This is a genomic window from Microbacterium sp. ABR10 (assembly GCF_057812175.1).
In genome coordinates, this window is the sequence record NZ_CM173821.1 from 1,304,961 (window position 1) to 1,531,283 (window position 226,323).

212 protein-coding genes, 1 tRNA gene and 3 rRNA genes (2 of these 216 running past the window's edge) are annotated in these 226,323 nt (G+C 69.2%); 132 read left to right on the forward strand and 84 right to left on the reverse strand.

What is annotated here, in order from left to right; all coding sequences use genetic code 11:
- The 3 genes in view from ACXKZF_RS05945 to ACXKZF_RS05955 are tightly spaced (at most 46 nt apart) and all read left to right on the forward strand, a layout consistent with a single transcriptional unit that may run on beyond the window.
- A protein-coding gene (locus tag ACXKZF_RS05945; protein WP_488985683.1) for a pyruvate carboxylase crosses the window boundary here: on the forward strand, window positions 1-1,654 show its 3' portion. It extends 1,754 nt beyond the left edge of the window; 1,654 of the gene's 3,408 nt are visible here — the last part of the coding sequence; the start codon falls outside the window, past its left edge; the stop codon is at window positions 1,652-1,654.
- A 46-nt stretch (window positions 1,655-1,700) separates the two neighbouring features.
- Entirely contained in the window at window positions 1,701-4,361 is a 2,661-nt protein-coding gene (locus tag ACXKZF_RS05950) for a MinD/ParA family ATP-binding protein (RefSeq protein WP_488985684.1), read from the forward strand.
- Window positions 4,358-4,849 (forward strand): peptide deformylase, encoded by a 492-nt coding sequence (locus tag ACXKZF_RS05955; protein ID WP_488985685.1) that lies wholly within the window; start codon window positions 4,358-4,360, stop codon window positions 4,847-4,849. The genes ACXKZF_RS05950 and ACXKZF_RS05955 overlap by 4 nt, the downstream gene beginning before the upstream one ends.
- A gap of 143 nt (window positions 4,850-4,992) precedes the next feature.
- Here ACXKZF_RS05955 and ACXKZF_RS05960 read toward each other — a convergent pair whose 3' ends face one another.
- On the reverse strand, window positions 4,993-6,819 hold the full coding sequence (locus ACXKZF_RS05960; protein ID WP_243222653.1) for an AMP-dependent synthetase/ligase: 1,827 nt from the start codon (window positions 6,817-6,819) through the stop codon (window positions 4,993-4,995).
- Between the two features lie 155 nt (window positions 6,820-6,974).
- On the opposite strand from ACXKZF_RS05960, the gene ACXKZF_RS05965 reads away from it, so the two are divergent.
- From ACXKZF_RS05965 to ACXKZF_RS05975, 3 genes are read left to right on the forward strand one after another with little or no spacing between them, the layout of a single operon-like run.
- Window positions 6,975-7,910, forward strand: coding sequence for an ROK family glucokinase (locus tag ACXKZF_RS05965; RefSeq protein ID WP_055957527.1), 936 nt, complete (start codon window positions 6,975-6,977; stop codon window positions 7,908-7,910).
- 2 nt (window positions 7,911-7,912) lie between these two features.
- Window positions 7,913-8,626 carry a lysophospholipid acyltransferase family protein gene (locus ACXKZF_RS05970; protein WP_055957524.1) on the forward strand — a complete coding sequence of 238 codons (714 nt, stop codon included), beginning with the start codon at window positions 7,913-7,915 and terminating at the stop codon, window positions 8,624-8,626.
- Window positions 8,627-8,635: 9 nt separating this feature from the next.
- The gene (locus ACXKZF_RS05975) at window positions 8,636-9,973 is read left to right on the forward strand and encodes a class II 3-deoxy-7-phosphoheptulonate synthase (protein WP_243222654.1); all 1,338 of its coding nucleotides are present in this window, start codon (window positions 8,636-8,638) and stop codon (window positions 9,971-9,973) included.
- A gap of 204 nt (window positions 9,974-10,177) precedes the next feature.
- On the opposite strand, the gene pknB is transcribed toward ACXKZF_RS05975, so the two are convergent.
- Both pknB and ACXKZF_RS05985 read right to left on the reverse strand, forming a co-directional pair.
- The gene (pknB, locus tag ACXKZF_RS05980) at window positions 10,178-12,130 is read right to left on the reverse strand and encodes a Stk1 family PASTA domain-containing Ser/Thr kinase (protein ID WP_055957518.1); all 1,953 of its coding nucleotides are present in this window, start codon (window positions 12,128-12,130) and stop codon (window positions 10,178-10,180) included.
- A gap of 60 nt (window positions 12,131-12,190) precedes the next feature.
- On the reverse strand, window positions 12,191-13,180 hold the full coding sequence (locus ACXKZF_RS05985; RefSeq protein ID WP_488985686.1) for a LysM peptidoglycan-binding domain-containing protein: 990 nt from the start codon (window positions 13,178-13,180) through the stop codon (window positions 12,191-12,193).
- Between the two features lie 149 nt (window positions 13,181-13,329).
- Here ACXKZF_RS05985 and ACXKZF_RS05990 point away from each other — a divergent pair, with 149 nt between their 5' ends.
- Window positions 13,330-13,674 (forward strand): Rv2175c family DNA-binding protein, encoded by a 345-nt coding sequence (locus tag ACXKZF_RS05990; RefSeq protein WP_314454118.1) that lies wholly within the window; start codon window positions 13,330-13,332, stop codon window positions 13,672-13,674.
- A 95-nt stretch (window positions 13,675-13,769) separates the two neighbouring features.
- Here ACXKZF_RS05990 and ACXKZF_RS05995 read toward each other — a convergent pair whose 3' ends face one another.
- Window positions 13,770-14,849: a polyprenyl synthetase family protein gene (locus ACXKZF_RS05995; RefSeq protein ID WP_488985687.1), complete on the reverse strand. Its 1,080-nt coding sequence runs from the start codon at window positions 14,847-14,849 to the stop codon at window positions 13,770-13,772.
- 64 nt (window positions 14,850-14,913) lie between these two features.
- Here ACXKZF_RS05995 and ACXKZF_RS06000 point away from each other — a divergent pair, with 64 nt between their 5' ends.
- The 20 genes from ACXKZF_RS06000 (at window position 14,914) to ACXKZF_RS06095 (ending at window position 34,514) form a co-directional block, all read left to right on the forward strand.
- Window positions 14,914-15,309, forward strand: a complete 396-nt coding sequence (locus tag ACXKZF_RS06000) for a DUF3040 domain-containing protein (protein WP_488985688.1) — start codon at window positions 14,914-14,916, stop codon at window positions 15,307-15,309.
- A gap of 384 nt (window positions 15,310-15,693) precedes the next feature.
- Window positions 15,694-16,125, forward strand: a complete 432-nt coding sequence (gene mraZ / locus ACXKZF_RS06005) for a division/cell wall cluster transcriptional repressor MraZ (RefSeq protein WP_055957500.1) — start codon at window positions 15,694-15,696, stop codon at window positions 16,123-16,125.
- A gap of 99 nt (window positions 16,126-16,224) precedes the next feature.
- The gene (rsmH, locus tag ACXKZF_RS06010) at window positions 16,225-17,178 is read left to right on the forward strand and encodes a 16S rRNA (cytosine(1402)-N(4))-methyltransferase RsmH (protein ID WP_200936122.1); all 954 of its coding nucleotides are present in this window, start codon (window positions 16,225-16,227) and stop codon (window positions 17,176-17,178) included.
- The gene (ftsL, locus tag ACXKZF_RS06015) at window positions 17,175-17,801 is read left to right on the forward strand and encodes a cell division protein FtsL (RefSeq protein ID WP_488985689.1); all 627 of its coding nucleotides are present in this window, start codon (window positions 17,175-17,177) and stop codon (window positions 17,799-17,801) included. Before rsmH ends, ftsL begins: the two co-directional genes overlap by 4 nt.
- A gap of 5 nt (window positions 17,802-17,806) precedes the next feature.
- On the forward strand, window positions 17,807-19,600 hold the full coding sequence (locus tag ACXKZF_RS06020; protein ID WP_488985690.1) for a peptidoglycan D,D-transpeptidase FtsI family protein: 1,794 nt from the start codon (window positions 17,807-17,809) through the stop codon (window positions 19,598-19,600).
- A gap of 64 nt (window positions 19,601-19,664) precedes the next feature.
- Entirely contained in the window at window positions 19,665-21,077 is a 1,413-nt protein-coding gene (locus ACXKZF_RS06025; RefSeq protein WP_488985691.1) for a UDP-N-acetylmuramoyl-tripeptide--D-alanyl-D-alanine ligase, read from the forward strand.
- Window positions 21,074-22,180, forward strand: coding sequence for a phospho-N-acetylmuramoyl-pentapeptide-transferase (gene mraY / locus ACXKZF_RS06030; RefSeq protein WP_243222662.1), 1,107 nt, complete (start codon window positions 21,074-21,076; stop codon window positions 22,178-22,180). The genes ACXKZF_RS06025 and mraY overlap by 4 nt, the downstream gene beginning before the upstream one ends.
- Window positions 22,162-23,697, forward strand: coding sequence for a UDP-N-acetylmuramoyl-L-alanine--D-glutamate ligase (murD, locus tag ACXKZF_RS06035; protein WP_488985692.1), 1,536 nt, complete (start codon window positions 22,162-22,164; stop codon window positions 23,695-23,697). The genes mraY and murD overlap by 19 nt, the downstream gene beginning before the upstream one ends.
- A gap of 11 nt (window positions 23,698-23,708) precedes the next feature.
- The gene (gene ftsW, locus ACXKZF_RS06040; RefSeq protein WP_488985693.1) at window positions 23,709-24,959 is read left to right on the forward strand and encodes a putative lipid II flippase FtsW; all 1,251 of its coding nucleotides are present in this window, start codon (window positions 23,709-23,711) and stop codon (window positions 24,957-24,959) included.
- Between the two features lie 52 nt (window positions 24,960-25,011).
- Window positions 25,012-26,085 (forward strand): UDP-N-acetylglucosamine--N-acetylmuramyl-(pentapeptide) pyrophosphoryl-undecaprenol N-acetylglucosamine transferase, encoded by a 1,074-nt coding sequence (locus ACXKZF_RS06045; RefSeq protein WP_243222664.1) that lies wholly within the window; start codon window positions 25,012-25,014, stop codon window positions 26,083-26,085.
- A 102-nt stretch (window positions 26,086-26,187) separates the two neighbouring features.
- Complete coding sequence (gene murC, locus ACXKZF_RS06050) at window positions 26,188-27,594, forward strand: UDP-N-acetylmuramate--L-alanine ligase (RefSeq protein WP_488985694.1); 1,407 nt, start codon at window positions 26,188-26,190, stop codon at window positions 27,592-27,594.
- A 2-nt stretch (window positions 27,595-27,596) separates the two neighbouring features.
- The gene (locus ACXKZF_RS06055) at window positions 27,597-28,529 is read left to right on the forward strand and encodes an FtsQ-type POTRA domain-containing protein (protein WP_488985695.1); all 933 of its coding nucleotides are present in this window, start codon (window positions 27,597-27,599) and stop codon (window positions 28,527-28,529) included.
- 335 nt (window positions 28,530-28,864) lie between these two features.
- Window positions 28,865-30,052 carry a cell division protein FtsZ gene (gene ftsZ, locus ACXKZF_RS06060; RefSeq protein ID WP_488985696.1) on the forward strand — a complete coding sequence of 396 codons (1,188 nt, stop codon included), beginning with the start codon at window positions 28,865-28,867 and terminating at the stop codon, window positions 30,050-30,052.
- 71 nt (window positions 30,053-30,123) lie between these two features.
- Window positions 30,124-30,807, forward strand: a complete 684-nt coding sequence (locus ACXKZF_RS06065) for a YggS family pyridoxal phosphate-dependent enzyme (protein WP_488985697.1) — start codon at window positions 30,124-30,126, stop codon at window positions 30,805-30,807.
- A 31-nt stretch (window positions 30,808-30,838) separates the two neighbouring features.
- The gene (locus ACXKZF_RS06070; RefSeq protein ID WP_055957462.1) at window positions 30,839-31,312 is read left to right on the forward strand and encodes a cell division protein SepF; all 474 of its coding nucleotides are present in this window, start codon (window positions 30,839-30,841) and stop codon (window positions 31,310-31,312) included.
- 6 nt (window positions 31,313-31,318) lie between these two features.
- The gene (locus ACXKZF_RS06075; RefSeq protein ID WP_055957458.1) at window positions 31,319-31,621 is read left to right on the forward strand and encodes a YggT family protein; all 303 of its coding nucleotides are present in this window, start codon (window positions 31,319-31,321) and stop codon (window positions 31,619-31,621) included.
- A 135-nt stretch (window positions 31,622-31,756) separates the two neighbouring features.
- Window positions 31,757-32,377, forward strand: coding sequence for a DivIVA domain-containing protein (locus tag ACXKZF_RS06080; RefSeq protein WP_055957456.1), 621 nt, complete (start codon window positions 31,757-31,759; stop codon window positions 32,375-32,377).
- A gap of 9 nt (window positions 32,378-32,386) precedes the next feature.
- Window positions 32,387-32,977 (forward strand): signal peptidase II, encoded by a 591-nt coding sequence (lspA, locus tag ACXKZF_RS06085; protein ID WP_488985698.1) that lies wholly within the window; start codon window positions 32,387-32,389, stop codon window positions 32,975-32,977.
- Window position 32,978: 1 nt separating this feature from the next.
- The gene (locus tag ACXKZF_RS06090) at window positions 32,979-33,902 is read left to right on the forward strand and encodes an RluA family pseudouridine synthase (RefSeq protein ID WP_488985699.1); all 924 of its coding nucleotides are present in this window, start codon (window positions 32,979-32,981) and stop codon (window positions 33,900-33,902) included.
- Window positions 33,903-33,947: 45 nt separating this feature from the next.
- Window positions 33,948-34,514 carry a GNAT family N-acetyltransferase gene (locus ACXKZF_RS06095; protein ID WP_488985700.1) on the forward strand — a complete coding sequence of 189 codons (567 nt, stop codon included), beginning with the start codon at window positions 33,948-33,950 and terminating at the stop codon, window positions 34,512-34,514.
- Window positions 34,515-34,517: 3 nt separating this feature from the next.
- Here the strand turns inward: ACXKZF_RS06095 and ACXKZF_RS06100 are convergent, their stop codons facing one another.
- Window positions 34,518-34,991: an NUDIX hydrolase gene (locus ACXKZF_RS06100; RefSeq protein WP_243222671.1), complete on the reverse strand. Its 474-nt coding sequence runs from the start codon at window positions 34,989-34,991 to the stop codon at window positions 34,518-34,520.
- Window positions 34,992-35,139: 148 nt separating this feature from the next.
- On the opposite strand from ACXKZF_RS06100, the gene dnaE reads away from it, so the two are divergent.
- From dnaE to ACXKZF_RS06125, 5 genes are all read left to right on the forward strand, one after another.
- The gene (dnaE, locus tag ACXKZF_RS06105; RefSeq protein WP_055959974.1) at window positions 35,140-38,604 is read left to right on the forward strand and encodes a DNA polymerase III subunit alpha; all 3,465 of its coding nucleotides are present in this window, start codon (window positions 35,140-35,142) and stop codon (window positions 38,602-38,604) included.
- A gap of 96 nt (window positions 38,605-38,700) precedes the next feature.
- Entirely contained in the window at window positions 38,701-40,074 is a 1,374-nt protein-coding gene (locus tag ACXKZF_RS06110) for a hypothetical protein (RefSeq protein WP_488985701.1), read from the forward strand.
- Window positions 40,075-40,394: 320 nt separating this feature from the next.
- Window positions 40,395-41,696, forward strand: coding sequence for a histidinol dehydrogenase (gene hisD, locus ACXKZF_RS06115; RefSeq protein ID WP_488985702.1), 1,302 nt, complete (start codon window positions 40,395-40,397; stop codon window positions 41,694-41,696).
- Window positions 41,697-41,698: 2 nt separating this feature from the next.
- Window positions 41,699-42,199 carry a transcriptional regulator NrdR gene (gene nrdR, locus ACXKZF_RS06120; RefSeq protein WP_055957435.1) on the forward strand — a complete coding sequence of 167 codons (501 nt, stop codon included), beginning with the start codon at window positions 41,699-41,701 and terminating at the stop codon, window positions 42,197-42,199.
- Between the two features lie 5 nt (window positions 42,200-42,204).
- Window positions 42,205-43,230 carry a quinone-dependent dihydroorotate dehydrogenase gene (locus ACXKZF_RS06125; protein ID WP_488985703.1) on the forward strand — a complete coding sequence of 342 codons (1,026 nt, stop codon included), beginning with the start codon at window positions 42,205-42,207 and terminating at the stop codon, window positions 43,228-43,230.
- Between the two features lie 163 nt (window positions 43,231-43,393).
- Here the strand turns inward: ACXKZF_RS06125 and ACXKZF_RS06130 are convergent, their stop codons facing one another.
- Entirely contained in the window at window positions 43,394-43,966 is a 573-nt protein-coding gene (locus ACXKZF_RS06130) for a DUF3043 domain-containing protein (RefSeq protein ID WP_055957432.1), read from the reverse strand.
- A 46-nt stretch (window positions 43,967-44,012) separates the two neighbouring features.
- Between ACXKZF_RS06130 and ACXKZF_RS06135 the strand changes: the two genes are divergently transcribed.
- From ACXKZF_RS06135 to ACXKZF_RS06160, 6 genes are all read left to right on the forward strand, one after another.
- On the forward strand, window positions 44,013-45,407 hold the full coding sequence (locus tag ACXKZF_RS06135) for a dipeptidase (RefSeq protein WP_488985704.1): 1,395 nt from the start codon (window positions 44,013-44,015) through the stop codon (window positions 45,405-45,407).
- Window positions 45,408-45,478: 71 nt separating this feature from the next.
- Window positions 45,479-45,841 (forward strand): HesB/IscA family protein, encoded by a 363-nt coding sequence (locus ACXKZF_RS06140; RefSeq protein ID WP_055957426.1) that lies wholly within the window; start codon window positions 45,479-45,481, stop codon window positions 45,839-45,841.
- A 166-nt stretch (window positions 45,842-46,007) separates the two neighbouring features.
- On the forward strand, window positions 46,008-46,889 hold the full coding sequence (ctaC, locus tag ACXKZF_RS06145; protein ID WP_183417937.1) for an aa3-type cytochrome oxidase subunit II: 882 nt from the start codon (window positions 46,008-46,010) through the stop codon (window positions 46,887-46,889).
- A gap of 2 nt (window positions 46,890-46,891) precedes the next feature.
- Window positions 46,892-48,655: an aa3-type cytochrome oxidase subunit I gene (ctaD, locus tag ACXKZF_RS06150; RefSeq protein ID WP_183417936.1), complete on the forward strand. Its 1,764-nt coding sequence runs from the start codon at window positions 46,892-46,894 to the stop codon at window positions 48,653-48,655.
- Window positions 48,656-48,659: 4 nt separating this feature from the next.
- Window positions 48,660-49,076, forward strand: coding sequence for a cytochrome c oxidase subunit 4 (locus ACXKZF_RS06155; RefSeq protein ID WP_055957416.1), 417 nt, complete (start codon window positions 48,660-48,662; stop codon window positions 49,074-49,076).
- 4 nt (window positions 49,077-49,080) lie between these two features.
- On the forward strand, window positions 49,081-49,872 hold the full coding sequence (locus tag ACXKZF_RS06160; protein WP_055957413.1) for a PP2C family protein-serine/threonine phosphatase: 792 nt from the start codon (window positions 49,081-49,083) through the stop codon (window positions 49,870-49,872).
- 22 nt (window positions 49,873-49,894) lie between these two features.
- Here ACXKZF_RS06160 and ACXKZF_RS06165 read toward each other — a convergent pair whose 3' ends face one another.
- From ACXKZF_RS06165 to ctaE, 6 genes are all read right to left on the reverse strand, one after another.
- Complete coding sequence (locus ACXKZF_RS06165) at window positions 49,895-50,851, reverse strand: alpha/beta fold hydrolase (RefSeq protein WP_488985705.1); 957 nt, start codon at window positions 50,849-50,851, stop codon at window positions 49,895-49,897.
- Between the two features lie 32 nt (window positions 50,852-50,883).
- Complete coding sequence (locus ACXKZF_RS06170; RefSeq protein ID WP_488985706.1) at window positions 50,884-51,291, reverse strand: rhodanese-like domain-containing protein; 408 nt, start codon at window positions 51,289-51,291, stop codon at window positions 50,884-50,886.
- 311 nt (window positions 51,292-51,602) lie between these two features.
- Window positions 51,603-53,447: a cytochrome bc1 complex cytochrome b subunit gene (gene qcrB, locus ACXKZF_RS06175; RefSeq protein WP_488985707.1), complete on the reverse strand. Its 1,845-nt coding sequence runs from the start codon at window positions 53,445-53,447 to the stop codon at window positions 51,603-51,605.
- The gene (gene qcrA, locus ACXKZF_RS06180) at window positions 53,444-54,502 is read right to left on the reverse strand and encodes a cytochrome bc1 complex Rieske iron-sulfur subunit (protein WP_488985708.1); all 1,059 of its coding nucleotides are present in this window, start codon (window positions 54,500-54,502) and stop codon (window positions 53,444-53,446) included. Before qcrA ends, qcrB begins: the two co-directional genes overlap by 4 nt.
- Window positions 54,503-54,541: 39 nt before the next feature.
- The gene (qcrC, locus tag ACXKZF_RS06185; protein ID WP_055957397.1) at window positions 54,542-55,354 is read right to left on the reverse strand and encodes a cytochrome bc1 complex diheme cytochrome c subunit; all 813 of its coding nucleotides are present in this window, start codon (window positions 55,352-55,354) and stop codon (window positions 54,542-54,544) included.
- 16 nt (window positions 55,355-55,370) lie between these two features.
- The gene (gene ctaE / locus ACXKZF_RS06190) at window positions 55,371-56,003 is read right to left on the reverse strand and encodes an aa3-type cytochrome oxidase subunit III (protein ID WP_183417929.1); all 633 of its coding nucleotides are present in this window, start codon (window positions 56,001-56,003) and stop codon (window positions 55,371-55,373) included.
- Window positions 56,004-56,188: 185 nt separating this feature from the next.
- Here ctaE and trpD point away from each other — a divergent pair, with 185 nt between their 5' ends.
- The gene (gene trpD / locus ACXKZF_RS06195; RefSeq protein WP_055957390.1) at window positions 56,189-57,250 is read left to right on the forward strand and encodes an anthranilate phosphoribosyltransferase; all 1,062 of its coding nucleotides are present in this window, start codon (window positions 56,189-56,191) and stop codon (window positions 57,248-57,250) included.
- 3 nt (window positions 57,251-57,253) lie between these two features.
- Window positions 57,254-58,246: a PHP domain-containing protein gene (locus tag ACXKZF_RS06200; RefSeq protein ID WP_488985709.1), complete on the forward strand. Its 993-nt coding sequence runs from the start codon at window positions 57,254-57,256 to the stop codon at window positions 58,244-58,246.
- On the opposite strand, the gene ACXKZF_RS06205 is transcribed toward ACXKZF_RS06200, so the two are convergent.
- A complete protein-coding gene (locus ACXKZF_RS06205; protein WP_488985710.1) occupies window positions 58,247-59,158 on the reverse strand; it encodes a 5'-3' exonuclease in 912 nt (303 codons plus the stop codon).
- Between the two features lie 283 nt (window positions 59,159-59,441).
- Between ACXKZF_RS06205 and ACXKZF_RS06210 the strand changes: the two genes are divergently transcribed.
- The 3 genes from ACXKZF_RS06210 to ACXKZF_RS06220 all read left to right on the forward strand — a co-directional run bounded on the left by ACXKZF_RS06210 (window position 59,442) and on the right by ACXKZF_RS06220 (window position 61,465).
- Complete coding sequence (locus tag ACXKZF_RS06210) at window positions 59,442-59,840, forward strand: YchJ family protein (RefSeq protein ID WP_055957381.1); 399 nt, start codon at window positions 59,442-59,444, stop codon at window positions 59,838-59,840.
- A 177-nt stretch (window positions 59,841-60,017) separates the two neighbouring features.
- Window positions 60,018-60,692, forward strand: a complete 675-nt coding sequence (locus ACXKZF_RS06215) for an SDR family oxidoreductase (protein ID WP_488985711.1) — start codon at window positions 60,018-60,020, stop codon at window positions 60,690-60,692.
- Complete coding sequence (locus tag ACXKZF_RS06220) at window positions 60,689-61,465, forward strand: isocitrate lyase/PEP mutase family protein (protein WP_488985712.1); 777 nt, start codon at window positions 60,689-60,691, stop codon at window positions 61,463-61,465. Before ACXKZF_RS06215 ends, ACXKZF_RS06220 begins: the two co-directional genes overlap by 4 nt.
- 154 nt (window positions 61,466-61,619) lie before the next feature.
- Here ACXKZF_RS06220 and ACXKZF_RS06225 read toward each other — a convergent pair whose 3' ends face one another.
- The 3 genes from ACXKZF_RS06225 to ACXKZF_RS06235 all read right to left on the reverse strand — a co-directional run bounded on the left by ACXKZF_RS06225 (window position 61,620) and on the right by ACXKZF_RS06235 (window position 63,784).
- Window positions 61,620-62,270: an LON peptidase substrate-binding domain-containing protein gene (locus tag ACXKZF_RS06225; protein ID WP_488985713.1), complete on the reverse strand. Its 651-nt coding sequence runs from the start codon at window positions 62,268-62,270 to the stop codon at window positions 61,620-61,622.
- A 74-nt stretch (window positions 62,271-62,344) separates the two neighbouring features.
- Window positions 62,345-63,412, reverse strand: a complete 1,068-nt coding sequence (locus tag ACXKZF_RS06230; protein WP_488985714.1) for an FUSC family protein — start codon at window positions 63,410-63,412, stop codon at window positions 62,345-62,347.
- Window positions 63,413-63,415: 3 nt separating this feature from the next.
- The gene (locus tag ACXKZF_RS06235; RefSeq protein ID WP_055957370.1) at window positions 63,416-63,784 is read right to left on the reverse strand and encodes a winged helix-turn-helix transcriptional regulator; all 369 of its coding nucleotides are present in this window, start codon (window positions 63,782-63,784) and stop codon (window positions 63,416-63,418) included.
- Between the two features lie 92 nt (window positions 63,785-63,876).
- On the opposite strand from ACXKZF_RS06235, the gene ACXKZF_RS06240 reads away from it, so the two are divergent.
- Window positions 63,877-64,737, forward strand: a complete 861-nt coding sequence (locus ACXKZF_RS06240) for an SDR family oxidoreductase (RefSeq protein WP_488985715.1) — start codon at window positions 63,877-63,879, stop codon at window positions 64,735-64,737.
- A 157-nt stretch (window positions 64,738-64,894) separates the two neighbouring features.
- Here ACXKZF_RS06240 and ACXKZF_RS06245 read toward each other — a convergent pair whose 3' ends face one another.
- Window positions 64,895-65,257, reverse strand: a complete 363-nt coding sequence (locus ACXKZF_RS06245; RefSeq protein WP_243222689.1) for a DUF2834 domain-containing protein — start codon at window positions 65,255-65,257, stop codon at window positions 64,895-64,897.
- A gap of 52 nt (window positions 65,258-65,309) precedes the next feature.
- On the opposite strand from ACXKZF_RS06245, the gene ACXKZF_RS06250 reads away from it, so the two are divergent.
- From ACXKZF_RS06250 to ACXKZF_RS06260, 3 genes are all read left to right on the forward strand, one after another.
- On the forward strand, window positions 65,310-65,651 hold the full coding sequence (locus ACXKZF_RS06250; protein WP_488985716.1) for a TraR/DksA family transcriptional regulator: 342 nt from the start codon (window positions 65,310-65,312) through the stop codon (window positions 65,649-65,651).
- 175 nt (window positions 65,652-65,826) lie between these two features.
- Complete coding sequence (locus tag ACXKZF_RS06255; protein WP_055957360.1) at window positions 65,827-66,042, forward strand: SCO4848 family membrane protein; 216 nt, start codon at window positions 65,827-65,829, stop codon at window positions 66,040-66,042.
- 120 nt (window positions 66,043-66,162) lie between these two features.
- Window positions 66,163-67,410, forward strand: a complete 1,248-nt coding sequence (locus ACXKZF_RS06260) for an MFS transporter (protein ID WP_488985717.1) — start codon at window positions 66,163-66,165, stop codon at window positions 67,408-67,410.
- Window positions 67,411-67,450: 40 nt separating this feature from the next.
- Here ACXKZF_RS06260 and ACXKZF_RS06265 read toward each other — a convergent pair whose 3' ends face one another.
- Together ACXKZF_RS06265 and ACXKZF_RS06270 are read right to left on the reverse strand one after the other, a co-directional pair.
- Window positions 67,451-68,182: a YidC/Oxa1 family membrane protein insertase gene (locus tag ACXKZF_RS06265; protein WP_488985718.1), complete on the reverse strand. Its 732-nt coding sequence runs from the start codon at window positions 68,180-68,182 to the stop codon at window positions 67,451-67,453.
- Between the two features lie 161 nt (window positions 68,183-68,343).
- Entirely contained in the window at window positions 68,344-68,622 is a 279-nt protein-coding gene (locus ACXKZF_RS06270; protein ID WP_055957347.1) for a DUF6412 domain-containing protein, read from the reverse strand.
- A gap of 61 nt (window positions 68,623-68,683) precedes the next feature.
- On the opposite strand from ACXKZF_RS06270, the gene ACXKZF_RS06275 reads away from it, so the two are divergent.
- Entirely contained in the window at window positions 68,684-69,196 is a 513-nt protein-coding gene (locus ACXKZF_RS06275; RefSeq protein ID WP_488985719.1) for a glycine cleavage system transcriptional repressor, read from the forward strand.
- A gap of 48 nt (window positions 69,197-69,244) precedes the next feature.
- On the opposite strand, the gene ACXKZF_RS06280 is transcribed toward ACXKZF_RS06275, so the two are convergent.
- Window positions 69,245-69,628, reverse strand: coding sequence for a DUF3054 domain-containing protein (locus tag ACXKZF_RS06280; protein WP_488985720.1), 384 nt, complete (start codon window positions 69,626-69,628; stop codon window positions 69,245-69,247).
- 170 nt (window positions 69,629-69,798) lie between these two features.
- Here ACXKZF_RS06280 and ACXKZF_RS06285 point away from each other — a divergent pair, with 170 nt between their 5' ends.
- On the forward strand, window positions 69,799-70,302 hold the full coding sequence (locus ACXKZF_RS06285) for a metallophosphoesterase family protein (protein WP_488985721.1): 504 nt from the start codon (window positions 69,799-69,801) through the stop codon (window positions 70,300-70,302).
- A 198-nt stretch (window positions 70,303-70,500) separates the two neighbouring features.
- Here the strand turns inward: ACXKZF_RS06285 and ACXKZF_RS06290 are convergent, their stop codons facing one another.
- From ACXKZF_RS06290 to ACXKZF_RS06300, 3 genes are all read right to left on the reverse strand, one after another.
- Window positions 70,501-71,685, reverse strand: a complete 1,185-nt coding sequence (locus ACXKZF_RS06290; protein WP_488985722.1) for a fatty acid desaturase family protein — start codon at window positions 71,683-71,685, stop codon at window positions 70,501-70,503.
- Window positions 71,686-71,852: 167 nt separating this feature from the next.
- A complete protein-coding gene (locus ACXKZF_RS06295) occupies window positions 71,853-72,056 on the reverse strand; it encodes a cold-shock protein (protein WP_013583139.1) in 204 nt (67 codons plus the stop codon).
- A 16-nt stretch (window positions 72,057-72,072) separates the two neighbouring features.
- Window positions 72,073-72,357, reverse strand: a complete 285-nt coding sequence (locus ACXKZF_RS06300) for a hypothetical protein (protein WP_055957339.1) — start codon at window positions 72,355-72,357, stop codon at window positions 72,073-72,075.
- A 228-nt stretch (window positions 72,358-72,585) separates the two neighbouring features.
- On the opposite strand from ACXKZF_RS06300, the gene ACXKZF_RS06305 reads away from it, so the two are divergent.
- Complete coding sequence (locus ACXKZF_RS06305; protein ID WP_488985723.1) at window positions 72,586-72,960, forward strand: biopolymer transporter Tol; 375 nt, start codon at window positions 72,586-72,588, stop codon at window positions 72,958-72,960.
- A gap of 51 nt (window positions 72,961-73,011) precedes the next feature.
- Window positions 73,012-73,503 carry a pyridoxamine 5'-phosphate oxidase family protein gene (locus ACXKZF_RS06310; RefSeq protein WP_488985724.1) on the forward strand — a complete coding sequence of 164 codons (492 nt, stop codon included), beginning with the start codon at window positions 73,012-73,014 and terminating at the stop codon, window positions 73,501-73,503.
- A gap of 40 nt (window positions 73,504-73,543) precedes the next feature.
- Here ACXKZF_RS06310 and ACXKZF_RS06315 read toward each other — a convergent pair whose 3' ends face one another.
- Window positions 73,544-73,672, reverse strand: coding sequence for a hypothetical protein (locus ACXKZF_RS06315; protein WP_279291788.1), 129 nt, complete (start codon window positions 73,670-73,672; stop codon window positions 73,544-73,546).
- Between the two features lie 112 nt (window positions 73,673-73,784).
- Here ACXKZF_RS06315 and ACXKZF_RS06320 point away from each other — a divergent pair, with 112 nt between their 5' ends.
- Both ACXKZF_RS06320 and ACXKZF_RS06325 read left to right on the forward strand, forming a co-directional pair.
- Window positions 73,785-73,940, forward strand: a complete 156-nt coding sequence (locus ACXKZF_RS06320) for a DUF2256 domain-containing protein (RefSeq protein ID WP_488985725.1) — start codon at window positions 73,785-73,787, stop codon at window positions 73,938-73,940.
- Window positions 73,937-75,376, forward strand: a complete 1,440-nt coding sequence (locus ACXKZF_RS06325; protein WP_488985726.1) for a cryptochrome/photolyase family protein — start codon at window positions 73,937-73,939, stop codon at window positions 75,374-75,376. The genes ACXKZF_RS06320 and ACXKZF_RS06325 overlap by 4 nt, the downstream gene beginning before the upstream one ends.
- A gap of 70 nt (window positions 75,377-75,446) precedes the next feature.
- Here the strand turns inward: ACXKZF_RS06325 and ACXKZF_RS06330 are convergent, their stop codons facing one another.
- Window positions 75,447-75,662 carry a hypervirulence associated TUDOR domain-containing protein gene (locus tag ACXKZF_RS06330; RefSeq protein ID WP_055957324.1) on the reverse strand — a complete coding sequence of 72 codons (216 nt, stop codon included), beginning with the start codon at window positions 75,660-75,662 and terminating at the stop codon, window positions 75,447-75,449.
- Between the two features lie 182 nt (window positions 75,663-75,844).
- On the opposite strand from ACXKZF_RS06330, the gene ACXKZF_RS06335 reads away from it, so the two are divergent.
- Window positions 75,845-77,392 carry a catalase gene (locus ACXKZF_RS06335; RefSeq protein WP_488985727.1) on the forward strand — a complete coding sequence of 516 codons (1,548 nt, stop codon included), beginning with the start codon at window positions 75,845-75,847 and terminating at the stop codon, window positions 77,390-77,392.
- 136 nt (window positions 77,393-77,528) lie between these two features.
- On the opposite strand, the gene ACXKZF_RS06340 is transcribed toward ACXKZF_RS06335, so the two are convergent.
- The 3 genes from ACXKZF_RS06340 to ACXKZF_RS06350 are packed head-to-tail and all read right to left on the reverse strand — an operon-like array spanning window position 77,529 to window position 79,781.
- The gene (locus ACXKZF_RS06340) at window positions 77,529-78,104 is read right to left on the reverse strand and encodes a DUF2238 domain-containing protein (protein WP_055959950.1); all 576 of its coding nucleotides are present in this window, start codon (window positions 78,102-78,104) and stop codon (window positions 77,529-77,531) included.
- 40 nt (window positions 78,105-78,144) lie between these two features.
- Complete coding sequence (locus tag ACXKZF_RS06345) at window positions 78,145-78,978, reverse strand: endonuclease/exonuclease/phosphatase family protein (protein WP_055957317.1); 834 nt, start codon at window positions 78,976-78,978, stop codon at window positions 78,145-78,147.
- Window positions 78,975-79,781, reverse strand: a complete 807-nt coding sequence (locus ACXKZF_RS06350; protein ID WP_055957313.1) for a glycosyltransferase family 2 protein — start codon at window positions 79,779-79,781, stop codon at window positions 78,975-78,977. The genes ACXKZF_RS06345 and ACXKZF_RS06350 overlap by 4 nt, the downstream gene beginning before the upstream one ends.
- 117 nt (window positions 79,782-79,898) lie before the next feature.
- On the opposite strand from ACXKZF_RS06350, the gene ACXKZF_RS06355 reads away from it, so the two are divergent.
- Genes ACXKZF_RS06355 through ACXKZF_RS06365 form a run of 3 tightly spaced genes read left to right on the forward strand, consistent with a single transcriptional unit; the run spans window position 79,899 to window position 82,163 of the window.
- On the forward strand, window positions 79,899-80,663 hold the full coding sequence (locus ACXKZF_RS06355; RefSeq protein ID WP_488985728.1) for a sulfurtransferase: 765 nt from the start codon (window positions 79,899-79,901) through the stop codon (window positions 80,661-80,663).
- Between the two features lie 2 nt (window positions 80,664-80,665).
- A complete protein-coding gene (locus ACXKZF_RS06360; protein WP_488985729.1) occupies window positions 80,666-81,619 on the forward strand; it encodes a dipeptidase in 954 nt (317 codons plus the stop codon).
- Between the two features lie 43 nt (window positions 81,620-81,662).
- Complete coding sequence (locus ACXKZF_RS06365; protein ID WP_488985730.1) at window positions 81,663-82,163, forward strand: GNAT family N-acetyltransferase; 501 nt, start codon at window positions 81,663-81,665, stop codon at window positions 82,161-82,163.
- A gap of 118 nt (window positions 82,164-82,281) precedes the next feature.
- Here the strand turns inward: ACXKZF_RS06365 and ACXKZF_RS06370 are convergent, their stop codons facing one another.
- The 3 genes from ACXKZF_RS06370 to msrB form a co-directional block, all read right to left on the reverse strand.
- A complete protein-coding gene (locus ACXKZF_RS06370; RefSeq protein WP_488985731.1) occupies window positions 82,282-83,517 on the reverse strand; it encodes an NAD(P)/FAD-dependent oxidoreductase in 1,236 nt (411 codons plus the stop codon).
- A 337-nt stretch (window positions 83,518-83,854) separates the two neighbouring features.
- The gene (gene msrA / locus ACXKZF_RS06375; RefSeq protein WP_055957303.1) at window positions 83,855-84,409 is read right to left on the reverse strand and encodes a peptide-methionine (S)-S-oxide reductase MsrA; all 555 of its coding nucleotides are present in this window, start codon (window positions 84,407-84,409) and stop codon (window positions 83,855-83,857) included.
- Window positions 84,410-84,447: 38 nt separating this feature from the next.
- Window positions 84,448-84,906, reverse strand: a complete 459-nt coding sequence (gene msrB / locus ACXKZF_RS06380; protein ID WP_243222707.1) for a peptide-methionine (R)-S-oxide reductase MsrB — start codon at window positions 84,904-84,906, stop codon at window positions 84,448-84,450.
- Window positions 84,907-85,109: 203 nt separating this feature from the next.
- Here msrB and ACXKZF_RS06385 point away from each other — a divergent pair, with 203 nt between their 5' ends.
- Complete coding sequence (locus ACXKZF_RS06385; RefSeq protein ID WP_488985732.1) at window positions 85,110-85,934, forward strand: SDR family NAD(P)-dependent oxidoreductase; 825 nt, start codon at window positions 85,110-85,112, stop codon at window positions 85,932-85,934.
- A gap of 7 nt (window positions 85,935-85,941) precedes the next feature.
- Here the strand turns inward: ACXKZF_RS06385 and ACXKZF_RS06390 are convergent, their stop codons facing one another.
- Window positions 85,942-86,253 (reverse strand): hypothetical protein, encoded by a 312-nt coding sequence (locus ACXKZF_RS06390; RefSeq protein ID WP_055957294.1) that lies wholly within the window; start codon window positions 86,251-86,253, stop codon window positions 85,942-85,944.
- Between the two features lie 167 nt (window positions 86,254-86,420).
- On the opposite strand from ACXKZF_RS06390, the gene ACXKZF_RS06395 reads away from it, so the two are divergent.
- From ACXKZF_RS06395 to ACXKZF_RS06425, 7 genes are all read left to right on the forward strand, one after another.
- Entirely contained in the window at window positions 86,421-87,404 is a 984-nt protein-coding gene (locus ACXKZF_RS06395; protein ID WP_488985733.1) for a dioxygenase family protein, read from the forward strand.
- Between the two features lie 18 nt (window positions 87,405-87,422).
- A complete protein-coding gene (locus tag ACXKZF_RS06400) occupies window positions 87,423-87,698 on the forward strand; it encodes a twin-arginine translocase TatA/TatE family subunit (RefSeq protein ID WP_488985734.1) in 276 nt (91 codons plus the stop codon).
- A 46-nt stretch (window positions 87,699-87,744) separates the two neighbouring features.
- Window positions 87,745-88,470 carry an NUDIX hydrolase gene (locus ACXKZF_RS06405; RefSeq protein ID WP_488985735.1) on the forward strand — a complete coding sequence of 242 codons (726 nt, stop codon included), beginning with the start codon at window positions 87,745-87,747 and terminating at the stop codon, window positions 88,468-88,470.
- Window positions 88,471-88,533: 63 nt separating this feature from the next.
- Window positions 88,534-90,213, forward strand: a complete 1,680-nt coding sequence (pgi, locus tag ACXKZF_RS06410; RefSeq protein WP_055959944.1) for a glucose-6-phosphate isomerase — start codon at window positions 88,534-88,536, stop codon at window positions 90,211-90,213.
- 377 nt (window positions 90,214-90,590) lie between these two features.
- Entirely contained in the window at window positions 90,591-91,499 is a 909-nt protein-coding gene (locus ACXKZF_RS06415) for an aggregation-promoting factor C-terminal-like domain-containing protein (protein ID WP_488985736.1), read from the forward strand.
- A gap of 90 nt (window positions 91,500-91,589) precedes the next feature.
- On the forward strand, window positions 91,590-92,168 hold the full coding sequence (locus tag ACXKZF_RS06420) for a PadR family transcriptional regulator (RefSeq protein ID WP_488985737.1): 579 nt from the start codon (window positions 91,590-91,592) through the stop codon (window positions 92,166-92,168).
- A gap of 52 nt (window positions 92,169-92,220) precedes the next feature.
- The gene (locus tag ACXKZF_RS06425) at window positions 92,221-93,918 is read left to right on the forward strand and encodes an ABC1 kinase family protein (protein ID WP_488985738.1); all 1,698 of its coding nucleotides are present in this window, start codon (window positions 92,221-92,223) and stop codon (window positions 93,916-93,918) included.
- A gap of 253 nt (window positions 93,919-94,171) precedes the next feature.
- Here ACXKZF_RS06425 and ACXKZF_RS06430 read toward each other — a convergent pair whose 3' ends face one another.
- Window positions 94,172-95,173, reverse strand: a complete 1,002-nt coding sequence (locus tag ACXKZF_RS06430) for an aggregation-promoting factor C-terminal-like domain-containing protein (protein WP_488985739.1) — start codon at window positions 95,171-95,173, stop codon at window positions 94,172-94,174.
- A gap of 425 nt (window positions 95,174-95,598) precedes the next feature.
- Here ACXKZF_RS06430 and rpsA point away from each other — a divergent pair, with 425 nt between their 5' ends.
- The 12 genes from rpsA (at window position 95,599) to ACXKZF_RS06490 (ending at window position 111,573) form a co-directional block, all read left to right on the forward strand.
- Entirely contained in the window at window positions 95,599-97,053 is a 1,455-nt protein-coding gene (rpsA, locus tag ACXKZF_RS06435) for a 30S ribosomal protein S1 (protein WP_055957267.1), read from the forward strand.
- A gap of 103 nt (window positions 97,054-97,156) precedes the next feature.
- A complete protein-coding gene (locus tag ACXKZF_RS06440) occupies window positions 97,157-97,330 on the forward strand; it encodes a hypothetical protein (protein ID WP_488985740.1) in 174 nt (57 codons plus the stop codon).
- A 588-nt stretch (window positions 97,331-97,918) separates the two neighbouring features.
- Window positions 97,919-99,440: ribosomal RNA gene (locus ACXKZF_RS06445) — 16S ribosomal RNA — on the forward strand.
- A gap of 420 nt (window positions 99,441-99,860) precedes the next feature.
- A 23S ribosomal RNA gene (locus ACXKZF_RS06450) occupies window positions 99,861-102,970 on the forward strand.
- Between the two features lie 101 nt (window positions 102,971-103,071).
- A 5S ribosomal RNA gene (gene rrf / locus ACXKZF_RS06455) occupies window positions 103,072-103,188 on the forward strand.
- Together the 16S, 23S and 5S rRNA genes form the textbook arrangement of a ribosomal RNA operon.
- A gap of 150 nt (window positions 103,189-103,338) precedes the next feature.
- The gene (locus ACXKZF_RS06460; RefSeq protein ID WP_488985741.1) at window positions 103,339-104,553 is read left to right on the forward strand and encodes an MFS transporter; all 1,215 of its coding nucleotides are present in this window, start codon (window positions 103,339-103,341) and stop codon (window positions 104,551-104,553) included.
- A 134-nt stretch (window positions 104,554-104,687) separates the two neighbouring features.
- Complete coding sequence (gene treS / locus ACXKZF_RS06465) at window positions 104,688-106,934, forward strand: maltose alpha-D-glucosyltransferase (RefSeq protein ID WP_488985972.1); 2,247 nt, start codon at window positions 104,688-104,690, stop codon at window positions 106,932-106,934.
- Between the two features lie 32 nt (window positions 106,935-106,966).
- Entirely contained in the window at window positions 106,967-107,518 is a 552-nt protein-coding gene (locus ACXKZF_RS06470) for a GIY-YIG nuclease family protein (RefSeq protein ID WP_243223089.1), read from the forward strand.
- A gap of 92 nt (window positions 107,519-107,610) precedes the next feature.
- Window positions 107,611-108,312, forward strand: coding sequence for a hypothetical protein (locus ACXKZF_RS06475; RefSeq protein ID WP_488985742.1), 702 nt, complete (start codon window positions 107,611-107,613; stop codon window positions 108,310-108,312).
- A gap of 63 nt (window positions 108,313-108,375) precedes the next feature.
- The gene (gene coaE, locus ACXKZF_RS06480) at window positions 108,376-108,978 is read left to right on the forward strand and encodes a dephospho-CoA kinase (RefSeq protein ID WP_488985743.1); all 603 of its coding nucleotides are present in this window, start codon (window positions 108,376-108,378) and stop codon (window positions 108,976-108,978) included.
- An 88-nt stretch (window positions 108,979-109,066) separates the two neighbouring features.
- Window positions 109,067-111,136, forward strand: coding sequence for an excinuclease ABC subunit UvrB (gene uvrB, locus ACXKZF_RS06485; protein ID WP_488985744.1), 2,070 nt, complete (start codon window positions 109,067-109,069; stop codon window positions 111,134-111,136).
- A gap of 14 nt (window positions 111,137-111,150) precedes the next feature.
- On the forward strand, window positions 111,151-111,573 hold the full coding sequence (locus ACXKZF_RS06490; protein WP_488985745.1) for a VOC family protein: 423 nt from the start codon (window positions 111,151-111,153) through the stop codon (window positions 111,571-111,573).
- 24 nt (window positions 111,574-111,597) lie between these two features.
- On the opposite strand, the gene ACXKZF_RS06495 is transcribed toward ACXKZF_RS06490, so the two are convergent.
- Window positions 111,598-111,834: a hypothetical protein gene (locus tag ACXKZF_RS06495; RefSeq protein ID WP_314451237.1), complete on the reverse strand. Its 237-nt coding sequence runs from the start codon at window positions 111,832-111,834 to the stop codon at window positions 111,598-111,600.
- Window positions 111,835-111,869: 35 nt separating this feature from the next.
- On the opposite strand from ACXKZF_RS06495, the gene ACXKZF_RS06500 reads away from it, so the two are divergent.
- The 11 genes from ACXKZF_RS06500 to ACXKZF_RS06550 all read left to right on the forward strand — a co-directional run bounded on the left by ACXKZF_RS06500 (window position 111,870) and on the right by ACXKZF_RS06550 (window position 124,039).
- Complete coding sequence (locus ACXKZF_RS06500; RefSeq protein ID WP_488985746.1) at window positions 111,870-112,304, forward strand: MarR family winged helix-turn-helix transcriptional regulator; 435 nt, start codon at window positions 111,870-111,872, stop codon at window positions 112,302-112,304.
- An 89-nt stretch (window positions 112,305-112,393) separates the two neighbouring features.
- Window positions 112,394-115,363 (forward strand): excinuclease ABC subunit UvrA, encoded by a 2,970-nt coding sequence (gene uvrA, locus ACXKZF_RS06505; RefSeq protein WP_488985747.1) that lies wholly within the window; start codon window positions 112,394-112,396, stop codon window positions 115,361-115,363.
- Between the two features lie 21 nt (window positions 115,364-115,384).
- Window positions 115,385-117,310, forward strand: coding sequence for an excinuclease ABC subunit UvrC (gene uvrC / locus ACXKZF_RS06510; protein ID WP_488985748.1), 1,926 nt, complete (start codon window positions 115,385-115,387; stop codon window positions 117,308-117,310).
- Window positions 117,311-117,340: 30 nt separating this feature from the next.
- Window positions 117,341-118,219, forward strand: a complete 879-nt coding sequence (gene rapZ, locus ACXKZF_RS06515; RefSeq protein WP_055955207.1) for an RNase adapter RapZ — start codon at window positions 117,341-117,343, stop codon at window positions 118,217-118,219.
- A 41-nt stretch (window positions 118,220-118,260) separates the two neighbouring features.
- Window positions 118,261-119,238, forward strand: a complete 978-nt coding sequence (whiA, locus tag ACXKZF_RS06520; RefSeq protein ID WP_055955205.1) for a DNA-binding protein WhiA — start codon at window positions 118,261-118,263, stop codon at window positions 119,236-119,238.
- A 344-nt stretch (window positions 119,239-119,582) separates the two neighbouring features.
- Window positions 119,583-120,209 carry a superoxide dismutase gene (locus tag ACXKZF_RS06525; protein WP_055955202.1) on the forward strand — a complete coding sequence of 209 codons (627 nt, stop codon included), beginning with the start codon at window positions 119,583-119,585 and terminating at the stop codon, window positions 120,207-120,209.
- A gap of 103 nt (window positions 120,210-120,312) precedes the next feature.
- Complete coding sequence (gene gap, locus ACXKZF_RS06530) at window positions 120,313-121,323, forward strand: type I glyceraldehyde-3-phosphate dehydrogenase (RefSeq protein WP_055955199.1); 1,011 nt, start codon at window positions 120,313-120,315, stop codon at window positions 121,321-121,323.
- A gap of 6 nt (window positions 121,324-121,329) precedes the next feature.
- On the forward strand, window positions 121,330-122,544 hold the full coding sequence (locus tag ACXKZF_RS06535) for a phosphoglycerate kinase (RefSeq protein ID WP_488985749.1): 1,215 nt from the start codon (window positions 121,330-121,332) through the stop codon (window positions 122,542-122,544).
- Window positions 122,535-123,323, forward strand: coding sequence for a triose-phosphate isomerase (gene tpiA / locus ACXKZF_RS06540; protein WP_055955193.1), 789 nt, complete (start codon window positions 122,535-122,537; stop codon window positions 123,321-123,323). The genes ACXKZF_RS06535 and tpiA overlap by 10 nt, the downstream gene beginning before the upstream one ends.
- Before the next feature lie 112 nt (window positions 123,324-123,435).
- Complete coding sequence (secG, locus tag ACXKZF_RS06545; protein ID WP_055955190.1) at window positions 123,436-123,684, forward strand: preprotein translocase subunit SecG; 249 nt, start codon at window positions 123,436-123,438, stop codon at window positions 123,682-123,684.
- A gap of 1 nt (window position 123,685) precedes the next feature.
- Complete coding sequence (locus ACXKZF_RS06550; RefSeq protein ID WP_055955187.1) at window positions 123,686-124,039, forward strand: RNA polymerase-binding protein RbpA; 354 nt, start codon at window positions 123,686-123,688, stop codon at window positions 124,037-124,039.
- A gap of 69 nt (window positions 124,040-124,108) precedes the next feature.
- Here the strand turns inward: ACXKZF_RS06550 and ACXKZF_RS06555 are convergent, their stop codons facing one another.
- The 4 genes from ACXKZF_RS06555 to ACXKZF_RS06570 are packed head-to-tail and all read right to left on the reverse strand — an operon-like array spanning window position 124,109 to window position 128,752.
- Entirely contained in the window at window positions 124,109-124,855 is a 747-nt protein-coding gene (locus ACXKZF_RS06555; protein WP_488985750.1) for a hypothetical protein, read from the reverse strand.
- On the reverse strand, window positions 124,852-126,318 hold the full coding sequence (locus ACXKZF_RS06560; protein ID WP_488985751.1) for a polysaccharide deacetylase family protein: 1,467 nt from the start codon (window positions 126,316-126,318) through the stop codon (window positions 124,852-124,854). Before ACXKZF_RS06560 ends, ACXKZF_RS06555 begins: the two co-directional genes overlap by 4 nt.
- Before the next feature lie 53 nt (window positions 126,319-126,371).
- On the reverse strand, window positions 126,372-127,427 hold the full coding sequence (locus ACXKZF_RS06565) for an NAD-dependent epimerase/dehydratase family protein (RefSeq protein ID WP_243223100.1): 1,056 nt from the start codon (window positions 127,425-127,427) through the stop codon (window positions 126,372-126,374).
- Window positions 127,424-128,752 carry a nucleotide sugar dehydrogenase gene (locus ACXKZF_RS06570; protein WP_488985752.1) on the reverse strand — a complete coding sequence of 443 codons (1,329 nt, stop codon included), beginning with the start codon at window positions 128,750-128,752 and terminating at the stop codon, window positions 127,424-127,426. The genes ACXKZF_RS06565 and ACXKZF_RS06570 overlap by 4 nt, the downstream gene beginning before the upstream one ends.
- A 293-nt stretch (window positions 128,753-129,045) precedes the next feature.
- Between ACXKZF_RS06570 and ACXKZF_RS06575 the strand changes: the two genes are divergently transcribed.
- Window positions 129,046-130,326 carry a glycosyltransferase family 2 protein gene (locus tag ACXKZF_RS06575; protein WP_162240807.1) on the forward strand — a complete coding sequence of 427 codons (1,281 nt, stop codon included), beginning with the start codon at window positions 129,046-129,048 and terminating at the stop codon, window positions 130,324-130,326.
- A 43-nt stretch (window positions 130,327-130,369) separates the two neighbouring features.
- On the opposite strand, the gene ACXKZF_RS06580 is transcribed toward ACXKZF_RS06575, so the two are convergent.
- The 7 genes from ACXKZF_RS06580 to tkt all read right to left on the reverse strand — a co-directional run bounded on the left by ACXKZF_RS06580 (window position 130,370) and on the right by tkt (window position 141,221).
- Window positions 130,370-133,003 (reverse strand): helix-turn-helix transcriptional regulator, encoded by a 2,634-nt coding sequence (locus ACXKZF_RS06580; protein WP_488985753.1) that lies wholly within the window; start codon window positions 133,001-133,003, stop codon window positions 130,370-130,372.
- A 72-nt stretch (window positions 133,004-133,075) separates the two neighbouring features.
- Window positions 133,076-133,864 (reverse strand): 6-phosphogluconolactonase, encoded by a 789-nt coding sequence (gene pgl / locus ACXKZF_RS06585; protein WP_055955171.1) that lies wholly within the window; start codon window positions 133,862-133,864, stop codon window positions 133,076-133,078.
- Complete coding sequence (locus ACXKZF_RS06590; protein WP_055955168.1) at window positions 133,861-134,808, reverse strand: glucose-6-phosphate dehydrogenase assembly protein OpcA; 948 nt, start codon at window positions 134,806-134,808, stop codon at window positions 133,861-133,863. Before ACXKZF_RS06590 ends, pgl begins: the two co-directional genes overlap by 4 nt.
- The gene (gene zwf, locus ACXKZF_RS06595) at window positions 134,805-136,355 is read right to left on the reverse strand and encodes a glucose-6-phosphate dehydrogenase (protein ID WP_055955165.1); all 1,551 of its coding nucleotides are present in this window, start codon (window positions 136,353-136,355) and stop codon (window positions 134,805-134,807) included. Before zwf ends, ACXKZF_RS06590 begins: the two co-directional genes overlap by 4 nt.
- A 3-nt stretch (window positions 136,356-136,358) precedes the next feature.
- Window positions 136,359-137,984, reverse strand: a complete 1,626-nt coding sequence (locus ACXKZF_RS06600; RefSeq protein WP_488985754.1) for a glucose-6-phosphate isomerase — start codon at window positions 137,982-137,984, stop codon at window positions 136,359-136,361.
- Window positions 137,981-139,102 (reverse strand): transaldolase, encoded by a 1,122-nt coding sequence (gene tal, locus ACXKZF_RS06605; protein ID WP_055955159.1) that lies wholly within the window; start codon window positions 139,100-139,102, stop codon window positions 137,981-137,983. Before tal ends, ACXKZF_RS06600 begins: the two co-directional genes overlap by 4 nt.
- 19 nt (window positions 139,103-139,121) lie before the next feature.
- Entirely contained in the window at window positions 139,122-141,221 is a 2,100-nt protein-coding gene (tkt, locus tag ACXKZF_RS06610; protein WP_488985973.1) for a transketolase, read from the reverse strand.
- Window positions 141,222-141,446: 225 nt separating this feature from the next.
- On the opposite strand from tkt, the gene ACXKZF_RS06615 reads away from it, so the two are divergent.
- On the forward strand, window positions 141,447-142,373 hold the full coding sequence (locus ACXKZF_RS06615) for a heme o synthase (protein ID WP_488985755.1): 927 nt from the start codon (window positions 141,447-141,449) through the stop codon (window positions 142,371-142,373).
- Between the two features lie 442 nt (window positions 142,374-142,815).
- On the opposite strand, the gene ACXKZF_RS06620 is transcribed toward ACXKZF_RS06615, so the two are convergent.
- Both ACXKZF_RS06620 and ACXKZF_RS06625 read right to left on the reverse strand, forming a co-directional pair.
- On the reverse strand, window positions 142,816-143,301 hold the full coding sequence (locus tag ACXKZF_RS06620; RefSeq protein WP_055955146.1) for a hypothetical protein: 486 nt from the start codon (window positions 143,299-143,301) through the stop codon (window positions 142,816-142,818).
- A gap of 200 nt (window positions 143,302-143,501) precedes the next feature.
- Window positions 143,502-144,488, reverse strand: a complete 987-nt coding sequence (locus ACXKZF_RS06625; RefSeq protein WP_488985756.1) for a COX15/CtaA family protein — start codon at window positions 144,486-144,488, stop codon at window positions 143,502-143,504.
- Between the two features lie 255 nt (window positions 144,489-144,743).
- On the opposite strand from ACXKZF_RS06625, the gene sufB reads away from it, so the two are divergent.
- From sufB to ACXKZF_RS06655, 6 genes are all read left to right on the forward strand, one after another.
- Window positions 144,744-146,162: a Fe-S cluster assembly protein SufB gene (sufB, locus tag ACXKZF_RS06630; RefSeq protein WP_055955461.1), complete on the forward strand. Its 1,419-nt coding sequence runs from the start codon at window positions 144,744-144,746 to the stop codon at window positions 146,160-146,162.
- Entirely contained in the window at window positions 146,163-147,356 is a 1,194-nt protein-coding gene (sufD, locus tag ACXKZF_RS06635) for a Fe-S cluster assembly protein SufD (protein WP_243223110.1), read from the forward strand.
- Entirely contained in the window at window positions 147,353-147,682 is a 330-nt protein-coding gene (locus ACXKZF_RS06640; RefSeq protein WP_055955137.1) for a non-heme iron oxygenase ferredoxin subunit, read from the forward strand. Before sufD ends, ACXKZF_RS06640 begins: the two co-directional genes overlap by 4 nt.
- Window positions 147,683-147,719: 37 nt before the next feature.
- Window positions 147,720-148,490, forward strand: coding sequence for a Fe-S cluster assembly ATPase SufC (sufC, locus tag ACXKZF_RS06645; RefSeq protein ID WP_055955132.1), 771 nt, complete (start codon window positions 147,720-147,722; stop codon window positions 148,488-148,490).
- A 9-nt stretch (window positions 148,491-148,499) separates the two neighbouring features.
- Window positions 148,500-148,829, forward strand: a complete 330-nt coding sequence (locus ACXKZF_RS06650; RefSeq protein WP_055837689.1) for a metal-sulfur cluster assembly factor — start codon at window positions 148,500-148,502, stop codon at window positions 148,827-148,829.
- Between the two features lie 131 nt (window positions 148,830-148,960).
- Window positions 148,961-150,124, forward strand: coding sequence for a MalY/PatB family protein (locus tag ACXKZF_RS06655; protein WP_488985757.1), 1,164 nt, complete (start codon window positions 148,961-148,963; stop codon window positions 150,122-150,124).
- A 75-nt stretch (window positions 150,125-150,199) separates the two neighbouring features.
- On the opposite strand, the gene ACXKZF_RS06660 is transcribed toward ACXKZF_RS06655, so the two are convergent.
- The 6 genes from ACXKZF_RS06660 to ACXKZF_RS06685 form a co-directional block, all read right to left on the reverse strand.
- A complete protein-coding gene (locus ACXKZF_RS06660; protein ID WP_055955125.1) occupies window positions 150,200-150,409 on the reverse strand; it encodes a TOBE domain-containing protein in 210 nt (69 codons plus the stop codon).
- A gap of 101 nt (window positions 150,410-150,510) precedes the next feature.
- Complete coding sequence (locus ACXKZF_RS06665; protein ID WP_488985758.1) at window positions 150,511-151,419, reverse strand: siderophore-interacting protein; 909 nt, start codon at window positions 151,417-151,419, stop codon at window positions 150,511-150,513.
- The gene (locus tag ACXKZF_RS06670) at window positions 151,403-152,257 is read right to left on the reverse strand and encodes an ABC transporter ATP-binding protein (protein WP_488985759.1); all 855 of its coding nucleotides are present in this window, start codon (window positions 152,255-152,257) and stop codon (window positions 151,403-151,405) included. Before ACXKZF_RS06670 ends, ACXKZF_RS06665 begins: the two co-directional genes overlap by 17 nt.
- 37 nt (window positions 152,258-152,294) lie before the next feature.
- Entirely contained in the window at window positions 152,295-153,371 is a 1,077-nt protein-coding gene (locus ACXKZF_RS06675) for a FecCD family ABC transporter permease (protein ID WP_488985760.1), read from the reverse strand.
- Window positions 153,368-154,414 (reverse strand): FecCD family ABC transporter permease, encoded by a 1,047-nt coding sequence (locus ACXKZF_RS06680; RefSeq protein WP_488985761.1) that lies wholly within the window; start codon window positions 154,412-154,414, stop codon window positions 153,368-153,370. The genes ACXKZF_RS06675 and ACXKZF_RS06680 overlap by 4 nt, the downstream gene beginning before the upstream one ends.
- Before the next feature lie 28 nt (window positions 154,415-154,442).
- Complete coding sequence (locus ACXKZF_RS06685) at window positions 154,443-155,465, reverse strand: iron-siderophore ABC transporter substrate-binding protein (protein WP_055955114.1); 1,023 nt, start codon at window positions 155,463-155,465, stop codon at window positions 154,443-154,445.
- A 268-nt stretch (window positions 155,466-155,733) separates the two neighbouring features.
- On the opposite strand from ACXKZF_RS06685, the gene ACXKZF_RS06690 reads away from it, so the two are divergent.
- Window positions 155,734-157,332 carry an ABC-F family ATP-binding cassette domain-containing protein gene (locus ACXKZF_RS06690; protein ID WP_055955111.1) on the forward strand — a complete coding sequence of 533 codons (1,599 nt, stop codon included), beginning with the start codon at window positions 155,734-155,736 and terminating at the stop codon, window positions 157,330-157,332.
- 168 nt (window positions 157,333-157,500) lie between these two features.
- On the opposite strand, the gene ACXKZF_RS06695 is transcribed toward ACXKZF_RS06690, so the two are convergent.
- The 4 genes from ACXKZF_RS06695 to ACXKZF_RS06710 all read right to left on the reverse strand — a co-directional run bounded on the left by ACXKZF_RS06695 (window position 157,501) and on the right by ACXKZF_RS06710 (window position 160,077).
- Entirely contained in the window at window positions 157,501-158,346 is an 846-nt protein-coding gene (locus ACXKZF_RS06695; RefSeq protein ID WP_488985974.1) for an SURF1 family cytochrome oxidase biogenesis protein, read from the reverse strand.
- Between the two features lie 200 nt (window positions 158,347-158,546).
- Window positions 158,547-158,735 carry a hypothetical protein gene (locus tag ACXKZF_RS06700; RefSeq protein WP_488985975.1) on the reverse strand — a complete coding sequence of 63 codons (189 nt, stop codon included), beginning with the start codon at window positions 158,733-158,735 and terminating at the stop codon, window positions 158,547-158,549.
- Between the two features lie 212 nt (window positions 158,736-158,947).
- Window positions 158,948-159,319 (reverse strand): DUF3099 domain-containing protein, encoded by a 372-nt coding sequence (locus tag ACXKZF_RS06705; protein ID WP_488985762.1) that lies wholly within the window; start codon window positions 159,317-159,319, stop codon window positions 158,948-158,950.
- Between the two features lie 137 nt (window positions 159,320-159,456).
- Window positions 159,457-160,077 (reverse strand): DUF4190 domain-containing protein, encoded by a 621-nt coding sequence (locus tag ACXKZF_RS06710; RefSeq protein WP_488985763.1) that lies wholly within the window; start codon window positions 160,075-160,077, stop codon window positions 159,457-159,459.
- 155 nt (window positions 160,078-160,232) lie between these two features.
- On the opposite strand from ACXKZF_RS06710, the gene fabG reads away from it, so the two are divergent.
- Complete coding sequence (gene fabG, locus ACXKZF_RS06715) at window positions 160,233-160,943, forward strand: 3-oxoacyl-ACP reductase FabG (RefSeq protein WP_055955105.1); 711 nt, start codon at window positions 160,233-160,235, stop codon at window positions 160,941-160,943.
- Window positions 160,944-161,040: 97 nt separating this feature from the next.
- Here fabG and ACXKZF_RS06720 read toward each other — a convergent pair whose 3' ends face one another.
- Together ACXKZF_RS06720 and serB are read right to left on the reverse strand one after the other, a co-directional pair.
- Window positions 161,041-161,718 (reverse strand): alpha/beta fold hydrolase, encoded by a 678-nt coding sequence (locus tag ACXKZF_RS06720; RefSeq protein ID WP_055955102.1) that lies wholly within the window; start codon window positions 161,716-161,718, stop codon window positions 161,041-161,043.
- A gap of 154 nt (window positions 161,719-161,872) precedes the next feature.
- Window positions 161,873-162,514 (reverse strand): phosphoserine phosphatase SerB, encoded by a 642-nt coding sequence (gene serB / locus ACXKZF_RS06725; protein ID WP_488985764.1) that lies wholly within the window; start codon window positions 162,512-162,514, stop codon window positions 161,873-161,875.
- Window positions 162,515-162,706: 192 nt separating this feature from the next.
- Between serB and ACXKZF_RS06730 the strand changes: the two genes are divergently transcribed.
- On the forward strand, window positions 162,707-163,180 hold the full coding sequence (locus ACXKZF_RS06730) for an S-ribosylhomocysteine lyase (RefSeq protein WP_183419517.1): 474 nt from the start codon (window positions 162,707-162,709) through the stop codon (window positions 163,178-163,180).
- 257 nt (window positions 163,181-163,437) lie between these two features.
- Here ACXKZF_RS06730 and glgC read toward each other — a convergent pair whose 3' ends face one another.
- Window positions 163,438-164,682: a glucose-1-phosphate adenylyltransferase gene (gene glgC / locus ACXKZF_RS06735; protein ID WP_055955094.1), complete on the reverse strand. Its 1,245-nt coding sequence runs from the start codon at window positions 164,680-164,682 to the stop codon at window positions 163,438-163,440.
- Window positions 164,683-164,758: 76 nt separating this feature from the next.
- Between glgC and glgA the strand changes: the two genes are divergently transcribed.
- The 4 genes from glgA (at window position 164,759) to ACXKZF_RS06755 (ending at window position 167,932) form a co-directional block, all read left to right on the forward strand.
- Window positions 164,759-165,949, forward strand: coding sequence for a glycogen synthase (glgA, locus tag ACXKZF_RS06740; RefSeq protein ID WP_488985765.1), 1,191 nt, complete (start codon window positions 164,759-164,761; stop codon window positions 165,947-165,949).
- 109 nt (window positions 165,950-166,058) lie between these two features.
- Window positions 166,059-166,841, forward strand: a complete 783-nt coding sequence (locus tag ACXKZF_RS06745; protein ID WP_488985766.1) for an ABC transporter ATP-binding protein — start codon at window positions 166,059-166,061, stop codon at window positions 166,839-166,841.
- 205 nt (window positions 166,842-167,046) lie between these two features.
- Window positions 167,047-167,298 carry a type B 50S ribosomal protein L31 gene (locus ACXKZF_RS06750; protein WP_055955082.1) on the forward strand — a complete coding sequence of 84 codons (252 nt, stop codon included), beginning with the start codon at window positions 167,047-167,049 and terminating at the stop codon, window positions 167,296-167,298.
- Between the two features lie 259 nt (window positions 167,299-167,557).
- Complete coding sequence (locus tag ACXKZF_RS06755; protein WP_243223123.1) at window positions 167,558-167,932, forward strand: MmcQ/YjbR family DNA-binding protein; 375 nt, start codon at window positions 167,558-167,560, stop codon at window positions 167,930-167,932.
- A 177-nt stretch (window positions 167,933-168,109) separates the two neighbouring features.
- On the opposite strand, the gene ACXKZF_RS06760 is transcribed toward ACXKZF_RS06755, so the two are convergent.
- The 3 genes from ACXKZF_RS06760 to ACXKZF_RS06770 all read right to left on the reverse strand — a co-directional run bounded on the left by ACXKZF_RS06760 (window position 168,110) and on the right by ACXKZF_RS06770 (window position 173,087).
- Window positions 168,110-169,669 (reverse strand): HNH endonuclease signature motif containing protein, encoded by a 1,560-nt coding sequence (locus ACXKZF_RS06760; RefSeq protein WP_488985767.1) that lies wholly within the window; start codon window positions 169,667-169,669, stop codon window positions 168,110-168,112.
- Window positions 169,670-169,798: 129 nt separating this feature from the next.
- Window positions 169,799-172,177, reverse strand: coding sequence for a M1 family metallopeptidase (locus ACXKZF_RS06765; RefSeq protein ID WP_488985768.1), 2,379 nt, complete (start codon window positions 172,175-172,177; stop codon window positions 169,799-169,801).
- 175 nt (window positions 172,178-172,352) lie between these two features.
- On the reverse strand, window positions 172,353-173,087 hold the full coding sequence (locus ACXKZF_RS06770; RefSeq protein WP_488985769.1) for an exonuclease domain-containing protein: 735 nt from the start codon (window positions 173,085-173,087) through the stop codon (window positions 172,353-172,355).
- Between the two features lie 250 nt (window positions 173,088-173,337).
- Here ACXKZF_RS06770 and ACXKZF_RS06775 point away from each other — a divergent pair, with 250 nt between their 5' ends.
- Window positions 173,338-174,210 (forward strand): alpha/beta fold hydrolase, encoded by an 873-nt coding sequence (locus ACXKZF_RS06775; protein ID WP_488985770.1) that lies wholly within the window; start codon window positions 173,338-173,340, stop codon window positions 174,208-174,210.
- A gap of 121 nt (window positions 174,211-174,331) precedes the next feature.
- Here ACXKZF_RS06775 and ACXKZF_RS06780 read toward each other — a convergent pair whose 3' ends face one another.
- Complete coding sequence (locus tag ACXKZF_RS06780; RefSeq protein WP_055955069.1) at window positions 174,332-174,892, reverse strand: CGNR zinc finger domain-containing protein; 561 nt, start codon at window positions 174,890-174,892, stop codon at window positions 174,332-174,334.
- Between the two features lie 72 nt (window positions 174,893-174,964).
- Here ACXKZF_RS06780 and ACXKZF_RS06785 point away from each other — a divergent pair, with 72 nt between their 5' ends.
- Window positions 174,965-175,957, forward strand: a complete 993-nt coding sequence (locus tag ACXKZF_RS06785) for an EamA family transporter (RefSeq protein ID WP_488985771.1) — start codon at window positions 174,965-174,967, stop codon at window positions 175,955-175,957.
- Window positions 175,958-175,971: 14 nt separating this feature from the next.
- On the opposite strand, the gene ACXKZF_RS06790 is transcribed toward ACXKZF_RS06785, so the two are convergent.
- The gene (locus ACXKZF_RS06790) at window positions 175,972-176,445 is read right to left on the reverse strand and encodes an Lrp/AsnC family transcriptional regulator (RefSeq protein WP_055955062.1); all 474 of its coding nucleotides are present in this window, start codon (window positions 176,443-176,445) and stop codon (window positions 175,972-175,974) included.
- 176 nt (window positions 176,446-176,621) lie between these two features.
- Between ACXKZF_RS06790 and pdhA the strand changes: the two genes are divergently transcribed.
- From pdhA to ACXKZF_RS06805, 3 genes are read left to right on the forward strand one after another with little or no spacing between them, the layout of a single operon-like run.
- Window positions 176,622-177,770 (forward strand): pyruvate dehydrogenase (acetyl-transferring) E1 component subunit alpha, encoded by a 1,149-nt coding sequence (pdhA, locus tag ACXKZF_RS06795; protein ID WP_488985772.1) that lies wholly within the window; start codon window positions 176,622-176,624, stop codon window positions 177,768-177,770.
- Window positions 177,767-178,795, forward strand: coding sequence for an alpha-ketoacid dehydrogenase subunit beta (locus tag ACXKZF_RS06800; protein ID WP_488985773.1), 1,029 nt, complete (start codon window positions 177,767-177,769; stop codon window positions 178,793-178,795). Before pdhA ends, ACXKZF_RS06800 begins: the two co-directional genes overlap by 4 nt.
- On the forward strand, window positions 178,792-180,249 hold the full coding sequence (locus ACXKZF_RS06805) for a dihydrolipoamide acetyltransferase family protein (RefSeq protein ID WP_488985774.1): 1,458 nt from the start codon (window positions 178,792-178,794) through the stop codon (window positions 180,247-180,249). Before ACXKZF_RS06800 ends, ACXKZF_RS06805 begins: the two co-directional genes overlap by 4 nt.
- A gap of 270 nt (window positions 180,250-180,519) precedes the next feature.
- On the opposite strand, the gene ACXKZF_RS06810 is transcribed toward ACXKZF_RS06805, so the two are convergent.
- Entirely contained in the window at window positions 180,520-181,383 is an 864-nt protein-coding gene (locus ACXKZF_RS06810; protein WP_488985775.1) for a TetR/AcrR family transcriptional regulator, read from the reverse strand.
- A 94-nt stretch (window positions 181,384-181,477) separates the two neighbouring features.
- Here ACXKZF_RS06810 and ACXKZF_RS06815 point away from each other — a divergent pair, with 94 nt between their 5' ends.
- The 5 genes from ACXKZF_RS06815 to ACXKZF_RS06835 are packed head-to-tail and all read left to right on the forward strand — an operon-like array spanning window position 181,478 to window position 187,644.
- A complete protein-coding gene (locus ACXKZF_RS06815) occupies window positions 181,478-183,106 on the forward strand; it encodes a carboxyl transferase domain-containing protein (protein ID WP_488985776.1) in 1,629 nt (542 codons plus the stop codon).
- Window positions 183,103-185,187 (forward strand): acetyl/propionyl/methylcrotonyl-CoA carboxylase subunit alpha, encoded by a 2,085-nt coding sequence (locus tag ACXKZF_RS06820; RefSeq protein ID WP_488985777.1) that lies wholly within the window; start codon window positions 183,103-183,105, stop codon window positions 185,185-185,187. The genes ACXKZF_RS06815 and ACXKZF_RS06820 overlap by 4 nt, the downstream gene beginning before the upstream one ends.
- Window positions 185,184-186,359 carry an acyl-CoA dehydrogenase family protein gene (locus ACXKZF_RS06825; RefSeq protein ID WP_488985778.1) on the forward strand — a complete coding sequence of 392 codons (1,176 nt, stop codon included), beginning with the start codon at window positions 185,184-185,186 and terminating at the stop codon, window positions 186,357-186,359. Before ACXKZF_RS06820 ends, ACXKZF_RS06825 begins: the two co-directional genes overlap by 4 nt.
- On the forward strand, window positions 186,356-186,823 hold the full coding sequence (locus ACXKZF_RS06830) for a MaoC family dehydratase (protein WP_488985779.1): 468 nt from the start codon (window positions 186,356-186,358) through the stop codon (window positions 186,821-186,823). The genes ACXKZF_RS06825 and ACXKZF_RS06830 overlap by 4 nt, the downstream gene beginning before the upstream one ends.
- A complete protein-coding gene (locus tag ACXKZF_RS06835; protein ID WP_488985780.1) occupies window positions 186,820-187,644 on the forward strand; it encodes an HpcH/HpaI aldolase/citrate lyase family protein in 825 nt (274 codons plus the stop codon). Before ACXKZF_RS06830 ends, ACXKZF_RS06835 begins: the two co-directional genes overlap by 4 nt.
- A 92-nt stretch (window positions 187,645-187,736) precedes the next feature.
- Here the strand turns inward: ACXKZF_RS06835 and ACXKZF_RS06840 are convergent, their stop codons facing one another.
- Together ACXKZF_RS06840 and ACXKZF_RS06845 are read right to left on the reverse strand one after the other, a co-directional pair.
- Window positions 187,737-188,324 carry a histidine phosphatase family protein gene (locus tag ACXKZF_RS06840; RefSeq protein ID WP_055955047.1) on the reverse strand — a complete coding sequence of 196 codons (588 nt, stop codon included), beginning with the start codon at window positions 188,322-188,324 and terminating at the stop codon, window positions 187,737-187,739.
- Between the two features lie 103 nt (window positions 188,325-188,427).
- The gene (locus ACXKZF_RS06845; RefSeq protein ID WP_055955044.1) at window positions 188,428-189,276 is read right to left on the reverse strand and encodes a Sir2 family NAD-dependent protein deacetylase; all 849 of its coding nucleotides are present in this window, start codon (window positions 189,274-189,276) and stop codon (window positions 188,428-188,430) included.
- Window positions 189,277-189,387: 111 nt separating this feature from the next.
- On the opposite strand from ACXKZF_RS06845, the gene ACXKZF_RS06850 reads away from it, so the two are divergent.
- Window positions 189,388-190,194, forward strand: coding sequence for a TrmH family RNA methyltransferase (locus ACXKZF_RS06850; protein ID WP_488985781.1), 807 nt, complete (start codon window positions 189,388-189,390; stop codon window positions 190,192-190,194).
- Between the two features lie 33 nt (window positions 190,195-190,227).
- Here the strand turns inward: ACXKZF_RS06850 and ACXKZF_RS06855 are convergent, their stop codons facing one another.
- Window positions 190,228-190,989, reverse strand: coding sequence for a hypothetical protein (locus ACXKZF_RS06855; protein WP_488985782.1), 762 nt, complete (start codon window positions 190,987-190,989; stop codon window positions 190,228-190,230).
- The gene (locus ACXKZF_RS06860) at window positions 190,986-191,846 is read right to left on the reverse strand and encodes an SGNH/GDSL hydrolase family protein (RefSeq protein WP_055955034.1); all 861 of its coding nucleotides are present in this window, start codon (window positions 191,844-191,846) and stop codon (window positions 190,986-190,988) included. The genes ACXKZF_RS06855 and ACXKZF_RS06860 overlap by 4 nt, the downstream gene beginning before the upstream one ends.
- 576 nt (window positions 191,847-192,422) lie before the next feature.
- Here ACXKZF_RS06860 and ACXKZF_RS06865 point away from each other — a divergent pair.
- Both ACXKZF_RS06865 and ACXKZF_RS06870 read left to right on the forward strand, forming a co-directional pair.
- Window positions 192,423-194,282, forward strand: a complete 1,860-nt coding sequence (locus ACXKZF_RS06865; protein WP_488985783.1) for a DEAD/DEAH box helicase — start codon at window positions 192,423-192,425, stop codon at window positions 194,280-194,282.
- Window positions 194,283-194,521: 239 nt separating this feature from the next.
- A complete protein-coding gene (locus ACXKZF_RS06870) occupies window positions 194,522-195,601 on the forward strand; it encodes a VIT1/CCC1 transporter family protein (RefSeq protein ID WP_055955026.1) in 1,080 nt (359 codons plus the stop codon).
- Between the two features lie 141 nt (window positions 195,602-195,742).
- Here the strand turns inward: ACXKZF_RS06870 and ACXKZF_RS06875 are convergent, their stop codons facing one another.
- Both ACXKZF_RS06875 and ACXKZF_RS06880 read right to left on the reverse strand, forming a co-directional pair.
- A complete protein-coding gene (locus ACXKZF_RS06875; RefSeq protein ID WP_488985784.1) occupies window positions 195,743-196,789 on the reverse strand; it encodes an isopenicillin N synthase family dioxygenase in 1,047 nt (348 codons plus the stop codon).
- Window positions 196,790-196,972: 183 nt separating this feature from the next.
- Window positions 196,973-197,058 (reverse strand) — tRNA-Leu (locus ACXKZF_RS06880).
- A gap of 203 nt (window positions 197,059-197,261) precedes the next feature.
- Here ACXKZF_RS06880 and ACXKZF_RS06885 point away from each other — a divergent pair.
- Together ACXKZF_RS06885 and ACXKZF_RS06890 are read left to right on the forward strand one after the other, a co-directional pair.
- On the forward strand, window positions 197,262-198,563 hold the full coding sequence (locus tag ACXKZF_RS06885) for a M20/M25/M40 family metallo-hydrolase (RefSeq protein WP_488985785.1): 1,302 nt from the start codon (window positions 197,262-197,264) through the stop codon (window positions 198,561-198,563).
- Between the two features lie 8 nt (window positions 198,564-198,571).
- The gene (locus ACXKZF_RS06890) at window positions 198,572-199,420 is read left to right on the forward strand and encodes an undecaprenyl-diphosphate phosphatase (RefSeq protein ID WP_488985786.1); all 849 of its coding nucleotides are present in this window, start codon (window positions 198,572-198,574) and stop codon (window positions 199,418-199,420) included.
- 100 nt (window positions 199,421-199,520) lie between these two features.
- Here the strand turns inward: ACXKZF_RS06890 and ACXKZF_RS06895 are convergent, their stop codons facing one another.
- Window positions 199,521-200,393, reverse strand: coding sequence for a PAC2 family protein (locus tag ACXKZF_RS06895; protein WP_055955013.1), 873 nt, complete (start codon window positions 200,391-200,393; stop codon window positions 199,521-199,523).
- 224 nt (window positions 200,394-200,617) lie between these two features.
- On the opposite strand from ACXKZF_RS06895, the gene ACXKZF_RS06900 reads away from it, so the two are divergent.
- The 9 genes from ACXKZF_RS06900 to lnt all read left to right on the forward strand — a co-directional run bounded on the left by ACXKZF_RS06900 (window position 200,618) and on the right by lnt (window position 210,703).
- Window positions 200,618-201,316: an HAD family hydrolase gene (locus ACXKZF_RS06900; protein ID WP_055955010.1), complete on the forward strand. Its 699-nt coding sequence runs from the start codon at window positions 200,618-200,620 to the stop codon at window positions 201,314-201,316.
- On the forward strand, window positions 201,313-202,332 hold the full coding sequence (locus tag ACXKZF_RS06905; RefSeq protein WP_055955007.1) for a tRNA (adenine-N1)-methyltransferase: 1,020 nt from the start codon (window positions 201,313-201,315) through the stop codon (window positions 202,330-202,332). The genes ACXKZF_RS06900 and ACXKZF_RS06905 overlap by 4 nt, the downstream gene beginning before the upstream one ends.
- 9 nt (window positions 202,333-202,341) lie before the next feature.
- Window positions 202,342-203,289: an FKBP-type peptidyl-prolyl cis-trans isomerase gene (locus tag ACXKZF_RS06910; RefSeq protein ID WP_243223140.1), complete on the forward strand. Its 948-nt coding sequence runs from the start codon at window positions 202,342-202,344 to the stop codon at window positions 203,287-203,289.
- A gap of 95 nt (window positions 203,290-203,384) precedes the next feature.
- Window positions 203,385-204,377, forward strand: a complete 993-nt coding sequence (locus ACXKZF_RS06915; RefSeq protein WP_488985787.1) for a helix-turn-helix transcriptional regulator — start codon at window positions 203,385-203,387, stop codon at window positions 204,375-204,377.
- Window positions 204,374-205,351, forward strand: a complete 978-nt coding sequence (locus ACXKZF_RS06920) for a helix-turn-helix transcriptional regulator (RefSeq protein ID WP_488985788.1) — start codon at window positions 204,374-204,376, stop codon at window positions 205,349-205,351. The genes ACXKZF_RS06915 and ACXKZF_RS06920 overlap by 4 nt, the downstream gene beginning before the upstream one ends.
- 206 nt (window positions 205,352-205,557) lie before the next feature.
- Window positions 205,558-205,812, forward strand: coding sequence for a Sec-independent protein translocase subunit TatA (gene tatA, locus ACXKZF_RS06925; protein WP_055954996.1), 255 nt, complete (start codon window positions 205,558-205,560; stop codon window positions 205,810-205,812).
- Between the two features lie 63 nt (window positions 205,813-205,875).
- Window positions 205,876-206,637 (forward strand): twin-arginine translocase subunit TatC, encoded by a 762-nt coding sequence (gene tatC, locus ACXKZF_RS06930; RefSeq protein ID WP_055955430.1) that lies wholly within the window; start codon window positions 205,876-205,878, stop codon window positions 206,635-206,637.
- On the forward strand, window positions 206,634-209,117 hold the full coding sequence (locus ACXKZF_RS06935) for a DEAD/DEAH box helicase (RefSeq protein ID WP_488985789.1): 2,484 nt from the start codon (window positions 206,634-206,636) through the stop codon (window positions 209,115-209,117). Before tatC ends, ACXKZF_RS06935 begins: the two co-directional genes overlap by 4 nt.
- Window positions 209,114-210,703 (forward strand): apolipoprotein N-acyltransferase, encoded by a 1,590-nt coding sequence (lnt, locus tag ACXKZF_RS06940; RefSeq protein WP_488985790.1) that lies wholly within the window; start codon window positions 209,114-209,116, stop codon window positions 210,701-210,703. The genes ACXKZF_RS06935 and lnt overlap by 4 nt, the downstream gene beginning before the upstream one ends.
- Window positions 210,704-210,718: 15 nt before the next feature.
- Here lnt and ACXKZF_RS06945 read toward each other — a convergent pair whose 3' ends face one another.
- The 4 genes from ACXKZF_RS06945 to ACXKZF_RS06960 form a co-directional block, all read right to left on the reverse strand.
- Window positions 210,719-211,090: an RNA polymerase-binding protein RbpA gene (locus ACXKZF_RS06945; RefSeq protein WP_055954986.1), complete on the reverse strand. Its 372-nt coding sequence runs from the start codon at window positions 211,088-211,090 to the stop codon at window positions 210,719-210,721.
- Between the two features lie 93 nt (window positions 211,091-211,183).
- Window positions 211,184-211,981 (reverse strand): glycerophosphodiester phosphodiesterase family protein, encoded by a 798-nt coding sequence (locus ACXKZF_RS06950; protein WP_488985791.1) that lies wholly within the window; start codon window positions 211,979-211,981, stop codon window positions 211,184-211,186.
- Window positions 211,978-212,922: an SPFH domain-containing protein gene (locus tag ACXKZF_RS06955; RefSeq protein WP_055954980.1), complete on the reverse strand. Its 945-nt coding sequence runs from the start codon at window positions 212,920-212,922 to the stop codon at window positions 211,978-211,980. The genes ACXKZF_RS06950 and ACXKZF_RS06955 overlap by 4 nt, the downstream gene beginning before the upstream one ends.
- The gene (locus ACXKZF_RS06960; RefSeq protein WP_055954978.1) at window positions 212,919-213,410 is read right to left on the reverse strand and encodes an NfeD family protein; all 492 of its coding nucleotides are present in this window, start codon (window positions 213,408-213,410) and stop codon (window positions 212,919-212,921) included. Before ACXKZF_RS06960 ends, ACXKZF_RS06955 begins: the two co-directional genes overlap by 4 nt.
- A 142-nt stretch (window positions 213,411-213,552) precedes the next feature.
- Here ACXKZF_RS06960 and ACXKZF_RS06965 point away from each other — a divergent pair, with 142 nt between their 5' ends.
- Complete coding sequence (locus ACXKZF_RS06965) at window positions 213,553-214,317, forward strand: SDR family oxidoreductase (RefSeq protein WP_488985792.1); 765 nt, start codon at window positions 213,553-213,555, stop codon at window positions 214,315-214,317.
- 2 nt (window positions 214,318-214,319) lie between these two features.
- On the forward strand, window positions 214,320-216,287 hold the full coding sequence (locus ACXKZF_RS06970; RefSeq protein WP_488985793.1) for a S9 family peptidase: 1,968 nt from the start codon (window positions 214,320-214,322) through the stop codon (window positions 216,285-216,287).
- Window positions 216,288-216,333: 46 nt separating this feature from the next.
- On the opposite strand, the gene ACXKZF_RS06975 is transcribed toward ACXKZF_RS06970, so the two are convergent.
- The 7 genes from ACXKZF_RS06975 to ACXKZF_RS07005 all read right to left on the reverse strand — a co-directional run bounded on the left by ACXKZF_RS06975 (window position 216,334) and on the right by ACXKZF_RS07005 (window position 222,908).
- On the reverse strand, window positions 216,334-216,885 hold the full coding sequence (locus tag ACXKZF_RS06975) for an HdeD family acid-resistance protein (protein ID WP_488985794.1): 552 nt from the start codon (window positions 216,883-216,885) through the stop codon (window positions 216,334-216,336).
- 84 nt (window positions 216,886-216,969) lie between these two features.
- A complete protein-coding gene (locus ACXKZF_RS06980; RefSeq protein ID WP_488985795.1) occupies window positions 216,970-217,899 on the reverse strand; it encodes an AEC family transporter in 930 nt (309 codons plus the stop codon).
- Between the two features lie 256 nt (window positions 217,900-218,155).
- Entirely contained in the window at window positions 218,156-218,596 is a 441-nt protein-coding gene (locus tag ACXKZF_RS06985) for a universal stress protein (RefSeq protein ID WP_488985796.1), read from the reverse strand.
- Window positions 218,597-218,927: 331 nt separating this feature from the next.
- Window positions 218,928-219,551, reverse strand: a complete 624-nt coding sequence (locus tag ACXKZF_RS06990) for a response regulator (protein WP_488985797.1) — start codon at window positions 219,549-219,551, stop codon at window positions 218,928-218,930.
- 4 nt (window positions 219,552-219,555) lie between these two features.
- The gene (locus ACXKZF_RS06995; RefSeq protein ID WP_488985798.1) at window positions 219,556-221,457 is read right to left on the reverse strand and encodes a heavy metal translocating P-type ATPase; all 1,902 of its coding nucleotides are present in this window, start codon (window positions 221,455-221,457) and stop codon (window positions 219,556-219,558) included.
- A gap of 8 nt (window positions 221,458-221,465) precedes the next feature.
- On the reverse strand, window positions 221,466-222,011 hold the full coding sequence (locus ACXKZF_RS07000; protein WP_488985799.1) for a pyridoxamine 5'-phosphate oxidase family protein: 546 nt from the start codon (window positions 222,009-222,011) through the stop codon (window positions 221,466-221,468).
- Window positions 222,012-222,065: 54 nt separating this feature from the next.
- Window positions 222,066-222,908 carry a universal stress protein gene (locus ACXKZF_RS07005; protein WP_488985800.1) on the reverse strand — a complete coding sequence of 281 codons (843 nt, stop codon included), beginning with the start codon at window positions 222,906-222,908 and terminating at the stop codon, window positions 222,066-222,068.
- 274 nt (window positions 222,909-223,182) lie between these two features.
- Here ACXKZF_RS07005 and ACXKZF_RS07010 point away from each other — a divergent pair, with 274 nt between their 5' ends.
- From ACXKZF_RS07010 to ACXKZF_RS07020, 3 genes are all read left to right on the forward strand, one after another.
- Window positions 223,183-224,883, forward strand: coding sequence for a sensor histidine kinase (locus ACXKZF_RS07010; RefSeq protein ID WP_488985801.1), 1,701 nt, complete (start codon window positions 223,183-223,185; stop codon window positions 224,881-224,883).
- 153 nt (window positions 224,884-225,036) lie between these two features.
- Window positions 225,037-225,690, forward strand: a complete 654-nt coding sequence (locus ACXKZF_RS07015) for a BON domain-containing protein (protein WP_488985802.1) — start codon at window positions 225,037-225,039, stop codon at window positions 225,688-225,690.
- On the forward strand, window positions 225,687-226,323 hold the 5' portion of the coding sequence (locus ACXKZF_RS07020; RefSeq protein WP_488985803.1) for an MBL fold metallo-hydrolase RNA specificity domain-containing protein. 794 nt of this gene lie beyond the right edge of the window; only the first 637 of its 1,431 coding nucleotides appear in the window; the start codon lies at window positions 225,687-225,689; the stop codon falls past the right edge of the window. The genes ACXKZF_RS07015 and ACXKZF_RS07020 overlap by 4 nt, the downstream gene beginning before the upstream one ends.

Genomic DNA, 226,323 nt, shown 5'->3' on the forward strand with positions numbered 1-226,323 from the left:
CGGCGAAGACCCGTGGGAGCGCCTCGACGCCCTCCGCGAAGCGCTGCCCAACATCGCGATCCAGATGCTGCTGCGCGGGCGCAACACCGTCGGTTACACCCCATACCCGACCGAGGTCACCGACGCGTTCGTCGCCGAGGCCGCGGCATCCGGGGTCGACATCTTCCGCATCTTCGACGCCCTCAACGACGTGTCGCAGATGCGGCCGGCGATCGACGCCGTGCTCGCCACCGGCACCGCCGTCGCCGAGGTCGCCGTCTGCTACACCGGAGACCTGCTCGACCCGGCCGAGAGCCTGTACACCCTCGACTACTACCTGCGCCTCGCCGAGCAGATCGTCGATGCGGGCGCGCACGTGCTCGCGATCAAGGACATGGCGGGTCTGCTGCGCCCCACCGCGGCCGCGAAGCTCGTCTCGGCGCTGCGCGAGAGGTTCGACCTGCCCGTGCACGTGCACACGCACGACACCGCCGGCGGACAGCTCGCCACGCTGCTGGCCGCCTCCGCAGCGGGGGCGGACGCCGTGGACGCCGCCGCCGCTCCCATGGCCGGCACGACCAGCCAGCCGTCGCTGTCGGCGCTCGTCGCCGCCCTCGCGCACACCGAGCGCGACACGGGTCTCGACCTCGGAGCCGTGAGCGACCTCGAGCCCTACTGGGAGGCGGTACGTCACCTGTACCGCCCGTTCGAGTCGGGTCTGGCCGGTCCGACGGGCCGCGTGTACCGCCACGAGATCCCGGGCGGTCAGCTGTCGAACCTGCGCCAGCAGGCCATCGCCCTGGGCCTCGCCGACGACTTCGAGCTCATCGAGGACATGTACGCCGCGGCCGACCGCATTCTCGGGCGCGTGCCGAAGGTCACCCCGTCGTCGAAGGTCGTGGGAGATCTCGCCCTGCACCTCGCCGCCGTCAAGGCCGACCCGGCCGATTTCGAACAGAACCCCGAGAAGTACGACGTGCCCGACTCGGTCGTGTCGTTCATGGCGGGCGAGCTCGGCGACCTGCCGGGCGGTTGGCCCGAACCGTTCCGCTCCAAGGTGCTGGCGGGCCGGGATGCCAAGATCGGCGTCACCCCGCTCACCGACGACGACACCGCCGCCCTCGCGGGGGAGTCGGGCGATCGACGTGCCCGCCTTAACCGACTGCTGTTCCCCGGGCCGACCCGGACGTTCGAAGAGATGCGTGCGAACTACGGCGATCTCAGCGTGCTCGACACCGCCGACTACCTCTACGGGCTGCGTGCGGGTGGGGAGCACGTCGTCGAGATCGAGCGGGGCGTGCAGCTGTTCGTCGGGCTCGAGGCCGTCGGCGACGCCGACGACAAGGGCATGCGCACGGTCATGACGACCCTCAACGGCCAGCTGCGCCCGGTGTTCGTGCGCGATCGCTCCATCGATGTCGAGGCGCGCCAGGCAGAGAAGGCCGACACCTCGAAGCCCGGTCAGGTCGCCGCGCCCTTCTCGGGCGTCGTGACGATGAAGGCGAGCCCGGGCGACCGGGTGGCGGCGGGCCAGGCGGTCGCGTCCATCGAGGCGATGAAGATGGAGGCGGCGATCACCTCGCCCGTCGAGGGAATCGTGGAGCGTGTCGCGATCAGTAGCACACAACAGGTCGAAGCAGGAGACCTTTTGCTGGTGATCCGCCCGTCGCAGTAGCCTGGGAGGGGGCGCTTTCGCGCCCTCTTCCCGTTTGGAGACTGCAGTGACCCCCGACCGCACCGACGCGAACCCCGACGAGAACGCCGAGCACGGCGTCCTCGACGAGAGCGGGAACCTCGATACCGCCAGCATCACGATCCTCGGTGGGCACATCGCTCAGGTCAGTGTCGACCTGCCCGTGACCGGCGACGACGACATCGACGACGACGTGATCGAAGACGAGATTCCCATCGACGACCCCGATCGTCCCCTCCTCGACACCCCGTACGAGCGACGCTCCGACAACGGCGATCGCGAGATCGCCCAGGTGCACCACGTCGAACTGCTGCCCACCGGCGACATCATCCTCGAGCCCCACGACGGCTCCGACGACACCGCATCGACGTACGACGACGAGAACCACGATGTGCAGGATGCCGAGCTCGTCGACGACGAGCACGGCGCCGAGACCCGGTACCCGCACGTCGGGGATGTCGAGAACGCGGAGACGGACGACGTCGCGCACGCCGAGACGCACGACGCGGAGAACACCGAGACGCACGACGCGGGGAACGCCGGTACGTCCGACGCGGAGAACGCCGAGACGCACGACGCGGGGAACGCCGGTACGTCCGACTCCGAGCACGCCGATCCCCGCGACGCCGAGAACGACGTCGACGCGCACGGGGTCGGGCACACCGAGACCCACGACGCGGATGACGCCGTCGCGCACGCCGAGACGCACGAGGCCGAGCACGCGGGCGCGCACGTCGCCGAGGACGCCGAGGCGTATGACGCTGAGCACCTCGACGTGAACGACGCCCACGAGCCGGAAGCCGCCGAGTACGGGGATTCTTCCGGCACGGGCGCCCACACGGCGCACGCCCACCAGGAGGAGTCCAGGCACGAGGCGGAGGCTCCCCATGACGCCGACCAGCGCGACGGCGGTCACGACGCGGCCCCCGAGCCCGGCCGAGACGCTGTCGGCTTCGATCACGCCGGTACGCGAGAAGACGTCCGCGCGGCCGACCTGCGCGACGCCGAGATCGTCGACGATGTCGAGCTGTTCGAGGCCGACGCCGCCGATCCCGACGAGGTCCCCGCAGCCGGCGTGACCGACGTCCCGCTGCCGGAGAGCGCGCACGGCCTCGAGCAAGCCCCTGAGCCTTCGGGTGCACCCGCGGTTCGGGATGCCGCGGCAGGCGGCACCGCTCTCACCCACGCGCCGTGGGTTCCGGCTTCCGACCGGAGCCGCACCGACGACGACGACGCCGTGTCCGCCTCCGCGGTCGAGACGGACGAACCCGCAAGCGGGTCGGCAACGGCCCCGGAGGAGGACGACATGGCATCCGACGAAGAAACCCCCGTGGTGGAGGCGACCGCATCGGCGAGCGCGGGACCGTCGGCGACGACGCACCCGGCACCGCAGCGCACCGGCGCCGCGTCGACCGGCCCGGTACCCACCCCCACGGAGGCGGCTCCTTCGACCGGTGACGCTCCCGCGTCGGTGACCGCTCCCGCGACCGGCCCCGTTGCGGCCGCATCCGACGCGGCGCCGACGACCGGGTCCGTGCCCGCCACCCGCGCCGAGCGCGCGGCGACGGGGGCGATCGGCACCCTTCCGCTCACGCGCCGAGGCGCGCACCAGGCCGATGAGGCCGCACGCGCCGCCGACGAGGCCGCGCGCGTCGACCGCGCGCACGCGATGGAACGCGTCCGCACGCCCGCGCCCGAGGTCACGCTGACGTCGAAGCGCATCGGCGAGATCGACGACGCCCGCGAGAGCTCCGACCTGCTGACCGCAGACCGTCTGCTCGATCCTCGCCAGATCTCCAAGCCCGAGCCCGAGGGACTCTGGCAGCAGCTCGTCTATTCGGTGTCCGGACACCGCATCAATCTCGGCGACGGGCGCCGTGCCCGTGATCGCAAAGACCTCGACCAGCGCATCGCCGCGCCCCTCTCCGGTGGTGCGCGCTTCGTGCCGGTGCTTTCGCGCAAGGGTGGCGTCGGCAAGACCACCGTCACGTCGCTGTTGGGAATGGCCCTCGCCGATGCCCGCGACGACCGCATCATCGCCGTCGACGCCAACCCCGACCGCGGTACGCTCGCCGACCGGGTCGGTCGTCCGAACGGCCGCACCGTGCGGGATCTCGTGCGCTCCCACGACGAGGTCGCCGGCTACCACGACGTCTCCTCGATCGTGGCCCGTGACGCCACACGCCTCGACGTGCTGGCATCCGATGCCGATCCGCGGGTGTCGGAGGCGTTCAGCGACGACGACTACCGACGCGTCGCCGACGTGGCCGCGCACTACTACTCGATCGTGCTGACCGACACCGGCACGGGCATCGTGCACTCGGTGATGGGGGCGACCCTCGAACTCGCCCACACCGTCGTGATCGTCGCGGGGCTCTCCGTCGACGAGGCCCGCCTCGCGTCCGAAACCCTCACCTGGCTCGAGACCAACGGGTACGCCGCGCGCGTGCGCGACGCCGTGGTGGTCCTGAACAATTCGCGGCCGGGCGCCCCTCTCGTACGCGAGAGCGAACTCGAGGCGCACTTCCGCTCGCGGGTGCGCACCGTCATCCGGATGCCGTACGACGCCCGCATCGCCGCGGGCAGCGCCATCACCTTCCGCGACCTGCAGCCCTCGACCAGGCAGGCGGCGCGCGAGCTCGCCGCGGCCGTGGTCGAGGGGCTGCGATCCCCGGCGGCCGCCGCATGACCGTGCGTCCGATCCGCTTGTTCGGCGACCCGGTTCTGCGCGCCGTCAGTACGCCCATCGGTCGGATCGACGACGGTGTCCGTGCTCTCGTGCAGGACCTCATCGACACCGTTGAGCTGCCCGGTCGGGCCGGGGTGGCCGCCCCCCAGATCGGGGTGGGCCTCCGGGCCTTCAGCTACAACATCGACGGCGACGTCGGCTACGTGCTGAACCCCGTGCTCGTCGAGACGCGCGGCGAGCCGGAGGCGGTGGGGGAGGGATGCCTCTCGGTCCCGGGTCTCTGGCACGATGCCATCCGTTACCCGTGGGCGAAGGTCGTGGGCGTCGACCTCGACGGCGCGGAGGTCGTGCTCGAGGGCGAGGGGTTGCTGGCGCAGGCGCTCCAGCACGAAACCGATCACCTCGACGGGATGCTGTATCTCTCGCGCCTGCCCGCCGACACGCGTCGTGAGGCGATGCGCCAGGTGCGCGAGAGCGAATGGTTCTGACCTCCAGAGTCGCGTCACGCGAACAGGCTGCGGGCCCAGGAGAGGCTGACGTGCGGCTGGTCGCCCTGTCCCCGTCGTCCGCCCTGGTCTGGTGACACGAAACGGCCCGGCCCTGCGGGGGGACCGGGCCGTCGTCGTTCGCGTCAGGGCAGCGACACGTTTGTCGTGTTCACCGGCACGGCGTAGAGGTCCTCGATGGCGTCGGCGTAGTCGGACACGATGACGTTGCGCTTGATGCTCATCTTGGGTGTCAGGTGTCCGCTGGCCTCGGTCCACTCGGTGGGGAGGATCGTGAACTTGCGGATCGACTCCGCACGCGACACCCGGGTGTTGGCGCGGTCGACGGCACCCTGCACCTCGGCGCGTACCTTGTCGTTCTCGGCAGCGTCGGCGAGAGACATGTCGGAGGGAAGGCCGTTGTTGGCGAGCCACGTCGGCAGCATCTCGGAGTCGAGGGTCACCAGCGCCGCGATGAAGGGCTTGTGATCACCCACCACGACGACCTGTCCGACGATCGGGTTGGCGCGGATCGGATCCTCGAGAGCCGCGGGGGCGACGTTCTTGCCGCCGGCGGTGACGATGATCTCCTTCTTACGACCCGTGATCGTGAGGAACCCGTCGTTGTCGAACGCTCCGATGTCGCCGGTCTTGAACCACTCGCCGTCGAACGCCTCGGCCGTGGCCTCGGGGTTCTGCCAGTATTCGCGGAAGACGTTGATGCCGCGTACCTGGATCTCGCCGTCGTCGGCGAGCCGCACGCCGACGCCCGGCAGCACGGGGCCGACGGTGCCGATCTTGGACTTCGTGGCCAGGTTCACCGTGGCGGGTGCGGTGGTCTCGGTGAGGCCGTACCCCTCGAGGATGACGACGCCGAGGCTCCGGAAGAAGTGACCCAGACGCGGGCCGAGCGGGGCGGATCCCGACACCGCGTAGACGACGCGGCCACCCATGGCATCCCGGAGCTTGGAGTAGACGAGCTTGTCGAAGAGAGCGAACTTGAGCTTGAGTCCGAGCGGGATCTTCTTGCCGTCCTGCAGGCGCTGCGAGTGCTCGATCGCGGCGTCCGCGGCCGCGCGGAAGATCTTGCCCTTGCCGCCCGCCTCGGCCTTCTGCTCGGCGGAGTTGTACACCTTCTCGAACACGCGCGGAACGGCAAGGAGGAACGTCGGCTGGAACGAGCCGAGCGCGGGAAGGAGCTGCTTCGTGTCGGGCTGGTGGCCCGTCTTCACCCCGGCGTGCACGTTCAACAGCGAGATGAACCGCGCGAACACGTGAGCCGTCGTGATGAAGAGCAGCGTGGAAGCCCCCTGCGTCTCGACGACCTCGTGCAACGCCTTCGCCGAGTTGCGCGCCAGCTCGACGAAGTTGCTGTGCACCAGCACGCAGCCCTTGGGACGCCCGGTCGAGCCCGAGGTGTAGATGAGGGTGGCCACGTCCGACGCCTTCGCGAGGTGACGGCGCCGCTCGATCTCTTCGTCGGTGATGTGCGTACCCCCCGCCACGAGCCTGTCGAGGTCGCCCGCGTGCATGGCCCACACCTCGCGCACGAGGGGGACGTCGCTGCGCACCTCGTCGAGCCGCTCGGCATGGTCGGCCGACTCGAGCACGACGGCGATGGCGCCCGAATCCGCAAGGATCCACGAGATCTGCGCGGGGGAGCTCGTCTCGTACACCGGCACCATCACGGCCCCGGCGTAGAACAGCGCGAAGTCCACGAGCGTCCAGTCGTACGTCGTGCGCGCGATGAAGGCGACTTTCTCTCCCGGCTGCACTCCCGCGGCGACGAATCCCTTCGCCAGGACGATCACCTGACGCTCGAATTCGGCAGCGGTCACGTCACGCCAGCCGTCGGCATCGGGGACGGCGAACAGGGGACGGTCGGGGGTCGCCCGAACACGGTCGGCCAGCAGGTCGGACGCGTTGGCATCCGGGTCTGCGGGGACGATGAGGGGGAGGTCGAACTGAATCACGGTAACTCCTTCGGCACCGGAAAGAACGTCGAGCGGTGCGTCGAGTCTATCCGCACGGTTTCCGGCCACACCGGGACGCGGTGTCCCGCGCCGCGCACGCGGCATGGCTAGACTTCACCGGGCCGAGCCGCTCGGTCGGCCCGGAAGGGAGCACGGTGCAGAACGTCGGCATCGACATCGGGGGCACGAAGATCGCGGGAGGCGTCGTCGACGACGACGGCACCATCATCGAGAAGCTCCGCGTCGACACCCCCATCGACCCCGCCGCCCTCGTGGATGCCGTGGTCGACATGGCCGACCACCTGCGCCGCGCGCACGACATCCACGCGATCGGTGTCGCGGCGGCCGGCTTCATCAGCCTCGATCGCAGCACCGTCATCTACGCCCCCAACATCGACTGGCGCGACGAACCGTTGCGCGCCCGCCTCGAGCAACGCCTCGACGCACCCGTCACGATCGAGAACGACGCCAACGCCGCAGGCTGGGGCGAGTACCGCTTCGGGGCCGGTCAGGGCGTTCACGACATGGTCATGCTCACCATGGGCACCGGCGTCGGCGGTGCCGTCGTCAGCGCGGGTGAACTCTTCCGCGGCGGCCACGGCATCGGCGGCGAGCTCGGCCACATGCGCTTCGTGCGCGGCGGGCACCCCTGCGGGTGCGGGCAGAACGGATGCCTGGAGCAGTACGCCTCGGGTCGCGCCCTGCAGCGTGAGGCGAACGCGATCGCCGACGAGGGTGGAATCGGGGCGGCCCTGGCCGCGATCCGCGAAGAGAAGGGCGCCATCCCCGGGCCCGCCGTCTCACGACTCGTGCTCGCCGGCGACCCGGGCGCGGTCGAGGCCCTCCGCCGCGTCGCCACCGCTCTCGGCGAGGCGTGCGGCGGCTTCCAGGCCGTGCTCGATCCCGAGCTGTTCGTCATCGGCGGCGGCGTCGCGCAGCTGGGCGCCGACCTGCTCGCCCCGGTGAAGCTCGCCTACGAGACGTCGCTCCCGGGGTACGGTGAGCGTCCGGTCGCCGAATTCGCCATCGCCCGTCTGGGCAACGACGCCGGCCTCATCGGGGTCGCCGACCTCGCCGGTAAGGAGCGCTGACGATGTTCTACTGGCTGATGAAGTACGTGGTCATCGGGCCCGTCATCAAAGCGATCTTCCGCCCGTGGATGGTGGGGCGGCGAAACATCCCGACCGAGGGGGCGGCGATCCTCGCCAGCAACCATCTGTCGTTCTCCGATTCGATCTTCCTGCCGCTCATGATCGACCGTCGCATGGCGTTCCTCGCCAAGAGCGACTACTTCACCGGCAAGGGCATCAAGGGCTGGGCGACGCGGATGTTCTTCACCGCGACGGGGCAGCTGCCCATCGACCGATCCGGCGGCAAGGCGTCGGAGGCCTCGCTCAACACGGGCCTCGGCGTGCTCGGCCGTGGGGAACTGCTCGGCATCTACCCCGAGGGCACCCGCAGCCCTGACGGCACCCTCTACCGAGGCCGCACGGGAATCGCCCGCATGGCGCTCGAGGCCCGCGTGCCGGTCGTGCCGGTCGTCATGGTCGACACCGGTGCCGTCATGCCGATCGGTCAGCGCCTGCCACGTGTCGGGCGGGTCGGAATCGTCATCGGCGAGCCGTTGGACTTCTCGCGGTTCGAGGGCATGGAGGGCGACCGTTACGTGCTGCGCTCGGTCACCGACGAGATCATGGTGGCGCTCCAGCGCCTCGGAGAGCAGCGTTACGAAGACGTCTACGCCTCGACGGTGAAGGACCGTCTGGCCACGGCGCAGGCGGCGAAGACGCCCGCGTCCCGCCACTAGACTTCAGGAGTGAATCAGCAGCTCCACGACCTCGACCATTGGCGATCCCTGCCCATCAAGCAGCAGCCCCAGTGGTATGACGAGGGCGCGGTCGCCGCGGCATCCGCAGAGCTGGCGACCCTCCCGCCGCTGGTCTTCGCCGGCGAGGTCGACAACCTCCGCGACCGTCTCGCGCGCGCCGCCGCAGGTCAGGCATTCCTCCTGCAGGGCGGTGACTGCGCCGAGACGTTCGCCGGCGCGACCGCCGAGCAGATCCGCAACCGCATCAAGACGGTGCTCCAGATGGCGGTCGTACTCACCTACGGCGCCTCGATGCCCGTGGTGAAGATGGGCCGCATGGCCGGCCAGTTCGCCAAGCCGCGCTCGAGCGACGTCGAGACGCGCGGTGACGTGACGCTGCCCGCGTACCGCGGCGACATCGTCAACGGCTACGACTTCACCGAGGCGTCGCGCAGGGCCGATCCTGCGCGACTGCTCAAGGGCTACCACACGGCCGCCTCGACCCTGAATCTCATCCGCGCTTTCACGCAGGGCGGGTTCGCCGACCTCCGCGAGGTCCACAGCTGGAACAAGGGCTTCGCAAGCACCCCGGCCAATCAGGCCTACGAGGCGATGGCCACCGAGATCGATCGGGCCATCAAATTCATGGAGGCCGCCGGGGCGAACTTCGACGAGCTGACGCGCGTGGAGTTCTACACCGGTCACGAGGGTCTGCTCATGGACTACGAGCGCCCCATGACGCGTATCGACTCGCGCACGGGGCTCGCCTACAACACCTCGTCGCACTTCCAGTGGATCGGCGAGCGCACGCGCGAACTCGACGGCGCGCACGTCGACTACTTCTCGAAGATCCGCAACCCGATCGGCGTGAAGCTCGGCCCCACGACCACGCCCGAGACGGCGCTCGCACTCATCGACAAGCTCGACCCCGAGCGGGAGCCGGGCCGGCTGACGTTCATCACGCGCATGGGCGCCGGCAAGATCCGCGACGCGCTGCCTCCGCTGCTCGAGGCCGTCCGCGACTCCGGCGCCGTGCCCTTGTGGGTGACCGACCCGATGCACGGCAACGGGATCACCACCCCCACCGGCTACAAGACGCGTCGCTTCGACGACGTCGTCGACGAGGTGCGCGGGTTCTTCGAGGCCCACCGATCGGTGGGGACGCACCCCGGCGGCATCCACGTCGAACTCACCGGCGATGACGTGACCGAGTGCCTGGGCGGTTCGGAGCAGATCGACGAAGCCACCCTCGCGACCCGCTACGAAAGTCTCTGCGATCCCCGCCTGAACCACCGTCAGAGCCTGGAATTGGCCTTCCTCGTGGCCGAGGAGCTCGAGAAGCGCTGACCGGCCCCGCCGTCAGGCCGACGCCCCCGATCCGCTGTGGTCGGGGGCGTCGCCGTTCGTGCGGGTGACCAACCCGTTGACGGGCTCGAGGGGCCCCGGTGAGAGGGAGGCGGGTGGCGACCCCTTCGACGATCTCAGCGAGCCGAGGGGAGAGCCGCCGCGACTGAGCCGGTCGGAGTCGCCCGCGACTCCGGTGGGCGGCGGCTACAGCGTCGGCGTCAGGGTGATGGTGCTGCCCTTGGGGGCGGTCTCGCCCGCCTTGGGGTTCGTGGCCCGCACCTTGTAGACGTCCCAGTACGTGAAGCCGAGAGGCAGGGTGCCGTCGTCGATGCCCGCGTTCACCTCGAACCCGAGCCCCTCGAGTGCCGTCACCGCCTCGCGGATGGTCATGCCCACGACGTTTCCGGGGATCTCCACCGGCTCCGGTCCGATCGACACGAACAAGGGCACCGTGTCACCGGGGCGCCAGTTGCCCTCGCCGTCGCGATCGCCGATGCCGATGACGACCCCGGATGCCACGCTGTCGCTGTACCGCTCCGAGATCGAGGTGGAGAGGCCGGCCTCATCGAGCGTGCGCTCGGCGCGTGACTGCGACTCGCCGGAGACGTCGGGGAGAGGACCGAGCGACACGACCAGCGATGCCGCGTCGCCCTCGTACACGGTGCAGCCGTCGGTGCAGCCGATGGCGTCGCCGCCGGATCGGGGGATGACGGATGCCGACAGCACGGTGCCGTCGCCGGCATCCGAGAATTCCCGCGCGGGCTCGTCGGAGACGCCGACGAACGCGGCCTCGAAGATGCCGTTCACCTCGTCGGCGCTCTTGCCGGCGAGGGCGGGGATCTGGTGCGTGGCGGGGCCGACGGAGACGTACACGGTCACGAGCGCGTCCTTGTCGAGGCGCGCACCCGGCGAAGGGTCGGACCCCACCGTCGTGCCCGCGGGGATGTCGCGATCGTTGACCTCTTGTGCCTGCGCGCGCAGCTGGTTGGTCGCCAGCAGCGTCTCGGCGTCGGCGAAGCTCCGCTGCGACACATCGGGGACGGCCACGAGGGATCCGGGGCCCGAGCCGAAGTACCAACCGGTACCCGCCGCGCCGACGGCCAGCAGCAGCACGATCACGAGAGTCCAGACGCCCCGGGTGGTGCGGCGGCGGGTGCGGGTGCGCAGTCGCGCGGCGTTGTCGGGCTCTTCGGCGGTGGCGACGGGCAGTGACGCGGTCTGGGGGAGCACCTTGGTGAGCTCGCGCGATTCGGCGGCGCTCGCAGCGCCGGTGGTGCCGACGGCGACGGCACGGGCGACCTGAGGGGCGAGCCCCAGCTCCTTCTCGATCGCGCGCAGGCGCTCGAGCATCGTGCCGGCGTCGAGCGGGCGGTCATCGGGCCGGCGCTCGGTGGCCCAGAGCACGAGCTCGTCGAGCTGTTCGGGCACCGACGGGTTCTTCACGCTCGGACGCGGGACCGAGTCCGTCGCGTGCTGGTAGGCGATCTGCATGGGCTGCTCGCCCTTGTAGGGCTGCTCGCCGGTGAGCATCTCGTAGAGCATGATGCCGAGCGAATAGATGTCGCTGCGGGCGTCGGCGGTGCCGCGGGTGACGAGTTCGGGTGCGAGGTAGGCGATGGTGCCCATCAGCTGCGCGCCGCTGGCGGTGTTCGCGGTCGTCGCCCGCGCGAGGCCGAAGTCGCCGATCTTGATGCGGCCGTCCTCGGCGAGGAGCACGTTCTCGGGTTTCACGTCGCGGTGCACGATGCCGGCGCGGTGGGCGGCGGAGAGCCCCGACAGGATGGCATCCATGATGGTCAGGGTCTGATCGATCGTGAGTCGCCGGTGCTCGCGCAGGAGTTCGCGCAGCGTGATGCCGGGGAGGTACTCCATGACCAGGTAGGCCATCTCGCCGTCCTGGCCCTGGTCGAACACGTTCACCACGTGCGGATCGCTCAGACGCGCGGCGGAGCGGGCCTCCTGGATGAACCGGCTCTGGAACACGGTGTCGTCACTGAGGTGGCCGTGCATGACCTTCAGCGCCACCCGACGCTCGAGCCGCAGGTCGGTGGCGACGTACACGGTCGCCATGCCGCCGCGCGCGATGCGCGCGCGCACCCGGTACCGGCCGTCGACGAGACGGCCGATCAGCGGGTCTGCCTGCTGACTCGTGCTCACGGGTCGAGTCTACGGAGCGGCCCCTGTGAGCCCGGGCAACGGCTCACCGTGGGCCGCGACTCAGCCCAGAACCGCGAGCCACGTGGTGGCGGGCTGCTCCCACTGCGCGTAGCGGTCGGGGTAGGCCGAGATCTGAACGGCCTGCGCCGCGTCGGCGTAGGCCATCTGCTCCCAGCCGGGGATGTCGAGGAGGCCCCGCGTCGTGAAGCCGTTGGGGTCGGACGGGCCGCCGTAGAACACGCGCGTCGCACGGTCGGGGTCGCGGATCTGCTCGGGGGTGCCCCAGCCCATGCTCGGACGCTGCTGGAAGAGACCGAGCGAGTCGCGGTCGCCCCAGTCGAGGTTGCGTAGCCACGACTCCTGCATCGCGGTGCCGAGGGCGATCCGGATGCCGTGGTCGGAGACGCCGAGCTCTCGACCGATGCGGATGATCAACCGGGCGTTGTCGGACTGCTCGGCGTCGAGGCCGGGGGCGGTGACCGCGGCGACGGCGGCGGGGGCTGCGGCGGGAGCGCCGGAGGGGATCTGCAGGACGTCGCCGGGATAGATGATCGACGCGCGGGTGAGGCCGTTCGCGCTGAGGACCGCATCGAGCGAGACGCCGTTGGCGCTCGCGATCGCCGAGATGGTGTCGCCGGGCTGCACCTCGTGTGTCACGGCCGCGGGGGCCGGGGCGGGGGCCGGGGTCGGAGCGGCGGGCGCGGCGGGTGCGCCGCCCAGCGCGAGCACCTGGCCGGGGCGGATGACGCTGTCGGGGCCGAGTCCGTTCGCCGCCTGCACCGAGGCGACGTCGAGACCGTTGGCGCGGGCGATGCCCCACACGGTGTCGCCGGGCTGCACGGTGTAGGTGACGGCGCCGGTCAGGGCGGTGAGCACCGGAAGGACCTTGAGCGGCGCGGTCGGCAGGGAGCTGAGGGGCGGGGCCGGGGGTGCCGCATGGGCCGCGCCTTCTCCGGCGAGGCTCAGGGCGATGGTGCCCGCCACGGCGGCGGGCCAAGCGGCGACGACGCGTCGGGTCGTCGGCGGGGCAGGGAAGGGGAGTCGTCGCATGGTGGGGGGATTTCCGTTCGTCAGACTGCCCGCCACGCTCGCATGCCGCGATACGGATGTCAACGTGTGAGGCGCATGTGACGAATGTGACACGAGTGACGACACCGTCGCCGAGACGTGCCGTCGGCGGAGGGTGAGATAGTTGCACCGTGACCGAGACGACCCGTTACGAAACCGACTGGCTGACGATCCCCGACCTCGTGGAGCTCCTCGACGAGCCCCTCGGCCGCGTGCGTCGACTGATCGACGAGGACTACCTCGTCGGATCCCGCCGTGACGGTGTGTTCAAGGTGCCCTCCGTGTTCCTCGCCGAGGGGCGCCCGCTGCCCGCGCTGCGCGGCACGATCATCGTGCTGCACGACGCCGGGTTCGACCCCGACGAGACCATCGACTGGTTGCTCACGCCGGAGCAGACCATCGGCGTGGCACCCATCGAGGCTCTGCGTGCGGGACGCAAGAGCGAGGTGCGTCGGGTCGCCGCGACCCTCGCCTGAGTCGTCGAGGCGGCAGAGACCGAGGCCCGACCCCTGCGTGAGCCGGCGAGGCGTCGGCGCCGACCGCTGAGCCGTCGGCCATCGCCGGCGTCCGGTCAGGCCGCGCGATCCGTGGCCGCGCGGGCGAGCGTCCGCAGCTCGTCGACCGCATCGGCTCGAAGCGGTGCTTCAGCGAGCGCGAGGTCGGCGCGACGGGCGTAGTGGGTGATGAGCTCCTCGGTACGTGCGAGCGCGCCGCTGTCGACGATGGTCCGTTGCAGGATGCCGATCTGCTCGGCATCCAGAGCCGGGTCGCCCAGCCGCTGATCGATCGCCCGACGCTCCTGGGGTGAGACGGCTTCGCGGGCGTAGGCCACCAGCACGGTGCGCTTGCCCTCGCGCAGATCGTCGCCCACGGGCTTTCCCGTCACGGCGCTGTCACCGAAGACCCCGAGCACGTCGTCGCGCAGCTGGAACGCCATGCCCACGTCGTGGCCGAACCGGCCCAGCGCGTCGCTCTGCGCGTGAGCCGCGCCGCCGAGCGCCGCACCGATCTGCAGCGGCTGCTGGATGCTGTAGCGCGCCGACTTGTACGAGGCCACACGCAGGGCGCGTTCGGCGTGCGTGTCGTCGGGGTGGACGGTGTACGCGGACTCTTCCGCCACGTCGAGGAACTGTCCGATGGTGACGTCGCGGCGCATCTGCGCGTATGCCCGCCGGGTCGCGTCGGCGGTAGGCGAGTCCCGCAGGCCCTCCTCGAGCAGGTCGTCGCTCCACGCGACGAGGAGGTCGCCGAGCAGGATCGCCCCCGAGCGCCCGAACGTGTCGGAGTCGCCCGTCCAGCCCGCGTTCCGGTGCGCGCTCTGCAGAGCGCGATGCGCCGCGGGTTGTCCGCGACGGGTGTCGGAATTGTCGACGAGGTCGTCGTGCACGAGGGCGGCCGCGTGAAAGATCTCGAGAGAGGTGGCCACGGCGAGGGCGGCGTCGTCGAAGCCGGCGGGTGACGGTCGCACGGCCCCCCAGCCGGTGAGGCAGAAACGCGCGCGCAGACGTTTTCCGCCGCGGAGTGCGGAAGCGCCGGATCGCGTGAGCATCTCCGCCTCCGGGCCGAGAGCGGCGGCGTACAATAGTTGTTCAGTGAGGAAGTTGTCGAGTCGCTGGGAAACAGCTTCGATCGGTTCCGGCGAGGTCGGCACGGGCCTAGCCTAGTGATCCTCGCCCCACGTAGAATCGTCCACACCGAACAATAGAGGGGGATGCATGCCACTGTCCGAACAGGAGCAGCGTCTGCTGGATGAGATGGAGCGCCATCTCATGAGTAACGACACAGATGTCGTCACTGCCCCCAGTCGAGCCCTGAGCTACCGCAACATCGTCCTCGGATCGATCCTGGTGCTCGCCGGGCTCGGCGCCCTGGTGGTGGGCGTGTCGATCGGCTTCAACACGGGCTTCCTCGGCATCGCGATCGGTGTGCTCGGTTTCCTCCTGATGGTCGGCGGTGTGATCTTCGCGGTGACCCCCACGCGCGGATCGGTCGCCGCCGCCCCCAGCGCCGGAGGCTCTGGTGGCGCCAAGCCCCGGGCAGCGCGCGCCTCGGGCTCGTCGTTCATGGACCGCATGAACGAACGGTGGGACCGCCGCCACGAGGGGCAGTAACCCTCCTCGAATTCTCGTGAAGCACCGGCTCTTCGGAGCCGGTGCTTTTTCGTGCGCCCGGGGCGTGGCACGAGCACGCCGGCCCGGGGTCCAGGCCCGCTGAGTCGCCGCCGGGGCCTGGCCGCCGCCACCGCCGGTTCCGGCCCGCGGCGGACAGGGAAGGGGTCGGGCCCTCCCTTTCCCTCCACGGGCGCCGTCGTGCGGACTCCGCCGGCCCCGTGAACCCCGTCATTCCGCGGATTTCGCACGCCATTGCGACGGGCGGCCTGCACCGTACACGTCGGGTACTTCGGATGGAAGATGCCGCGTTTGATAGCTAAGTGGAGGCCAGTGGAGTAAAGTGGGGGAAACTTCGCAGGCCGGACGAAGGGGGTGGGTGCCCGAATGCTGCTCGGTACGCACACTCCCAAGCTCGATGACAAGGGGCGCGTCATCCTGCCCGCGAAGTTCCGCGACGATCTCGGCGCCGGAGTGGTGATCACCCGGGGGCAGGACCGCTGCCTCTATGTGTTCAGCACCGAGGAGTTCGAGCGCGTGCACGAGCGGATCCGCGAGGCTCCGCTCAGCAACAAGCAGGCCCGCGACTTCCTGCGCATGTTCCTCTCGGGGGCCAGCGCCGAGAAGCCCGACAGCCAGAACCGCATCACCGTTCCCCCGGCCCTCCGTAGTTATGCCGGGCTCGGTCGCGAGCTCGTCGTCACCGGCGTCGGCGCCCACGCCGAGATCTGGGACGCGGAGGCCTGGAACGCCTACGCCGAGAGCAACGAAGACACGTACGCCGAGATGGAGCAGGAGGTGATCCCGGGATTGTTCTGACCCTCCGGCTGTGATGCCCAGCCGCACGCCCTGACGCACTTCCCCGGCGCCAGGTCGATGCGGATGGGGATCAGAGCCGAAGGATCGGAGCCCGTCATCATGGACATCCGCGACATCCACACCCCCGTCCTGCTCGAGCGCTGCGCCGATCTGCTCGGGCCCGCTCTGCACAAGCCCGGTGCCGTCTTCGTCGACGGCACGCTCGGCATGGGCGGGCACTCCGAGGCCTTCCTCGAGCGTTTTCCCGAGGCGCGCCTCGTCGGCCTCGACCGTGACACCGACGCCCTGAGGATCGCGGGGGAGCGGCTCGCACGGTTCGGCGACCGCGTGACCCTGGTGCACACCGTCTACGACGGGATCGCCGAGGCCGTGGCATCGGCGGGAGTGTCGAAGGTGGACGGCATCCTGTTCGACCTCGGGGTGTCGTCGCTTCAGCTCGACGAAGCCGCGCGCGGTTTCGCGTACGCGCAGGACGCGCCCCTCGACATGCGCATGGATCAGACCACGGGCGTCACCGCCGCCGAGGTGCTCGCCACCTACGGCGAGGGCGACCTGCGCCGGATCTTCGAGCGCTACGGCGAAGAGAAGCTCGCCGGGCGATACGCCCGCGCGATCATCGCCGCGCGCGCCGAGAAGCCGCTGGAGCGATCGGGTCAGCTCGTCGACGTGCTGCAGGCCGCGACGCCGGCCGCCGTGCTGCGCGAGCGTCACCCGGCCAAGCGCGTCTTCCAGGCCCTGCGCATCGAGGTCAACGCCGAGCTGTCGGTGCTCGAACGCACCATTCCCGCCGCCCTCGGTGTCCTGGGCGTCGGCGGGCGCATCGTCGTGCTGTCGTATCAGTCGCTGGAAGACCGTCTGGTCAAGCGCGAGTTCGCGGCGGCGTCGACGTCGACCGCTCCCCGGGGACTGCCCGTAGAGCTGCCCGAACACGCGCCGAAGTTTCGGTTGCTCGTGCGCGGAGCCGAGCTCGCGGGCGACGAAGAACGCGCGGTCAACCCCCGTGCCACCCCCGTGCGTCTGCGCGCGGCCGAGAGGATCCAGGAGGACGTATGAGTGCATCCCCGGCCATCGACCCCCGGGTCGTCGACAACTTCCTCCCCGACTTCCCGACGCCCGTCCGCGAGCGTCGTCTCACCGTCGTCCCGGCCCCCGCCCGTCGGCGCGTACCGCGGCGGCTGTTCGGCATCATCGCCGTCTCGGGCGCCCTGATGATCGTGCTCGCGCAGATGGGGCTCAGCATCCTGACCACGCAGAGCTCGTTCGAGATCGCCTCGCTCACGCAGCAGCAGCGCGACCTGACCTACCAGAAGCAGATCCTCTTCGACGAGACGGCGGGCCTGAACTCCCCGCAGTATCTGGCCGCCAACGCCGCCGCCCTCGGGATGGTCATCGACGAGTCGCCCACCTACCTGCGTCTGAGCGACGGTGCCGTCGTCGGTTCCGACAAGCCGGCCGACACGACATCGTCGGTGGATGCCAAAGGCCGCGGTTCGGTCGGCAACGCCCTCATCGCGGGTGTGCCGCTGGTCACCGATCCGACGGCTGCGACCACCGAGACCGGCGGCACGGCCCCCGAGGCTGCGGCCACGGCCCCGACCGGGGCGACGACCCCGGACGCCGGATCCGCGACACCCCCGCCGATCAGCGACGGTCTGCCCACTCCCGCGACACGATGAGAGCCATGACGACAGCCACCTCCCGATCCCCGCGGCGTCGCACCGTCGTCGCCCTCGCGGTCGTGCTGATCGTGCTCGTCGCCTTCGTGGTGCGACTGATCGACATCCAGGTCGTGAACGCCCGCGAGCACGTCGACGATTCGCTCTCGATGGGTCTGCAGTCCTCGCGCACGCTGTACGCCTCGCGCGGCCCCATCGTCGACGCGAACGGCACGCCGCTGGCGACGAGCATCAACCGCTACGACGTGCAGATCGACCCGTCCCTCGCCGTCGACGGCGTGACCACCTACGACGACGACGGCAACGAGGTCACGACGGCGTGGCCGGAGCTCGCCGCGCGCATCGGCTCCGTCCTCGGTCAAGACACGCGAGACGTGCAGAAGATCGTGACGGATGCCGTGGCCGACGACCCCGACTCGCAGTACGCGGTCATCGCCAAGGCGGTCTCGACCGAGCAGTACCGCGCCCTCGCCGACCTCGGTCTACCCTTCCTCAGCTTCCCCCCGCAAGCGGGTCGGGTGTACCCCGACGGCGCCGTCGGCGGGAATCTCCTCGGCTTCGTCGGCAGCGACGGCCAGGCGCTCGCAGGGCTGGAGTCGGCGGATGACTCGTGCCTGGCATCCACCAACGGCAAGGTGGTCTTCCAGAAGAGCCCCTCCGGCGTGGTGCTCCCGGGCACCGAGACCGTGACCCAGTCCGCCGTCGACGGTGGCACTCTCCAGCTCACCATCGACCGCGACCTGCAGTGGTACCTCGGCCAGCTCATCGCCGAACAGGTGCAGAACACCGGGTCGTTGCGCGGCACGATCACCGTCGTCGAGGCGAAGACCGGCAAGATCCGGGCGCTGGCGGAGTACCCCACGGTCGACCCCAACGACCCCACCGCGACGCCGGACTCCGACCGCGGCAGCGCCGCGTTCGGAGACCCGAACGAGCCCGGATCGACGATGAAGGCCATCACGGCGGCCATCGGCCTCGACAGCGGTTCCTTCACCTCCGACACCACGGTCACGGCGTCGTCGCGCGAGGAGTTCGGCGACGGAGCGCGGGTCTCCGACTCGTTCGCGCACCCCGAGAACCGCTACACCCTCACGGGCGTGCTCATCGACTCCTCGAACGTCGGCATCTCGAAGTTCGGCGACATGATCCCGCTCGACACCCGCGTCTCGTACCTCGAGAAATTCGGGCTGACGCAGCAGACGGCGGTCGGCTTCCCCGGCGAGTCGTCCGGCATCCTGCGCGATCCCGCGGCATGGGACAAGCAGACCTTCTACAACACCACCTTCGGACAGGGTCTCGCCGTCACCGTGCCCCAGCTCGCGGGCGCCTACCAGACCATCGCCAACGGGGGAGTGCGGATGCCGCTGACCCTCGTCGAAGGTTGCACCGCGGCCGACGGCACCGTCACCGACGTACCCGACGCCCAGGGCGAGCGGGTCGTGTCGGAGAACGCCGCCGACACGGTCTCGCAGATGCTCGAGAACGTCGCGACCCAGGGCACGCTCGCCGACCAGGTCGCGATCCCCGGGTACCGCGTGGCGATCAAGACCGGTACCGGAGAGAAGACCGACCCGGACACGGGCGCGTACAAGTCCGACGCCTACTTCACCACGATGATCGGTTTCGCCCCCGCCGACGACCCGCAGTACGTCGTCGAGGTCAACCTCGACGAACCGCGGACGGTAAAATCGTCGGCGGCCACCGCGCCCGCGTTCCAGAAGGCCCTGACGCAGGTCCTCAAGACCTACCGGGTCATCCCCTCCGGAACCACGACCCCCGAACTGCCCAAGTTCGGCTGAGACACCCGCTCACCGGTCTCGTCTCGGTAACGAATGCGACATCGGAAAGGGCGTCCGCACACCAATGATCTCTCTCAGCCTCTCCCACATCGCCGACGTGCTCGGCGGTCGTCTCGTCGCGCGCGGCGGCGACACCGGCGACACCCTCGTCTCGGGCCTGGTCGACACCGACTCCCGCCTGATCGCGCCCGGTGACATCTTCGTCGCCAAGCCCGGCGAGACCACCGACGGTCACCTGTTCGTCGGCACCGCCGTCGAGCGTGGAGCGGTCCTGGCGATCGTCGAGCGCGAGCTCGACGACGAGGTCAGCCAGATCGTGGTGCCCGATGTCGTGGCCGCCCTCAGCGACCTCGCTCGCGACGTCGTGGCCCGCGTGCGGGCCGCGGGCGAGCTGAAGATCGTCGGCATCACGGGTTCCAACGGCAAGACCACCACCAAGAACCTGCTCGCGCGCATCCTCGAGGGCGTGGGCGAGACGGTGTCGCCGCGGGCGTCGTTCAACAATGAGGTCGGCGCTCCTCTGACGATGCTCCGCGTGACGGATGCCACCCGCTACCTCGTGAGCGAGTTCGGTGCGAGCGCCCCCGGTGCGATCGCGCACCTCGCGGGGCTCGTCACCCCCGATGTCGGCGTGGTGCTGATGGTCGGGATGGCCCACGCCGGCGGGTTCGGCGGTATCGAGTCGACCTTCCACGCCAAGAGCGAGCTCGTGCGCGCCACCCGCGAGGGGGGCCTCGCCGTGCTCAACGTCGACGACCCGCGGGTCGCCGCGATGGAGCCCCTCGCGCGTGAGCGCGGTCAGGGAGTGCGCTGGTTCGGCCGCAGCGAGCGCGCCGAGGTACGCGCCGTCGACGTCGAGGTCTCGGCATCCGGAACACGCGCCGACCTGCTCGTCGATGGGCAGGCGCACACCCTGACGCTTCGCGTGCTGGGCGAGCACCATGTCATGAACGCCCTCGCCGCCCTCGCCGCCGCCACCGCACTGGGTGTATCGACGGCTGAGGCCATCGCGCGCCTCGAGACGGTCGAGATCGCCGAGCGGTGGCGTATGCAGCCGCTGGGTTCCGACCGTGTCCGCATCATCAATGACGCCTACAACGCCAGCCCCGACTCGATGGCCGCAGCCCTCCGCACCCTCGCGCAGATCACCGGTCCGGGCGAACGCACGGTCGCCGTGCTCGGGGCCATGAGCGAGCTGGGCGAGTACGCCGACGAGGAGCACGACCGCGTGGGGCTCCTGGCCGTGCGCCTGCGCATCCAACGCATCGTCGTCATCGGTCCCGAGGCCCGCCGCATGTACCTCGAGGCCATCGCCCAGGGGTCGTGGGACGGCGAGGCCGTCTTCTTCGCCGACGCCGACGCCGCCTACGACTACCTCTCGACCGAACTGCGCGACGGTGACCGCGTGCTGGTGAAGTCGTCCAACTCGGCGGGGCTCCGGCATCTCGGCGACCGTCTGGGAGACTTGTTCGCGTGAGATCACTTCTGACAGCAGCGGCGATCTCGCTCGCCTTCACCCTGTTCCTCACACCGGTGTTCCTGCGATGGTTCCGGCGGTGGGGCTGGGGTCAGGTCATCCGTACGCCCGAGAACGTGCACAACCCCTCTCACGGGGCCAAACGCGGCACGCCCACCATGGGTGGCACGATCTTCATCCTCGGCACGATGATCGGCTACCTCATCGGGTCCTACGCCGGTAACAATCCGCCGACGCTGTCGGGGCTGCTGGTGCTGTGGCTGATGCTCGGATTCGGCGTCGTCGGTTTCATCGACGACTACATGAAGGTGCGCCACCAGAACAGCCTGGGCCTGTCGGGCTGGCGCAAGATCGCCGGGCAGATCATCGTGACGGTCCCCTTCGCGGTCGTGGCCCTCAACTTCCCCAACAGCTTCGGCCAGACACCCGCCTCCGAGTACATCTCTGTCTTCCGCGACATACAGGTGCTCTCGCTCTTCGCCCTGGGTCCCGTGCTCGGCTGGCTCCTGTACCTGGCGTGGATCTCGTTCATCGGCACGGCGGCATCCAATTCCGTCAATGTCGCCGACGGGCTCGACGGTCTCGCCGCCGGCTCCGGCATCTTCGTCGTCGGCGCCTACAGCCTTATGGCGTTCTGGCAGAACAAGCAGATGTGCGCCGATGTGCTCGATCCCGCGGTGCAGGCAGGATGCTATGCCGTGCGTGACCCGTTCGATCTGGCGATCGTGTCGGCTGCGTTCGTCGGCGCACTGGTGGGATTCCTCTGGTGGAACGCCCCGAAGGCGAAGGTCTTCATGGGCGACTGCGGGTCGATGGCCATCGGCGGTGTGATCGCCGCCATGGCGATCCTCACCCGCACCGAGATCCTGCTCGTGCTGATCGCCGGCGTGTACGTCATCGCCTCGGGCTCGGTGATCCTTCAGCGGGCCTACTTCAAGGCCACCAAGGGCAAGCGACTGTTCCTCATGAGTCCGCTGCACCACCACCTCGAGATGCGCGGCTGGCCCGAGGTCACGATCGTCGTGCGCATGTGGATCATCGCCGGCCTCCTCGCCGTCTCGGGCATCGGATTCTTCTACGTCGAATGGCTCTCACGCGTATGACCGACCTCTCCTCGCTCACCAGCTGGCACGCCGACTGGAAGGGCCTGCGCGTCGCCGTGCTCGGCCTGTCGGTCACGGGTTTCTCGGTCGCCGACACCCTCTCGGAACTCGGCGCCGTCGTGCTCGTCGCCACGGAACGGGCGGATGCCGAGTACGCACGGCTCCTGCCCGTGCTCGGCGTCGACCTGTACGAGGGCCCGCTGGATGCCGTGCCCGCCGCCCTCGTCGACTTCGCGCCCGAAGTCGTCATCGCTTCCCCCGGCTTCGCGCCCCACCACCCGGTCATCCGTTGGACGCAGGAGGAGGGCATCGCCCTGTGGGGCGACGTGGAGCTCGCGTGGCGCCTGCGCGACAAGGTCGTGCGCGCCGACGGGCGCCCCGCCGACTGGGTGCTGATCACGGGTACCAACGGCAAGACCACGACGACACGTCTGACGGCCGAGATGCTGGTCACCGCCGGCTTCCGGGCCGCCCCCGTCGGCAACATCGGCACCCCCGTGCTCGACGCCGTGCGCGATCCGGGCGGCTTCGACGCCCTGGTCGTCGAGCTGTCGAGCCACCAGCTCTGGTACCTCAACCTGCAGAGCGGTGCCGACGCGCTGTCACCGCACGCGGCGGTGTGCCTGAACCTCGCCGACGACCACCTCGAATGGCACGGCGGCGCCGACGCCTACCGCGATGCGAAGGCCGGCGTCTACGCCCGCACGCGTGCGGCATGCGTCTACAACAAGGCCGACGTCGCGACCCGGACGATGGTGGAGGATGCCGAGGTCATGGAGGGCGCGCGCGCCATCGGCTTCGATCTCGGCGTCCCAGGCCCCAGCGACCTCGGCGTCGTCGACGGCATCCTGGTCGATCGCGCCTTCCTCGAGGAGCGGGCCACCTCGGCCCTGGAGCTCACCACGGTCGCCGACCTCGCCGCGCACGGGCTCGCCGCCCCCCACGTCGTGGCCAACATCCTCGCCGCGAGCGCCCTCGCGCGCTCGCTCGGGGCGACGCCGGCGCACATCCACGACACCCTCGAGCGCTTCCGCCTCGACCCTCATCGCATCCAGGTCGTCGGCGCGCACGCCGGTGTCACGTGGGTCGATGATTCCAAGGCAACCAACCCGCACGCGGCCGCCTCCTCGCTTGCCGCGTACCCCGGCGCCGTCTGGGTCGTGGGAGGGCTGCTGAAGGGTGTCGACCTGAGCGAACTGGTGCGCTCCCGGGGCGACGCCGTGCGCGCCGCGATCGTGATCGGCACCGAGCGCGGCGACATCGTCGCGGCGTTCGCACGACACGCCCCGGCGGTGCCGCTGTTCGAGGTCGACCACACCGAGACTGAAGACGTCATGGCCCAGGTCGTCGAACTGGCGGCGGGTGTGGCTCGGGACGGAGACACCGTGCTCCTGGCTCCCGCGGCGGCATCCTTCGACCAGTTCTCGTCCTACTCCGACCGCGGCGAGCGCTTCGCCGACGCGGTGCGGGCGTGGATCGCGGGTCGGGGCGACGGAGCGATTCGACCGAACGACTGAGGGGGACACGCGTGACCACGACGGCGCCCCCTCCCCGGCAGGCCCCCGATGACCAGCCCGAGCGGGGCGGGCTGATCGCTCGCGTCTCGCTGGGGCGGGCTTTCCGTCCGGTGTCGACAGAGTTCCTGCTGATCGCTTCGGCAGCGTTGCTGCTGACGGGCTTCGGTCTGGTCATGGTGCTGTCGGCGACCTCTGCGCTGGACGGGGGGCAGAGCCCCTTCGACCACGTGATGAAGCAGAGCGTGTTCGCGATCGTCGGCATCCCGCTGATGTTCGTCCTCAGCCGTGCGCGCATGAGGTTCTGGCAGAGGATCGCCTGGCCCGCCCTCATCTTCGCCACGGCGTTCCAGCTGCTCGTGTACGTGCCCGGGCTCGGCATCGCCGCGAACGGCAACCGCAACTGGGTGGCGATCGGCGGCTTCCAGTTCCAGCCCGCCGAGTTCCTGAAGCTCGCGGTGGCGCTGTGGATGGGCGCCGTGCTGTACCGCAAACGCCGCCTGCTCACCTCCTGGGCGCACGTGTTCATCCCGGTCGTACCCGTGTCGGTGCTGGTCATCGGGACCGTGCTCGGCGGAAGAGACCTCGGCACGGTCATGATCCTCGTGCTGGTCGTGCTGGGTGCGCTGTTCTTCGCCGGAATCAAGCTGCGCATGTTCATCGTGCCGGCCGTGCTCTCGGTGGTCGTGGTGCTGTTGTCGGCCATCGGCAGCGAGAACCGCATGGAGCGCATCGGCAGTCTCTTCGTGCCCGACGACGCGTCGTGTTACTACACGACCTGCTACCAGTCGTTGCACGGCGTGTGGGGCCTGGCGAGCGGCGGGCTGTTCGGTCTTGGCCTGGGGAATTCGAAAGAGAAGTACGACTGGCTCCCGGCCGCGGCCAACGACTACATCTTCGCCATCATCGGCGAAGAGTTGGGCCTCATCGGGTGCATCGTCGTGCTCGTGCTGTTCGCGCTGTTCGCGGTGGGTGCGTTCCGCATCATCCGCCGCACCGACGACACGTTCGTGCGCATCATCGCGGGGGCGATCACGCTCTGGATCGTCGGCCAGGCGCTGGTCAACATCGGCGTCGTGCTACGCGTCTTCCCCGTTCTGGGCGTGCCGCTGCCGTTCATGTCGCAGGGCGGAACATCGTTGCTGTCGGTGCTGATCGCGTGCGGCGTGCTGCTGTCGTGCGCGCGCACGCTCCCCGACCGCCGCGCGGTCGCCGACGAGGCGCCTCGGCGCACGCCGGGCCGGCGTCGGGCTCGACGGAGCTGATCGTCCCCGCCCCGCGACCTGGCCAGCTCCGCGACCTGGCTAGGGTCGTACGGTGACGACTTATCTCCTCGCCGGCGGCGGCACCGCCGGGCACGTCAACCCGCTCCTCGCCGTCGCCGACGGCCTCCGTGCGCGCGACGCCGCGGACGACGTGCTCGTCCTCGGCACGCGCGAGGGGCTGGAGTCGCGCCTCGTGCCCCTGCGCGGCTACGAACTGCTCACGGTGGCGAAGGTGCCGTTCCCACGTCGCCCCGACCGTGCGGCCGCGGCGTTTCCGACCCGCTTCCTGCGGGCAGTGGCGCACGTGCGCCGGCTCATCCGCGCCCGAGGCGTCGACGTCGTCATCGGTTTCGGCGGGTACGCCGCCGCGCCCGCCTACATCGCCGCGCGCCGCGAGCGGGTGCCGTTCGTCGTGCACGAGGCGAACGCGAAGCCGGGCCTGGCGAACGTCCTGGGTGCGCGACGTGCCGCAGCCGTCGGCGTCGCCTTCGCCGGCACACCGTTGCGGGGTGCGCGAGAGGTGGGGATGCCGCTTCGCCGCGAGATCGTCGACCTCGACGCCACGGCATCCCGCGCCGAAGCCGCCGCCCACTTCGGACTGGATGCCGCCCGTCCGGCCCTTCTCGTCTTCGGGGGGTCGCTCGGCGCCCTGAGGCTCAACGAGGCGTTCGGGGGAGCGTGGCGTGACGTGCTCGACGCCGGCTGGCAGCTGCTGCACGTGACGGGACAGGGTTCCGATCTGCCCGACCCCGCTGTCGACGGGTATGCGGTCGTCCGCTACGTCGACCGCATGGACCTCGCCTTCGCGCTGGCCGACCTCGTCGTCTCGCGCTCGGGGGCCGCGACCGTGAGCGAAATCAACGCCCTCGGCATCCCCGCGGTCTACGTTCCCTACGCCGTCGGAAACGGCGAGCAGAGCCTCAATGCCGCCGCCGCCGTGCGCGCGGGCGCGGCGATTCTCATCGCCGACGCAGACCTCACGCCCGACCGCGTCCGCGACGACATCGTGCCGCTGCTGCGCGACGACGCCCGCCGTGCGGCGATGCGGGCCGCTGCCGCCCGCACCGGCATCCGCACGGGCACCGAGAATGTCATCGCGCTGATCGACGAGGCGCTCGCGCGCTGAGGGCCGGGGGCCACGCGACAGGACGGTCCCGGGGGTTCGCAGGGTCCGTGCGGGCGCGCCGGGGCATGTGCGCAGGGTGGGCGACGTAAACTCGCAGACGCCATGATCAGACCCGACCTGAGCCTCCCCCTCCCCCAGCACATCGCCTCCGCCCACTTCATCGGAATCGGTGGATCGGGCATGTCGGGGCTCGCCCGCATGTTCCTCGACCGCGGCATCCGGGTGTCGGGTTCCGACCGTTCCGACAGCGCCGCCCTGCGAGACCTCGCGGCGCGCGGCGCGACGGTCCACGTCGGTCACGACGCCGCCCACCTCGGCGACGCCGACACGGTGGTGCACACCGGCGCCATCTGGCCCGAGAACCCCGAGTTCGTCACCGCCAAGCAGCGCGGACTCCACGTCATCCACCGTTCTCAGGCCCTGCACTGGCTCATCGGTGGCCGCCGCCTCGTCTCGGTCGCCGGCGCTCACGGCAAGACCACGTCGACGGGCATGATCGTCACCGCCCTCCGTGCCCTCGGAATCGCGCCCACGTTCGTCAACGGGGGAGTCATCGCCGATCTCGGCGTCTCGAGCGGTACCGGTGGCGACGACCTCGTCGTCATCGAGGCCGACGAGTCCGACGGCACCTTCGAGCTCTACGACACCTCGGTGGCGCTCATCACCAACGTCGACCCCGACCACCTCGACCACTACGGCTCCCGCGACGCGTTCGACGCCGCGTTCGCCCGTTTCGCAGATGCCGCGAGCGAGGCCGTGGTCATCTCGGCCGACGACCCCGGTGCGCGCGCGGTGCGCGAGCGCATCACGCACCCGGGCGTGGTGACCTTCGGAGAGGATGCCTCCGCCGACGTGCGCCTCAGCGGCATCCGCACCGACGGGCCGGTCGCCTTCACCCTCACCGCCGGCGGGGAGAGCATCGACGTGCAGCTGCGCGTTCCCGGTGCCCACAACGCCGTCAACGCCGCCGGCGCGGTCGCCGTGCTGCGCGTGCTCGGGCACTCGCTCGCCGCCGCCGCACGCGCCGTCGCGGGCTTCGGCGGAACCGTGCGCCGCTTCGAGCTGCACGGCGTCGCGCAGGGGGTCAGCGTCTACGACGACTACGCGCACCACCCCACCGAGGTCGCCGCAGCCCTGTCGGCGGCGCGCACGGTCGTGGGTGAAGGGCGCCTGATCGCCATCCAGCAGCCGCACACGTATTCGCGCACGCAGGAGATGTACCGCGAGTTCGCCGAGGTGCTCGAGTCCCACGCCGACCACACCGTCATGCTCGACGTGTACGGTGCCCGCGAAGACCCGGTGCCCGGGGTCACGGGCGAGCTGGTGAGCGGCGCGTTCGCGGATCCCGCGCACGTGCACTACGTGCCCGACTGGCAGGCGGCGGCGGACTACACCGCTCGCATCGCCCGCCCGGGCGACTACGTCATCACCCTCGGCTGCGGCAACGTCTACCAGATCATCCCGCAGGTGCTCGACGCGCTTTCGCGCACCGAGGCCGCGGCGGTCTGAGCGTGAAGCGGCCCTCGCCCCTTCCGCAGCAGCCGGAGTCCGTCCGCCCCGCCGCGCGGGCCGAACGTGCCGCGCAGCACCAGGACGCCTCGATCGTCGGCGCCGCACCGGTGACACCGCTCGTGCGCCAGGAGACGGCGGATGCCGTATCGGAGCCGGCCCTCGCGGGTGCGGGCTTCCGCGACGTGCTGCGGGCGTCGCGCGCCCGCCGTCGCGCGCTGTCGGCCGAGGTCAAGCGGTTCACGGTGCGCAGTCGTCGCCGTCGCAACCTCTGGATCGGCGTGGGTGCGGCGATCCTCCTCACCGTGGCCGGCACCGCGGGCGCGGCTTACTCGCCGCTCTTCGCGGTCGAGCGCATCGACGTCGTCGGCACGTCGCAGCTCGACGCTGCCGCCGTCACCGATGCGCTCGTCGGGCAGCTCGGAACCCCTCTCGCGCTCGTCGACGACAGCGCGGTGAAGGCGGCCCTCGTGCGCTTCCCGCTCGTGGAGTCCTACACGCTCGAGGCCCGGCCGCCGCACGATCTCGTGGTGAACATCGTCGAGCGCACCCCCATCGGGGCCATGCAGGGCGCAGCGGGTTTCACGGTGGTGGATGCCGCCGGTGTCGCCCTGTCGACCACCCCCGACGCCCCGGCCGGCCAACCCGTGCTCGACATCGCCGAGGGGACGGGGTCGGCGGCGTTCCACGCGGCCGGGCGGGTCGTGCGGGCCCTCCCCGACGCGGTTCGTGCGCAGGTGACGGGGGTCTCGGCATCCACTCCGGACGACGTCACCCTGACGCTGGGTGCCTCGGGGTCGACGGTCGTGTGGGGGAGCGCTGAGCGCTCGGCCGAGAAGGCTCTCGTGCTCGATCGGCTGATGCAGAAGAGCCCGCCCGACCGCGCCAGGGAGTACGACGTCACCTCTCCGGACGCGGGCGTCGTCCGTTCGTAGGCGAAGACGACGTCGCGCTCCGACGCGGTGGGGGTCGATCGCCGTGGCCGGCGTCGTGCGCGGGCGGGCGGAGGCCGGCGTCGTGCCCGGGCAGGCCCCGCGGCCGTCGTGCGCCGAGGTCGACGGGCGGGCGCCACCCCTGTCGCGCGTCCTCCACGAGCGTGGGCCCGGGCGTCCGCCGCGGATCTGCGAGGCGATAGTCCGACACGCCGCGTGTCGGGCGAGCGGCATCCGATCCGCCACCTACCTTCGAGCTAAGGAATTGCATACCGGGCAATTCTTTAACCCTCAACATGAGGTTTAGAGTTTCGGTTCGGGGACAAACGGAGGCCGGCATGAGCCACAACCAGAACTACCTCGCCGTGATCAAGGTCGTCGGTGTGGGCGGCGGCGGCGTCAACGCCGTCAATCGCATGATCGAGCTCGGCCTTCGTGGCGTGGAGTTCATCGCGATCAACACCGACGCGCAGGCGCTGCTGATGAGCGACGCCGACGTCAAGCTCGACGTGGGACGTGAGCTCACCCGGGGTCTCGGCGCGGGCGCCGACCCCGAGGTCGGCCGTCGCGCCGCCGAAGACCACGCGGAGGAGATCGAAGAGGCCCTGCGCGGCGCCGACATGGTCTTCGTCACCGCGGGCGAGGGCGGCGGCACGGGCACCGGTGGCGCACCGGTCGTCGCGAAGATCGCCAAGTCGATCGGCGCGCTGACGATCGGTGTCGTCACTAAGCCCTTCTCCTTCGAGGGTCGCCGTCGGCAGAGCCAGGCCGAGGCCGGTGTCGGACGCCTGAAGGAAGAGGTCGACACCCTCATCGTCGTGCCCAACGATCGCCTCCTCGAGATCAGCGACCGCGGCATCTCGATGATCGAGGCCTTCGCCACCGCCGACCAGGTTCTGCTCGCGGGTGTCCAGGGCATCACCGACCTGATCACCACGCCGGGTCTGATCAACCTCGACTTCGCCGACGTGAAGAGCGTCATGCAGGGGGCAGGTTCGGCCCTCATGGGCATCGGCTCCGCCCGCGGCGCGGATCGCGCCATCAAGGCCGCGGAGCTCGCCGTGGAATCCCCTCTCCTCGAGGCGTCGATCGAAGGCGCGCACGGCGTGCTGCTGTCGATCCAGGGCGGATCGAACCTCGGCATCTTCGAGATCAACGACGCCGCCCAGCTCGTCAAGGAAGCGGCCCACCCCGAGGCGAACATCATCTTCGGTACGGTCATCGACGACACCCTCGGCGACGAGGTGCGCGTCACCGTGATCGCCGCCGGTTTCGACGGCGGCGGGCCCTCGCTGCGCATCGAACCCGTGGGCGCCCAGCGTCCGGCATCCACCCCTGTGCTGCCCGCAATCCCCGCCGACGACGTCGCCCGCGACCTCGACGCGGCCGAGGAGCAGAAGGCCGCGACCGAACGCGCCCCCGAGCGTCGCCCGGAGCTGGCACCCGTCACCGCGCGCGTGCCTGAGACCTCCTACGACAACGGCTACGCCGACGACGACCTCGACGTGCCCGACTTCCTGAAGTAAGCACGCACGATCTCTCCGACGAAAGCGGGTCCGGTCTCCACCGGGCCCGCTCTCGTCGTCGAAGGAGCCTCATGGACACCGCCCTGGCCGACCGTCTCGCCGCCGTCGACGAGCGCATTCAGGATGCCGCCCGCGCGGCGCACCGCGACGCCGCAGCCATCACCCGGATCGTCGTCACGAAGTTCCACCCCGCAACGCTCGTGTCCGAGCTGCATGCCCTGGGCGTGCGCGACGTGGGGGAGAACCGTCAGCAGGAGCTCACCGCCAAGCGCGCCCAGTTGCACGGCATTCCGGATCTGAGATGGCACTTCATCGGCCAGGCGCAGACGAACAAGGCGCGGGCCGTGCGGGCGGCGGCGGATGCCGTGCACTCGGTCGACCGCGCACGCATCGCCGAGGCGCTCGACGGCGCCGACGGTGACGGCCTGCTCGACGTGCTGCTCCAGGTGAACCTCACCGACGACACGGGCCGCGGCGGGGTCGACCCGAGCGCTGTCGAAGAGCTCGCCGCCCACGTCGCGGGTCTTTCGACCCTGCGCCTGCGCGGTGTCATGGCGGTCGCGCCGCTCGACGAAGAACCCGCGCGGGCATTCGAACGACTGCGCCGGTCGGCCGACGCGGTGCGCGCGGTCGTACCCGATGCCGAGTGGATCTCGGCGGGGATGACGGGCGACTTCCCCGAAGCGATCGCGATGGGCGCGACACACCTGCGGATCGGTTCTGCAATCACGGGCCCGAGGCCCCCGCGCGACTAGCCTCGAACCAGACGAGCGAACGGAGGATGCGATGTCGAACCCCCTCAAGAAAACGATGGTGTACCTGGGCCTCGCCGACGAGGAAGAGACCTATGAGGAGACAGCGCCGCAGCCCATCGCGCGCAAGCAGCCCGCACAGACTGCTGCTCCCATCGAGAAGGCCGCGCCGGTGACCCCCCTGCACCGCCCCGCTGTGGTGCGTCAGCCCACTGCCGGGCCCGTGAGCGAGATCCTCACTGTGCACCCCAAGCAGTACCGCGACGCGCAGACGATCGCCGAGAACTTCCGCGAGGGCATTCCGGTCATCATCAACCTGTCGCAGATGAGCGACGCAGACGCACGTCGCCTGATCGACTTCGCGAGCGGACTCTCGCTCGGGCTGTACGGACGCATCGAGCGGGTGACGAGCAAGGTGTTCCTGCTCTCGCCCGAGAATATCGCCGTCTCCGGCGACGGTGCGATCGCGCAGGCCGACCCCGAGGGTGCGCCCTTCGTGTCCCAGTAACGCGTCGTGGCCGTCCTGAGCCTGGTCGGCTCCATTCTCAGCGTCATCCTGTTCATCTACATCGTGATCCTGCTCGCGCGCCTCGTGCTCGAGTACATCCCGATGTTCAACCGGGAGTGGCGCCCGCGCGGCGCCACCCTGGTCCTCGCCGAGATCGTCTACACGGTCACGGATCCGCCTATCAAGCTGATCCGTCGCGTGATCCCGCCCCTGCGCATCGGGGGGATCGCGATCGACTTCGGTTTCGCGATCGTGATGTTCGTCTGCTTCCTGTTGCTCAGCGTCACCCGGTCCCTCGCGGCCGCGTGATCCGCATCGCCGCCGTCACTTCGACAGTGCACTTCGACACTGTGGAGGGGCGGCGGCTATGCTGTTCCGAAGCGGTACGCCTCGGTGCGACACCCCCACCCCTTCTTCATCAGAGCTCTCGAAAGAGGAATCACCATGGCACTGACCCCCGATGACGTCGTCACCAAGCAGTTCCAGCACGTGCGTTTCAAAGAGGGTTTCGACCCCGACGAGGTCGACGACTTCCTCGACGAGATCGTCGTCGAATGGCGCAAGACGATCGCTGAGAACGACGAGCTGAAGAACAAGCTCGCAGCCTACGAGTCCGGCGAGGCCACCCCCGCCGCCACCGAGGCCCCGGTCGCCGAGCCCGCCGCTGCGGAGCCCGCCGTCGAAGAGGCTCCCGCGCCTGCCCCTGTCGCGTCGACGCCGACCCCCGACATCGAGCCCGCCGCCCAGAGCGCCGGCATCATCGAGCTGGCACAGCGCCTTCACGACGAGCACGTCGCCGAGGGCCGCGCGCAGCGCGACCAACTCGTCAGCGACGCGCAGGCGCAGGCGGCGTCCATCGTCGCCGAGGCCGAGCAGAAGGGCCGCGAAGAGCGCGCCCGTCTCGAGAAGGAGCGTGTGACGCTCGAGGGTCGCATCACCGAGCTTCGCAACTTCGAGCGCGACTACCGCTCGCAGCTGCGTTCGTACATCGAGGGTCAGCTCCGCGACCTCGACACCACCGCGACGTCCTCGGGCTCGACGCCGGTGTCGGCGATCGGTCTGTAGGACCACTCTTTGCGCAGTCGTTCTCCTCTGCGTCCGGCGGCGGCCGGCATCGTCATCGCGATACTCGCGGTGCTGGTGCTGGCCGCCGACCAGTTGGCGAAGACCGTCGCCATCGACACACTTCCCCCGGAGCGCGTCGTACCGGTGCTGGGCGAAGCCCTGCAGTTCTACCTCGTCCGCAACCCCGGTGCCGCCTTCTCGCTCGGCGAGGGCGTCACGTGGGTGTTCACGATCGCGCTGGCCGTCGTCGCCGGCGTCATCGTCTTCCTCGCCCTGCGGCGTGTGCGATCGCGGCTGTGGGCCGTCGTCCTCGGCCTGCTCCTCGGCGGAGTGTTGGGCAACCTCACCGACCGTCTCGTGCGCGAGCCGGGGTTCCCTGTCGGGCACGTCGTCGACTTCATCTCGACCCCCTGGATGATGCCCGCGATCTACAACGTCGCCGACATCTTCATCGTGTCGATGATGATCTCCGTCGCCATCCTCGTGCTGGTGGGGCTCCGGCTCGACGGCACGCGCGAGACCCGCGCGTCGCGGGCGGCCGGGGCCGATGCCGCTGCCGACGGCGAAGTCGAGCCGTCGCCCGAGCAGGGCACCCGCTGACATGGAGTCGCGGAGCCTGCCCGTCCCCGACGGGCTCGACGGAACGCGCATCGACCAGGCGCTGGCAAAGATGCTCGGCTTCTCGCGCACGTTCGCGGCCGAGGTCGCCGACGCCGGGGGAGTGAGCGTCGACGGTCGCCCCGCCGGACGGTCCGATCGCCTCCGCGCGGGCACCTGGCTGAGCGTGGAATGGGAGCCCAAGCGCGAGCCCGAGATCGTGCCGGTCGCCGTTGCCGACCTCGGCATCGTGCACGACGACGACGACATCGTCGTCGTCGACAAGCCCGCGGGCGTGGCCGCGCACCCCTCGCTCGGCTGGGAGGGCCCCACGGTCCTCGGCGCGCTGGCGGCGGCGGGCTTCCGCATCGCCACGAGCGGTCCGGCCGAGCGACGTGGTGTCGTCCACCGCCTCGACGCGGGGACGAGCGGTCTCATGGTCGTCGCCAAGACCGAGCATGCCTACACGCTGCTCAAGAGCGCCTTCAAAGAGCGCGAGGTCGAGAAGATCTACCACGCGGTCGTTCAGGGGCATCCCGATCCGCTCAGCGGAACCATCGACGCGCCGATCGGGCGGCATCCGCACCACTCGTGGAAATTCGCCGTCACGCCCGACGGCAAAGACTCGATCACGCATTACGAGACCCTCGAGGCCTTCCCCCGGGCGTCACTCCTCGAAATCCACCTCGAAACGGGCCGCACCCACCAGATCCGCGTGCACATGGCCGCTCACCGGCACCCGTGCGCGGGCGATCCGCTGTACGGGGGCGACCCCACGCTGTCCGCGCGCCTGGGGCTGACCCGCCAGTGGCTGCACGCCCACCGGCTCGCCTTCACGCACCCCGGCTCGGGGGAGTGGGTCTCGTTCGAGTCGCCGTACCCGCCCGATCTGGCGCGCGCGCTGGAGATCCTCGGCGACGGAGCCTGAGGCCGCGTCTTCCCCCAGACAACCGAGTGCGGCACCCTGGGTCGGGTGGACATCAGGGTGCGGGCCGCGACCGACTTCGACGACATCGCGACGATGGTCGGCCCCAAGCGCCCGGACGCGTCGGTCTGCTGGTGTCTCAGTTACCGCATCCCATCCAAAGAGAATGTGGCGCTGAAAGGCCTCGATCGCGGGGAGCGGGTCCGCGACCTGCTGTCGGAGGGTCCCCCCGGCGTGCTGGCCTACGAGGGCGACGAGGTGGTCGGGTGGGCGGCCGTGCACCCGCGTCGCGACACCTCGTTCGCGCGCAACCGAAGGATCCCGTACGTCGATGGTCGCGACGTCTGGAGCATCTGGTGCGTGCGGGTGCGGCCCGGTCATCGCGGCCGCGGCGTCTCGCACGCCCTCCTCGACGGAGCCGTCGCGTTCGCCCGTGACAACGGCGCACCGGTGGTCGAGGGCTACCCCGTCGACAACGGCGACGCGAAGGTCGACCTGACCATGGCGTACGTCGGCACGAAGCGGCTGTTCGAGGCGTCCGGCTTCGTGCTCGCGGCGCAGACCACGTCGGTGCTGGCCGGATTCCCGCGCGTCCTCATGCGGCGGGAACTCTAGCGTTCAGCGCCCGCCCTCGAACCGCGTCGATCCCTCCGCCAGGGCTGCGCGCACGCGCGACGCCATCTCGGCATCCATGATCCGTTCGACCTCCGACACCGGATGCCACCCCACCTCGGTCATCTCCCCGTCCACCGGCACGGGTTCGCCCGAGATCCACCGGCACGCGAAGGTCAGGTCGAGGTAGTCGCTCTGGTCGCCGTTGGCGTAAGTGACCCGCGGGATCTGGTGCACCCACGCGAGCCGTTCGGCGCGGATACGCACCCCCGCCTCCTCCTCCGCCTCGCGGACGGCGGCGTCGGCGGGTTCTTCTCCCGGGTCGACGATGCCCGTGATCGGCGTGAGCCGCCCGGTGTCGCTGCGGCGGCCGAGCAGCACCTGGCCGTCGTGCACGATCACCGCGGTCACCCCCACGAGAGGGAGGGGACGGATGCCGATGTGACGGCGGAGCTCCAGCACGAAGTCAGGGGTGGGCACGCGCCCACCGTAGCCGAGCCGCGCGCGGCGGTCATCGCCGACTGGGCGTCCGCCCCGAACATCAGGGAGCGATGTCGGAGGCCGAACGTACACTCGATACGTGGCAGCAGACTCCTTCGCTCACCTTCACGTGCACAGCGAGTATTCGATGCTCGATGGCGCCGCGCGCATCGGCCCGATGGTGCAAGAGGCCGTCAAACTGGGCATGCCGGCCATCGCGGTGACCGACCACGGCAACACCTTCGCGGCCTACGAGTTCTACAAGACCGCGAAAGACGCCGGCATCAAGCCCATCATCGGCATCGAGGCCTACGTCACCCCCGGCACGCACCGCTCCGACAAGGCGCGGGTGCGGTGGGGCACCCCCGAGCAGCAGGGCGACGACGTCTCGGGTTCCGGCGCCTACACGCACATGACGCTCCTGTCCGAGACGACCGAGGGAATGCACAACCTGTTCCGCCTGTCGTCCCGGGCGAGCATGGAGGGCTACTACTTCAAGCCCCGCATGGACCGCGAGCTGCTGCAGACGTACGGCAAGGGGCTCATCGCCACCACCGGCTGCCCATCCGGCGAGGTGCAGACCCGGCTCCGCCTCGGTCAGTACGACGCCGCGCGCGCCGCGGCGGCCGAGTTCCAGGACATCTTCGGCAAAGACAACTACTTCGCCGAGATCATGGACCACGGCCTGTCGATCGAGCGGCGGGTCATGACCGACCTGTTGAAGATCTCGAAAGACCTCGGCATTCCGCTCGTCGGCACGAACGATCTCCACTACACCCACCAGCACGACGCCACGAGCCACGCCGCTCTGCTGTGCGTGCAGTCGGGGTCGACGCTCGACGACCCCAAGCGCTTCAAGTTCGACGGCGACGGCTACTACGTCAAGTCGCCGGCCGAGATGCGCCAGGTGTTCCGCGACAACCCCGAGGCGTGCGACAACACCCTGCTCATCGCCGAGCGATGCGAGGTCGAATTCGACACCTCGGCGAACTACATGCCGCGCTTCCCGGTCCCCGCGGGCGAGACCGAGGGCAGCTGGATGATCAAAGAGGTCGAGAACGGCCTCCGCGACCGCTACCCCGACGGCATCCCGGACGACGTGCGTAAGCAGGCCGAGTACGAGACCGACGTCATCCTCCAGATGGGGTTCCCGGGCTACTTCCTCGTCGTCGCCGACTTCATCAACTGGGCCAAAGACCACGGCATCCGCGTGGGGCCGGGCCGTGGCTCGGGGGCGGGGTCGATGGTCGCGTACGCGATGAAGATCACCGATCTCGATCCGCTCAAGCATGGCCTCATCTTCGAGCGCTTCCTCAACCCCGACCGTGTCTCCATGCCCGACTTCGACGTCGACTTCGACGACCGTCGTCGTGGCGAGGTCATCCAGTACGTCACCGAGAAGTACGGCGACGAGCGCGTGGCGCAGATCGTGACGTACGGCACGATCAAGGCGAAGCAGGCTCTCAAAGACGCCGGGCGCGTCCTGGGCTTCCCGTTCAGCATGGGAGACCGTCTCACGAAGGCCATGCCCCCGGCCGTGATGGGCAAAGACATGCCGCTGGACGGCATGTTCAACCCCGAGCATCCGCGGTACAAAGAGGCGAGCGAGTTCCGCACGCTCATCGAGACCGACGCGGAGGCCAAGACGGTGTTCGACACCGCGCTGGGTCTCGAGAACCTCAAGCGCCAGTGGGGCGTGCACGCCGCCGGCGTGATCATGTCGAGCGAGCCCCTCATCGACATCATCCCGATCATGCGCCGCGAGCAGGACGGCCAGATCGTCACGCAGTTCGACTACCCCGCGTGCGAGTCCCTCGGACTGATCAAGATGGACTTCCTGGGGCTGCGCAACCTCACGATCATCAATGACGCCCTCGACAACATCGAGGCCAACCGCGGCCACCCTCTCGTGTTGGAAGACCTCGACCTCGACGACTCGGCGTCGTACGAACTCCTCGCCCGAGGCGACACACTCGGCGTCTTCCAGCTCGACGGCGGACCCATGCGCTCTCTTCTGCGCCTGATGCGGCCCGACAACTTCGAAGACATCTCGGCCGTCCTCGCCCTGTACCGTCCCGGCCCGATGGGTGTGAACTCGCACATCAACTACGCGCTGCGAAAGAACAGGCAGCAAGAGATCGAGCCGATCCATCCCGAGCTCGAAGAGCCTCTCGCCGACATCCTCGACACCACCTACGGCCTGATCGTGTATCAAGAGCAGGTGATGGCCGTCGCGCAGCGCGTCGCCGGCTACACGCTCGGTCAAGCCGACCTGCTGCGGCGCGCCATGGGTAAGAAGAAGAAGAGCGAGCTCGACAAGCAGAAAGAGATCTTCTTCGGCGGTATGACCGAGCGGGGCTTCGGCGACGTCGCGCAGCAGACGCTGTGGAAAGTGCTCGAGTCGTTCGCCGACTACGCCTTCAACAAGGCGCACACCGCCGCTTACGGGCTCGTGTCGTACTGGACGGCCTACCTCAAGGCGCACTATCCGGCCGAGTACATGGCCGCACTGCTGACGAGCGTCGGCGACTCCAAAGACAAGATGGCGGTCTACCTGAACGAGTGCCGCCGCATGGGCATCAAGGTGCTGCCGCCCGATGTCAACGAATCGATCCGCTTCTTCGCGGCCGTCGGCGAAGACATCCGCTTCGGTCTGGGCGCGGTCCGAAACGTCGGCACCAACGTCGTCGACGGCATCGTCGCCGCGCGCCAGGACGCCAGGTACACCTCCTTCCACGACTTCTTGTCGAAGGTGCCGATGCACGTGGCGAACAAGCGCACGGTGGAATCGCTGATCAAGGCCGGGGCGTTCGACTCGCTCGGGTCGACCCGGCGCGCGCTGGTCGAGGTGCACGAGGACGCCTGCGAGGGTGCCGTCCTCGACAAGCGACGGGAGGCGAACGGCGAGGTCGGCTTCGACTTCGATTCGCTGTGGGACGAACCGCAGCAGGTCGTCAAAGTCCCCGAACGACCCGAGTGGACCAAGAAAGACAAGCTGGCGTTCGAGCGCGAGATGCTCGGGCTCTACGTGTCCGATCACCCCCTGGCGGGCCTCGAGGTGCCGCTGGCCAAGCACGCATCGACTTCCATCCACGATCTGCTCGCGTCCGAAGACGTGCAGGACGGCGATCAGGTGACGGTGGCGGGTCTGCTCACCAGCGTCCAGCACCGCGTGGCGAAGCAGAGCGGCAATCCATACGGAATGATCACCGTCGAGGATTTCAACGGCGAAGTGACCGTGATGTTCATGGGCAAGACCTACGCCGAGTTCGCACCGGTGCTGCAGGCCGACTCGATCCTCGTCGTGCGCGGCCGGGTTTCGCGGCGCGACGACGGCCTCAACCTGCACGCGCAGAGCGCATTCGCGCCCGACCTCGAGGGGCTGGACGAAACGGGCGGTCTGACGCTCATGGTGCCGGAACAACGCGCGAACGAGGCCCTGGTCGGTGAGCTCGCACAGATGCTGCGCCGGCACTCGGGCTCGACCGAGGTCGTTCTCAAGCTGCACAAAGGCGGGACCGCCAAGGTGTTCGAGGTGCCGATGCCCGTGCGCGTCACGGCCGACCTCTTCGGCGAACTGAAAGGCCTGCTCGGGCCGAACTGCCTCGGCTGAACCGCCCCTGAAACTGTCGCTGCAAGCCCCCGCGGATGCCGACGAGCCCGTGATTATGATGACCAGGCGCTCCGCCGCCCTGGTGAAAGGATCATCGTGACCGATCAGAACCCCCACGACGGGAACGCCCCCGTCGATCGTGAGCGTCTCGCCACACCCACCGATGAGACACCCTCACTCGACCACCCCGTCTCGTCCGTGCACGCAGGGGAGCACCGTTCCGTTCCCGCGTCCGCTCACGCCAACTCCGGTGCACGCGACCACGACCACCTCCCTCGCACCGCCGATGCTCCGCAGTACGGCATCGGACCTTTCTCCGTCCGCGAAGTCGCCCTTCTCGGCATCTGGGTCGTCGCCTTCTTCGTGTCGTTCTTCCGGATCAACATCCTCGACTCGCCGTCCGGCGTGCTCATCGGCGGCCTGAACGTCTGGCTGTCGGGACTGTGGTGGATTCCCACCGTCGCGCTCCCGACCGTCGCCGTGGGGCTCCTGGTGCTCCGCCGCCTGTCGCCCCAGGGCATCCGTCGTGTCGGCTCGCTCGGCATCGACCAGTTCGCCTCGGTCGCCTTCACCGTCTCGGCGTTCGTGTGGGTCTCCTGGGTGTGGGACACGGTCGTGATCTTCAACGAGACCGGCATCTGGACGCGGTCGTGGGTCATCTGGGTCGAAGCAGTCGTTCTGCTCGCCGGTATGGTGCTGACCGTCTTCGGGCCCGTCATCCCGCCTTTCGCCCAGGACTTCCGGGACCGCGAGGAGGTTCCCGCGCACCGGAGCGCCCGCCCGATCCGTCCCGTCGTCTCCCGGCCCCGCGCTCCGCGTGTACCCCGCGCTCCGCGGCGCGCCGAGGAGAACCACGCCTCGGGGCCCCCGGCTGAAGAGCCCTCTCCCCGTCACGGCGCCGATGGGGCCGCGCCCGGCACCTACACCGGGTCGACCGACTTCGCGCACGACGAGGCGGCCCCGCGCACGACGGTGCTACCTGCCCGCGCCGGCGACGACAGCGACACCGACGTCTTCGCGCCCCTGCGGGCGGATCGCGACGATCAGCCGGACGGCGGGCAGCGCCACGATGCCCACCTCTCCGACGACACCCGCCGCGACGATCGGGGCCTCGACGACCCGCTACACGACGAGCACCGCGCCGATGACCGGCGTCACGAAGAGGATGGTCACGGCGAGCACGACCGCTCCGGCTATCTGCACGACGGGCAGCGTCGGGCAGACGAGCCGCGCCGGACGGGCGACCACGATGCGCATAACTCGCGCGACGAGCACCCCCACGCGCAAGCGTTCTGGGCGCTCGCTCCGGAGCAGCGAGAAATCGTCGACGACTACGGCACGCCGATCTTCCACATCGGGCCCACGGCGTGGGCTCTCGTGGTCGAGGACCGGGGCGAGACGTTCGTGGTTCGCCACGACGACGGACGCATCGGTTACCTGCACGACGTGTCGGGAATCACGCGCGGCTGATCATCGCCCGCGAGTCGCCCGCCGTGCGCGCGGCGGCTCGCGGGACCGAATCCGTGGGGCGGCTCGCGGGACCGAATCCGCGCGGTGGAATGCGTGAGTGGAATGCGTGGGTGGAATCCGCGCGGTGTACTCCGCGGGCGGATTTGCTCGGCGGGGCTCACCCGGTCGTGATTGCCTCGTAGCCTGATCCGGCGGGGAGCAGGTGGCCCTCGTCGGCTCCCCGAGCAGAGGCCGACGAGCCCCGGTCACCGACTGAGCACCATCTGCGAGCCGCTCGCCGCGCGCGGGGCTGCGCGTGCGCGGCCGGTAGCCTGGGAATCATGCTCCGCACGATCGATCTCCGCGGCCGCGTGCTCTCGCCGGCTGAACTCCTCGCCGTCGTCCCGCGCGCCGACGCCGCGCGCGACGAAGCCCTCGCCACGGCTGCGCGTCTCGTCGATGACGTCGCTCATCGCGGCGAAGCGGCCCTGCGCGAGCAGGCCGCCCGGTTCGACCGGGTGAGCGACCACGCCATCCGCGTTCCCGCCGACCACCTCGAAGAGGCGCTGCGCAACCTCGCCCCCGAGATCCGTGCGGCACTCGATACCGCTATCGAACGGGTGCGAACGGCGTCCGCCGCGCAGGTGCCCGCCCCCGTCGTGACCGAGATCGGCGTTGGTGCCCGGGTCACTCAGCGCTGGCAGCCGGTGCGCCGGGTCGGCCTGTACGTACCCGGCGGCAAGGCGGTCTATCCCTCCAGCGTCGTGATGAACGTCGTCCCCGCCCAAGTCGCGGGCGTGCGCGAAGTCGCCCTCGCTTCACCGCCGCAGTCCGCGTTCGGCGGGCGCGTGCACCCCGTCATCCTGGCAGCGGCGCACCTGCTCGGGGTCACCGAGGTCTACGCGATGGGCGGGGCCGGCGCCATCGGTGCCTTCGCCTACGGGGTGTCCGAGATCGGTCTCGACCCGGTCGACGTCGTCACCGGGCCCGGCAACAACTTCGTCGCCTCCGCAAAGCGCGCCGTGGCCGGCCGCGTCGGCACGGACTCCGAGGCGGGGGCCACCGAGATCCTCGTCGTCGCCGACGACAGCGCCGCGCCGCACCTGATCGCCGCCGACCTCGTCAGCCAGGCCGAGCACGACGAGCAGGCGTCGGCCGTGCTCGTGACCGACTCCGCCGCGCTGGCCGAGGCCGTGAAGGCCGCGCTTCCCGCACGCGTGGACGCGACGCGTCACAGCGAGCGCGTGACCGCCGCCTTCCACGGCCCGCAGTCGGCTGTCGTGCTGGTCGACGACATCGCGCAGGCCACTGCGTTCAGTAACGCCTACGCCCCCGAGCACCTGGAGCTGCACCTCGCCGATCCGCGGCCCGAGGAGTTCGTCAACGCGGGGGCGGTTTTCGTCGGCCCGTACACGCCCGTGAGCCTGGGCGACTACCTCGCCGGCAGCAACCACGTGCTGCCCACGGGCGGTCAGGCGCGGTACGGCGCGGGACTGTCTGCGGCGACGTTCCTCCGGCCCCAGCAGGTCGTCGAGTACGACCGCGCCGCGCTGTCCGAGGTGCGCGATGCCATCGTCACCCTCGCCGAGGCCGAAGCGCTGCCCGCGCACGGTGAGGCCGTGACCGCGCGTTTCGAGGCGTAATCGTGCACTGTCCCTTCTGCCGCAACCCCGACTCTCGCGTCATCGACTCCCGCACGAGCGACGACGGCCTCAGCATCCGTCGCCGCCGGCAGTGCCCGAAGTGCGGAGGACGGTTCTCGACGGTCGAGACCGCGAGCCTCAACGTCATCAAGCGTTCGGGCGTGGTCGAGCCGTTCAGCCGCGAGAAGGTGATGTCGGGCGTACGCAAGGCGTGTCAGGGCAGGCCCGTAACCGACGCCGACCTCGCGGTGCTCGCCCAGCGGGTCGAGGAGGCGATCCGACAGACGGGGTCGTCGCAGATCGAGGCGAATGAGATCGGTCTGTCGATCCTCGGGCCGCTCCGCGATCTCGACGAGGTCGCCTACCTGCGCTTCGCAAGCGTCTACCAGGCGTTCGACTCCCTCGAGGATTTCGACGCGGCGATCGCGCAGCTGCGCGCGGATCACGCCGACCGCGACGCCGCCCTCGCAGACGGCGACCTCGACGGGCGTCCAGTAGCCTGACGGTGATGTATCCCCTTCTCTTCCGCACGGTCCTCACCCGCCTCGATCCCGAGTTCGCCCACCACCTCGGCGCGCTCGTCATCCGTGCCGCGGGCATCGAGCCGGTGGCATCCGTGCTCCGCCGCTTCACGTCCCCGGCACCCGATCAGCGCGTGCGGGCACTCGGGCTGGATTTCGCCTCGCCGTTCGGTGTGGCGGCGGGCTTCGACAAGAACGTCACGATGGGGCGAGGGCTCGGCGCCCTCGGGTTCGGCCATGTCGAGGTGGGCACCGTCACGGCATTGCCGCAACCGGGCAACCCCAAGCCGCGTCTGTTCCGCCTCGTCGCCGACCGTGCCGTGGTCAACCGCATGGGCTTCAACAACGACGGCGCGGCTGCGGCCGCCGCCAAGCTCCGGCGCCTCCGTCGGTCGCGCACGCGCCCGGTGATCGGTGTGAACATCGGCAAGAGCCGTGTGGTCGCCGTCGATGATGCCACCACCGATTACGTCCGCAGCGCCAAGATGCTCGCGCCCCTCGCCGACTACCTCGTGGTCAACGTCTCCTCGCCCAATACGCCCGGGCTGCGCGGACTCCAGGCGGTCGAGACCCTTCGTCCGCTCCTGACGGCCGTGCGGGATGCCGCGGGCGACACTCCGCTCCTGGTCAAGATCGCGCCGGATCTCGACGACACCGAGGTGCAGGACATTGCGCGCCTGGCCGTCGATGCGGGCCTGTCGGGCATCATCGCCACTAACACCACCATCGAGCGCTCGGGACTCCACACGGATGCCGCGACGGTCGAGGCCGCGGGCGCCGGCGGTCTGTCGGGTGCCCCGCTCAAGGCGCGCGCGGCCGAGGTGCTGCGGCTCGTCCGCGAGGCCGTTCCGGCGGAGTTCGTGGTCGTCTCAGCCGGGGGAGTGGAGACCGCCGACGATGTGCGCGAGCGTCTCGCCGCCGGCGCGACCCTCGTGCAGGGCTACACCGGATTCCTCTACCGCGGACCCCTCTGGGCCCGCCAGATCAACCGCGGCCTCTCGCGCGGCCGCTGACGCCGTCGGTCGCTCTTCGACTCCCTGCCCGCGCGGTAGGTTGCCCCGGCACGTCCCTGCGGTCCCGTCCACGCGGCATGGTCTGGACATCCGCTGCCTGCCTCGCCGGCGGAAAGACGAAGCGGCGCGCCCGAAGGCGCGCCGCTCGCGGAATCGGGTGAGATCAGACCGGGTACTGCCCGCGCTTGACCTGGGCCTTGGGCAGACGCATGAAGCGCATCTGCACGGTGCGCATCGCGGCATACCAGCCGAGACCCTTCTCGATTCGGCTCTCGCCGAACTTCTCCTTCGCGGCCTTCTTCACACGGATGGAGGTGATGATCATGTCGCCCACGACGAACAGGATGAAGATCCACAGCGCCACGAACGACCAGTACTGGAAGATCGACATGGGGATGAGCGTCGCGACGATGACGAGGACCATGAACGGCATGACGCCCTCGCCGAGGTGCCATCCGGCATCCACGAAATCGCGCGCGAAGCGGCGCTGCGGGCCGCGGTCGCGCACCGGCAGGTAGCGCTCCTCGCCGGCGGCCATACCGATCCGGGCCTTCTCGCGCTGAGCGGCGAGGTCGGCCCGCGCGCGGGCCTTCGCCTCTTTGGTGTCGGGGACGAGGGGACGCTTGCGCGCGGCCTCCTGCTCGGCGCGCGACGGGGTCGCACGACCCTTGCCCGTGCCGATCTCCGTCGGGTCGACGGGGGTGTCGTTGGGTGCGGGGGCGGGGGACTTGGCCACGGGAAACCTCGGTGCTTCGCTGATCAGGAGATTTAAGATTACCCGCATGACCCTCGACCTGTCCCGGCAGGACGCTGTGCAAAATGCAGCGGACTCCGGCATCCCCGCAGCCCTCGCCGATCTCGGTTCCCTCGTGCGCATCCCCTCGATCGCGTGGCCGGCGTTCGACCAGTCCGCGCTCGCGCAGAGCGCCGACGCCGTCGCCGCCCTTCTCGAGGGCACGGGAGTCTTCGACACGGTGAAGGTTGCGCGCGCCGCCATCCCCGGCACCGATGAGATGGGACAGCCCGCCGTGCTCGCGTCGCGCGCCGCGCGCAACGGACGCCCCACCGTGCTGCTGTACGCGCATCACGACGTGCAGCCCCCGGGTGACGAGGCGCTGTGGGACTCCCCGCCGTTCCAGCCGACGGTGCGCGACGGGCGTCTCTATGGTCGCGGCGCCGCCGACGACAAGGCCGGCATCATGGCCCACGTCGGTGCCATCCGTGCCGTGGCCGAGGTGCTCGGAGACGACCTCGACCTGGGCCTCGCCGTCTTCGTCGAGGGCGAAGAGGAGTACGGCTCCCGGTCGTTCGCGCAGTTCCTGTCCGACAACGCCGACGTGCTCCGCTCCGACGTGATCGTCGTCGCCGACTCCGGCAACTGGGACGAACGCACCCCCGGGCTCACCGTGTCCCTGCGGGGCAACGCCCGTTTCACCCTGACGGTGAAGACGCTCGAGCACGCTTCGCACTCGGGCATGATGGGCGGCGCGGTCCCGGATGCCATGCTCGCCACGGTCAAACTGCTCGCGACCCTGTGGGACGACGACGGCGCCGTGGCCGTCGACGGCCTCGCGGTGCGCGAGGGCGCGACTCCCGATTACGACGAGTCGACGCTGCGTGCGGAGTCGGGCCTGCTCGAGGGAGTCACCCCCATCGGGCGCGACTCGATCCTCAGCCGCATCTGGAACAAGCCGTCGATCACCATCACCGGATGGGATGCCACGCCCGTGTCTGCAGCATCCAACACCCTGGCTCCCGAGACGAGCGTCGTCATCAGCGCACGTGTCGCTCCCGGACAGGATGCCGACGAGGCGTTCGCCGCGATCCAGAAGCACCTACGCGCCCACGCCCCGTTCGGCGCGCGCCTGGAGTTCAGCGACGTCGACTGCGGCGACTCGTTCCTCGTCGACACGAGCGGGTGGGCCGTCGAGGAAGCGCGTGCGGCCTTCGCGGAGGGGTACGGCGTCGAGTCCGTCGATGTCGGTATCGGCGGGTCCATCCCCTTCATCGCCGACCTCGTACGGGAGTTCCCGGCCGCCCAGATCCTCGTCACGGGAGTGGAGGATCCGCATGCGCGGGCGCACAGCCCCAACGAGTCGCTGCACCTCGAGACCTTCCGCAACGCCCTCGTGTCCGAGGCGCTCCTGCTGACACGGCTGAACGACCGAACCGTCTGACGGGGCCGCGGGGGCGGGATCGGCGTAGACTCCATACGTCCCCGCGACCGATCAACCCGAAGGGCATCGCCATGACCGACACCACTCTGTCGCCCGCCGACACCCGTGAGCACGGCGTGGGCCTGACCGCCGCCGCCTCCGACAAGGTGAAGAGCCTGCTGTCGCAGGAGGGTCGTGACGACCTGCGTCTGCGCGTGGCCGTCCAGCCCGGCGGATGCTCCGGACTCATTTACCAGCTCTACTTCGACGAGCGCTACCTCGACGGTGACAAGGTCGTCGACTTCGACGGCGTCGAGGTCATCGTCGACGACATGAGCGTGCCGTACCTCGACGGTGCGAGCATCGACTTCAAAGACACGATCTCCGAGCAGGGCTTCACGATCGACAACCCCAACGCGCAGGGTTCCTGCGCCTGCGGTGACAGCTTCCACTGAGCTCTGCCGCCGTTGTACGGCGTCGTTTTCGAGAACCCCCGGGACCACGGATCACACCGTGGAATCCGGGGGTTCTCGATGTCTCGGCACTGGACGAATGGCCTGAGAACGGTAAGAGGTTGCCGTAGACTGTCAAAGCTTCATCCACGACCCGGAAAGGTGCATTGTGCCCTCCAAACGTCGCCTTCGTTGGGCAGCGCTCCCTCTCGGGATCGCGTCCGTCGCACTCCTCTCGGGCTGCACCACGACCCAGCTGCACGGATTCCTGCCCGGCTTCGTCGATGACGGAACGCCCGCCACGAACCACACCGACATGGTCGCCGGTCTGTGGGTCAACTCGTGGATCGTGCTCCTCGCCGTGGGCGTCATCACCTGGGGTCTCATGCTGTGGTCGGTCATCGCGTACCGCCGTCGCCGGGGCCAGTCCGGTCTGCCGGTGCAGTTGCGCTACAACATGCCGGTCGAGATCTTCTACACGATCGTCCCGCTGATCCTGGTCGTCGGTTTCTTCGCCTTCACGGCGCGCGACCAGAACACGCTCGAGACGCAGTACGACGACCCCGACGTGTCGATCACCGCCTACGGCAAGCAGTGGGCTTGGGACTTCCAGTACAACGGCGAAGAGGAAGACAACTCCGACGCCGTCTACTCGATGGGTGTGCAGGCGATCGCCACCTCCGACGGGTACGACCTCGACGACGTGCCCACCCTCTACCTGCCGGTGAACAAGACGGTCAAGATCGACCTGCGCTCGCGCGACGTCATCCACTCGTTCTGGATCATCGACTTCCTTTACAAGAAAGACATGTACATCGGCCGCGACAACGAGTGGTCGTTCATGCCGACTCGTGAGGGCACGTACGAGGGCAAGTGCGCCGAGCTGTGCGGTGAGTACCACTCCGCCATGCTCTTCAACGTCAAGGTCGTCAGCGAGGCCGAGTACGAGGACTACCTCGACTCGTTGCGCCGTGCGGGCGACGTCGGTGACATCAGCGACCTGTCGCGTCTGCAGAACCTGACGACGACCGGTACCGAAGGGAACGAGTGATCATGGCCACGACGCTTCCGCTCCAGGGGACGGGCCCCTCGCGGCCGACGACTCTCCCGCCGCGTCAAGCCGCACTGCTGAGCACCACGCGTGTCGAGCAGAAGGGCAACCTGGTCGTCAAGTGGATCACCTCCACCGACCACAAGACCATCGGGTACATGTACCTGATCGCCTCCGTGCTGTTCTTCATGCTCGGTGGCGTGATGGCGCTGATCATCCGTGCTGAGCTCTTCGAGCCCGGCATGCAGATCATCCCGACCAAAGAGCAGTACAACCAGCTGTTCACCATGCACGGCACGATCATGCTGTTGATGTTCGCGACGCCGCTGTTCGCCGGCTTCGCCAACGCGCTGCTGCCGCTGCAGATCGGTGCGCCCGACGTGGCGTTCCCCCGTCTGAACGCGTTCGCGTTCTGGCTCTTCCTCTTCGGTTCGACGATCGCCGTCTCGGGCTTCCTCACCCCGCAGGGTGCGGCCGGCTTCGGGTGGTTCGCCTATCAGCCGCTCGCCAACGCCAGCTTCTCGCCGGGCGTCGGAGGAAACCTCTGGATGCTGGGCCTCGGCATCAGCGGTTTCGGCACGATCCTCGGTGCAGTGAACTTCATCACCACCGTGCTGACCATGCGCGCACCCGGTATGACCATGTGGCGCATGCCGATCTTCTCGTGGAACACGCTGATCACGAGCATCCTGATCCTGCTCGCGTTCCCCGTGCTGGCGGCCGCCATCTTCGCCGCCGCCGCCGACCGCGTGCTCGGCTCCCACATCTACAGCCCCGAGAACGGTGGTGTCCTGCTCTGGCAGCACCTCTTCTGGTTCTTCGGTCACCCCGAGGTGTACATCATCGCGCTGCCGTTCTTCGGCATCGTGTCCGAGATCTTCCCGGTCTTCAGCCGTAAGCCGATCTTCGGGTACAAGACCCTCGTCTACGCCACCATCGCGATCGCCGCTCTCTCGGTGGCCGTGTGGGCGCACCACATGTATGTCACCGGCGGCGTGCTGCTGCCCTTCTTCGCCCTGATGACGATGCTCATCGCGGTCCCGACGGGCGTGAAGATCTTCAACTGGATCGGCACGCTGTGGCGTGGATCCGTCACCTTCGAGACGCCGATGGTCTTCGCCCTGGGCTTCCTGGTGTCCTTCGTCTTCGGCGGTCTCACCGGCGTGATCCTGGCGTCGCCTCCGCTGGACTTCCACCTGTCCGACTCGTACTTCGTGGTCGCGCACTTCCACTACGTCGTGTTCGGCACGGTCGTGTTCGCGATGTTCGCCGGGTTCTACTTCTGGTGGCCCAAGTGGACCGGAAAGATGCTCAACGAGCGTCTCGGCATGGTGCACTTCTGGATGCTGTTCGTCGGCTTCCACATGACCTTCCTCATCCAGCACTGGCTCGGCGTCGACGGCATGGTCCGTCGATACGCCGACTACGCCGCCGCCGACGGATGGGCATGGGAGAACCAGCTGTCCACCGTCGGGTCGATGATCCTCGGCGCTTCGATGATCCCGTTCCTGCTGAACGTGTGGATCACCGCCCGTAAGGCACCGCGCGTGACGGTCGACGACCCGTGGGGCTACGGAGCATCGCTCGAGTGGGCGACGTCGTGCCCGCCGCCGCGCCACAACTTCACCTCGATCCCGCGCATCCGCAGCGAGCGTCCCGCGTTCGACCTGAACCACCCCGAAGCCGGTATCCCGGTCGGCGTGGGTCCGGCCAAGGACGCCCCCGATGCACCTGTCGTCGACGCTGCTGCCGGAGAGGTCAAGTAAGTCCATGCGTACCAACGTCAATCTCTGGTGGATCCTCGCGGTCTTCTCGTTCCTCATCGCGGCGGTCTACACCGTCTGGAGCCTCATCCAGCACGGCGGTGTCGAGTGGGTCGGCACGGTTGCGCTCGGGTTCCTCGGGCTCATGTCGTCGATGATCGCGTTCTATATCGGTCGTGTCCTCAAGTCCCAGCGCGGCGAGCTGCCCGAGGACACCCTGACGGCCGACATCGATGACGGTGACCCCGAGATGGGCGAGTTCAGCCCGTGGTCGTGGTGGCCCATCGTGCTCGCGGCGTCCGCGGCGATCGCTGTGATCGGTCTCGCTGTGGGCAGCTGGCTCGTGCCCGTCGGTTTCGCGGTCTTCGTGATTGCCATCGTCGGCTGGGTGTACGAGTACTACCGCGGGTACTTCGCACGCTGATCCTGTGCCCGTTCGGCTGATAACGGCCGCCGTCTCGGATGCCGGCGCCCATCGTCCCACCAACCAGGACGCCGCTTTCGCGGCGTCCTGGGGTGCGGCGGTGGCTGATGGCGTCGGCGGTGGCCCGTCCGGTGATCTTGCGTCGGCGGCTCTGGTGCACCGCCTGGTCGCAACCCGCGGCGGAGGGCTCGATGCCGATGGCCTGCTCGTGCGCATCCGCGAGGCGAATTGGGACATCCGAGCGCATGTCGAGCGCAACCCCGCCCTCGAGGGCATGGCGACGACCTTCACGGGTATCTTCCTGAGCACGACGGGCGACCTGCTCCTCGCGCATACGGGTGACTCCCGTGCCTACCTTCTGCGCGATGGGGAATTCTCCCGCGAGACGCGCGACGACTCCTACGTTCAGGCCCTGGTCGACCACGGCATCATTCCGCCGGAGGCGGCCGCAGCGCACCCCCGCCGCAACATCATCACCGCTTCTCTCGGCGGAGCCGAAGGAGACGTGGTCTCCGTCGCTGAGCGTCCGCCGCGCATCGGAGACCGCTGGGTTCTCTGCAGCGACGGCCTCACCGACTACGTGCCCGAGGCCGACGTCGCACGGCTCATCGCCGAAGCCTCCGGCCCTCGTGAGGCCGCGGCATCCGCTGTCGCTCTGGCGCTCGAGGCGGGAACGCGAGACAACGTGACGGTCGTTGTCTGCGACGTCGTCGACGACGACGACACCACCACGGTGGACCCGGTGTTCTTCGGGTCGGCCGCGCGGTGGTTCGCAGAAGACGTCGAGACCGCCTGAGCGGACACCGCTCCAGGTCCCGTCATCGAGCCGCGGCTTTCGCAAAGGCGTCCATCGCCTCTATCGCCAGCCCCGCGCTCCGCGGGCCGCCGTGCCCGTCCTCCTCGACGACTTCCAGTCTGCTGCCCGGCCATGACCGGTGGAGGCGCCACGGCGTCAATACGGGCCCGCTGATGTCGCGTCGCCCGTGCACCAGAACCCCGGGAATCCCGGCGAGCTCGGAGGCTCGTGCGAGGACCGACTGATCGCCAGGCAGAAAGCAGTCATGCGCCCAGTAGTGCGTGACGAGGGTGGCGAAGTTCAGGCGGTGCCGGTCGTCCGGATGCAGAGGTCCTGGCGCTGCATGAGGCCCGAGCGAGATGTGAGCGGTCTCCCACGCGTCCCACTCGTCGGCGGCCCGTCGGCGCACCTCGGGCGAGGGATCTGTGAGCAGTCGTGCGTATCCCTCTATCGTGCGCTCGTCGTCGGACAGGGGCGCTCGTAAGCGTTCATGCGCCTCAGGAAAGACAGGAGCAACGCCGTCGGTGATCCAATCGATCTCCCACCGGTGGCCCGTGGTCACGGCGAGGTTGACGATCTCTGTCACGCGATCGCGGTGCGCGAGCGCGTATGCGAGTGCGAGGGTGGATCCCCAGGACACGCCGTGCAGCAGCCACCGTTCGATGCCGAGGTGAACGCGGACGGCCTCGAGGTCATCGATTAGCTGCACTATGGTCTGCGTCCGCAGGCTGGACACGTCGTCAGAGGCCCACGGCGTGCTGCGGCCGCACCCGCGTTGGTCGATGCCGACGATGAGGTGCAGCGCGGGATCGAACCGACGGCGGTAGCCGCCAGGGCCGAGGCCGCCGCCGGGCCCGCCGTGCAGATACAGCGCGGGACGTCCCCGCGGGTTGCCCGAGGTCTCCCAGTACAGTCGGGCACCGTCGGGCCGCTCCAGGAAACCGCTCGCGAAAGGGGTGATCGGAGGATGCGGAGGCATCCCGGCATCCTATGCGCCGGAGTACCCAGCCGTCAGCGTCGCACGACCATGACGGTGGCATCGAACACCCGATCGCACGGCCCGTCATCGTTCTCGAAGGGCTGTCCCTCCCGCACCCAGTACTCGTAGCCGCCGATCATCTCGCGCACCTCGTATCCCAGCTGCGCGAAAGCGAGAGCGCCCTTCTGGCCAGCATTGCAGCCGGGGCTCCAGCAGTAGACCACGACCGGCATGTCGAGGGGGATCTCCCGTGGAGCTCGATCCGCGATCACGCGATAGGGCATGTGGAGAGCGCCCGTCACACGCCCCTGCAGCCAGGCGTCATCCCCTCGCACGTCGACGAGCACGAAGCGCTCCCCGGCCTTCTGCGCGGCGTAGACGTCGGACGGATCGGTCTCGACGGCGAGGCGGGTTCGGAAGTACTCGAGTGCATCGGTCACCCCTCCACGGTAGACACCGGGCGCATGACGGGGGAGGTGCCCGGAGGCCACGATGCCGCGGCATCCTGCCAGAACCCACGGTGGTCAGTGGGCGGGAGACCGGACGGACATCCGGAGGCCACGGGGCGGCGTCCTGCCAGAACCCACGCTGGTCGGTGGGCGGGAGACCGGGAAGACATCCGGATGCCACGGGGCGGCGGCATCCTGCCGGCCTCAGGTCGGGGAATCGCCCTGTCGATCGGGCGCGACGACCGGTCTCCGCATACGACTGAAGCCCCGGTGCCTTAGCACCGGGGCTTCACTCAAGAGTCTTACTCGCTCTTCTCACCGCGGGGGCGGTTGGCCTCTCCGAGTCCCCTGGGAGCCGGGATCTCGACCTCGACACGCTCGCCGACCGCGTTGCGGGGACGACCGTCTTCGTCGGCGCGGGCATCGGCGCCGGCGATCTCGTCGGCCTCCTCGTGCGCGATGTGGTCGAGCTCGTGGTGCTGGTGCGCGACCGCAGCATCGATCTCGGCCTGCGTGAGAGGTGCCAGACGGTCTTCGAAGAACCACCGCGACACCGAGGCACGGATGTTCTCGTGCCAGGGGATCTGACCCTTCTCGTTCGGGCGGACGACGAGGGGCTCGTAGGTCTCGTTGTCGACGAGCTTCCAGCGCTCGAACTCGTCGACAGGCTGGTGAACCTCGATGTACTCGCCGCCGGGCAGGCGCACGATGCGACCCGACTCGTACCCGTGCAGAGCGATCTCGCGGTCCTTCTTCTGCAGCGCGATGCAGATGCGCTTAGTGACGAAGTAGGCGAGGATCGGGCCGAGGATCAGCATGGCCTGGAGGGCGTGGATGACGCCCTCCATCGTGAGGTGGAAGTGCGTCGCGATGATGTCGGACGACGCCGCGGCCCACATGACGGCGTAGAACGTGACACCGGCGGCACCGATGGCGGTGCGGGTTGCGGCGTTACGCGGACGCTGGGCGATGTGGTGCTCGCGCTTGTCTCCGGTGACCCACGCCTCGATGAAGGGGTAGATCAGCACGAGGACGATGAACAGACCGAGCACGGCGACCGGCAAGATGATGTTCCACGACCAGGTGTGTCCCCACAGCACGAACTCGAGGTGCGGTGGCACGAGACGCAGCGCGCCATCGGCGAAGCCGATGTACCAGTCGGGCTGAGTACCGGCCGACACGGGCGACGGGTCGTAGGGACCGTAGTTCCAGATCGGGTTGATCGTCACCAGTGCGGCGATCAAGACGATCACGCCGAACGTGATGAAGAAGAAGCCACCCATCTTGGAGGCGTACACCGGCATGATCGGGTAGCCCACGACGTTGCTGTTCGTGCGGGCGGGGCCGGCGAACTGCGTGTGCTTGTTGATGATCATCAACATGAGGTGCACAGCGAGCAGGGCGACGAGGATCGCCGGCAGCAGCAGGATGTGCAAGGTGTACAGACGACCGACGATGGTGGTGCCGGGGAACTCACCGCCGAAGAGGAGGAACGAGGTCCAGGTGCCGATGATCGGCAGACCCTTGATCATGCCGTCGATGATGCGCAGGCCGTTACCCGACAGCAGGTCGTCGGGGAGCGAGTAGCCGGTGAAGCCCTCTGCCATCGCCAGGATGAAGAGGATGAAACCGACGACCCAGTTGAGCTCACGCGGCTTGCGGAACGCACCCGTGAAGAACACGCGGAGCATGTGCACACCGATACCGGCGACGAACACGAGCGCCGCCCAGTGGTGGATCTGACGGACGAGCAGACCGCCGCGCAGGTCGAACGAGATGTGCAGCGCCGACTCCATTGCTGCCGACATCGCGATACCGCGCATGGGCTCGTACGCACCGTTGTAGTGCGTCTCGACCATCGACGCCTGGAAGAAGAACGTCAGGAACGTGCCGGAGAGCAGCACGACGACGAAGCTCCACAGGGCGATCTCGCCGAGCATGAACGACCAGTGGTCGGGGAAGACCTTGCGACCGAGCTCCTTGACGAGGCCCGACATGCTCGTGCGCTCGTCGAGGTAGTTCGCCGCGGCGCCGACGAAACGGCCCCCGAGCGGCTTGCCGTCTCGACCGGCGGGCGCCTGCGGCGGACCGGAGTAGACGGCAGGTTCGGTGGTGACGTTCTCGGTGGGGTGAGTACCGGTACTCATGAGCGCTCCCAGAAGCTGGGGCCGACGGGCTCTTGGAAGTCACTCTGCGCGACGAGGTAGCCCTCGGCGTCGACGGTGATGGGGAGCTGCGGCAGGGGACGGGCAGCCGGGCCGAAGATGACGGCCGCGCCGTTGGCGACGTCGAACTGCGACTGGTGGCAGGGGCACAGAAGGTGGTGGGTCTGCTGCTCGTACAGTGCCACGGGGCAACCGACGTGGGTGCAGACCTTGGAGTACGCGATGATGCCGTCGTACGACCAGTCGAGGTTGTTGGTCTCGGGGTTGAGCTGCTCGGGCTGCATGCGCATGAGCAGCACGATGGCTTTGGCCTTCTCTTCGAGGTACCCCTCGTCATGACCGAGGCCGGCGAGCTCTTCGGGGATCACGTGGAAGGCGGAGCCTAGGGTGACGTCGGCCGCGCGGATCGGACGACCGGAGGGGTCGTGCGACAGGCGCATGCCTTCTTTCCACATCGTGTGGCTCAGCATCGTCACGGGGTCCTGATCCTGCGGCGCGAGTCCGCGGAAGAGGGTGATGCCGGGAATGATGGATGCCGCCAGCGCAGCGAACATCGAGTTGCGGATGATCTCGCGACGACCGAAGCCGGAGTCCTTGTCGGCCTCGGCGAAGACGTTGATCGCACCCTCGCGAACCTCGTCGCGCCCACGGGTCGCGTGGCGGTCCTCCATGTACTCCTTGTCGGACATGACCGACTTGCCCCAGTGGATGGTGCCGATGCCGATCGCCAGCAGCGCGAAGGCGATGCCGAGCCCGATGAAGAGGTTGTTGTAGCGGATGTCGATCATCGCGCCCGACTCGATCGGGAAGATCATGTAGGCGATGCTCGCCCAGATGCTTGCCGCGACCGAGACGTAGAACAGGGTGTAGACCGTGCGGACCGCACGCTTCATCTCCTGCGGGTCCTTGTCGGTCATCCGCTGACGGTGACCGGGCAGGCCCGGGTTGTTTACGGCGTCGGGAACCGCGACGGCGAGGCCCGAGCCGGGCTTCCAGGAAGCCCTCTCGTGCTCGAGTGCGTCGTCCTCGTGTGCCATGGTGCTCCTCGTGCGTTTACGTAATGTCGAAGACGACGGTCAGTTGGACTTCGCCGTGATCCACACGGTCAGGGCGATCAGTGCCCCGATACCGAAGATCCAGATGAACAGACCCTCGGAGACCGGGCCCAGCGACCCGAGGGCGTAGCCGCCGGGGGAGTCGGTCTTCTGTACGTACATCAGGTACGAGATGACGTCGCGCTTGTCTTCGGGGGTGAGGTTGAGGTCGTTGAAGACCGGCATGTTCTGCGGGCCCGTGACCATCGCCGCGTACATGTTGACGGGGGTGACCGTGTGCAGGTCGGGTGCCCACTTGCCCTCGGTCAGAGCGCCGCCGGCGCCGGCGACGTTGTGGCACATCGCGCAGTTGATGCGGAAGAGCTCGGCTCCGTGGGAGAGGTCGCCCTCTCCGTCGACGAGCTCTTCGGTGGGGTAGGCGGGTCCGGGGGCCGAGGACTGCACGTACGCCGCGATGGCGTTGATCTGCTCTTCCGTGAACTGCACGGGCTTGACCGGAGCCTGCGGGCCCTGGGCCTGCAACGGCATGCGGCCCGTCGAGACCTGGAAGTGCACCGACAGCTCGCCGACGCCGAACAGTGCGGGTCCCTGTTGGCTGCCCTCGAGGTTGAGACCGTGGCAGGTCGCGCAGTTGGCCTGGAAGAGCTTCTCGCCCTCTTCGACCGCGGTCGCGGAATTGGCCTCGCTGACGGGCGTGGTGGTGGTCGCGGCCATCGCGGCCGAGGCGCCGGCGTACGCACCTCCGGTGAGGAGGAGTCCGATGCCGATCAGCGCGGCGGCGGCCAGGGGGCTACGGCGCCCGGACGACCGACGAGTCTTCTTCTCGCGTGCCATGTGGAGTACAGCTCTCTTACTTGAGGAAGTAGATGACGACGAACAGGGCGATCCAGACGACGTCGACGAAGTGCCAGTAGTACGACACGACGATCGAGGTGGTCATCTCTTTCCGGCCGAAGTTCTTCACGGCGTACGCACGGCCGATCACGAGCAGGAAGGCGATGAGGCCGCCCGTCACGTGCAGGGCGTGGAAGCCGGTGGTCAGGTAGAAGGCGGAGGCGTAGGGGTTGGCGCTGATGGGCATGCCCTCGGCCACCAACGTCGCGTACTCCCACACCTGTCCCGACACGAAGACCGCGCCGAGGATGAAGGTGAGGTAGAACCACTCCACCATTCCCCACTGCTTGAAGCCGGTGGCCTTGCCCGTGCGGTACGGCTGGTACCGCTCGGCGGCGAAGACGCCCATCTGGCACGTGACCGACGACAACACGAGGATGAACGTGTTGACCAGCGCGAAGGGGACATTGAGCAGCTGGGTCTCTTCGGCCCACAAGGACGCGGAGGTGCTGCGGAGGGTGAAGTAGATCGCGAAGAGGCCTGCGAAGAACATGACCTCGCTGCCCAGCCACACGATGGTGCCTACGGCGACCGGGTCGGGTCGCTTCACGGCACGCACGGCCTGGGAATACGTCGCTGAGGTCGTCACCGTTCCATTATGCGCGATCCGCGGGCCCGATCATCCCATCCCCAACATGAGTTATTCCATCGTCGAGACTTAGGGAAGCCTCAGAATCCGCAAGGAATCCCCGGTACGGAGCAGGTTCGCCTTGCCCCCGCCGGAGGCCCGGATCGCGACACGGCGAGACGACACGCGTGTGAAAGGATCGTCCCATGGCGGAACGCTTCACCTGGCCCGATCTGCTCTCCTCGCTGCTGGCCGGCGACGACCTCAGCGTGTCGGAGTCCACGTGGGCGATGAGACAGGTGATGGCGGGCGAGGCCACACCCTCGCAGCTCGCCGGGTTCCTCATCGCGCTGCGCGCGAAGGGTGAGACCGTCGAAGAGATCGTCGGCTTCCGCGACGCCATCCTCGAGGCGGCGGTCCCGCTTCCCGTGCGCGCGGAGGTCCTCGACATCGTGGGAACGGGCGGCGACCGTTTCGGCACCGTCAACGTCTCCACGATGGCGGCCATCGTGGCCGCCGCATCCGGGGTTCCGGTCGTCAAACACGGCAATCGCGCCGCGAGCTCGTCGTCGGGGTCGTCCGACGTGCTGTCGTCGCTGGGGATCGCGCTGACCCTCGCGCCGGAGAAAGTGGCGGAGACGCTGGATCGCACAGGCATCACCTTCGCGTTCGCGTCGGCGTTCCACCCCGGGTTCCGCCACGCCGGTCCGACACGGGCCGAGCTCGGCGTTCCGACGGTTTTCAACTTCCTCGGGCCCCTGTGCAACCCGGCTCGCGCAGAGGCGAACGCCGTCGGGGTGGCCCACCTCGACCGTGTACCGCTGATCACGGGAGTCTTCCGCACGCGTGGCGCCACCGCTCTGGTGTTCCGCGGTGACGACGGACTGGACGAGCTCACCACGACCGGGCACAGCCGTCTGTGGGAGATCAGCCGGGGCGACGTGCACGAGCACGACCTGGACCCGCGCGATCTCGGCATCCCCGTCGCCGACATCGACGACCTGCTCGGCGGGTCACCCGACCACAACGCCGAGGTGGTGCGGCGCGTGCTCGCGGGCGACACGGGACCGGTCCGCGACATCGTCCTGCTGAACGCGGCGGCGGGTCTGGTGTCGTTCCGTCTTTTCCAGGATGCGGCCGAGGTGCAGCGTCCGATCCTCGAGCGTCTCGCGGAAGCACTCGCCGACGCGGCAGCGGCCATCGACGACGGACGGGCGGCGGCGAAGCTCGACGACTGGGTACGGACCTCGAAAGAACTGTCGGAGTAGCGCGTGGATCCGCTCGAGGCGCTCACCGAGATCGCGTACCTGCTCGAGCGGGAGAGGTCGTCGCGCTACAAGTCGAAGGCGTTCCGCACCGCGGCCGCCGCGATCGAGGGGCTCAGCGACGCGGAGCTGCGCGACCCGGCGCTGCGGCGGCGACCCGGAATCGGCGACTCGACATTCACCGTCATCCAGCAGGCGTTGGCGGGAGCCGTGCCCGAGCGTCTCGCGACGCTGCGCGCCGAGTCGGCGCCGACGGGTGGCGCGGAGCTGCGCGCCAAGCTGCGCGGCGATCTGCACAGCCACAGCGAGTGGTCGGACGGGCTCACCCCGATCGAGGCGATGGTGGAGGCAGCGCGGGGACTCGGCCACGAGTACCTTGCTCTGACCGACCACTCGCCGCGCCTCACGGTCGCCAACGGACTGTCGCCGGAGCGCCTCCGCGCGCAGATGGAGGTCGTCCGCGGCCACCGCGGTGACGGGTTCACGCTCCTCACCGGCATCGAGGTCGACATCCTGGACGACGGGAGCCTCGACCAGCAGGACGAGTTGCTCCGCGAACTCGACGTGGTCGTGGCATCCGCTCATTCGAAGCTGCGCATGGAACGCGGGCCCATGACGAAGCGCCTGGTCGCCGCAGCGAAGGACGCGCGGGTCGATGTCCTGGGGCACGTGACGGGACGGCTCGTCGAGGGCGCGCGGGGGACGCGACCGCCGTCGGACTTCGACGCGGCGGCCGTGTTCTCGGCGTGCGCCGACTCGGGTGTCGCCGTCGAGATCAACTCGCGTCCGGAGCGGCAGGACCCGCCCGACGCGCTGTTGACGCTGGCCATCGAGGCGGGGTGTTTGTTCTCGATCGACTCCGATGCGCACGCGCCCGGGCAGCTGTCGCTCCTCGACTACGGCGCGGCGAGAGCCGAGGCGCTCGGTGTGCCGGTCGACCGCATCGTCACGACGTGGCCGCTGGAGAAGCTGCGGGATTGGCTGGAGCGCTCGCGCTGATCAGCGCCGCAGCGCGGTGAGGGCGCGCGTCATCGACGAGCCGAGGTTCCACGTGTCGGCGAGGGCCGTCGCTGCTGCCTCGTCGACGGGACGGATCAGGTCGTCGTAGGGGGCGAGTTCGAGTTCGCGGGCGACGCGCACGACCGCGGGCGCGACGTCGAGATAATCGCTCGCCGTGAGGATCTTGGCGCGCTGGGCGGGAGTGCCCGCGGAGCCGTCGGCGGCGGCGGCCCGGATGCCGTCGAGATCGCCGCAGGCGGCCAGAAGCGACGCCGCAGACTTCTCCCCGATCCCCGCCACCCCGGGCAGGCCGTCGGAGGGGTCGCCGCGCAGAGCGGCGAAGTCGGCGTACTGCGCGGCGTGCACGCCGTACTTGCCGACGACGGCGGCGTCATCGACGATCTCGAGGTTGCTCATGCCGCGCGCGGTGTACACGATGCGGATGCCGCGGTCGTCATCGATGAGCTGGAAGAGGTCGCGATCGCCGGTGACGATGTCGACCGGTGCGTCCGCGCGAGTGGCGAGGGTGCCGATGACGTCGTCGGCCTCGTGCTCGGCCGCCCCGACGATCGGGATGCCGAGTACCTCCAGCGCCGCACGGATCACGGGAATCTGAGCCTCGAGCGGGTCGGGGACCTCTTCGATGTCGGTGCCCGCGGGCACCGCCTCGACGACGCGGTGCGCCTTGTAGCTGGGCAGGAGCGCGACGCGCCAAGCGGGCCGCCAGTCGTCGTCCCAGCACGCGACGAGACGGGTGGGCTCGTACGTCGTCACGAGCTTGCCGATCATGTCGAGCAGTCCGCGCGCGGCGTTGACCGACGTGCCGTCTGCCGCCTTCACCTTGTCGGGTACGCCGTAGAACGCGCGGAAGTACAGCGACGCGGTGTCGAGGAGCATGATGCGGTCGGTCACGGGTTCGATCCTGGCACGCGGGCACGGCGCAGGACCATGGGGCTCGTCGCATGCGGCGACGTCACCCGCCCGGCGATCGGGTGCTGGTCGTCGAGGATCGGGTGACACCGGAGCGCAACGGGAGGCGTGCCGTCGGCTGGTCGACGTCAGCGGTGCCTCCTGGGGTGGGGGCGGCGGTCGTGGTGGATGCCCGGCAGCGACCGGATCTGCGCCGGAACCTGCGGGTGCGCTCGCTGTTGCACGTTCGCGATCTGCCGTGACTCTCGCGGCTTAGAGTGGCGGAATGTCTTTCGGGTCGGCATCCACTCGTCCCTCGTCTGACGCGTCGTGCCCGTGCGGGGGCGGGGTGTTCGGGGGGTGCTGCGGACCGATCCTCGACGGTGCGCCCGCTCCGAGCGCCGAGCGTCTCATGCGTTCGCGGTACACCGCCTTCGCCGTCGGTGACCGGGCGCATCTCACCCGGTCATGGCATCCGCGCACCCGACCCGATCGCATCGACGTCGACGACGGCATGTCGTGGAACGGTCTCGTGATCGAGCACGCCGCGGAGGACGGCGATGCCGCGGTCGTGGCGTTCCGTGCGGCGTGGCGTCAGCACGGGGTCGAGGGGGAGTTGCGCGAACGCAGCCGCTTCCTGCGTCGCGGGGGCCGATGGGTGTACGTCGACGGCGACGTGGACTGAGGGCGTCAACCCCGCCGCCCGATGTCGGAGGTGCTGCGTAGGGTCATGCTCGGGTCCGTGAACGCGCCTGTCCCGGCGGCGCTCACAGCGCGAGGTGATTGCGCTGCATGAGGCACCGCCCGTCCGGGTGGACCACGTGGCCTTCGAATTATCGATCGAAAAGTGGAGGACCGTGACATGCAACACATCGTGATCATCGGAGGGCACGGCAAGGTTGCGCTGCACCTGGCGCGGCTGCTCGCCGATCGGGGAGACGAGGCCACGTCCGTCATCCGCGACGCCGGTCAGTCCGGTGACATCGAGCAGGCGGGCGGTACGCCCCTCGTTCTCGATGTCGAGAAAGCCGACGTCGACGAGATGGCGGAGGCCTTCTCGGGTGCCGATGCGATCGTGTGGTCGGCGGGGGCCGGTGGGGGCAGCGCCGAGCGCACCTACGCCGTCGACCGGGATGCTGCGCAGCGCGCGATCGATGCTGCGGCCAAGGCGGGCGTACGGCGTTTTGTCCTGGTCTCGTGGATCGGGTCGACCCCCGATCACGGGATCGACCCCGACGACGCCTTCTTCGCCTATGCCGACGCCAAGCTCGCCGCCGACGACCACCTGCGTGCGAGTGAGTTGGACTGGACGATCCTCGGCCCGGGTACTCTGACGCTCGACCCCCCGACGGGGCGCATCACCACCGCGCCGCAGGGCGAAGGAGAAGTCTCGCGGGCCGATGTGGCGGCGGTCGCCGCCGCTGCGCTCGTGCAGCCGGCCACGATCGGTCGGTTCATTCGATTCGGCGCGGGGGAGACCCTCATCGCCGAGGCCATCGCCGACACCGCCGTCCGCACGACAGGAGAAAACGCATGAGCACCCTTCCCGAACGGGCCCAGACTTTCGCCCAACTTCACTCCGCCCCCGAGATCCTCCGTGTCGTCAACATCTGGGACGTCATCTCGGCGAAGGCCGTGGCGGCGCTGCCCGAGACGAAAGCCCTTGCCACCGCCGGCCACTCGATCGCTGCGACCTTCGGGTACGAAGACGGCGAGAACATACCGCTCGACGTCATGCTCGACATGGTCGGCCGTATCGTGTCCGCGGTCGACGTGCCGGTGACGGCCGACCTCGATTCCGGCTTCGGCAACCCCGGCGAGACCACGCGCCGTGCAATCGGCGTCGGTGTGATCGGGGCGAACGTCGAAGACAAGGTGCAGCCGCTCGCCGATTCGGTGCGCGCCGTCGAGGCCGTGATCGCGGCGGGCGAGGCCGAGGGCGTCCCGTTCGTGCTGAACGCGCGCACCGACGTGTTCCTCAAGGGCGGGGACCGTCCGCTCGACGACAAGATCGCGGATGCCGTCGAGCGTGGTCGCGCGTTCCTCGCCGCCGGTGCCACCACGGTGTTCGTCCCGGGGAAGCTGGATGCCGAGACGACCCGCCGTCTGGTGGAGGGGCTGGGAGATCGCAAGCTCAGCGTCATCGGCGTGCCCGGTGCGCTCACGGCGGCCGAGTACGAGGCTCTCGGCGTGGCCCGCATCTCGTACGGCCCTCAGACGCAGCGCGTCGCGCTGACCGCGTTGCAGGACCTCACCATCGACCTCTATCGCGACGGTGTCATCCCCTCGACGGTGCGTGAGCTGAACTGAGCGGGCGTTCGGGCCCGGGGTGCCGCTGGAAGCGGTCTCCCCGGGCCCCGGGCATGCGGGGTTGCGCTCCGGGTCTATGACGTGCCGCGAGCTGGCGCGTCGGGTGGGCGGTGCTGACATACTCACCCGTGTGGCGAGCGCAGGGTGCCCGCCGTCAGTCGTCGCCGGGGCTGTCGTCGTCGACCACGATGACGCCGTCGGGCACGGGATCGCCCAGCAGCGGTTCAGCGGCCAGGGTCAGGTCGATCGTCGCGCGCAGCAGCCCGCCCAGAGTCGATGAGCGCAGCAGATCCATCTGGTCGAGTTCTCCCAGCGGTGCGATCGCGGCCAGTTGCCACGCGCGGGGAAGCGGCTCCTCCGACAGCTCGACCTCGGGGTCCCACCGTGTACCACCGAACTGCCTCGCACGGGCGAGCACGCGTCGGACGATCCGTTCGGCCTCCTCGAGCAGCGGCGCCAGCGCATCGTTCCACTCCAGCTCGGGTAGCGCCCGGACGTCGGCGCGGGGGTAGGGGTCGTCGTCGAGCCACTCGACGATCTCGAACCGCTCGGTTCCGCGCGCGACGATCTGCATCTGCCCCGCCTGTGGGACCACGTGGCTCAGCTGCGCCATCGTGCCCAGGGCGAAGCGCTGGTCGCCTCCACCGGTCTCGGTGCCGCGCTCGATCAGCACGACCCCGAACGCCGGGTCGGTTTCGTCGAGGAGCCGGCCGAGCATGACGAGGTAACGCTCCTCGAAGATCCGCAGCGCCAGGGGCGTGTACGGGAAGAGGACGGCGCCGAGGGGGAACATCGCGGTACCCATGCGGCCCAGTCAACCAGCGCGCAGGGCGGTGAGGGCGCGCACGGGGAAGATTCGCAGCAGAGGATGAGAGCCGGTCAGAACGCGTCACCGCGAAGCGTCTCGTGCACGCGGTGCAGATCAGTGAGCATCGACCCGACGAGCACCCAATGCGCCGGCGACGGCGTCTGGATCTGCAGGGGGCGCGTGAGGGCGGGCTCCTCTGCGGCAGACGGCTCGGTGCCACGGCCGGGGCCGGTGTCGAGTCCGAATGCGAGGCGTACGTCATGGGCCGCGCGATGCAGTTGCTCGGCGATCGCGCGCACGGCGGGTTCGTCGACGATCGACGCGTCGTAGCCGTCGTAGACCGCACGGGTCATGCCCACTGTCTGGGTGACCACCGGAGTGAACCGGTCGAGCAGGTCGCCCATCGCGGCGAGATCGGTACGGTGGCGGCGGCTGCGGGGGTTCAGGGCCAGCGAGTCCTCGCCGTCGCCGAGTGCGTCGGCCGCGGCGTCTCGAACCGGCCGCAGCAGTCGCGCCTCGAGCAGAAGACCCTCGAGCGATGACGGGGTCTGCGGAGTCTCGAGCGCGTCGGCGAGTCGCTCTAGCGAGGCGGCGAGTTCTCGTCCGAGGGTGTCGACCTTCTCTCGCGCCGGAGGCACGAGCACCGGCGGCACCAGCACCGCGTTCACGACGATGCCGATGGCGGCACCGATGAGCGTCTCGAGCACACGATCGAGGGCGTAGTTCGGGGTGGCGGTGCCCAGGGCGAGCACCAGCAGCGCGCTGATCGCGATCTGGTTCGTCGCGCCGGGCGAAATGCGGGCGGCCCACGCCACGACCAGCGCGACGCCGGCCGAAAGCAGAGCGACCCACGGCTGAGAACCGAAGGCGAGCCCCAGCAGCGCCGCGATCACGACGCCGACGATGACGCCCACGCTGCGCTCCACGGCGCGGGTGAACGACTGATTGACGCTCGGCTGCACGACCAGGAGGGCTGCGATCGCCGCGAAGATCGGCGGCGGGCCCTGCACGAGCCAGCCCGCCAGCACCCAGGCGGCGACGATTGCGAGGGCGGATTTCGCCACCTGCAGGAGCGGGACGCGGCGCGGAGTGCGCACATTCAAGCTTCCGCGCACCTGGCGCATGTCGGGAAAACGCATGGCTCACCCCTTCCGCGCGACGATGTCGTCGGCGTTGTCGGCGACCCACTCCATGAGGGGGATGACCCGAGTCATGAGATCTCGACCGCGGTCGGTGAGGGCGTACTCCACGCGCGGCGGTACCTCGGGATAGGCAGTGCGGGCGACGAGGCCGTCTCCCTCCAGCGTCTTGAGCGTGCTGGCGAGCATCTTCTCGCTGATCCCTGCGACGTTGCGACGCAGGACCCCCCAGCGTTGGGTGCCGTCGGACAGAGCGAGCAGCACGAGCACACCCCACTTGCCCATGACGTGGTCGAGCACGGTGCGGGTGGGACACCCGTCGGTGAAGATCTGCGGATTGCGACCCCGAAGATCGGCAAGACTAACGGTCATGTGAGTACCTAACCAGAAAGTGGGTACCGTCATTCCGGAATGCGCGGGCGTGGCGCAGGTTGCACACGGCGTACCCATCGAAAGGACACCCCATGACTCTTCTCGTCACCGCCGCCTCCGGCCAGCTCGGTCGCCTCGTCGTCGATGCACTGCTGCAGCGCGGTGTGCCGGCATCCGACATCGTCGCGGGCGTACGCACTCCCTCGAAGGCCGACGATCTCTCCGCGCGCGGCGTCAGCGTCGTCGAGTTCGACTACGCCCGTCCCGAGACCCTCGCACCCGTACTCACGGGTGTCGACCGCGTGCTGCTCATCTCGGGCACCGACGCCGATCGCGTCAGCGGCCACCGCAACGTCATCGCCGCGGCACGCGATGCCGGCGTCGGGCGACTCGTCTACACCAGCGCCCCCCGCGTCGACGAGATCGACTACGCCCTGGGTGCCGACCACAAGGCCACCGAAGAAGCCATCGCCGCTTCGGGACTGTCCGCGACGGTGCTGCGCCACAACTGGTACACGGAGAACTACCTGGATGCCGTGGCCCGCGCCGCCGACACCGGTGAGATCGTCGCCGCGGTCGGCGATGCGCGCGTCGCGAGTGCGAGCCGTCGCGACTATGCGGAGGCCGCGGCCCTCGCCCTCATCACTGACGACCTGGTCGGTCAGACGCTCGAAGTGGGCGGAGACGTGGCCTGGACGTACGACGAGCTCGCTCAGGCGGCGACCGAGGTGCTGGGTCGCCCGGTGACCTACACCGCGGTCACGATCGAGCAGCTCACGGCCGGCCTCGAGGCGGCCGGACTGGATGCCGGGACGGCGGCGTTCGTCGCGGGCATCGACGACGCGATCGCACGCGGGGCGCTGTCGCAGACCGACGGGACGCTGTCTCGACTGCTCGGGCGTCCGACGACGCCGCTCGTCGATGGTCTGCGCGAGGGCCTCGCGACGAGCTGACGGCCGGCGCGAGAACCCCGGTACGCCGATCTGCGGCGCGATGCCTTCGTCGTGCCGTAGATCTGCAGCGCTCCGGCGAACAGTGACGACCGGAGTCCGTCCCGTGGCCGCATCCACGGGACGGGGTCCGGCCCCTCACCCCGGCGGTCGCGGGACGTCACCGATGATCGGCGGGGGAGGCGGCTGCCCGGGCGGTGAGACGGCGCTGACGCATGGCGAGGAACAGCGGGAACGTGAAGGCGAATGCCGTGATCCCCGACAGCACGATGTACAGCCACGCGAACCGCATGCCGAGGCGGCGGGCCTCGACGATGATGAAGATGCTCCCCGCGATGGCGACCACCAGCAGATCGACCGTGATGGACGACACCGCCGGGCCGCTCGAGACGAGGTCGCCGACGAAGTCGCGCATCTGCACGATGGCGAGCGCGTTGAAGGTCCAGGTGCCCACGAGGCCGGCGACGGCCAGCACGAGGAAGACCACGGCGGTCGGTGTCCAGTGACGGCGGAGTTCGCTCATGCGCCGATACTGCCCGAGACCCGGTGTCGCAGGTGGGGGCTAGCGTCGGAGCATGGATGCCGTCACCGCCACGCGCATGCTCGATGACCGCGGACGCGAGGTCGAGCATCGCCTCAGCCGCCTCCGCGAAGACGAGGACAGTCTGCGACACGACCGCGCGGACGCGACCGCCGACGACGAGCACGACCCGGAGGGATCCACCCTGTCGGCGGAGTGGGCGCAGGTCGACGCGCTGCGTCGCGGCGCGGAAGCCGAACGCGCCGAGATCCTCGCGGCGCGGGAGCGTGTGGCATCCGGTGTCTTCGGCGTCTGCGAGCGGTGTGGGGGGCCCATCGCCGACGCGCGTCTGGAGGCGCGGCCGTTCGCCCGCTTCTGTATCGCGTGCGCGTCGTGACGGCGGGGCGCTGAGCGCGGGTCCTGTGCCGTCCGAGGGGCACCGCGCGCACTCGGGTTCGGCGCGGGCCGAGCCGCAGCGCGTGGTGCGCGTCGACCACGATGAACGCGTCCGTGCGCCGGGGTCGACGCCCCGCCCTGTGCTGTGCGCACCAGCGGACGCTTAGGCTCGAGGCGTGGAACCTTTGCTGATCGTGCTGCTGTTCGCCAACGCCGTGTTCAACGTCGTCGTCTGGCCGCGGTTCTACCCGCGCATCGCGAAAGATCCTCGCGCGCGGGACGCGGCCGGCAAGCCCACGCCGTTCTTGATCGTCCACACGGTGCTCATCGCGATCGCCCTCGTACTCGCTCTGGCATCGGTGATCGCCGCGATCGCGGCGCTGGTGGGCTGATTCCGAGCTTCGGTGAAGCGCCGCAGGTAGAATGAAGTCGCGGGACTCTCCCGCCCCAAGGTGTAACTACCTGCCCGGTCCGGCAAGGCGGCACGTTCCCCCGCCCCCGGAGACCGATCCATGACATCGCCCTCGTCGCCGAGCGCCGTCGCCCACCGCCCGCTGTTCCACCACACGGGTGCGTGGTACTTCCCCGTCGCCTTCATCGCGCGGCTACCGTTCGCCATGATGACGGTGGGCGTCCTCGCCCTTGTCGTCGCCGCGCGCGGGTCCGTCGCCCTCGGCGGGCTGACGTCCGCCGCGGTCGGACTGGGGGTCGTCATCGCCGGTCCCGTGCTGGGCGATCTGGCCGACCGTTACGGACAGCGAAGAGTGCTGGTGCCGGCCGGGGTGCTCAATGGCATCCTGCTCGCGGTGTTCCCGTTGGTCGTGGCCACCGCGACGGTCGACGGCATGCTTCTCGCCGCCGCGGTGGCCATCGGCCTCACCGGTCCGCAGACCGCGGCGATGTCGCGCACGCGGGTGATGGCCCTGATCGGGGAACGCGTGCACCCCGACCGTCGTCAGCGCACGTTCTCGCGCGCGATGGCGTACGAGTCGGCCGCCGATGAGACGGCATTCGTGATCGGGCCTTTCGTCGTGGGTGTCCTGGCCGCCCTCATCGCGCCGTGGGCACCGATCGCCGTTGCCGCGGTACTGAGCTTCGTCTTCGTCACCGCTTTCGCGCTTCACCCGACCGGACGCGCCGTCCCCGAGCGGTCCGAGCGGGCGGCGATGGCGCCGTTCAGAGAGCTTCTGCATCCCCGCATGCTCGTTCTGGTGGCGGCGGTCTTCGGTGTGGGCCTGTTCTTCGGCTCGACGCTGACCTCGCTCACCGCGTTCATGGAGGCGCAGGGCGCGCCCGAGGCGGGGGCCCTTCTGTACGGGGTGATGGGCGTGGGCTCGGCAGTGCTGGCACTCGCCGTGGCCGTGCTTCCCGCGCGTTTCACGCTGCGGTGGCGCTTGATCGTTTTCTCCGTCGTGCTCACCGCGTCGGCCGGTGCGTACACCGTCGGCGGCTCCGTCGTGACGGTGACCGCGGTGCTGTGCCTCATGGGCATCGGGGTCGGCCCCTCGCTGGTCACCCTGTTCAGCCTGGCCGGTGCCCGCGCGCCGCGCGGCCGCACCGCATCGACGATGACCCTCCTCGCCTCGGCCTTGACGCTCGCGCAGGCCGCCGCGTCGGCGGTGACCGGCGCCGTCGCTGAAAGCGTGTCGGTGTCGACGGCCATGCTGTTCCCGGGCACGGCGGCACTGCTGGTGCTCGCGATGGCCGCGGTCAACGCGTCCGCGTCACCGCGGTGGGACGCGGACGCGCGCACGGTGTGATCGGTCGGGCATCGCTGCCGCTCGGTGGTGATGCCGCCCGTCACGACGGCAGCGGGTATTGCCGTCTGAGCAGCAGTCGTTGCGCGAGCGTCCACACGGTCGTCACGGCGAGATAAAGGGCCGCCGCTACCGGAACGAACGCGGCCACCACCGCGGTGGTGAAATGCAGGGTGCCCACCATCCCCGTCATCCAGGCCGGTGCCGTCGGATCCGGGGCCGGACGCAGCAGGCGCCGCGTCGCCTCGGCGACGAGCGCGACCACGGCGACGAGTGTGCCGATGACGGCGAGGGTGGCTGCATCCGTCGTCCCCGTCGAGAACGCGCCGATGAGGCTCCGTCCCAGCGGCACACCCAGCAGTTCATGCGCGAGCAGTGGGTTCGCCTGCCCGCCGACGGTGGGGTGCAGGAAAACGGCGTAGAGCAGACCGACCACGGGCGCCTGGGCGAGCACCGGGAGGCAACCGGCGAGCGGCGAGGTCCCCTCGTCGCGGTAGAGCCGCATCGTCTCGCGCTGCAGGCGTTCGGGGGTACGACCCCAACGTTCCCGCAGCGCACGTAGGCGGGGCGCGAGGCGGGCGCGCGTCTGTTCGGCGCGCGCTTGCGACACCCCCACCGGGATGAGCGCAAGACGCGCCGCGAGAGTGACGACGACGACGGCCAGTGCGGCAGCCGCCGTACCGGCGAGGGGGTCGAGCAGGGTGGTCAGGGCGAGAAGTGCTCGCGTAGCGAGGTCGAGCAGGAGAGCGAGAGGGGGCAGGGTGAAGAGGTCCACGGGGCGTCCGTTCGAGTGAGGCGATCACAGGGTGGATCGGTCACGGGCCGCAGGTGTCCTCCGATCTCGGGACGGAGCGTCGGGGCTGCTGCTGCGCGGGCGACCGGCACCGCGCATCCCGGACGACACGACGCCCGTCGAGGGGCGAGGACGCGTGCGGACTACGCGGTGCGGACCTCGTACCCAGGGGCGCGCGGGCGCGGATGCCCGGCCGCATCGGGGTCGCTCTGCGCGAGAGGGGCCGACGGGTCGATGGGCCGCGCGCACGGCGGGGGAGCATTTCCCACCAGGGCCGGCAGTACCACGAGGACGATCGCCGCGGTCACGACGACGGCGGCGGCCAGGACGAGCGCGAACAGCGGAGTGCCGCCGCCCGGCGTGAGCGCCAGCTCGGCCGAGACGAGCAGCAGGTTGAGCAGTGCGATCAGCGACGCGATCACGAACTCACCCCCTCCGGCGGAAACCCCACGGTATCAGCCACATGCTCGCTACGCTGTCGGAATGGTCACCCTCGTGCTCACCGTCGTCGGCGACGATCGCGCCGGTCTCGTCTCCGCCGTCGCCGACATCGTCGATGCCCACGGCGGCAACTGGGAGAACAGCGAGCTCGCCGAACTCGCGGGTGCCTTCGCCGGGATCGTCGAGGTCTCCGTGTCAGCCGACCGCGCCGACGCGCTGCGCCGGGCGCTCGAGAGTCTGGCCGGAACCCTCGCGGTGACCGTGCACACCGGCTCGGCCGCCGCGTCGGCATCCGTCCCGCGCAGCGTGACCCTCGACGTGGTCGGCAACGATCGTCCGGGCATCGTGCGCGAGGTCTCCGCCGCGCTCAGCGCGCGGGGTGCGAGCATCGAGCGGATGTCGACGCAGACGACGGATGCCGCGATGGCCGGCGGACGCCTCTTCGAAGCCGCGATCACCGTGACGCTCGCCGAGGGGATAGAGGTCGACGACCTCGTCACCGAGCTCGAGCGCCTCGCGGCCGAGATCCAGGTCGACGTTTCGCTCAGCGACTGATATCGACGCGGCCCGTTCCCCGACGCCCCGACGTCTCCGCCGGGGCGGTCAGGCGCGTCGGGAGTGGGCCACCACAAGAGCGACACCGCGCCAGCCGAGCAGGAACAGCGCGAGCGTGATCGCTGCCACGATGACGAACGCGATGGCGATGCCCTGGCCGCTGAGCGCTCGCAAGGTCACCCCGAGTACGACCGTCACGGCCCACACCGGCAGGCCGGTGCGCAGGACGGCGACGGGGCGCCGCCAGGCACGGGTGATCAACCAGCCCGCCAGCAGGGCGACCAGGAACGGCCAGGCCGTCGTCGCCAGCCCTGTGCCTAACGGACCGAAGGCATCGCCCTCGTGCGTCGCTCGACCGATTGCCGCGAAAAGGATGACGAGAGCCGCATCCACGATCAGGGCGACGACGGGGAAGCGGCGGGGGGTGGGCACCTCTTCATTCTCGTCGCTCCTCGGGTGGTGCACGCGCATCGTCGATCCTTCGCCCGCGCGCCGCGCCCGTCGCCGAGGCGCGCGGCACCGAGCGCGGGCATGCGACGCGGGCGCCTCCGGAGGTGAGGAGTCTCGGACACGGAGGAGCCGCCGATGGGTAGCGTGGGGGAATGGCGACCCGACTGCTCCTCGTGGCCGACACACACGTACCCAAGCGGGCGCGCGTCGTTCCGGATGCCGTGCGCCGGGCGGCATCCGAGGTCGACCTGATCGTGCACGCCGGCGACTGGGTGAGCGTCGCGGTGCTCGACGAGCTGAGCGCCCTCGGGCCCGTGCGGGGCGTCTGGGGCAACAACGACGGTGACGACCTGCGCGCACGCCTGCCGGAGATCGCGTGCGCCGAGATCGACGGAGTGCGGGTCGCGGTCGTGCACGAGACGGGAGCTGCGACCGGGCGGGAGAAGCGCATGGATGCTGCATTCCCCGAGACCGACCTGCTCGTATTCGGCCACAGCCACATCCCGTGGGACACGGTGACCCCGAACGGTCTGCGCCTGCTGAATCCCGGTTCGCCAACCGACCGCCGGCGCCAGCCCGCCTGCACCTTCATGACGCTCGTTCTCGCCGACGGCGACGTTCGCGACGTCGTGCTGCACGAGGTTCCTCGCGCCTGACGGCGGCCACCGCCCGCGCGCACCTTCGCCGCCGCTCACCGCACAACCGGGGGAGGGGGCCGCCGTGCCCTTCGATCGACCGTGCTGACGGACGGGTCGCTCCCCGCGTGAGCCGCGCGCCGATCGAGGCGGCGAACAGGGGCGAGAACGACGAAGGCGCCGCCCCCGAGGGGGACGGCGCCTTCGTGTGCGCGGTGATTACTTGACTGAAAGGTGACGCGTCGATCCTGTCAACGGGCAGTCGAAGGGATCGCGAGCGGCGAGCCCCACCTCGTTGAGGTACCGGATGACGATGCCGTAGGACTGCAGCAGAGTGGTCTCGACGTACGGGACGCCGAGGGTCTTGCAGTGCTCGCGCACGATCGAACGGGCGCGGCTGAGGTGCGGGCGCGCCATGTTCGGGAACAGGTGGTGCTCGATCTGGTAGTTCAGACCGCCCATGAGCCACGTCGCCCACCAGCCACCGGAGATGTTGCGCGAGGTGTAGACCTGCTTGCTGAAGAAGTCGAGCTTCGCGCCGGGGGCGATGACTGCCATGCCCTTGTGGTTGGGTGCGAATGACGCGCCCATGTAGACGCCGAAGACGGCCAACTGAACGCCGAGGAACGCGAAAGCCATGCCGAGCGGCAGGAAGACGAAGACCGGGGTGATCACGAGCGCGTGGCGCAGCGCGAGCAGGCCGAGCTCCTGCCAGCGGCCCTTGATCTCTTCGCGCGAGGACAGGTGGCGAAGCGCGAGGAAGTGCAGGTTGAGACCCTCGAGCGTGAGCAGGGGGAAGAACAGCCAGCCCTGACGTCGGGTGATCCACCTCTGGATGCCGCGCGCCTTGGCGGCGTCTTCGTCGAGGAACGAGATCGTGTCGATCTCGATGTCGGGGTCTTTGCCGACGCGGTTCGGGTTGGCGTGGTGGCGGGTGTGCTTGGACGCCCACCAGGACTGGCTCATGCCGACGATGCCGTTGCCGATGATCAGGGCGAGGCGGTCGTTGGCGGGCCCGGAGGAGAGGATCTGGCGGTGATTCGCCTCGTGGGCAAGGAAGGCGACCTGGGTGAACAGGATGCCGAGGGCCGCGGCGATCAACAACTGGTACCAGCTGTCACCGAGAAGGACGAATCCGGTGATGGCTCCGGCGAAGCCGAGGCCGACCGCGATCGCGACGAGGACATAGAAGCGGGGGGTCCGAGCCAAGAGCCCGCTCTCGCGGACGACCTGAGACAACTCTGTGTAGGCCTTGGCGATGGGGGGAAACTCCGTGGTGCCGGAGTACGTCTGACGAACGGGGCCGAGGCGGGACTCGACGATGGTGGAGGCGATGGAACTTCTCCTCGGATCGGGGGTGACCCTGGTGGGGAGCCGGGCGGTTACCCGGGCTGAGGCCCACATTACGTGCCCTCGTATGAGGCCCCCGGAATACATCCGCATGTGCAGGATGCTCACGGCAAACGGTAACTCCCGTGACGTGTTTCGACCGATGTCACGGCGGTCCGGAAACACCGGAAGCCGGGCTCATCGCGTCTGCGACGAGCCCGGCTTCCGGGTCTCAGCGGAGCTTAGAGGGGGCGGATGTTCGCCGCCTGCATGCCCTTGGGGCCCTGCTCGGCGTCGAATTCGACCTTCTGCGCTTCCGTCAGCTCCTTGAAGCCGTTGCCCTGGATCGCGCTGAAGTGCGCGAACAGGTCGGCGGAGCCGTCATCGGGAGCGATGAAGCCGTAGCCCTTTTCGGAGTTGAACCATTTCACGGTGCCAGTGGCCATCGTGTTTCCTCTTTATTCATGTTGGGCCGCAGACGCGACCGTGGGCGCCGCTCCGACGCGTGCGGAGCGGACGGGGACGCCGCGGTACCGAGTCGGTACCGCGGACGCGGTGGCCGTCGACCGCAGCCTGAGCTGCGTCGACGGAGATATGGAAGCCGAGATTCTCGCCGAGGGGACCCTGGGCTTCGAAGCCCGAGGTGCCCGCGCCGACGAAACCGGCGTAGTCGGATCCGGCCATCGCGACGTAGACGTCGAGATCGGCCTGGCGCCACGATAGTGGCGAAGGGTGAAGCAGAGACACAAGAACTTTCCGCGAGTGCGACGCGAGGACCGAAGCCGTCGAGCGGGGCACGCGATGATTGAGGGCAGGATTGCTGTCGTAAACGGCTCGGCGCCGTGCGCCCGGCATCTCAGCGATGAGGCGGGCGTCGATGAAGCAAGTCCCAGAACGAATGAGACCAAGCTAGCACGGAAGTCTGGACGGTGCCGGGGAGTTTCCCCCGTCGACGTCGTCGACTGCACTGGAGTGATGGCATCCGGGAATGCGGGAGAACCCTCCGACGACGAGAGATGGCTCGTCATCGACGGTCGCCGCTGGCGCCGAACGGACCCGGCCCTGCCCACCGACATCGCCGACCGCCTGCGCTCGCACCTGGGGCGGGCACGCGCGGCCGTCCGCACGGCGAAGCGCTCCGAGGATCCCGCCGTGCTGGCCGCCGTGCGTCACCGCGTGGGGGTGGCGAAGGCGGGCCTGGGCGAACGCGGCCCTCGCTGGTGGGATGACGCGGTGCCGGCTCGCGTGGAACGCGCCCGGGCGGCTCTCGACGAGCTCGACCGCCTCGCCCCGCCGGTCGAGAGCGGTCGCGCGGCGAGAGCAGACGCCGACGCCGACGTCAACACGTAGCGAGTGTGCGCGCCCACGCGGTGGGCTGGAGTCTTCGACGAGAGGAATGACATGTCATCCACCGGATCCGAGCTGGACACGCTCAACGAGCTGCTGAAGAAGTTCCGCTTCGCGATGGTCACCACGCGCGCGGAGGACGGCGGTTTGCACGCGCACCCCCTCACCGTGCAGGAGACCGAGAGCGACGGCGACCTGTGGTTCATCGTGGGCAGCGACGCGTCGGCCGTCTCGCATGTGCGGCGCGACCCGAAGATCGGTCTGTCGTTCAGCTCCGACAGCACGTGGCTCTCGCTCGCGGGTGAGGCCGAGGTCGTCGACGACCTGGCGAAGCTCAAGGAGCTGTGGTCGACGAGCGTCGAGGCGTGGTTCCCTGACGGTCCCGAGTCGCCCGGCGTGACGCTGCTGCGGGTGAACACCCTGAGCGGTGAGTACTGGGGTAGCGCAGGCGGACGCATCGCCACCGCCATCGCGTTGCTGACGTCGAAAGTCACCGGCGAACGCCCCCAGGGCGGAGAGAACGAGAAGTTCGACCTGCCGGACTGACGGAGCGGGCCGGAGTCCCGCGGGGCCCGGCCCGTCTCCCTCAGCCGGACGGGTTCTCGACCGGTGTGCCGTCGTCGTCCGTGGAATCGGGCATGCGCGCGCCGTCGGCGGTCTCGAGCTCGTCGGGGCTGTCGGCGTCGTCGCGGGGTCGTTCAGATGTGATGTCCATGGTGAGACTCGACCATGAAGGCGGCGGATCGCGCCCGGGCCTTGCGCGCACCCGATCTTCGTGTCAGCGCAAGCCCCCACGGCACGGAGGGCCCTCTTGCGACGATGACGCCATGTCACGACCTGAGGTGCGCTCCAAGCCCTGCGCATTCTGTGGGCGCCCGTTCACCGACCGCAAACGCTGGAACGGCCGCGATCAGTGGGATCAGGTGCTTTATTGCTCGCGCGGATGCCGGGCGAACGCAGCGAAGCAGAGGCGGCACGCGTGAGGGCGGCCCTGATCCTCGCCACGCAGCAGTTCGCCGAGCACCCCGCGTACGCTGACGGCGGCATCGATGAGTTCTTCTTCATCGAGGCGGCGCCGCGGTTCCGCAAGATCCCGTATCACCGGCACAAGATCGTGCTGCTGATCTCCGCCATGCGGCACACCGCGGCCCGGCTGGAGGCTGACGGTAAGACGGTCCGCCGGATCGCCCTCGGCGACGACCTCACCTTCAAGGCGGGACTCGAAAGCCTCCTCAGGAAGCACCGCGTCACCGAGTTGACGTGGATGAGCGACCCGAACCGTCCGGTCGACGAGCGCATCGCCGCGATCTGCGCCGCCCACGACGTGGACACCGACGTGCAGTCCGACGGACTGTTCATCACTCCCGAAGAAGAGGTGGACGGCTGGTTCGCCGAGCATCCGACGCCGCTGATGGAGGACTTCTACCACTGGCAGCGCCGACGAACCGGCATCCTGATGGACGGGGGCAAGCCCGCGGGGCGCCGGTGGAACTTCGACGCGGACAATCGCAAACCGCTTCCGAAGAAGGGCGTCGACATCCCGTCGCTCCCGCAGCCGGAGCACGACGAGATCACCCGGACGGTCATCTCCGAGGTCGACGAGATGTTCCCCGAGCACCCGGGCACAGCGGGCGAGTTCTGGCTTCCGGTGACCCCCGAGGACGCCCGCGCGTGGCTCGATGTGTTCGTCGCCGAACGGTTGCACGACTTCGGCCGGTACGAGGACGCGATGAAGGCCGACGAGCCGTTCCTCTTCCATGCGGTCATCTCGCCGATGCTGAACATCGGACTGCTCACGGTCGAGGAGGTCGTCGCCGCAGCCACGCGCACCGATGCACCCCTGGCATCCGTCGAGGGGTTCATCCGCCAGGTGATCGGGTGGCGCGAATACATGCGCGGCATGTACAGGGCGCACCCGGAGCTCGAGCGCGTCAACGCCCTTCACCTCGACGGGCGCATCCAGAAGTACTGGTACTCGGGTGAACGGATGCCGAGTGACCTGCCGGTTCCGGTGCGCACGGTCCTCGAGCGCGTGCACCGGTGGGGCTATGCGCACCACATCGAGCGGCTGATGGTGCTGGGCAACTGGTTCCTGCTGCAGGGCTACGCGCCGCGGGAGGTGAACGCGTGGTTCCTCGCGCTGTTCGTCGACGCGTACGACTGGGTCATGGTGCCGAACGTCATGGGGATGAGCCAGTTCGCCGACGGCGGGTTCGTCGCGACCAAGCCCTACGTGTCGGGCGGGGCGTACCTGCAGAAGATGGGATCGTGGTGGCCGTCGGCGGCGGATGCCAAGGACTCGGTCTTCACCGACGCGTACTGGTCGTTCCTCGAGCGCCACGAGGATGTGCTGGCCGGCAACCATCGTCTGAGCCTCGCCCTGGCTCAGATGCGCAAGCGGCGCGACGCGAGGGGGTAGGTCCGCAGGCTCCGACAGGCTCACCGGCCGGGGTGAGTGGCCGCTGAGCCCGTCGGAGCCTGCGCGGGTGTCAGCTCTTCAGCTTGTTCAGGGCAGAGGCCTTGTGCGCGGCCTTGGCGCCGGATTTCTCCGACTTCACGATGAAGGCCGGGTCATCGTCGGATGCCGTGAACTTCTGCCCGTCGTGCTCGAAGTCCTTCGTCTTCTTCTCCACGACCTCGCCCTGCGTGCGCCCCTGCGGGGTGTCCCAGCTGACCCGGTCGCCTTTCGAGAGATCCTTCGCCATGACGCGTCCTTTCCGTTGATGTGGGCTCATGCTCGCCGTCGCCGGGCACCCGGATCCGGGGATTGACACCGTCCCGGCCCTACGTGTTCACCGGTGGATCCGCAATGCCTCAGCGATGTCGGACCTCCTGCGTACCGTCGGATGGGGCCCCGTTCATCGCGGCCCACGACGTGAGGAGAGCAATGACCGAGTCGACCACCGCCAACGACCCGACCACCGCCAACAACGGCGCACCCATCGCCAGCGACGAGCATTCCCAGAGCGTCGGAGCCGACGGCTCGATCGCGCTCACCGATCACTACCTGATCGAGAAGCTCGCGCAGTTCAACCGCGAGCGCGTGCCCGAGCGCGTCGTGCATGCGAAAGGCGGCGGTGCCTTCGGCACGTTCCGTACCACCGGCGACGTGTCGGCTTACACGCGGGCGGCGCTGTTTCAGCCGGGTGTGGAGACCGAGATGCTCGCGCGTTTCTCCTCCGTCGCCGGCGAGCAGGGCAGCCCCGACACGTGGCGCGACCCGCGCGGATTCTCGCTGAAGTTCTACACGACCGAGGGCAACTACGACCTCGTCGGCAACAACACCCCCGTCTTCTTCGTGAAAGACGGCATCAAGTTCCCCGACTTCATCCGGTCGCAGAAGCGCCTGCCCGGCAGCCACCTGCGCGACAACACGATGCAGTGGGACTTCTGGACGCTGTCTCCCGAGAGTGCGCACCAGGTGACGTGGCTGATGGGCGACCGGGGCATCCCGGCATCATGGCGACACATGAACGGCTACGGCTCGCACACGTACCAGTGGATCAACGCCGAGGGCGAGCGATTCTGGGTGAAGTACCACTTCCGCACCGACCTCGGCCACAAGACCCTCACGCAGGACGAGGCCGACCAGATCGCAGGGCAAGACGCCGACTTCCACATCCGCGACCTCTACGCCGCGATCGAGCGCGCCGAGTTCCCCACGTGGACGCTGAAGGTGCAGATCATGCCCTACGAGGACGCCAAGACGTATCGCTTCAACCCCTTCGACCTGACCAAGGTGTGGCCGCACGACGACTACCCCGAAATCGAGGTCGGCACGATGGAGCTCAATCGCAATCCGGGCAACTACTTCGCCGAGATCGAGCAGGCGGCGTTCGAGCCGTCGAACTTCGTGCCCGGCATCGACGGCAGCCCCGACAAGATGCTGCAGGCGCGCATCTTCAGCTACGCCGACGCCCACCGCTACCGCGTGGGCACGAATTACCAGCAGCTGCCGGTGAACCGTCCGCACACCGAGGTGCACTCGTACTCGAAAGAGGGCGCGATGCGCTACGAGTACAACCCGCCCGAGGTGCCCGTCTATGCGCCCAACTCGGTCGGAGGCCCCGCGGCCGATCCGCGACGCGCGGGCGACGGCGGCTGGCAGAGCGACGGCGACCTCGTCCGCTCGGCGGCCACCCTGCACCCCGAAGACGATGACTGGGGCCAGGCCGGCACGCTGGTGCGCGAAGTCATGTCCGCCGAGGAGCGCGACCGTCTCGTGGAGACCATCACGGGTCACGTCGGGGGAGTCACACGCGCTGATGTGCGCGACCGGGCCGTGCAGTACTGGAAGAACGTCGACGCCGGGATCGGCTCACGCGTCGAGGCGGCCCTGCCGCCGCTGGAGGGCTCGACCGCACCCGGTGAGCAGTTGAGCGAGCCGAACCCCGACGGCGACCTCGTCGGAACGGACGTCGCGGGAAAGATCTGAGCCACGGTCTCACACCGTGAGACTGCATTTCGCCGACCGGACGGTTGCCTGCGGCAACGGGTTCGTCAGCGAGGTGCAGTCTCACGGAGAGCCCGTCGGGCTTCGCCGCGCGGCGCGTCCGGTGTGCCGACCTGGCTCAGAGAGGTGCCCGATCTGCCCGCGTCAGCCGCAAGCGGGATGCGAAGACACCCACGAGAAGCGCCCCCGCGCCACCCGCCATCATGTCGCCGATGGTGTCGTCGTAGGTCACGAAGATGGCATCCGTGATGAACCGGTAGCCGAACCACTCGACCATCTCCCACACGGCCGACAATGCCAAGCCGGCGATGGTCGCGACCACGATCGGCGTGCGTCGACGTCCCGTCGGGGCGACGACGCCCCCGTCGTCGAGCAAGACCAGCGCGACGGCCGCCAGCACCCCGGTGCAGACGAGGTGCACGATGAGGTCCCACCCCGTCCAGGCCCGGTAGAGCTCCAGCACGTTGCTGCCGGCGGCGACGAACACCGTCACGCACGTGATCAGGTCCAGCCCCGAACGCAGCCCGATCATGCGCGAGAGCATCACAGCCGGCAGCGACATCGACAGCACGGCGAAGTCGGTGAACGGCAGCGTGAACAGCGACACCAGCACGAGCACGATCGCCGTGGCGCGCACCGCATCGGCCAGCCAGTCGGTGACGGTGCGCGGCGGGCGCTTCAGGTTCGCGTACATGGCCCGGATCATCGGCATCCCTCCCGCGTCGCACGGGTGATCACGAGGTGGCTCCGCCCGGAATCCGCACGACGGCCTGCACGGGCAGATGATCGCTCGGCCACTGCGTTCCGGTCGGTCGCGGGTCGATCCCAACGGCTCGCACACCCACATCGGGCGTCGTCAGTACCGCGTCGATCCGCCGAGCACCCTGCTGGGGGCGCCGGTAATTGTTGAACGTGCCCCATTCGGCCGTGCGGCGAGCCGGCGCATAAGACCACGTGTCCACGAGCAGCCCGTCCGCGAACATCTCCGCGAGCTCGCGCGAGCGCACGGGGGCGTTCACGTCGGCGGTGAACAGCAGCGGACCCCGGTGAGCGGCGACGAGGTCGTGTAGCCAGGTGGCTGAGCGTCGGCGCGCGCGGTGCGAGAAGGCATCGAAGTGCGTGTTGACGAAGGTGAAGCGGGCGCCGGTGGCGTGATCGCGCAGGTGGGCGATGACCGCGACGCGGGGGATCGTGTTCCCCCACCCCGTCGAGCCCGGGACGTCGGGGGTGTCCGAGAGCATGACCTGCTCCCAGCTCTCGACCTCGATACGGTCGCGGTCGTAGAAGAGGGGCGTGCCCTCACCCCCGCGGTCTTTGCCGCGCCCGAGACCCACACGCCCGTACTGCGAGCCCAGCGACTCCTGCACCCACCGCGCCTGGTCGGGCATCGCCTCCTGAGAACCGAGCAGATGCGGACGGTTCGCGCCGAGGAAGGTGCGCAGACGCTGCTTGCGCATCGGCCAGCGGTCGGCCGACGGCCACGTGATGCGCTCGAACCGCCGCCGGATGTTGAAGCTCATCACGTGCAGGTCGGGTGCCTCCACGTTCGGGAACAGGATGCCGGTCATGCGCGGGCCGCCTCGTCGCGGTCGACGGCGCGGACCTCGAGAGGACGGGAGTCCTGCAGCCGACGCCCGCGCCACACCCGCATCCACCGCGCCGGGGGGATATCGGTCGGCCAGTGCGCGAACACGGTGCCCGCCCCGCGGCGGAAGCACCGCGCGAACCGACGGGGCTCGACCGTGCGCGAGGACACGCGCATGTGCTGACCCGAGACCCGGCGGATGCGGTGGCCGACGCCCAAGTGGTACGCCAGGTCGAGGTCGTCGTGCAGTTCGGGGTCGAGGTGCACCTCGTCGCGCACGGCGAGCCACGCCCGACGACGGAACGCCATGTTCGACCCCCACAGCGGTGTGTGCCCGAGCGCGGGGAACGCGAATGCGTGGTAGGTGCCGAGGAAGACCCGGGCCATCGTCACGCGTCGGGAGACGGGTCCGTCATGGAAAACGGCTCCGCCTGTGACGGCATCCACTCTCTCTTCGCTCAGCGCGTCCACCATGCTCGCGACCCAGGTGGCGGCGGGGAGGCTGTCGGCGTCGAGGCGCAGGATGAGATCGAAACGCGCGGCGTCGTAGCCGGTGGCGGCCGCTGCGGGGATGCCGCGTTCACCGCAGGACACGACGCGCGCCCCCGCGGCGCGGGCAATATCGGCGCTGTCGTCGGTGGAGCCGTTGTCGACGACGACGATCTCGTCGGCGGCGACCGTCTGCGCGGCCAGCGCCTGCAGGCAGCGCCTGAGGTGCGGACCGTCGTCGCGGACGGGGATGACGACCGACACGGTCGCGATCGACGACGCGGAGCCTTCTGGCACGCTTCCTCCCGGGGACGAGTCCTCTCACGCTAGGCGATGCGCACCCCGCGTTTCCCGGCTTGACGCCCGCTGGTCCGGATGACACGCGCACGTGCGGGGTTTCATAGGGTGGATGCCATGGCATCCGTCCTCAACGTCTCGGCGTACCTGTTCACGCGCATCGCCGACCCCGGTGCTCTGCGCGTGACGCTGCGCGAGCGCGCGGCCGCCGCCGGCCTCCGGGGCACGATCCTGCTCGCCGAGGAGGGGATCAATCTGTTCCTCGCCGGTGACGCCGACGCGGTGCGCGGCTTCGTCGGAGAGCTCCGCGCCGACGAGCGCTTCACCGCGCTGCGCACGAAAGACAGCTGGTCGGAAAGCGTGCCCTTCGACAAGCTCCTGGTGAAGGTGAAGCGCGAGATCATCCGGATGGACCGACCCGAGGTACGCCCGCAGGACGGCCGAGCCCCCGCCGTCAGTCCAGACACCCTGCGTCGCTGGCTCGACCGAGGCGCCGACGACGACGGCCGGGAGGTCGTGCTCGTCGACACCCGCAACGCGTTCGAGGTCGACTACGGCACCTTCGCCGGCGCCCTGGACTGGCGCATCGAGCGCTTTACCCAGTTCCCGGATGCCGTGAGCGCCCACCGCGACAACCTCACCGGCAAGACCGTGGTGAGCTTCTGCACGGGCGGGATCCGCTGCGAGAAAGCAGCGCTGTACTTGCGCTCCGAGGGGGTCGAGGCGTACCAGCTCGACGGCGGGATCCTGGGATGGTTCGACGCGCAGGGCGGCGCGCACTTCACCGGCGACTGCTTCGTCTTCGACGGGCGCGAGGCGCTGGACTCCGGGCTGACTCCCGCCCGCGCGGCCGCGCCCGTCGCCTCACCCCTCGGCGTCTGACCGTGCTCTGGGATCAGCATGCCTGCGTCGAGCTCGTCGAGACCGCCGACCTCACCGACCTGCACCGCTACCGCCCCGCGGGAGGCGGCTTGGTCTCACTGAATGTCGGTTACGCACCTCACGGCCCGGCGGTCGTGACCTCGCTGCTCGCCGCGTTCCGTGCGCAGATCGAGCGCATCGACGGCCTCGCGCTCGCCACGTCGGTCGACGACGTCGACCGGATCGCCGCCGCGGGCGATACCGCGGTGGTCTTCGACCTCGAGGACTGCGCTCCGCTCGGCGGACGTCTCGATGCCGTCGGCCCGCTCGTCGCGCAGGGGGTCCGCACGATCGCCCCGACCTACAACGTCGCGAACCGCGCGGGCGGCGGCTGCCTCGACGCCGTCGACGACGGGCTGACAGCCTGGGGACGCGACCTGGTGCGTGAGCTCAACAGACACGGTGCGGTGCCCGACGGTTCGCACGTCGGGGCGCGAACCACGCTCGAGATGTGCGCGGTGTCGACCAGACCGGTGGTCTTCAGCCACTCGAACCTGCGCGCGGTGTGGGATCACCCCCGTAACATCACCGACGATCAGGCCCGGGCCGCGGCGGACACCGGGGGAGTGATCGGCATCACCGGGGTCGGCATCTTCCTCGGGCCCAATACCCCGACGCTGTCGGCCATGACGCGGCACCTCGAGCACGCGGTCGAGGTCGTCGGCATCGACCACGTCGGCGTCAGCACCGATTTCTCCTTCGACTGGCAGACGTTCCGCGACGTGCTCGCGACGAGCCCCGACCTCTACGACGCCAGCTACACCGCGTGGGGACCGGTCGAATGGATGCCGCCCGAAACCTTCGTCGGCCTCGGCGCGCACCTGCGCGATCACGGGTGGGGCGACGACGACATCGCCGCGGTGCTCGGCGGCAACTTCCGGCGCGTGGCGCGCGAGAGCTGGCATCCACTGTCCTGACCACCCGTGTGGCGGTGGCGGTCGGCCTCGGTAGCCTCGGTTCATGACCACTCTCACCGACGGTGCCGTCCTGCGTCCCGCCCGGAGCGGGGATGAGACCGGAATCCTCGCCTGCATCCAAGCCCTCGCCGATTATGAGCGCGAACCGGATGCCGTCGACAACACCGCCGAGATGATCGCCGCCACCCTCTTCGGCGGCGATCCTCGCGCGTTCGCCTTCGTCGTGGAGGACCCCGACGGCGGCATCCGGGCGATCGCGATCTGGTTCCTCACCTACTCCACGTGGACCGGGCGACACGGTATCTGGCTCGAAGACCTCTACGTGCACGAGCAGTACCGCGCGAAGGGATACGGCGTGGCGCTGTTGTCCGCGCTCGCCGCGGAGTGCGTGGAGAAGGGGTACTCGCGCCTCGAGTGGACGGTGCTCGATTGGAACGAGCCCGCGATCGGTTTCTACCGTGCCCTCGGTGCCGAGGCGATGGAGGAGTGGACCACGCGAAGGGTGACCGGGGATGCGCTGGCGGCGCTGGCGGCGCGGCTCTAGCGCGCGAGTCCGGGGTCGGGGCGGAATTTACCGGTCGGGGCGGAAAGGGCACGCCCCGAGTTGCGGAATCCGCCCCGAACCGGCCGGAGTCGGGGCATAGCGCGGCCGGACGTCCGGCTCACCGCGCGAGGTCGATGAGGACCGCCTCCGCCGCCCGCTGACCTGACACCAGGGCGCCCTGGATGGACGCGGTGTCGCGGTGGTCGCCGGCGAGGTACCGGCCGTCACCCAGGCGTACCGAGCGCCGCTGGCGTAGGGGCGGATCCTGTGCGGGGAGGGCGCGGGTGACGTCGTCCCGGCGCAAGAGGCTCCACGCCCGGGTGTCGGCATCCCAGATCTCGGCGAGCTGCCGGCGGATGGCGTCCTCCGACGCCGCGGAGGGCAGCACGCAGGTCGCCTGGATGAGGTGCCGCCCGCGCGGTGCGTAGGTGGGCGCGGTGTTGGTCATCACGGCGGTGTTCACGATCGGCCCCTGGCGGCGTCCATCCACGCGGAGCGCGGCATCGCCGCTCGGTGCCTGGTCGGCGGCGAACCACCACGTCTGCAGGCCCCGAGGACGGGGGAGCGGAACGTCGAGAGAGGGATCGAGTCCCGTCGCGATGACCACGGACCGGGCGGTCATGGCATCGTGTCCCTCCACCCCGACGTGCCAGCCGCGGGCCCGGTGCCGGGTGGAGACCACCCGATGGGCGAGGCGGATGCCGGCGCCGGCCCGGCGCGCGGTGTCGGCGAGCTGCGCGGGGAGGGCGCCGATTCCCGCGGCGGGCACGCCCGGCCGTCCGAGGGCGAAGCTGCGGATGAGCAGCCGGACGAACGCGTCCGACGTCTCCTGCCGGTCATCGGCCAGCACCCCGGCGAGGAACGGTTCGAGCACGCTGTCGCGGAGCGCGCCTCGCAGTCCCGCGCGGTCCCACGCCTCGTCGAGTGTTCGGTCGGTCCCGGACTTGGCCGCCCGCGCCGAAGCGAGCGTGGGCCCCGCCCACCGCGCCAGAGCCGCGAGATCGGCGGGCCCGACGAGCCCGCTCCCCAGCGTCTCGGGGACGGACAGCGGATGCCGGAGGGGATGGGCCAGCCGCGCGAGCCGGTCGTCGAGGCGCACACCGACGGCCACGGGGAAGCGCCGCAACGCGAGCGCGTCGACGTCCACCCAGCGCCGGATGGCCGGATAGGCCGGGTTGAGCACGTGGAAACCGAGGTCGAGGCGGAAGCCGTCGACGATGTCGGTGCGTTCGCGGCCGCCGACGGCGTCGCCCTGTTCGAGCACGACGACGTCGCGGCCGGCCTCGGCCAGCCACGTCGCACAGCGCAGGCCGGCCAGGCCCGCGCCCACCACGATCACGTCGTATCCGCTCATCCCGTGAGCCTAGGCAGTGTCGCCCCAGCGCCCGCGGGGCTTGCGCGCACCGACCGCCCGTCGATCGCCCACGACTCGCCGCCTCACGCACCGGGCGCACGGCGTGTCCTGGACACTCGACGGGTCCCGAACCCGCCGTTCACCGAGGCGGGGGAGGCCCGATCCTCCCCGGCAAGCGCTACGAAGGCGGGAGGTCACCGACCCGGCGGGCCGAGGCCTCGACGAGGTACAACCGATCCGCGACGACATCACGTCACGGGTGCATCGCTTGCTCGACGACCTGCTGGCATGACCAAGGGCCCGGATGCCATGGCATCCGGGCCCTTCATCATGCGACTTACGCGGAGGCTTCCTCGCGCTTGGGCAGCACCCAACCGGGACGCACGAAGTGGCACGTGTAGCCGTGGGGGATGCGCACGAGGTAGTCCTGGTGCTCGGGCTCGGCCTCCCAGAACGCGGCCTCGGGCTCGATCGTCGTGACGGCCTTCGCGGGCCAGATGCCCGAGGCGTCGACGTCGGCGATCGTGTCGCGCGCGACCTTCTCCTGCTCGGGGGAGAGCGGGAAGATCGCCGAGCGGTAGCTCGTGCCGACGTCGTTGCCCTGGCGGTTCAGGGTCGAGGGGTCGTGAATCTGGAAGAAGAACGCCAGGATGTCGCGGTACGACGTCTGAGAGGGATCGAAGACGATCTCGACGGCCTCCGCATGACCGGGGTGGTTGCGGTAGGTCGCGTGCTCGTTCTGGCCGCCGGTGTAGCCGACACGGGTGTCGAGCACGCCGGGCTGGCGGCGGATGAGGTCTTCGACGCCCCAGAAGCAGCCGCCCGCGAGGACGGCGGTCTCGGTGCCGGGGCGACGGGTGATCTCGCCGGAGTCGGAAGGTCCGCTGGTCATGGTGGTGCTCCTTTTACGCGTGCGGAAGGGGAAGAGGTTCATGAGGCACGACTCTCACGGAACAGGGGGAGGTAGGCGCCGTACCCCTGGGCCTCGAGTTCGCTGACGGGCACGAAGCGCATTGCGGCCGAGTTCATGCAGTATCTCAGTCCGCCGGCATCGCGCGGGCCGTCGTCGAACAGGTGGCCGAGGTGGCTGTCCGCTCCGGCGGAGCGCACCTCGGTGCGGGTCATCCACAGCGTCCGGTCGGTCTTCTGTACGACCGCGGCGTCGTCGATCGGCTTGGTGAAACTCGGCCAGCCGGAGCCGCTCTCGAACTTGTCGGCTGAGGAGAACAGCGGTTGTCCCGACACGACATCGACGTAGATGCCGTCCTCATGGTTGTCCCAGTACTCGTTGCGGAACGGCGGTTCGGTGGCGTCGTCCTGCGTGACGGCGAACTGGCGGTCGGTGAGGCGACCCAGCGCCTCCGACGTCTTCCGGTACTCCGTGCTCACGGTTCGTATCCTCTCGTCGTGACGTCCTGTGGTGGGCGTCCTTCAATCGAACGCCTCGCCCGCTGGTTTTGGTCCCGTGGGGCTGTGAGCGGGCTGTGAGTTGCGCGGTGACGACGTAGGTGCGACGGATCCTTGCGGCAACCCCCGACCTTCTCGTCTCCGCCGCGGTTACCGTGGCTTCTCCGAACCAGGAAGAGGATGCCATGACCCGCACCATCGTCATCACCGGCGCGAGCGACGGAATCGGCGCGGCATCGGCGAAACAGCTCGCCCAGTTGGGTGAAGAGGTGGTCGTGGTCGGCCGCAACCCCGAGAAGACCGCACGCGTCGCCCGCTCGCTGGGTGTCGAGTCGTTCGTCGCCGATTTCAGCGATCTGGCGCAGGTTCGCGAGCTCGCCACATCCCTCCTCGAGGCGTATCCGCGTATCGATGTGCTCGCCAACAATGCCGGCGGTGTCTTCGGCGAGCGCACGCTGACCAAGGACGGCTATGAGACGACCTTCCAGGTCAATCACCTCGCACCGTTCCTGCTCACGAACTTGCTGCGGGAGCGACTCGTCGAGTCGGAGGCTTCGGTGATCCAGACCTCGAGCGCCGCCGCGAAGCTGTTCCCGCGGTTCGACATCGACGACCTGCAGGGCGAGCACCGGTACTCCTCGACCGCCGCCTACGGCAACGCCAAGCTCGCGAACGTGCTGTTCACGAAGGAGCTGAACCGCCGTTTCGGCGACGCGGGGCTGTCGGCCGTAGCCTTCCACCCGGGGGTGATCGCCTCGAACTTCGGCTCGACCAGCAACGGGCCGTGGAAGTTCCTCTACGGCGGTCCGATCGCCCAGCGCCTGATGACGTCGACCTCGGTCGGCGGGGCGCGCCTCACCTGGCTCGCGCTCGGCAAGCCCGGGGTGGACTGGACCCCGGGCGGCTTCTACTCCAATAACAAGGCGTCCAAGACCAATCGACTCGCCGACGACCCGGTGACCGCGCGGCAGCTCTGGGAGCGCAGCGAGGTGCTGGTCGGTCTCGACTGACGCCGGGTCAGCGCACGCCCGCGCGCGGGGGACTCACGGTCCAGCCGAATCGACCGAGGGCGTCATGCAGCCGCCGCGCCTGGGCCCAGGCGACCGCGCCCGAGATGTCCGAGTAGACGTCGATCGCGAAGGGAGGGGGATCGGCGAACTTCGGAATCTCGACCTCCGCCCACGCATGGGGAGCGAGCCAGACGCGGGGGCGTGCGGTTCCGGCATCCTCCACGCCTGTGTCGGCGGCGAAGGCGATGGCGTCGAGGGCGTCGATCTTGGTGATCGGCATGTTCACGACGAGGGTCACCGCGTGCAGCACTCCGGTCATCGCGCACCTCCTTCCCTCATCCTGACACGGGCGTGCGGGGTCGGGGCAGCCCCGCGGATCCCGCCATCGCGTCTCATAGGCGCACCACAGGTTCGGTGAAGGCCCGGGCAGGGCGCGCGGACCACAGTCGGGGCAACACAGGAACCTCGATCCCCGGAGAAGAGACCATGAGCCGCATCCCCGACACCCAGATGACCCCCGAGGGTCCCGCCTACGAGGGGCGCCTGCTCGATCGAGCCGACGAGCCCGTGGTCGATCAGGGCGCCTCGTTCGACGTGCGAACCCTCGTCAGCCGTCGCGGCATCCTGAGCCTCGTCACCCTCGGCGCGGGGGCCGTCGCACTGGCGGCCTGCGCCCCGGCCGAGAGCGGGGCGACCGCGACCGCCACGACCACCCCCCGCGCGACAGCGTCGGCGACCCCCGCGACCCCGACGGCCTCGGCCACCGCGTCGGCCTCGAACGCGCCGGTGGCGCTGCCCGCGGGGGAGATCCCCCAGGAGACCGCCGGTCCCTACCCCGGCGACGGCTCGAACGGCGTCGACATCCTCGAGCAGTCCGGGGTGGTCCGCAGCGACCTGCGTTCGAGCCTCGACGGTGGCGCCACGGCGGCGGGAGTGCCCATGACGCTGAATCTCACGATCCTCGACACCGCCAACGGCGACGTGCCCTTCGCAGGAGCCGCCGTCTACGTCTGGCACTGCGACGCCGAGGGGCGGTACTCGATGTACTCCTCCGGCATCGAGAACGAGACCTACCTGCGTGGGGTGCAGGTCGTCGGCACCGACGGAGTGGTCTCGTTCACCTCGATCTTCCCCGCCTGCTACGACGGGCGCTGGCCCCATATCCACTTCGAGGTGTACCCGAACGTGGATGCCATCACCGACTCCGCGAACGCGGTCGCGACCTCGCAGGTGGCCCTGCCCGAGGCGACCTGCGCAATCGTCTACGCCGATACGGCCTACTCGTCGTCGGCATCCAATATGTCCCGCGTCTCGCTCGCGACCGACAACGTCTTCGGCGACGACGGGGGAGTGCTCGAGCTCGCCACGACCACCGGCGACAACGCCACCGGCTGGACGGTCGCCCTGACCGCTCGTGTCGACACCGCCACCACCCCGACCGCAGGCGCGATGCCCGGCGGCCGGGGCTGATCGGAGAGGGATCCTCCCATGCTGCAGAACCTCACCGGCTGGCATGCCCTCGTCGTGCTCGCGATCGTCGTCCTCGTCTTCGGCGCCGCCAAGCTCCCGGCCCTCGCCCGCAGCGTCGGCCAGTCCGTCCGCATCCTGAGAACGGAGGCGGCCGAACCGTCTCCGGATGATGGCCCGGCGCCCACGGTCGACGACACCCCCGCTCACGCGGTTTCCGCGGCGGCGTCGCCAGGCTCCGACATCTACAAGCTCGACGGCGACGGCGACGGCCTGGCCTGCAACGGTTCCCGCTAGGGACTCGCCCGCCCGGGCGGTCGAGGGCGGCGGCTAGCCTCGAGCCATGTCGTCTCCCCGCGCACAGCTCGAAGGTCTCCTCGCCCGGGGGCTCGGAGACGTCTCCCCGGCACTGCGCGCGGTGCCGGTCGAGGGTGAGGCGAGGGCCGCGGCGGTGCTCATCCTGTTCGGCGTGCTCGACGGCATCCCGAGCGAACGTGCCGCGCGACACGTCCCGAGCGATCTCGACGTCCTCCTCCTGGCGCGCGCGAGCACGCTGCGCGCCCACCCCGGACAGGTCGCCTTCCCCGGAGGGCGCGTCGATCCGGAAGATCGGGATGCCGTGGCCGCCGCGCTCCGCGAGGCGCAGGAGGAGACCGGTCTCGACCCCGACGGCGTCGAGGTGCTCGGGACGCTCGAGCCGGTACCGCTGGCGTTCTCCCGCCACGAGGTGACTCCCGTCGTCGGGTGGTGGACACGTCCCACGCCGGTCCGCGCCGTCGATGCGGCGGAATCGGCCGAAGTGTTCCGTGCGCCGGTCGCCGACCTCCTCGACCCCGCCCGGCGCGGCGTCACGGTCATCCGGCGCGATGGGCGCGAGTGGCGCGGACCCGCCTTCGGGCTCGACACGGCGCGCGGACCGCAGACGGTGTGGGGCTTCACGGCCATGCTGCTCGACGGCCTGTTCGACCGGCTCGGCTGGACCGAGGCGTGGGATGCGACGCGCGAGATCCCTCTCCCGGAGCCGATTGTCGCCGACCCCGGGGTTCCTCCCGGGCCGCCCCGTCCCTAGCGCGCACCACCGTCTTCGTCATCCATCGCGTGTTGCACCCCGGGGGTCGCTAGCGTGGGTCTCGTGACTGCGCCTATCGATCCCACCACCACCCCCGCCTGGTCCCGCCTCACAGCGCTTCGCGACGCGTTCGAGCCCGACCTGCGCGGCTGGTTCGCCGCCGACGCCGACCGCACGCCCGCGCTCACGCGCACCGTCGGCGACCTCCACGTCGACCTGTCGAAGAACCTCGTGACAGCCGACGTGCTCGACGCCCTGGTCGCGCTCGCCGAAGAGACCGGCGTCGCCGAGCGCTACGCCGACATGCTGCGGGGCGCGCACCTCAACACCAGTGAAGACCGCGCGGTGCTGCACACGGCCCTCCGTCGCCCCGCGGACGCCGAGCCCGCCCTCGTGGTCGACGGCCAGCAGGTCGATCACGACGTGCACGAGGTGCTCGACCGCCTCAGCGCCTTCGCCGAGCGCGTGCGGTCGGGAGAGTGGCGCGGAGTCACCGGTAAGAAGGTCACCACGGTCGTCAACATCGGCATCGGCGGCAGCGACCTCGGCCCGGTCATGGTCTACGAGGCGCTCCTTCCCTACGCCGACGCCGGAATCCGCGCGCGGTTCGTCTCCAACATCGACCCCGCCGACATCGCGCAGAAGACCGCCGACCTCGACCCCGAGACCACGCTCTTCATCGTCGCCTCGAAGACGTTCACCACGCTCGAGACCCTCACCAACGCCCGCCTCGCTCGCGACTGGTTGTGGAAGAAGCTGGCGGCCGCGGGCGTCATCGACGACTCGGATGCCGCCCGCACCGACGCGGTGGCCCATCACTTCGTCGCGGTCTCGACGGCGCTCGACAAGGTCGAGGCGTTCGGCATCGACCCCGCCAACGCCTTCGGGTTCTGGGACTGGGTGGGCGGTCGGTACTCGGTCGACTCCGCGATCGGCCTGTCGCTGGCGATCACCCTGGGGCCCGAGGTGTTCCGGCAGCTGCTCGCCGGCTTCCACACGGTCGACGAACACGTGGCATCCACACCGCTCGCTCAGAACGTGCCCGTCCTGATGGGTCTGCTCAACGTCTGGTACACCAACTTCCTCGGCGCGCAGTCGCACGCGGTCCTTCCCTACGCGCAGCAGCTGCACCGCTTCGCGGCCTACCTGCAGCAGCTCACGATGGAGTCCAACGGCAAGTCCGTCCGGTGGGACGGCACCCCCGTCACCACCGACACGGGCGAGGTGTTCTGGGGCGAGCCGGGGACCAACGGTCAGCACGCCTTCTACCAGCTCATCCACCAGGGCACGCGGCTGATCCCGGCCGACTTCATCGCCTTCGTCAACCCGGCCTACCCGCTCGCCGATGATGGACGCGACGTCCACGGGCTGTTCCTGGCGAACTTCCTCGCCCAGACCAAGGCGCTGGCGTTCGGCAAGACCGCCGAAGAGGTCGAAGCAGAGGGCACGACCGGTGCGCTCGTGGCCGCGCGCACGTTCCCCGGCAACCGACCGACGACGTCGATCTTCGCGCCGTCGCTCACGCCGTCGGTGCTCGGCCAGCTCATCGCCCTGTACGAGCACATCACCTTCACGCAGGGCACCATCTGGGGCATCAACTCCTTCGACCAGTGGGGCGTGGAGCTCGGCAAGCAGTTGGCCCTGCAGATCGCGCCGGCCATCGAGGGTGACGATGACGCGCTCGCAGCTCAGGATGCATCGACCAGATCGCTGCTCGACTACTACCGCGCGCACCGCTCCTGACTCCGGAGCGCGGCTGAGGCCGTGGTGACGGGCCGATCCGAGAGTTTCTCCGCGAATCTCGGGTCGGCCCGTCATGCGCGCTGACAGTGGTCTCGACCCCCCGGGCATCTTCACCGAAGAATCGCTTATCGCATGACGGGAAAAACCAGGTCAGCGTGCTAATCCGGGACTCCGTGCGGGGGTGCCCGAGATGTGCCGATCCGACCGGCATCGGGTGACTCGCGCCCGCCCGGCGGTCCGACACGCTCACACGCCGCATCCAGGTAACGAAGAGATAACGCTCAGATCCGGCCCGCACACTCGGGGACTTGTGTCGACCCGAACGACACGAGACCGCGCTCGATCCCGACGAGCGCGCCCCGACGAAAGATTGCTCCTTGCTCCGTTCTGATGTGAAACTTCTGCACGTCCACCGCGCCCGCCGCACGCTCGTCACCGCCGCCACGTGCGCCGGCCTCGCATTCGGCCTGGTCGCCACCACCGGTCTGGCGGTCGCCGCCCCGCTCTCGATCCCCGACGCGTCGGCATCCTCGTTCTCCGCGCCCGGCACGGCCGTGCCCGTCACGAACGCCCCCACGCTGGACGCCGTCATCACCGGTGCGAGCTCGGCGCGGAACGACGCGGAGTCGACGCTCTCGAACGCCGACACCGTGCGCGCGGACGTCGCCTCCACCGGCCTGCCGCTCTCGATCGGCGACGCCTCGATCGACACGGCGGCCCTCGAAGACGCCGTCGCCCGCCTCGGTTCGACCGACCTGCTCCCGGTGCTCCTCGTGCCGGCTCTCAGCCAGAACGCGCAGACCGAGGTCGCCCGCGTGTCCGCCCGCGTCGCCGAGGTGCAGTCGAGTCTCGACCAGGCGAAAGCGGAGAAGGCCGCGGCGGATGCCGCCGCGGAGGCGCAGCGACAGGCGGAGGCCGCTGCCGCCGCCGAGGCGCAGCGTCAGGCGGAGGCCGCCGAGGCGCTCGCTCGGGTGAACACCCCCGACGGGGCGCGGGCGTACGCCGCTCAGCTGGCATCCGAGAAGTACGGGTGGGGGAGCGATCAGTTCTCCTGTCTGTCGTCGCTGTGGAACAAGGAGTCGGGCTGGAACTATCAGGCCTACAACGACGACGGCGGCGCCACCGGCATCCCGCAGGCCCTCCCCGGCAGCAAGATGGCGACCTTCGGCGCCGATTGGCAGACCAACGCCGCGACGCAGATCGCGTGGGGGCTTGACTACATCGACCGCGGATACGGCACGCCGTGTAGCGCGTGGGGCCACTCGCAGTCCGTCAACTGGTACTGAGAATCCGCCCGGCGACCGCCCCGCGCCCCCGTCAGCGATATATCGTTATGTATCGCTGACTCAGATCGGGTTCGCGCGAAGGAGGTCGTCATGAGTGGTTCATTCCTAGGAGACGCGTTCGGCGGACGCGGTGGCAACAACACCCCCGGCTGGCCGATGTCCAACATCCTCGAGGGTCTCGAGCAGCTGCGCACCCAGTTCGAGCAGAAGACCAGCTCGACGCCCCGCATGAACAAGGGTGATGTGCGCTCGGCGGTGCTCTCGCTTCTGCTCGAGCAGCCGATGCACGGTTACCAGATCATCCGCGAGATCGAAGAGCGCAGCGGCGGCTCGTGGAAGCCGAGCCCCGGCTCGGTCTACCCCACGCTTCAGCTGCTCACCGATGAGGGCCTCGTGCAGTCCGAGGAGTCCAACGGTCGCAAGACCTACTCGCTCACCGCCGAGGGTCGCGCCGCGGCCGGCGACGAGACCACCGAGCGCGCCGCACCCTGGGAGTCGGCGGGCTCGCGCGACAGCGGCCGCATGACGGCGCTCCCCAAGGCCGGGGTCGAACTCGCGCAGGCCGCCGCCCAGGTCGCACGCACGGGCGACAAGGAGCAGGTCCAGCAGGCGGTCGAGATCCTCGACGAGGCTCGCCGTAAGCTCTACTCCATCCTCGCCCAGGGGTGAGGTCGCCCCACAGCGACGGGGGCTCTGCGCCCGTCGGCATCCAGGAGCTCCGATGACCGACGACGCCCTCATGAAGGCCCGCTACCGGCGCATCACACGCTTCGCGGCGCGCTACCTCGTGCAGGCATGGTGGTACGAGCTCTTCCTACCGCGGTTCGGCCTCGGGTGGATCTCCGCCCGGGGCCGAACGCGGCGACTGCAGCGCATCGCCCGTCGCTTCCACGTGCTCGCCGTCGACCTCGGTGGTCTCATGATCAAGGTCGGGCAGTTCATGTCGTCGCGCCTCGACGTGCTCCCCCCGATCATCACCAAAGAGCTCGAGGGGCTGCAGGACGAGGTGCCCGCGGTCCCCTTCGCTCAGATGCGCGCTCGCGCCGAGCAAGAACTCGGGATGCCGTTGGAGCGCGCCTTCGCGAGCGTCGACGACCGTCCCCTCGCCGCGGCCTCGCTGGGTCAGGCGCATCGAGCCGTGCTCACCGATGAGCTGACCGAGGAGACCGGCCTGCGCGCGGTCGTGTTGAAGATCCAGCGTCCCGACATCGATCGCATCGTCGACGTGGACCTGCGTGCCCTCCGCAAGGTCGGTGTCTGGCTGAGCAAGGTCGCCCTCGTGCGCGATCGCGTCGACATGCCCTCCCTCGTGGAGGAGTTCGCCGTGACCAGCCTCGAAGAGATCGATTACCTCCACGAGGCCGCCAACTCCGAGCGGTTCTCCGCGGACTTCGGGGGAGAGGACGGGGTCGCCGTCCCCGACGTCGTGTGGGAGCGCACGACCCGTCGCGTACTGACCCTCGAAGACGTCAGTGCGATCAAGATCAACGACGTCGACGCGCTTCGAGCCGCCGGCATCGACCCGTCCGAGGTCGCCGCGCGTTTCGCCGCGGTGATGTTCGACCAGCTGTTCGATGACGGGTTCTTCCACGCCGACCCCCACCCCGGCAACGTCTTCGTCACTCCACTGTCTCCGACGACGGATGCCGGCCCTCCGGCCTGGCGCTTCACCTTCATCGACTTCGGCATGATGGGCGACGTCCCGCCGGGCCTCCGACGGGGTCTTCGCCGCGTCCTCATCGCCGCGGCCTCGCGAGATGGCAAGGGCCTGGTCGACGGTATCCGCGACGTCGGGGTCCTGCTTCCCTCGGCCGACACGATCCAGCTCGAACGGGCGATGACGCAGCTCTTCTCGCGCTTCGGTGGCATGGGGTTCGCCGAACTGCAAGAGGTCGACCCCCGAGAGTTCCGTGCCTTCGCGATCGAGTTCGGCGACGTCGTGCGCGCTCTGCCGTTCCAGCTGCCCGAGAATTTCCTCCTGATCGTGCGCGCCATGTCGTTGACGAGCGGAATGTGCAGTTCGCTCGACCCCGCCTTCAACATCTGGGATGCCGTCGAGCCCTATGCCCAGCGCCTGATCCGCGAAGAGAGCGGCAACACCGCCCAGGCTCTCGTGCGGGAGGTCGGGGCTGTGGCGGCGGTGACCGCTCGCCTGCCGCGCCGTGCCGACAACCTCATCTCCCGACTCGAGGAGGGGTCTCTCGCCGTCGAGACGCCTCGCATCGAACGCCGCATGCGCGATCTCGAGCGCATGGTCCGTCGGGTGGTCTCGTCGGTGCTGTTCACGGGGCTGCTCATCGGGGGAGTGCTGCTGCAGGCCGAGCAGGCGGTGATCGGCACGCTCCTCATGGTGGTGTCGCTCGCGCCCCTGTCCCACGCCCTGCTCGCGGGCGTCATCGCCCGTCGTAACGGCGCCTGACCGATCGGTCGCTCGTCGTCGCCGATGGATGAGGTGATCTGGCCGTATGGCGAGAACTGGTCCTACTGAAGACGAAGTAAGCCAAACCGACCGGACGACAACGACCCAGCGACAACGACCCAGCGACAACGACCCAGCGACAACGACCCAGCGACAACGACCCACCGACAACGACGAAAGCGCCGCCCGAATAGTGTCCGGGGCGGCGCTCTCGTCGTTCTGTTTCAACCGGTCGCTTCAACCGGTCCGCGGATCAGTACCAGCCGGTGGCCTGCGAGTGGCTCCACGCGCCGCACGGGTCGCCGTAGCGGCCGGAGATGTAACCGAGGCCCCACGAGATCTGGGTGGTCGCGTTGCTCTGCCAGTCAGCGCCGGCCGATGACATCTTGCTCCCCGGGAGCGCCTGGGGGATGCCGAAGGCGCCACTGCTGGCGTTGTAGGCCTGGTAGTTCCAGCCCGATTCCTTGTTCCACAGCGAGACGAGGCAGCTGAACTGGTCGTCTCCCCAGCCGCGGCTGGACAGCATGCCGCGGGCGGTCGCCTGCGCGCCGGCCGGGCTGTTGTCGCCCGACCCGCCGCCCGTGGCGAACGGTGCCGACGATCCGCCGCCGCTCGACGACGACGTCGAGGTGCTCGGCTCCGTGGCGGCTTGCTCGGCGGCCTCTGCTTCGGCGGCGGCTACGGCTGCGGCTGCAGCCTCCGCTTCCTGGCGTGCTTTCTCGGCTGCTTCCTCTTCGGCCTTCTTCGCCACGGCCGCGTCGAGGGTGCCGCGCAATTCGGCGACGCGCTGGTCGATGGTCGCGGTCGCGGCCTCGACATCGTCGGCGAAGTCGGGCAGGAACGTCGCCGGCAGCACAGCGGCCGCCTCCAGGCGCTCCGTGGCCTGCTCGAGCGCGCGGGTGTCGACGGTCGCGGGCTGACCGATGTCGAGCCCGGATGCCACGATGTCGGCCTGCACGCTCGACGCGGCCTGCAGGGAGCCGGCGGCGGTGGTCTGGGCAGCGCGCGCCTCCGCGACTTCGGGGCCACGGGCGGCCGTGAGGGCGGTCGGCGTGGTCGTCGAGGCGAGCGAGAACGTCGCGGTCGTCAGGTCGGTGGGCGAGGCGGTGGCCGCCGGCACGGTGCCGGTGAGGGCCGCGGTCGCGACCGCGCCGACCACGAGCACACCGACGGTCGTCACCGGGCGACGACGGGTGCGGCGGGCGGCAAGGCGGCGATCACGACGGTTGGACGTGGGCGTCGAAGAAGAGCGCATAGAACCGATTTCACGTGGGGGGAACGACGCGGGTGTCGTCGTCTGACCCGCGATAGCGGGCACAAAACGGGGAGCCTGGCACGGCATTCTGGATGCCACCTGGGCACGCGGGCTGAGAGGGACGTAGCAAAACGGCCGATCCGGGGCGAATCGGCGCCCGGCGCCGCCGCTTCACCGACGTTGTGTGACGCCCTTGTCGCCGCACGATCCGTGGGGAGGAGCCGGTGAGCTAGACTGAGGTGTCACACGTGGGCTCTGCTCGCTATCCGGGCGGCCCGTGACATCGCACGAATCAATCCGCTTCGCTTCGACGCGCGGCATGCGTTCGCCCTCGGGTGTGCGGATGCCCGCTGTCCTCGGTCCACGGGACCGACGGGCGCTGAAGTCGAGGCCCGACACCACACCCAACTAGGACAACCCACTACATGACTACCGCAACGACCGCCCCGGCTATCAAGCAGGTCGCGATCAACGACATCGGCTCGGCCGAAGACTTCCTGGCCGCGGTCGAGAAGACGCTCAAGTTCTTCAACGACGGCGACCTCATCGAAGGCACCGTGGTCAAGATCGACCGCGACGAGGTCCTCCTCGACGTCGGTTACAAGACCGAGGGTGTCATCCCCTCCCGCGAGCTCTCGATCAAGCACGACGTCGACCCCAATGAGGTCGTCAACGTCGGCGATCACGTCGAGGCCCTCGTTCTCCAGAAGGAGGACAAGGAAGGCCGCCTCATCCTGTCCAAGAAGCGCGCTCAGTACGAGCGTGCGTGGGGCGACGTCGAGAAGATCAAGGAGAACGACGGTGTCGTCACCGGTTCCGTGATCGAGGTCGTCAAGGGTGGTCTCATCGTCGACATCGGCCTCCGCGGCTTCCTCCCGGCTTCGCTCATCGAGCTGCGCCGTGTCCGTGACCTGACGCCGTACCTCGGCCAGGAGATCGAGGCCAAGATCCTCGAGCTCGACAAGAACCGCAACAACGTCGTGCTCTCGCGCCGCGCTCTGCTCGAGCAGACGCAGTCCGAGTCGCGCACCACGTTCCTCAACAACCTCCACAAGGGTCAGGTCCGCAAGGGCACGGTCTCGTCGATCGTCAACTTCGGTGCGTTCGTCGACCTGGGCGGCGTTGACGGTCTCGTCCACGTCTCCGAGCTCTCCTGGAAGCACATCGAGCACGCCTCCGAGGTCGTCGAGGTAGGCCAGGAGGTCACCGTCGAGATCCTCGAGGTCGACCTCGATCGCGAGCGCGTGTCGCTCTCGCTCAAGGCGACGCAGGAAGACCCGTGGCAGGTGTTCGCCCGTACCCACGCGATCGGTCAGATCGCTCCGGGCAAGGTCACCAAGCTGGTTCCCTTCGGTGCGTTCGTCCGCGTGGCCGACGGCATCGAGGGCCTCGTGCACATCTCCGAGCTTTCGGGCAAGCACGTCGAGCTCGCTGAGCAGGTTGTTTCGGTCGGCGAAGAGGTCTTCGTCAAGATCATCGACATCGACCTCGAGCGTCGTCGCATCTCGCTGTCGCTCAAGCAGGCCAACGAGTCCGTCGACCCCAACGGCACCGAGTTCGACCCGGCGCTGTACGGCATGGCCACCGAGTACGACGAGCGCGGCGAGTACAAGTACCCTGAGGGCTTCGACCCCGAGTCGGGTGCCTGGCTCGAGGGCTTCGACGCTCAGCGCGAGCAGTGGGAGCAGGAGTACGCCGCGGCCCAGGGTCGCTGGGAGGCTCACAAGTCCGCCGTCGCCAAGGCCCTCGAGGCCGAAGCGGCGAACCCGACGGACGCCGGTTCGTTCGGTGGTTCGTTCTCGTCGGAGTCGCCCGCCCAGGGCACCCTCGCCGACGACGAGTCGCTGGCGGCGCTTCGCGAGAAGCTCTCCGGACGCTGATCCGTCTCGCACCGAAGGCCGGTACCTCCTCGGAGGTGCCGGCCTTCGGTCGTTTCGACGCAAGCCCTGTCGTTCTCGGGGGAGTGCCGGGCAAGATCGATGTATGGCAAACCGACTCCCACTTCTGATCACCCTCGCCGGCGTGGCCGTGCTCTTCCTGTCGATCGTGTTCGTCTTCGCTCTCGTGCTGGGTGCGATGTTCTTCGACGGGATCGAGTTCACCGGCGGGCACACGGATGCCATGGCCTCCGGCCGCGCATGGGTACTCGTCGCCTAACAGCTTTCGTGCGTTATCGCACCTCGGCCCGGCCGAGCTCCACGGCCGCGTCGGGTCCCCGTTGTTTCCCGCATGTTTCCGCGGATTTCGTACGGCGACACGCCCGGGATGTGGAGTGATTGGCCGAGCAGGTAAACCGGACGTAAAGTATTACTTGTTCGCCCCACAGGGGAGAGCGGAGCGGCCGAAGGGCCCCTGTTTCCTCTCACGTGGTGAACCGCCCAAGACCTCACCGAATGGTGTATGGTTTTGGTTCTGGTCGTTCGGCCGGTTCCCGAGGTCGATCTCTTCGTGAGGTCCCACTGCGGAACTGTGTGCTGAGCGGCTGGTCAATTGAAGTGAACTGCCTCATGGGTTGGTCGGAAGACTGTTTCTGTGGGTGCGTCCGTTCCTTGAGAACTCAACAGCGTGCACTTGTCAAATGCCAATTTTATTCCTCGTCGGTCTTCGGACTGGTGAGAATTCCTTTGGATCAAAGACCAGCCCTTCCGGGGGTTGGCATTATGGATTCGTCAGTAATGATGTTTTCTCTTTGGTCAGTTTCGAACTCGCTGCGGCATCGTTTTCCCGGTGTTGTGGTTTTTTTCTTTTACGGAGAGTTTGATCCTGGCTCAGGATGAACGCTGGCGGCGTGCTTAACACATGCAAGTCGAACGGTGAAGCCAAGCTTGCTTGGTGGATCAGTGGCGAACGGGTGAGTAACACGTGAGCAACCTGCCCTGGACTCTGGGATAAGCGCTGGAAACGGTGTCTAATACTGGATATGAGCCTCTATCGCATGGTGGGGGTTGGAAAGATTTTTTGGTCTGGGATGGGCTCGCGGCCTATCAGCTTGTTGGTGAGGTAATGGCTCACCAAGGCGTCGACGGGTAGCCGGCCTGAGAGGGTGACCGGCCACACTGGGACTGAGACACGGCCCAGACTCCTACGGGAGGCAGCAGTGGGGAATATTGCACAATGGGCGGAAGCCTGATGCAGCAACGCCGCGTGAGGGATGACGGCCTTCGGGTTGTAAACCTCTTTTAGCAGGGAAGAAGCGAAAGTGACGGTACCTGCAGAAAAAGCGCCGGCTAACTACGTGCCAGCAGCCGCGGTAATACGTAGGGCGCAAGCGTTATCCGGAATTATTGGGCGTAAAGAGCTCGTAGGCGGTTTGTCGCGTCTGCTGTGAAATCCCGAGGCTCAACCTCGGGTCTGCAGTGGGTACGGGCAGACTAGAGTGCGGTAGGGGAGATTGGAATTCCTGGTGTAGCGGTGGAATGCGCAGATATCAGGAGGAACACCGATGGCGAAGGCAGATCTCTGGGCCGTAACTGACGCTGAGGAGCGAAAGGGTGGGGAGCAAACAGGCTTAGATACCCTGGTAGTCCACCCCGTAAACGTTGGGAACTAGTTGTGGGGACCATTCCACGGTTTCCGTGACGCAGCTAACGCATTAAGTTCCCCGCCTGGGGAGTACGGCCGCAAGGCTAAAACTCAAAGGAATTGACGGGGACCCGCACAAGCGGCGGAGCATGCGGATTAATTCGATGCAACGCGAAGAACCTTACCAAGGCTTGACATACACCAGAACACCGTAGAAATACGGGACTCTTTGGACACTGGTGAACAGGTGGTGCATGGTTGTCGTCAGCTCGTGTCGTGAGATGTTGGGTTAAGTCCCGCAACGAGCGCAACCCTCGTTCTATGTTGCCAGCACGTAATGGTGGGAACTCATGGGATACTGCCGGGGTCAACTCGGAGGAAGGTGGGGATGACGTCAAATCATCATGCCCCTTATGTCTTGGGCTTCACGCATGCTACAATGGCCGGTACAAAGGGCTGCAATACCGTGAGGTGGAGCGAATCCCAAAAAGCCGGTCCCAGTTCGGATTGAGGTCTGCAACTCGACCTCATGAAGTCGGAGTCGCTAGTAATCGCAGATCAGCAACGCTGCGGTGAATACGTTCCCGGGTCTTGTACACACCGCCCGTCAAGTCATGAAAGTCGGTAACACCTGAAGCCGGTGGCCCAACCCTTGTGGAGGGAGCCGTCGAAGGTGGGATCGGTAATTAGGACTAAGTCGTAACAAGGTAGCCGTACCGGAAGGTGCGGCTGGATCACCTCCTTTCTAAGGAGCATCTGGCATCAGCGGGCTTCGGCTTGGTGGTGTCCAGGCGCCGGATCAGACCGTTCGTGTCTGCCGGTAGCTCATGGGTGGAACATTTGACTTGGTGCTCATTTTGATGGTTTTGGATCTAGTACGCAGCTTGCTGTGGGAACGGTTCGGGGTCGGAGGGGTGGGTACATGCACGCTGTTGGGTCCTGAGGGGCCGGGCGCTGATCGCGTCAGTCTTTGGGCTGGGTGGTTGGTGGCTGTTCCTCTGGGCCTTCTTTGGCTTCACCGGTTGGTGGGGTGGGAGGGGGTTCCGCCCGTACTTTGAGAACTACACAGTGGACGCGAGCATCTTCGACATGATCCTTCGGGATGGTGTCGTGAAGATGATCTTAAAGATCATTAGTCAATTTTTTGACGATTCAACTCATGTGATTTCAAGTCTTTAAGAGCAAACGGTGGATGCCTTGGCATCTGGAGCCGAAGAAGGACGTAGCAATCTGCGATAAGCCTCGGGGAACTGATAAGCGAGTTTTGATCCGAGGGTGTCCGAATGGGGAAACCCCGCCAGGGCGCGTGCGTGCCTGGTGACTCCCGCCTGAATATATAGGGCGGGTAGAGGGAACGTGGGGAAGTGAAACATCTCAGTACCCACAGGAAGAGAAAGCAAAAGCGATTCCGTGAGTAGTGGCGAGCGAAACCGGAAGAGGCTAAACCTAGCGTGTGTGATAGCCGGCAGGTGTTGCACGTTGGGGGTTGTGGGACTTTTCTGATTGTTCTGCCGAGCAGTCGACGTGACAAGAGGGTATAGACGAACGGTTTTGAACGGCCGGTCATAGAGGGTGCGAACCCCGTAGTCGAAATGCCTGTTCTTGGCGTGAAAAGTATCCCAAGTAGCACGGGGCCCGAGAAATCCCGTGTGAATCTGTCAGGACCACCTGATAAGCCTAAATACTCCCAGATGACCGATAGCGGACAAGTACCGTGAGGGAAAGGTGAAAAGTACCCCGGGAGGGGAGTGAAATAGTACCTGAAACCGTTTGCTTACAAACCGTTGGAGCCTCCTTAGTAGGGGTGACAGCGTGCCTTTTGAAGAATGAGCCTGCGAGTTAGCGATACGTGGCGAGGTTAACCCGAGTGGGGTAGCCGTAGCGAAAGCGAGTCTGAATAGGGCGATTCAGTCGCGTGTCCTAGACCCGAAGCGAAGTGATCTATCCATGGCCAGGTTGAAGCGACGGTAAGACGTCGTGGAGGACCGAACCCACTTAGGTTGAAAACTGAGGGGATGAGCTGTGGATAGGGGTGAAAGGCCAATCAAACTTCGTGATAGCTGGTTCTCTCCGAAATGCATTTAGGTGCAGCGTTGCGTGTTTCTTGCCGGAGGTAGAGCTACTGGATGGCCGATGGGCCCTACAAGGTTACTGACGTCAGCCAAACTCCGAATGCCGGTAAGTGAGAGCGCAGCAGTGAGACTGTGGGGGATAAGCTTCATAGTCGAGAGGGAAACAACCCAGACCACCAACTAAGGTCCCTAAGCGCGTGCTAAGTGGGAAAGGATGTGGAGTTGCTTTGACAACCAGGAGGTTGGCTTAGAAGCAGCCACCCTTGAAAGAGTGCGTAATAGCTCACTGGTCAAGTGATTCCGCGCCGACAATGTAACGGGGCTCAAGCACGCCACCGAAGTTGTGGCATTGACATTTTTGGTAGGCCTTCGTGGTCCAGCCGTGTTGATGGGTAGGAGAGCGTCGTGTGGCGAGTGAAGCGGCGGGGTGACCCAGCCGTGGACGCTACACGAGTGAGAATGCAGGCATGAGTAGCGAAAGACGTGTGAGAAACACGTCCTCCGAAAGACCAAGGGTTCCAGGGTCAAGCTAATCTTCCCTGGGTAAGTCGGGACCTAAGGCGAGGCCGACAGGCGTAGTCGATGGACAACGGGTTGATATTCCCGTACCGGCGAAGAACCGCCCAAGCTAATCCAGTGGTGCTAAGAGTCCTAACCAGGAATGGATGGATCCCTTCGGGGTGAAGCCGTCTTGGCGAACGCTCGACCCCATGCTGGTGCGGTTAGCGTATTAACAGGTGTGACGCAGGAAGGTAGCCCAAGCCAGGCGATGGTAGTCCTGGTGCAAGTGCGTAGGCCGACTCTTAGGCAAATCCGGGAGTCATGAAGGCTGAGACACGATGCGGATAAAAAGTGGGTGATCCTATGCTGCCGAGAAAAGCATCGACGCGAGGTTCAAGCCGCCCGTACCCCAAACCGACTCAGGTGGTCAGGTAGAGAATACCAAGGAGATCGAGAGAATCGTGGTTAAGGAACTCGGCAAAATGCCCCCGTAACTTCGGGAGAAGGGGGGCCATCCACTTATTAGGACTTGCTCCGAAAGGGTGTGGTGGCCGCAGAGACTAGTGGGTAGCGACTGTTTACTAAAAACACAGGTCCGTGCCAAGTCGCAAGACGATGTATACGGACTGACGCCTGCCCGGTGCTGGAAGGTTAAGAGGACCGGTTAGCCGCAAGGCGAAGCTGAGAATTTAAGCCCCAGTAAACGGCGGTGGTAACTATAACCATCCTAAGGTAGCGAAATTCCTTGTCGGGTAAGTTCCGACCTGCACGAATGGCGTAACGACTTCCCAACTGTCTCAACCGCGAACTCGGCGAAATTGCATTACGAGTAAAGATGCTCGTTACGCGCAGCAGGACGGAAAGACCCCGTGACCTTTACTACAGCTTGGTATTGGTGTTCGGTGTGGCTTGTGTAGGATAGGTGGGAGACGGTGAAGCATTCACGCCAGTGAGTGTGGAGTCATTGTTGAAATACCACTCTGGTCACTCTGGATATCTAACTTAGGACCGTGATCCGGTTCAGGGACAGTGCCTGGTGGGTAGTTTAACTGGGGCGGTTGCCTCCCAAAATGTAACGGAGGCGCCCAAAGGTTCCCTCAACCTGGTTGGCAATCAGGTGGCGAGTGTAAGTGCACAAGGGAGCTTGACTGTGAGACTGACAGGTCGAGCAGGGACGAAAGTCGGGACTAGTGATCCGGCAGTGGCTTGTGGAAGCGCTGTCGCTCAACGGATAAAAGGTACCTCGGGGATAACAGGCTGATCTTGCCCAAGAGTCCATATCGACGGCATGGTTTGGCACCTCGATGTCGGCTCGTCGCATCCTGGGGCTGGAGTAGGTCCCAAGGGTTGGGCTGTTCGCCCATTAAAGCGGTACGCGAGCTGGGTTTAGAACGTCGTGAGACAGTTCGGTCCCTATCCGCTGCGCGCGTAGGAAGTTTGAGAGGATCTGACCCTAGTACGAGAGGACCGGGTTGGACGAACCTCTGGTGTGTCAGTTGTTCCGCCAGGAGCACCGCTGATTAGCTACGTTCGGGATGGATAACCGCTGAAAGCATCTAAGCGGGAAGCCGGCCTCAAGATGAGACTTCCATACCCTTAGGGGTGAGAGGCTCCCAGCCAGACTACTGGGTTGATAGGCCGGATGTGGAAGCGTAGTAATACGTGAAGCTGACCGGTACTAATAAGCCGATGACTTGATAACACACCGTTTTTGGTGTTTGCGTCCACTGAGTGGTTCTCGATGTACGGTCGAGAACAACAACAATGAAATATCGTTGTTGGTTTACGGAACATCAATAGTGTTTCGGCGGCCATAGCGAGAGGGAAACGCCCGGTCACATTCCGAACCCGGAAGCTAAGCCTCTCAGCGCCGATGGTACTGCAGGGGGGACCCTATGGGAGAGTAGGACACCGCCGGACTTCCTTTAAGCCGAAATGGCCACCCAACGCTGGGTGGCCATTTCGCATTTCACCACCCACGCACCACCACGCGCTGGTACGTGATCCCCCAACCGGGGACCACGCACCGGCGCTTCGTCGTACCCGGACTCCGGAAGTAGGCTCGAACGGGTGACCGACTTCACAGGGCACGTGCCGGGCGGCCGTGAATATCGCCGCCTCCTGGTCGGGCTGTTCTTCGGCGGCGTCGCGACATTCGCGCAGCTCTACGCCACGCAGGCGGTGCTGCCGGCTATCGCGGCAGGCGTCCCGACGACTCCGTCGGCGGCGGCGTTGACCGTGTCGGCGTCGACCTTGGGTCTCGCCGTCGCCGTCATCCCCTGGTCGATCGTGGCCGATCGGGTCGGCCGCGTCCCCGCCATGACGATCGGCCTCATCGCCGCGACCTTCTTCGGCGGTCTCACCCCCCTCGCACACGATCTCGGCACCCTGCTCGTCCTGCGTCTGCTCGAGGGTGTCGCGCTCGGCGCGGTGCCGGCCGTGGCCCTCGCCTACCTCAGCGAAGAGGTCGACGCGCGCTATGTCGCGGCGGCAGCGGGGTCCTACATCGCCGGGACGACGGTCGGCGGGCTGAGCGGCCGGGTCGTCTCGGGCTGGGTGGCCGAGGCGGTCGGATGGCGCTGGGGTGTGGCATCCGTTGTTCTGTTGTGTCTGATCGCGGCGGTACTGTTCCTGATCCTCGTGCCCGCGTCTCGGGGGTTCGTGCCGGGACGTCTTCGCACGACACCCGCCGCGTCCGTGCGGCGGCGTCTGTGGCTCAATCTGCGGTCGCCGGTGCAGCTCGCGCTGTACGCACAGGGTTTTCTGCTGATGGGCGCCTTCGTCGCGGTGTACAACTACCTCGGGTTCCACCTCATCGACCCGCCGTTCTCCCTTGCACCGGCCGTGGTGACGTTGCTGTTCCTCGCCTATCTGGCGGGCACCGTCTCGTCGCCCCGCGCCGGCGCCCTCGCTGTCCGCCACGGTCGACTGTCCGTGCTGCTGGTGTGCTCCGTGGTCATGACGGCCGGTGCGGCGCTGATGTTCGTGCCGGCTGTCGTGAGTGTGATCGTCGGGCTCGTCGCCTTCACCGCGGGATTCTTCGGTGCGCATGCCGTGGCATCCGGGTGGACGCCGGTCGCGGCGCATCCGGAGGCGCGCGCACAGGCCTCGTCGCTTTACTACCTGGGCTACTACGCCGGATCGAGTCTGTTCGGATGGGCGTTGGGCATCGTTTTCGGCACAGCCGGGTGGGGGTGGTTCCTCGGGGCCGTGGTGGCGATGTGCGCGTCGGCCATGGGGCTTGCGGTATGGGCGCTGCGCCCGGCGTCGTCGCCCGCGCGGTGACGGCAACAGTCACTGTTTTCCGCGCCCAGGTCAATGCCTCGGCGCATCATCGTCTCGACCGACTAGCGTCGAGAAGGACGTGAGGGAGGTCGCGAGTGGACGATGCGGGCGAGCGTAGGGTGACGGACGACGAGATGGTGGGGTCGACACCGGTGGATGCGGAGGATGCGGCCGAGAACGTGTCCGAGATCAGCTACGACGAGCAGCGGTACCCGGCCCGGCCGCGGCGCCTTCGCCCGCGAGACCAGTTCCGCGGCGGCACGCTGCGGCGGTTCCTCACCGATCCACGAAACGCCAACGGACTCAACCCGTCCTATGTCGAATGGCTCGTGCGGCAGTCGATGTTGAAGGACGCCGACGTCCTGAGCCGGCAGTTGTCGGGTCAGCCGTCGATGTGGCGCAACCCCTATGCGCGTCCCGATGCTCGACGGGCCATCGAGTCGACCGACGTGTGGTTCACGGCGTACCCCATCTCGCTCATCACTCGACCGGGGGAGTCCTTCCTCGAGGCATTAGGCGATGAAGCTCTGTGGGAGGCGTTCGAGTGGGTGGGGGTCAACGGCATCCACACGGGTCCGGTCAAGCGCGCCGGCGGGATCACGGGATGGCAGGAGACGCCGAGCGTCGACGGTCACTTCGACCGCATCAGCACGCAGATCGACCCGGAGTTCGGCGATGAGAACGCCTTCCGGCGGGTGGCCGATGTGGCAGAGTCGCACGGCGGCAGCGTGATCGACGACATCGTCCCCGGCCACACGGGGAAGGGCGCCGACTTCCGCCTCGCCGAAATGGCCTACAAGGATTATCCCGGCATCTACCACATGGTCGAGATCCCTCGGGAGGACTGGGAAATGCTGCCGGAGGTGCCCGCGGGGCGCGATTCGGTCAATCTCGACGCCGACACCGAACGCGAGCTGAGCGCGCGCGGCTACATCATCGGCGAGCTGCAGCGCGTCATCTTCTACACGCCCGGTGTGAAGGAGACGAACTGGAGTGCGACGGCGCCCGTCGTCGGCACCGACGGTCTCGAGCGCCGGTGGGTCTACCTGCATTACTTCAAGGAGGGGCAGCCCTCGATCAACTGGCTCGACCCCACTTTCGCCGGGATGCGGCTGGTCATCGGCGACGCTTTGCACTCCCTCGGCGACCTCGGAACGAGCGCCCTTCGCCTGGACGCCAACGGCTTCCTCGGTGTCGAGAAGAGCGCCGAAGGTCTTCCCGCGTGGTCGGAGGGCCACCCGCTCTCGCACGCGGCGAACCACATCATCGCCGGCATGGTGCGAAAGGTCGGCGGCTTCACCTTCCAGGAGCTCAACCTGACGATGGAGGACATCCGCGACACCAGCGCGGTCGGCGCCGACCTGTCGTACGACTTCGTCACGCGCCCGGGCTATCACCACGCGCTCGCGACCGCGAACACGGAGTTCCTCCGCCTCGCCCTCAACACCGCTCTGGAAACGGGCGTCGAGCCGGTGCAGCTGGTGCACGGCATGCAGAACCACGACGAGCTGACCTATGAACTCGTCCACTGGGCGACCACGCATCGCGACACGCTCTATCCCTTCCGGCATGACGAGCACTCGGGAGCGGAGATCGCCGAGATGGTGCGCGCGGAGTTGACCGAGAAACTGACGGTCGACGCCGACTACAACCTCGTCTTCACCCAGAACGGCATCGCCTGCACGACGGCATCCCTCATCGCCGCCACGCAAGGCAAATCCACCCTCGGCGAGATCACCGAGGCCGACGTGCCCGCCATCCGCGACGCGCACCTCTTGCTGGCGAAGTACAACTCGTGGCAGCCCGGCGTGTTCGCCCTGTCGGGATGGGACCTCACGGGATCGCTTACGCTGCCCGCCGACGAGGTGCGCCACCTCATCTCGTCGGGCGACACCCGCTGGATCGAGCGCGGTGCCCACGATCTGCTCGATGTGGCCCCCGACGCGGCGTCGTCGATCTCGGGGATGCCGCGTGCCCGCTCGCTCTACGGATCGCTGGGAGACCAGCAGGCGGATCCGCAGTCGTTCCTGTCTGGGCTGCGCGACGTGCTGCGCATCCGCGGTGACCACGGCATCGCGATCGCGTCGCAGATCGACATCCCCCAGGTGGGTCACCCGAGCATGCTCGTCCTGGTGCACCGACTCGACGGGGGCGACCGCCGCGCCGAGGATGCACCGCTGCAGATTACGGTGCTGAACTTCTCGGCCGAGACGATCGAGGGGACGGTGCGCTCCGAGTATCTCGTTCCGCAAAGCACCGCAGTGGATGCCGCGACCGGTGACGTGCTCGGACGTGTCGACGAACTGCAGAGCTTCTCGATCGAGCTGGGTCCGTACGCCGGTCTCTTCCTGGTGATGGAGGGTCCCGAGAGCGACGAGTGAACGATGTCGGGGGTCGGGCATAGCGTGAGCGCATGTCCGCCCCCGTCTGCCTCGTCGTCTCCTGCGCCGGTGCCGTCGACCCCGCGGCGCCGGTGGCGCTCTGCGAGTGGCACGCGGCCGTCAGCGCGGAGTGGACGACAGCGCACGACGGTGTGACCGACCTTCTGCCGACACCGTGCCGACTGTGCGCATCGCGCCTCGGGGTGCGGTGGCCGACCGGGTGGCTGTGCGCGGTATGCGAATGGCCGCACGGCGACGCCGTCGACGATGAACTACCTCCGCCCCGCGTTGACGTCGTGTACTACCTGCGGTTCGAGGACCGCATCAAAATCGGTACGACAGCACGGCCGCGACAGCGGCTCGCCGCCATCTGGCATGACGAACTCCTCGCCTTCGAGCCGGGCGACAGGCTGGTCGAGCGGCGCCGTCACGAGCTGTTCGCCGACGAGAGGTTCGGGCGCACGGAATGGTTCCGGCGGTCCACGGCCCTCGACGCGCACCTCGACCGACTCGCGGCCGGGGTCGACGACCCGTGGGCCCGGTACGCCCGGTGGGTGAGCGAAGCGATCGCCCGGCGCGGGTGAGGGAACACCTGTCCGCGCCGGCGGCAAGCCCTCGTGGGCTCTGAGGCGAGCCGTCTAGCGTGGGACGCACACGATGTAGGAGGCAGCGCACCATGGGATTCCTCGATCGACTCTTCGGATCCGGCGACGAGACGCCGCAGCGCGCGGCCGCATCGGCTGCACCGCGTGGTGCGGCGAGCGAACTGCGCGATGCCGACGGCAGGTACGCACCCCCACCGGCCGGCGGCGGTGACTTCGTGGCATCCGGATCCGACGAGGACCGACAGGCCGTCGATCGCTACCGGTACCTCTTGCGCACAGCTCCGCCCGAGACGGTGGAGCAGGTGCACGCCGAGGCGTTCGGCAAGCTCACGCCCGCGCAGCGTCAGCAGGTACTGCAGGATCTCTCGTCAGGTCTGGCGCCCTCCGAGCGTCCGGCCGACGACCAGCCCGCCTCTCTCGCGCGCGCCGCGACCCGCGCCGAGTACTCGCAGCCCGGTTTCATGGAGCGCACGTTCGGCGGGCGGTCGTTCTCGGGCGGCCCGGGCTTCGGCTCGATGCTGGGCGCGTCGATGCTCGGCACGATCGGCGGATACGTGGTGGGCTCGGCGCTCGTGGGCGCGATGTTCGACCCGGGGTACGACGCCGGGTACGCCGACGGCGCCGCCGCGGATGCCGGGGCGGGCGAGGCGGGTGCGGGCGATGCCGCGGCGGGTGATGTCGGGGCGGTCGACGCCGGCGGGGTGGACCCCGGTGCGGGCGGCGACATCGGAGCGGACTTCGGCGGCGACTTCGGGGGCGACTTCGGCTTCTGAGGGCACGCGGTCAGAGGGCCGGCGCTCGGCTTCGTGCGCCCCACGATGTGACATCCTCGTCCAATGCCCCTTCTCGCGTTGACGGGTGGAATCGCCTCGGGCAAGTCCACCATCGCGACCGCTCTCGCCGACCACGGAGCCGTCGTCATCGACGCGGACGCGATCGTTCGCGAGGTACAGGCGCCCGGATCGCCTGTGCTCGAGGCGATCGCCGCGGAGTTCGGTTCCGCGGTGCTCCGTGATGACGGCGCGCTCGATCGTCCTGCTCTCGGTGCTCTGGTGTTCGGTCACCGCGACCGGCTCGCCGCCCTGAATGCGCTCGTGCACCCCGCCGTCCGCTCCGAATCGCAGCGGCGGTTCGATGAGGCGTTCGCCGCCGATCCGGATGCCGTTGTCGTCTACGACGTGCCGCTGCTCGCGGAGGCGAGAGGCGGGGATACCTGGGATCTCGTCGTCGTCGCCCATGCGCCTGTGGAGGAACGTGTACGCCGTCTCGTCGAGATCCGCGGACTCAGCGAGGGGGATGCGCGCGCGCGCATCGGGTCGCAGGTCGGTGACGAGGAGCGCCTCGCCCTCGCCGACGTGGTCATCGACACGGGCACGACCCTGGATGCCACCCGGCAGCAGGCCGACCAGCTGTGGGACCGCGTGACGCGCCCTCGCTGACGGTCGGGTCTCTCTGTTCCTCGTCGCGCTCGCGTACGGCGAAACGCAACCCGACCCCGATGTCGGAGGCCCCGCCTACGCTGGAATCATGCAGGCAACGCGTTCCGTCCGTCCCTTCGAGGTCATCAGCGAGTACTCGCCCTCCGGCGACCAGCCGCAGGCGATCGCCGACCTCGCCGCGCGCATCAACGCCGGCGAGACCGACGTCGTGCTGCTGGGTGCGACCGGTACCGGAAAGTCGGCGACGACGGCCTGGCTGGTGGAGCAGGTGCAGCGCCCCACGTTGGTGCTCGCGCACAACAAGACCCTCGCGGCGCAGCTGGCGAACGAGTTCCGCGAGTTGATGCCGAACAACGCCGTCGAGTACTTCGTCTCCTACTACGACTATTACCAACCCGAGGCCTATGTGCCGCAGACCGACACGTTCATCGAGAAGGACTCATCGATCAACGCCGAAGTCGAGCGTCTGCGCCACTCGACCACCAACTCGCTGCTGTCCCGCCGCGACGTGATCGTCGTGTCCACGGTGTCGTGCATCTACGGCCTCGGTGCGCCCGAAGAATACCTGCGCGCGATGGTCGCCCTGCAGGTGGGGGAGCGGTACGACCGCGACGCGCTCATCCGCAAGTTCATCTCGATGCAGTACAACCGCAACGACGTCGATTTCTCGCGCGGCAACTTCCGCGTGCGAGGCGACACGATCGAGATCATCCCGGTCTACGAGGAGTACGCCATCCGCATCGAGATGTTCGGCGACGAGATCGAGGCGCTGTACACGCTGCACCCGCTCACCGGTGACGTCATCGAGAAGATGGATTCCGTCCCGATCTTCCCGGCATCTCACTACGTCGCCGGCACCGAGACGGTTCAGAGGGCGATCGGCACCATCGAGCACGAGCTCGAGGAGCGCCTGAAAGAGTTCGATTCGCAGGGAAAACTCCTCGAAGCGCAGCGTCTGCGCATGCGCACGACGTTCGATCTCGAGATGCTGCAGCAGCTCGGTTTCTGCTCGGGCATCGAGAACTACTCGCGTCACATGGACGGCCGCATGCCCGGCGACCCGCCGCACACGCTGCTCGACTTCTTCCCCGACGACTTCCTGCTCGTCATCGACGAGTCGCACGTGACGGTGCCGCAGATCGGTGCGATGTACGAGGGCGACGCGTCGCGCAAGCGCACGCTGGTGGAGCACGGGTTCCGACTGCCGAGCGCCATGGACAACCGCCCCCTGCGGTGGGATGAATTCAAGGAGCGCGTCGGTCAGGCCGTCTATCTGTCGGCGACGCCGGGTCGGTACGAGATGGGCATCGCCGACGGGGTGGTCGAGCAGATCATCCGTCCGACGGGCCTGGTGGACCCCGAGATCGTCGTGAAACCGTCGAAGGGCCAGATCGACGATCTGCTCGAAGAGATCCGTGTGCGCGTCGAACGTGACGAGCGCGTGCTCGTCACCACCCTGACCAAGAAGATGGCCGAAGAGTTGACCGACTTCCTCGGGGAACACGGTGTGCGGGTGCGGTACCTGCACTCCGACGTCGACACCCTGCGGCGCGTCGAGCTGCTGACCGAGCTGCGCGCCGGCGTCTACGACGTGCTCGTGGGCATCAACCTGCTGCGAGAAGGACTCGACCTGCCCGAGGTCTCGCTCGTGGCGATCCTCGATGCAGACAAAGAGGGATTCCTCCGCAGCGGGACGTCGCTCATCCAGACCATCGGCCGTGCCGCACGAAATGTCTCCGGTGAGGTGCACATGTACGCCGACAGGATCACCGACTCGATGCGCAACGCGATCGACGAGACCGATCGACGGCGCGAGAAGCAGGTCGCTTACAACACCGAACACGGGATCGACCCGCAGCCGCTTCGGAAGAAGATCGCCGACATCACCGAGGTGTTGAACCGCGAGGCCACTGACACGAGGAAGCTGCTCGCCCGTAACGACAAGGCGGGCAAGGGCAAGTCGCCCACGCCGTCGCTGCGTCGGACGGGGATCGCCGCCGAGGGTGCGGATCAGCTCGAGTCGACGATCGCCGACCTCACGCAACAGATGTTGGCGGCGGCGGCGGAGCTCAAGTTCGAGCTCGCCGGGCGTCTCCGTGACGAGGTGCAGGACATGAAGAAGGAGCTCCGAGCGATGGAGAGAGCCGGGCACGCCTGAGCCCGCAACCGCACATGGACCAACGGATCACCCTCGTCACCCTCGGAGTTCGCGACCTCTCGCGCTCGATCGCCTTCTACCGTGCCCTGGGATGGACGGCGCATCCGACATCCGTCGATGGCGAAGTCGCATTCTTCGACACGGGCGGCCTCGTGCTGGCCCTGTGGGGTCGCGACGAACTGGCGGCGGATTCGGGCGTCGACGACAGCGGCGGATGGGGTGGCGTGACCCTGGCCCACAACGTCCTCGAGGCGGAGAAAGTCGACACCGTCCTGGCCGACGCCGTGGCAGCGGGTGCGCGACTGGCGCGCGCGGGTGCACCGACGCCGTGGGGCGGGTACTCCGGGGTCTTCATCGACCCCGACGGTCACCCGTGGGAGGTCGCCGTCAACCCGGGGTGGCCATTGGACGAGGCGGGGCGCCCGCAGCTGGGGTGACGACCGACCGGCACGCTCACGGTGTCAGGGGCAGTGCAGCAGGGGCTTCGGCCCGGATCGGTCGACGCTGTGCTCCGTCATCGGGTGACCGCACAGGGGGCAGGGGCGACCCGTGCGGATCGGCTCCGGGGTCGTCTCGTAGGGGCCGACCGAAGCGGGTCCGGCGACGCGGATGAGACGTGTGTTCAGGTACTGATACCACCCGCCCGCCTCGCGCACGCGCTCGCGGAGCGGTGGGCGATCGGAATCCTTTCGTGTCATGATTATTAGTGTACTAACGATTAAGGAGGTCGCGCGTGCAGGATCCGTTGAGGCTGGAGAGCCAGGTGTGCTTCGCCCTCGTCACCGCCGCCCGCAACATCGTCTCGATCTACCGTCCCGTGCTCGAGCCACTCGGCCTGACGCATCCGCAGTACCTGGTAATGCTCGCCCTGTGGGAGCGATCGCCGCGCACTCTCGGGGCGCTGGCCGCCGAGCTCGCGATGGAACCGGCCACGCTGTCGCCCCTGGTCAAACGCCTCGAGACGCAGGGACGCGTCGATCGCACCCGCCGCACCGACGACGAGCGGGTGCTCGACATCGCGCTCACCGACGAGGGGCGCGCGCTGCGCGAATCCGCACTCGCCGTCCCCGGCCAGATCATGGCGCGAGTGGGCGTCTCGGAGGAAGCGCTGATCGCGCTCCGCGACGGTCTCGCGCCCTTCGCCGGGGGCGCCCGCGCGGGGGAATGAAGCCCGCCTCGCGTCGCCGCACTCTCGCACATCCGTGCGCCCGGGGCGAACCCGGGGCCGATGTCGGAGGCCCGACCTAGACTTAACACGTGCCGATCGTTCCCGTTTCTTCGCCCACCTCGCCCGCCACCTCAGGTACGAGCGGAAAGCTCAGTGTGCGTGGCGCGCGCGTGCACAACCTCAAGAACGTCGACCTCGACATCCCACGCGATTCCCTCGTCGTCTTCACCGGCCTGTCCGGCTCGGGCAAGTCGAGCCTCGCATTCGACACGATCTTCGCCGAGGGTCAGCGCCGCTACGTCGAGTCGTTGAGCGCCTATGCGCGCCAGTTCCTCGGGCAGGTCGATCGACCCGACGTCGACTTCATCGAGGGTCTCAGCCCGGCGGTCTCGATCGACCAGAAATCGACCAACCGCAACCCCCGCTCGACGGTCGGCACGATCACCGAGATCCACGACTACATGCGTCTGCTCTGGGCGCGCGTCGGCGTACCCCACTGCCCCGACTGCGGTGCGCGCATCCAGCGTCAGACGATCCAACAGATCGCCGACCAGCTGATGGAGCTGCCGGAGCGCACCCGCTACCAGATCGTCGCCCCGGTCGTCACGCAGAAGAAGGGCGAGTTCGTCGACCTTTTCAAGGAGCTCAGTGCGAAGGGCTACGCGCGCGCCGTCGTCGACGGCGACTTGATCCAGTTGGCCGAGCCGCCGACGCTGAAGAAGAGCTACAAGCACGACATCGCCGTCGTCGTCGACCGGCTCGTGGCATCCGGAGACAACCTCAGCCGCGTCACCGATTCGGTCGAAACGGCGATGGGTCTCGCGGGCGGCATCATGCAGGTGAACTATGTCGACGAAGAGGGCGACGACGCCTGGCAGTCGTTCTCCGAGAAGCTGTCCTGCCCCAACGGGCACCCGCTGCAGCTCACCGAGATCGAACCGCGTACGTTCTCGTTCAACGCCCCCTTCGGCGCCTGCCCGGTCTGTTCGGGTCTCGGAACGCGCATGTCGGTCGACGTCGACCTCATGCTCGGCGACGAGGAGCTGTCGATCCGCGACGGCGCCATCCTGCCGTGGACGACGCAGGGCAAGGGCCTCTTCCAGTACTACGAGCGCCTCCTCGAGGGTCTGGCCCGTGATCTTGACTTCTCGCTCGACACCCCGTGGAAGAAGCTGACGCACGACGTGCAGCAGGCGGTGCTGCGCGGCGAGAACTACAAGGTCACGGTCAAGTGGAAGAACCGCTATGGCCGTGAGATGCGTTACTCCTCGGGGTTCGAGGGTGTCGTGCCCTACATCGAGCGTCAGTACCTGCAGGCGGAGTCCGACGCGCAGCGCCAGCGCTGGTCGGAGTACCTCCGCGAGGTCCCGTGCGCCGTGTGCGACGGCGACCGCCTCAAGCCCGAGGTGCTCGCCGTGCTCGTCGACGGCACCTCCATCGCCGCCGCATCCCGCATGAGCCTCTCCGACGCCCGCGAGTTCTTCTCGGAACTCACTCTCACCGACCGCGAGGCCACCATCGCTGCGGCGGTGCTGCGCGAGATCCGCGCGCGCCTCGACTTCCTCCTGCAGGTGGGGCTCAATTACCTCAGCCTCGGGCGAGCGGCCGGCACCCTGTCGGGCGGCGAGGCGCAACGTATCCGCCTCGCCACGCAGATCGGCTCGGGCCTCACGGGCGTGCTGTACGTTCTCGACGAGCCCTCCATCGGACTCCACCAGCGTGACAACCGTCGTCTGATCCAGACGCTCGAGACCCTCCGCGACCTCGGCAACACCCTCATCGTCGTGGAGCACGACGAAGAGACCATCCACGCGGCCGACTGGGTCGTCGACATCGGACCCCGCGCCGGCGTAGACGGCGGCAACGTCGTGCACTCCGGGCCCCTCGCCGAATTGCTGACCGACGAGAGCTCCCTCACCGGCGCATACCTCTCGGGCCGTCGCGCGATCGAGGCGCCGAAGAAACGACGCAAGATCGACAAGAAGCGCCAGGTCACCGTCGTCGGCGCACGCGAGAACAACCTGCAGAACGTCACGGTCGACTTCCCCCTCGGTGTCCTCACGGCGGTGACCGGCGTGAGCGGATCGGGCAAGTCGACGCTGGTCAACGGCATCCTGTACGAGGTCCTCGCCTCGAAGCTGAACGGCGCGCGCCGCGTCCCCGGCAAGCACACCCGCGTGACCGGTCTCGACAACCTCGACAAGGTCGTGCACGTCGACCAGGCCCCCATCGGCCGCACGCCGCGCTCGAACCCGGCGACCTACACGGGCGTCTTCGACCGCATCCGCACGCTGTTCAGCGAGACCCCCGAGGCGAAGGTCCGCGGCTACCAGGCCGGCAGATTCAGCTTCAACGTCAAGGGCGGCCGTTGCGAGGCGTGCTCGGGCGACGGCACGTTGAAGATCGAGATGAACTTCCTGCCCGACGTGTACGTCGACTGCGAGGTCTGCCACGGCAAGCGCTACAACCGCGACACCCTGTCGGTGCACTACAAGGGCAAGAACATCGCCGAGGTGCTCGAGATGCCGATCTCGGAGGCCGCGGAGTTCTTCGAGCCCATCCAGGCGATCCACCGCTACCTCAAGACCTTGGTCGACGTCGGTCTCGGCTACGTCCGGCTCGGCCAGTCGGCCACGACCCTCTCGGGGGGTGAGGCCCAGCGCGTCAAGCTCGCCACCGAGCTCCAGCGCCGCAGCAACGGCCGGTCCATCTACGTGCTCGACGAGCCGACGACGGGTCTGCACTTCGAGGACGTGTCCTTGCTGCTTAAGGTGCTGAATGGCCTCGTCGACAAGGGCAACTCGGTCATCGTCATCGAGCACAACCTCGACGTCATCAAGAGCAGCGACTGGGTGATCGACCTCGGGCCCGAGGGCGGCGCCGGCGGCGGCACGATCGTGGCGACCGGCACTCCCGAACAGGTTGCGAAGGTCGAGGGCAGCCACACCGGCGCCTTCCTCGCCGAGCTCCTCGAGACCGGGCGCACAGGGACGCAGCGCAACGCCCCCTCGCTCGACGCGGACAGCGCCGAGCGGGAGCTCGTGAGCGCGGCGGGCTGACCCGTGGCATCCCGAGAACGGATGTCGCACCTGCCCTACCGACCCAAGGCCGGAGAGATCCCCACCAATCCGGGGGTGTATCGGTTCCGGGATGCCGAGGGGCGGGTGCTGTACGTCGGCAAGGCCAAGAACCTGAGGGCGCGACTGTCGAACTACTTCGCTCCGCTGTATTCGTTGCACGAGCGGACGCGCCGGATGGTGACCACCGCGGCGAGCGTCGAGTGGACGGTCGTGCCGAGCGACGTCGACTCGCTCCAGCTGGAGTACATGTGGATCAAGGAGTTCGACCCGCCCTTCAACGTGCGCTATCGCGACGACAAGTCGTACCCCTTCATGGCGATCACCCTCGCCGATGAGGCGCCGCGGGTGATCGTGACCCGCAACCACAAGATCCGCGGCGCGAAGTACTTCGGCCCGTACCCCAAGGTGTGGGCGGTGCACGACACGATCGACCTGATGATCAAGGTCTTCCCCATCCGCACGTGCAGCGACTCGTCCTACAAGAAGGCGATGGCGTCGGGGCGTCCGTGCTTCCCGGGGCAGATCGGCCGCTGCGGCGGGCCGTGCTCGATGAAGGTCACGATCGACGAGCACCGGGCCGTGGTCAACGACTTCATCGCGTTCATGTCGGGCGGCGACCAGCGCTTCGCGCGCGACCTCACCGCGCGCATGAAAGAGGCCTCGGCCGCGATGGACTACGAGTCGGCCGCACACTACCGCGACCGCCTGCAGGCCATCGACGCCGTGCTCGGCAAGAGCGCCCTGGTGCTGGGATCCGACACCGACGCCGACCTGTTCGGCATCGCCGAAGACGAGCTCGCCGCGACCGTGCAGCACTTCGTCGTACGCGGCGGCCGTGTGCGCGGTGTGCGCGCGACGACGATCGAGAAAGAGATCGACATCTCGGGCGCCGAGCTCGTCGATCAGGTGCTGCAGCGCACCTACGGCGATGCGGATGCCGCTGATATCCCGCGGCAGGTGCTCGTGCCCGAGCTCCCCGACGACGCCGAGCAGCTCGAAGCATGGCTGCGTGAGCGTCGCGGGCGCCCGGTCACCCTGCAGGTGGCCCAGCGCGGACGTAAGTCCGACCTGCTGAAGACGGCCACGCTGAACGCGCAGCAGGCGCTCATGCTGCACAAGACGCGCCGCACGAGCGATTACGTCGCCCGCTCGCAGGCCCTGACCGATCTGCAGGAGGCGCTCGGCATGACCGAGGCACCGCTGCGCATCGAGTGCTTCGACGTGTCGCACCTCGCCGGCACCAACGTCGTGGCATCCATGGTCGTCTTCGAAGACGGGCTGCCGCGAAAAGATCAATACCGCTCGTTCGGCGTCGCCGAGACCACCGACGACACCGACTCGATGTATCAGGTGCTCACGAGACGACTCGCCTACCTCGACCGGCCCGAGGAGATCGAGCCCGAGACCGTCGGGGGCGCGATCATCGCCGACCCCGACTCCGATCAGGCCACCGCCGACGGCGACGTCGTGACCGCGCGCAAACGCCCGCGCTTCGCGTACCGGCCACAACTGCTCGTCGTCGACGGCGGTCAGCCGCAGGTCGCGGCGGCGGCCCGGGCGCTCGCCGACGCGGGGCACGAGGAGATCGCGCTGTGCGGCATCGCCAAGCGGCTCGAAGAGGTGTGGCTGCCGGGGGAGGACTACCCGGTCATCCTGCCGCGCACCTCGGAGGCGCTCTATCTGCTGCAGCGCCTGCGCGACGAGGCCCACCGTTTCGCCATCGTGCACCAGCGCAAGCGTCGAAAGCGCGACATCACGAGCGTGCTCGCGGAGGTCCCCGGGCTCGGCGACACCCGCATCAAGGCGTTGCTCCGGCACTTCGGGTCGGTCTCAGCGCTCAAAGACGCCAGTCCCGACGAGATCACGGCTCTTCCCGGGATCGGTCCGGCGCTCGCTGAGGCGATTCACTCGCACCTGGCTCGGTAGGCTGTGACGACACGACGGGAGGCCACGCCCATGGAGCCGGAACGCGACGAGCCAGGTGAGGTGCTGATCGTCACCGGCATGTCGGGGGCCGGGCGGTCCACCGTCGCCAACGCCCTCGAGGACCTCGATTGGTACGTCGTCGACAACCTGCCGCCTCAGATGCTGCGGCCGTTGCTCGAGCTCACCGAGCTCGCGGGCGGTGCGGTGCCCCGGGTGGCCGTCGTGGTCGATGTGCGCGGCCGATCGCTGTTCAGCGACCTGCCCGAGGCGATGCGCGCACTGCAGGCGGGTCGTCAAGTGCGGGTCGTCTTCCTGGATGCCAGCGACGCGGTGCTCGTGCGCCGGTTCGAGGCCGTGCGCCGACCGCATCCCCTGCAGGGCGACGGCACCATCGTCGACGGCATCCGACGCGAACGCGAGCGTCTCGCGCCCCTGCGGGAGGCCGCCGACATGGTGATCGACACCTCGGGTCTGAACGTGCACCAGCTGTCGCTGCGCACCGTGACACTGTTCGGTGAAGAGGGTGCCGCGCGCCACACCGTCACGCTCATGAGCTTCGGTTTCAAGTACGGGCTGCCGCCCGACGTCGACCTCGTCGCCGACATGCGCTTCCTACCGAACCCGTTCTGGAACGAAGACCTCCGCCCCCTCACGGGCGAAGACCCCCTGGTGCGGGAATACGTGCTGGGCCAAACGGGGGCGTCGGAATTCCTCGACGCCTACGCGGCCGCACTCCGCCCGGTGCTGGACGGGTATCAGCGCGAGAACAAGCGGCATTCGGTCGTGGCGGTGGGCTGCACCGGCGGCAAGCATCGCTCGGTGGTGATGGCGCGGGAGCTGGCTGCACGTCTGGCCGATGTTCCCGGGGTGGCCGTCCGCGTGGCTCATCGCGACCTCGGTCGCGAGTAGGCTGTACCGTCGCCCCCGCCGCCCCCCACCCGAGGAGAACCGTGCCGCTGACCGCCGACGTGAAGGCCGAACTCATCACCGTTCGCGACCCGCGCCCGACCGCGCGCGTCGCCGAGCTCACGGCCCTCCTGCGCTTCTCCGGTGGTCTGCACTCCATCGCCAACCGCGTCGCCGTCGAGGCCGAACTCGACTCCGACGTCCTCGCGCGTCGGGTCGCCCGCGACCTCGTGGAGTTGTACGGCGTGCGTCCCGAACTGCACCACGTGCAGGGCTCCGGGGGTCGTACCGGGGGTTACTACGCCGTGCGCGTCATCGAGGCCGGCGAGACCCTCGCACGCCAGACGGGACTGCTCGATCAGCGTCGCCGCCCGGTGCGCGGTCTTCCCAACAAGCTGACCACGGGCTCGCGGCCCGACCTCAGCGCCATCTGGCGCGGAGCGTTTCTGGCGAGCGGCTCGCTGAGCGATCCGGGCCGGTCCGCGGCCCTGGAGATCTCGTGCCCGTCGTCCGAGGCGGCGATGGCGCTCGTCGGTGCCGGTCACCGCATCGGCATCCCGGCCAAGGCCCGCGAGGTGCGCGGGGTTCCGCGCGTCGTGGTGCGCGACGGCGAGGCGATCCGTGGCGCGCTGTACGAGATGGGCGCCCGCCGGACCGCGGGGGAGTGGGACCAGATGCGTCAGCGCCGCGAGGTGCGCGCCGGCGTGAACCGCCTCGTCAACTTCGACGACGCCAACCTCCGCCGCTCGGCCCAGGCCGCCGTGGCCGCCTGCGCCCGGGTGGAGCGCGCGCTCGAGATCCTCGGCGACGAGGTCCCCGACCACCTGCAGCAGGCCGGCGAGCTACGCCTGGCGCACCGCGACGCGAGCCTCGACGAGCTCGGGCACCACGCCGACCCGCCCCTCACGAAAGACGCCGTGGCCGGACGCATCCGCCGCTTGCTGGCGATGGCCGACAAGAAGGCCGAGGTCGAGGGCATCCCGGGCACCGAGGCCGCCGTGCCGATGGGCGCCGAGGACTGAGACCCCTTCGGATGCCGTGATCCGCGGCATCCGCGCGATCCGCTCTCGCGCGCTCCGCTCCCGCGCGCTCCGCTCCCGCGCGCTCTGCTTCGGCGTGCACCGCTCCCGCGGCGGAGACGGCGTGGATGTGCCGTGCGCGGGCATCCTCCGGATGCCGTTGTCCGCGGCATCCGATCCCGCCTGCGCCCGACGCGGCGGGCGCTACCTTCCGTCATCCGGGGAAGCAACCCTGTGGGTCGGGCGTTACCCCTCAATAGGATGAAGACGTCACCCTCGCTGCGCGGTTCCTCGCACGTCGTCTCGGCGGAGAGGTCCCGGCGGCGCCCGATTCGGAAGTTGAGATCATGGCGAAGTACACGCTGCCCGAACTGCCCTACGACTACTCGGCCCTGGAGCCGCACATCAGTGCGACGATCATGGAGCTGCACCACAGCAAGCACCACCAGACCTACGTCAACGGCGCGAACACCACCCTCGACCTGCTCGCCGAAGCGCGCGAGAAGGGCGATTTCGCCAACATCAACCGTCTGCAGAAGGACCTCGCGTTCAACCTCGGCGGCCACACGAACCACTCGATCTTCTGGACGAACCTCTCGCCCAACGGCGGCGACAAGCCCACCGGCGACCTCGAGTCGGCGATCGACGACCAGTTCGGCTCGTTCGATGCGTTCCGCGCGCAGTTCACCGCCGCCGCTCTCGGCGTGCAGGGCTCCGGCTGGGCCGGACTCTTCTGGGACTCGATCGGTGAGAACCTCGTGATCCAGCAGTTCTTCGACCAGCAGGGTCAGATCGTCGCGGGCACCGTCCCGATCCTCCTGCTCGACGTCTGGGAGCACGCGTACTACCTCGACTACAAGAACGTGCGCGCCGACTACGTCAAGGCGTTCTGGAACATCGCGAACTGGGCCGACGCCCAGCAGCGCTTCACCGCCGCCCGCGAGAAGACCGCGGGTCTGCTGGTACTGTCGTAAACGGCGTGGGCGTCCCGGTGGGCACTCCGCCGGGACGCCGTTGTCCGCCAGCGAACACCGCAATCACGCGCATATCGCGCACAACTGATTCAGGAGAAATTCCGTGACCGTCAAGATCGGAATCAACGGCTTCGGCCGTATCGGACGCAACTACCTCCGCGCGGCTCTCGCGCAGGGGGCCGACCTCGAAATCGTGGCGGTGAACGACCTCACCGACAACAAGTCGCTGGCGCACCTCCTCAAGTACGACTCCGTCGGCGGCGTGCTGACCGAGGACGTCTCGTACACCGCTGACTCCATCACCGTCGGCGACAAGACCATCAAGGTCTTCGAAGAGCGCGACCCCGCCAACCTCCCCTGGGGCGAGCTGGGTGTCGACATCGTCATCGAGTCGACCGGTCGCTTCACCAAGGCGGAAGACGCCAAGAAGCACATCACGGGTGGTGCCAAGAAGGTGCTCATCTCGGCTCCCGCCACGGGTGACGACGCGACCATCGTCATGGGCGTCAACGAAGAGACCTACAACCCCGAGACCGACGTCATCATCTCCAACGCGTCGTGCACCACGAACTGCCTCGCGCCGCTGGCCCAGGTCTTCGAAGAGGCGTTCGGCATCGAGCGCGGCTTCATGATGACCGCTCACGCCTACACGGCCGACCAGAACCTGCAGGACGGCCCGCACAGCGACCTCCGTCGTGCCCGCGGTGCGGCGATCAACATCGTCCCCGCCTCGACCGGTGCCGCCAAGGCCATCGGCCTGGTGCTGCCCGAGCTCAACGGCAAGCTCAGCGGCTCGTCGTACCGCGTGCCGGTGCCCACCGGCTCGATCGTCGACCTCACCATCATCACGCCCACCGACGGTCTGACGGTCGACCAGGTCAACGAGGTCTACAAGAAGGCCGCCGCCGAGGGCCGCCTCAATGGCATCCTGCAGTACACCGAAGACCCGATCGTCTCGAGCGACATCCAGGGCAACCCGCACTCGTCGATCTTCGACGCGGAGCTGACCAACGTCAGCGGCAACCTCGTCAAGGTCTCGTCGTGGTACGACAACGAGTGGGGTTACTCCAACCGCCTCGTCGACCTCACCGAGTACGTCGCCGAGCGCCTGTAACCCTTCATGGCTCTGCGCACCCTCGATTCGCTGGGGTCGCTCGCCGGCACGCGCGTCATCGTCCGTTGTGATCTGAACGTCCCCCTCAAGGACGGCGTCATCACGGACGATGGCCGCGTGCGCGCGTCGCTTCCTACTCTCAACGCACTGATCAACGCCGGCGCGCGTGTGGTCGTGTGTTCGCACCTGGGCCGCCCCGACGGGGCGCCCGACCCGAAGTACTCACTCGAGCCGGTCGCGCAGCGCCTGTCCGAACTGCTGGGCCAGCCGGTCGCGTTCGCGCGCGACACGGTCGGCGAGTCGGCTCAGGATGCCGTCGGCTCGCTCGAGAACGGTGAGGTCGCCGTCATCGAGAACCTGCGCTTCAACGCGGGGGAGACCTCGAAGGACGAGTCCGAGCGTCAGGCCTTCGCGCGAGAGCTCGCCGGTCTCGGCGACGCCCTCGTCTCCGACGGTTTCGGCGTCGTGCACCGCAAGCAGGCGAGCGTTTACGATCTCGCCCAGCTGGTGCCCTCGGCCGCGGGCCTGCTCATCCAGAAGGAGCTCGAGGTCCTCGACCGTCTGACCGAGAACCCCGAGCGCCCCTACACGGTCGTGCTCGGCGGATCGAAAGTCAGCGACAAGCTCGGCGTCATCGAACACCTGCTGCCCCGCGTGGACAAGCTTCTCGTCGGCGGCGGCATGATGTTCACCTTCCTCGTCGCCGAGGGGTACCAGGTCGGCGCGAGCCTGCTCGAGAAGGACCAGATCGACACCGTGAAGGGCTACCTCGCCACGGCGAAGGAGCGCGGCGTCGAGATCGTCCTCCCCGTCGATGCCGTCGTCGCAGCGTCGTTCTCGGCGGACGCCGAGCACGTCGTCGCCGACGCCCAGGCCCTGGAGGACACCGACTTCGGTGCGTCCGGACTGGGACTCGACATCGGACCCCGCACGGCGGAGATCTTCGCCGACGCGATCCGCGGTTCGCGCACCGTCTTCTGGAACGGCCCGATGGGCGTGTTCGAGATGAAGGCGTTCGAAGCCGGCACCAAGACCGTCGCCCAGGCGCTCACCGAGGTCGACGGCCTCAGTGTCGTCGGCGGCGGCGACTCCGCCGCAGCCGTGCGTCAGCTCGGTTTCGCGGACGAGGCGTTCGGCCACATCTCCACCGGTGGCGGCGCGAGCCTGGAGTTCCTCGAAGGCAAGAAGCTCCCCGGACTGGAGGTCCTCGGATGGCAGTGACCAGAACCCCTCTCATCGCCGGCAACTGGAAGATGAACCTCGACCACCTGCAGGCGGTCGCGTTCGTCCAAAAGCTGCACTGGACGTTGAAGGAGGCGAAGCACGACAAGGGCAGCGTCGAGGTCGCGGTGTTCCCGCCGTACACCGACCTGCGCACGGTGCAGACCCTCCTCGACGCCGACAAGATCGAGTTCGCCCTCGGCGGGCAGGACCTCTCGGCCCACGACTCCGGTGCGTACACCGGGGAGATCTCGGGCCAGTTCCTCGCCAAACTCGACGCGAAGTACGTCATCATCGGGCACTCCGAGCGTCGTCAGTTCCATCACGAGAGCGACGAGGTCATCGCGGCGAAGACGCAGGCGGCGTTGCGCCACGGCCTCGTGCCCGTGATCTGCGTCGGCGAGACCTCGGACGACCTCGAGAAGTTCGGCGCCAGCGCCGTTCCGGTCGGGCAGCTCGAGGTCGCACTCGAGGGTGTGTCGGCGGATGCCGACATCGTCGTCGCGTATGAGCCCGTTTGGGCGATCGGCTCCGGTCAGGCCGCGACGCCCGACCAGGCGCAGGAGGTCTGCGCGAAGCTCCGCGCGGTCGTCGCCGACAAGCTCGGTGCTGACGCCGCCTCCCGCACGCGCGTGCTGTACGGCGGTTCGGTGAAGTCGGGCAACATCGCCGGCTTCATGCGCGAGCCCGACGTCGACGGTGCCCTGGTAGGCGGTGCGAGCCTCGTCGTCGACGAGTTCGCCGCGATCATCCGGTTCCAGAAGCACGTCGGCGTCTGACGCTCACCGATGCCCGCGGCGCCTCGCCGCGGGCATCCGTGCGTCCGCGCCCCCTCCCTCTATACTTGACGCTTGTGCGGTCGACCAGGCCGCTCGCGAAAGGCTTTCGACAGTGCAGATTCTCGAGTTCGTCCTGCAGGTGCTCCTGGGCGTCACCAGCCTCCTGCTGACCCTGCTCATCCTGCTCCACAAGGGTCGCGGCGGCGGTCTCTCCGACATGTTCGGTGGCGGCATGAGCTCGGCGATGGGTTCCTCCGGACTCGCGGAGCGCAACCTCAACCGCTTCACGGTCGTCCTGGCTCTGACGTGGTTCGTCACCATCGTCGGCCTCGGCCTGCTGACCAAGTTCGCGGAGCTCTGACATGGCCACCGGAGGTAATGCGATCCGCGGCTCCCGCGTCGGTGCCGGGCCCATGGGCGAGCAGGACCACGGCTTCCACGCCGATCGCGTGGCCGTGTCCTACTGGGACGCCCTCGGAAACGAGACGGTGCGCTACTTCGCCGCGGGCATTCCCGACGACGAGATCCCCGAGACGATCGACTCACCGCACTCGGGCCTTCCGGCCGGGCGCGACAAGGCGAACCCCCCGGCCCTTGCCAAGGCGGAGCCCTACAAGACCCACCTCGCTTACGTGAAGGAGCGTCGAAGCGACGAAGAAGCCGCTTCCCTCCTCGACGACGCGTTGCAGCAGTTGCGCGAGCGCCGCGGTCAGTGACGATCGAGAGGGCCGGATGCCATGGCATCCGGCCCTTCGTCGTTCTTCCGGCTGTTCTGGAGCGCTCGCCTAGCGGACCGGTGAGTCCGTGACCAATCGCGTCCACGGTCCCGACGGGACATCGTCATCGTCGACGAATGCCCAGTCGACCCGGTCGGCTTCGCCGTCGAGGTCGGCGAAGCCGAGGCATCCGTTGAGCGCCGGTGAGACGTCGAGACCGGCGCCGTTGAAGCGGGTGTTGGCGGGGCGTCGGTCGTCGGAGCCGAACACGTAGTCGGCGTCGTGGTACTCGCCCGGCCCTGCGTCCTGGATCTGCCCGTAGCAGAGGTGCCCGTCCTTGTGCAGGACGACCCAGCGGTTCTTCATCAGGCTGACCGTCGGGTCGTCGAGGGATGACGCGAAGGCGGGGTCGTGGGCCCATGGGACGACCTCGCCACGGAGCGCGAACCCCTCGGGGTCGTTGACGTCGTCGAAGGGCAGGTCGAGATAGAACGGGTTCTGGCGCGGCGTCATCCTGGTGGGGAAGAAGTCGGTGTCCACTGTCCGCGACTCGGTGCGACACGACCCGCCGGTGTCGATGCCGTCGCATCCGCCGTACGCGGCGAGCCAGTCGCTGTCGTACGTCGACACGCGTTGGCTGCCGTCGGGAGCCTCGGGGTCGAAGACCTCGCCCACCCAGAACGTCGTCGCCACGATCGCGGTGTGCCAGGGGTAACCGGTGTCGGGGCGCGACGGCTCGACCGGCGCGCAGGCGCACACGACGGTGGCGACGCCCACCGCGAGGGTGATCGCCGCCGCCGTCCGCCGTGTGGTCATTCCGCGGTGGTGGCCTCGGTGGGCCGGAAGAGCTCGACCGGACCCTCAGGCGGCGTCGCCGAGGTCGGTGAGGTCGATGAGGTGGGCGGCGTCACGGCGCCGGCGGGGGACATCGGGGGCGCACCGGCGCTGTCGTAGAGCTGAAGGTCATCGGTGCGCAGGGTGCCGTCACCGAAGATCGTGAGGGCGAAACTGATGCCGTCGTAGCCCGCGGGGATCGCCGGTGTCGTCCAGTCGGCCTGCGTCCACTGCGTCGCCGCGGCGAACCACGGGCTCGAGGTCCAGTACGACCACGCCCCGGTCGTGGAGCGCAGGTAGACCGCGAACTGGGTGACTCCGCTGGCGAGATACCACTCGCGGAGCGTGTACGTCCGCCCGGCCGTCACCGTCGGCGCGCACTGGCCCAGATCGAACTGCGGGAGGAGCTTCGCGTCGCCGTCCGCGTAGTTCGACATGGTGATGCCGCTGGCGACCGAGCCCGTGTGCGCGGGTGCCCCCGTGCTGAAGGCGGGGGCGTTGCTGCCGTAGCCGCCGCGCATCCAGCAGTCGGGAGCGCCGACCTCGAGGCTCGCGTTCATGATGCCGTTCGTCGACCCGGTGGGGGCCGCGACGACCGGTCCGCTGACGAGCGGCTTGGCGGCGCCGCCGATGACGTCGCCGATCGTCCGCACCACCGTGCCGGCGGCTTGTCGGGTCTTCAACCACGCCATGAAGCTCGAGAACACGCTCGGGGTGACGGCGAGGTCGCTGCACGCGTCGGCGCACACGTCGTGGAAGGTGTACTGCACCCACCCGCCGCCGTTGCGCTCGGCATTCGTGACGCCGGCTTTGAGGTCGTCGAGCGACCAGGTGGCATCCACCTGATCCAGGGCTCTCAGCGCGTACCGGTCAGCGGGGCGCGGCGACTCGGCGTAGGAGCAGTCCGGGCACCCGAAGCGACTACGGATGTCGCCGAGCAGCCGGGCGCTGCTGTACCCGCACGCTTCGGCGGCCCGCTCGACCTCGGGCGTGCTGGAGGCGAAGGGGTAGGCGAAGCTGCGGACGGTGAACCCCCACGACGTGAGGTTGCGGCGGTCGGTGCAGATCTGCCTCTTCGCCTCGTCGACGCTCACCTGCGCGAGGTCGGGGTGATTCACGGTGTGCCCGCCGATCTCGTGGCCGGCATTCTTCAGGGTCGTCAGATCGGCGCGGGTCATGTGGCCTGCGGCGCCGATGAACCCCGAGGGCACGTAGAAGGTCGCCCGCATGCCGTTCGAACGGAGTGCGGGGAGCGCCTGCAACTGATTCGCGTCGGCGTCGTCGAACGTCAGACTCACGATCGTGCGGGTCGCTGCCTCGGCGGGCGGCGCGGGGGACACGACGACGAGAGCCCCGGCTGACACCGCGACGGCCGCCACCACGGCGACACCGCGGCGTAGGGCCGCCCTCGACGTGCGGGCGACCTGCGTGCGGGCGACCTGCACGTGGGGAACCGGCCCGCGGGGGATCGGCCGACGGGTGCCCGGCCCGCGAGGGATCACAACGCACCCCGGAACGAGTCGGCGCCAGCGAGCGGCATGGCATCCGACCCCAGCCGTTCGCGCGAGAGCAGGTCCGCGGCGACACGCATGATGGTCGAGGTCAGCGAGGTGCGTGGCTCGTAGCCCACGAGGTCGTTCGCCTTGGTGTTGTCGGGCACGCGACGGCGCATGTCTTCGAAGCCCGGCGCGTAGGCCTGCGCGTACGGCACCAGTTCGACCGTGCTGCGGCTGTCGAGGGTGCGGATGACCTCGTGCGCGAGATCGAGGATCGAGATCTCGCGGGCGCCCCCGAGGTTGTACGCCTGTCCGCGCGACCGCGGGTCGCGCTCGACGAGGACCATCGCGGGGACGACGTCCTCGACGGCGGAGAAACAGCGCGTCTGCAGACCGTCGCCGAACACAGTCAGCGGCTGACCGCGCAGCGCCTGCCCGACGAGGTTCGGCAGCACCATGCCGTAGCGGCCGGTCTGACGCGGCCCGACGGTGTTGAACAGCCGCACGATCGAGACATCCAGACCCTCCTGGTCGCAGTACGCCTTCGCGAACGCCTCGTCGATGCCCTTGGCGCCGGCGTAGGTCCAGCGCGAGAGGAGCGGGTCGCCGAGGACCCGGTCGGAGTCCTCGCGCAGGCGATCGGCGGTGTTCTTGCCGTACACCTCGCTGGTCGACACCAGCAGCACCGAGGCCTGCCGCTCGATCGCGGCGGTGAGGACGTTCTCGGTGCCGTGGATGTTGACGCGAAGGCCCCGCAGTGGCTGCTCGACGATGAGCTTCACGCCCACCGCCGCCGCGAGATGGAAGACACGGTCGCATCCCTGCATCGCCTGGCCCACCGTCAGGGTGTTCAGGATGGAGCCGTGGATCATGGTCAGCCGCGGGTGGTCCACGACTCCGGCGAGGTTGCGGGCGGATCCGGTGGAGAGGTCGTCGAGGACGACGACCTCATCGCCGAGACCGAGCAGGTGCTCGACCAGGTGGCTGCCGACGAAACCGGCGCCGCCGGTGACGAGCGATCGTGTCGCGGCGCGGCCGGGATACACCTGCACGCTCACAGCAGCACCCGTCCCGCGATGTCGGCGCTGCGGTAGGTGCCGTCGACGACGACGGTGTCGATGTCGAGCCAGGCGAGATCGCTGTCGTGGTGGCGCGTGTGCACGAGCACCACATCGGGCCGGAACGCGGCAGGATCGGCGAGCGAATCGCGCTCGCGCCCCGACCCGAGGTGGATGTGCGCCGCATGCGTGTCGACGTACTGCACCTCGGCACCGAGATCGATGAGCAGGTCGATGATCTCCAGGGCGGGGGACTCGCGGAGATCGGCGACGTCGGGCTTGTAGGTCACCCCGACCACGAGGACCCGCGCGCCGAGGGTGCTCTTGCCCGCCTTCCCGAGTACGTCGCGGATGCGCTCCACCACCCGACGGGGACGCGCGGCGATGCGCGTCATCGCCTCCGTGATGAGGCCGGCATCCACGTGCAGGGCTTTGAGCTGCCACAGCAGGTAGTGCGGGTCGCACGGGATGCAGTGACCGCCGACACCCGGCCCGGGATAGAACGCCATGAATCCGTACGGCTTCGTGCTCGCCGCCTCGATCACCTCGGTCACCGGGACCTCGAGTGCCCCGCAGATGTCGGCGAACTCGTTGGCGAGGGCGATGTTGACCGCGCGGAAAGTGTTCTCGAGCAGCTTCGTCATCTCGGCGGTCGCCAGGCTCGACACGCGGTGCACGCGCGCCGCGTACCGGGAGAGCAGACGCGCGCCCTCCTCCTCGCATTCAGGGGTCGCCCCGCCCACCACGCGAGGGACCACCTCTTGGGCGAAACCGGCGTTGCCGGGGTCGATGCGTTCGGCGCTGAACGTCACGAACACGTCGCGGCCGATCTGCATCCCCCTATCGCGCAGGGGCTGCTCGATGAGGTCGTGGGTGCAGCCGACGTAGGTGGTGGAGGTGAGCATGATCAGCTGACCCGGGCGTGCGGCGGCGACGACGGTGGCGCAGGCCGTGCGCAGCGGGACGAGATCGGGTACCTGTCGGTCGTCGACGGGGGTGGGCACGCACACGACGATGGCGGCGGCGCGGCCGAGCTCGCGGACGTCCCCGGTCAGCCGGAAGTCACCCGGGGCGTGCAGGGCGACGTCGAGCCGCTCGCGGTCGGAGTCGATGAGATCGGCACCGCGGGCCGCGATCGTGCGCAGACGGCGAGAAGACGCATCCAGCGCGAGCACCCGAGCGCCACTCGCGTGGTGGGCGAGAGCCGTTGGCAGGCCGACGTATCCGAGACCGACGATGGCGACGTCGAAATCGAACGGGACGTCTGCCGGTGCGGGGTCGAGCGGGGCCGGGAACAGGTCCGCCCGGACATCGAGTGTGGACATCATCATCCTCCAGAAGCGGGTAGGTGAAGCAGAGTCGGATCTCACGGTCGACCCCTCGCTCACCCTCAGCCGCGGCGGAGGCGACCGTCAAGCAACGGGCGGCGATCGTGCGGGTCGCCGCGAACCGCACGCGATCTTGCGGGAGACCGCATCCGGCGTGCGGGTCGGCGCGCGCCGACGGCGGCTGTCGACGCGTACGGTCGAGCGCGAGCGAAGGGGGATGCCGTGTCTCGAGCGGTCAGCGATGCGCCGACGGCCACGCCCGCCGCGCGAACACCCGCGGGATGGGTCGCGTGACACTCGCTGTCGTGCTGATCGTCGTGATCTGCACGATCGGGCTCTCGACCGCGGTGTGGGGGGTCGCCGCCCTGTGTCGGCTCGCCGCCGAAGGGCGCACCGGCGCATCCCTGCTGTCGCCGTCGATGTTCTTCCGTCCCGAGGAGGTGGCGGTGCTCATCGCCGCGCACGACGAGCAGCTCGTGATCGCGGACGCCGTCCGCGCGGCACGCGCCCTCGTCCCGGCGCGCAACGTCTTCGTCGTCTCGGACGGCTCGAACGACGAGACCGCGGCGCGCGCCCGCGAGGCGGGCGCCACGGCATGGGATCTCGTCCCCAACCGGGGGAAGGCGGGAGCGATCCGCGCCGGCCTCGCGCACTTCCGCATCCCCGAGCGCTTCCCGCTGCTGCTCCTCCTCGATGCCGACTCGCGTCCTCGACCGGACTACCTGCGCACCGGCCTGCCGCTTTTCACCGATGAGGGGGTGGTGGCGGTGGCGGGACGGGCGACGACGGCCCCGGATGCCGCGACCCGGGGGATGGGCCGGCTTCTCACGTCCTACCGGGAGCGGACCTACGTCTGCACGCAGTACCTCCACAAATTCGGTCAGGCGGCACGCGCGACGGATGCGGTGGCGATCGTGCCGGGATTCGCGAGCATGTACCGCACCGACGTCCTCGACCGCATCGACATCGACGCGCCCGGGCTCTCGATCGAGGACTTCAACATGACCTTCGAGGTGCACGCGAAGCGTCTGGGACGCATCGCGTTCCACCCGGCGTGCGCGATTGCCGAGACGCAGGACCCCGCCCTCTTCCGGGACTACTCCGCGCAGATGCGGCGGTGGAGTCTCGGCTTCTGGCAGACGGTGCGGCGCCACGGTCCGCGCCGGGGCCTGTTCTGGGCGTCCGTCGGCGTGTTCGCGGTGGAGACGGTCGTCTCCAGCCTCGTGCTCACCGCGATGGTGCCGGTCCTGGCGGTCGCCGCGATCGCGGCCGCAGCGAGCGTGATGCTCGCCGGAGAGGCGTCGACCGTCGCGTCGGCGGTGGCGACCGTGCTGCCGGTGGGTCCGTTGGCCGCGGCCTTCCTCGCGGCGGATGCGGCGATGACGGTGTTCTCCTGCGCCGTCACCGGCACTCGGCCGCGCGTATGGATGCTCCTCTTCCCGCTGCTGCGGGTCTGGGACGCGGTGCTGTGCCTCCGCGCGCTCGTCGCGGCGATCGGACGCGGACGGCCCTCCGACGGTCGCTGGCGCAGCCCCGACCGCCGGGCGGCGTTGTCACCCGTCTCGCCCTGAGCCCCGGCATCCGAGTCCGACGTCGTCCTCGCGTGTCCGGGCATCAGGGCAGGGACGCGCCGTGCAACAGCGCGACCAGGTGCACGCGCGAGCTCACGCCGAGCGTGCGGTAGACGCCCGTCAGCCGCAGTTCGACGGTGCGCAGCGAGATGAAGAGCGCGGCGGCGATGTCGCGGTTGCGAAGGCCCTGACTGACCAGCGCGACGACATCGCGTTCCTGAGCGGTGAGCGAGCGTCCCCGATCGGCGGGACGCGGCGCGGCACGCAGTACCGGCCGATCCGTGGTCGGCAGACAGCGGTCACGCGCCGCGCGGAGGCGAAGGCGCTCGATCGGCGGATCATCGGTGCGCCAGATCGCCTCCGCCTCGCGGAACGCGGCGGCGCCGTCGCGATCGCTGCGGCAGACGGCGCGCGAGCGCGCCACCGCGAGCGTCGTCCACCGGCGCGGGGTGCGGACGGACGCCGCTTCGAGGCGGGCGAGGATGCGGCGCGCATCCGCGCGGTGACCGCTCAACCAGAGCGCTTCGACCAGGTCGGCGTCACAGCGCAGCAGCGACGGATCCTCGCAGAGCACCGCTTCTCGCGCGGCCTCGAGGGAAGCGACCGCGTCGTCGAAGCGCCCCTCCGCGAGAGCGGACCCCCCCTCGAGGACGGCGAACCACGGCAACGGCGTCGGTGTGCCCTCGCGTCGGGAGAGATCGCGCCCGCGACGGACGAGCTCGCCCGCCCCGGGTCCGAGTGGATCGAGCGCGGCGGCGCTCGCGAGCACGAGGACGTCGGACACCTCGGATGGGCGCCCGGGGACCCACTCGCGCCGCCAGGCGGTGACGGCGTCGCGCGCGGCGACAGGATCACCGCCACGCACCTCCGTCGTCACGAGGAGGCGCCGCAGCTGATCGCGCCAGTACGGCTGCGGACGCGGCCGGCGTTCGAGGAGCGCGTGGATGCCGCGTCGCACGGTGGCGTACTCCTCACGCAGCACGGCGGTGCTCAACGCGAGGAGTTCCTGCTCGATCGGGGTATCCCCCTCCGCGACGTTCGCGGCGAGGCCCGTGTCGACGGTGACGGGGAGCAGGACGTCGGCGCCCAACTCGTCGAGGAGGCGGGCGAGAAGCGCCGTCTCGGTCGAGGCGACGCCCCGCGCGACGGAGAGGACGACCAGATCGTGCGCGCGCTCCGTCTCTCCGCGCCACAGATGCAGCCGGGCACTCTCGCACAGAAGACGTTCGGCCGCGCGCGGGTCGTCAGTCTCCGCCGCCACACGAAGCATCGCGTCGTCGACGATCTGATCGGCGGCCGTCGTCGCCCGCAGCCACGCCAGCGCCGCGCGAGTGCGCACGTCGGGGTCGCTCGGTACTCCGGCGCGCCGGAGGTAATGCTGACCCCGCACATCGTGTCCCTGCATCACGAGAGCCTCGCCGAGGTCGACGAGGAGGCCGCATCGTGAAGCGTCGTCGATGCGCCCGCCCAGAGCGCGCTCCGCGAACTCGACCGCCGCCGACGGTTCGCCGTCGCGGGCAAGATCGACCGCGGCGACCAGGAGACGTTCGCGATCGGCGTCGGGCTCGGCGTGACTGCGGTGCCACAGGTGGGTCGCGGGGTATTTCTCCGCGTGCTCCTGGGCAGCCCGGATGTGTAGCCGGGACCGCTGGTCGGCGGAGAGCGAGGCGAGCAGACGCAGGCGGAGCGCGGGGTCGGCGATGCGTGCGAGCTCTCCGTGGACGGCGACGAGGCCTGCGTCGATGAGGGTACCCATCTCGATCCCGAGGGCTGAGGCGGCGGCGCGCAGGCGGTCGTGCCCGAAGACCGGTCCGGTGCACAGGAGGTCCATGAGCTCGGCGACGCGGGGGTCGGAGAACTCCCGGTCCGCCCGCCCACGGCGGTCTGATTCGTCTTCCGCGAGTCGGAGCGGGAACGGCAGCGGATCGTCGCCCGCTGCCTCGCACGGGGTGAGGCGCACGCGCGAGAGGATGGCGGGATCGCCGCCGACGGAGCCGGCCACCGTGGCGAGTACCGCGAGGGCCGCGCCCGATCCGAGAACCGCGCGTCCGAGGTCGAGCGACTCGTCGAAGGACAGCCGCTCCAGACGGGAGTGCCGCAGGCCGGCGAAATCGCGCCTGCGGTCAGCGGTACCCGCCGTCGCCACCACGCTGAGGCCGGTTCCCCGCAGCCGACCGAACACGTAGGACAGCACGGTCAGGCTCGCGCTGTCCACCTGGTCGAGATCGTCGATGACCACGACGTCGGGCTCGTCGTGAACGAGATGAAGGGTTCGGCTGAGCTCTTCGGCGAGGAGGTGCTCGGGCCAGTCGCGGCTGCGCGCGAGGACGGTGTCGACGGCGCTGCGTCGCTCGCCGCTGAGACCCGTCGCCAGGGCGGAAAGCCCGGAATACTGCCACATCCGCTCGTTCGGGCTCGCCGTGATGACGACGGCGTCGTGCCGAGCTGCGATCTCGCGAGCCAGAGCGGACTTCCCGATGCCCTTCTCCCCGGTGAAAAGGCACCCTGCGCCCCCGGTGGTTTCGATGACGTCTTGCGCGATGCGTTTCTCGCGCGCACGACCGATAAATGGCATCCCACGTCCCCACTGCGTCGTCCGGAGCGGGAGATCGATCTCCCGGGGCCGGATCAGGATGCCCCCCGATCGAAGGCTAAATCGCGCTTCGGGCAAAGGCAAGGGGTGGCGCGACGAGGAGACGACGAGGACCGGATGCCGATGGCATCCGGTCCTCGTGTCGAGCGTGGACGCTCAGTACTCGCGGTCGATGAGCTGCGGCGGCACCTGATCGGCGGCAACCTCGTCGACGAAGAACGCCGTGCGACGGCGACCCTTCGCCCCCGCGGCCGGAACGCTCTGGTAGCTCGCCCCGGCCAGGGCGAGCCCGAGGGCCGCGGCCTTGTCGGCGCCGGCGATGACCATCCAGACGCGCTTCGAGCTGTTGATGACGGGACGCGTGAGCGAGACCCGCTCACTCGGCGGCTTGGGGGACTCCCGCACGGGCACGGTGGCCCGGTCGGTCACCGAGATCTCGGGGCGGTCCGGGAACAGCGAGGCGATGTGCGCGTCGGGGCCGACACCGAGGAAACAGATGTCGAACGACGGCCACGGGCCCGTCTCGCTGCGATCCGACGGGGCGAACTGCGCGAGCTCGTCGGCGTAGGCGATCGCCGCGGTGTCGAGGTCGACCCCGTCTTCGCTGGATGCCACGGCGTGGATGTTCTCGGCCGGGACGTCGATGTGATCGAGGAAGGCCTCGCGCGCCTGCTTCTCGTTGCGGTCGTCGCTGTCGCGCGGCACGAACCTCTCGTCGCCGAACCAGAAGTGCACGAGCGACCAGTCGATGTCGGCGACGCGCTCGTCACGCGCGGCGGTGCGCAGGACCGCCCCGCCCATGGTGCCGCCGGTGAGGCAGATGTGCATGCGCTTGCCCTCGGCGACACGCTTGACGATGCGATTCACGAAGCGGGTGGCGACGTACTCGGCGAGGGCGTCGGCATCGCGCTTGATGATGACGCGCTTGGCGGAACCGTCGCTCACGACCCGCTCCTCTCGCTCGCGGCGTGCAGCAGATCGTGTCCGTCGGTGATCACGCGACCGTAGAGCAGGTCGGGGTCGAGGCGGCGCAGTTCTTCGGCCAGACACTCGCGGAGCGTGCGGCGCGGGAAGGCGAGATCGTGCGTGGGCTGCCCGGGCTGGCGGAGGATCGCGACCCCCGCCTCGGGACGCTCGAGCAGCGTGTCGCCGCTCGCGCGCGTGAGACGGACCGACTTGATGCCGCTCGCCCACTCGTCTGCCGGGAGGTAGGCGTAGTCGACGGGGGCGTCGAGCTTCATGCCCAGCCACGCCGCGAGCAACGAGGTCGAGGGGGAGTCGGCCGCGCCGCGCACTTCGATCGCGGTGACCGGCTCGTACGGCGGCTGATCGAGCACCGCCGCGAGCTGCTCGCGCCAGCGCGTGAGGCGGGTCCACGCGAAGTCGGTGTCACCGGGGGCGTAGTGCTCGCCCAGTTCGGCCACCCACGCCGCGGGATCGGCCTGCGACGAGGCGTCGGTGATGCGGCGCTGCGCGATGCGTCCGATGGCCGAGCGCGAGGGGTTGGCCGGAGCCTCGGCCGGCCACCACGCGACGACCGGGGCGTCGGGGAGCAGAAGACCCGTGACGAGGCTCTCGGCGTTGGAGCCGGCAGCGCCGTGGGCACGCAGGACGACGACCTCGCTGGCACCGGCGTCGCCGCCGACGCGGATCTGGGCGTCGAGACGGGGTTCTTCGTCTTCGTCGCCGAACAGCACGGCGATGACGCGCATCGGGTGCTCGCGCGACGCGTCGTTCGCGGCCTCGATGACCTCTTCTTCGGCGCCGTGGTGCGTCACGATGATGAGCGTCAGCACGCGGCCGAGGGCGACGGCGCCGCCCTCTTCTCGCACGCTGACGAGTTTCTTCGAGATCGCGCTGACAGTGGTGTCGGGCAGGTCGATGATCACGGGCGCCTCCAGGTGCGGCCGTCGCGGGCGAGGAGTTCGTCGGCGGATGCCGGCCCCCACGACCCGGGCGAGTACTGTTCGAGCGGACCGCCCTCGGCGGCCCAGAACTCCTCGATCGGGTCGAGGATCTTCCAGCTGAGCTCGACCTCCTCGTGCCGCGGGAACAGCGGCGGGTCGCCGAGCAGCACGTCGAGGATGAGGCGCTCGTAGGCTTCGGGGCTCGCCTCGGTGAAGGCGTGCCCGTAGCCGAAGTCCATGGTCACGTCGCGCACCTGCGTGCCGTCGCCCGGGACCTTCGAGCCGAAGCGGATCGTGACGCCCTCGTCGGGCTGCACGCGGATGACGAGCGCGTTCTGCCCGAGCTCCTGCGTCTGGCTGCGCGAGAACAGCTGCTGAGGGGCGCGTTTGAACACCACGGCCACCTCGGTGACGCGGCGCCCGAGGCGCTTGCCGCTGCGGACGTAGAACGGCACCCCCGACCAGCGGCGGGTGTTGATCTCGAGCTTGATCGCGGCGTAGGTCTCGGTGACCGACTCGGGGTTCATGCCGTCTTCCTCGAGGAAGCCCCGCACCTCTTCGCCACCCTGCCAGCCGCCGGCGTACTGCCCTCGGGCCGTGGACTCGGCGAGATTCTCGGGCAGACGCACCGCCGCGAGCACCTTCTCCTTCTCGGCGCGGAGGTCGGCGGCGTTGAAGCTGATGGGCTCCTCCATCGCCGTGAGCGCCAGCAACTGCAGGAGATGGTTCTGGATGACGTCGCGCGCCGCGCCGATGCCGTCGTAGTAGCCCGCGCGGCCACCCACGCCGATGTCTTCGGCCATGGTGATCTGCACGTGGTCGACGTAGTTGCGGTTCCAGATCGGCTCGTACAGCTCGTTGGCGAAGCGCAGCGCGAGGATGTTCTGCACCGTCTCTTTGCCGAGGTAGTGGTCGATGCGGAAGATCGCGTCGGCGGGGAAGGCGCTCTCCACGACCTCGTTCAGCTCGCGCGCCGAGGCAAGGTCGTGTCCGAACGGCTTCTCGATGACGACGCGGCGCCAGCCGGTGGTGTCGTCGGCCGTCTCGCCGACGAGCCCGGACGCCTTCAGCTGCGTCGTGACGAGGGGGAAGGCCTTCGGTGGGATCGAGAGGTAGTACGCGTGGTTGCCCATGGTCCCGCGCTCGGTGTCGAGCTTGTCGACGGTCGCACGAAGACGCTGGAACGCCTCGGGATCGTCGAACTCGCCCTGGACGAAGCGGATGCCCTCGAGCAGTTCTTTCCACGTCTCGTCGCGGAACTCGGTGCGGGCGTACTTCTTGACCGAGTCGTAGACGACCTCGGCGAAGTCCTGATCCTCCCAGTCACGACGGGCGAAGCCGACCAGGGCGAAGCCCGGGGGCAGCAGACCGCGGTTGGCGAGGTCGTAGACCGCCGGCATGAGCTTTTTGCGCGACAGGTCGCCGGTGACGCCGAAGATCACGAGGGCACTGGGCCCCGCGATTCGGCTCAAACGGCGATCCTCGGGATCGCGCAGGGGATTGTGACCCGGTGTGATCTCTACGACCATGTCTTACTGTGCCGCCTCGAAGAGTGAGAGCACTTCGACCTGCGGGTCGGTCAGCGTCAGCGTGACGACGGGACGGCCGTGGCCCTCCGCCAGCACGCTCGCGTCTCCCGCGGCCTGTGCCTGGATGAGTTGTCCGAACGTGAACGGTCGACCGGGGATCTCGAGGTCGACGTCGGTGCGTTCGGTGATCTGGAGGAAGACGCCGGTGGCGGTTCCTCCCTTGTGGTACTGGCCCGTGGAGTGCAGGAAGCGGGGACCCCATCCGAAGGTGGTTGGACGACCCGAATCCGCGGCCACGAGTTCGCGCAGGCCCGCGAGCTGCGCGAGCTCGAGGCGGTTCACGTAGGCCTGGATGCTGAAGTAGCCGTCTGCGGCGACCCGCTCGTACAGGGCCGTGAGTACGCCCGCGACGGTGCCGCTGGCGGCCAGAGTCGGGTCGGACACCCGTACCTCGACGCCGCCCTCGACGAATGCCGGCGCGGTGGGAGCCGGCTGCGCCTGCAGCAGACCGCGGGTGGCTTCCTTCGCCGACTCGACATCCGGCTGATTGAACGGGTCGATCCCGAGCATACGGCCGGCGATCGCGGTCGCGTACTCCCAGACGACCAGCTGCGCGCCCAGCGATCCGCTGACCAGCACCTCGTCGGTGTGGCGTTCGAACAGGTGGAACGCCGATGCGTCGTCGACGAACCGGACGACCTGCAGGTCATCGGGTCGGGACTCCAGCTCGGGTGAGACGGGAAGCAGCACCACGGGAAGGATGCCGGAGCCGTCCTTGCCCGTCGATTCGGCGACGAGCTGCTCGATCCAGTCGGGCAGACCCACGATGTGGCTGCCGTCGGTGACCAGGCCGAGCTTGTCGCGGCGCAGCGCCCCACCGCCGGCGATCGCGGCGGCCAGGACGAGCGCCGGGTTCTCGGGGGAGTCGATCGCGACCTCGAGGAGGGTGGCATCCGCCTCGTCGAGGAGGTCGTCGATGTCGACGCCGGCGAGCCCCGTCGGCACGAGGCCGAACGCGGTGAGGGCGGAGTAGCGCCCGCCGACCTCGGGGTCGGCGGTGAAGACCCGGTAGCCATCGGCTCGCGCCGACTGCTCCAGCGGCGAGCCGGGATCGGTCACCACGACGATGCGCTCGGCCGGATCGATGCCGAGGTCACGGAACGCGGCCTCGAAGGCGCGTTTGGCGGAGTCGGTCTCGATCGTCGAACCGGACTTGCTGGAGACCACCAGGACGGTCTGCGCGAGACCGCCCGACTCGGCGTCGCCGTCGATCGCGGCGAGCACCTGCCCGGGAGAGGTCGAATCGAGGACGACCAGCGGAACGCCGGCGGTCTGGGCGATGACCTCGGGCGCGAGCGACGAACCGCCCATCCCCGCGAGCACGACGCGGGTCACGCCCCGCGCGACGAGGTCGTCGCGCAGGGCCGTGATCTCGGGCACGAGCGGGCGCGAGACGGAGACCGCTCGCACCCACCCGAGCCGACGGGAGGCTTCGTCTTCAGCGGCCGGGCCCCAGAGGCTCGCGTCGCCGGCGGTGATGCCCGACGCGACCAGCGAGCCGGTCAGGCCCGGCAGCTCGGCCGACACGACCGAGCCGACGTGGCCCGTGACCTTGACCGCGAAGCTCACTTGGCGGCCTGGGCGCTTCCGGCCTCGAGGGCGGTCTTGACGGTGTCTTGCAGTTCGTGCCAGGAGGCGATGAACTTCTCGACGCCCTCGTCTTCGAGCGTCTGCGTCGCGTCGGCGACGTCGACGCCCGCGGCGGCGAGGCGGTCGAACACCTCGTGCGCGTCGGCGTAGGCGCCCGTGACGGTGTCGCCGGCGATCACGCCGTGGTCGAACGTGGCCTCGAGCGTCTTCTCGGGCATCGTGTTCACGGTGCCGGGGGCGACGAGCTCGGTCACGTAGAGGGTGTCGGGGAGCGCCGGGTCCTTCACGCCGGTCGACGCCCACAGCGGACGCTGCACGGTCGCGCCCGCGTCGAGCAGCTTCTTGGCGCGATCCTCCGAGAACTTCTTCTCGAACAGCTCGTAGGCCAGACGCGCATTGGCGATGCCCGCCTTGCCCTTGAGGTCGGCGGCCTCGTCGGTGCCGAGGGTCGCGAGACGCTTGTCGATCTCGGTGTCGACGCGCGAGACGAAGAACGACGCGACCGACTGCAGGGTCGAGATGTCGTGGCCGGCGGCCTGCGCCTTCTCGACACCGGCGAGGTAGGCGTCGATGACCTCTTCGTAGCGCTCGAGGCTGAAGATGAGCGTGACGTTGACCGAGATGCCCGCACCGATGACCTCGGTGATGGCGGGCAAGCCCGCCTTGGTCGCGGGGATCTTGATCAGCACGTTCTTGCGGTCGACGCGCGCCGACAGATCCTTGGCCTGAGCGACGGTGGCCTCGGTGTCGTGGGCGAGGTCGGGTGAGACCTCGATCGACACGCGGCCGTCGACACCGCCGGTGGCCTCGAACACGGGGAGGAAGATGTCGCACGCGTCACGGACGTCGTCGGTGGTGATCGAGAAGATCGCCTCGTCGACGTCGGCACCGGCGGCGGCGAGCTCCTTGACCTGGCCCTCGTACGCCTCGCCCTTGGAGAGGGCTCCGGCGAAGATCGTGGGGTTGGTCGTCACGCCCGAGACGTTGCGGGCGTTGATCAGCTCGGCGAGATTGCCGGACTGGATCCGCTGACGCGACAGGTCGTCGAGCCAGATGCTGACGCCGGCGGCGGCGAGGTCTGCGGTGGGAGTGCTCATGTCGTTAATCTCCTCGGGATTACTTCTTGGCCGCGGCGAGCGAGTCGCGCGCAGCCTCGACGACGGCCTCGGCCGTGATGCCGAACTTCTGGAACAGGGTCTTGTAGTCGGCCGACGCACCGAAGTGGTCGATCGCGACGGAGCGTCCGGCGTCGCCGACGATCCCCGCCCAGCTGAGGGCGGAGCCGGCCTCGACCGACACGCGCGCCTTGACCGACGCGGGCAGCACCGACTCGCGGTACGCCTCGTCCTGCTCGGCGAACCACTCCAGCGACGGAGCCGACACGACGCGGGCGTGCACGCCTTCGGCGGCGAGGGTCTCGCGCGCTTCGACGGCCAGCTGCACCTCGGAACCGGTGGCGATCAGGATGACGTCGGGTTCGCCGTTGGCCGCCTCGGCGAGCACGTACGCGCCCTTGACGGCGCCCTCCGCGGAGCCGAACTCGTCACCGGATGCCGCGCCCTCGCCGCGGGCGAAGACGGGGATGTTCTGGCGGGTGAGGGCGATACCGGCGGGGCCGGCAGTGCGACGCAGGAGCTCGAGCCACACGACGGACGTCTCGTTGGCATCCGCGGGACGCACGAGGGCGAAGTTCGGGATGGCGCGGAGCGTCGCGAGCTGCTCGACCGGCTGGTGCGTGGGGCCGTCCTCGCCGAGCGCCACGGAATCGTGCGTCCAGACGAAGATGGTCGGGATGTTCATCAGGGCGGCGAGACGCACCGGCGGGCGCATGTAGTCGCTGAAGATGAGGAACGTGCCGCCGAAGGGCCGCGTGGGTCCGTGCAGCACGATGCCGTTGAGGATCGCTCCCATCGCGTGCTCGCGGATGCCGAAGTGCAGCACACGACCGTAGGGGTCTCCCGACCACTCGTGCGTCGACCACGACGAGGGGATGAAGGACTTGGCATCCTTGATCGTCGTCAAGTTGGACTCGGCGAGGTCGGCCGAGCCGCCCCACAGCTCGGGGAGCTCGGCGGCGAGGGCGTTGATGACGGTGCCGGAGGCGGCGCGGGTCGACACGTCTTTGCCGGCCTCGAAGGCGGGCAGGGCGTCGGCGACACCCTCGGGCAGTTCGCGAGCCTGCAGGCGGTCCCACAGCTGCTTGCGTTCCGGATACTTCGCGGCCCACGCGTCGAAGGTCGACTGCCAGGCGGCCTTCTCGGCCTCGCCGCGCTCGACGAGCTGACGGGTGTGGGCGATGACGTCCTCGGCGACGGCGAAGTGCTGCTCGGGATCGAAGCCGAGCACCTCCTTGGTGGCCTTCAGCTCGTCGGCGCCGAGAGCGGAGCCGTGGATCTTGCCGGAGTTCTGCTTGCCGGGGGAGGGCCAGCCGATGATCGTCTTGAGGATGATGAGAGAGGGCTTGCTCGTCTCGCCCTTGGCGGCCTCGATCGCGGCGTGGAGTTCGGCGACGTCTTCGACGTACTCGCCGGTCTTCTTCCAGTCGACGGTCTGCACCTGCCAGCCGTACGCCTCGTAGCGCTTGGCGACGTCTTCGGTGAACGCGACGTTGGTGTCGTCCTCGATCGAGATCTGGTTGGAGTCGTAGATCGCGATGAGGTTGCCGAGCTCCTGGTGGCCGGCGAGCGAGGAGGCTTCGCTCGTCACGCCCTCCTGGAGGTCGCCGTCACCGGCGATGACGTAGACGAAGTGGTCGAAGGGGCTCTCGCCGGCGGGGCTCTCGGCGTCGAAGAGGCCGCGCTCGTAGCGGGCGGCGTACGCGAAGCCGACGGACGAGGCCAGACCCTGGCCGAGCGGGCCGGTGGTGATCTCGACGCCGTCGGTGTGGCCGTATTCGGGGTGGCCGGGGGTCAGCGAACCCCACGTGCGCAGCGCCTCGAGGTCCTTGAGCTCGAGGCCGAAGCCGCCGAGGTAGAGCTGGACGTACTGGGTGAGCGACGAGTGACCCGCCGACAGGATGAAGCGGTCGCGGCCGGGCCAGTGCGTGTCCGCCGGGTCGTGCCGCAGCACCCGCTGATACAGCAGGTATGCGGCCGGGGCCAGCGACATCGCGGTGCCGGGGTGACCGTTCCCCACTTTCTCGACGGCATCCGCCGCCAGAATGCGGGCGGTGTCCACCGCGCGCCGATCGATTTCATCCCATTCGAAGTCCGACAAAACGGTGCCTCTCTCGATCTGCGCCCGTTCACGACCGACGTCCGCGCTCACCACCGTAGGAGTGGGAGGGGGGTGGGGGTGTCGTCGCGGGGCGCGCGTTCACCGCCAGCATAGCGAGAACCCGCGACGCTGTTGCGGATCGTGACGGGGCTCGACAGGCGGCCGGGCGTGTGGTGCGGATGGCATAGAATCGGGAAGGATCTTTACGCGCTACCCCGGGGGACGATGGACATCTCGACGACGTCGCACGTCATTGCGCCGACCGATCGCCGCTCCGTCGGACGCACCGTCCGGGCCTACATCGCCCTGACCAAGCCCCGCGTGCTCGAGCTGCTGCTCGTCACCACGGTCCCGGTGATGATCCTGGCCCAGGGCGGCCTACCCGACCTCTGGCTGATCTTCGCCACGGTCATCGGTGGCTCGCTCAGCGCCGGCTCGGCGGCCGCGTTCAACATGTACCTCGATCGCGACATCGACGCCCACATGCAGCGCACCGAGAACCGTCCCCTCGTGACCGGCGAGGTCTCGCCGCGCGGTGCACTCGTGTTCGCGTGGACGCTCGCCGCCGTCTCGACCGTCTGGCTGTGGGCGTTCACCAACCCGTTGGCCGCGGGTCTTTCGGCCGCGGCCATCTTCTTCTACGTCGTGATCTACACGATGATCCTCAAGCGCCGCACCGAGCAGAACATCGTGTGGGGCGGCATCGCGGGCTGCTTCCCGGTTCTCATCGGCTGGTCGGCCGTCACGGGATCGCTCTCGTGGGCGGCGCTCATCCTCTTCGCGCTCGTGTTCCTGTGGACGCCGCCGCACTACTGGCCGCTGTCGATGAAGTACGCCGCGCAGTACGAAGAAGTCGACGTCCCGATGCTCGGCGCCACCCGGAGCGGATCCCAGGTGGGTCTGCAGGTCATCCTCTACGCGTGGGCCACCGTCGCTTGTTCGCTGCTGCTGATCCCCGTGGCATCCATGGGTCTGGTGTACACCGTGTCGTCGCTGGTGTTCGGCGGCTGGTTCATCTACGAATCGCACCGCCTCTACTCCCGCGCCGTGCGCGGCGGCGAGCCTCGTCCCATGCGCGTGTTCCACGCGTCGATCACGTACCTCACGCTGCTGTTCGTCGCGATCGCTGTCGACCCGCTGCTGCCCTTCTGATCTGATTCGCGAAGCGCCCGTCCCCCCATCGGGGCGGGCGCTTCGGCGTTTTGAGCAGTGGCGCGTGGGATGCCGTCGCGACCCCGGATGCCTCTCGACGGCGACACGGATGGGTGTGGGCGTCGGGGGGTGCGGCGAGAGGCCGCCGGAGCGGAGGAGTTTCCGCCGGGGGAGGACCGTCGTCGCGGCATCCGTCCTCCGTTCGAGGATTCTCCTCCGGTGGGCGGGTGGCGCGAACGCTGAGATGTTCGGTCAGGGGGCGTGGATGCCGCGGGGAGGCCGCCGGAGCGGAGGAGGTTCCGCCGGGGGAGGACCGCCGTCGCGGCATCCGTCCTCCGCTCGAGCATTCTCCTCCGGTGATCGGGTGGGACGGAGGCGCGAGGTCGAGGGACGCGAACGCGCCCACCCCCGGAAGGGAGCGGGCGCGTTCGTCCGAGCGGGATCAGCGACGCGTGGCGTCGTCTCCGGCATCGAGCTTGGGGGCGTCGTGACCGGCCTCGGCCGCGGCGCGGGCCGGAGCGGGAGCCGTCGACGGCGTCTCGACGTCGGCGTCCTCCACCGAGATGGGGGCGGCGGTCGTGGCGGGGGTGTACGCCGCGACGGCGGGCTCGGCGACCGTCTCGTCGTCGCTGGACCAGTCGATGCTCTCGACCGCCACGTCCGGGCGGCGGGTCAGGGCGGCGGCTGCGCCCAGCGCGAGAACGGCCACGATGCCCACGGCACCGGCACCGAGCACCGCGGCGCCGACGACGACCCACGACTGACCGACGTAGACCTGCACGACGGTGGCGTTGGGGTCGTTGAGGACCTCCTCCATCGCGGTGATCCCGTTCAGGACGATCGCGAGTCCGCCGATGATGGCGGCCAGGGATCCGGCGACGAGCACCCAGAAGGGGATGCTGGTCAGCAGACGGGGACGAGTGTGCATGGGATGAACTCCTTGTCGTTCCGACCCGGGGGAGTCGGAAAGCGTCATCCGACGCGGTGGCATCGGATGGATCACGGGCGCGGGGCACCCGGGGAACAACACTGTCTCACCCGGCGGTGTCGGCGTTAGGGGTCGCCGATGAATGCCCTATGAGCGTATAAGAGCGCCGTCTCGCCCCGACGGCACCGGCCGGCGGGTGCTCAGCGGCGCGCGGACGCCGTCTCGCGACGCATGATCGGCTCGTCGGCGATGGCCGGCTGCTTCAGGCGAAGAACGACGACGGTCATGGTCGCCGCGGCCAGAGCGGCGAGCACCATATGGGTGCCGACGGCGAGCTCGGGCAGGCCGTTGCGCGCCTGGTAGAGGCCGACGGCGATCTGCACGAGTTCGACGGCCAGCAAGGCGGTCGCCCAACGACGTACCGGCAGGCGGAGCCGCCACGCGATCACGACGACCACGAGGGTGAGGGCGAACAGTGCGTACCCGGGCCACGCGTGCACGTGCTCGAGCACTTCGGCGTCAAACCCGTTGCGAATGGAGGCCTCGTCACCCGAGTGGGGACCCGCACCCGTGGTGAGCACGCCGAAGACGATGGTCAGCGCGAGGATCGCTGTGGTGGCGTGCACGAGTCCTGCGAACCAGCGCGGGGCGGCGAGTGTGCGGGCGCCGGCCGGCTGGTACATCCGCACCAGGAAGGCCGCGCACACGGCGACGAGCGAGACCGACGCGACGTAGTGGAAGCCGACGATGAAGGGGTTCAGGCCCGTCAGCACCGTGATGCCGCCCACGATCGCCTGCGCGACGATGCCCACCAGCACGATGAGCGAGAGGACGAAGAGCACCCGGCGCTCGTGACGCATGCGCCACACGAGCACGACGACGGCGATCGCCAGAATGCCGACGAGCCCGGTCAGCGTGCGGTTGCCGAACTCGATGACGCCGTGGATGCCCATCTCGGGCGTGTTGATCAGGGAGTCGGGTGTGCACCGCGGCCACGTCGGGCAGCCGAGTCCCGACCCGGTGAGCCGGACGGCGCCGCCGGTGCCGATGATCAGCACCTCCGCGATGAACGACAGCCACGCGAACACCCGCACCCGCCGGTCGACGTCGACGGGCAACCACGCGACGAAGCGTCGCAGGGGCTCGGGAGCGCGGGTCGGTGACGTGGGGGACGAAGCGGAGGGCATGCGTGCGGCTTCCTGGCGTCGAGGTGGCCCCGGCGGTCCCGGTGTGCGGGGGAGCGGTGCTGCCGTTCCGGGAGCGGGTGCCTGTAGAATCGAAGGGTCCGGGTGCGTCGCTCGCGCGATCCGCACCAGAGACAGTCTAGGCGCGCCGCCAGCGCCTTCGAACGGGCCCACCAGCGACATTCCTGGGACTTCGACCGGAGTCCGGAATGCCGGGGCGGATGACACCGTTGAGGCCCGAGAAGGAGAGTGATCACCATGTCCGATGTACTCATCGACCGACCCGAGCTCGAAAGCCTGGGGCAATACGAGTTCGGCTGGCACGACACCGATGCCGCCGGTGCGCTCGCGCAGCGGGGGATCAACGAGGACGTCGTTCGCGGCATCTCCTCCCTGAAGTCCGAGCCGGAGTGGATGCTGAAGACGCGCCTCAAGGGCTACCAGCTCTTCGGCCGCAAGCCGATGCCCACCTGGGGTGCCGATCTCAGCGAGATCGACTTCGACAACATCAAGTACTTCGTGCGCTCGACCGAGAAGCAGGCCCAGTCCTGGGAAGACCTTCCGGAAGAGATCCGCAACACCTACGAGAAGCTCGGCATCCCCGAGGCCGAGCGTCAGCGCCTCGTCGCCGGCGTCGCCGCGCAGTACGAGTCCGAGGTGGTCTACCACCAGATCCGCGAGGACCTCGAGCAGCAGGGTGTCATCTTCATGGACACCGACACCGCCCTGCGCGAGCACCCGGAGTTCTTCGAGGAGTACTTCGGCACGGTCATCCCCGCGGGCGACAACAAGTTCGCCGCCCTCAACACCGCCGTCTGGTCGGGTGGCTCCTTCGTCTACGTCCCCAAGGGCGTGCGCGTCGAGATCCCGCTGCAGGCGTACTTCCGCATCAACACCGAGAACATGGGTCAGTTCGAGCGGACGCTGATCATCGCCGACGAAGACAGCTACGTGCACTACATCGAGGGCTGCACGGCGCCGATCTACAAGAGCGACTCGCTGCACTCGGCCGTCGTCGAGATCATCGTGAAGAAGAACGCCCGCGTTCGCTACACGACGATCCAGAACTGGTCGAACAACGTCTACAACCTCGTCACCAAGCGGGCCGTCGCCCACGAGGGCGCGACCATGGAGTGGGTCGACGGCAACATCGGCTCCAAGGTGACGATGAAGTACCCCTCCATCTACCTGATGGGCGAGCACGCCAAGGGCGAGACCCTCTCGGTGGCCTTCGCGGGTCCCGGTCAGCACCAGGACGCCGGCGCGAAGATGATTCACATGGCGCCGTACACGCAGTCGTCCATCGTGTCGAAGTCGATCGCCCGTGGTGGCGGTCGTGCCGGGTACCGGGGCGAGGTGCGGGTGGATGCCAACGCGCACCACTCCGCCAACACGGTGCGCTGCGACGCGCTGCTGGTCGACACCATCTCGCGGAGCGACACGTACCCCTCGATCGACATCCGCGTCGACGACGTGCAACTCGGCCACGAGGCGACCGTCTCGAAGGTCAGCGAAGAGCAGCTCTTCTACCTGCAGTCGCGCGGCCTCCCCGAAGACGAAGCCATGGCCATGATCGTGCGCGGGTTCATCGAGCCCATCGCGCGTGAACTGCCGATGGAGTACGCCCTCGAACTGAACAAGCTCATCGAGATGGGCATGGAAGGCAGTGTCGGTTAAATGACGACAGCGACCACGACCCCCGCGGATTCCGTGGCGGGTCACATCGACCCGGCCGCCCTCGTGGCATCCATCGTTCCGGTGCAGACGCGCTCGGAGCGGGCGACCTCGTTCGATCCGGCCGACTTCGGCACGCCGACGGGCCGCGAGGTCAACTGGAAGCTCAGCCCCGTCGACCGGCTCGCGCCGCTCTTCGTCGACGAGGCCGGCCCGACGGGCGTCATGCACGTCGAGGTCGACGCTCCGGCCGAGGTCGAGCAGCTTCGTCTCGCGGCCGGCGACGCGCCGCGCGGCGAGCACTTCCGTCCAGAAGATCTGATCGCCGCCCTCGCCTGGACGCATGAATCCGAGGCGCCGCTGCTGCGGATCCCCGCGAACGTCGAGCTCGACGAGCCCGTCGTGGTGCGGCTGACCGGCACCGGTGGTCTGGCGCACGCCCACGTCGTGATCGAGGCGCAGCCGAACTCACGCGGCACCGTCGTCCTGCGGCACGAGGGCACCGCCCAGCACGCGCAGAACGTCGAGATCCTCGTGCGCGACGGCGCCGACCTCACGGTCGTGTCGGTGCAGAAGTGGGACGACGACGCGATCCACGCCTCGGCCCACCAGGCCCGTGTCGACCGCGACGCCAAGCTCACGCACGTCGTGGTGAGCTTCGGCGGCGGGGTCGTGCGCGTGAACCCCTCGGTCGAGCTCTCGGGCGCGGGGTCCGAGGGGCGCCTGTACGGTCTGTCGTTCGCCGACGCCGGCCAGCACCTCGAGTCGCAGGTCTACCTGCACCACAAGGGACCGCACACGGTCGGCGACGTGCTCTACAAGGGCGCGTTGCAGGGCAGGAGCGCCCGGAGCGTGTGGATCGGCGACGTGCTCATCGGACCGGATGCCACCGGCACCGACTCGTATGAGGCCAACCGCAACCTCGTGCTCACCGATGGCGCGCGCGCCGACTCGATCCCCAACCTCGAGATCGAGACCGGCGACATCCAGGGAGCGGGCCACGCCAGCGCCACGGGTCGTTTCGACGACGAGCAGCTGTTCTACCTGCAGGCTCGCGGCATCGCCGAAGACGAGGCGCGACGACTGGTCGTGCTCGGCTTCCTCAGCGAGATCGTGCAGCGCATCGGCATCCCCGAGCTCGAGACCGAGCTGACGGAGGCGATCGAGCGCGAGCTGGCCGAGGGGGCCGCCGCGTGAGCGCCTCGCGCGCCTGCGCGCTGAGCGACCTCGTGCAAGACGAAGCGCACCGTGTCGAGATCGACGGCACCGCGATCGCCGTCGTCCTCGACGGCAACGGCGAGGTGCACGCGATCGGAGACGTCTGCACCCACGGCGACATCTCGCTGTCGGACGGCTTCGTCGAGGGCGAGACGCTGGAGTGCTGGGCGCACGGCTCGGCCTTCTCGCTGAAGACCGGTCGCCCCCTGAACCTTCCGGCCTTCGAGCCGGTGCCCGTGTACGAGGTCGTGATCGACGGAGACGACGTGCTCATCGATCCTTCCGTCACCAAGGCGACGGCCTGAGCCGCGCCCACGACCACAGACTTACGTAAGGAACCCCATGCCTGTCCTCGAGATCCGCGACCTCCACGTGACGGTCGAGACGGAGAACGGTACGACCCCGATCCTCAACGGTGTGACGCTGACGCTCCGCACCGGTGAGACCCACGCCATCATGGGCCCCAACGGCTCCGGCAAGTCGACTCTGGCGTACACGATCGCCGGTCACCCCAAGTACACCGTCACGAGCGGCTCCATCACGCTCGACGGTGAAGACGTGCTCGAGATGACCGTCGACGAGCGCGCCCGCGCCGGTCTCTTCCTCGCCATGCAGTACCCGGTCGAGATCCCGGGTGTCACGGTCACGAACTTCCTCCGCACCGCCAAGACGGCCATCGACGGCGAGGCTCCGGCCATCCGCGGCTGGACCAAGGACGTCAAGGGAGCCATGTCGAACCTGCGCATGGACCCGACTTTCGCTGCGCGCAACGTCAACGAGGGGTTCTCCGGTGGTGAGAAGAAGCGTCACGAGATCCTCCAGCTCGAGCTGCTGAAGCCCAAGATCGCCGTGCTCGACGAGACCGACTCCGGCCTCGATGTCGACGCGCTCAAGATCGTCTCGGAGGGTGTCAACCGCGCCAAGGAGCAGACCGACCTCGGCGTGCTGCTCATCACGCACTACACGCGCATCCTCCGTTACATCCGTCCGGACTTCGTGCACGTGGTCGTCAAGGGCCGGATCGTCGAAGAGGGCGGCCCTGAACTCGCCGACCGTCTCGAAGAAGAGGGTTACGACCGTTTCCTCGAGGCCGGTACGCCGGTCGACGCGTAAGATCGTTACATGACCGCAACGCTCGCGCCCGAGAAGTACGACGAGGTCACCGAGGCCCTGAAAGACGTCATGGACCCCGAACTGGGGATCAACGTCGTCGACCTGGGGCTCATCTACGACCTCGCATGGGATGACGAGAACGACGCCCTCGTCATCCACATGACCCTCACCTCGGCCGGCTGCCCGCTGACCGACGTGCTCGAAGAACAGACCGCCCAGTCCCTCGACAACGTGGTGGACCGTTTCCGCATCAATTGGGTGTGGATGCCGCCGTGGGGCCCCGAACGGATCACCGACGACGGCCGCGACATGATGCGGGCCCTCGGTTTCGCGATCTGACCCTGCCCAATGAACGCCCGTCCCTTCGGGGGCGGGCGTTCATGTGTCTCCGGGACGGGGGCACCGTGCTCGTGTTTCGCCGTCTGACGCGCCGATTCCTCGGCATCCGGGGCGCTTATTAGGCTCGCGACATGAGCGTTCCTCCCCTCCAGGCCCTGCCGCTCGCCCTCCTCCGTCAGCGAACGAGCACGAAGTGGCGCTCGTACGGTGACGACGTGATCCCCATGTTCGTCGCCGAGACCGACTTCGCATTGGCTCCCGGCATCACGGCCGCCCTTCACCGCGCGGTGGAGATCGGCGACACCGGGTACACCCCGCCGCGACCGGGGATCGACCTCGACTTCGCGGACTTCGCCGAGCGTCACTGGGGTTGGCGTCCCGACCCGTCGCGCATCCGCTGGACGGGCGACGTGATGATGGGGGTCGTCGAGGTGCTGCGTGCCGTCACCTCGCCCGGCGACCGCGTGATCGTCACCACGCCGGTGTACCCGCCCTTCTACGACACGGTCGAAGAGGCGGGCGCGATCGTGGAGCGGGTTCCCCTGACCGACGACGGCGAGGGCTGGCGACTCGATCTCGAGGGAATCGAACGGGCCTTCGCCGCCGGCGCGCGGTCGGTGCTGTTGTGCAATCCGCACAACCCCACCGGCACGGTGCACACGCGCGCCTCGCTCGCCGCCCTTGCGCGACTGGCGCATCGCTACGGGGCGACGGTCGTCAGCGACGAGATCCATGCTCCTCTCACGCACGCCCCCGCGGTGTTCACCCCGTTCCTGGATGCAGCGCCCGAGGCGGCCGCGGTCGGGTACACCGTGACGAGTGCCAGCAAGACCTACAACCTCGCAGGGCTGAAGTGCGCGGTCATCGTGACCGGTGCCGAAGAGACCGCCGCGGTCGTGCGCGCGTTGCCCTGGGAGGTGGAGTGGCGTGCGGGGCTGTTCGGCGTCATCGCCAACCGTGCCGCGTTCTCGGCCGACAGCGATGAGTGGCTGGAAGGGCTGTTGGCCGCCCTCGATCACAACCGCCGCCTGCTGGCGGACCTGCTCGCCGAGCACCTCCCGCTCGCGCGGTACCGTATCCCCGACGCCGGGTTCCTCGCCTGGGTCGACGTCTCGGCCTACGGGTGGGGGGAGAACCCCGCGCCGTTCATCCGCCGCGAGGCGAAGGTCGCGCTCCACCACGGCCCGCTGTTCGGCGAGGAGGGCGTCGGGCACGTGCGGATCAACGTGGGATGCGCGCCCGAGGTGCTGCGCGAGGCGATCGAGCGCATCGGACAACTGGTACCGCGAGGCTGAGCACGACGCCGACCGCCGGCGTCCCGAGCGTCTCGGAGGCTCGGCGGTCGAAGACGACGTGATGCGGGGAGTCGGTCAGTCCTCGACGGCGACCATGACGTCGGATGCCTTCACCACGGCGTACGCCTCGACGCCGACGGCGAGCCCCAGCTCGTCGACAGCGTCGTTGGTGATCGACGCGGTCACGATCGAGCCGCCCACATCGATACGAACGTGAGCGGTCGTCGCCCCCTTCGTGACCTCGACGATGGTGCCCTTCAACCGATTGCGTGCGCTGATACGCATGAGTGCTCCCCTCTGTGGCCACGTCGCCCACGCTGGGCTGTCCGACTCGTCGCCCACCCTAACGGCCGCCTGGGCGAGGGAGCGCGGCATCCCGAGTCCTGTCAGAACTCGGCGCGGCCCGTTCGCCAGTACCCCATGAAGGCCACGGCGCGCCGGTCGACGCCGCGCTCGGTCACGAGGTGACGGCGGAGCGCCTTGATCGCCGACGCCTCGCCCGCGAGCCAGGCGTACAGCGGCGCCTTCTTCAGCGCCGCGCCGCCTTTGGCCGTGCGCGGGACCTCCCAGAGCATGCCCTCGTCGATGTCGATCTCTTCGACCTCGTCGCCGTGGCCCTCGGGGGTGAGAGCGAAGGCCGCGTCGCGCGTGGCGGTGACCAGGTGCGCGTGACGGTCGCCGTCCGCTCGGGCCGCGACGCGGAATGAGAATCCCGGATGCCGCGGCAGGTAGGCGCAGTCTTCGGGCGTGGGCACTTCGAGCACGACGGTGCCCGTGGCATCGGCCGGGAGTTGTTCGAGGATGACCGCGATGGCGGGGGCGGCGGTCTCATCGCCGGCGAGAAGGTATTCGCCGGTCTGGGCAGGCGGGACGAAGTCGACGCCGAAGCTCACGTCGGTGAGGGCGATGGTGGGGGCGAAGATGAGCACCTCGTCGCCGGGGCGCGCGCTTTCGATCCAGGCCGACGCCGGTCCGATCACCTCGTGAGCGACCATGTCGATGTCGACCTCGCGATCGCCGCGCCGCACCGCCCGCGTCGTGTAAGTGCGGAAGGGCAGGCGGCCTTCGTCAGGAAGGGCGCGCCAGTCGGTCCACCAGTCCGAGCCCGTGGGCATGGCATCCAACCCCAGAGTCTCGGTGGGGAAGACGACCTTGATGCGCTGATCGAAGCCGGGGTCGCCGTACTCATTGAGGTCGTCGCCCGTGAACGTGAAACGCCGGAAGCTCGGCGTGAGGTCGGTGATGCGTGCGACGCGGACGCGGAAGAAGCGGGAGGTCTCACGAGGGGAAGACATCGAGGGGCTCCTGAACGGTGTCGGCGGCGGGCACGCGCGGACTGACGTGGTGGCGGCCGCGGGGGAGGACGAGCGGGGTGCCGGAGACGGGGTCGGGGACGACGAGGGCGTCGAGTCCGAAGACCTCGCGGATGAGCTCGGAGGTCATGACGGTGGTGGGGTCTCCGGCGGCGACCACGTGCCCCTCGCGGAGCGCGATGAGGTGATCGGCGTAACGGGCGGCCATGTTCATGTCGTGCAGGACCATCACCGTCGTCGTGCCGCGGTCGCGGTTGAGGTCGGTGAGCAGGTCGAGGACCTCGACCTGGTGCGCGACGTCGAGGAAGGTCGTCGGCTCGTCGAGCAGCAGGATGTCGGTCTCTTGGGCGAGCGCCATGGCGATCCACACGCGCTGACGCTGCCCGCCGGACAGCTCGTCGATCGAACGGTCGGCGAGGTCGCTGATGCCGGTCGCGGCGAGGGCCTCGGCCACGACCTCGTAGTCGCGAGCGCTCCACCGGGCGAGCGCGCGCTGGTGGGGGTGGCGTCCGCGGCCGACCAGGTCGGCCACGGCGATGCCCTCGGGAGCGATCGGGCTCTGCGGGAGCAGGCCGAGGATGCGCGCGACCTCCTTGGAGGGGCGTTCGTGCAGCGCCTTGCCGTCGAGCACGACGCGCCCGGCCTTGGGCGGAAGCAGACGCGCGAGCGCGCGGAGGAGGGTCGACTTGCCGCAGCCGTTGGCGCCGACGATCGCGGTGATGCGACCGGCGGGGAAGGTGATGTCGAGGTCGTCGACGATCGTGCGGTCGCCGTACGCGAGAGTGAGCCCCTCAGCCGTGAGCGTTCGGTTCGCGGTCACGAGAGGGCTCCCTCTGGCTGGGAGCGCGCGGGGGTGGTCACAGTGAGCCTCCGGAACGGTTGGTCCTGATGAGGAGGTAGATGAGGTAAGGCGCGCCAAGCACGCCCGTGATGACGCCGACGGGATAGCGGTTGTCGAAGGCGAACTGTCCGAGCAGGTCGCTGAGCATGACGAGCAGGGCGCCGACGAGACCGGCGGGCACCAGGAGCGAGCCGCCCGGCCCGATGAGACGGGCGGCGATGGGGCCGGCCATGAACGCCACGAAAGCGATGGGGCCGCTCGCCGCGGTGGCGACGGCCAGCATCACGACGGCGCCGACGATGAGCAGCACACGCGTGCGCTCGACTCGAACGCCGAGACCGGCGGCGGAGTCGTCACCCAGGCGCAGGACAGCGAGCCCGCGGGTGTTGGCGACCATGAGCGGCAGAACGACCACGACGGTGGCAGCCAGGGGCAGCAGGCGCTCCCACGAGGCGTTGTTGAGGCTGCCGGTGAGCCACTGCATCGCCGTCTGCAGATCCCAGTTGGCCGCGCGGGTGAGCATCCATGTCGTGACGCTGTCGAGCATGGCGGCGACGCCGATGCCGATGAGCACGAGTCGCGTGCCGGTGAAGGCCCCGCGACGAGACAGCAGATAGATGGCTCCGGCCGTGGCCAGGGCGCCGACCAGGGCGAACGCCGAGACGGCCGCATCCGAGAGGGAGAAACCGATGATCGCGACGACGGCGAAGGCGCTGGCACCCGAGGAGATACCGATGATGTCGGGGGAGGCGAGGGGGTTTCGCAGCATGGTCTGGAACGTCACGCCGGCCATGCCGAACGCGAGGCCCGAGAGCAGTCCGAGACTGGCGCGCGGGAGGCGGAGTTCGCCGATGGTGAAGGAGGCGCCCGGCACCGTCTGACCGAGGATCACGCGGATGACCTGATCGGGGGTATAGAAAGTGTTGCCGACCATCAGCGTCACGACGTAGACGATGACGACCGCGCTGAACAGGATCGCGGCCACGAGGACCCGTCGACGCGCGCGGCCGCGCCGGCCGCGGACGAGCGCTGCGACATCGGGCACGGATGCCGTCGCGGCATCGCCCCGGGGCGAGAGGGTCTGCGTGCTCACAGTTCGCGCACCTTCTGCCGGCGGACGATCCAGATGAAGAAGGGGGCACCGATCAGGGCGGTGAGGATGCCGACCTCGACCTCGGTGGGGCGCGCGACGAGGCGGCCCACGACGTCGGCGCCGACGAGAAGGATCGCCCCGCCCAGAGCGGAGAAGGGCACGAGCCAGCGGTGGTCGGTGCCGATGAGCATGCGGCAGACGTGGGGCACCACGAGGCCGACGAAGGCGATGGGGCCCGCGACAGCGGTGGCGGCGCCCACGAGCACGACCGCGCCGGCGGAGGCGATCAGGCGCGTGCGCCCCACGTGCTCGCCGAGCCCCGTGGCGACGTCGTCACCGAGCGCGAGGGAGTTCATACCGCGGGAGCACAGGACGCAGACGAGGCCGCCGATCAGCAGGACCGGCAGGACGACCTGCACGCGCTCCCAGGTCGCACCGCCGATGCCGCCGATCTGCCAGAACCGGAAGACCTCGAGCAGGTCGACGCGGGGGAGCAGAATCGCGCTCGACAGCGAGCCGAATGCGGCCGTGGTCGCAGCTCCCGCGAGGGCGAGCTTGAGGGGGGTCGCGCCGCCGCGACCGAGTGAGCCCACGGTGTAGACGAAGACCGCGGCGACCGCCGCCCCCACGATCGCGAAACCCATGTACCCGGTCGAGCTGGAGAGCCCGAAGAAGGCGATGCCGGTGACGACGGCGAGCGCCGCCCCGGCGGAGACGCCGAGGATGCCGGGGTCGGCGAGCGGATTGCGGGTGACGGCCTGCATCGTCAGCCCCGCCATGGCGAGGGCGGCGCCGACGAGCAAGCCGAGCACGGTGCGGGGCACACGGGCGATCACCGCGGCTTCCCCGACGCCGCCCCCGCCGGTGAACGCAGAGGCGATCTCGGCGAGGGAGACATCGCGGGTGCCGAAGGCGACGGATGCCGCCGACACCACGACCAGGCCCCCCGTGAGCACCAGCACCCACAGAAGGCGGCGACTCGCCGGACGCCGTAGGGAGGCGGCATCCGGGAGTGCGTCGACGACGGGGGAGCGAGTGGTCACGAGGGGCGCGGTCCGGTGAGGTGGGGGATCAGCCGACGGCGGTGGTCAGCAGGTCGAGGTATTTGTCGAAGCCCCAGCTGATCGACAGCGGCGAGGGGTTGGCCGAGGCGGCGAGGGGAGTTCCGTCTTCGAGGACGGCGATGTGGCCGGCCGCGATGGCGGGGATCTGCGACAGCAGCGGGTCGGCCTGCAGCTGGGCGACGGTGGAGCCGTCGGTGTTGCCGTAGGTGATCCACAGGCCCACGTCGCCGAAGACATCGGCGTTCTCGGAGCTGATGTCGCTGTAGAACGCGTCGATCTCGGCGGAGGTCTTCGTCACCTGCTCGGGCTCGGGCATGCCGAGCTCGTGCAGGTAGCCGGCGCGCGGGTCGTGCGAGGTGTAGTACGTGATCTTGCTGAGATCGGTGGGGTCGGTGAAGGCGAACAGCGGCGCGACGTCGGCGAGCTCCGGGTGCGCGGCGAAGGCCTCCTGCGACTCGGTCTTGATCTGTTCGATGAGGGCGTCGCCCTCGCTCTTCAGGCCCAATGCCTGGGAGTTGAGCTGGATCATCTGGTCGAGCGTGGTGCCCCAGGCGGCGTCGGGGTAGGCGACGACGGGCGCGATCTTCGACAGGGTGTCGTAGTCCTCCTGCGTCAGACCCGAGTATGCGGCGAGGATGACGTCGGGCTGCGTGTCGGCCACGGCCTCGAAGTCGATGCCGTCGGTCTCGTCGAAGAGCACGGGGGTCTCGCCGCCGAGCTCGGTCAGCTTGTCTTCGACCCAGGGGAGGATGCCATCGCCGTCGTCGTCGCCCCAGGTGGCCTTCGCCATTCCTACGGGCACGATGCCGAGTGCGAGGGGGACCTCCTGGTTGGACCAGGCGACAGTGGCGACGCGCTCGGGCTTCTTCTCGATCACGGCCTGGCCGAGGGCGCTGTCGACCGTGACGGGGAACACGCCGTCGGACCCCTGCGCCGCCTCTCCTTCGGGGGACGCGGACGTACCGGCGCAGCCGGTGAGGACGAGGGCGGAACCGACGGCGAGGGCCGCCAGAGCGCGGAATCGGGACACAGAGAGCCTCCTGTGATCTAAGTAAGGACAGGCTTAGCTTAGGTCAGCAATCGGGTGAGAACGCAAACCCGGATGCCCAGACGGGGGTCGAACGGTTCGACGCCGAGCTATCCGACGAGGGGCTCGGTGATGCGCACGAGCACGCGGCATCCGGGGTACGCGGTCCCTCGGTGAGAACCCTGTCGGGGGACGTTCGGGAAGGCGACTTATACTGGGTGGCTGGCCATCGTCTGGCCGCTCCCCAAACCCCGAAGAACGGACGTTCGCCGTGCTCGCCGTACATGACCTCGAGATCCGCGTGGGTGCCCGCGTGCTCATGTCCGATGTGGCGTTCCGCGTCTCCGACGGCGACAAGATCGGTCTCGTCGGGCGCAACGGCGCCGGCAAGACGACGCTGACCAAGGTGCTCGCGGGCGATCTCCTGCCCTCGAACGGCGGCGTCGACCGCTCGGGAGAGCTCGGCTATCTGCCTCAGGACCCGCGTTCGGGTGACCCCGAGATGCTCGCGCGTACGCGCATCCTCGACGCCCGCGGCCTCGGTTCGCTCGCGCTCGGCATGCACGAGGCGTCGCTGGCCATGGCCGACGACGACGCCGCGGTCGCGGCGAAGGCGATGAAGAAGTACGCCAACCTCACCGAGCGATTCGAAGCGGCGGGCGGGTACGCGGCCGAGGCCGAGGCGGCATCCATCGCCCACAACCTCTCGCTTCCCGACCGCATTCTCGATCAGCAGCTAAAGACCCTGTCGGGTGGGCAGCGTCGTCGCATCGAGCTCGCGCGCATCCTCTTCTCGGACGCCCGCACGATGATCCTCGACGAGCCGACCAACCACCTCGACGCCGACAGCGTCGTGTGGCTGCGCGAGTTCCTCAAGGGCTACAAGGGCGGTCTCATCGTCATCTCGCACGATGTCGAACTCGTCGGCGAGACGGTGAACCGCGTCTTCTATCTGGATGCCAACCGCCAGGTCATCGACATCTACAACATGAACTGGAAGAACTACCTGCGCCAGCGGGTGGCCGACGAAGAACGCCGCAAGAAGGAGCGCGTCAACGTCGAGAAGAAGGCCACGGCGCTGCAGTTGCAGGCCGCGCGCTTCGGCGCGAAGGCGTCGAAGGCCGCCGCCGCCCATCAGATGGTCGCGCGCGCCGAGAAGATGCTCTCTGGCCTCGACGAGGTGCGTCAGGACGAGCGGGTCGCGAAGCTCCGCTTCCCCAAGCCCGCGCCCTGCGGCAAGACGCCGCTCATGGCGTCGGGGCTGTCGAAGTCGTACGGATCGCTGGAGATCTTCACCGACGTCGACCTCGCGATCGACCGCGGCTCGCGCGTCGTCATCCTGGGTCTCAACGGCGCCGGAAAGACGACGCTGCTGCGCATCCTCGCGGGTGTCGACCAGCCCGACACCGGCCAGCTCGAGCCCGGTCACGGCCTGAAGATCGGCTACTACGCGCAGGAGCACGAGAACCTCGACGTCTCGCGGTCCGTGCTCGACAACATGATGTCGGCCGCGCCCCACATCACCGCGACCGAGGCCCGCAAGGTACTCGGATCGTTCCTGTTCGTCGGCGACGACGTGCTCAAGCCCGCAGGGGTCCTCTCGGGTGGCGAGAAGACGCGCCTATCGCTCGCGACGCTGGTGGTGTCGTCGGCGAACATGCTGCTGCTCGATGAGCCGACGAACAACCTCGACCCCGCCTCGCGCGAGGAGATCCTCGGCGCGCTCGCGCACTACGAGGGCGCCGTCGTGCTCGTCTCGCACGACGAGGGTGCCGTCGAGGCGCTGAACCCCGAGCGCGTGCTGATCCTCCCCGACGGCGTCGAGGACATCTGGGGCCGCGACTACGCCGATCTGATCACGCTCGCCTGATCACGCTCGGCTGACGCTGGCCTGGTGACGCTGGCCTGGTGACGCTGGCCTGGTCACGCTCGTGTGCTCTCCCGAATCTGATCACCGCCGCCGCCGCGCCCTCGCCCCATCACCCGGACGTGCACGCGTTCGGAGCGGATGGATGCCGGGTAGCCGGCGTCCGTGAGATCACCGGGCGTCGAGCAGGGCGTCTTCGTCGTCGGCGTCGCGGTCGCGCGGACGCTTCCGCAAACGGTGCAGGGCGACCGGGTCGACGCGGCGGGCTTCCTTCGGCACGGTCTCGACCGCCGCGACCGGGGCGGAGTCGTCTTCGGCGTCTTCTCGACGGAGCCTGCGCTCGTTCACGATGACGTAGCCGATGAAGGCGAAACCCATCACCGCGAACAGGATCCACTGGATCGCGTACGAGAGGTAGGGGCCCGGATCGTTGCTCGGCGGGTCAATAGTGAACGGAGCCGTCACCGGGGCGGGGGTCTCCGACATCAACAGTCCGTAGGCCCCCTGTTCGAGCGGCCCCGTCTGCTCGGCGACCAACCCGAGGTTGATCGTCGGCACCTGGCCGGGCTCGGCCGATCGACCCGAGGTGGGGGCCGCCTCGCCGGGGCGCAGGCGCACCTCAAGGGTGACCTCGCCCGCCGGCGGCACGGGGATCTCATCGGGCGCCGACTGGCTGTTGCCCGGCGGTAGCCATCCGCGGTCGACGAGGACGACGCGGCCGTCGTCGAGACGGAAAGGCACGAGCTGCTCGTAGGCCGCGGAGCCGCCGTGCGCGCGATTGCGCACGAGGAGCTGCTCATCGGCGAGGTAGCGGCCCTCGAGGCGCACCGGGCGCCATTCGTCTGCGGGGTTCAGCTCGGCTCCGGGGGCGAGCAATTGCTCCAGAGCGACGGGGGTCGCGTCGTAGTTGTTCTCCACGAGCTGCAGCTGCTCGGTGCGCTCGGCGTTGCGCGAGAACTGCCAGTTCGACAAGAACGCGCACGCGATCGCGAAGAGGATCGCTACGCCGACGTACATCGCCCACCGGGCGGCGGCGGGGGTCTCGCGGGCGCTCACGTGCGGACTCCGACGACACGCGCTGCGGAATCGCTCACGTCATCCTCCCTCGCCACGCTTCCAGGGTACGTCGCTCGGCCTGCACGTGTGCTCACGCGGGTCGTGCCGACGGTCCCCTCGACGGGAAAATCCCGTGCGCTCAGGAACTGTCGCGCGAGCGTTCACTCGGGTCGCGCCGCGAGGGCGGCGACCTCGACCGGGAAGTCACGCGCGCTCAGGAATTCCCGGAGGTACACGACGTGTTCGTCGCACGCGACCCATGTCTTGCGGCGGTCGGCCGAGTGGATGCGGGGGTTGCGCCAGCGAAGGGCCCAGATGGCCAGGTCACGGCATCCGGCCCTCGAGCACACGGTCCGCTCGACGGCTGCCGCCGCTTCGGCGAGTGTGGTCGGTTGTTCGGACGCCGCCTCACCAGCAGATCCCGTCTGATCGGGGAGTGCGGTCGGTTGGCCGAACGCCGCCTGACCGCCAGGACCCGTCTGTTCGGGGAGTGCGGTCCGTCGGTCGGACGCCGCCTGACCGAGGGAGCCCGTCTGTTCGGGGGACGCGTTCGGTGCGTCGGTCACGACCGGTCGTCGCGCGGGGGGTTGATGCCCGGAGTCTCGGCGATGCGGATGACGAGCGGCGCGTCGGGATCGACGGCGGCGGCGGTCGGCGTCGGGCGCGGAGCCTCGATTGCACGCTCCGGGTTGATCGCCGTCGTTTCGGCGGCGTCCTCGCCCACGTTCGCCACGATCACGGCCACGTAGGGCAGGAAGATCGCGCCCGCGGCGAAGACGAACGTGTACCAGCCGTACGGCGTGATGAGGGCCATTGCGAGGAAGCACCCGATGCGGATGCCCATCATCAGCATGTACTTGGCGAAACGACCGTCGGCGCTCTCCCGAGGTGCCTTGGGGAGCGACGTCGCAGACTGGGCGCGGTTTGTCTTCACAGTGGTCTCAGGGTACGCCCGTCGGCGAGGGGGGCGGCGCGTTCTCGCGGGCGTCGTCTCGACGTCATGACAAGCGTCGCCGACACTGCTGGGGGTGCCGCCCGATGGACGCTACCCGCAGAGGGTCGAAGGGGTGCTCAAGCGCCGTAGCGCATGTCGCTTCCCCCGGTGACGCCGATGATGACGGCCGCCAGAATGATGAGGAGGATGCCGAGCCCGAGGCTGATGTAGCCGATGAGCACACCCGACAGGGCCATGCCGCGTCCGCGTTCGCCCGTCGTCTTGATCTGCTTCAGCGAGATGTGGCCGGTGATGATGCCGACGATCTGCCCGATGACCGGAATGGCGAACAGACCCACGAGCGACGACACGAGCGCGACGATCGCCAGCGGGTTGATGCGCGCGGCGGTGCCGTAGCCGTAGGCGGGCGCGCCATAGGGCTGCTGGCCGTACGATTGCTGGCCGTAGGTCTGCTGGCCGTAGTCCTGCTGGCCGTAGGCCGGTGCGGCGGCGGCGGGAGCAGACGGGTCGTACGCGGGTGCCGGGTAGGCGGGCTCGCCGTAAGCCGGGGCAGGCGGGGCGGCGTACCCCGCCGAGGGGGTGCCGCTGCCCGGTGCCGGGGGAGCGGCGTAAGGAGGTGCCGGGGGCACGCCGTCGCCCGTCGGACGAGACGCTGCGTCGGGACCCGTCGCCCCCGTGCCGGTCGCTTCGGGTGTGTGCCCGTACGGGGAGGGGTCGTTGGTGCGGTCGTCGCTCACGGGTCGCCTTTCGTCGTGCTGCGTTCCAGCGTTCCAGCGCCGCTCGGGCTGTGTCAAACCCGTGCCCTGCTCGGCCATCCGCGGGCCGCCGTCGGCGCGGGGCGGCGCTCGCTAGGCTGGGCCGGTTACGTCCCCGCACGCACAGGAGTGTCACCATGTCCCAGGACCGCGTCGTCGTCGTCACCGGAGGAAACCGGGGCATCGGTCGTTCCATCGCCGAGCGTTTCGTCGCCGAGGGGTGGAAGGTCGCCGTGACCGCCCGGTCGGGTGAGGGCCCCGAGGGAACGCTCACCGTCCGTGCCGATGTGACCGACGCGGCCGCTGTGGACGCCGCCTTCTCGCAGGTCGAGACTGAGCTGGGTCCGATCGCCGTGGTCGTCGCGAACGCCGGGGTGACCAAAGACACCCTTCTGCTGCGCATGAGCGAAGACGACTTCGACAGCGTGGTCAGCACCAACCTGGGCGGGGCTTTCCGCGTGGTGAAGCGGGCGTCGAAGGGCATGCTGAAGGCGCGCTGGGGTCGGGTCATCCTCATTTCCAGCGTCGTCGGCCTCTACGGGTCGGCGGGGCAGATCAACTACGCCGCTTCCAAGAGCGCCCTCGTCGGCTTCGCCCGTTCGCTGACCCGCGAGCTCGGCGGGCGCGGCATCACCGCGAATGTCGTCGCGCCCGGGTTCATCGAGACCGACATGACCGCCGAACTGCCCGCTGAAACGCAGGCGGAGTACAAGAAGAGCATCCCTGCCGGACGTTTCGCCACGCCCGACGAGGTCGCCGGTGTCGTCACGTGGCTGGCCGGAGACGATGCCGCGTACATTTCGGGCGCCGTCATCCCCGTCGACGGTGGTCTCGGGATGGGTCACTGACGCACGGCACCGAGGCCTCGTGACCTGAGGGCACGGGACCGTCGCGCGGACGCGAGATCTCGCGGACGGGCGCACCGGGTCAGCGCCGACGGAGGTGTCACCGAACCGCCGCCACCAGCTTCTCCGCGAACTCCGCAGGTTGCGAGAACTGCGGCCAGTGGCCCGAACCGAGGTGCACGACCTCTACGTCGTCGATGCGACCGAGCTCTTCGGCATAGGCGCCCCAGTCCGCGAGCACGCGCGGCAGGGATTCGGCGTCGAGCTGACCGGACAGGATCGTGACGGGCACGGAGAATCGACGGTCGTCACCGAGGGTGATCGGGGAGGTCGGCACCCGCCCGGGAACGTCGACCACCTGTTCCGCGGTGCGGCGACGCGTCTCGTCGTCGATGTCGGCCACGTCGTCGTGATCGAAGAAGTCCCAGCCCGGGAAGTGCACCACGCCGTCGTCGACGGGGAACTCCGAGATCATGGCCCCGGGGTGCGGCACGATCGTGTCGACCAGGATGACGCGGGCGATGCGCTCGGGGCGCCGGTCGGCGGCACCCCACACGACGTTGCCCCCGCCGGAATGCCCGATGAGCACGACGGGCGGATCGAGACGGTCGACCTCCGAGACGACGGCGTCGACCCAGTCGTCGATGACCAGGTCGCCGACCGCGGGGCCCGGCATGCTCAACGGGTGCGGTCTGTGCCCTGCCGCCTCGAGCGCCGGGACGATGTCGTCCCACGACGACGCGGTGAGCCAGAGTCCGGGTACGAGGATGATGTCCATGCTCGGAGCGTAGGACGGGGTTCCGACATCGGGAAGAGGGGCCGCCGACGGACCGGCGGGAGCGGGTGGCGGGCGCCTCTGCGGGCTCCGGCACATCGCGACGGCGGACGTCTTTCGCGCGGGCAGGTCTCGGGACGGGCGTCGCGCGATGGGGTCAGCGAGGCAGCAGGGCGATGACTTCGGCGAGGTCGACGGCGTCGATCACGAGATCGGCGCGCTCGCGCACGGCGGGCTTCGCGTTGAAGGCCAGCCCCAGGCCCGCGACCGCCATCATCTCGAGGTCGTTCGCGCCGTCGCCGATCGCGAATGTCAGCGCGAGCGGAACGCCGTGTTCGGCCGCCCACGCCTGCAGCGTCTCGGCCTTGGCCGTGGCATCCACGATCCCCCCGTCGACCTCGCCCGTGAGCGCTCCCTCGGATGCCGCGAGGCGGTTCGCACGCCAGACGTCGACGCCCAGGTCGGGGGCGATGGTGTCGAGTACCTCGTGGAAGCCGCCCGAGACCACGCCGACGACTCCGCCGCGCTCGTGGACCGCGGTGATGAGCTCGCGCACACCCGGGGTGGGCTCGATACGGGCGATCGCGCGAGCGAACGCGTCGGTGGAGACGCCGGTCAGCGCTTTCACCCGGGAACGCAGGCTGGTGGCGAAGTCGACCTCTCCGCGCATGGCGGCTTCGGTGGCAGCGGCGACTTCGGCGCCGCGACCGGCTTCGTCGGCGAGGAGTTCGATGACCTCGTTGCGGATCAGGGTGGAGTCGGCGTCGAGCACGACGAGGAAGCGGGCGGGCGCAGGCACGCGCTCGACCCTAGCGGGTCGCGTAGTTGCTCGCCGATCGCGAGGGGCAGCGTGCCGACGGGCCCGGACGCCGGACGGGCCCGGACGGTGTCACAGTGACTTCCGGGTCGCTCCGTGTCGCACACCGACGTCGATGTCGGCGGGCGCGCGTAGGCTCTTCCGGTACCCCAGACCTTCGAGAAGGGACCCCCCATGGCTGACGTCGAGAGCTTCACCCTGGATCACACCGCCGTGCTGGCACCGTACGTGCGCCTGATCGGCTCCGAGTCGGGACCGCGCGGCGACGTCATCTCGAACTTCGATCTGCGTCTCGTGCAGCCGAACGAGGGCGAGATCCCCACCGCGGGGCTGCACACCATCGAGCACCTGCTCGCGAGCCTCGTACGCGACCGCATCGACGGACTCATCGACATCTCGCCGTTCGGATGCCGCACCGGCTTCCACGTGATCATGTGGGGCGAGCCCGATGTGGCATCCCTTGTCGACGCGATCTCCGACTCGCTGCGCGCGATCGCCGAAGACGTGCAGTGGGACGACGTACCCGGCACCGACGCGTACAGCTGCGGCAACTACCGCGACCACAGCCTGCACAGTGCCCGCGAGTGGTCGAAGGCCGTGCTCGAGAAGGGCATCAGCCGCGACGCGTTCGCGCGCGTGGGTGTCTGAACCGGCGCGACGCGAAGGCGGTGATCAGCCGTGACGCGTTCGCGCGTGTGGGTGTCTGACCAGCCGTGAGGCGTTGCGCGCGTGAGTGCCTGAGCAGCCGTGACGCGTTCGCGCGTGTGGGTGTTTGAGCAGCCGTGATGCGTTCCCGCGTGTGGGTGCCTGAGCGCCACCGGATCAGGATGCCGAAGGGGCGGTGACCATCGCGGTCACCGCCCCTTCGGCATGCGGAATCCTCGGCATCCGGGATCCGGCTCAGCTCACGCGTGGACGTGAACGTCCTTGCCGACGACGGTGATGCCCGTCTCGGTGACCGTGAAGCCGCGGGCGAGGTCGCGGTCGCGGTCGACACCGATGGTCGCGCCGGGCTCGAGCACGACGTTCTTGTCGAGGATCGCACGGTGGATGCGCGCTCCCGCGCCGACCTGCACGCTGTCGAAGAGCACCGAGTCGGTGATCGTCGAGCCACCGCCGGCGAGGGCCCACGGTCCGACGACGCTGCGCTCGAGGTGCGTGCCCGACAGAACCGAACCGAGCGAGACGATCGAGTCGATCGCGTTGCCGATGCGGCCGACCGAGTCGCGCACGAACTTCGCCGGCGGGGCGTTGAACGTCTGCGAGTAGATCGGCCAGTCCGTGTTGTACAGGTTGAAGATCGGGAGGGTGGAGATCAGATCCATGTGGGCGTCGTAGAACGACTCGATCGTGCCCACGTCGCGCCAGTACGAGCGGTCACGCGGCGTGGAGCCCGGAACGTCGTTGCGCTGGAAGTCGTAGACGGCCGCCTCGCCGCGGTTGACGAAGTAGGGCACGATGTCGCCGCCCATGTCGTGCGCCGAGGTCGGCAGCTCGCCGTCATGGGTCACGGCCTCGACGAGTGCGTCGGCGTCGAAGATGTAGTTGCCCATCGAGGCCAGCACTTCGTGGGGGGCGTCGGCGAGCCCGGTCGGGTTCTGCGGCTTCTCGAGGAACTCGCGGATCTTCGTCGGGTCGGTCGGATCGGTGTCGATGACGCCGAACTGATTCGCGAGTCCGATGGGTTGGCGTATGCCGGCGATGGTGGCGCGCGCATCGGAGGCGATGTGCGCATCGAGCATCTGATTGAAGTCCATGCGGTAGACGTGGTCGGCACCGATGACGGCGACGATGTCGGGCTTCTCATCGCGGATGAGGTTCATCGACTGGAGGATCGCATCGGCCGACCCGGAGAACCACCGCTTGCCGAGGCGCTGCTGCGCGGGCACGGACGCGACGTAGGCGCCCAGCATCGGCGACATGCGCCACGTCTGCGAGATGTGGCGATCGAGGCTGTGCGACTTGTACTGCGTCAGCACGACCAGCTGTCTGAGGCCCGAGTTGATCAAGTTCGAGATCGCGAAGTCGATCAGGCGGTACTGGCCGCCGAACGGGACGGCGGGTTTCGCGCGATCGGCCGTGAGGGGCATGAGTCGCTTTCCCTCGCCGCCGGCGAGGATGATTCCGAAGACCTTCGGCGCTGCAGGCATGGCACCACACTAGGGGTCGCGGGGGGATGCAGGTACACGTGTACGGCGCGCCGCGCGCTGTACTACGGTTCGTCTCATGCGCGTCGACATCGTGACCAAGGAGTACCCGCCGGAGATCTACGGGGGAGCCGGGGTCCACGCCACGGAACTGGTGAAGGCGTTGCGTTCCGAGGGCGCCGAGGTGCAGGTTCGCGCCTTCGGCGCTCCGCGCGACGAAGCCGACACGACCGCCTACGGCGTGCCGGCCGAGCTGGCCTCAGCGAACGGCGCGATCCAGACCCTCGGCACCGACCTCGAGATCGTCTCCGACGTCGCGGGCGCCGACGTGGTGCACTCGCACACCTGGTACGCGAACTTCGCCGGCCACTTGGCATCCCTTCTCCACGGTATCCCGCACGTCGTCACCGCCCACAGCCTCGAACCGCTGCGGCCCTGGAAGGCCGAGCAGCTCGGCGGCGGGTACGCGGTGTCGAGCTACATCGAGAAGACCGCCTACGAGGGCGCCGCCGCCGTCGTCGCGGTGAGCTCGGGCATGCGCGACGACATCCTGCGCAGCTACCCGTCGCTGGATCCCGCCAAGGTGCGCGTCATCTACAACGGCATCGACACCGAGTCGTGGCATCCGGTGTCGGATGACGACTTCCTCGCGTCGGTCGGCATCGATCCGTCGCGTCCCTCGGTCGTCTTCGTCGGGCGCATCACGCGGCAGAAGGGTCTGCCGTACCTGCTGCGCGCCGCCGAGCGCCTCCCGGAGGACGTGCAGCTGATCCTGTGCGCGGGTGCCCCCGACACCCCCCAGATCATGGCCGAGGTGCAGGAGCTCGTGCGCGGGCTGCAGGCGACGCGTGACGGCGTCGTCTGGATCGACCGGTTGCTGCCGCGCGACGAGCTGTGCGCGATCCTGACCTCTGCGACCACGTTCGTGTGCCCGTCGGTGTACGAGCCGCTGGGCATCGTGAACCTCGAGGCCATGGCGTGCGGTGCGGCGGTCGTGGGGACCGCGACCGGTGGCATCCCCGAGGTCGTCGTCGACGGCGTCACCGGCCGACTCGTGCCCATCGAGCAGGTGCAGGACGGTACGGGAACGCCCGTGGATCCCGAGCGCTTCGTCGCCGACCTTGCTTCCGTGCTCACCGAGGTCGTGACGGATGCCGACACGGCCCGCGCTTACGGGCAGGCGGGTCGTCAGCGGGCCATCGACGACTTCAGCTGGGCGGCGATCGCCGAGACCACCGCGGCGCTGTACGCGGAGGTCGCGGGGAAGTAGCCGGGTGCCACTCGGAGCTCCGCGCGCCGAGGGCGGATGGGGCTCGATCGGCCGTCACCAGCCGCCGCGTCTCACCGGGGCGGGGGTCGCGCGCGGCTAGGCTAGCCGCATGCCGCAGGTGCTGGAGTTCTCCGATGTCGTCGTCCGCCGCAACGGTCGGGACATCGTGTCCCACCTCGACTGGACGGTAGCGGACGACGAACGCTGGGTCGTCCTCGGACCGAACGGCGCCGGCAAGACCACCGTCCTGCAGCTCGCCGACACCCTGCTGCACCCCACGTCCGGTGCGGTGACGATCCTCGGCGAGCGGCTCGGACGAACCGACGTGTTCGAACTGCGTCCGCGGATCGGGTTCGCCTCGTCGGCGATGGCCCGTCGCGTGCCGCCGGAGGAGACGGTTCTCGACGTCGTCCTGACCGCGGCCTTCTCGGTCGTCGGGCGTTGGCGTGAAGATTACGACGACATCGATGAGCGACGCGCGCTGCGGGTGCTCGCCGAGTGGAAGCTCGACCACCTCGCCGATCGCACGTTCGGCACGCTCAGCGATGGCGAGCAGAAGCGCGTGCAGATCGCTCGCGCCGTCATGACCGACCCCGAGCTGCTGTTGCTCGACGAGCCCACGGCGAGCCTCGATCTCGGCGCGCGCGAGGAGCTGCTAGGTCTGCTGTCCGGGTACGCCCAGGCGCCGACGACGCCCGCGATGGTCATGGTCACCCACCACGTCGAGGAGATCCCCGTCGGGTTCACGCACGTGCTGCTGCTGCGTGACGGCGAGGTCGTGGCATCCGGTCCCCTCGGTGAGGCCCTGACCGCAGAGAACCTGACGGCGACTTTCGGCCTGGAGATCGCGCTCACCCACGAGGGTGGGCGTTACGCCGCGCGGGCGGTGTGAGGCGGGGAGTCCGGTTCAGGGGTCTGGTCTCGGCTGATGTGCGGCGGGCCCGAGTGCCACACGTCGGGGTGTCGGCATCGTGGTTCGATGCCCGGCTGGCCGTCGCTCGGACCCCGGCCTGGTAGACTCTCCTGTTGGTGCCTCCGGCGCCGCAGACTTTGACGTCCTGGCAGAATCCAGGACACCACTTCTCAAAGGACCTCCCATGAAGACTGACACCCACCCCACGTACAAGGCCGTCGTGTTCCGCGACCTCGGCTCGGGCGACACGTTCCTCACCCGTTCGACCGTCTCCAGCGACAAGACGATCGAGCTCGACGGCGTGGAGTACCCCGTCATCGACGTGGAAATCTCGTCGGCTTCGCACCCGTTCTACACGGGCAAGCAGCGCATCATGGACTCGGCCGGTCGTGTCGAGAAGTTCAACCAGCGCTTCAAGAACTTCGGCGGTCGTTGATCCTCAGCGATTCCGCTTCGAGAGCCCCTCGTCCTTCGGGACGGGGGGTTTCTTCGTTTCCTCGCGAGGAGTGTCGGGGTGGGGCGGTCTCGCAGCAAGAGCGTCTTCAGGAACCGACGGAGCATCGAAGGACCGCAGTGACGTTTCTCTGCGAGTCCCGCGCGACCCGACCCGCTGCGTGCGTTGACGGCTCGGCTCGCTGACGGGTCTGGTTCGATGTCGCTGCCGGTGACAGCATGAGCGTGTGGAGCACCCGCGCATGTTCGACGAACACGATGAGGCCCTGACCTGGGTCCGTGCGGTATGTCTTGCGTACCCCGAGGCTTCCGAACGGATCAGTCACGGTCGGCCGAATTTCTTCGTCCGACGTTCGTTCTGCTTCTTCGGCGGAAGCGAGCGCATAGACGGGTCGTGGGTGGCTCACGATCATGCCGTGCTGGTCAAGCTTGACCCGAACGACGCTCCCGCGTACCGCGAGGACCCGCGGTGCTTCATCCCCGCCTACCTCGGCCCGAAGGGATGGATCGGCGTCGAGCTCGACGCGGTCGACCCCGACGAAGCGGCTGAGTTGATCGACGCCTCGTATCGCGCGACGGCTCCGGCCCGTTTGGTGCGGTCACTCGACGAAGGGTGAACGGAAGCGGGGGAGGAACAGCGCGAAAGGGAGGCAGAGACGGGGGAGTCGTGCGGAACCGCGGACTCGACTGAGCCGCGGCCGGAGCCTCCCGGCGCGCCACATACAGGGCAACAGTCCGGCGCGTGAGACGTCAGACAAGAGGCGTGCGACGAAGCGAGACGTGTGCGAGCGGCGTCAGAACGGGGGCGGATCGGTGTCGTACCGACCGCCGAGCGGCGAGAACCAGCTCAGGGCGCCCGAGCCGGGATCGCGAGCGGGGGTCCATCGTGTTTCGTGACGGAGTCGGTGGTGATGTCGGCACTTCGGGTCGAGGTTGTCCTCGTCGGTGGTGCCGCCGTCGGCCCACGCGGTTCGGTGATCGATGTCACAGTCTCGTGCGGCGCGGCCGCAACCGGGAAAGACGCAGGTGGGCGAGGTGACGCCGAGCCAGCGACGAAGGGCGACCGGTACGCGATAGGTCTTGCGGTCGAGCGCGAGCGGGGCGCCGGTGACGGGGTGCGTGAGGAGCCGGATCCATGACGTCGCGTTGCCCGCGAGCCGCTTGGCGGTGTCGAGGTCGATCGGTCCGTAGCCCTCGAGGGTCGCCGGCTCGACGTCGTGGCCGAGGAGCGTCAGGGCCGGGATCGTGACGACGACGGCCGCCGGGGGAGCGCCGCGGAAGGTTCGCGGAGTCGAGGTTGCATTCGGGGTCGGCGCTTCAGCGGCCGGTGCTTCGTTGACTGTGTTGCGACCCCCGGCCGAAACCGGCCCGTCGTCGCTCGTCATCGTGAGGAGGTCGGCGAAGGCGTCCGCCCGCAGCTGCACCAGCGTGCGATCCTCGTCGGCGCACGCGCGGAGGTGACGCGCCGCCTGATCGAGCCGGGACATGACCGCTTTCGCGCGATCGGCCGGCAGGAGCGCGTGAATCGTGGCCATGCCGTCCAGTTCCGGCGTCAGCCACACTCCACGGTCGCCTGCGACGCGACGGTGCCGCGACTCGAGTGACTCGGCGTGAACACGCTCGCGAATCGCCCGCGCGGCGACGGCGAACTTCGCGGGCGGAAGGATGAGCGCCTGGGTGCACGCTCCGTCGTCGAAGCGGAGGAAGGCAGCCGTATCGCCCGCGGGGAGGGTCGCCGCCAGGCGCGCTGCGTCGACGGCATGCTTCTCGGAGATGCGACCGTGGCTGAACGCTGACCAGAGCTGCGGGCAGCCGCCGACGAGTGTGCGTGCGTGCGCGGCGCGCGTACGCACGGTCTGCTCCGACAGATGCAGCCGCACGGCGATCTCCGCAACGGCGGCCCGTTCCGCCAGGTCGACGCGGTCGCGCTGGACGGCTCGGGGCGTGCGGCCGCGGGCGTCGTGCCAGGCGGGGTCGAGAGTGGGGTCGGGTCCGACCCAGGGTGCGGGATCGACTGCGGCGTCGTCGAGGATCGAGAGGATCAGCCGGTATTCCTCGGCCGTGGCCCGCTGGCGCTCGCTGACGACGGACTCGAGATGCCCGAGTCGCGCGTCGAGGTCGGGTGCCCAGTGCCCCGTGCCGTCGTGCCGATCGAGCAGGCTCTCGATCTCGAACATCTCGTCCACATCTGCGGGTTGAGGCTGGATACCGGTCCACCACTCGACGTCGCCGCTCTCGCGAAGCGCTGCCCACTCGACATCCGGATCGAGCTCGTCCTGCGTCGGCCAGGGCACTCCACCGCACGCCCGGAACACCGGCGTCGGCCGGTCTGCGGGGCGTGCGGTTCGGGTCATGGCTGAACGGTATGGGGGACCTCCGACATCGGGTCCGGGAGGCGGGGCGTCTCGTCACGCACGCCCCCCGGCGACGAAACGCCCCCGCCCCAGAAATCGAGGAGGCGGGGGCGTTTCGTCACCTGCGAATCAGAACGTGTCGGGTCCGCGCGCGACCCGGCGGCGTCGCAGCGTCACCACCGATAGAGCGGCACCCGCAACCAGCGCCCCGGTCGCCCACAGGATCGCCGCGATCGGCGCCTCCGTTCCGGTCATGCCGAGCTGCCCGCCGGCGGGGACGGGCGCCGCCGCCGACGCAGTCGGCGAGGGAGCGCCCGGGAGGGGAGCCGCCGCGACGACCGGCCCGACGGGGGCACTCGTGCGCGTCTGGTCGAGGTACCCCGCACGCGATCCGGTCACGGTGGCCGTCACCGTGCGCCCCTCGGCGGCGGGCGGGATCACGAAGGTCGAGGCCGTGGCATCCGGAACCGAGGTCCCATCGATCGCCCAGGAGTACGTGAACTCCGTGCCCGCGGTCCACCCGGGGGTCGTCGCCGAGAGCGTGGAGCCTGCCGCGGTGTCGCCGGTGATCACGGGAGCCTCCGCATCCACCGCGTACTGCTGTACGGCGAGCCTGCTCGCGCACGAGGCGCACGTGCCCCCGAGGCTCGCGGTGGCTTGCGCGGTCAGCGTGCCGCCCGAGGCGTCGTCGTCGACCTCGACCTCGAACGACGCCGTGGCGGTCAGACCCGGGTCGGTCGCGGGGATGGTCCACACCAGCTCGTCGCCGGTCAGGCTCGTTCCGGCGGGCAGCGTCGCGGCATCGATCGAGGCGCGATTCAGGACGCCCGAGAGATCGAGCGACGCGGTCGAGGAGGCGAGCGGAACGAGTCCGGTGTTCTCGGCGCTGAGGGTGTAGCTCAGCGAGGCTCCGCGCTCGAGAGGCGCCGTCGCGACGGTGGCCAGGGACAGCTCGAACTGGTCGGGCCACGCCGGCTTGTCGGCATCCAGGATCCAGTCCTGGTAGAACGCCTTCAGGTCGCGACCCGAGACGTTCTCGGAGAGGGCCAGCAGGTCGGCGCCGGTCCTGCTCGTGCCCGCGAAGTCCGTCTGCCACTGCTTCACGACCGAGAAGAACGCGTCATCGCCGATCGCGACCCGGAGGGCCGCCCAGAACTGCGCCGAGCGGGTGTACGTCTGGAAGTCGTAGAGGCTGGCCGAGTCGGTCTGCGCCCCGGGGGCGATACCCCAGCGTTCGTCCGACGCCGGTGTGCCGTTCCACGAGTCGAACCACACCTCGCGCGTCGCTGTGCCCTGGCCGAACCCGTCGCTGCCGTCGGAGAACGTCTCGGCCCATGTGGCCATGCCCTCCGCGATCCAGATGTCGGTCCACGTCGTGGGGGAGACGTTGTTGCCGTACCACTGGTGCGCGAGCTCGTGGACGAGGGTGCTGAAATCGATCGAGGAGGGGAAGAACGACCGATCCTGCGTCTCGAGGGCGTAGTTGATGCCGCGGGGGACGCTGTCGACCACGACACCGGCGCTCTGACCGGGATAGGGGCCGTAGATCGTCTCGAGGTTGCGGATGACCGGTCCGAGTTGGTCGACCGCCGCGGTCACGGTCGCCTTGTTCGCGGCGGGGAGGGCGGAGTCCGCGAAAGACCAGGCAGGGATGGTCCGTCCGTCGCGGAGGGCGACCGTCGACTCGATGACGTCATAGCGTCCGATCGAGATGATGACCAGTTCGGATGCCATCTGCTTCGTCTGCTGCCACTGCCAGGTCGTGCGGGTGCCGTCGCTCGACGGGGTCCGGGAGAGGAGCCCGCCGTTGCTGACCGCGGCCGCCGGGGCCGCTCCCGCCCCTGTCACGTCGGCGAGGGTCGTGGGCACGTCGAGGGAGATCGAGTACGTCGCCTTGTCTGCCGGGGTGTTGTTGTGAGGGAAACCGGTCATGTTGCCGATGGGTTGACCGAGCATCGTCGCACCGTCGGTGGTGGCGTTCCACCCCTCGTACGACCCGTCCGCGTCGACGTGCGCCACGGGGACGCCGTGGTAGGCGACCGACACCGAGAACTCCCCGTTGACGGGAGTGGCCGGCGTGACGACGAGCTTGTGTCGGATGGCTCCCGCGTCGACGTCGCGCTGCCACGCGGCGGGGGATCCGTTCACGGTGACGGCGTCGACCACGAGCCCCTCGAAGTCGAGCGAGAGGCTCCGCAGGGGAGTTGCGGCGCGGGCCGTCATCGTCGAGGTCGCGACGAGGCTGCCCGCCATGACCTGGCCGGTCTGCACGGCATCCGGGGTCCACGCGAGGTCGATGTCGTAGTCGAGGGCGTCGTAGCCGCCGTTGCCGACGTTCGGGAACATCGCGTCTCCCGCCGTGCGCGCGCCGTCGACGGCGTCGTCGGCCTGCGCGGGTGTCACGGCGGAGGAGACGAGTCCCGCCGCGAGCAGGGCCGCGCCGACGGCGAGGAGAGAGCGGCGGAGTGCGAGACCGCGCGGGAGCGTCGCTGTCGGTTCGTGGCGCATGTGTTCTGTCGTCCGTTCAGGAGATCCGGCAGCGTCGCTCGGGAGGTCGGCGCCGAGGCGGTTGTCGCCACCGTAGGCGCCTCACGTTTCGTGAGGGTGTCGGACGAGGACGGGATCTGTCACAGAGGATGCAGAGAGGAGGGATGCCGGCGCGCGGGGCACCGACGGGTCGACGTCAGCGGATCGGCCACGCCCCGTCGATCGCGGGAGCCGTGGCATCCAGCCGGCCGATCTCGACGAAGTACTCCGTGAGGCTCGCAGCCTGCGCGCGGGCCCAGGCGATCTGGCGGGTATGGAGTTCGTCGAGGGTGGGGGGCAGCCAGGGGCCGAATCTCTCGGCCAGCGCCAGGGCGAGACGGCCCGCCGCGACGGCGTCGGCGCAGGCCTCGTGAGCCGATTCGAGGGGAACGGCGTAGTGCTCGGCGACGACGGACAGCGTGCGCTTGCCCCGCCGGTAGCGGTCGAACGTCTTGTCGACGACGAGAGGGTCGATGACCGGCGAGGGCGCGGCGATCGGGGCAACGCCGTGACGCAGGGCCTCGTTCTTCAGCAGCGAGAAGTCGAACGGCGCGTTGTAGGCCACGACCGGGATGCCCGCGGCGAACAGGGCCTCGAGGGCGTCGACGACCTCGGCGACCACGCGCGGCGCGGAGGCACCCTCGGCCCGTGCCCGCTCGGTCGTGATGCCGTGGATCGCGGCAGCGCCGTCGGGGATCACGACGCCGGGGTCGGCCAGCCAGTCGCGCGCATCGACGACGTTGCCGTCGGCATCGAGGACGCCGACGTGCGCGGTGACGATCCGGTCGTTCCGGACGTCGATCCCGGTGGTCTCGAGATCGAACACGCCGATGAGGCGCGCCCACTCGGGCGTCTGGAAGAGGGGGAGCGGCTCGGCCTGCCACGTGGTCATGGGGTCACCGTAGAACGAGGGTCCGACATCGCCGTCCAGGCGCGCAGACCGTGGACGGATGCCGGGAGGGCGGAGCACGGGGGAGGAGGGGTCGATGCCTCACGGCACGGTCGGAGCGCGGGAACGCTGCGTCCGGCCCCCGCCGGGTGCGGGCGGCCGGGCCGGGCACCGCAGTGCTGTGAGGGGCTGCCGAGGGGCACCCGGGCGCGCGCACAGGCCCATGTCGGAGGCCCCTTCTAGACTCGACCCCATGCCGAACCCGTACGCCGACCTCCTCGCCGCGATCCCCGTCGAGCGTCGCGAGATCCCGGTGCTCGGGGGGACCACCGCCTACTGGGTGTACGGCGACGACGATGTCGAGACGACGATCGTCGCGGTGCACGGATTCCGCGGCGAGCATCACGGACTCGACCCGGTCGTCGCGCATCTCCGTGGCATCCGGGTCATCTCGCCCGACCTGCCGGGCTTCGGCGAGACGTTGCCCCTCGCGGGCCGTGCGCACGACCTCGACACGTACGCCGAGTGGCTGCGCTCGTTCGTGGAGGCGGTGTGTCCGGGTGCCGTCGTGCTCGGCCACTCCTTCGGATCGATCGTGTCGGCGGCGGCCGTGGCCGGCGGGTTGTCGACGCCGAAGCTGATCCTGGTGAACCCCATCGGCGCGCCGGCTCTCGAGGGGCCGCGCGGCATCCTGACCCGACTCGCGGTGTTCTACTACCTGGCCGGAGCGAAGCTGCCGCGGCCGCTCGGCGAAGCGCTGCTGCGGAACGCTCTCATCGTCCGGGTGATGAGTAACGCGATGGCCAAGACCCGCGACCCCGACCTGCGCCGCTTCGTGCACGAACAGCACGACGAGTACTTCTCCCGCTTCGCCGACCGCGACGTGTTGCATGAGGCGTTCGTGACGAGCGCGTCGCACGACGTGCGGGAGTTCGCGCCGCGCATCACGCAGCCGACGCTGCTCATCGCCGCCGAGAAAGACGACATCACCCCCATCGAGGCGGAGCGTCACCTGGCCACCCTCTTCGCCGACGCCGAGCTGGTCGAGATCCCCGGGGTGGGGCATCTGATCCACTACGAGACGCCGGAGGTCGCGGCATCCGCGATCCGGGGGTTCGTGGGCTGAGATGGGGTGCACCGGGGCCCCCAAAGGTCGCAGGATCCGCCAATAGAGGGTTCGTGCGCTGAGGGGGGTGCACCGGAGCGCTCGCGCGTCCCGCGCGTCGACGCATCCGCCAGTCCGAGCGTCAGGCCGGCGCTTCCGCCTTGCGCTTCCGGTACGCGTTGACGTTCATGCGGTTGCCGCAGTTGCCGCCGTCGCAGTATCGCTTCGAGCCGTTCTTCGAGAAGTCGACGTAGACGCCGTGGCAATCATCGGCGTCGCAGACGCGCACCCGGGCGTACTCGTCGGCGCGGATGACGTCGACGAACGCCAGCGCTGACTCGACCAGGATGCGTGTCGCCAGCGGATCGGCGGGATCGCTCGCGTGGATGTGCCAGTCGATACCGTCGTGCCGCACGAGCTGGGGGAGCGCTCGCCCGTCGGCGAGCATGGCGTTGACCAGCGGTACGGCGCCGTCGCGATCGGCGCTCCACAGCTCCAGCAGACGGGGGCGGATGCCGCGCACGGCGGCGAGCTCGCGCGCGTCGCGGGTGCGGGAGCCGGTGTAGCCGTGCCGTTCGGTGAACGCCTCGAGATCGGCGACCTCGGCCAGCGTGTCGACCCCGCTCGCATCGGTCTGCGGCAGCGTGTTCACCAGTTCGACGGCGGCGCGCAGCACCAGTTCGGTGTCACGAATGAAGACCATGTTGACTCCTGACAGGTGGGGGCCGTACTGTCACGAGTGTAAACGCTCTTCACTCCTGACAGCAGGCTTCGCATGACCACGTCGTCCCTCACCCTCCCTCGCGCCACCCGCCACGGCTCCGGAGCCGTCACCGGACTGCTCATCGCCGTCTCCTCGGCGCTGGCGTTCTCGTCCAGCGGGCCGTTCGTCAAGCCGCTGCTCGACGGCGGCTGGTCGCTCGGCACCGTCCTGCTCGTGCGCATGGGCGTCGCCGCCCTGCTGCTTTCGCCCGCGCTGGTTCTGGCCATCCGTCGGCAGCCGGGGTTCCTGCGCCGCCACGGCCTGCTGATCCTCGCGTTCGGCCTGACCGCCGTAGCCGGATGCCAACTGTTCTACTTCGCGGCTATGCAGCGGATGCCGGTGGCCGTGGCCCTGCTGATCCAGTACATCGCGCCGGTGCTGCTCGTGCTCGCCGTGTGGGTTCGCACGCGCCGCGCCCCCTCGAAAGCTGTGCTGGTCGGCTCGGTCGTCGCCATGGCCGGGCTGGTGCTCGTCGTCGACATCAGCGGTGCACGCTTCGACCTGCTGGGCACCGTCTTCGCCCTCTGCGCCGCGGTGTGCGCGGCCGCCTACTTCGTCATCGCCGGACGCGCCGGCGACGACCTGCCGCCGCTCGCCCTCGCCGCCGGCGGTCTGCTCACCGGGACGCTGGTCATGGCGCTGCTCGTGGGCAGCGGCATCCTGCCCTTCGCCGCCCCCTCGATCACGGTGTCGCTCGCGGGGTTCGAGGTTCCCGGCATCCTGCCCCTGCTGTGGGTGGGTGCGGTGGCGACCACCCTCGGCTACGCGCTCGGGGTGATCGCGGTGCCGCTCATCGGCTCGCGGCTGGCGTCGTTCGTGGGCCTCAGCGAGGTGCTCTTCGCCCTGGGCTTCGCCTGGCTGCTGCTCGGGGAGGCTCCCGCGCCGATCCAGTTCGTGGGCGGGGCGCTGGTCCTCGTCGGAGTCGTCCTGGTGAAGATGGATGCCGGGAGCCCGGCGGAGCAGAAGACCGAGACCGCGAGCATCGCGGTGGTACCGGCCCCGTAAAAGACGGGTGCTCGCTAGACGTCGTCGCGGGCGAGCTCCATCAGCGGACCGACGCGGTAGCCGATCACCTCGCCCATCACGAGCGACGTCTCGGTGCGCTCGACGCCCTCGATCGCGAGGATCCGCGCGTCGGTGTCGAACAGGTGCTGCGTGTCGCGGCAGGCGACCCGGACGAGCAGGTCGACCTGGCCGCTCAGGCCGTGCGCCTGCAGCACCTCGGGCACCTTCGCGAGGTGTTCGCGGATCGTCGGCAGCTCGGCCTGGCGCACCGTCACCTGCAGGAACGCCTCGATGGGGAACCCGAGCGCCTCGGCCGACAACGTGCGCTCGAAAGACAGGAACACGCCCCCGCGCTCGAGGCGGCTCATGCGCGCCTGGACGGTGTTGCGCGAGAGTCCGAGCTTCTCGGCGAGCGCGACGACAGTGGCGCGCGGATCAGCGGACAGAGCGCGGAGGAGGTCGAGGTCGACCGCGTCGAGCTTGCTCATGCTGCGAAACATTAGCAGTGCCGAGGCCGAGCGCAATGGGCACTGTGCTCAATATGACGACGAGGTCTTGAGCGGGCTGCATTCCGCGCGTACCGTCGCGCCTGTCGGCACCGCTGCCGGCACCCGGACCGCCGCGGCTCTCACGAGGAGCCCCGGTCGCACCTGGAGGGAAGACGATGACGTACACCCAGACCACGCCGGATCACGGAGCCGCCGACCGCGGAGTCCCCGAGCACATCGGCAACGTGGACGACGTCGCCCGCGTTCTCGAGCCCGACGGCACACGCGTCGCCGACCCCGAGCTCGACCCCTGGATCGCCGACCTCTCCCCGCACGAGCTGCGCGCCCTCCACCGCGACATGGTCCTCACCCGCCGCCTGGATGCCGAGGGCGTCGCCCTGCAGCGTCAGGGGCAGCTCGCACTCTGGGCGCCGTGCCGCGGCCAGGAGGCGACACAGGTGGGCACGGCCCACGCCCTCGCCCCCGGCGACTTCGTCTTCCCCAGCTACCGCGAACACGGCGTGCTGCTCGGCCGCGGCGCGCAGCCCGCCGACTACGTGCTCGCCTGGCGCGGCGAGGAGCACTCCGCCTACGACCACACCGTGTTCAACGCCGCCCCGCCCCAGATCATCATCGGAGCGCAGTCCCTGCATGCGACCGGCTGGGCGATGGGCGCGCAGCGCGACGGTTCGACCGATGTCGCCGTCGCGTACTTCGGGGACGGAGCCACCAGCCAGGGTGACGTGAACGAGGCGATGGTCTTCGCGTCGTCCTTCCGAGCCCCCGTCGTCTTCGTGTGCACCAACAATCAGTGGGCGATCTCGGAGCCCGTCACCGTGCAGTCGACCTTCACCCTCGCGGGCCGGGCGCCGGGTTTCGGCATCCCGAGCATGCGCGTCGACGGTAACGATGCCCTCGCCTGCGTCGCAGCGATGCGCTGGGCTCTCGACCGCGCCCGCCGCGGTGAGGGACCCTCGTTCATCGAGGCGGTGACCTACCGCATGGGGCCGCACACCACCAGCGACGACCCCACCCGTTACCGCGACGCCGCCGAGGTCGAGGCCTGGAGTCGCCGCGACCCCATCGCGCGGCTCGAGGCGTACCTCTGCGCCGAAGGGGTGCTCGACGACTCCGGACTCGCCGAGGTCGCCCGCGCCGCCGACGCTCTCGCCATCGAGGTGCGCGCGGCCTGCATCGGCGCCACCACGCGCGCGCCGGAGACCCTGTTCGACCACGTCTACGCGGAGCCGAACGGTCCGCTGGAGAGGCAGAAGGCGGAGTACGTCGCCTACCTGGCCGGGTTCGATCAAGAGGGCGCGCGATGACCTCTCTGACGCTGGGTGGAGCGATCGGCGCCGGGCTCGCCCGCGCGATGGAGGACGACGATCGCGTGCTCGTGATGGGCGAAGACATCGGCAAGCTCGGCGGTGTCTTCCGCGTCACCGACGGCCTGCAGCGGCGTTTCGGCGCTCAGCGCGTCATCGACACCCCGCTCGCCGAAGCGGGCATCGTCGGCACGGCCGTGGGGCTCGCCCTCCGCGGCTACCGGCCCGTCGTCGAGATCCAATTCGACGGCTTCGTCTACCCCGCGTTCGACCAGATCGTGTGCCAGGTGGCGAAGCTGCATTACCGCAGCAGCGGTCGCATCCGGATGCCGCTCGTCATCCGCATCCCGTGGGCGGGAGGCGTGGGCGCTGCCGAGCACCACTCCGAGTCGCCCGAGGCGTATTTCGTGCACACGGCGGGACTGCGCGTCGTCGCCCCCTCGAATCCGCAGGACGCGCACGTCATGCTGCGCCAAGCCGTGGCATCCGATGACCCCGTCATCTTCTTCGAGCCCAAGCGGCTCTACCACGCGAAGGGCGAGGTCGATGTGGACACCGACCTCGCCGACGCCCCGCCGATGCACCTCGCGCGCGTCGCCCGCGAGGGGAGCGACGCCACCGTCGTCACCTACGGCGCCCAGGTGCGAACGGCCCTGGATGCCGCGGTCGCCGCGGAAGACGAAGGACTCTCGCTCGAGGTCATCGACCTGCGATCGCTCTCGCCCCTCGACATGAACACCGTCGCGGCATCCGTCCGCAAGACCGGACGGGTCGTCGTCACCCACGAAGCCGCGCGCGAGGCGGGAATGGGGGCGGAGCTGGTCGCGAGCATCACCGAGCAGTGCTTCGAGTATTTGGAGGCACCGCCCGCTCGGGTGACCGGGCACGACATCCCGTATCCGCCGTCGAAACTCGAGAAGCACCACGTGCCGGATCTGGATCGGATCCTGCACGCGGTGGACCGGGTGCTCGAGCGAGGCGCCGCGGCACCGACCGTCGCAACGATCGAGGGAGGGGTCCGATGATCGCCGAGTTCCTGCTCCCCGACCTCGGCGAAGGGCTGCCCGAGGCCGAGATCGTGCACTGGCTCGTATCGGAGGGCGACGAGGTCACCCTCAACCAGACCATCGCCGAGGTCGAGACGGCCAAGGCCATCGTCGAGATCCCCTCGCCCTACGCCGGCACCGTTCAGGGACTGCACGCGGCGGCCGGTGACGTGGTCGCGGTCGGCTCGCCTCTCGTGTCGTTCGCGGTGGAGGGGGCGGATGTCGGGAGCCCGGTGCCCGCCTCTCGCCTCGACTCGGCGCAGCTCGCCGCCGCCGCCGCCCAGGGGAGCGCGGTCGAAGCCGTCGCCGAGGAGCCGGTGGACACCGCCGCCGACGACATCGCCGCCCGCGCGACCCCGAACCTCGTCGGGTACGGGGCGGCGCCGTCGTCGGGAAACCGCCCGCGTCGGCGCGCGCGTGGTTCGACGACCTCGACCATCGATAGTGATCACGCGGTGCGCGAGGCGGCTCCCCACGACGTGCTGCGCACCGGCCCGATCGAGCTGCCGCGGGAACGTCCGCGCTCCACGCCGCCGGTGCGCAAGTACGCGAAGGACCACGGAATCGACCTCGTGCTCGTCGCCGCGGCCCACCCCGGTGAGGCGGTGACGCGCGCGTACGTCGAGGAGTACGCGTCGCGGCAGCCCTCGGCACCTGCCCCCGTGACGATGGTGTCGTCGCCCGACGCGCACCTCGCGAACGAACCCGTGTCGACGGTCCCCCCGGCCCAACACCGCGTCACCCGCACACCCATCCGCGGGGTGCGCAAGCACACGGCGGCCGCGATGGTGCGAAGCGCCTTCACCGCGCCGCACGCGACGACGTTCCTCACGCTGGACGTGACCGCGACGACCGAGCTGCTGGCATCCTTGAAGCACGATCGGGCCCTCGACGGACACCGGATCGGCGTGCTCGCGATCGTCGCGAAGGCGGTGTGCCTCGCGCTCGGTCGCACGCCCGCTCTCAACGCCCGCTGGGACGAGGAGGCCGGCGAGATCGTCGAGCACCACTACGTGACCTTGGGCATCGCCGCCGCGACCGACCGCGGTCTCGTCGTGCCCGTGATCCCGGATGCCGACCGACTCCCGCTCGTGGAGCTCGCCGACGCGATCGCCGAGCTCGCCGCCACCGCCCGCGCCGGCCGCACCGCACCCGCCGCGATGACCGGAGGGACGTTCTCGATCACCAACGTCGGGGTCTTCGGAGTGGATGCCGGGACCCCCATCCTGAACCCGGGCGAGGCCGGGATCCTCGCCGTCGGCGCCGTGCGCCGCACGCCGTGGGAGCACCACGGCGAGATCGCCCTCCGCGACGTCCTCACCCTCAGCCTCTCGTTCGACCACCGGTTGGTGGACGGCGCCGAGGCGGCGCGCTTCCTCACCGACGTGGCCGGGGTGCTCCGCGAACCCGGGAGGGCCATGCTGTTGCGCTGAACGACCTCGCGCCGCGCGCGAGAGTGACCGAGTGCGGGGGCGTGTCGCCCTCGGCACCTTGAAGACCGCGGAATGCCGCATGCTCCGGGGACCCGGACGCACGTGGGGGTGCGCCCGGGTTCTTGGGCGGGTGGGGTTGCACCCCGGGTTGTCGGGCGGGCGTGGGGGCGTCCGGTTCCTCGGGCGTGCGCGCAGGGTGGGGCCGGGTCTCGGGTTCGGACGCACGCGGGGTGGCTTCGCGTGGCGGGCGGGGCCGGGCCGGTGCGGGGGTCAGGCCGACAAGGCGGCGAGGGCCATGCGCGTCAGCGTGGGGCGAACGCGGGCATCGGGGACACCGCGGACGCTGTGAGGTGTGGAGTTGATGAGCCCGAAGCACGCGAGCGCCCGCACTCGTCGCTCGGCCGGGGACTCGGCATCCGGGAACTCGCGCGCGAGGACCTCGGTCCACACGTCGATGTAGGCGTTCTGCAGGTGGCGCACGGTGCGGCGGTCGTCGGGGGAGAGACGGTCGAGGTCTCGGTCCTGAACCCGGATGACGGGGGCCTCGGCGAGCGCGAACGCGACGTGGAACTCGACGAGGGCGTGGAGGGGAGCGGATGCCGGGTGCGTACGCCCGCGGAGGGATTCGTCGACACGCCGGTCCGCGGGCCGTCGGGACGGCGTGTCGACGCCGGCATCCGCCGTTACGGTCGCGGTGGGAGTGTCGGCGCCGGTGGCCGCGGCGGCGCCTGCGCCCCGGATGGAGGGGGCAGTGTCTGCCGTCGTGCCGGTGCCCTGGGCGGCGTCGATGGCCGCGCGGCCACCGGCGAGCAGTCGTTCACTGACGTCGACGAGGATCGCCCCGAGGAGGGCCTGCTTTCCGGCGACGTGGCGGTACACCGCGGGGCCGCTCACCCCCACGGCGGCACCGATGTCTTCGAGGGTGACGCCGTCGAAGCCGCGCTCGGCGAACAGGCGCGCGGCGGCCGCGAGAAGGGCGGTGCGGCGCTCGGCCTTCGCACGATCGCGAGAGGTGCCGGTCGTCGCCGCCGGAGCGGGTGGCGCGGCGTGCGTCGCAGCCGGACGTGACACCTCGGTGCTCGCGTCGGTGCGTCGGATGGTCGCGGCCGGGGGCTCGTCGCGTGCTCTTGTCATCGGCATCCTGTCGGGTTAGCCTGTGATCTCAGTTAGCCAACATTAACTGAACTGGACGGGCTCGTCGACGATGCAAGCCCGAGACGGAGCCGCCATGAGCACAGCACCGGTCATCGCAACACCTCCGACCGCAGACACCCCCGACGTCTCCCGGCGCGCCGACGACACGCGGCCGACGCAACGGAGCCTCGCCCAGGCCCTCCGCGAGACCCTCGCCCGCACCGCCCGCGGCGGCTCGGACGTTGCGCGCGAACGCCACACGGCCCGCGGAAAGCTCCTCGCGCGAGAGCGCATCGACCGGCTCCTTGACGAGGGCAGCCCCTTCCTCGAGGTCGCTCCGCTGGCCGCCCACGGCCTATACGACGGCGGTGCCCCCGCCGCGGGCGTCGTCGCCGGCATCGGACTCGTGCACGGGCGACACGTGATGGTCGTCGCCAACGACGCGACGGTGAAGGGCGGGGCGTACTTCCCCCTCACGGTCAAGAAGCACCTGCGCGCGCAGGAGATCGCGCTCGAGAACCGCCTGCCCTGCATCTACCTGGTCGACTCGGGTGGGGCGTTCCTGCCCCTGCAGGACGAGGTGTTCCCCGACCGCGACCACTTCGGCCGCATCTTCCGCAACCAGGCGCAACTGTCGGCCGCGGGCGTGCCGCAGATCGCCGCGGTCATGGGCTCGTGCACGGCCGGCGGTGCCTACGTCCCCGCGATGAGCGATGAGAGCGTCATCGTCCGGAACCAGGGGACGGTGTTCCTGGGCGGCCCGCCGCTGGTGAAGGCCGCGATCGGCGAAGACGTCACGGCCGAACAGCTCGGCGGCGGCGACCTGCACGCCCGCCGATCGGGCGTCGTCGACCACCTCGCCGACGACGACGAGCACGCGCTCGAGATCGTGCGCGACATCGTCGCCACCCTGCCCCCGACCCCCGCACCGGTGTGGGAGGTGCGCACCGCCCACGCCCCGGTACGACCGCCGGAGGACCTCTACGACATCGTTCCGGTCGACGTCACCCAGCCCGTCGACATGCGGGCCGTCATCGACACCCTCGTCGACGCAGGCTCCCTGCACGAGTTCAAGGCGCTGTACGGCGAGTCCGTCATCACGACCTTCGCACGCCTGCACGGTCACCCCGTGGGCGTCATCGCCAACGACGGCGTGCTCTTCAGCGAATCGGCGCTCAAGGCCGCGCACTTCATCGAGCTCGCCGACCAGCGCGGCATCCCCCTGCTGTTCCTGCAGAACATCACCGGATTCATGGTCGGACGGGACGCCGAGGCCGGCGGCATCGCGAAAGACGGCGCCAAGATGGTCACCGCGGTCGCCACCACCCGCGTCCCCAAGCTCACCGTCCTCGTCGGAGGCTCCTACGGCGCCGGCAACTACGCGATGTGCGGGCGGGCCTACGACCCCCGGTTCCTGTGGACCTGGCCCGCGAGCCGCATCTCGGTCATGGGCGGCGCGCAGGCGGCATCCGTGCTGTCCACCGTGCAGCGCGACCAGCGCGCCGCGCGCGGAGAGGAATGGACGGACGCCGACGACCGGGCGTTCCAGCAGCCCATCCGCGCCCGCTACGACGAGCAGGGCGACCCCTACTACGCCACCGCCCGCCTCTGGGACGACGGCGTGATCGACCCCGTCGACACGCGCACGATGCTCGGGCTGGCACTCGACGTCGTCAGCCGGGTGCCCCTGGCCGACCGGGGCTTCGGCCTCTTCCGGATGTGATCCCGGTGACAGATGTGCACGGCTCACGCGCTCCCCGTCCCTTCGACTGCGTCCTCGTCGCCAACCGCGGCGAGATCGCGCGCCGGGTGTTCCGCACCCTGCGCCGGCTCGGCATCCGCTCGGTCGCGGTGTACACCGACGTGGATGCCGAGGCTCCCCACGTGCGCGAGGCCGACCACGCCGTGCGCGTGCCGTCATACCTCGACGTCGACGCCGTCGTCGCCGCCGCGGCGTCGTCCGGTGCCGATGCCGTGCACCCGGGATACGGGTTCCTCAGCGAGAACGCCCGTTTCGCGCGCGCGTGCGCCGAAGCCCGCGTGGTGTTCGTGGGGCCGGGCGTCGAAGCGCTCGAGGTCATGGGCGACAAGATCCGCGCGAAAGCACACGTCGCCGCCCACGACGTGCCGGTCGTGCCGGGGTTCTCGGCGAACGGTCTTTCCGATGCCCAGATCACCGCCGAGGCCGGGAGAGCGGGCTTCCCCCTGCTCGTGAAGCCCTCCGCCGGCGGCGGCGGCAAGGGGATGACGGTGGCCACCGGCCCCGACGACCTCGCCGCAGCGCTGGCCACCGCCCGCCGCGTGGCCACGGCCGCGTTCGGCGACGACACCCTGCTGCTCGAACGGCTGCTGGAACGCCCGCGCCACATCGAGGTGCAGGTGCTCGCCGACGCGCACGGTACGACCCTCTCGCTCGGCGAACGCGAATGCACGCTGCAGCGGCGGCACCAGAAGGTGATCGAAGAGGCCCCCTCGTCGGTGGTGGATGCCGACACCCGCGCGCGCCTCGGTGCGGCCGCCGTCGCCGCCGCCCGCAGCGTCGGCTACCTCGGAGCGGGGACCGTGGAGTTCCTCGTCGCCGGCGACCGGCTCGACGAGCCCTTCTTCATCGAGATGAACACGCGCCTGCAGGTCGAGCACCCCGTCACCGAGCTCGTGACCGGCACCGACCTCGTGGAGCAGCAACTGCGGGTCGCCGCCGGGTACGCGCTCGACCTGCCGGAGGTCCGTCTCCACGGTCACGCGGTCGAAGCGCGGGTGTATGCCGAGACACCGTCCCGCGGATACCTCCCCGCGACCGGGACCGTCACGCTGTGGCATCCGGGATCCGCCCGCATCGACAGCGCGGTCGAGACCGGCAGCGTCGTCAGCGCCCACTACGACCCGATGATCGCGAAGATCATCGCGCACGGCCCCGACCGGCCGACCGCGCTGGCCCGGCTCGATGCCGCGCTCGCCGAGACCGTCGTGCTCGGCGTCGACACCAACATCGCCGACCTGCGGGCACTGCTCGCCGACCCCGCCGTGCGCGCGGGAGACCTCGACACGGGGCTCCTCGACCGGCGGGGAACGCCCGAGGTGCCGCAGCCGACGGAGGGTGCGCTCGCGGCGGTGGCCGCGCGGGTGGTGTCGGGTCCGGATGCCGGGAGCGTGGGCGACGGCTCGGTCTGGGATCGCGTCGGCGCCTGGCAGGCTGGGGGAGCGACAAGCCCTCGCGCGGTGACGCTGGAAGACGATGCCGGACGAATGCACGCGGTCGCGCCGGCCGAGGTCGACGCTCGCGTGACGGGCGGTCCGGTCGAGTACTGGGTGCACGCAGCGGGCGGAGCGCATCGGCTGCGGGTGGTCTCGCGCCGGGACGCCGCTGCGCGTCGCCGAGCCGCCGCGGGCCGAGCGCCCGGAGCCGTCGACCCCGAGCTCGTCGCTCCTCTCCCCGGAACCGTCGTCGCGGTGCACATCGCCGATGGGGACGTCGTCGAGGCCGGTGCCCGGCTCGTCACGATCGAGGCCATGAAGATGGAGCACACTGTCATCGCACCGCACGCCGGCACGGTGCTGCTGCGCACGACGGCCGGCGCCCAGGTCGCCCGCGATGCGGTGGTGGCGACGGTGACGCCGGGAGCCGAGGTTCCTGCGCCCGTCGATGGGCCCGGGGCCCCCGGTGCCCCGGCGCCGGGGACGTCGACAGGCTCAGCCACCGGCGCTGTTGCAGCCACCGGAGCTCGCGCGCGACCCGGACCGCACGATCCCGCCGATATCCCGGCATCCGCCCTCATCCCTTTCCACAAGGAGACCCTCTCGTGAGCATCGACACCCAGCAGTCCTTCACCGACGACGAGCGAGAACTCAGCGCGATGGTGCGCGAGTTCGCCGACGAGGTGATCGCGCCCCGCTCCTACGAGGCCGACCGCGCGCACGCGCTGCCGCTGGACATCGTCGCGCAGATGGGTGAGCTCGGCCTGTTCGGCCTGCCCTTTCCCGAGGAGGTCGGCGGGCAGGGCGGCGACTACGCCAGCCTCTGCGTCGCGATCGAGGGCATCGCCCGCGTCGACCAGTCGCTCGCCATCACCCTCGAAGCGGGAGTGGGCCTCGGCGCCATGCCGATCTACCGGTACGGCACCGAGGCGCAGAAGGCCGAATACCTCCCCGACCTCGTGGCCGGTCGCGCGCTCGCCGGGTTCGGGCTCACCGAAGCGGAGGCAGGCAGCGACGCCGGGGCCACGCGCACCACGGCGCGGCTCGACGGCGACGAATGGGTGATCGACGGGTCGAAGCAATTCATCACCAACTCCGGCACCGCCATCACGCGCTTCGTGACCGTCACGGCCGTCACCGGCCGCACCGGCGCCCGCCCCGAGATCTCCACGATCATCGTGCCCAACGGCACGCTCGGATTCACCGTCGGCCCCGCCTACGACAAAGTCGGCTGGAACGCCAGCGACACCCACCCGCTCACCTTCGACGGTGTGCGCGTCCCCGCGTCGAACCTGCTGGGCGAACAGGGTCACGGCCTCAAGAACTTCCTCCGCACGCTCGACGAGGGTCGCGTGGCCATCGCCGCCCTCGCCACGGGCGCGGCCGAGGGCTGCCTCGAAGCGGCCGTCGACTACGCCCGCAGCCGCGTCGTGTTCGGCGAGCGGCTGTCGACGCGTCAGAGCATGCAGTTCCTGCTCGCGCGCATGCATGCCCGCGTGCACACCGCGCGCCTCGCCTGGGTGCACGCCGCGCGCCTATGCGACGCGGGCAAGCCGTTCTCGGTGGATGCCGCGGTGGCGAAGATGACCGCGAGCGACGCCGCGATGGCCAACGCACGTGATGCGACGCAGGTGTTCGGCGGAAACGGGTTCATCAACGAGTACCCCGTCGCGCGTCACTACCGCGACTCGAAGATCCTCGAGATCGGCGAGGGGACGACCGAGGTGCAGCTCATGGTGATCTCGCGTGCGCTGGGACTCACCGGTACCGTTGCCGCATGATCGAGCAGCGCGGCCTTTTCCTCGAGGAGTTCGTCGTCGGTGAGAAGTACGCGCACCGACCGGGGCGCACCGTCACCGACGCCGACAACGTGCTGTTCACCACCCTCACGATGAACACGCAGGCCCTGCATCTGGATGCCGCGTTCTCGGCGACCCAGCCGTTCGGCCGTCCGCTCGTGAACTCGATGTGGACGCTGTCCACGCTCATCGGCCTCTCCGTGGCGCAGCTGACGCAGGGAACGCTCGTCGCGCAACTGGGCCTCACCGATGTGAGTTTCCCCGCGCCGCTGTTCGTCGGCGACACCCTCACGGCCGAGACCGAGGTGGTGTCGGTGCGGCCCTCGGCATCCCGCCCGGGGCAGGGGGTCGTCGTGCTCGCCCACACGGGCTGCTCGCAGAACGACGAGGTGGTCGTCACCGCCACGCGCACCGTGCTGGTGTGGGCGAAGGACGGCACGGAGTGAGCGAGGCGTCCGACACGCGAACCCCGTTCGGTCTCGGGCCGGCCCTGTTGTTCGTTCCCGGTGACCGCCCGGAACGGCTGCCGAAGGCGCTGGAACGAGCGGATGCCGCCATCGTCGACCTCGAAGACGCCGTCGCTCCGCACGCCAAGACCGTTGCCCGTGAGGCGATGGTCAGAGCAGACCCCGATCGCGTGATCGTGCGAGTGAACGGGCCCGAGACGCCCCACTTCCCGCGTGATGTCGCCGCCCTCCGGCAGACCCGCGTGCAGACGGTCATGGTCGCGAAGGCCGAAGACCCGGCATCCCTCGCCCCGCTCGCCGACTACGACGTGATCGCCCTGTGCGAGACCGCGCGCGGGGTCGCCGCCGCGGAGCAGCTCGCGGCGCTGCCGCAGGTCGTGGCACTCATGTGGGGAGCCGAAGACCTCGTCGCCAGCCTCGGCGGCACCTCGAGCCGGTTCCCCGACGGCACCTACCGTGACGTCGCCCGCGTGGCCCGGGCCCGCGTGCTGTTGGCGGCGGGAGCGTGCGGCAAGCGCGCGATCGACGCGGTGCACGTCGACATCGCCGATCTCGAGGGACTCGCATCGGAGGCTCGGGATGCCGCGGCCTCAGGGTTCGTGGCCACCGCGTGCATCCACCCGGGGCAGGTCGCGACGATCCGCGACGCGTATGTGCCGCCGCCCGCGGAGGTCGCGTGGGCGCGAGGCGTGCTCAAGGCCGCGGGGGGCGAGTTCGCCGCCTTCCGCTACGAAGGGCGGATGATCGACGAGCCGATGCTGCGTCACGCCCGGTTGCTGCTGCAGCGTGCGCGAGAGTAGCGGGCACGCGCACGCGGACATGGTCGAGCACACGTCGCGGTCGCTGCGGCGGACCCAGGACCGGGCGAGGCGGACGCCCTCCGGAGGCCTTGTCAGCTCGCGACGCCGGCGTAGGCCAGCATCTCCCAGGCGTCGCCGTCGAGGCGGAACGTGGTGGCCGAGCAGTTGGGCAGGCGCTCGCCCTCGCGGGGGAACGCCCCGTCGGTGGCGAACATGATGACCTCGCGGATCAGCGCGCCGTGCGCGACCGCGATGACATCGACACCCTCGGGTGTCTCGGCGACGACCTCGGCGAGGGCGACGAGCGCGCGTTCCCGCACCACCGGCCACGTCTCGGCGTTCGGCACGTCGGCGGCATGCCACGGACCGTAGGTCTCGGAGAAGGTGGCGACGTCGAGTCCCTCGGCGTCGCCGTAGGAACGTTCCTGCAGTCCCGGCATCCGCCGGCTCACGGTCGTGCCCAGGGCCGCGGCGATCACGTCGGCGGTCTCGGCCGCGCGCGAGAGATCACTCGAGACGATGACCACCTCACGGCCGGCGTACTCGGTCGCGAGACGCTCGGCGAGTTCGCGCGCCTGGCCGCGGCCGGTGTCGTTCAGGGGGATGTCGGTCGAGCCCTGGATGCGCCCCCCGGAGTTCCAGTCGGTCTCACCGTGTCGCACAAGGGTCAGGATCGTCACCGTTCGAGCCTAACGGAGCGGGGGATCAGTCGGTCCGGCCCCGCGAGCGGACCCTCCCGTGAGCTCGCGTCGGAGACGTGGGGCGCGGAGGAGATGCGGGCTGTCAGAGCAGCCCGGGCAGTCGTTCTGCGAGCGCGCGAAGGGCGTCGGTCGTTCCGCCGTCGACCTTCACCGTTGCCCGCTGATCGGCACGGGTCTCACCCCTGTTGACGATCACGACCGGCAGGCGCTTGCGTCGAGCGCGCTCCACGAGCCGGATGCCGGAGTTCACCACGAGCGACGACCCCGCCACCACGAGCGCGTCGCTGGTGTGCACGAGCTGCTCGGCCTCGCGGAACTTCTCGACCGGGATGTACTCGCCGAAGAACACCACGTCGGGCTTCAGCGTGCCGCCGCACACCGAGCACACCGGGACGACGAAGCCGTCGGCCGATGCCGGCGTCACGTCGCCGTCGGGACCCAGCTCGACGTTCTCGGGAAGACTGATCCACGGGTTGTCGGCCTCGACGCGCTCGGCGAGGTCGCGACGGTCGAAGACCTGCCCGCACTGCAGGCAGCCCACGCGGCGCATGGTGCCGTGCAGCTCCACGACACGCCCGCTGCCCGCACGCACGTGCAGACCGTCGACGTTCTGCGTCACGACACCGTTCGCCACCCCCGCGGCCTCGAGATCGGCGAGGGCCCGGTGCCCGTCGTTCGGCTCGGCCGCGGCGAACACCTTCCACCCGAGGTGGCTGCCCACCCAGTAGCGGCGGCGGGCGTCGGCGCTGGCGAGGAACTGCTGCGCGGTCATCGGCGTGCGCGTCGGCGCGCCCTTGCCTCGATAGTCGGGGATTCCCGAATCCGTCGACACACCCGCGCCGGTCAGCACCGCGATGCGCCGGCCGGCGAGCACCTCGACAGCCCGATCGATGGATGCCGAGAACCCGGCATCCTTCGTCGTGTCGGTCATGCACACCTCCGTCGCACCGAGTCTAAGGTGGGGCGCCGACACCGGCTCGCACGGTGGGCGTCGCACACCTCCCGCGTCCGGCATCCTGTGCTCGGCTGGCACGATGGGACGATGCCCGTCATCTCCCTCGACTCCGTCGGCGACCCGCGTCTCGCCGACTATCGCGACCTCACCGACGTGTCGTTGCGCCGCGTGACGGAGCCGGCGGGTGGCCTCTACATCGCCGAGTCGTCCAAGGTGCTCGACCGCGCGCTCCGCGCCGGTCATCGACCCCGCTCGGTCCTCGTGCAGGAGAAGTTCCTCGCCGACGCCGTCGCCCTCGTGGGCGAGGATGCCGAGGTGTACGTCGTCCGGGCCGAGGTCGCCGAGCAGGTCACCGGGTACGCCGTGCACCGGGGGCTCCTGGCATCCATGCACCGTCCGGCCCTCGCATCCGTCGCCGAGGTCGTCGCCGGAGCGCGACTGGTCGTGGTGCTCGAAGACATCGTCGACCACACCAACATCGGTGCCGCGTTCCGGTCGGCGGCCGCCCTCGGAGCGGATGCCGTGCTCGTCACGCCGCGCTGCGCCGACCCGCTGTACCGACGCAGCGTTCGCGTGAGCATGGGCACGGTGTTCCAGGTGCCGTGGACGCGACTCCCCGAATGGTCGGAGGCGAAGCCCCAACTGGTCGACGCGGGCCTGCATCTCGCAGCCCTCGCGCTTTCCGACGACGCCGTCACCCTCGACGCGTTCTCGGCCGCCGGGCACGAGCGCGTCGCCCTGCTGCTGGGAGCCGAGGGCGACGGGCTCAGTCGAAGCGCGCTCGCCGCTGCCGACTCGATCGTGACGATTCCGATGGCCGGGGGCGTGGACTCCCTCAATGTCGCCGCGGCGAGCGCGGTCGCGCTGTGGGAGCTGGGGCGCGGGCGGCGCTGATCCACGCGAGGCGGCCGCTGGACGGCGGCGCCGCTACCTCGCAGAGAATTGAGCGGGAGGTCCCGGCCGGTCCGGCCCTTCGCCGTCGGTAGAGGGCGGCGGCCCGGTCACCGTTCGCTCGCGATACCAGCGCTCCGACTCCGCGGCGGCGCGTACCCGGGAGTCGGGGTCGTTCTCGAGCGCGGTGATCACATCATCGGGGAGCTCCTGCTCTCCGGCCAGGTACCACCGGTCGATGACCGATCCGGCGCGCAGAACGCGGCGGGCACGGTCATCGTCGCGGGGAAGTCCGTCGTCCGGCGTGTCCTCGCGCTCGATCGCGAGCTGCAGATTCGCCGGCGCGAGCACCTTTCCCGGCTGGTGATCGGGCCGTACGTACAGAGAGATGACCACGTCGCCGCCGCGCCATTCCAAGGGGTACGTGGCCATCCAGTCACCGATAGTCCAGCGGGTGTCGTGGAGCGTCCACCCCGACCAGTCGTCTCCGTCGGTGCGGAAGGACCAGCGTTCGGGTCGGGCGGACAGGAAAGACGCCACCGCCTGCGCCCGTATGCGGACCTCGGTCTCGTCGCCCTCGAAGAACACCGAGACGTTGGGCGCCCACGCCGACGAGAGCAAGTCCCAGTCATCGGTACCGAAGCGACCGCTCTCGACCTCGGGCGTCCACCCGGCATCGGTCAGCGCCGCGGCGAGAGACTCGGCGTCGCGTAGCAGGGTGTCGGCGTCAGCGACCTGGAGAAGCGCCCGTACGGCGTCGGGCAGCGGGGCGGGAGCGTCGGTCGACACGGCCGTCACACCGGCGTCTCGGGCGACGCTGTGGCATCCCTTCCCGGGGCGAGCGTCGTCATGGGCAGCGGCTCGGGTCGTTTGGCGTGCACGTGGTCGCCCGACGACTGGTGTCGCAGGCGTCGCAGCACCCAGGGCATGAGGTACGAACGCGCCCACACCAGGTCTTTCTCTCTTGCGGCGCGCCATGTGGTGGCGGTGAGGGCTTCCGGCTGGTGCGGCTGGAGGTCGTTGGGAACGTTCAACGCGCGCAACACCATGCGAGCCACCTCGTGGTGGCCGAGCGCGTTGTAGTGCAGTCGGTCATCGTCGAAGAAGCGCATGTCCTGCACCTCTTTCAGCCCCCACTGATCGGCGACGACGCAGTCGTGGGCGTCGGCGATCGCGCGGATGTTCTCGTTGTAGATCGCCACCTTGCCCCGGATGCCGCGGAACACGGGCGTGAATTCGGTGTCGATGGCCGTGAACACCACGACGGTCGCATCGTCGCGGCGGAGGCGCACGACGGCGTCCTCGAACTGCTGCGAGACCGCGTCGGGATCGGTGCCGGGACGGATGACGTCGTTCCCCCCGGCGGAGAAGGTGATCAGGTCGGGCTTGAGCGCCAGCGCGGGCTCGATTTGGTCGGCGACGATCTGCGCGATGAGCTTGCCGCGCACGGCGAGGTTCGCGTAGGCGAAGTCGTCGACCTGTGCGGCGAGCACCTCGGCGACACGGTCGGCCCAGCCGCGATGACCGCCGTCGGGCACGGGATCACCGATGCCCTCGGTGAACGAGTCGCCCAACGCGACGTAGCGCCGCCACGGGTGCGGACCGGGGTTGTCGAGCGAGGGCGAGGTGCGGGGCGAGTGCGGATCGAGTGTCATTCGAAACCTCCGCTCCCAGGCTAACCCCGGCCTCCGACATCGCCCGAGTGTCCGGTTCCAGGTGCCGGGGACCCCCACGCATAAACACGGTTCGTGCCCGTAAACACGTCGTCGTCGCGTTTCTGCGCACGAATCGTGTTTATCGCCGACGGGAGCAGGGAACCGCTCACAGGACGACGCCGAGAAGCGCAGAACCGCCTATCGTGGATGTTCGCGCTCGCGTGGGAAGGAGGTTCGATGCTGGAGGCAGAAGCCCGCACCCCGAACCCTCCGCCCACCGAGGTCTCCGCCCCGGCGGAGAGACCGAACATCGCGAGCCCCGGCCCGGTAGCGAGCCCAAGTCTGGTCGCGAGCCCAGGCCTTGTAGCGAGCCCCGGCCATAACGCGAGTCCCGCCCCGGTAGCGAGCCCAGGTCTGGTCGCGAGCCCCGGCCCCGTCGCGAGCCCCGGCCCCGTCGCGAGCCCCGGCGCCGTCGCGAGCCCCGCCCCGGTAGCGAGCCCCGACCCGGTAGCGAGCCCCGGCCCCGTCGCGAGCCCCGACCCGGCACACGCCACCGCCCCCGTCGCCGACCATGCGGTGCCGGGCGAGGAACCCCTGCCCGCCGACGGCGCCGAGCCCCACTTCGGCTCCTTCGCCGCCGAGCACCTCTCGCCCTCGTTCCCGCAGCGAGCGCCGTGGGGAACCGCCCAGCGCCTCCGCGCGTGGCAGGCCGAGGCGCTCGATCTGTACTTTGGCCTCGACGGACCCGACGGTGAGGGCAAAGGTCCCCGCGACTTCCTCGCCGCGGCCACCCCCGGCGCCGGCAAGACGACGTTCGCCCTGCGCCTGGCATCCGAGCTCATGCGCCGCCGAGTCATCGACCGCATCGTCGTCGTGGCCCCCACCGAGCACCTCAAGACCCAGTGGGCCGAGGCGGCCGCGAGGGTCGGCATCCGACTCGATCCGTTCTTCTCCAATCGCCACGCGACGCCGTCCCGGCAGTACCACGGGGTCGCGGTGACCTACGCGCAGGTGGCGGTCAAAGCCGAGGTGCACCAGCGTCTGACCATGGATGCCAGAACCCTGGTCGTCCTCGACGAGGTGCACCACGGCGGCGACGCGCTCAGCTGGGGCGACGCCCTTCGCGAGGCCTACAACCGCGCCACGCGGCGCCTGCTGCTGTCGGGGACGCCGTTCCGCAGCGACACCGCGCCCATCCCGTTCGTGGAGTACCACCCGAACGCCAAGGGCATCCGCCTCTCGCGCACCGACTACGCCTACGGCTACCGGCGCGCCCTCGACGACGGTGTCGTCCGCCCGGTCTTCTTCCTCGTCTACGCGGGTCAGATGCGCTGGCGCACCAAGGCGGGTGAGGAGATGGAGGCCCAGCTCGGGCAGGACAACACCAAAGACATCACCTCGCAGGCGTGGCGCACCGCGCTCGACCCGAACGGCGACTGGATTCCCGCCGTGCTGCGCTCCGCCGACCGACGCCTGACCGAGGTGCGCGAGACGGTCCCGGATGCCGGGGGACTCGTCATCGCGACCGATCAGACCGCCGCGCGCGCCTACGCCGCCCTCCTCGAGGACATCAGCGGCGAGAAGGTCACCGTCGTCCTCTCCGACGAAGCCGAGGCCTCGGGTCGCATCGAGACGTTCTCGAAGGGCACGAGCCGGTGGATGGTCGCCGTGCGCATGGTGTCGGAGGGCGTCGACGTGCCGCGTCTCGCGGTCGGCGTGTACGCCACGAGCGCCTCGACCCCGCTGTTCTTCGCCCAGGCCATCGGCCGTTTCGTGCGTGCACGTCGTCGAGGAGAGACCGCGAGCGTCTTCCTGCCCAACGTGCCCCAGTTGCTCGCCCTCGCCGGCGAGATGGAGGCGCAGCGCGACCACGCCCTCGACCGCGACAGCGACGCGGAAGATCAGTGGAACGCCGAAGAAGACATGATGGATGCCGCCGAGCGCGAAGACAAGGCATCCGACGCGCTCGAGCAGGAATTCGAGTATCAGGCGCTCGGCTCGCTCGCCCACTTCGACCGGGTGCTCTTCGACGGGCAGGAGTTCGGACAGCTCGCGGTACCGGGAACCATCGAGGAGGAGGAGTTTCTCGGCATCCCGGGCCTCCTCGAGCCCGATCAGGTGCACGAGGTGCTCATGTCGCGAGCGACCCGGCAATCGCGCCACCGCTCCACTCGCGAGGCGACCGAGAAGGAGAGCGGCGTCGAGCCGCCCCCGGTCGACGAGGGCGGGCTTCCCGCACCGCTGCACCGCACCCTGAAGGAGCAGCGGCAGCTCCTCAACACGATGGTCGGCCTGTACGCCCGGCAGAGCGGCGAGCCGCACGGCCTCGTGCACGCCGAGCTCCGGCGTATCTGCGGCGGTCCCGCCGTTTCGCACGCCACCGTCGCACAACTGCAGGCGCGCATCGACGTGCTGCGGCGGCGCGTGCACTCCTGAGGCGCACCGCGGTACCGGAGGAGCCACGCGACTCGGGACGCGCCGCGTGGCTCACGGGACAGCCGCGTCACCGGAAGCCGACGCCCCGCGTGCTTTCGCGGCGCCGAAATGCTGGCATCCACCCGTCGTCGTCCGCGTCTTTCCGGGCTTCGGAGGCCCGAAATGCTGTCAGTATCGGCCGACGCGCCCGGGGGAGCGGAACCGCCTCATTACGGTGGGGGACGACCCGAAGGAGCCCCGTGACGACCGTCGCCACCCCCACCGCCCGTGACCGCCGCCGCTGGGCGCACTATCTCGTCGACGAGCGTGCCGAGGCACGCGTCTACCGCGAACTCGCATCCCGGCGCAGCGGCGAGGAGCGCGAGATCCTGCTCGCGCTCGCCGAGGCCGAGGGTCGCCACGAGCAGCACTGGATCGACCTGCTCGGAGAGCAGCCGCACCGATTGCCGTCCGCGGGCCTCAGCACCCGCATGCTCGCCTGGATGGCCCGCCGCTTCGGCTCCATCTTCGTGCTGGCCCTCGCGCAGAACGCCGAGGCACGCTCGCCGTACGCCGACGAGCCCTACGCGACCCCGGCGATGGCGGCCGACGAGCGGGTGCACCACGAGGTGGTCCGCGGACTCGCCGCCCGTGGACGCCGCCGCCTCTCGGGGACCTTCCGTGCCGCCGTCTTCGGCGCCAACGACGGCCTGGTCTCCAACCTCGCCCTCGTGATGGGTGTGGGCGCCACCGGCGTCGCTCCCAGCTTCGTGCTCTTCAGCGGCATCGCGGGCCTGCTCGCGGGAGCCCTGTCGATGGGCGCAGGGGAGTTCGTGTCGGTCCGCTCCCAGCGCGAGCTCCTCGAGGCCACCGAAGAGAGCGACTTCGCCGACTCCGCTCTCCCTCACCTCGATCTGGATGCCAACGAGCTCGCCCTCGTCTACCGCACGCGCGGGATGGATCCGGATGCCGCCCTCGCGAAAGCCCGCGAGACCGTCACTGCCGCGCAGGCGGGAACCGCTCCGGTCGCGGCGGCTCCGGGGCAGTCCTCGCACGACGTCGTCGGCAGCGCGTGGGGGGCGTCGATCTCGAGCTTCCTGTTCTTCGCCTCCGGGGCCATCATCCCGGTGCTGCCGTGGATCTTCGGTATGTCCGGCCTCGGTGCGGTCGTGCTCGCGTTGGTGCTCGTGGGCATCGCCCTGATGGCCACCGGCGCGATGGTGGGTCTGCTCTCGGGAGCGTCCCCGCTCAAGCGGGGCCTGCGTCAACTCGCGATCGGCTTCGGTGCCGCCGCCGTGACGTACGTGCTCGGTCTGCTGTTCGGCGTGTCGGCCGCCTGACCCGCCGCCCGTCTCCGCCCTCTCATCGATAAACACGATCCGTGCGCGTAAACACGGCGCCACCGCGTTTCTGCGCACGGATCGTGTTTATGCGCGGACGCAGGCCGGCCCGCCGCGCCGCCGCCCCGCCGGGCGCGCTCCTCAGACGCGGCTCGCCGCCGCCACCCGCGCCGCCTCGCGCACGGCGCCGACGTTCTTGCGACCCGCGCGGGATCCGGCGAGCTTGGCCGTGATGTGCTCCCGCACGGTCACCGGGTCGTACAGGGCCGGCGCCTCGTCCGAGGTGAAATGCGGCAGCGGTGCGATCACCGCGTCGGCGTCGCCGTCGTGGAAGAACGCCGCCGACCGCCGCCGCTCGATCGTGCCGTCGACCACCGGGGGCTTCACCCGGTGCAGCGTCGACAACCACTTGTCATTCGTCAGCCGCGCCGCGACGTCGCCGAGGTTGACCAGCAGCGCCCCCTCCGCCGGCGAGACGTCGTTCCATGAGCCGTCCTGCCCGAGCACCTGCAGGCCGGCGACGCGATCGGCCCACAGCACGGTCACCAGTCCGAAGTCGGTGTGCTCGCCCATGCCCGTCAGCTCGGCATCCAGCTCGATCGATCCGGGAGGCAGCGCGTAGTTGTTCATCCGCAACACGTCGATCGAGTGCCCGGTGATGCCGTCGAAGAAGTCGTCGGACACACGCAACGCCGCGGCGAACACGCGGGTCAACGTCTGCGCCACCCGCCGCGCCTCGTCGTAGTACGCGCCCACCGCCGGCTCGAAGTCCGCCACGTCGTCGGGCCACGTGTTCTCGGCGTAGTCCGATGCCGTCGCGGTCGTTCCCGGATACTCCCGCCACGATGTCCCCACGTTGAACGCTTCGAAGAAATCGTTCATCCGTGTGACCGGATCGACGCCCAGGCTGTAGCTCAGCGACTCGCTCTTCGGGGGGCTGTATCCGCGGTTCTCGGCGCCCGGCCGCACGTACCGCTTCTTGGTGTCGAGGGGGAGGGTGAAGAACCGGTCGAGAGCGCCCGTCAGGTCGTGGATCACGGCGGGGTGGATGCCATGACCCACGACCTGCATGAACCCGACGGTGCGGCACGCGTGGTCGACGGCGGCGACCACGGCGGCGCGCGCGTCGGGCGATCCGGGTCCCACCCAGGCCGAGATATCGATCGTGGGCACACGGAAGGAAGCCATGTCTCGACGCTAAGCGCGTCGTGTCACGTCGGTGTTTCCGCGGCGTCACGGATGAGCGGGCGCGGTCGTGCACGGACGAGCGGATCCGGCGTGGGCCCAACCCCGCACGGGTTCGAAATCCTCCCACTCCCGCAGACAATGACGAAGGCCCCCGGGATGAACCCGGGGGCCTTCGTCATTCTGTGCGCGAGGGGGGACTTGAACCCCCACGCCCGTTAAAGGGCACTAGCACCTCAAGCTAGCGCGTCTACCTATTCCGCCACCCGCGCATTGGGTGTTTGTCGCTTGCGCAACGAGGAACGACATTACCACGCCGCCGACCGCGACTCGAACCGGTGCGCCGCCCCGGGCGCGTCCCATCGGCCGCACGCGGCCGACGACGGCGTGCGGTACCGGCGAGTTGCGCATCGCCCGTCCTCCCCGGGGCGACGCGCGACGGGAGAGGTCGCCGGGCCCCGGTACGGTAGTGCGCATGTCCGAGCGCCAAACCGTCGTCCCCGAAGTCGCACGCGTCGCGTCCGACCTCATCCGGTTCGACACCTCGAACTACGGCGGCGGTCGCGCCAACGGCGAGCGCGAAGCCGCCGAGTACGTCGGCGCCTACCTCGAAGGACTGGGCCTCGACACCGACTACTACGAGCCTGTCGAGCGCCGCACCAACGTGTGCGCCCGCGTTCCGGGTCGCAACCCCGACAAGCCCGCGCTGATTCTGCACGGGCACCTCGACGTCGTGCCCGCCGTCGCCGAAGACTGGAGCGTCGACCCGTTCGCCGGCGAGATCCGCGACGGCATCCTGTGGGGTCGGGGCGCCGTCGACATGAAGGACATGGATGCCATGATCCTCACCTCCGTCGCCGACCTGCTGCGCGCGGGGGAGCAACCCGAACGCGATGTGATCGTCACGTTCTTCGCCGACGAGGAGAACGGCGGCGTCGAGGGATCGGCGCGCGTCGTCTCGGACCGGCCCGAATGGTTCTCCGGCGCGACCGAGGCCATCAGCGAGGTCGGTGGCTACTCCATCGCCGTCGGCGACCGCCGTGCGTACCTGCTGCAGGTGGGCGAGAAAGCCCTGATCTGGATCAAGCTCATCGCCCGGGGACGCGCCGGCCACGGCAGCGGTCTGCACCCCGACAATGCCGTCACCCGTCTCGCCGAGGCGGTGACCGCCCTCGGGAAGACCGAATGGCCCATCCGCCTGACCGACACGACCGCCGCGCTCCTGGCGGGACTCGCCGAAATCACGGGCGATGACGCGGGCGATCCCGACGCGCTCGCGTTGCGCACCGGCGCGGCATCCAGCTTCATCCGCTCCACCTTGCGCACCACGACGAACCCGACCGGACTGACCGCCGGCTACAAGCACAACGTCATCCCCGACCGCGCCGAGGCGTTGGTCGACGTACGCGTGCTGCCGGGAACCGAGGCCGCCGCGCTGGCGGACATCCGCCGCATCGTCGGCGACGGCGTCGAGATCGAGATCGTCCATCAGGACATCGGTCTCGAGGTGCCCTTCGCCGGCGACCTGGTCGACGCGATGATCGCGCAGCTCGACCGCCACGACCCGGGTGTCCCCGTCGTGCCGTACCTCATGGGCGGCGGCACCGACAACAAAGCCCTCTCCACCCTCGGAATCTCCGGTTACGGATTCGCGCCGTTGCGACTTCCCGCCGATCTCGACTTCACCGGAATGTTCCACGGTGTCGACGAGCGCGTCCCCGTCGACGCGCTCGAGTTCGGTCGACGTGTTCTCGCCGACCTCCTCCGGACGTACTGAAGGACCGCATGCATATCTTCGAGGTCATCATCCTCGGGCTCGTTCAGGGCCTCACCGAATTCCTCCCCATCTCCTCGAGCGCGCACCTGCGCATCGTGGGGGAGTTCCTCCCGTCGCAGACCGATCCCGGCGCGACCTTCACCGCGATCACGCAGATCGGCACCGAGCTGGCGGTGCTGATCTACTTCCGCAAGAAGATCGCCCGTGTCATCTCGCGCTGGTTCGGCTCGCTCACCGGAAAAATTCCGCGCAACGACCCCGACGCCCGCATGGGGTGGCTCGTGATCATCGGCACCATCCCCATCGGCCTGCTGGGCGTGCTGCTGCAGAGCCTCATCCGTGACAACTTCCGCAGCCTCTGGATCACCGCCGCCGTGCTCATCGTCTTCGGCATCCTGCTCGGTCTCGCCGACCACTACGGCAAGCGCCGTCGCGAACTCGACGACCTCACCTACCCGCACGGCATCGCCTACGGCTTCGCGCAGGCGCTCGCGCTCGTGCCCGGCGTCTCGCGCTCCGGTGCGACGACGACACTCGGACGCGCCCTCGGCTACAAGCGCACCGCCGTGGCCGAATACTCGTTCCTGCTCGCGGTTCCGGCGGTCTTCGCCAGCGGCTTCTTCGAGCTGTACCGGAGTTTCGACGAGGGCACCGGGCCCTACAACCTGGGTGAGACGGCGATCGCCACGGTCATCGCCTTCGTCGTCGGCTACCTCGTGATCGCGTTCCTCATGCAGTACCTCAAGCGCGGCAGCTTCCTGCCGTTCGTGGTCTACCGCGTGATCCTCGGCATCGTGATCATCGTGCTCCTCGCGCTCGGGGTGGTGCCGGCCGAGTCGGCGATCATCGCGAGCTGAGTTCCGGATGCCACGAAGGCGCCGCTCCGATCGGGGCGGCGCCTTCGTCGTGTATCGGCGGCTTCGCGAACGGGCTCGACGGCCGGTTCGGAGCCGCGTGTCAGCGTCGGGGCGGATCGTCGCGGCCGGGCTTGGCGGGACCGTCGCCACCGCCGCCGCGGCGGAGGTACCGCTCGAACTCCTGCGCGATGGCGTCGCCGGACGCCTCGGGGGAGTCCCACGTGTCGCGCGTCTGCTCGAGCTGACGGATGTAGTCGCTCATCTCGTCGTCGTCGGCGGCCGCCGCGTCGATCGACGCCTCCCACTGCCGCGATTCGGCTTCGAGGTCTCCGCGCGGCACGGTGATGCCCGTGATCGATTCGAGGCGCTCGAGCAGTGCGAGCGTGGCCTTGGGTGATGGGGTGTGGCCCGCGACGTAGTGCGGCACGCTCGCCCACAGGCTCGCCGTCGGGATGCCGACCTGCTCCGACGCGTGGCCGATGGCGCTCAGGATGCCGACGGGCCCCTCGTAGAGGCTCCGCTCGAGCCCGAGCGACTGGCGGACGCCTTCGTTGTCGCTGCCGGCGAAGACCGAGATGGGTCGGGTGTGGGGGACGTCCGACATCATCGAGCCCAGGGCGACGAAGCCCGTGATGTCCTCGCGCAGGGCGACGTCGATGAACTCGGCGGCGAAAGCCTGCCAGGCGCGCGCGGGTTCGACACCGACGAGCAGCCAGATCTCGGCGTCGTCGGAGCGCTGTGTCGGGCGCAGCAGCTTCGCCTCCGGCCACGTGAGGGTGCGTCGGCCCTCGGCATCCAGTCCGATCTGCGGACGGGTGTACTGGTAGTCGAAGTACAACTCGGGGTCGACGGAGTGCACGACGTCGTACTCGACGTCGGCCCGCAGCATCGACGCTGCCGCCGAGGCGGCCTCCCCGGCGTCGTTCCACCCGTCGAACGCGGCGACGATGATCCGGCGACCCAGTGCGTCCACGCAACCTCCTCTGCCCCGTCGGGGCTGGATTCCAGGATAGGCGCACGCACGACGGCGCGGTCGGACGCCGCCGCCGTGCGCAACGGCGGATCGTTCCGGCGACACACCGAGGATGCCGGTGCGTGAACTGCGCGCCGAGGCCGGCATCCGCCGCTGTGCACGGGCGGGACGCCGCGCGGACCCGCGGGGACGGCGACGGTGCGCGCCCTGGATACGATGGAACGATGACTTCTCCGGCCCTCGCGGCGGTCCTGTGGGACATGGACGGCACGCTCGTCGACACCGAGCCGTACTGGATGGCCGCCGAGACCCCGCTGGTCGAGCGCTTCGGCGGCACGTGGTCGCACGAGCAGGCGCTGGGGATGGTGGGCCTGGCCCTCGAGGATTCCGCCCGCCTGCTCCAGAACGCCGGCGTGCCGTGGGGGACCGACGAGATCATCGCCTACCTGACCGATGAGGTGCTGCGCCAGCTCGCCGTCACCGGTGTGCCCTTCCGCCCGGGGGCCCGCGAACTGCTCGCCGACCTCAAGGCCAGCGGCATCAAGACGGCGCTCGTGACGATGTCGATGCGGCGCATGGCCCTCTCGGTCGTCGACCTGATCGATTTCCCCGCCTTCGACGTCGTCGTCGCCGGAGACGACGTCGAGCGTCCCAAACCCCACCCCGATCCCTATCTGCAGGCCGCCGCATCCCTGGGCGTCGACATCCGCGACACCGTCGCGATCGAAGACAGCCCCAACGGCCTGCGTTCGGCCGTCGCCAGCGGGGCCGTTTCGCTCGGCGTCCCGCTCATGGTGCCCCTCGACGGCGTCGGCGCCCATGCGCAGTGGCCCGACCTCGCGGGGCGGACCAGCACCGACCTGCGCGCGCTGCACGCCGCGCACGTTCAGACCCGCCCCGATGAGACGCGAGTGACCCGATGAGCGAGACCCCCCACCTGAGCGGCCCCTTCCGGGTCGGCGACCGGGTGCAGCTGACCGGCCCCAAGGGCCGCATGCACACCATCACCCTGCGCGAGCAGGGCGAGCTGCACACCCACAACGGCGTGCTCAGGCACGACCTGCTGGTCGACCAGCCCGACGGCAGCGTCGTGACGAACAGCTCCGGCCACGACTACCTCGCCGTCCGGCCGCTTCTGCGCGACTTCGTCATGTCGATGCCCCGCGGCGCCGCCATCGTCTACCCGAAGGACGCCGCGCAGATCCTCGCGCAGGCCGACATCTTCCCGGGCGCCACGGTCGTGGAGGCCGGTGTGGGCTCGGGCGCGCTGTCGCTGTGGCTGCTGCGGGCCATCGGTCCCGCCGGACGCCTGCTGTCGTTCGAGCGACGCGAGGAGTTCGCCGACGTTGCGCGCGCGAACGTCGAGACCTTCCACGGCGAGATGCCGGCGACCTGGCAGGTCATCGTGGGCGATCTCGTCGAGAGCCTCCCGGATGCCGTGGCCCCGGCATCCGTCGACCGCATCGTGCTCGACATGCTCGCCCCGTGGGAGTGCATCGATGCCGCGGCGGACGCGCTCACCCCCGGCGGCGTGGTGCTCTGCTACATCGCGACCGCGACCCAGCTCAGCCGCGTGGCCGAGTACATCCGTGCGACCGGCCTGTTCACCGAGCCGGATGCCAGCGAGACGATGGTCCGCGGATGGCACGTCGAGGGCCTCGCGGTGCGCCCCGATCACCGCATGGTCGCGCACACGGGCTTTCTCGTCACCGCCCGGCGGCTCGCACCCGGAGCGATCCCGCCCGAGGTCAAGCGTCGCGCGTCGAAGTCGAGCTACGGAGACGACGACGTGGAGCTGTGGACCCCCGGCGCCGTCGGCGACCGCGAGATCACCGACAAGAACCTGCGCAAGCGCGTGCGCGAGGCGCAGAAGTCCGCCGAGGGCGTGCGGCAGTCCGTCGCGGGAGCCGCGTCGGAGGAGCCCCGCCCGAGCACCTAAACTGTTCCGGTGCGCAGACTCCCCGCTCTCGTTGCCGTGACCGCTCTGGCCGGATTCGGCCTGGTCGGGTGCTCGGCATCCGCCGCCTCGTCGTGCCCGACGCCCACCGACAGCGCTATCGCGTCGGTCGTCGACGCCCCGGGCGAGGTCGGCTCGGTTCCCACCGTCTCGGTGCGGTCGCCGTTCGTCCCGTCGCAGGCGGGCACCGCCACCCTCGTCGAGGGCGACGGGCCGCGCATCACCACCGATTCGCAGCTCGCACTCGTCGACGTCACGGTGCTCGACGCCGCGTCGGGTGAGCAGCTGGTCGCGACGCCCTACAACTCCGACGTCGCAACGGCCACGCCGCTGCCGCGTCTCACCCAGGCGGTGCCCTCCCTCGCACCGCTGATGCGCTGCGTCTCCGAGGGATCGCGCGTGGCGGTCGCCATCCCGGGTGCCGATCTCGGCGCTCAGGGCGCGCAGGCGCTCGGGGTCGCCGAGGGCGACGGTGCGGTGTTCGTCTTCGACGTGCGCAAGGTGTTCCTGCCCGCCGCCGACGGTGCCGATCAGTACAACGCCGACTCGGGCATGCCCTCTGTCGTGCGTGCACCCGACGGGCAGCCCGGCGTGGTGATCCCCGCGGGAGACGCGCCGACCGAGGCCCGGTCGCAGACCATCAAGAAGGGCGACGGCGACACGCTCACCGCCGACTCCTCCGTGGTCATCCACGTGCAGGGTGTCGCGTGGGGATCCGACACGACCTTCGCCTCGACCTGGAAGAACGGCGCGCCCGGCCAGGCGACGGTGTCGGTGCTGCCGCCCGCGATGGCCGCGGCCCTCGAGGGGCAGACGGTCGGCTCGCAGGTGCTCATCGTCGTCCCCGCCGACCAGACGGCGCAGGACACGCAGATCCTGCAGGCGCCCGAGGGCACCGCCCTGGTCTACGTCGTCGACATCCTCGGTATCGCCGGCTGAGCGCAGCGCTCAGCTGCCGGCGACCAGCCCTCGGCTCCCGCCCCGTCGACGCGCGCGTCGGCTACCGGGTTCGCCGCGCCGCCTAGGATGGGCGGGTGTCCGCCACCGCCTCCCGTAGTGCTCCCGAGGAGCGCTTGGTGAACCTCGTCGTCGCCCTCATGGCGACCGAGCAGGGCCTGACGAAGGACACGATCCTCTCCTCCGTCGCGGGCTACCGAGAGCAGCTCGAGGCGGGGGCGTCGAAGGACGCGCTCGAGAAGATGTTCGAGCGCGACAAAGAGAACCTGCGGGGGCTCGGCGTTCCGATCGAGACAATCGGCAACCGCACCGACCCCGATGACCTCCGCGAGGCGCGGTATCGCGTGCCGACCGCGGAGTACTCCCTCCCCGACGACATCTCGTTCAGCCCGGCCGAAGTGGCCCTGCTCAACATCGCCGGCAGCGTGTGGGGGAGCGAGTCGCTCTCGGTCGATGCGCGCAGCGGCCTGCGCAAGATCCGGGCCCTCGGCATCCCCGTCGACGAGCCGATCATCGGGTACGCGCCCCGCATCCGCGTGCGGGACGCCTCGTTCCCCGCGTTGCAGCGCGCAATCGAGCAGAGCCGTGTCGTGACCTTCACCTACCTGCGCCCCGGCGAGGCGCGTCCGCACGAGCGGCGTATCCGACCCCTGGCCCTGCTGGAGTACGAGGCGCGGTGGCATGTGTTCGGGTTCGACCTCAACATGGATGCCGACCGCACCTTCCTGCTGTCGCGCATCGTCGGCGACGTCACGGTGACGCGTGCCCTGTTCCCGGCCGCGCTCCGCGAGGGGGCGGGGGAGCGGGCGCTCGCGGGTCTGCGCCGTGTCGCCGACCGCCAGCGGGCGCTTCTCGAGGTACACCCGGGCACCGAGGCGGCTCTCCGCCTCGCCCGGCGGGCCGAGGCGGCGCCGCAGGGCATCGTCGTCCCCTACGTCGACCTCCACGTCTTCGCCGACGAGCTCGCCTCGTACGGACCCGAAGTGCGCGTGGTCGGGCCCGACGACCTGCGCGCCGAAGTGGTGCGCCGACTCCAGGCGACCCTGCACCTGCACGGGGGTGCCGCGTGAGCGCCGAGCGCCCCGTCGCCGCCCTCGACCGCGCTGCGCTGCTGCTGCAGCTCGTGCCGTATCTGCTCGGCAAGGGCGAGGTCTCGGTCGCCGAGGCGGCGGCGGACTTCGACGTGACTCCCGACGAGATGCGCGCGATGGTCGAGCGTCTCACCGTGATCGGCCTGCCCGGCCAGAGCGGCTACTGGCAGCTGCCCCACGACCTGTTCGACATCGACTGGGACCTGCTCGACCGCGACGACGTGATCGCGATCACCAACACGGTCGGCCTCGAACGCGCCCCGCGGCTCACCGCGCGCGAAGCGGCCGCCCTGCTCGCGGGGTTGCAGCTGGCGCGGAGTCTTCCCGGGTTGGGTGACAACGAACTCGTGACGGGTCTGCTCGGCAAGCTCGCCCGAGGTGCCGCCGCCGCCCCGCCCGCCGTCATCGTGGCCCCCGGTCCCGTCGACGGCGTGCGCGACGTCGTCGACCGCGCGCTCCGCGAACGCGTGGCCGTGACCTTCACCTACCGCGCCCCCGGGGCGGGTCCCACGACGCGCACGGTCGACCCGATCAAAGTGCATATCGCGAACGACCAGTGGTACCTGCAGGGCTGGTGCCACCTGCGCCAGGCCGTGCGCACGTTCCACCTCGACCGTGTGAGCGATGCCGCCCTCACCGACATCCCGGCCGTGCACGGCGGCGACGACGTGCCCGACCTGTTCGCGCCGTCGGACGACGAAGTCGTGGCGCGGCTGCGCTTCCCGCGGGCGGTCGCACCCCTGCTGGCCGACTACCTCGAGCGGGCCGAGATCGACGAGTCCGACGACGACACGTCGGTGGCATCCCTGCGTCTCGCCGACGAGCAGAGCCTGAAGCGTCTGGCCGCCCGCCGCGGCGGCGAGGTCGAGCTGCTCGAGCCGGCGGGCGCGCGGCGCGCCGCGGCGGAGTGGGCGGCGGCAGGCCTCGCGCAGTACGCCCCGGCGCAGCCCTGACCGGCCCCGTTCCGAACGGCCTCGCGCACTCCCGGCGGCGAGCCTCGCACCTCGTGACCGCCCCACGGTGGGCTGCGCGCGGGACGCTGCCGCGCAGTCCCGAGCCGGATCACGCGTGATCCGCCGCCCCCGTCCGCGCCTCCCGGCCCGGAGACAGGTGTGCGGGTTAGACTGAGATCAACGCCCGACGACGACGAGGAGTCACCATGTTCCAGGGTTTGACCGGATGGCACCTGCTGGTGGTCCTAGCCGTCATCCTGCTTCTGTTCGGCGCCGCCAAGCTCCCCGCGCTCGCGAAGAGCATGGGCCAGTCCGCTCGCGTGTTCAAGAGCGAGATGAAAGAGATGAAGCGAGACGACGAGATCTCCGCGTCGACCGCCGAGGCTCCGCGCCCCACCGATGCCGGCACGACCCCGACCGCGGCCCCTGAGCCGCGCAGGTCGAACGACCCCACCGTCTAACCGGTGGCGACGGCAGGACCGCCGCGGATCGACGTGCCCGAGGGGCCGCGGCGAGACAAGCGCATGTCGATCGGGGCGCACCTGGTCGAGCTGCGCAAGCGACTCATGTGGGCTGCTGCGGCGCTCGTGGTCGGCATGGTGGTCGCCTTCGTCATCACCGATCCGATCATCCACCTGATCACCGAGCCGATCCGCGTCATCGCGGAGCGCCGCGGCGACGACTTCTCGGCCCTCAATTTCACCTCGGTCACCTCGGCGTTCGACCTGCGCATGCGCATCGCGTTCTCGATCGGCATCTTCCTGTCGGCGCCGATCTGGCTGTGGCAGATCTGGGCGTTCATCATGCCCGGACTCACCCGCAAAGAGATCCGCTACACCGTCGGGTTCGTGGCATCCGCCGTGCCGTTGTTCTTCATCGGCTGCTGGGTCGGCCTGTTGATCGTGCCGCACGTGATCGAGCTCATGTGGGGCTTCACGCCCGAGGGCGGCGTCAACTTCTACAACGCCGTCGACTACTACGACTTCGTCTTCAAGCTCCTGATCGTGGTGGGCGTCTCGTTCGTGCTGCCGGTGTTCCTGGTCGCGCTGAACGTGGCGGGGGTGATGAGCGGCAAGGCGATCCTGAAGGGGTGGCGCGTCGCCATCCTCATCGCCACGATCTTCTCGGCCCTCGCCACCCCCGCCGCCGACGTGGTGAGCATGCTGATGCTCGCCGGCATCCTGGTCGTGCTGTTCTTCGCCGCCGCGGGACTGTCGATGCTGTTCGATCGCCGCAAGGCGCGCCGGGTCGCCGCAACGGAGATGGCGTCGGGGCCCACCGCGTGAGCGCGCCCAGTCCGGCCGAGCGCTTCGCTCGTGCCAGCGCCCGCTCCACGCACCCGCACACGGCGGACTTCGCCGAGATGCAGCGCTTCGAACTCGACGACTTCCAGATCGCCGGATGCCACGCCCTCGAAGACGGGCGGAGCGTGCTGGTGGCCGCCCCCACCGGTGCGGGCAAGACCATCGTCGGCGAGTTCGCCATCCACCTGGCCATGCTCGAGCCCGGCGACAAGGCGTTCTACACGACGCCCATCAAGGCGCTGTCGAACCAGAAGTTCCACGAGCTGCAAGAGGTGTACGGCGACGACGAGGTCGGCCTGCTCACCGGTGACACCAACATCAACGCCTCGGCGCGCATCGTGGTGATGACCACCGAAGTCCTTCGCAACATGCTCTACGCCGACTCGCCGGCGCTGCGAGGACTCCGCTTCGTCGTGATGGACGAGGTGCACTACCTCGCCGACCGCTTCCGTGGCGCGGTGTGGGAGGAAGTGATCATCCACCTCCCGCCGTCGGTGAAGCTCGTGTCGCTGTCGGCGACCGTGTCGAACGCCGAGGAGTTCGGCGATTGGCTCGACACCGTCCGGGGCGACACCGAGGTGATCGTGTCCGAGACGCGGCCCGTGCCCCTCGAGCAGCACGTGCTCGTGCGCGGCGATCTGCTGCCGCTGTTCGACGACCGCGCCGGGGTCGCCACGGCCCAGGTCAACCAAGAACTGCTGCGCATCCGCGGTGGAAATGCCGGGGGGTACGAGAACAACCGCCGCGCGCAGGAGTTCCGCTCCGCGCGTCACGCCGGCGGCCCCCGCCATGCGCACCAGCGGCGCGGCGGGCACAAGCCGATCCGCGCCTCGCAGGGCCCACGTATCGAGCGCATCGACCGTCCCGAAGTCGTCGAGCTGCTGCAGCGCAGCCACCTGCTGCCCGCCATCTTCTTCATCTTCAGCCGTGCCGGATGCGATGCTGCCGTGCAGCAACTGCGCCGCGCGAACGTGCGACTGACCTCGGCCGAGGAGCGCGTCGAGATCCGCCAGATCGTCGACGAGCTGACTTTCTCGCTGAAAGATGAGGATCTCGCGGTCCTGCACTTCTGGGAGTGGCGCGACAACCTCGAGCGGGGCATGGCCGCCCACCACGCCGGTCTCCTCCCGGCGTTCAAAGAGGTCGTCGAAGAGCTCTTCCGCCGCAAGCTCGTCAAGGTCGTCTTCGCCACCGAGACGCTCGCGCTCGGCATCAACATGCCCGCGCGCACCGTCGTGCTCGAGAAGCTCGAGAAGTTCAACGGCGAGGCGCGCGTCGCGATCACCTCGGGGGAGTACACCCAGCTCACCGGCCGTGCCGGTCGCCGCGGCATCGACGTCGAGGGCCACGCGGTCGTGCAGTTCACCGAGGGTCTCGACCCGCAGTCGGTCGCCGCCCTCGCGTCGCGTCGTACCTACCCCCTGAACTCCAGCTTCCGGCCGACCTACAACATGGCCGTCAACCTCATCGACCAGTTCGGGCGCGCCCGCGCCCGCGAGGTGCTCGAGTCGTCTTTCGCGCAATTCCAGGCCGACCGCTCGGTCGTGGGCCTCGCCCGCCAGGTGAAGGACGCCGAGGAGTCCCTCGCCGGTTACGAGCAGGCGATGACCTGCGACCGCGGCGATTTCCGCGAGTACTCCACGATCCGCCGCGAGCTCAGCGACCTCGAGAAGATCAATCGGCGGGATGCCACCGCGCCCCGCCGGCTGCGCGACGAGCGGCAGCAGCAGATCCAGTCGCTGCGAAAGCGCATGCAGCGGCATCCCTGCCAGTCGTGCCCCGACCGTGAGGCGCACGCGCGCTGGGCGGAGCGGTATTGGAAGCTCAAGCGGTCCACCGACAAGACCCGCCAGCAGATTGACCAGCGAACCGGCACCGTCGCGCGCGTGTTCGACCGCGTGGTCGAGGTGCTCGCGACGCTGGAGTACGTCCGCGTCGAGGACGACGGCGCGACCGTCCTGACCCCCGCGGGCCGAACGATGCGCCGCATCTACGGCGAGCGCGACCTGCTCGTCGCCGAATCGTTGCGACAGCGGCTGTGGGAGGGTCTCGACGCGCCCTCTCTCGCCGCTCTGGCGTGCTGCCTGGTGTACGAGCCCCGGCGCGATGAGGCGGGGCCGGGGGAGCGGGGGCTGCCGCGCGGTGCCTTCCGTGCAGCCCTGGATGCAACGCAGACCCTGTGGCAAGAGCTCGACGACCTGGAGCGCGACCACCGTCTCCCCGGGTCGGAGTCGCCCGCGTCGGGCCTCTCGCCCGCGATGCACGCCTGGGCGAAGGGGCTCCCGCTCGACAGCGTGCTGACACTCGCCGACATGGCGGCGGGCGACTTCGTGCGCTGGGCGAAGCAGACGATCGACCTGCTCGATCAGATCTCGCTCGTCGCCGACCCGCAGTTGGCGAAGACCGCCCGCACGGCGTTGGATTCCGTGCGCCGGGGCATCGTGGCGTACACGTCGGCATGAGCGCCGCCCCCCTGACGCCCGTGGACCGGGCCGACCGCGCCGCGCCTCTGCTGCGTCTGGCGTACGCCGCTCCGCTCTCGGTGGTGGCGGGGCTGCTCCTGGTGACGGCCTACCCCGCGCTGGCGTGGTGGGCGATGGCGGTGCCCGCGGTGGTCCTGGCGCTCGTCACCCTCATCGGCCGTCGATTCTGGTCCGCGGTGCTGGTCGGGTTGCTCTTCGGCGCCGCGTTCTTCTCGGTCAACCTGCTCTTCACGGCACGCTACCTCGGCCCCGTGCCGTGGATTGCCCTGTCGACGCTCGAGGCGCTGTTGACGGCGGTGTTCGCCGTGCCGATCGCGCTCGCCTACCGATGGATGCCGCGGATCGCCCCGGGCACGCTCGGGCGCCTCCTGCTGCTGCCGGCACTCGTCGCGGGCCTGTGGACGCTGCGGGAGCAGATCGTCGGCTCGTGGCCGTACAGCGGCTTCCCCTGGGGGCGCATCGGCGTCTCGCAGGTGAACGGCCCGTTCGCCGAGGTCGCCTCCTGGGTGGGCATGTCGGGACTGTCGTTCCTGGTCGTGCTGCTGTGCGCGATGGGGGTGGAACTCGTCCGGGTAGGGGGCCTTCGCCGTCTCGCGCGCGTCGTGCCTGCAGCCGTCGTCCTGGTGGTGCTCGTCGCCCTGCCGGCATTCCCGACGACGGCGGCGGGGTCGATGCGCGTGGGCGCCGTGCAGGGCAACGGGCCCGCGGGCTACTTCGACCAGCGGGCGCGCGGCGCTGTCTTGGACGCGCAGCTCGCGGCATCCGCCCCTCTTCTCGGGCAGGACATGGACGTGCTGCTCTGGCCGGAGGGCGGTGTGGACTCCGATCCCACCTCGAACCCGTCGACGGCGGCGGTGCTGCAGCAGCTGTCCCGGCGCGTCGAGGCGCCGCTGCTCATCTCGGCGGTGACCGAGCGAGGGTCGCAGTTGTTCAACTCCTCGTTGCTGTGGACGCCCGAGGGGCAGGCCGGGGCGACCTACGACAAGCGCAATCCGGTGCCGTTCGGGGAGTATGTGCCCGATCGCGCCTTCTGGGAGCCGTTCGCCCCCGACCTCATCGGACTCATCGGCCGCGAGTACACCCCGGGTACCGCGGCGCCGCTGATCGATGTGAACGGCATCGGCGTGGGGCTGGCGATCTGCTTCGACGTCATCTACGACGACGTCGTCTGGGACGGCGCCGCCGGTGGGGCCCAGGTGTACATGTTCCAGACGAACAACGCCGACTTCCGCGGGACGGATGAGAACCTTCAGCAGCTCGCCTTCGCTCGCATGCGCGCGATCGAGACCGGCCGGTCGGTGGTCAACCTGTCGACGGTCGGCACGAGCCAGGTCATCGCGCCCGACGGGTCGACTCTCGACGACCTGCCGATCGACACGGCGGGGCACATGCTCACCGACGTGCCGCTTCGCACCGGACTCACCCCCGCGGTGATCATCGGGCCCGCGGTGAAGATCGTCCTGGGATGGGGGAGTCTCGCCGGACTCGTGGTCGCCGGTGTTCTCGTGCTCGTTCGCGCCCGCGGCACGAGAAAGACGCCGACCCCCGAGGGGGCCGGCGTCTGAACTCGTCGGTCAGCGTCAGGCGCTGAGCTTCTCGCCACCCGCTCCGCGACGCGCGCGGACGAAGGCGAGGCGCTCCTCGAGCAGTTCTTCCAGCTCGGGGAGGGTGCGACGCTCGAGCAGCATGTCCCAGTGGGTACGTGCGGCCTTGTCGGCGCTGTGGTCGACGGTCGCCATGCCGTCACCGATGCGCAGCAGCGCCTCGGCGCCGCACGTGCGGCACTCCCAGGCGTCGGGAACCTCGGCGTCGGCGGCGAACGTCAGGACGGTGTCACGTCCACAGGTGCTGCAGTTGTAGGTGTGCTGAGCACGGTCGTGAAACACGACGCCATCTTCGCTTTGGAGGCTTTGGGCGCCGAGTCGGATGCCGCGGAGACTGCGGTCTGCCATTGTGTGGTCCTCTCGTCGGTCACCATGTATAACGCTTGCACCTGTGCGCTTTATTCGAACCCCGGGCGACGGCGAGGCTTTCACAGACGATGCTCAGACAGCTGTCGTTCCCCGCTCGTTCACCATCGCGACCGCGACGTCCGCGCGATCGGTGACGAGCCCGTCCACACCGAGGTCGAGCAGACGCCGCATGTCGACGTCGGTGTTGATCGTCCACACGTGCACCTCGACGCCCGCGGCGTGCGCGTCGCGGATCAGTCCGTCCGTCACGACGCGGACGGGGCCCTGTCGTTCGGGGATCTGGAGGGCGTCGAGGTCGGCGAGCAACCGGCGGACCCGGGTCTTCTGATGCAGCGCACGAGCGGCCACCAGCCTCGCCACGGTGGACGAGCCGGGGGAGGTCGCCGGCGGCAGGGCGGCTCCCGCCGCGGCGGCCGCCCGGAGGGCCGCGTGGCGACGTTCGTCGGAGAAGCTGGTCACCAGCACGCGGGCCGCATGCGGTGCGACGAGCCGGCCGACGTGCTCCGCCGCCGCGGCGGCCTTCACGTCGAGGTTGAAGCGCACCTCGGGGAACGCGTCGAGCGCCTGCGCGAGGGTGATGAGCCCACCGCGTTCGGACATGATCTCCTCCAGCTCATGCAGGCGGACGTCGGCGATGGACCGCGGGTCGTCGGCCACGCGGCGGAGGTCGTCGTCGTGGAACAGCACGACCTCCCCGTCGGCGGTGAGATGGCAGTCGGACTCGACGTAGGCGATACCCGCGGCGTGCGCCTCGGCGACCGCGGCGAAGGAGTTCTCGACGACGCCGTGCAGCGCGGCATCCGGAGTCACCAGTCCCCGGTGGGCGAGCACACGCGGGGCGTCGGGGGAGAGATACGGATGCCGCGTCATCGGGCGGGGGCGTCCTTCGGCGCGACGGCGGGTGGGTCGTCGATGCCGGTGCGCGAGGCGAAGGCGCCCGAGATGCCCTTCAGGGCCTCGGTGAACTCGCTCGGGATGATCCACAGCTTGCTGGAGGAGCTGTCGCTGATCTTCGGCAGGGTCTGCAGGTACTGGTAGGCGAGCAGCTTGTCGTCGGGGCGGCCCTCGTGGATTGCCGTGAACACCGAGTGGATGGCCTCGGCCTCTCCCTGCGCGCGCAGGACGGCGGCCTGCTTGTCGCCCTCGGCCTCGAGGATCGCGGCCTGACGCCGCCCCTCGGCCTCGAGGATCTGCGACTGCTTCGACCCCTCGGCGGTCAGGATCGCGGCACGGCGGTCGCGCTCGGCCCTCATCTGCTTCTCCATGGAGTCCTGGATCGAGTGCGGCGGATCGATCGCCTTCAACTCGACGCGTCCGACCCGGATGCCCCATTTCCCCGTCGCTTCGTCGAGGACGACCCGGAGCTGACCGTTGATGTTGTCGCGACTGGTGAGCGCCTGCTCGAGGTTGAGCCCGCCCACCACGTTGCGCAGCGTCGTGGTGGTCAGCTGTTCGACGGCGCCGAGGTAGTTGGCGATCTCGTAGGTCGCGGCGCGGGCGTCGGTGACTTGGAAGTACACCACCGTGTCGATCGAGACGACGAGGTTGTCTTCGGTGATGACCGGTTGGGGCGGGAACGACACCACCTGTTCGCGCATGTCGATGAGAGGGCGTACCCGGTCGACCAGCGGAACCACGAGGTTGAGGCCCGGCAGGAGGGTCTTGTGGTACTTGCCGAGCCGTTCGACCACACCCGCACGGGCCTGCGGGATGATGCGGACGGCGCGGGAGATCACGACGATGACGAAGACGGCCACCACGATCGCGAGGACCCACCCGATCGTCGTGGGGATGATGCTGTCGATGTTCATGTCGCGGCCTCCTGGTCGTGGGCGCGCTGCACGCTGGCGCGGACGACGGCGGTGGCACCGTCGATGCGGACGACCTCTATGCGCGTGGCGGGGTCGAGTCGGGTGTCGGCGTCGGCGCGTGCGGTCCACACGTCGCCGTTGACGAGCTTGACCTGCCCCGCGACCGACGGGGAAACCCGCGACAGTACGAGGCCCTCGAGGCCGACGAGGGCCTCGACGTTGAAGGAGCGGGTGTCGGCGCCGCGATGCAGGCGTCGCAGCAGGGGCGGTCGCAGGAAGGTGAGGAGAGCGCCGGCCGCGAGCGCGGCCACGATGACCTGTCCCCACAGGGGCGCCCCGAGAAGACCGGTCAGTAGCCCCGCGGCGCTGCCCACCGACAGCATCAGGAAGGTCAGCTCACCGGTGAGCATCTCGACGACCAGGAAGACCAGGATCAACACGAGCCAGCCGATCCAGGACCACGTGTCGATAGTGGAGAGAACGTCCATTTCGCACCTCCTGAGCCCGAACGTAGCACTCGCGGGAGAGGGTGAGGCCGGTTCTCGACCACCCCACAGACTGCGGTCGCCGCGGCCTTGAGCGGAGCGGTCGGTAGGCTGGTGAGTCGATCCCGATCGTCAGGAGTAATCCGTGTCCCAGACCCTTCCGTCCGGCTCGCTGAGCGGCAAGACCGCCCTCGTCACCGGCTCGTCGCGCGGTATCGGTGCCGACACCGTGCGCTACTTCGCCGAGGCCGGTGCGAACGTCGTCATCAACTTCCGCAACAAAGCGCCCCGTGCCGAGAAGCTCGCGACGCAGCTGCGCGAGCTCGGTGTCGAAGCCCTCGTCGTGGGGGCCGACCTCACCGACCCCGCGTCGGTGCGGGCGATGTTCGACGAGGTGGAGCGCACCTTCGGCGGTCTCGACATCCTCGTTCTCAACGCCTCGGGTGGCATGGAGTCGGGCATGGCCGAGGACTACGCCCTGCTGCTCAACCGCGACGCGCAGGTGAACGTGCTCGAGACGGCCCTGCCGCTGCTGAAGGACGATGGGCGCGTCGTGTTCGTCACCAGCCACCAGGCGCACTTCATCCGCACCACCCCGACCATGCCCGAGTACGAGCCCGTCGCCCTGTCCAAGCGCGCCGGAGAAGACGCGTTGCGCGAGAAGATCCCCGCCCTCGAGGAGCGCGGCATCGGGTTCACCGTCGTCTCGGGCGACATGATCGAGGGCACGATCACGGCGACGCTGCTCGAGCGCGCCAACCCCGGGGCGATCGCCGCACGCCGCGGCGATGCCGGCAAGCTGTACAACGTGTCGGAGTTCGCCGCCGAGGTCGCCCGGGCCGCGGTCGACCCCGTGCCCGCCGACAACACCCGACTCGTCGGAGACACGGATTCGTTCGGAGGCGAGTGAGCATGCGCGCGCCCGACATCGAGACGCTCGTCACGGTCGGTCGGCCGGCGATCTCGCCCGACGGCTCCTTCGCCGTCTTCGCGACCTCCCGCCCCGACCTCGTCGCCGACCGCTCGGTAGGGCAGTTGTGGCGGGTCGACCTGCCCGACGGATCGCCACGGCGGATCACCCGCGGGGTGGCCGACCGCTCCCCGGCGCTCTCTCCCGACGGCTCCACGGTCGCGTTCCTCCGCGCGGATGCGAAGAGCCGGGCGCAGCTGTTCGTCGTGGCCGCCGGTGGGGGTGAGCCGGTGCAGGTGACCGACCTCCCCGGCGGTGTCACCGACCTCTCCTGGTCGCCCGACGGTACGCGTCTCGCGTTCGCCGCGCGCGTGCCCGAGCCGGGCCGCTACGGCACCGTGGAGGGGCGCGATGCCGCGGCCGAGCCGCCGCGTCGCATCACCGGCGTGCGCTGGCACGCGAACGGCCTCGGGTACCTCGATCGGCCCACCCAGCTGTTCGTCGTCGACGCGCCGTCGACCGGGGCGGAGCCCTTCTATCCACCGGCGCCCGCCCTCGACGACCCCGAGAAGCGCGTCGTCGCCGCCGAGCCCACCCAGCTCACCGAGGGCGACACGGGGTGGAGCGGCGTCGCCTGGACGGCCGACGGATCCGAGCTGCTCAGCGTCCCCAATGTGATCGAGGACGACCGTCGCGACCTGCGCGACCGACTGGTCGCCGTGACGATCGACGGGGGAGCGCAGCGCGAGGTGCTGAGCGAAGACCTGTCGATCTCCGAGGTCGCTGTCGCTCCCGACGGGGCCGTGTTCGTCCTCGCGAACGACGTCGGCTCCGAGGGCACCGATTTCGTCGCTCCCGGCGTCGCCCTGTTCGCGCTCGAGTCCGAGGGACCGCGGCGCCTCACCGACGCCGAGACGATCGACCTGGGCGAGGTCGGCAGCCACATCTCCTTCGACGGCGACGACGTCCTCGTGCAGGACCGCACCCGGGGACGCCTGCGCCTGCTGCGCGTCACGCGCGGGGGAGCGGTGACCGAGGTCCTCGGCGGCGACCTCGAGGTGAACGGCCATGCCGTCGCGCGCGGGCGGGTCGTGGCATCCGTCGCCTCGTCTGAGTCGTTCGGCGAGCTCATCCTCGTCGAGGGCGGCGCGGCGCGGACCCTCACCGACTTCGGTGCTGCGGTGCGCGAGCGGGCTATCGTCCAGCCCGTCGAGCACGAGATCCCCGGCCGCGACGGCTACCCGGTTCACGGCTGGGTGGCCGTGCCCGAGGGCGAAGGACCGTTCCCCGTGATCCTCCAGATCCACGGGGGGCCGTACGCCTCGTACGGCGTGCACGTCTTCGACGAGACGCAGGTGCTCGTCGACGCGGGCTACGCGGTCGTCTACAGCAATCCCCGCGGCAGCGCCGGGTACGGGCGCGAACACGGTCGCTCCATCCGCCGCCGGATGGGCACGCTCGACTACTTCGACGTCATGGACTTCTTCGACGGCGTGGTCGCGGCCGACCCGCGCCTCGACGGCGAACGGGCGGGCGTGATGGGCGGATCGTATGGCGGGTACATGACCGCCTGGGTCATCGCGCACGACCACCGCTTCGCGGGCGCCATCGTCGAGCGCGGCTTCCTCGACCCGACCGCCTTCCCGGGCTCGAGCGACATCGGATCGTTCTTCGGGCAGGAGTACGTCGGCACCGATCCCGAGCAGGTCGCGGCGCAGAGTCCGATGGCGGTGGTCGGTCAGGTCACGACGCCGACGCTGGTGCTGCACTCGGAGCTCGACTTCCGCTGCCCGCTCGAGCAGGCCACGCGTTACTACGCGGCGCTGAAGGCGCAGGGGACGGAGGCCGAGATGCTCATCTTCCCTGGAGAGGATCACGAGCTCACCCGCGCCGGCCGTCCGCAGCACCGGGTGCAGCGTTTCGACGCGGTCCTCGAGTGGTGGAGTCGATACCTCCCGGCCGAGGGATGAGAGGAGGGCCCGGATGCCATGGCATCCGGGCCCTTCTCGTTCGGGGTCAGACCGCCTTGCCGAACTGGATCGCGCGGACGATCTGGAAGACGCCCAGGATCACCAGCGAGATGCCGATGAGCAGGAACAGGGTGACCGCGCCCAGCAGAGGCGAGAAGAGCAGCACGATTCCGGCCAGGATGCTGACGATGGCGAAGAAGATCGTCCAGGCCCGTGCCTTCGAACCGTGTCCGACGGTGGTGAGCGAGACGACGCCCTCGACGATCCACAGGATCCCGACGAGGGTGCCGATGAAGACGCCGAACCAGGCGGTCGTGGCCGAGAGGTTCGCGAACGAGAAGATGCCCGCGACGATGAACAGCACACCGAGCGCGAGGTATCCCAGGCGCGACCAACCGGAGCGCCAGAACAGGCCGATCGCGATGTTCACGAGGCCCGCGATGATGACGTAGACCGAAAGGATCCCGACGGCCACCTCGGCGGTACGGCCCGGCCAGACGAGGATCAGGATGCCGACGACGAGCGACAGGACGCCGCTGACACCGAGCGCGGTGCGCACGGCCCCGATGGCGGGGTTGGACGTGGTGGCGGAAGACATGGCGAGCCTTTCTGAGTGAAAGCTGAGAACAGGTCTCACCCTAGACCTGGGAGTCCGACCGGGCGAGCCCCCGGTCGCTCCGTGTCACGCGGGGGCGTGCGGGAGCAGCAGGGCCACCGTGAAAAGCACGGGCAGACACCCCAGCGTCGAGATGAAGACGACATCGCGCGAGAGGATCTCGCCCACTCCGTACCGCTGCGCGAAGTTGAACACGTTCTGCGCCGTCGGCAGCGCCGCCAGCACCACGACGATGAAGATCTGGTCGTCGGGCAGACCGAACAGCGTCGCGACTCCCCACGCCAGGGCCGGCATGACCAGGAGCTTCAGTACCGACCCGATGACCACGTCGACGCGGCGGCCGGGTTCGGTGAGCACCCGTTGCCCGTAGAGCGACATGCCGTACGACATCAGCAGCACCGGCACGCAGGCGCCCGCGATGAGATGCAGCGGATCGAAGACGATCGGCGGCAGGTCGACACCGGTGAGCGCGACGACTACGCCCAGGGCGGAGGCGATGAGCATCGGGTTCTTCGCCGTCTGCAGCAGGATGCGCCCGATGTTGCGGGAGCCGGAGGTCACGGCATCCAGGATCGACAGCGCGATCGGCATCAGCACGAGCAACTGGAACAGGATGACGGGAGCGGAGTACGCCGCGTTGCCGAGCATGTACAGCGAGATCGGGATGCCGATGTTGTTGCTGTTCACCTGTCCCGCCGACAACGCACTGATGACGGTCTCTCCCGCGGGGCGGCGCAGGATCAGCGTCGAGATGAGCACCGAGACACTGATGATGACCGCGGCCGCGATCATCGACACCGGCAGCAGGGCGGAGAACAACGTCGCGACGTCGGCGCGCGCCAGCACGGTGAAGAGCAGGAACGGCGACAGGACGTAGAACGTGAGCCGGCTCAGCACGTGTCGGGCGTGAGGGCCGAGGAGGTCGATGCGCGCGATCACGTAGCCGACGACGACGGCGAGACCGACGACCGCGAAGCCGGTGAGGACGCCCGTCACGCGCGGACCCCTCGAGGGGTGCGGGCGCGTGGGGGAGGCATCCCCTCGAGCGTAGCGGGGGAGTGCGGCGGCCCCGGACCGGTCGGGGAGGGGGGCTTCGCTTCGACCGCGTGTCCAGACCGTCGGGTCGGGTGCGCATGAGGCCGGGAGGGGTGCGCAAGCCCGGCGCACGCCTCTCCCGCACCCCTCGGATGCCGCTCACGGGATCCTCCGCGGCGGGTGGGCCGGTGGAGGCAGGTGAAGGAGCCCCGTCGAGTCAGGTCCAGCGATCATTCGCGTGGACGATGGCGACAGGGCATGCAGCGTGTGCGACGCACGCGGCGCTGACGGAGCCGAGGAGGAGACTCGCGAAGCCCCCACGTCCACGGTTTCCGAGGACGAGCATGCGGCTCGATGCGCTGATGTGGATGAGTGCGGGGGAGGGCGGTCCTTCGAGTACTTCACGGGTCAGACGCGCGGGTGGAGCGTTGCCGAAAGCATCTTTGATGGAGTCCGTCAGGGCGATGCCTGCGTCCTCTTCCGGGTCCCAGATCGTGACGGTGGAGTACTCGGAGAATGGGGGGTACGACCACGTCGTGACAGCGTGGAGCGGGGCATCGAGTGCGTCAGCAAGATGTGCTGCCAGTCGGAGTGCGGCGACCGCTGGTGGGGAAGCGTCCACGCCGACGACGATGCTCTTTCCGTTGTCCCCGTTCATGAGGCCTCCTGGCTGTGGTGATCTATCTCTGAGATGCAAGGGGGAACGACGCCGAGCCTGGCGTCGATGTGTCGCACCCCACGGGCGTTCGCGTACCGAGCCCGAATCGTTGACGTGGTCCGTGGGGTGCGTGCTGACGATGCTAGAACCGGCGGACGCCGTCGTCCGGGACCTTGGTCCCCTTCCGCTTGCTCGGAATCGGAGTCCCACCTGCGCAGGTCGGCCGCTCGCATGTGGGAGGAAAGGACGATCGAGACGGAGGGCCATCCGATTCCGACGCTGGATGCGACAGCACCGATGAGACGGAATCAGGGTCGCTCGTCCCCATTCGTCACCGCATGTGATCGTGTCGGAACAGGGCAGCTTGGGTACGCGAGGTCATCCCGAGTTTCGACAGAAGAGACGACACGTAGTTCTTGACGGTCTTCTCGGCCAGACTCAGGTTCCGCCCGATCTCACGGTTGGTCAGACCGTCGGCGATGCCGTCCAGGACTTGCCGCTCGCGTATCCCCAGGGCACCGATTCGCGGATCTTCGCGCTCCCGGAGCTCCACCTCGTGAAATCGCGCGACGGGGGTTGCTGTCAGCAGCACTCTTCCTGCGCTGACCGCGTTGATGTCTTCGATGAGTCGATTACCCGTCACCGTTTTCAGTGTGTATGCGGCTACGCCGGCCAGAATTGCGGCCTGGACGGAGGTGTCGTCATCGAAGGCGGTGAGGATGATGCACGGGATACCGGTACGGGACCGGATCTCCCGGCAGAGGTCTATGCCGTTTCCGTCGGGTAGCTGCAGGTCCACAACCGCAACGTCCGGGCGGCAGGCCTCAATTCGGCCGATTGCCTGATGAGCTGTCGCAGCCTCACCGACGACCGTCATACCGGGGGCGCGGTCGATGAGCCCTCCGAGGCCACGTCGCACGAGCTCATGGTCATCGACCAAGAAGACTCCGATCATTTCTTCATCCTCCTCCGCTGAGCCCGCGCGCGGGAGTGGGGGACAGGAGGGCCGCCTCGGCGACATCTCCTTCTCGTCGCACCGTATCGCTGTGGGAGGGGGACGCGGTTCGCAGTGCCCAGAGGATCGTCGAGAGGTCGACGAGTTCTTGGAGCCAGGCGCCCGCCAGAGCGGGCAGCAGACCTGCTGCGGCGATGAACATCAGGATGAGGCTCATCGAGATACCGAGCAGGATGCTCTGGCGGGCGATGCGCACGGTGCGTTGCGCGTGCTCACGCGCACGGAGGATGTCTGCGAGGTTGTCTCTGAGGAGGACGATATCGGCGGCTTCGCTGGCGAGTGTCGCGTGACGGCCTCCCACGACGATGCCGACATCAGCGCAGGCGAGCACGGGCGCGTCATTGATGCCGTCCCCCACCATCACCGCGGGACGGTCGGGCTGGGATCGCATGATGGCGACTTTCTGCGCGGGGGTGCAGGGGGCGTAAACCGATGCGATGCCGACCTCGCCGGCGATGTGTCGAGCGGTGTCTTCGTCGTCGCCGCTGAGCATGAGCACACGCTGGCTCATTTCGTTCACGAGAGTGTGGATGGTGGCGCGCGCGTTGGGGCGGGGCGGGTCCGCGAGGAGGATCTCGTCGACGGGCCCGTCGTCGACTCTTATGTAGACGACCGATATGCCTGGCTTCTGCGCCGAGTCGTCCGGCTCTGACGGTAACTCGCGGCGTACGAAACTCCTTCGTCCCAGGACGACGCGGTGGCCGTCGACGAGCGCTTCGACACCTACGCCGGGCGTCTCTTTCGCGAAGGTCGAGACGGTGTGGTCTGCCGTCGCCCGGCGGAGGGCGTCAGCGTAGACGTGGGATGAGACGCTGTCGGCTGCGGCGGCCAAGCTCAGGAGCCGATCCGGGGTGAACGTCGACGCGCAGCGGACGCTGACCACGGACGCCGCTCCTGAGGTGAGAGTGCCGGTCTTGTCGAAGGCGACGGTTCGCGAGCGTGAGAGCAGCTCCAGGGCTGCGCCACTTCGAACGATGATCTTCTCCCGTGCCGCGCGGCTGATTCCGCCGGCGAATGCGACGGGAGCGGCGATGATCAACGGGCAGGGGGTGGCAACCACCAGCACAGCCACCGCGCGCCCCCATTCTCCGCTCACGGCACCCGCCGTGAGAGAGATGGCCAGCGCGACCAGAGTGAAGGGTCCGGCGACTCTGTCAGCCAGTCGTACCATCGGTGCTTTCGCACTGGCGGCTTGTGCCACGAGGTGAACGATTCGTTGATACTGGCTGTCGGCCTCGGGGCGGACCGCTCGCATCCGAGCAAGGCCGGACAGGTTGATGGCCCCGGAGAGGACGTCTTGGCCGCGGGTCACCTCTCGGGGGAGGCTTTCTCCGGTGAGAGATGCTTCGTCGAGCATGATGGTCGTGTCCAGCAGCACGCAATCTACGGGCACCACCTCCCCTTGTCGGACGAGGACGGTGTCTCCGACACGCACGGACGAGATGCTGACTTCTTCGGGTGCGCCGTCGACGCGGGCGATGAGCGCGCGAGTGGGGGCAGTCGAGATGAGATGGCGCAGGTCTTTGCGTGCCCTCCAGTTCGCGTATTTCTCGAGGCCCTCTCCTGTTGCGAGCATGAGGCCGACGATGAATGCCGCCCAGACCTCTCCGGCGACGAGCGCCGCCACGATCGCGATGGTGGCGAGGACATCGACGCCGAACTGACCCTTCGCTAGCCGGCGGAGCGAGTCGACAGCGGACAGTGTGGCCAGGATCAGTGCATACGTCGCAGCGCAGGCGAGGGCGACGTCGGTTCGCGCGCAGAACCACGATGCGACCACGATGACGACGCTGGATACGGCCAGGATCAGTTTCGGGGGGAGCACGCCGCCCCGCGGGTGCTCCACGATGCTTCTCATCCTCGCGGAGAGCGAGGAGGCTGATGGGATATGGAAATGGGCCGGGAAGACGCCATCTCATCTGCGAGGACAGCCGTCCGCTCCTTCTCCCGCGCTCGCTGGAGATCTCTCGGCCCGGCGTCCGTGAAGCGGCGACCTGTTACTTTGCCGACCTCCACGCGGATGACGTACAGCTTTGGCACAGGGGTGACCGACAGGGGCATGACGCTGCGCGCTTGGCGCAGCTCCGCATCCATCGTCACGTGGTGGGCGAGCCCGGTCGCAACGACGCTCCACCATTTGTCGCCGTCGCGCGCGTCCGTTTCGAAGGTGACTCGTGGATCGTCAGCGATCAGACGCAACTTGGAATCGGCTGCCGTCTTGATGAAGAAACCCTGTCCGGACACGGCGTAGTTCACGGGATAGATGGCGGGGTGTCCAGTCTTTCTGTTCATCGCCAGGCGCCCCAGAGACTGCTGACGCAGAAGGTTCCAACAGATCCCAGGACTGATGACGAGGATCGTCTGGTCGGCCCATTCGTCACCAGCACTGTCGGAGGTCATGACCCCACAACACACTCATCGGCAACTGGCTCGCGGGACTTTGGTCCGGTCCCCTCACACCGTCGGAGAAGTCTGCGCGATTTCGACGTCGGAACTCATCTCCAAGGGAGGGAGGAATTCGGGGGGAACGACGCAGAGGGGAGCGGCCATCGACCCCACCAGGTACCACGCGACGGTCCCGAGGAGTCCTCCGGCCAGAGCGCCGTGATGGTGGCTGCCGATGACGACGAGAGACGCATCGCGAGCCAACGTTTCAAGGACCAACGCCGGATCGTCCGCCATCAGAAGGTGTTCGGTGAGTAAATCCGGGTACGCCCGGGAAACTGCGCGCACCGCTTTCTCCATCATCTCCTGGTGCGCTGATTCGTCCCGCGTGCGAAGCATTTTGATCGGCCATGCGTGCACGATCAGAAGCTTTCGCTCCGTGCGTGCGGCTTCAGATGCGGCGAAGTGGAGGGCGGCGTCTGCGGAGCCGTCACCGTCGTATCCGACGACGACCGGTCCGGGCCGCTCGCTCCATCCGGCTGGCACGATGCAGGACGGAATGGCCGCCGTGACGCTGACCCGCAACGGCACCCACCCCTTCAGCGTGGAGCGCACCGGCGCGTAGAGGTGCGATCCGATCACGACGAGATCAGCGGCTTGATCGCTTTCCAACAACGCGCCTGGCATCCATCCGCGAATCACCTTCGTCGTGACAGTCACCGACGGTGCCAACTTCCGGAGCAGGTCGGCACCCTCCTCGCTCACGCGGCGAAGCTCGCGTTCAGACTCGAAAAGCTCCGCGACGGATGTGAGCGTCACGTGTGAGGGAACGTGCCGCGCCCGCTGCGCGACCCATTCCAGGGCAGCAACGGATGCTTCGCTGCCATCGAAACCCAACAGCATGTGATCCATAGTGATTCTCCTCGGCAGCCTGAATGACACAACGACGAATGAACGGTCGGAAGGCGTCGGCGCGGCACGACGCCTTCTCGCTGCGCAACCTGACGGCCATGCTGATGCAATGGTCAACGTCACCGCGTACGAAACAATTGCCCGGGCGCGACCCGTACCGCAAACGTAGAGGGATGCCCTTTATGCCACTGTGACTTTCGTCCTGCGGCCCGAACCGGTCGCCGCGGCATCGACGGGAGTACGCTCAGGACCTCTCCTCCGGAAAAGAGGAACGATGAAAAGCGATGACGCATTCGTCGAAGACCCCTTGACGATCCTGCGCAGCGCCCTCGCCGAGTCTGAGATCAACACCGAACGGGTTCGTGTCGTCGGAGACCGACTGCGTGACTTGCTGAGCATGTCGCGATCAGTGACGGCCCAGCTAGAACTCTCCGAGGTCCTCCGGGAGGTCGTCACCGCGGCAACACGCCTCGTGGGAGCTCCCTATGGCGCCATCGGCGTCATCGGCCCGGACGGGTCGTTCACAGAGTTCATCCACGTGGGGGTGTCCGCCGATGACGTCCAGAGAATCGGTCACCTCCCGCAGGGGCGAGGACTTCTGGGCGCCGTCGTGCGGGACGCGCACACCATCCGCCTGCCTGATCTTGCGAAAGACTCTCGGTTTGCTGGTTTCCCCGCCCATCACCCGCAGATGGTGGCTTTTCTCGGCGTTCCCGTCCGCACACGAATGGAAATCTACGGGAACCTGTACCTCACCACCCCTCACGCCGGCACCTTCACCGCGGAGGATGAACGCATCATCGAAGCTCTAGCCGCCACTGCCGGCGTCGCCATCGAGAATGCCCGCGCGTACGAACGCTCCCGCCGAGAACGACGGCTCAGCGGCGCACTCTCTCGCGTTGCGACCGCGCTCCTAGACCCCCACCAGGCCGACGCCTTGCAGGTCGTTGCAGCAGAATGTGCATCCGTCATCGATTCGGCGACCGTCGCCGTGGTCGTTCCCGACACGGACCCTGAACTGCTGCGAGTTCGCGTGGCCAGCGGGCCTCTCGCCGCTGCCCTGCGCGAAGCCACCTTCGCCCGAGCGGACTCCCTCGCCCTTCGTGCCATGCAGTTGGGGGAGGTCGTCGCCGATGACGGACCAGTCCGCGATTACTCCGGTGGAGTGTTGCAACTGGGACCGACCGCGGCCGTGACCCTTATCGCCCGTGGGGAGACGATCGGGGCGCTGTGCGTCTCCAAGGAGGTGAGCTCTCACCCGTTCACCGGCGAAGAAGTCGACATCGTCGGGGAATTCGCGGCACAGGCCGGGCTCGCCGTCTCCTTATCGTGGGCGCGTGAAGACCAGGAACAACTCCGCCTCATCGAGGATCGTGCCCGCATCGCGCGCGACCTGCACGACCATGTCATCCAACGGCTCTTCGCGACGGGCCTCGCACTCGAACATGCTGCAGAGACATCCATCGACCAGAGCGTGTCGCTCCGTCAACACGTCGCGAGCATCGACGCGGCGGTCTCCGACATCCGCACCGCCATCTCCGCGATGCGCACGCCGTTGAAGCTGGCTGACAGGCCACTTCGTGTCGAGGTGTTCGAGCTCGTTGAAGAAATGACATCGGCGCTGGGCCTGCGCCCCTCCGTCTTCCTCACCGGTCCGGTCGACACCCTCATCTTCGGTGATCTACGCGAGGACGTGATGGCGGTGGCGCGAGAAGGACTCAGCAACGTCGCACGCCACGCGAAGGCCACGCACTGCACGTTGTCGATCAGTGCAGACGAAACCTCGACCGTGATCACAATCGCGGATGATGGCATCGGAACAAGGGACGCTCCAGGTCGAGGCAGCGGCACGACGAACCTGTATGCCCGCGCGCTCGCGCGCGGGGGCACGAGTGACCTCACGCCCAATCGCTTGGGTGGGCTCACCCTGAGGTGGCAGTCACCCGTCCGGCGGGATTCGGCCACACCTTCCTGACCGCACACCCCTCGTCCACAGAGGGACCAAGGCCCTTGGTCCGTCGTCCACACAGGGACCAAGGCCCTCGGTCCCTCTGTGCAGCCATCGGGGACCTTGGTCCCTCCTCAGCGGGCCTGTCGGTCGCAGTCTGGTGGCGAGGAGGCACCCGCCATGATTTCCGATGGATTCTTGAAGCAGGACGTCGAAGAAGAGTTGCAGTGGGATCCCCAGGTCGATGACGCGGGGATAGGGGTTGCCGTTGAAGATGCGACGGTCCGGCTCAGTGGCGAAGTGGACAGTGAGTCGGAAAAAGAAGCCGTCCTCGAGTCGACGTTGCGCGTTCGCGGGGTGAGAGCCGTCATCGACGAGATCGTCATCCGCCACTCTCCGGGACGAAAGGTGTCCCCGGCCGACGTGGCACGCGATGTGGATGCGACGCTGCGCTCTACCTCCGGCGTCCCCGAGACGGTGAAGGCAAGCATCGAGGGCCATGATGTCGTGCTCACGGGGGAGGTGGATTGGGATTTTCAACGGCAAGCCGCCAGGCGAGCGGTGCAAAAGGTGCGCGGGGTACGCCAGGTCGTGAACAAGCTTCGCTTGACGGCACGCGTCGTGGCGGATGACGCTCAAACGCGTATTCGAGAAGCGTTTCATCGTCACGCCGACATCGACGCGTCCGAGGTGCACGTCGAGGTCGATGGTTCCCGTGTCGTCTTGAGCGGAACGGTCCGCTCTTGGGCGGAGAAATGGGCGGCCGCGAATGCGGCGTGGGCGTCTCCGCAGGTCACAGAGGTCGACAACCGTCTCGTGGTCCAGCTGTCATGACTGACGCACCCGTGATGGAAACGAACCCTGTCGACTCGTCCGAAGTGCCCTCTGCTCGACTGACCTTCTTGGGGGCGACCGACACCGTGACGGGCTCTCGATATCTGGTGAGGAGCCCGCAGGGGCGGCAGCTGCTCGTCGATTGCGGGTTGTTCCAGGGGGTGAAGAAGGCTCGGCGGAGAAACTGGGCGCCGTTCCCGGTTGATCCTGCCGGCATTGACGCGGTCGTCTTGACGCACGCCCACCTCGATCACTGCGGGTATCTGCCCCGGCTGGTTCGTAACGGCTTTCGTGGGCGCATCTTCGCGAGCCCCGCGACCGTTGAGTTGGGGTGCATCGTCCTGTTGGACAGTGCGCACCTGCACGAGGAGCAGGCGCGGCATGCCCAGAAGCACGGGTACTCGGCTCACGCGCAGCCTGAACCGCTCTACACCGTTTCCGACGCGACAGACACGGTCCGGCGATTCGAGCCCGTCGCGTTCGAAAGGGAGGTCTCCGCTACGGCCGACATTCTTGTCACCCTCTTGCACGCGGGGCACATCCTTGGGGCGGCGCAGGTGCGCGTGCGGACGGGCGGGTCCTCGGTCCTGTTCACGGGAGATCTCGGCCGGAACAACGATCCACTTATGAAGG

Bases quoted from the DNA above. Each gene is read 5' to 3' on its own strand.
- ACXKZF_RS05955 (WP_488985685.1), top strand. From the start codon at position 4,358: ATGACCGTGCGTCCGATCCGCTTGTTCGGCGACCCGGTTCTGCGCGCC.
- ACXKZF_RS05970 (WP_055957524.1), top strand. From the start codon at position 7,913: ATGTTCTACTGGCTGATGAAGTACGTGGTCATCGGGCCCGTCATCAAA.
- ACXKZF_RS05985 (WP_488985686.1), bottom strand. From the start codon at position 13,180: ATGCGACGACTCCCCTTCCCTGCCCCGCCGACGACCCGACGCGTCGTC.
- ACXKZF_RS06000 (WP_488985688.1), top strand. From the start codon at position 14,914: ATGCCACTGTCCGAACAGGAGCAGCGTCTGCTGGATGAGATGGAGCGC.
- mraZ (WP_055957500.1), top strand. From the start codon at position 15,694: ATGCTGCTCGGTACGCACACTCCCAAGCTCGATGACAAGGGGCGCGTC.
- rsmH (WP_200936122.1), top strand. From the start codon at position 16,225: ATGGACATCCGCGACATCCACACCCCCGTCCTGCTCGAGCGCTGCGCC.
- ftsL (WP_488985689.1), top strand. From the start codon at position 17,175: ATGAGTGCATCCCCGGCCATCGACCCCCGGGTCGTCGACAACTTCCTC.
- ACXKZF_RS06020 (WP_488985690.1), top strand. From the start codon at position 17,807: ATGACGACAGCCACCTCCCGATCCCCGCGGCGTCGCACCGTCGTCGCC.
- ACXKZF_RS06025 (WP_488985691.1), top strand. From the start codon at position 19,665: ATGATCTCTCTCAGCCTCTCCCACATCGCCGACGTGCTCGGCGGTCGT.
- murD (WP_488985692.1), top strand. From the start codon at position 22,162: ATGGCTCTCACGCGTATGACCGACCTCTCCTCGCTCACCAGCTGGCAC.
- murC (WP_488985694.1), top strand. From the start codon at position 26,188: ATGATCAGACCCGACCTGAGCCTCCCCCTCCCCCAGCACATCGCCTCC.
- ftsZ (WP_488985696.1), top strand. From the start codon at position 28,865: ATGAGCCACAACCAGAACTACCTCGCCGTGATCAAGGTCGTCGGTGTG.
- ACXKZF_RS06065 (WP_488985697.1), top strand. From the start codon at position 30,124: ATGGACACCGCCCTGGCCGACCGTCTCGCCGCCGTCGACGAGCGCATT.
- ACXKZF_RS06070 (WP_055957462.1), top strand. From the start codon at position 30,839: ATGTCGAACCCCCTCAAGAAAACGATGGTGTACCTGGGCCTCGCCGAC.
- ACXKZF_RS06080 (WP_055957456.1), top strand. From the start codon at position 31,757: ATGGCACTGACCCCCGATGACGTCGTCACCAAGCAGTTCCAGCACGTG.
- ACXKZF_RS06090 (WP_488985699.1), top strand. From the start codon at position 32,979: ATGGAGTCGCGGAGCCTGCCCGTCCCCGACGGGCTCGACGGAACGCGC.
- dnaE (WP_055959974.1), top strand. From the start codon at position 35,140: ATGCTCGATGGCGCCGCGCGCATCGGCCCGATGGTGCAAGAGGCCGTC.
- hisD (WP_488985702.1), top strand. From the start codon at position 40,395: ATGCTCCGCACGATCGATCTCCGCGGCCGCGTGCTCTCGCCGGCTGAA.
- ACXKZF_RS06125 (WP_488985703.1), top strand. From the start codon at position 42,205: ATGTATCCCCTTCTCTTCCGCACGGTCCTCACCCGCCTCGATCCCGAG.
- ACXKZF_RS06135 (WP_488985704.1), top strand. From the start codon at position 44,013: ATGACCCTCGACCTGTCCCGGCAGGACGCTGTGCAAAATGCAGCGGAC.
- ACXKZF_RS06140 (WP_055957426.1), top strand. From the start codon at position 45,479: ATGACCGACACCACTCTGTCGCCCGCCGACACCCGTGAGCACGGCGTG.
- ctaD (WP_183417936.1), top strand. From the start codon at position 46,892: ATGGCCACGACGCTTCCGCTCCAGGGGACGGGCCCCTCGCGGCCGACG.
- ACXKZF_RS06155 (WP_055957416.1), top strand. From the start codon at position 48,660: ATGCGTACCAACGTCAATCTCTGGTGGATCCTCGCGGTCTTCTCGTTC.
- ACXKZF_RS06165 (WP_488985705.1), bottom strand. From the start codon at position 50,851: ATGCCTCCGCATCCTCCGATCACCCCTTTCGCGAGCGGTTTCCTGGAG.
- qcrB (WP_488985707.1), bottom strand. From the start codon at position 53,447: ATGAGTACCGGTACTCACCCCACCGAGAACGTCACCACCGAACCTGCC.
- qcrA (WP_488985708.1), bottom strand. From the start codon at position 54,502: ATGGCACACGAGGACGACGCACTCGAGCACGAGAGGGCTTCCTGGAAG.
- qcrC (WP_055957397.1), bottom strand. From the start codon at position 55,354: ATGGCACGCGAGAAGAAGACTCGTCGGTCGTCCGGGCGCCGTAGCCCC.
- trpD (WP_055957390.1), top strand. From the start codon at position 56,189: ATGGCGGAACGCTTCACCTGGCCCGATCTGCTCTCCTCGCTGCTGGCC.
- ACXKZF_RS06210 (WP_055957381.1), top strand. From the start codon at position 59,442: ATGTCTTTCGGGTCGGCATCCACTCGTCCCTCGTCTGACGCGTCGTGC.
- ACXKZF_RS06215 (WP_488985711.1), top strand. From the start codon at position 60,018: ATGCAACACATCGTGATCATCGGAGGGCACGGCAAGGTTGCGCTGCAC.
- ACXKZF_RS06220 (WP_488985712.1), top strand. From the start codon at position 60,689: ATGAGCACCCTTCCCGAACGGGCCCAGACTTTCGCCCAACTTCACTCC.
- ACXKZF_RS06225 (WP_488985713.1), bottom strand. From the start codon at position 62,270: ATGGGTACCGCGATGTTCCCCCTCGGCGCCGTCCTCTTCCCGTACACG.
- ACXKZF_RS06230 (WP_488985714.1), bottom strand. From the start codon at position 63,412: ATGCGTTTTCCCGACATGCGCCAGGTGCGCGGAAGCTTGAATGTGCGC.
- ACXKZF_RS06235 (WP_055957370.1), bottom strand. From the start codon at position 63,784: ATGACCGTTAGTCTTGCCGATCTTCGGGGTCGCAATCCGCAGATCTTC.
- ACXKZF_RS06240 (WP_488985715.1), top strand. From the start codon at position 63,877: ATGACTCTTCTCGTCACCGCCGCCTCCGGCCAGCTCGGTCGCCTCGTC.
- ACXKZF_RS06245 (WP_243222689.1), bottom strand. From the start codon at position 65,257: ATGAGCGAACTCCGCCGTCACTGGACACCGACCGCCGTGGTCTTCCTC.
- ACXKZF_RS06250 (WP_488985716.1), top strand. From the start codon at position 65,310: ATGGATGCCGTCACCGCCACGCGCATGCTCGATGACCGCGGACGCGAG.
- ACXKZF_RS06260 (WP_488985717.1), top strand. From the start codon at position 66,163: ATGACATCGCCCTCGTCGCCGAGCGCCGTCGCCCACCGCCCGCTGTTC.
- ACXKZF_RS06275 (WP_488985719.1), top strand. From the start codon at position 68,684: ATGGTCACCCTCGTGCTCACCGTCGTCGGCGACGATCGCGCCGGTCTC.
- ACXKZF_RS06285 (WP_488985721.1), top strand. From the start codon at position 69,799: ATGGCGACCCGACTGCTCCTCGTGGCCGACACACACGTACCCAAGCGG.
- ACXKZF_RS06290 (WP_488985722.1), bottom strand. From the start codon at position 71,685: ATGTGGGCCTCAGCCCGGGTAACCGCCCGGCTCCCCACCAGGGTCACC.
- ACXKZF_RS06295 (WP_013583139.1), bottom strand. From the start codon at position 72,056: ATGGCCACTGGCACCGTGAAATGGTTCAACTCCGAAAAGGGCTACGGC.
- ACXKZF_RS06305 (WP_488985723.1), top strand. From the start codon at position 72,586: ATGGCATCCGGGAATGCGGGAGAACCCTCCGACGACGAGAGATGGCTC.
- ACXKZF_RS06310 (WP_488985724.1), top strand. From the start codon at position 73,012: ATGTCATCCACCGGATCCGAGCTGGACACGCTCAACGAGCTGCTGAAG.
- ACXKZF_RS06315 (WP_279291788.1), bottom strand. From the start codon at position 73,672: ATGGACATCACATCTGAACGACCCCGCGACGACGCCGACAGCCCCGAC.
- ACXKZF_RS06320 (WP_488985725.1), top strand. From the start codon at position 73,785: ATGTCACGACCTGAGGTGCGCTCCAAGCCCTGCGCATTCTGTGGGCGC.
- ACXKZF_RS06330 (WP_055957324.1), bottom strand. From the start codon at position 75,662: ATGGCGAAGGATCTCTCGAAAGGCGACCGGGTCAGCTGGGACACCCCG.
- ACXKZF_RS06335 (WP_488985727.1), top strand. From the start codon at position 75,845: ATGACCGAGTCGACCACCGCCAACGACCCGACCACCGCCAACAACGGC.
- ACXKZF_RS06340 (WP_055959950.1), bottom strand. From the start codon at position 78,104: ATGTACGCGAACCTGAAGCGCCCGCCGCGCACCGTCACCGACTGGCTG.
- ACXKZF_RS06345 (WP_055957317.1), bottom strand. From the start codon at position 78,978: ATGACCGGCATCCTGTTCCCGAACGTGGAGGCACCCGACCTGCACGTG.
- ACXKZF_RS06355 (WP_488985728.1), top strand. From the start codon at position 79,899: ATGGCATCCGTCCTCAACGTCTCGGCGTACCTGTTCACGCGCATCGCC.
- ACXKZF_RS06365 (WP_488985730.1), top strand. From the start codon at position 81,663: ATGACCACTCTCACCGACGGTGCCGTCCTGCGTCCCGCCCGGAGCGGG.
- ACXKZF_RS06370 (WP_488985731.1), bottom strand. From the start codon at position 83,517: ATGAGCGGATACGACGTGATCGTGGTGGGCGCGGGCCTGGCCGGCCTG.
- msrA (WP_055957303.1), bottom strand. From the start codon at position 84,409: ATGACCAGCGGACCTTCCGACTCCGGCGAGATCACCCGTCGCCCCGGC.
- ACXKZF_RS06385 (WP_488985732.1), top strand. From the start codon at position 85,110: ATGACCCGCACCATCGTCATCACCGGCGCGAGCGACGGAATCGGCGCG.
- ACXKZF_RS06390 (WP_055957294.1), bottom strand. From the start codon at position 86,253: ATGACCGGAGTGCTGCACGCGGTGACCCTCGTCGTGAACATGCCGATC.
- ACXKZF_RS06395 (WP_488985733.1), top strand. From the start codon at position 86,421: ATGAGCCGCATCCCCGACACCCAGATGACCCCCGAGGGTCCCGCCTAC.
- ACXKZF_RS06400 (WP_488985734.1), top strand. From the start codon at position 87,423: ATGCTGCAGAACCTCACCGGCTGGCATGCCCTCGTCGTGCTCGCGATC.
- ACXKZF_RS06405 (WP_488985735.1), top strand. From the start codon at position 87,745: ATGTCGTCTCCCCGCGCACAGCTCGAAGGTCTCCTCGCCCGGGGGCTC.
- ACXKZF_RS06420 (WP_488985737.1), top strand. From the start codon at position 91,590: ATGAGTGGTTCATTCCTAGGAGACGCGTTCGGCGGACGCGGTGGCAAC.
- ACXKZF_RS06425 (WP_488985738.1), top strand. From the start codon at position 92,221: ATGACCGACGACGCCCTCATGAAGGCCCGCTACCGGCGCATCACACGC.
- ACXKZF_RS06430 (WP_488985739.1), bottom strand. From the start codon at position 95,173: ATGCGCTCTTCTTCGACGCCCACGTCCAACCGTCGTGATCGCCGCCTT.
- rpsA (WP_055957267.1), top strand. From the start codon at position 95,599: ATGACTACCGCAACGACCGCCCCGGCTATCAAGCAGGTCGCGATCAAC.
- ACXKZF_RS06440 (WP_488985740.1), top strand. From the start codon at position 97,157: ATGGCAAACCGACTCCCACTTCTGATCACCCTCGCCGGCGTGGCCGTG.
- treS (WP_488985972.1), top strand. From the start codon at position 104,688: ATGGTGGGGTCGACACCGGTGGATGCGGAGGATGCGGCCGAGAACGTG.
- ACXKZF_RS06470 (WP_243223089.1), top strand. From the start codon at position 106,967: ATGTCCGCCCCCGTCTGCCTCGTCGTCTCCTGCGCCGGTGCCGTCGAC.
- ACXKZF_RS06475 (WP_488985742.1), top strand. From the start codon at position 107,611: ATGGGATTCCTCGATCGACTCTTCGGATCCGGCGACGAGACGCCGCAG.
- coaE (WP_488985743.1), top strand. From the start codon at position 108,376: ATGCCCCTTCTCGCGTTGACGGGTGGAATCGCCTCGGGCAAGTCCACC.
- uvrB (WP_488985744.1), top strand. From the start codon at position 109,067: ATGCAGGCAACGCGTTCCGTCCGTCCCTTCGAGGTCATCAGCGAGTAC.
- ACXKZF_RS06490 (WP_488985745.1), top strand. From the start codon at position 111,151: ATGGACCAACGGATCACCCTCGTCACCCTCGGAGTTCGCGACCTCTCG.
- ACXKZF_RS06495 (WP_314451237.1), bottom strand. From the start codon at position 111,834: ATGACACGAAAGGATTCCGATCGCCCACCGCTCCGCGAGCGCGTGCGC.
- uvrC (WP_488985748.1), top strand. From the start codon at position 115,385: ATGTCGCACCTGCCCTACCGACCCAAGGCCGGAGAGATCCCCACCAAT.
- rapZ (WP_055955207.1), top strand. From the start codon at position 117,341: ATGGAGCCGGAACGCGACGAGCCAGGTGAGGTGCTGATCGTCACCGGC.
- ACXKZF_RS06525 (WP_055955202.1), top strand. From the start codon at position 119,583: ATGGCGAAGTACACGCTGCCCGAACTGCCCTACGACTACTCGGCCCTG.
- ACXKZF_RS06535 (WP_488985749.1), top strand. From the start codon at position 121,330: ATGGCTCTGCGCACCCTCGATTCGCTGGGGTCGCTCGCCGGCACGCGC.
- tpiA (WP_055955193.1), top strand. From the start codon at position 122,535: ATGGCAGTGACCAGAACCCCTCTCATCGCCGGCAACTGGAAGATGAAC.
- ACXKZF_RS06550 (WP_055955187.1), top strand. From the start codon at position 123,686: ATGGCCACCGGAGGTAATGCGATCCGCGGCTCCCGCGTCGGTGCCGGG.
- ACXKZF_RS06555 (WP_488985750.1), bottom strand. From the start codon at position 124,855: ATGACCACACGGCGGACGGCGGCGGCGATCACCCTCGCGGTGGGCGTC.
- ACXKZF_RS06570 (WP_488985752.1), bottom strand. From the start codon at position 128,752: ATGTCCACACTCGATGTCCGGGCGGACCTGTTCCCGGCCCCGCTCGAC.
- zwf (WP_055955165.1), bottom strand. From the start codon at position 136,355: ATGGTCGTAGAGATCACACCGGGTCACAATCCCCTGCGCGATCCCGAG.
- tal (WP_055955159.1), bottom strand. From the start codon at position 139,102: ATGAGCACTCCCACCGCAGACCTCGCCGCCGCCGGCGTCAGCATCTGG.
- ACXKZF_RS06615 (WP_488985755.1), top strand. From the start codon at position 141,447: ATGGACATCTCGACGACGTCGCACGTCATTGCGCCGACCGATCGCCGC.
- ACXKZF_RS06620 (WP_055955146.1), bottom strand. From the start codon at position 143,301: ATGCACACTCGTCCCCGTCTGCTGACCAGCATCCCCTTCTGGGTGCTC.
- ACXKZF_RS06625 (WP_488985756.1), bottom strand. From the start codon at position 144,488: ATGCCCTCCGCTTCGTCCCCCACGTCACCGACCCGCGCTCCCGAGCCC.
- sufB (WP_055955461.1), top strand. From the start codon at position 144,744: ATGTCCGATGTACTCATCGACCGACCCGAGCTCGAAAGCCTGGGGCAA.
- sufD (WP_243223110.1), top strand. From the start codon at position 146,163: ATGACGACAGCGACCACGACCCCCGCGGATTCCGTGGCGGGTCACATC.
- sufC (WP_055955132.1), top strand. From the start codon at position 147,720: ATGCCTGTCCTCGAGATCCGCGACCTCCACGTGACGGTCGAGACGGAG.
- ACXKZF_RS06650 (WP_055837689.1), top strand. From the start codon at position 148,500: ATGACCGCAACGCTCGCGCCCGAGAAGTACGACGAGGTCACCGAGGCC.
- ACXKZF_RS06655 (WP_488985757.1), top strand. From the start codon at position 148,961: ATGAGCGTTCCTCCCCTCCAGGCCCTGCCGCTCGCCCTCCTCCGTCAG.
- ACXKZF_RS06660 (WP_055955125.1), bottom strand. From the start codon at position 150,409: ATGCGTATCAGCGCACGCAATCGGTTGAAGGGCACCATCGTCGAGGTC.
- ACXKZF_RS06665 (WP_488985758.1), bottom strand. From the start codon at position 151,419: ATGTCTTCCCCTCGTGAGACCTCCCGCTTCTTCCGCGTCCGCGTCGCA.
- ACXKZF_RS06695 (WP_488985974.1), bottom strand. From the start codon at position 158,346: ATGTACGTCGGCGTAGCGATCCTCTTCGCGATCGCGTGCGCGTTCTTG.
- fabG (WP_055955105.1), top strand. From the start codon at position 160,233: ATGTCCCAGGACCGCGTCGTCGTCGTCACCGGAGGAAACCGGGGCATC.
- ACXKZF_RS06720 (WP_055955102.1), bottom strand. From the start codon at position 161,718: ATGGACATCATCCTCGTACCCGGACTCTGGCTCACCGCGTCGTCGTGG.
- ACXKZF_RS06730 (WP_183419517.1), top strand. From the start codon at position 162,707: ATGGCTGACGTCGAGAGCTTCACCCTGGATCACACCGCCGTGCTGGCA.
- glgC (WP_055955094.1), bottom strand. From the start codon at position 164,682: ATGCCTGCAGCGCCGAAGGTCTTCGGAATCATCCTCGCCGGCGGCGAG.
- glgA (WP_488985765.1), top strand. From the start codon at position 164,759: ATGCGCGTCGACATCGTGACCAAGGAGTACCCGCCGGAGATCTACGGG.
- ACXKZF_RS06745 (WP_488985766.1), top strand. From the start codon at position 166,059: ATGCCGCAGGTGCTGGAGTTCTCCGATGTCGTCGTCCGCCGCAACGGT.
- ACXKZF_RS06750 (WP_055955082.1), top strand. From the start codon at position 167,047: ATGAAGACTGACACCCACCCCACGTACAAGGCCGTCGTGTTCCGCGAC.
- ACXKZF_RS06755 (WP_243223123.1), top strand. From the start codon at position 167,558: ATGTTCGACGAACACGATGAGGCCCTGACCTGGGTCCGTGCGGTATGT.
- ACXKZF_RS06760 (WP_488985767.1), bottom strand. From the start codon at position 169,669: ATGACCCGAACCGCACGCCCCGCAGACCGGCCGACGCCGGTGTTCCGG.
- ACXKZF_RS06765 (WP_488985768.1), bottom strand. From the start codon at position 172,177: ATGCGCCACGAACCGACAGCGACGCTCCCGCGCGGTCTCGCACTCCGC.
- ACXKZF_RS06770 (WP_488985769.1), bottom strand. From the start codon at position 173,087: ATGACCACGTGGCAGGCCGAGCCGCTCCCCCTCTTCCAGACGCCCGAG.
- ACXKZF_RS06775 (WP_488985770.1), top strand. From the start codon at position 173,338: ATGCCGAACCCGTACGCCGACCTCCTCGCCGCGATCCCCGTCGAGCGT.
- ACXKZF_RS06780 (WP_055955069.1), bottom strand. From the start codon at position 174,892: ATGGTCTTCATTCGTGACACCGAACTGGTGCTGCGCGCCGCCGTCGAA.
- ACXKZF_RS06785 (WP_488985771.1), top strand. From the start codon at position 174,965: ATGACCACGTCGTCCCTCACCCTCCCTCGCGCCACCCGCCACGGCTCC.
- ACXKZF_RS06790 (WP_055955062.1), bottom strand. From the start codon at position 176,445: ATGAGCAAGCTCGACGCGGTCGACCTCGACCTCCTCCGCGCTCTGTCC.
- pdhA (WP_488985772.1), top strand. From the start codon at position 176,622: ATGACGTACACCCAGACCACGCCGGATCACGGAGCCGCCGACCGCGGA.
- ACXKZF_RS06800 (WP_488985773.1), top strand. From the start codon at position 177,767: ATGACCTCTCTGACGCTGGGTGGAGCGATCGGCGCCGGGCTCGCCCGC.
- ACXKZF_RS06805 (WP_488985774.1), top strand. From the start codon at position 178,792: ATGATCGCCGAGTTCCTGCTCCCCGACCTCGGCGAAGGGCTGCCCGAG.
- ACXKZF_RS06810 (WP_488985775.1), bottom strand. From the start codon at position 181,383: ATGACAAGAGCACGCGACGAGCCCCCGGCCGCGACCATCCGACGCACC.
- ACXKZF_RS06815 (WP_488985776.1), top strand. From the start codon at position 181,478: ATGAGCACAGCACCGGTCATCGCAACACCTCCGACCGCAGACACCCCC.
- ACXKZF_RS06830 (WP_488985779.1), top strand. From the start codon at position 186,356: ATGATCGAGCAGCGCGGCCTTTTCCTCGAGGAGTTCGTCGTCGGTGAG.
- ACXKZF_RS06845 (WP_055955044.1), bottom strand. From the start codon at position 189,276: ATGACCGACACGACGAAGGATGCCGGGTTCTCGGCATCCATCGATCGG.
- ACXKZF_RS06850 (WP_488985781.1), top strand. From the start codon at position 189,388: ATGCCCGTCATCTCCCTCGACTCCGTCGGCGACCCGCGTCTCGCCGAC.
- ACXKZF_RS06860 (WP_055955034.1), bottom strand. From the start codon at position 191,846: ATGACACTCGATCCGCACTCGCCCCGCACCTCGCCCTCGCTCGACAAC.
- ACXKZF_RS06875 (WP_488985784.1), bottom strand. From the start codon at position 196,789: ATGGCTTCCTTCCGTGTGCCCACGATCGATATCTCGGCCTGGGTGGGA.
- ACXKZF_RS06885 (WP_488985785.1), top strand. From the start codon at position 197,262: ATGTCCGAGCGCCAAACCGTCGTCCCCGAAGTCGCACGCGTCGCGTCC.
- ACXKZF_RS06890 (WP_488985786.1), top strand. From the start codon at position 198,572: ATGCATATCTTCGAGGTCATCATCCTCGGGCTCGTTCAGGGCCTCACC.
- ACXKZF_RS06900 (WP_055955010.1), top strand. From the start codon at position 200,618: ATGACTTCTCCGGCCCTCGCGGCGGTCCTGTGGGACATGGACGGCACG.
- ACXKZF_RS06905 (WP_055955007.1), top strand. From the start codon at position 201,313: ATGAGCGAGACCCCCCACCTGAGCGGCCCCTTCCGGGTCGGCGACCGG.
- tatA (WP_055954996.1), top strand. From the start codon at position 205,558: ATGTTCCAGGGTTTGACCGGATGGCACCTGCTGGTGGTCCTAGCCGTC.
- tatC (WP_055955430.1), top strand. From the start codon at position 205,876: ATGTCGATCGGGGCGCACCTGGTCGAGCTGCGCAAGCGACTCATGTGG.
- lnt (WP_488985790.1), top strand. From the start codon at position 209,114: ATGAGCGCCGCCCCCCTGACGCCCGTGGACCGGGCCGACCGCGCCGCG.
- ACXKZF_RS06945 (WP_055954986.1), bottom strand. From the start codon at position 211,090: ATGGCAGACCGCAGTCTCCGCGGCATCCGACTCGGCGCCCAAAGCCTC.
- ACXKZF_RS06950 (WP_488985791.1), bottom strand. From the start codon at position 211,981: ATGACGCGGCATCCGTATCTCTCCCCCGACGCCCCGCGTGTGCTCGCC.
- ACXKZF_RS06955 (WP_055954980.1), bottom strand. From the start codon at position 212,922: ATGAACATCGACAGCATCATCCCCACGACGATCGGGTGGGTCCTCGCG.
- ACXKZF_RS06960 (WP_055954978.1), bottom strand. From the start codon at position 213,410: ATGGACGTTCTCTCCACTATCGACACGTGGTCCTGGATCGGCTGGCTC.
- ACXKZF_RS06970 (WP_488985793.1), top strand. From the start codon at position 214,320: ATGCGCGCGCCCGACATCGAGACGCTCGTCACGGTCGGTCGGCCGGCG.
- ACXKZF_RS06975 (WP_488985794.1), bottom strand. From the start codon at position 216,885: ATGTCTTCCGCCACCACGTCCAACCCCGCCATCGGGGCCGTGCGCACC.
- ACXKZF_RS06985 (WP_488985796.1), bottom strand. From the start codon at position 218,596: ATGAACGGGGACAACGGAAAGAGCATCGTCGTCGGCGTGGACGCTTCC.
- ACXKZF_RS06990 (WP_488985797.1), bottom strand. From the start codon at position 219,551: ATGATCGGAGTCTTCTTGGTCGATGACCATGAGCTCGTGCGACGTGGC.
- ACXKZF_RS07000 (WP_488985799.1), bottom strand. From the start codon at position 222,011: ATGACCTCCGACAGTGCTGGTGACGAATGGGCCGACCAGACGATCCTC.
- ACXKZF_RS07005 (WP_488985800.1), bottom strand. From the start codon at position 222,908: ATGGATCACATGCTGTTGGGTTTCGATGGCAGCGAAGCATCCGTTGCT.
- ACXKZF_RS07010 (WP_488985801.1), top strand. From the start codon at position 223,183: ATGAAAAGCGATGACGCATTCGTCGAAGACCCCTTGACGATCCTGCGC.
- ACXKZF_RS07015 (WP_488985802.1), top strand. From the start codon at position 225,037: ATGATTTCCGATGGATTCTTGAAGCAGGACGTCGAAGAAGAGTTGCAG.